Below are 230,686 nucleotides of genomic sequence, written 5' to 3'. Positions count from 1 at the left end.
GCACCATGTATTGCTGCTCTTCATCAATAACATTCGCTGCCCCGTACTGAAAATCACCCAGAAAACCCGCTACAGCGTCTGCTTTTTCTTTGCTGTCGCATTTGAAGGTGAAATCTACTTCTCTGAATTTACTAAAGTCATCACCATTGGAATCTAAGCGGCGAAGAACATCAGTATCCGCTTCTGTAGCTTCCATTAATTTAGAAATTACTGACATAGTTCGTAGGTTACCTAACGCCAAGTTTTGGTGCGCGCGTTAGCGCGTCCCAGCCAAAGGCGACAGCACCGCCTTTTTATGTGCTTCACTCTTGATTGAAAACATTTTTATCGTACCAAGCCTCAGAGTGAACTTCCGTTTCTGCTGTTAATAGAAATTTCTTTACTGCTTCAATTGGCAGCTGAATAAGTTGGCCCCCGGATGAAATCTCAACGTATTTCTCTTCGGTTTCCTCATCGGCATAGACTTTGAACAAAGGATAATCGACCCTCTTATCAATAGAGGCATTACCAGTTTCAATGTAAAGCTCCATGGTCATGCCAAAATCTGAAACAACTTGGGTCTTTACTTCATCATCTTTAATTCGTTTCATATTTTTGGTGCTTTTGACACATTACGCCATGCTCTGGGGCAAACCGGAGCTCAGCGTAGGTTTGTCCCTAGCAGCATTTTGTTATGCATTACTTCACCATACGAAAATCTGGATGTTTTAACCATTGTTCAAACAGCTCACGGCTAATTATTGACTCATGCTCATATTCAACAACCCCAGGATGTTCCAATATTTCTGGATCAGATGTGTATCTGCTAAGTACATGACAGAATGCAATACTACCATTTACAATCTCGGCAATACCAAGCGTCACCTCTCCGAGAGATTGATGGTCTCTATCTCCATTACACATCGCATATAGACCAATTATATCTTTAGGAAGCCAACCCAATAAATTGCTTACCCCGGCATATTCCTCGATCTCTTCGGGATAATCTGGGCCAAACTCATACCCAAACGAACCGCCATAAACCCAAAAATCGTTTCCTCGAATTTCACTAGAAACAGATTGAATGAAAGCCAAGATCTCTCTCTTGGCGTCATCGCCCAACTTTTCTTTTAATAGTATTCCTACAGTTGGTCCGGCCATAGTCCTTTTTTTATAACGCCCGCCGCACAGGCGAGCAACTTGTTGCGAGTCCAGCGCATACAGTGCGCGATTATGCCGGCGCTCGTTAAGCTCGGCGCTAGCCAAGAACACCGGAACTGTATGCCCAATAATAGATTGGCCCGCATACAATCCAGCCAACGAGAACAAACTTGAAAAAGCTATCCTTTTCTTGGACTCCAATACTTGCAAGCCCAGAGAGTTCCTGCTTGGGGAAAGGTCGAAATACCCTATAGACCTTCACTAGAACCCAGCCCACTAAAATTGGAATGACGGTAAGTAATATTATCGTAGTAATAGCTAATAATGCTTCAGGTGATGACTTTCTCATGCTTTTCTATTTCTTTGCTTAACGACTACAGCAGGGGCGGCTGGAGCGCAGAGTAGGCCGTCCCGCGAAGGGCCAAAGGCCCATAGCAACCTGCTGGTATTTGTTATACGTAGTTACGACCATACTACCCACCCGATTATGAAACCCAAAACTAGGCACGTAAAACCTACTTTTACTACCGTGTTCCTCTCTGCGTTACTTTCCATGATAGAGCCTTGTATATAGAGCTCTAGAGCTGCTTTAGATGCAGAAAGCTTTGGCCTTGAACTAAAACATACTAATAGAGCCGCTTGAACATTTGGAACCCAGCATGACGGGTGATCATCTAAACGATCGTAATCGAGAGCCTGCTGAACTTCCTTCGCCTCACCAGTGTCGTGCAGCTCGGGACTCTCAGCTATCTCTTTAGCTTTTCGATAATACTCGCTTACTTCCATAACTCGATATGCGTATAACGCCGCGATAATCGGCTGGCGCTGCAAAGCAGTGACAGTCCGGTGGAGCCCCATTGGGGCGGAACGAAATTCATCGCCTTGTTATACGATTGCAAGCGCTTCATTTTGAATAGTTAGCTCACACCCTTCTTCGGTGGGTAGAATATTAGCTTTGTCTGGCCAAAACATGACTTGTGCTCTAAAAGGCTTGCCGTAGTAGTTAACAGCCGTACCTAAATACTCTTTGTACGCGTTGCTACTAATAGGCTTGAACATAACTTTAAAATCACCACCAATAACATTACCTAGTTTTTTGTTTGGCTCCATTTTGACACCGGACTTAATGTCTTCGACAATATCAGCAAGAATCGCGTGAGCGGAATCTTTCTTGAGGCCAAATATCATAATCTCTGGATGCCCGAAGCTTTCCTCTAAACCTATGGTGTATGAAAAGTCTTGATACTCTCCATTTGGATCAAAGACAAACAGGAAGTGCCATCCATATTCTTTGATATTTCCCTGTATTTCTTCTTTGTTCATACTCTTCTCGTATAACAGTTTATTAATGAGCCAGTGGCTCACTATCCATTTGGCCACTATTTCTGGGAGGGAGCCTCCAAGCTCCGCAGAAAAGCCTTTATTTACAGCAGGTTATAAACTATTGCCTAAATAACAATCAGAGATAGTGAGCCATCGGCTCAAGTCGCCTGGTTCGACCTCCCACTCTTGAACACATTTTACCCATAATTAAATCAATAAGTTAGGGGGAACTTTCTGTAGATGTAAGCCATGGCTCTATAATTCGAGCTTTCGCACCGGCAATATGCCTACTTCAATACTGAAAACCACAGCCAGTATCACCCACTCGGTATCGCCATCGCCGCAATAGAACTATGCATAGCTAAGCGGTTGGCCACCTCAACAATACAACTCGCTACTAAATCAGCAGCGTGATCAGCAACGTTTACCGGCTGGCCTGCATCAGTCTGCAGAGTCTTGGTGGTTACATAAACGCTGGACATCAGATCGCCGGCACCATCGATCTTTACGTTGTTCTGGTCATCAATGACGGCAATGGTGCATTTAAGTACTGCAGCCGCTTGAGCATCGCTATTGGTGGGCTCAATGGCCTGAGTTACCGTTGCGCGTACAATAGTGCCGGCGCTGTGGCCATCATCTATGGTGTAAGCAAATTGCCAGGCCTCCAGGCTCGGCACTGTTACGGGGGAAAAACTGGGCATTATCTATTCCTTTGCTTAATCAGATTTATGCACGCCATTGTGAGTGATTATGCGGTGTAATGGATTTTCGCCGGCAGCGTAGCTCTTACCACCTACAGATATTTTGTACACGGTGTGCAGGCCGGCACATTCGGCCCGCCGACGGTTTCCCATATCAAAGGCTCATCTTCATGCATTACACCCAGCTCAACCCCCTGACAGTTTTGAGCCTCGTACACTTGGCCAGTACGATCAGTAACGGGAGTTTCGCGGCTGCAAATTACCTGGGCACCGCTTTCTGTGGTGAGCAATACGCAGGGTATTTCTGGCTCTGCATCTACCCCGCCAATAATGGGGCTTAAGTGGGTATCGCTGTCGCCAGTATCCCAGCAATCGATCAGGTCGCCGCTTTCACAGTTATCCGTTAGCAAACCCTCGCGCAGCCAACTGCCTGCGGCAACGCACCACGGATCTCTAGGGACCGTAGTGCCGCCGCCATTGCTCGGGGTTGTAATAGGTAACAGCGCCGTCCTGAGTACCCGGATCATCGCAGTACACGTAGTACCTAGTGTTGAAGAACAACCCAGTAATGCTGCCACTGTTGTAATTAACAATGCCGAAATCAAACTGCACCGAGTGCGCGGCAATCGTGATTTTTGCGGTACTGCCATCATCCGAGCCGGACAGCGCGGAACTGGTAGGCAGGCTGGCAATACCAGCTTGAATCATTGGCAGGTTGCGCTAGTCCTGCACTTCCACCACATCGATTTTTACATAATCGATTAAGGTATCGCTCGTTTTAGTCGGGGAATTACAATAATAAATTGGGCAATAAACCGTGCTTTGTCCTGCATCTTGGCCGGGTTGCCAATATGGTTTGCCCCTCTAGCGCCACCGTACTCAGCGTTACCACTAGCATTTCCTTTGACATAGGCCACTAGGGTCTGCCAACTCTGCCCCACTATGTTTAGGCCAGCGGCAAGGACATAGTGCTGGCTACTCATGGTATCTGCACCGGCACATTGCAGCGTTTACCAGTATTATCGTAACCAGCCAAACCCACATATGTGGTGCGATCCGCATCACCTGCGGCATACACATAAACCCGAGCCTCTATCCGGTAAAGCTTACTGGGATCAAAGGGTATTTTCTCTGCGTGATACATCGATACATGATTGATAAGGCGAGCCGCGCCACCACCAACTTTTAGGTAACCGCTGATATAGAAATTCTGGTATCCGCCGGAAAATTAGCTCTTGGGCTTCCGCCTTGGCCCTGTTTAACCGCGCCTATTCCCGCATCGGATCCAGATCGCCAACGGGTTAGGCTGGGCGCTCAAGCTACATTTTCTTAACTAGTGCCTCTTCCCGGTTATCCAGAACGCCGCGCAGAGTGTAGTAATTTTTGTTTCCCTAGAGGGAAGTGGACTCCACCTTCCACTTGTCAAAAGCAGTTGCGGTGATACCTAGCGAATCACACACCTGCCGCTTGTTTAGCCAGTAATCAGGAACGGGGGTGAGTTGGTCATTGCCGGCTTTTTTCCTGCGGCAGAGGCAGCCGTTTGAATCTGTTGTTTTTTTGGGTTTTTGTTTGGTTTCAGCCATGCCCTAGTACCTCAATGACCAACCACCAACCCCCGCCTAAAATGCCTCATAAATAGCGAAACCTCGCGCAGCTGCGGACCCGTACGGCTCAGGGCCCAGGAAGGACCCGCGCGGGTGTGCGGTGCGAGGTGTTCACTTGAGTTTGCGCAGCTAATTGTTGATTGATCGGGTGAGTTCGACGCGGACTCTGCCGCTGGCCTGGCATTCCACAACCTGCTGCAGGCGCTGGCTAATGAATGCACCGCGAGAGCTTGGCCCGGTGATGCCCTTCACTGGTGTACGGCCCTTGCCTTTGCGTGCGCAGACCAGTAGCTGGCTTTGTGGTGCGCTGCCGATCAATGTGTACTTATAGATCTTACTCTTGCCCCAGGCCTTGGCCTTCACGCCTGGCGCTTTGTGTGCGCCACGCTTATTGAGTGCATTGAAGTGGCCCGCCTTACGCTGGTTGGGGCGTACAAAGTTGATAAGGCTTCTTGCTCCCGCTTTCTTTGCATCAATAGCTAAGCGCAGTCGGTCACGCTTAGCCAGGTGTAACTGGTAGGCCTGCCTAATCTCTTTCTGTTTGATGTTGGTCTCGGTTGAGACCTCTTTGATAGCGGCCTGAGCGCACCGCCCTATTGATTGCTTGGCTTGCAGCCTTGGGTATCATGCGGCGTTCCATCTTGCCCAGCTTCTTCTCAAGCTTGGCTAAATCATCTTTGATTGTGATCACGTTGGAACGCGCAACACTTTATCCTTGTCTTTGCTGCCTTAGCTGCTACCAAACCAAAAAGACATAATGCGGGGAATCTCCCCCTTCATAACGCCCAGCAGACAAACGGCGATATCTCGATGTGTCCCATCCAGTGCTGACTCGCCCCCAAATAGAAAAAACAACAGGGCGAAATAACCACCGATAAATAAGACTGACAGCGCCACTTGGGGCAAAAGGCTAGTTTTTGAAGCCAGGCCGCGAGCGCTATCTCTGTCGCGCACCTCCAGCTCAAAAACGTCTATATCTAGTTGACGCATCTGCAGACGAAATTTATTGTCGAGCGCGCGCAACTCCGCCAGCTGCTCCGGGCTACTGCCCAGCACAAAATCGGCAATTTCTTGCTCGCCGGCCAGTCCATCTCCCAGAAGTTTCTCAGCCATAAATTTGACGGCAACCCTAGCAGCGGGGCCACCCAAAGCCATGCCAATGGTGGGGGCAATGGTTTTTACCAGAGCTTTCCATTTCATGCCGTTATTCCAAATAAGGGGCCACCCGGTGCCGGTGGTATGGGGGAGGGAGCACCGGGTGGCGAAAAAAGTTAGGGGGGGTATTGCCGTCTGATTTGTCGCGCTTCTCGCGCATATATCGGTTGTGCTGGTTGCGGGTAATCACCGCATAGATATTCCAAATCAGGCCCAGGCCGGCGATCAGAATGCCAACCACCTGTAACCAATCAACAGGGGTTTGCGTTAGACCAATTCCGGCACCGGTTACGCCTGCACTTCCGGCTACCTGCTCTTTCATTCCACGGCGATCTCCTTCTAACAGGCGAAAAAAAACCGGCCTGGGGTGGACCGGTTAAGAGGATGATATTCGCATTGCTCGTACAGCTCGTTCCCGGTAGAGGCAACAATCGCAACGTGCCCTATTTATACCTCCCAAACGCAAAAGCGCCTAAAACGTGTCACCCCAAAATAGTAATGGGTTAGACTTGGGAGCAAAGCTAACTTATATATTGCACTTAGCCGTTAACCCAACAGCCACCATATATTTGGTTGTAATTTTCAAGACAAAATCAGCCGTATTGACTTAGTCAGCCCTTTAAATCTTGAACGAGTCGTACCAGTACTGGTAGTTAACATACCCCACTTGCACACCATTTAATCTGACTTCTGCCTCAACCGCATTTACTTGTCCATTACCCACCCCACACGATGAGGCCCAATTTTTTAAGCTCATAGTGTGAGATCCACGACGCAAATCGTACGAAAATTGGTAATTTCTTAGGGAGTTAATTGTCAGAATAAATTTCCCATCTACATATAGATCTGCTGTGCAATATCCCCAACCCTTCGCCTTAAATATTGTTTCTACTGTCTCGGGCTCGGGCTCGGGCGAAGCAACTACCACTGGGATATTAATATCCTCATACGGTATTAAAAGAACTTCATCTGCTGAAGCTTTGGCGCTAAAGCATAAGGTTGCGGCTATTGCCACAAAAAGATACTTAGAGTACATAATACTTTCCATTGACTGACGAAAAGTCCAAGCGCGGACTTTTCGTACATATTTCAGTATTCATATTTATAGGGTATTGCATCCAGGTCTTTTCCATTTCATGTAAAAAGAAGCAGATCCAATTCCCCTAAGAGAATATCTATACTCTTAGTCTTTTAGCACGCTTAAATAATTAAGCGTATCAGAAATTGACTGATCTACGCAGGCGCCGTGAGTGCGAAAATTTACTGTCTTTCCTGTGGCGTGCGCATACATAATTGCGCTCAGATATTCCTTGGCCATTGGTCTATCCATGCTGAATGAAATGTAATCACCATTTGCACCATGACATGCAGGTGGATTTTTGACCCCGCCCTCTGGATAGACATAGACAAGTTTCGTGCTATCAACCAGCAAGAAAGAATCTACTTTGGCTATAGTATTGTCCGCAAATGTAACCTGAGAAAAAAGAGCGATTGCAGCAACGGCAAGATACTTAAACATTTAATAACCCTTAAAACTTTATAAAATATAAGAAGCGCGCAATTTATAATCCAACAAAACTATATCGTCAAACTATTTTGGGAAAAAAATCTAATATAAATAAATAATTTGAGACAAATTACCTTTAGCTGGATTGGATTTTAAGCGACTGTAATGCCCCTCATTTATGTACCATTTTCCTAAATTTATTATTCTGTTTCGTTGAAGCTATGACTCTCCTCATAAATGATCATGCCCGCGATGTAATTGATCGCCCCAAGCAATTCAGCCACGCTGCGCTCTAAATTTGGCAAACGACGACTTTCCTGAATCTTTTTGATCGCCTGAAAAGCCATACCTCCATCGGTATCCAATAGCCCGCTAATCGTTTGCATGGGTTGATCTTCGAAGCGCTGCCCATTCGCATGCCGCTCCACCCCCTTACCCCGCGCGGCCTGATCGTATGCCCGCTCTAAAACGCCATACAGGCGCTGATAATTTGGATCATTCAATTCATAAGCTGGACCACCTTCGGAATAGCCGCTCATTTTCCTGCCCTCTTCTTCTCGCTTGTCACTTTAATCTGCTGTTTGTTCTGCACCTTCACCCAACTACGACGGGTACTGTCGGAGGTATTAGGGACTACACGCAGGCACAGACCGGACTGGCCGCGCGGTATCTGTTCAATCTCTCCGCCGCCGGCCAGAAATGCGGCCACCTTGCTATCAATACTCGCCTGCGCCTTGCGCAAGGCCTCAGACTGGGGGCAGTTTGTTGCTGTCATATCGCACCCCCAGGCTAAAACGGAATATCGTCATCAAAGGAATTTTCACCCCCAGCCGGTACAGCTGGCTGATTGGGGGTTTGTTGAGGAGTGGGCAAACCTGCTGCGCCCTGGGGAAAGCTGCCCTGCTCTCCCCTGCCGTCTAGCATCTGCATTTCACTGGCGACGATCTCGGTGGTGTAGCGGTCCTGGCTGGTTTGCTTGTCCTGCCACTTGCGCGTGCGCAGCGAGCCTTCGATATAAACTTTTGAGCCCTTGCGCAAATACTCGCCGGCAATCTCTGCCAGGCGGTTAAAAAACACCACCCGGTGCCACTCGGTGCGCTCCTGGGGCTGGCCGGTTTGCTTATCCTTCCAGCTCTCACTGGTGGCCAGGCTGATATTGGTTACCGCCCCACCGCTGGGCATGTAATTGGTTTCCGGGTCGTTACCCAGATTGCCAATCAAAATAACTTTATTGATTCCCCTAGCCATTACTCGTCCACCTCTTCCCTTAACTCACCGTTAACCACGCGATAAGTGGTCAAGGTGTCGGTGGCTTTATCAAAGACCTGCAGCCAGTAGATAAACGGCTCACTGCTGGCAACTTCTTTTACCCTTGCCTGCGCTGCCTCTTTAGTGGGGTGGGACTCTATAAAATCTTTAGCCCCGCCCATCATTAGATTGTAAGTACCGCTAAATATGGCGAATCTGTTCATTGTTGCTCTCCCTGACTTAAAAAAATTGGTGTGTCCTACGCTGTAGCAGCGCGGCGATATTCGATCGACTGGCCTGGCGGACACGGTAGTCTCTGCGGTAGTCGGCCTTGCAGCGCTTGCAACGGCTGGCACGACCGCAGGGGCTTAGGCGAATAGGGAAAAGGTCCTGGGCTTTCCACTTGCTGCAGCCACCGCAAAAGAACTCCCCGTGCTCAGGGGTTTTACGGCTCACTGGCTCACCCCCATTCCGTCAATCATTCCGTCGATGTTTTACGTTGCGATAGCCGGCCCAAACAACAGGCCAGCGAGAAATAACCGCCCCTTGTGCAGGCGGGATTGATAGGTGCGCAGACTGATGCGCAGATAGCGAGCGCGTGCTCTTTGTCCGTCTAATCCTTCATGCAGCAGTAGCGCACGGGCCTCCACTTTCAGCACCTCGTACAGCTCCGGGCTTTCGCGTTTAATCGCTGCCATGGCCTGTTCTACCGGCGCCGCAATTTCGTCGCTAATACCCAGGCCGTTGCAGGGGTTGCCCCGGCTGGCGTTGGCTAATGCAGTGCGCTGTTTTTGTCTGAGCCGTGAACCACTGCGCGCGGCGTGAACCTCGATGGAACACAACACGCTGCTGCCACTCACCCCGCCCAGATCCAGGGCCGCCGAGCCACAGAGGTAAAGCTCGTCTTCCAGGGCTTCTATCAATTCAGGGCTGATACGCTCCCCCAACTTGCAGCCCCTCAATAGGTCCACAGCCAGGGACGTGGACGCCCCGGGCCTAAGTTGTTACCGCCGATATGAATAAACCGATCTTGTGTGAGGCCGCGCTGGTGTGGGCAAATGGCAGTAAACGGCTGCGGCTGGTTTTTTTGGAGGTGGAACCAGTTGTAAACATGCAGTGATCGCATTAACACGTGCGCAGCGGCACCATGAAGACGTTCTCGCGCTCTCGACGAAGCATATTCGTGAAGAGGAGGTATTAATTGTTCAAGCCAAGACGGAAAAGCAACAGATAAAGTTATGGTCACCCCGGCTAAAAGAGGCCGTTGAAATGGCCCTGTCTACCAATACTCAAACCAAGGTGCAGACTTCCCATATACTAAGAGGCCGTACCGGTCGCGGATATACACGCACTGGCTTCAATGCGGTACGGCAAAGGGAACAGCGCACAGCTCTGGAGAGTGGGGCAATCAAGGAGCGCTTTCGGTTTCATGACCTCAAAATTAAGGCAATCCCCGATTTTGAGGGTGACACTCAACGCTTCTCTGGGCATAAAACAAGGTCTATGGCTGAGCGCTACAATCGCACTCCAGACCACGTAGATACACTCGATAAAACCAGAATTGGCACCAAAGATTGGCACCGCAAGGCCCAAAACGAAAAAACCCGCACTAGGCGAGGTTTTTAGTCCTTGAAAAACAAGGAAGAATCTGGAGCGGCCGACGGGGATCGAATCCGCGAACTCAGGAGCCACAATCAAACCTAAATCTCTGCAACTATCATACATTTACAGACCTTTGTGTGTAAATATCAAGGTGGTTCAGCATCACAATAAACCCCATGATTACTCAGCTTGTCAGTTTTTGACACACTTGAAAGCTGTACACTTACACAGCAACTAGACTGCAATCACCGGTTCTTGATCTCAACGAAGGATATAGGCAAGCAATGTAAACGCCTGCCTATGCCACTTTCCTGTACACTCTCAACACCCAGACATAGTAATCCGCAACCAAACGTTTTGTTGAATCGGTCCTGCGCTTGTATCGCTCCCAAGCTAATTCTGGAGCAGTAACATGTTCTACCGCTATTCATAGTTTACAATTCCGCTAAGTGGCTACGCCGGCACAGAGGTTATTGAATGAAATACTGGTCGATGTATGACTCGCACAAGGCGGCATGGACAAACTTTTCCGAACTGACCGAGCCCCATATCGCTGAAATTATGCTGGGACACAAGCTGTCAGGTAAAATTAGATCCGCTGCTTATAAAAAAGGTATAAGGGATGTTGAATGAATAAAGTACACGTCACATTTTTAATTGGCCTTTTCACTTCAGGTGTGGCCGTTGCGGAAAGTTTTCATGAAGATGTTGGCATTGGGGTTACAAGCCCTCAAGCTACATTACACATTAAAGATTCAGGAACAACTAATCCAGCAATTCTTATTTCTGGTGCCAGCTCTGAAGAAGGTGATATAGCAGTTCTGAATAATGACACATTGCAAATTGGCAATTGGATAGATTCCACTGAAACTTATATTGAGTGGCTATCGATTGACACTTCAAATGTTAACCCCTCTGCCAATAATAACTATGCGGATGAAACCACAAAGACCAGAATGAAACTTATTGGCGACAACAGTCATTCAACCATATTTCATTATTCAGGCTATGACTCTGGCATATCTATAATAGAGAGAAAAAAGAACGAGGACAATTGTGAGTCGGATAAGGAGGAGGATAGGGAGAAATGTTATTACATCCCTTATCGAGAAGAACTTGCATTGAAAGCGCATTCTGACAGCGTTAGCGATGATAGTAATGGGGCCGGCGCTCACTTTTACGGAGATATGGATAGCCAGCATGCCGGTTGGATTGGTTTTTTTACAGGAGGCAAGACAAGGCTGAGTATAAATCAGCAAGGGCGAGTAGGTATAGGTTCTAAAAATCTCCTTGTGGATTATGAAAATCATTATAAAGGACGCTTTAATATCATTATTGATGATGAAAAAGAACAAGAAAAGGCAGAAGAAAATAAAGATGAGCCTGCACTTTATATCGAAAGAGATGATTCCACTAAAGGTTATATTGCATGGAAGCCTGAGAAAGATCTCACGATGGGAACATGGGAAGCTTCAGCCGAATCAGTAGATGCCGACCTAAGTATTGATGGTGATTTCAATGAAATCGTAAGAATTACGTCTACAGGAAATTTTTCGGTTCAAAATCCTATTAAAAATGATGATTCACCGGGGTATATACAATTAGATACTTCAGAAGGAACTCCTCCTGACTCTGATTGTAATAGCTCATCAGATGTAGGCCGCATGACAATGCACAAATATGATTCGTTGCTATATGTTTGCGCATCATCAGGCTGGAAAAGCTTGCCCCTCTAAGAAGTCAACAATTAAAGATTATTAGTTATACCTTTAAATCAGGTGAGCCATAAACCTCACCTGATTTAGGCGTTACTTGCTAAAAGTTAAACTTCCACAGTCGCTTCAAGTCACCACCCTAGGGAAATCCCCCACCGAGTGGTATAGGCAGGCGATGTAAAGGCCTGCCGCATCTTCCATTTCTTCTGAATGCCTTCAGCCCCCAGGAATAGAGTCCCCCGTCCAAACTTGCGGTTGATGCTATCAATGGCTTGCATAGTCTCCCTAGCCCTTGCCGATTGGCCTGGTGTGAATAGATCACCTTGCCCTAGCGCGTGCGGGATAATCTCGACAAGCCCCACTCCTGCATTCATAAAGCGGCACCCTGACCGGTACAGGCCAGCAACAGCCTTTCTCACCAGCCGCACGATTATTCGCGTATCGTCGGTAGGGTATAGTGTCCGCACAACTGTGCTGCGGCTGTAGTAGTTGGGCTCATGGGGCGAGGTATGCAGAAACACATGAATCGACTTTACGAGCGATTTCTGAGCCCGTAGCTTCTCCGCCGCCCTGCTTGCGTACAAGGTAGCAGCCTGCAGTATCGGCTGTAAGTCGGTGAGCTTTTCACCAAAGGAGCGGGTGCAATAGATCTGTTTCTTCGCCGGGGGGCTCTTCCTCCAAGCCAAGGCAGGGAACCCCGTTCAACTCCTCAATCGTTCGCTCAATGTTCACATTGATATGGCGGCGCAATATTTTCGGATTGGCCTGCGCCAGGTCATAGGCTGTCTGTATGCCAAAATCCGCCAAGCGCTTGGATAGTCGCCACCCTATGCCCCAGACGTCATTAACGGCGGTACGGCGCTGAATCCATTACCACTTTTCTGGTGTATCCAGAGCGCAAACCCCATCACACTTGGGGATTTTCATTGCTGCTCTGTTGGCTAACAAAGTACCACTTCGTGCAGATTCCATTTCCTCCCTTTATTGCCAGACTTTATGCTCAACTTCCACTGGAGTTTCGACGGCATATCCATAGGGTTGTAGAGAGCAGCTATGGAAGACTCGGCGATAACATTCGCGGCACGAGCCGGAGCTGCAAAGCGGCGGAGGTCCAGCAAATACGCAGTATTTGCGATCGTGCCCGCACTTATTATGTGTGATTACGATTAGCCTTAACTTTATACATGACAACATGAGTTAAGCTACGTACGAATACTACGATAGCAAAGACCAAGATTGAAATACCTAACGCAGCACTATCACCTACTATACCTGAATCATAAGCCGGATTACTTTCGCGCTCCGCCTGCAAGAAAAACATAAGCCACAATAAAAACCATACGGCAGCAGAATAGATCAGTAGTTTTTTACCCCAAGGCAATACTAACGGGGAAAATACTATCACCGATAGAAGGCCCAATACGAAAAGTGCCATAAAATCCTCTTACACATAACGTCGTGCCAACCGGCGAATTGTAGTTGCTTTTGATTTTTGCCATTTAAGTACAAATTAAAAGCAACGGAAATGGAGCAACCATAGTCACTTGTTAGATGACGCTTTCTGGAGAAGAACTTCATTGACTTTACACTCAGTTGCTGGCTGTATTTTGTTACAAGTTATTTGATATTTTTGCATAGGGCCACTATCAACAAGTGCGTATGACTCCCCTTTTGCTAAAAGAAACCATGTATCATCCTTTTTTGCACAAACAGACCATGGAAAGAAACTATGAGCCATAATCACAGAAGTGAAATTAAATTGCTGAAGCGGTGCTAGGTAAAATTCTCCTTGAGCATTTGTAGTTGTTTCGGCACTTTTACCCTCACAGTGATCCGAATCATTCCCTGATATGACATGAATTGGCAGATTATTTGCTGGTACTCCATTCTCCTTTACCTCTCCTGTCATTTCAGGGGTCAGATTACTGTAATGGGGCATTGGTACACATCCAGTCATGATTAATGCTAGAACTATGATTACACTCCGCACTTTAGTCACCTAACGCCCCGCGTAGGGGCAGACAAATAAGCACAGCGTTTTGGCTGTCCCAGCGATTAACGGGAGCGATTGCTGCGGCTTGTTATGTGTTTGGGTAGAATACAAGGCAACTACCATCGTGAAGAGCACTTTCGTAAAAACCCCTAAACCCTCTATGAAGATCAGAATTTAAAGCCTCGACTTTTAGGCTGTTACCTTTTAGATCGCTGACACCCACAAAGCCGAAGTTAGCAATTTCGAGTGTGGCGGCCTCGAAATAAACTGCATCTTCGGTTTGCCGAAGAAAAAGAAGACAGTCGTGACTATCTCCTTTCTCGGGAGGACTCCAGTTGTATTTCGATTCTCCTGAGTACGTACCGTTAAAACCGTAGAGATATACTTTCTTCATCGTTTACACATAACGCCGCAAGCAAAGGCGTACGAAGTGCGTCCAGCCCGCAGGGCGATTTTGCCTTGCCTTGTTAGAAGTTGTTACTTGCATTGAATTGGTTTTAGAACCTCTTCGCCATATAGTACTTCATATTGTCCAGGTTTATCTGTATCAACCACCTCTATGAGCGGTTCTGCCATATACAGACAAAATTGATGCTTGTTATCTATGAATACGGGCAATTTTTCTGGATTTTCAAATTTAGCGAAACCGCCACTCACCAATGGTTTTAGCTGAGCAGCATCAAACCCAACTGACAATTTGCTTTTAGTATTATTCTTTATTGCTAGATCAATACACGCAATAGCCTCTGTAAAAGGCAACATAAACAAAACTGGAGCTATTCTATGTATTTTCATAATTGACTTCTAACGCCAAGCTAAGCGGCGCGCGTTAGCGCGTCCTTGTTTGAGCGCCTTGTTATGCGTATATGGCACGAAGCTCATTCACCACGCCTTTATATTCTTTGCCCACCAAGCCAAGGCTTTGATGAAAACGAAAACCTGACTTTTTGATTTGAGCAGCGTCAAGTGCCTGGCCGGCATGATTCGCTGCCTGCTCGTTGTTACCGCTATCCGCGGAAATGATTGCCTTTGCAGCATGCCACCGAAAATGATCGACGGGAAACATTACCCGCCCCTGATGCTCATCTAGGGCTTCGTTGGCAGACTGATACAAGTCAGTAAGCTTATACTCCACGATGAGCATTGGGTAGAGAATATATGCTTCGGTTTTTAGATTTGGAAATACCGACTCTCGCTCTAAGGCCTTAATTAAAGAGTTGATTGCATTTTTGATTTGACCTTTAGCGATATATGCAGTCGCCATATCACAGTAAGCCTGAGCATGATCGAAGTCATCTTTTAGCTGGAAGTATTGTTCTAGTAGTGAAAGTGCAACATCAGGCTCTGTGCTGGCAATGGTACAAGCCTGGATCCGCAAATACTGTTCTTTTCGGCGAGCACGCTTAAGCTTCTCGAAGAACATGCTTTCAATTTCTTCACTCCACTCTTCGTTCCTATACCAATCTTCATTACTCACTCGGTACTTCCTTTACGCATAACGCCCTGCTAAAGGGCCGAAGTGAAGACGAACGTTTTTGTGTAGCGTAGCGTTAACCCAAAAACGAGCGCCGAAACGGAGGTTCAAGCCGCAACGCGGCTTAACTTTGAGCGGCTTGTTATGCATATATATGAATGAATTCCCTTACACACAAATAAAAGCTTACTAAAAACACAATAAGAACCACTAGGCTAAACCTAGCAACGTTAATTTCTACTGCTGAATTACCAATTTTGGTAGGTAAGAATATAGCTTTAGCGAAAGCAGAAAAAAATACGGATATCGAACCTGAGCTATGCGTGGTTCTTGTATTCGATTTATTTAAAGATATTTTCAGCAAATAACCAAGTCCACCGAGCCAGATAACTGAGGCTATAGAACTAACAACAAAATAGAAAATCAACATTCTTCCCCAAAAGATGCATAATGCCCGGCTAAAAGGCGCGCCGATAGGCGCGTCCAGCGGAACGAAGTGGAGCGGTTTTTGAGTCGCTTGTTATGAATTTCTACTACCATTGGCCTCTTCTGCCTGATCGGCAGGGCATTCTATTTCTGTAAGTACGAATGATGGAACCATGTTGCCAACAATCGGAATTACTACTGCACCTAGAGCCGCTTTATTAGGGCTACCCTTCAAACACGCTGTCTCGTTCGGTTTTAGCTCTATTTCTATCGAAGAAGACGGGCTAGCATCAGCCTTAGCTTGAATGGTATGAATACCTGAATTCATCTTGACTGAACCATACTGCCCACTCCTCAGCCTGAGGAAATATTTGTCTGATTCGCCAACATACATGCTTATTGCTCCATTCTGAAATGCAGATTCCCGAAATACTTTTAGCTCTGATATTTCGGAACCTTCAGTGACCAATTTCAAGCCAGTGGAAAGGCTAGTACAACCCGTTGCGAGAACAGAAATCCCTATCAAAAGTTTCTTCATAAAACACATCTATATTTTCCTCTGTATTCATAACGCCTCAGTATGCGGCGAGCGTAGCGAGTCCGGCGGAAGGCTGCAAGCCTGGAGCGCACATCACTGACTTGTTAGGCATTTTCTGCGATCATTTGGCAAAACACATCTGGATCCCAGGTCTTTTTATCGGAAACTTGGCCGTCACCTAGTTCTACTAACCGTAACACACCATCAGACCTTTGAATTACATCGACTGAGTAAAATGGTGCCGCATGAATTTTTGATATCTCTGAGACCAAATCAGGCACATTTCCATCAGCTGAATATGCCCTTCCATTTAGAACGAAATATCTTTGCTCGGTTTCTGGGAGATACTCCTCAACTCTTCTTAGTGATATACCTCCCTCGATCTCTCCTCTGTGCTCTTTAATAAGACTTACAATCTCTAGCACTTCAGATGGTGAATTAGCTATCGAACCACGCTCGTTATAGTTCGACTTTACAAAGTCCTTAACGAAGAAACGCCCCCAACCTAAATCATCGGCTAATTTCTCTAAATCCTTTTCTGAATCAGAAAAAATGGTTTCTGGTGTTAATTTTTTACAACTCTCATACCAGCAGGGTAAATGGTGTGAGCGAATAAAGCTTTGAGGCGGGGTGAGCATTTTTCCACCTTTACGCTCCACCATTGATGTGAGTTTTTCATAGACGGACGGTTTCATCATCCATCCACGATATAAAATAAGCTCTCCCTTATTTAATTGCGGTTTTGGGCGAAACTCATCAAATTCAACTGAGTCGTAATCAAATAGGGAGCAATCGACTCCCCTAGACTTGAGTGAAAGATACTCATCCCTAAAGGGGCCGTCAGCTTGCTTTTCGCCTAATGGATCAGCCGGAAATATTATTCTCATACTCATTTACTGCCTAACGCCCAAAGCAGTGGGCGCTTTAGCGGTCCGACTGCCTTTGCTTGTTAACCCTTTCATCCTTCAATGCACTTTCATAAGCTGAAACCCAGATCTGCTTTTCTAAATTCGCCATATAATGCTTTTGAAACTCATCTATCCCGCTAATCCAGGCGTGAATTCTTAGAGGTTCTTTGGCTGTAGCCTTAATAGTAAACCACATCGATACCGGTGAATACGTTATCTCTTCTATTTCGCTCCACTTATATTCTCTGAGCCCTCGCCATCCTGATGTTCCTGCAATGCCACCGGCTTTCAGGGTGATCTTTACCGTAAAAAATTCAATATAAAAATAAGCTGTAAAGATAAAAGCTGCCGAGAATAGCCAAATAACTGCTCGCGCATCTGACTCTGTCTTTATTGGAACGAAGATAAGAGTAAGAAATAAACCACCTATAGATATAATGGAAAGGGCGAGACCGGCACCTCTAATTGAATTCGCATACGTAAGAAAAACATCCCCATTCTCCATAGAGATTGGCTTGGCATTCTTTGAGGCTCCAAGCATCAGCACAAGTACAAAACCAGCAATTGCTGAAATCAACACATAATTCACTCAATACTCCTCTGGGTTAACGCTTTGCTAAGGGGCGTTTTTAGTTGTTTTGATTTGTGTTATTTAAGCACAAATTGAAGCAACTAAAAATACGTCCCACTTGCGCAACTTGTTACGCGTTCGGACATTTAACACCGCTACAAAACTCTTGCACACCGGATGAAAGACTACTTACGCCACATTGCTCTTGAAGCCGATTTTCCATTTCAATAATAAATGGATAAATTGTGTCTATTGCTTCCTGCGGTGGGTAACAGTTTAAACAACCGTACCCATGCCTGAATTCTACCTCACCATTGTACGATTCGACGAAATAAAAGTCGTTTTCAATGCCTTTGTAAGTGTACCAGTAGCGATGAATTACATTCGCCTTCTCAATGCCATGGAGAGTCAATGGTCTTCCTCCGCTCTCTGTGACGTACTCTATTTCTGTGAGGCCTTCAATGGACTTGGCTGAAGTGATGACGCACTCACTGGCAGGCACAGGTTCGAAGTAGGCGACCCTGGTGACACCTCGTATAGTGTCACATCCTATGGCAAAGACAGCCGAAATTAAGATCACTACAAGCTTCATTGCAATAGTTCGCATAACGCCCCGCACGGGAGCAGACAAATAAGCGCAGCGTTTTGGCTGTCCCAGCGACCAACGGGAGCGATTGCTGCGGCTTGTTAACTGCGATCATCCTCAGATGCAACCGCATTGAATATTTTGGCTAGCTCAGAACAGACGGACATAGGTACTCCCGTAGTTAGCAATGCTCCTTCTTGGAAACAGATATTGCCAGCTTTCTCACCACCCTCGCAGTAGAATGCCACCCCTACACCAGAAAATATTACTTCTTCATGAGTAAATGGATTGACTCCCTTTCTATCCGGGGCTTGCTCAAGAAGTTCATGTTTAGAAATAACCTCGCTCCACAGATCAAGATCGATTCCTTCAGTATCTTTGACAATCTTGCCGAAGTCCATCAACTCTCCTTAGCAGTTAACGCTGCCCACAAAGGCGGGCGCTTTTCAGCGCGTCCTTTTGCTGGGCCTGGTTATGTGCTTGACTTTCCATTGGAACTACCTATTTTCAGTTTATAGCATTGACGCTAAAGATCTTTGCATCGGTCTGGCGTTATCTATTTTGATTCCGGGTTTGATACTTTCTTTTTTTTCCAAATATTCCTGCCCAGAATAGGCCCTCGAAAGTTACCCCGAGAATGACAAAGAATATGCCTCCTACGGGAACACCGAAGACATAGCAAGCTACTGCTGTAAAGAAGCAAGCGACAATGAGTACTACCCTAAATATCACGTTCATTAAATATTTCTCTTTCTAATTTTTTAGGAGCACATAACGCTCGCAATAACCGGCCGGAGCTGCACAGCAGCGGAGGTCTGAGTTAATTGCCTTGTTCTGTGCTACTTGCACATGGGTACTTAGTGTAAAAAGCTTTTCGGACTAAATCAGCAACACCTGCGACACCACTTTCACGATACTTAGTAACAGTTTCAGGATTATTGTTGATGTATTCGACAACCACACTAACCATCTCTTTATTTGAAATATCTTGCTCAGGAAGACAAGTCAGAGGATTGTCAGAGTTACCATCAAAAAAATCTACTCCTTCCACGATGCCTGAGATAAAGCCGAAACAAAATCCTACACCAATCAAATCTGCCTCATTTGGAACCCTAGACTTCAATAAATAAATCGAGCTGTAAGCCTTACATCCGTTGACTAAAGTATCGAAGTTACCAGCAGCAATTGAGCTATGAGACATTAAAACAAGTACCAAAGCTAAAAATACATTCTTAAATCTCATATCAGAACTCTCAATTGCACAGAACGCCTGGCGCAACGGCGAAGCACATAGTGCTGAGTCCGACAGCCAAAAGCTGCGTATTGCCGCCACTTGTTATGAGTTTTTGCCATTTTCATAGTGATAATGCTCTTGAGAAGCTGATGTAAAGCTGGCAATGAATTTTGATGATGACTGATGTTCTTTTTTAGGCTCAAAATACTGGTTTTCAATTGCCCAGTCATATGCTGATTGATTAAGCGGATAAAGCGTAAGCATTCCTGTTAATTCATTTTCTGATATCCATTGCTCTGCCTTGGGGAGATCACTAAATACAGCCGAAGTGTACCTCGCAGACTCTCCATGAAATACGTATATCTTATCTTTCATCCGAATACTCATTTTTACACATAACGCCCGCAACAGGGGCGACCAATGCTATGCACATTTTGTGCGAAACTGGGAGCGCAGCGATCCGCACAAAATGTGCATAGCGTTAGGCGTCCCGCGGGGACCCGAAGGGCCGGAGCATCCTGCTTGCGTTTGTTATGCATTTAGCATGCCACTTCACGAATCTCTTCAATTGCAGGTAACCCAGAAAAAATGCCGACTAGCCCAGACACATAGGTAGTCTTACCAATACACCCTTCCATCTCTAAGTGAACGCTGCCATTTCTAATTGCTGTGTCGGAGAATAATAGTAAACTCAATATGTTAGCTGGAGGCTGTGTCTGTAAATTAATATGATCTTTTGACGGGATTAATACTAAAACATTGCCTCTAGGCGGTTTGTACATATAACCGACAACTTGAACATGCTTGCCATAGTAATTTTCAAACATACCGACAACCATAGGCACATCTCCTCGCATAAACCCGCCGAACGGCTTATTACTACAAGCGGTCAGCCCCAAGAGAACTAGTAGTAGTATTGATTTAGTATTTCTCATGAATTCATAACGCCACCGGCAGGGGCAGCTTACCTTGTGCGCGTTTTGCGCGAAAATGGGAGCGAAGCGACCTGTGCAAAAGGTGCACAAAGCAAGCTGTCCCGCGGAGGGCCGCAGGCCCGGAGCAAATTGCCCGGCCTTGTTATGCTAGCGAACCTCGAAAATATAAAGTTTCTTGGGCTTACCTTCCATAGGGACCCAAACCTCTTTGACTCCTTTAAAGTCCAAGACTAAATCTGCCTCTTCCAATATGCTTTGGCCTTGAATGAGCCCATCCCAGTAAACTCCACCACAGGTCCAGTAAAATGGTGCTTCTTTTTCAGGGATATTTACTACTAATTCGCCACTTTCCGGCCTGGTGATACTTAATTCGTGTTCTTTGAATGCAGCCGCGGAAATGAAATTCTTTCCTTCAATACTCATAATTTCAGGAAGTTCTATTTCCCTCACCTCTTGGGACGCACAACCGCCAATGGTAATCAAAATTATTGCGAGAAATATACGATTCATTTCATTCCTACTTGAGCATAACGCTTTGCTAAGGGGCAGCCGAAACGCAGTGTAGGCTGTCCCACGGAGGCCGCGCTTTTTAAGGCCGGAGTGAACTTGAGCAACTTGTTATGAGTTTTCGTCAAGGTGCCACCCTACGATATCACCAACATCATCGTAGACGTTGTAAATAACCTCGCAGTCGCAGAAACCGCCGTGCTCACCAAGCCAGGGAACAACCACCTTTGGGTCTATCTGTTTAGACTTTAGAAATGCAACTGTCTCTTTGAGAGTGTGATCGCATTCTGGAGCAGATTCACGGTTTAAAAAGGAAAGTAAATCCTTTAACTCGTCAATCTCCATAGGGATAGACACACAAATCTCATCTTGCTCATTCTGTCTGTACTGAGCCTTTAATCTCTTTTTCTGCTCTTTATCCATACTTAAGACTCATAACGCCTTTAGCTGCGGCCGTAGTGCAGGCGCGAAGCGCCGAAACGGAGGTCCAGCCCCGAAGGGGCGATGCTGCCTAAACTTGTTAAATACTGGTGGCACATAGCCAGCTACTCCACTCGTTTTTCTATGATTTCAGAAATGCACTCTGTGCCGCAAATTTTGCAACTACCGCTAATATACTTGCGGCCATTTTCAACGTACAACTCTGGGTTAACGATGCCGAGATCTGCTTCGTTGCACTTGTCGCACCAAGAGTCATTGAGGCAAATATCTCTCTCAATTTCTGGCAGCGTACTTAAATCGATAATTTCTCTCATTTTATCTCTGGCATTTAACAGTTTATTAATGAGCCAGTGGCTCACTATCCATTTGGCCACTATTTCTGGGAGGGAGCCTCCAAGCTCCGCAGAAAAGCCTTTATTTACAGCAGGTTATAAACTATTGCCTAAATAACAACCAGAGATAGTGAGCCATCGGCTCAAGTCGTCTGGTTCGACCTCCCGCTCTTGAACACATTTTACCCATAATTAAATCAATAAGTTAGGGGGACTTTCTGTAGATGTAAGCCATGGCTCTATAATTCGAGCTTTCGCACCGGCAATACGCCCACTTCAATACTGAAAACCACAGCCAGTATCACCCACTCGGTATCGACATCGCCGCAATCGAGTTATGCACAGCTAAGCGGTTGGCCACCTCAACAATACAACTCGCTACTAAATCAGCAGCGTGATCAGCAACGTTTACCGGCTGGCCTGCATCGGTCTGCAGAGTCTTGGTGGTTACATCAACACTGGACATTAGATCACCGGCACCATCAGTTTGTACTGTGTTTTGGTTGTCGATTACGGCAATCGTACATTTAAGTACTGCAGCAGCCTGATCATCGCTATTAGTGGGCTCTGTGGTCTGGGTTACCGTTGCACGCACAATAGTGCCGGCACTGTGGCCGTCGTCGATGGTGTAGGCGAACTGCCAAGCCTAGCACTGTAATCGGGGAAAAACTGGGCATTATCTATTCCTTTGCTTAATCAGATTTATGTACGCCGTTATGGGTGATGATGCGGTGCTGGGGATCGATACCGGCGGCATAGCTCTTGCCACCTACAGAGACCTTGTACACGGTACGCAGGCCAGCGCATTCGACCCGCTCGACCCGCTCGACATGCTCCCAGGTGAGCGGCTCCTATTCATGCAAAACCACCAGCTCAACGCCCTGGCAGTGCTGCGCCTCGTAGACCCGCCCTGCACGGTCGGTAACGGGGGTTTCACGGCTGCAAATTACCTGGGCACCGCTTGTTGTGGTGAGCAATACGCAGGGTATTTCTGGCTCTGCATCTACCCCGCCAATAATGGGGCTTAGATGGGTTTCCTCGTCGCCGGTATCCCAGCAATCGATCAGGTCTCCGCTTTCGCAGTTTTCCGCAAGTAAACCTTCGCGCAGCCAACTGCCTGCGGCAACACACCAAGGATCTCTAGGGACCGTAGTGCCACCACCATTGCTCGGGGTTTTAATGGTTCCTACATTTCGGCGCCAGGTGTTACCGGCCAGCTGGTAAATGTTGGTAGTTGCGTAATAGGTCACCGCACCGCCCTGAGTGCCTGGATCATCGCAGTACACGTAGTACCTAGTGTTGAAGGACAACCCAGTAATGCTGCCACTGTTGTAATTAACAATGCCGAAACCAAACTGCACCGAATGCGCGGCAATCGTGATTTTTGCGGTACTGCCATCATCTGAGCCGGACAGCGCGGAACTGGTAGGCAGGCTGGCAATACCAGATTGAATCATCGGCAGATTGCGCTGGTCCTCCACTTCCACCACATCGATTTTTATATAATCGATTAAGGTATCACCCGTTTTAGCCGGATAATTGCAATAAAAAATTGGGGTAATAAAACGGACATTCGCCTGCATCGTGGCTGGGTTGCCAATATGGTTCGCTCCTCTAGCGCCACTGTATTCAGCATTGCCACTAGCGTTGCCTTTAACATAGGCCACCTGCGTCTGCCAACTCTGCCCCACTATGTTTAAGTTGGACGCAAGGATGTAATGCTGACTGCTAAATGTCTCGGCACCGCTAGCATTACAAATGCTTGCCAGCACCATCATAACCAGCCAAACCTGCATACATGGTGCGATCCGCATCACCGGAAACCCCACCGGGTGCTTTCAGCGATGACAACATGCCGGCAATCTGCACCCCTTGAGTGATAGCGCCGGCGATCATTGGAATATTTTGTGGAAAACCGATCTCAGAAGCCTTGGCAATATTCTTTACTAGCGAAACCCCAGTAGAGAAAACAGCCATAGCCATTTCAGCTTTTGCCGCTTTTTGGTTGTAGGCAGCGGCTGCAGACAAGATCTGCCCGGCACCGGCAGTAAACATTTTCAGCTCGCTTTTGTTGGAAGCCTGCTCAAGCTTTTCGCGCTACTTTCGATGTTTGTTTTCTAAAAGGGTGAGTTTGCGTTCATATTCATCATGAGCGAATATTTTGCTGGCATAGGCCTGATCCAGTAGGGCCATTTCTTCATCCTGCTGAACCTGTAATTGTTCCATCTCGGTAAGCCAGGAAAGCTGCAGGGTTTCCAGACGGGCCACCATGCGCTGACGTTCTGCATCTGTAAGGCCATCGGCGCCAGCTTGGTTACCGCCGCCCTCACCCCTGCTCTTCAGCCAGGGCCATTTGATAGCGTGCTTTCTCGCGCTCAGCATATTCAGCCCTCAATGCCTCGGTAGATTCGAAACCTCGCTTTCTAAGTTCTTGTTCAGAAATTTGTAACGCGGCTATTTGTTGCAGCCGCTGCTCATGGTCGAGTTGAATCTTGCCACTCTGGTCGGCGAGAAATTGATCCAGCTGACTCAACTGCAGAGAGCCCGCATCTTGTTGACGCTTCAATTCAGCTGCAGCGCGGTCAATTTCTGCCTGCTCCCTGGCCGTCGCTGCTGCTTCTGCCGCTTTTTTCTGATCCTCCCGCCGCGCCATTGCCGCTTTTAGATCGGCATCTTTCATTTCTGCAGCTGCACACGGTATTTTTCTACCCAGTAACTCTGCTGTTCAATCTGGGCCGTTACGCCTTGAGCGGTCGCTTTCTCCAATAGCTTCTGATGCGCGACATACTTATCTTGCAGCTCGAAATATTTATCTGCGCTCTTCTCGGCTTCCGTTGGCATCAACACGGTGCGCCACCTGCTCACAGTGTCGGCGACAAAACCCACACTCTTGGAGGCCTCCTCGGTCCTGCCCATTGCCTCCAGAAACTCTTGCCAGTTCTGGCTTAGAGTATCGACCTGCCCGGCAAGCCCGCCCGCCTCACCGGAGCCAGCCCCACCTACCTGTTGTGCCAGCTTGGCCAGGATGAAGCGCTGCGTTTCGGCAACTTGGCCACTCGCCTGCATGGTCCTGATCTGTTCTTTTTCTGTCTCGGTAAACGAGACACCAGAACGCTTCAGTGCTGTCAGGCCGCTAGCTGGGTCTTCCAGCGCCTTACCAAGTTGTAACGCTGCACTTTTGGCATCGCCACCCATTACTGCTGCCAGGTCTTGCGATAGCACAATGGCTTGGTCAAACACGTCGGTTTGCACTGACTTAAAGGTAAGCAGCACACCCTGCGCATCGCGGATACCGGAAACGCTCGCCAGGGTATTACGAGCCACCGAGCGCGCCTGCTCATCCAACTCCTGGGCAGTGCGTCCACTGGCATTACCTGTGGCCCTTAACAGCGCCTCAATCTTGAGCTGTTGCCGCTCCATCGCTTCAGCAGCCCGGATGCTCTTGTAAAAAACAGCGGTAACACCAGCCACCCCGGCACCAAGCAGTACCCAGCTGGCCGCACCAGTGGTCAGCAGACCATTGAGCGCACCGACTCGACCGGAAACCCCACTTAAGGGGCCATCAATCGCGGCGACGCCCTGAGCAGCACCGCGCATCGAGCGACCAAACATATCACCAGCGGCACTGGTGGACTTTATCTCGCAGGTGAGCTGCTTATTGCGTGCGGCGGCCTGGGCCATCTCCCGCTTATATTGAGTGGAGCGCAGCTCCAGGTTTGCCACCATGGTGGCCATGGAAGTTTGTTTTGCCATTGCTCAGCTCATGGAGTTCCAGATTGCGATTTGTTGCTGCACGGTTTTTGGCTTGTGCGGCTGAGGTAGGAAGTTAGAGACTTTGCCACCCAGTGTGCCGGCGGCAATGTGGGCTAGCTGCCACTGCTGGACTTCGGTATTTAGGGGACGCTCAGAGTGATATTCATACCAGTGGTCGAACTCGGTAGAACTCATGGAGCGCAACATATTGAAATAGTCGGGACGGTTAAAATCCCGCGCGAGCTGCCGGGCAAAGAGGAAGCCCGGCACTAACCTTTTTTTTCGTTGTCCTCGCTCTCTGGTTCGCCGCTCTCTCTTTCAGTGGATGCTTCTACATAGAGACCAGATAACTTGGTCGCAGGTACATAAAGCACATCAATTAGCTTAGGGGTAACGCTGCGGATCAATCCCTGATGAATATCTTCCAGTGATTCCTGACAATCCGGCTTCATCCAAATCGCATAGGCAACCAGTAGCAATTTCTTGCTCACCTCTCCCAGCTGGAAAGCCCAAAGCTGACCGAAGTTTTCCAGTTCAGTTTCCGGCAGCTCTTCATTCTGTGGCAGTGGAATATCTTCGGTGGTCTTTTGCATGTATTCACAGCGGTGGTAAGCGCTCAGCTCAAACAGCTCTACTTTCTGCTGGCCAAATAAAACAGTTTCGGATTCTAAAATAGGCGCAGGAATAGAATTCATGATTGACCACCTGCCGTTACCGAAGGCTTGCCGGAAATTTTGAACTTCACGGTGCGGGTAATCTTGTCATCCTTGGGCACCGCCTTACCCCAGCCGGTAATGTGGGCGATTAATTCCACCGTTGTACCTTCGGGATACTCGATTTTGTAATGTTTATTGGTATCGGAGTCGTAATCAGCACGCAGGGCCTGCTGGCCACTATCACTCTCTTTCCAGATCAAGGTAATGGAGACCTCACCGGCATCACGTAAGCCAAAAGGGTCGTAATCCATATACCCGCTGGTACCATCAATCGGGGTCATCTCAACAGAACCGCGCGACTCCTCGCCGGGGTCGATATCCAACATGCCCGCCACTGGCGTATAGGAGTTGCCATCATCGCTGCGGGAAAATTTTGTTTTATAACCTTGTGCCATCGTTGTGCCTTCTGTGGGTTGCTCAATTAAAGGTCTGTGGGTTCGGTGGAATACTGGACGCTGTAGGTAAGCCGCACCTCGCCCAGCGGGTGATCTTGATCGAGCGCAAACTGGGTTTGGCTGAGTAGGAATAAGTCACAGGTGCTGCCCAAAGTGGAATCCTGCAATGTGCTCTCAATATCTACAGCTGCCTGATCCAGTGCGACATAAATGTCTCCGCTGCTCTTCACCACAGCGGCAATAGTGAGATCTAATTGCCGACTGGTGCCGCCGTCCATTTGGTGGTCGATCGGTTCATTCGCAAAGCCCACAATAATCGCCGGTAACTTTTCCGGGCAGATACTCTCTGTGGTACCGGCCGGGGGGAAGTTGTAGCAGGATAGAGTTTTTAGCTTACTTAGTACCGCATCGCGGATGGTGATGCGTTGGGTCATTGGGATGGCTCCAGGAATTTCGGGCATAAAAAAACCCGCTGGTGCGGGTTTGAAAAAACTACTGTGGTTTTAACTAGCTATCTTTTTGATATCGACGATTCAAATAGCTATGTAAAGAAAATTAAAATTTACTCTTTCACACAACCGTTAAGACTCGCATTCTCTACCTTTTCGCCTTTCTTACCATCAGTAATATCGTAGATGGAGACGAGGCAAAAATGACGAACTGGAAATATATCCGCTTCATAGTGTTTATTACTCTCTAGGCTCATAGCCTCAGTGCCTCTACAGATTGTTCTACCTGATTTATTCACATGAAGCACAATACTTTTGTTAGCTTGAACATATACATTTTCGCTATCCAAATAGCTTTCAGCCCTTACAGTTCTAAAGTTGACAGCACAACCTTTCTCGTTTAGCTCACTTAGCTTGTATAAAGTATTGTCATCTTTTGGCAATTTCAATTTAGTCAAATTACTATTTTGAGGTGGCTTATACGTTACAAGGACAGAATTACAACCCACAACGGAGAGTGAAATTATAATAAGGAAAAATTTTTTCATATCTACAGAAAGTTACCACTTTTAAAACTTGAACACACAACGCCCGCCGCAAAGGCGAGCAACTTGTTGCGAGTCGAGCACACATAAGGAAGCTTCTTTATAACATTTTAAGAGGAGCACATAAAACACAATTTATAGTCACGTGTTAAATGCCGACGAGCCACCGTGCCCCGACCTCAAAAGCCCCGAAAGTTACTATCCAATATGAAGATACAAACGAGACCAATACTACCGTCAATGCCACCTTAATCTGGCTATACTTCCAGCGCTCTCGGACGCCGAAGAAGATTAATATACCTAAGGTAACAAGCATCATTGGCTCGTAGAAATACCTAATCGGAGCGTTGAATGGATAAAGAAATAACCCATAGATTAACCGACCCAGGCCTGGCGGAAATATTGCTACTAAACTTAGCAGCATACAAAGCATGTGCTTTTTTGGGGATTTTCGATACACAAAGCCGGAAACCAAGAAAAATACGAATAGAGGTATTAGGAATAGATCAACCCAATACACATATTGAAAAATAATCCCTTTCTGAACAGCTAATTCTATAGTACTTAAATATAGCCTTGACGAAGTGATAATAAAAATGACTGCTACACCAAGGGAGGACCAACCCAAATACTTGTGAATCAGGGAACTTCCTCTATTTATCAAATATGACTGAATACATAGCAGTGAAATCCAAAGAAATGCAACCAGTCCATGAATATGGTGCAAAGACGATAACGTCTCGTAAGCCATAAAATAACTTGGAGCAAACCCAAGAACAATTACAGTAGATAGGCTACAAACCCAAGCAAAGAGAACTTTAGAATTCAAGTATTTGCCCTCATGATACTTATCGCACAAAGCAAGCGCGCATTTATACATCGCTTTGCCTTTGCTTGCTATGTGAGCTTTTTGAGAGGAAACTAAATATTAATACTGAACCCATATAATTGATTATGCTAGCCCATATGATACCAATTTCACCATCCACTTTATCAGAACAATTCTCGAAGCAGCCATCATATGAAAATGAGAACAATGCAGAACAGGCAGCAACTGTGATACCCAAATAAATACCGACGAAGAAGCGCGCCAGTTTAGATACTGCTGATAGCCCCTCCAATCTAATAGGAGCTAGAAATGCGGATAACAGCAGCGCTACCAAAGAAGGGTAATATAGATACGAAATTAAACTGTCTAGAAATTCCATGCTCATTTGGCCCTCACTCTCATATAACGCCTCAATAATGGGCCGGAGCACGCAGTGCGGAGATCCAGCCCCAACGGGGTGACATTGATTGATTTGTTAGGGTCTTTCTGGGAGTAGGTACATTTCACGAACAAGGACCTCCGTTGCTTGAGCTGTTGTATACGGCGAACTCTCGCACCTTACTACGCCCTCAATTCTTGGGGCACCAGCCATTGTTACAAATGGCAGAAAGAATGTTTCCGCATCCGTGACCATGTAATGATGCTCGCCATCCTGATAAATCATTTTCTCAAACTTGCCGCCACAGAGCCCCGCTGCTTTGGACTCCCAGTCTAGCTTTACCTTTTTAGAGTTTTCAAAGACTCTGCCAGCTGCGACTTCCCTAACATAGAACAACCCATCATCGATTCTGATGTGATGATTATTGTGGCCATCAAACTCATTTGTGCTCGCACACCCTGAAAGCAGAAGAATTATGACGATAGTACTTGCTCGAATCATTGTGAACCTTAACGCCGCCGGCAGGGGCAGCTTACCTTGTGCACGTGTTGCACGAAAATGGGAGCATAGCGACCCGCGCACCACGTGCACAAGGTAAGCTGCCCCGCGGAGGGCCGAAGGCCCGAAGCATCTTGCCCGGCATTGTTATACGTTGGGCCTGATACTCAGACTAAAAATCGTATCAACCTCTTCTCTAAACTCCGGAATTCCAAAGTAGACAACTACGACTATTAGGGATACCGAAATGAACGCGCCAAGCAAAGAAAACCAATAGTAGCGAAGGAATGGTTTTCCTTTCTCTGTTAAAAAATTACCTGAAAATAGAAACAATCCAGCTGCTCGGATGAACCAACTATTACTACATTCTTCATTCAGTAAACGAAACAAAATCACAAAGTTGGAGATGAGATACACCAGAAATGCGCTGCTTAAAATTGTCAATAGTACGTTTGTAATCATACTCTACGTATAACGCTCGCATTTGTGGCTGGTTTGGAGCGCAGCGGAAAACCAGTCCGACAACATGTACTTGTTAGGTGGTTCACTCAAGTGTAAGGTCATTTGATTTACCGAAAGCACCACATAGACAACATCCTTCCGGATACCAAAATACTTGCAAGAATGGAATATGCCCTTCAATCTTTTTTAGCTCGAAAGTAGAAACATACTCAGTACCTTTTTCTTTTAAATGAACTCTTTTTGAATATTCACCGAATCTGTGCTCAGAATTAGCCGGATAGTACTCTACAGTTGCTTCAGCTCCGTAATTTAAACCCTCAGCACTCATAGAAATAGTCGTCTGAAACGTATTCGATGCAACTTTTTCTACCTTGATGAGCTTATCAAACTCAGGCCCCATTTTAGGGGCAGTACAGGCGAACGCCAAACTAGAAGCAAATAGAAATACAAGACTGATAAGAACTTGATTCATAGTTATTCACCTAACGCACAAAGTAGGACGTCCCGCGGAGGCCCGAAGGGCCGTAGCAAACTACCTGTGATTGTTATGCAGTGGCAGCACTGAGCAGGAGATAGAACAGGGTATCTACCGCTACTACTACAAGCAAAACCAGTAAGCCATAAAGTGCCGACTGCTTCCATGAAAGCTCGAACTGAAGCCGCAACATGAGTGTTGGCACGATAAAGTACAGCGCTACCAGGGCGACCAGAAATTGCTGATTAATTCCAGCTATGCCCGTACCAATTGTTGCCAGAAAAATCAGCAATTCAGGAACAAGAACAAAGGCAATAGAGGTAAACCCATCTAAGCCACGATCTTTACCCCGCTCAAATAACTTCAATAGGCCGAAAACAATACCGCTGGCCAATAATGCTTGAATCATTTTTTTCCTCGATTACTGATTTTACTGCATAACAGTTAATTCAAAAGAAGCTTCTTTATATCACCCTGCTATATAATTCTTGGCCCCACCTTCCTGAAAAACGAAATAAAGCCTATTAAATCAATAGGTTAGCTTAAATTGGCACAAGTTTACAAAAATAGATATAAAGCAGCGTCTTTATATCTCTGTATTTTCGCTGCTTTATATCACTTTGGGAACCCTATATATTTCAATTAGTTACCCATTTTCACCCAGAAATAGAAGAAGCTGCTGCTGATCTTTGTCACCAAATGCACAAGTGTGTATTTTTCAACCGTCCATCTGCACCCTCCGCACGATGCCATCATCTTCCAGCAGCTACGCACCTTGTGTTCCACACTGTTAAAGCTGATTAAGGCATCCGGGCTGTGAGACCCAACCTCACTAATCAGCAGGCTGAACTCATCACGCGGCGTTCGCACCCGATCATCAGCAAAGTCATCAATACTCTTATCGGGTATCACGCGGCACTCTATAGGCTCAGCGCCGCTACCATCGTCATAGGTAGCGGGCTTACCCCATTTACGAAACGCCCGCTCTGCGGCTCTTTGGTCCAGGTCCATAAATCACCTAGGCCTTCACTGTGCCAGGTGCTTCGGTGAACTTCACCGCTAAGCTAGTAGTTCCATTTCTGGCTGGCTCTGCGACAGGGGGTAATTGAGTAGAGTTCACCGTAAATAGAATTTGTCGCACTTATCAAGCTCCTCCTCAAGATTCAGAAGCTGATATAGAAATGAGAAAGAATATGAAGAGTACCCGCATTTTAAATATCCTTGATGCCTAACACCGTGAAATACGGCGGACTAAGCGTGGCGTGCGCCGTCCGGTAGCGCGCTGTAGAGATGGAACGAGCATCATCAACTTGTTAATTTTTGTGCAGAGACAAAAATTGTTTCAGAATCATACCTACCAATTCTGGTGACTCCTGATGAGAAGCGTGCTCCGTAAATGGAATATTGGCAAAACTGGCATCAGGTATTTTTGCCTTCAGCGCAACAGCCTCATCTAATGAGAAAAGGAAATCATTGTCACCTCGAATAATTAAGGTCGGACACTTTATTCTTTCGACCAGGCCCCATGGATAACCGGCCCCTGTAGTATCAAGCCACACTTTTTTTACTGATTCTACAAGGCTCTTGAAATCCGGGTTGGGATTGGAGGCATTATAGGACTCCACATCTACAGGAAAGCTTTCACTCCAAAACTCAGCAGTCAGGCCACCCAGGGCCTCGATAGATGGGTCATTAGCCTCCAATCGCCATTGCGAACCAAGTGTGACTAAGCAAACAACATTTTTTGATTGTTGCGCCGCCAACCGGTAGCCCACAATTCCGCCATCACTAAAACCAAATATTGAATACCGTTTAACGCCTAAATGAGAAAGCACTTCTTGGATATCTCTTTCATATTGAGCATAACTCAACGAGGGCCCTGCTAATGGTGACCTTCCATGACCACGAAGATCGATACTAATCAAATGAAAGTCCGGAGCAATATATTCATGCAAAGGAGCTAGGTCTTTCCCCGAACCTAAGCCTCCATGCAACATTAGTAGCGGCTCACCATTTGGATTACCAGATAGTTCGTAAAAAATTGGTGATCCACAGATTTCTATGTAACCACTTTTTTCAATCATCAAAACTCTCCAACTATATATCAATCTTTGACCTGCTAAGCCCTCTTAGCAACTAATGGCCGATGAAATGCAAAATACTTTTGCCTGCCTCTCGACCGATTATTAAATAGAACTTCCTCCATAATCTGGGAGGCTTCAATTTCTCTTTCAATTATTTCACCAATACACTCCTCTCTTCATTCTTGGGTTTATAACATTCCCACACGAACATAAAATCAAATCTGTCACCGTACCTAAGCAATCTTGCAGGAATTCCTTTAAGGTGCCTATGAATTTCTACTGCTACCGTTTTGGCCCATTCTTGTTCTTTCACTTTCTCTCCTGTGACTTAACAGTGAGTTCAAGAGAAATTTCTTTATATCACCCTGTTTTATATCAGCTTGGGGCCCTATAAATATCAATAGATCACTGATTTTCACCGATAAGAAGAAGCGCCTTTTGATCTTTGTTATTAAAAGCACGACTGTATATTTTTTACTCCACGCCAGTCTCCCTTAATATCCCCAAAACCAAAGATCTCTGGGTTTCAACTATCCACCTGTACCCGCCATATAACTCCATCATCCGGCAACCGCTTGCGCACTGTATAATCCACACCACCAAGGGTAATTAGAGTTGTAGCCACCACTTCATTTACCAGTAGACCCAACTCGATGCGCTGCAAACAAGAGATTTTCCGCCGCCTCCATCACTACTGGAAGTTGACCTCCTCCATCAATGGTTGCAAAACCTACTTATTATTACCCTGGGTATTCATTATTGCTTCAAACAGCTTTACTCTTCTTTGCCACTGAAGACTATTCACACCAAGACTCTTAGCATACATATCTTTTGCCTTTAGATGGAACCCCATCGCTTCATCCATTTTGTTTTTGCGTGCAAGCATACGAGCAATTCCTGCTAAGTCAGCAGCTATAAACGAAAGTCGCGCATCTTCAATTTTTAATTTTCTCTCTAAGGAACTCCTATACAACAATTCCGAACACTCATAATTCTCCAACAATTCCTCAGTTCTTGCCAGGTTACTTTCTATTAAAACTATATCACCATCATCCGATTGCTCTTTCGTACTCAAAATTTCGTAGGCTTGAGTTAATAAAACTCTGGCTTCATCAGACTTATTATTTAGATTCTTTGCGGACGCCAAATTATCCATCTGTATAGCAAGCCAATCAGGACTAACTGACGAGCCCTCCCTCATTTCATTTAATACTTTTTGATGGTAGTTTTCAGCCAGCACGAATTCCCCATAATTTTGGTGCTTTGCAGCAACTTTAATTGTATTTAGATATGCTCTTTGGGAAGGAACCTGGGAACAACCAACCATTAATACTGATACAACCAGGAAAACCTGAAAAATTTCATGAGGAGCACCTAAATTTTATATTGATTTGTATTTCTAGATTTTCTCCTGAATTAATCAGAATAAAAAAGCTTTATTATTTGACCCATTAAGTTAAATAAAAAAATTGGTTGATGAGCAGTTTAAATTCTTTCCTTTATACACTTTATGTGACTATGTCGATTTATACAATTATTTAACCTACCACCTGCACCCGCCTCACAATCCCATCATCCTCCAATAAAGTACTCACCTGGTACTCTTTACCAGCGTGGTAAATCAGATCCCCCACGCTATGGGTCCCAACCTCACCGACCAGTAACGGGGTATCCGCACACGTCCCTCATCCTCGAACTCGTCAATCTCCTGCTCAAAAATCACCTTGCAATCAATAGGTTCAGCACCGCTACCGTCTGTATAGGTAGCGGGCTTACCCCATTTACGAAATGCGCGCTCTGTGGCTCTTTGGTCCAGGTCCATAAATCACCTAGACCTTCACGGTGCCCGGCACCCCGGTAAACTTGACTGCTAGGCTGGTAACGCCATCACCGGCAGCCTCTGCGGCAAAGGCGGTGGGGCCGGTGATATCGCCGGTTGCGGCTGTTGCGGCGCTGTTATTAAAGGCTGCTACGGATACATCCCAGGTGAGGGTTTCCCCCTGCCTGATCTCTGCGGCGGATACCTTGGGCACTATAAAAACGCCTTCAATAGCGATCACACCAGATGCGCCCACGGCGATATCATCCATCGCACACCCAGTACTGCGCCTACTGCTAGCACCTGGCCAGAGGTAATTACCGCGCTAGTGCTATTGGTGTAATCCAGCATGCGCCCGTCTTGTACAAAATTAGTAGCCATTCTCTTTCTCTCAATTGAGTAAATTACTGAAAGCAAAAAGGCCGCTATGTGCAGCCCTTTTCGGATTTTTTAAGGTTTGGTTCGGTTTGAGCTGGGTATTAGGTCTTGGGCGTTTTCACCATGCCTTTTGCGTCCCAAGCTTTGGCTGCGGCATCGAGGCGTACTTTGAACTCCACCCCGTCGGTACTCCAGTCGTTTTGCTGTTCCAGTACTGGCGCTTGCTGGCCGTCCAGGTAAAGCACTTCGATAGTGTCGTGCGCTACCGGGTCGGCATTGAGGTACCAGCCATTGTGCCCACTGAGGCGACCATCGGAGATCACGCTGGCAATATTGCGCACGCTATTGGGTACAGTGTTGGATTTCTCAGAAGCACCTACTTCAAATTCAGATTCCAGGGCAACCTTTGCAGCACCCTCATCGGCGATATCACACAACAGGAATTTGGGGCGAATATTCAGGAAGGCGGTGCCATCCTTTTGCTTGCCCATCAATACCCGTGCGGCATCGATGCTGGCGGTGTTGATACCAGACTTAGTGGCGAGGTTGCCATGGTCGGCATGGAACAGGGCTTTGCCATCGGCCATTTGTGGGTTGTTGAGCAGGATACTAAACACCAGGTCTCCAACGGTACGGACCGCAGCAAGGCCCATCTTTTGTGGGATACGGGTGAAGGCCCCCAGGTCGTCATTGATAATCGCTTGACGGTTAATGGAGAACATTTCCCCGTAGGTGGCCAGTGCGGCGGTTTCGGCGCGCTCGCCAATACTGACATATTTAAATTCTGCACCCGGTGCCACTTGGCGCAGTGAGGGGAAGGTGCCGAGGTCGGTGCGGGTATCGATCTTGAAGTCACTAAGGTTGCCGGTGGCGGTAAACTGCGGAAATACTTCTGCTGCTTCCGAATAACCTTTCAGCATGGATTTATTCGCAATATTGCCGAGGACCGTGGCGAAGTCCCCGGAGCTGTGGGTAAAGGCGGCGGCGACGATACCCATCTTATCCAAGCCCGCCAAATTCTGGCCGTGGGCCTGCATCAGAATGCGGGCAATCTCCATCATGGTGTAGCCGGTAAGCTCGTTGCCTTCGGTGCGCTTTTCACCGAGGGCGCGCATGGCAATGGCATTCTCGGCATCAGCCTTCATGCGCTTGATGCCTTCGCCTTCCTGCACCACCAGGCTGTAGCTTTGCACGGGGGTTGGGGTTTGACTGCCGAGCGCGGTGAGCAGCTGGTCTTTGGCTTTCTCAGCGTTGCAGTCCATATCATCCAGACAGATTTGCATCACTGTGCTATGAGCGTCGAAGCCTTTGAATACGGCTTTGATATCGTCTTTGCGTTGCTTTTCATCGGCTGCAAATTGCGCTCTGGCATCGGCGGCAATCTGGGCTTTCATTTCCGGGGTGACCTCGGTCGCAGCGGTTGCAGCTGGCTTTGTAGAGGTGGATATGGTCATGGCTTGCTCTTCCTGGGTTTGGATTTGAGTTTGGGTTTGAGTGCCTGCAACCGCAGACGGGAATCTAAATTCAGTGGACCCCTGCATAACCAATGTACTAATGGCTTGAGGGGTATTTTTGAATTGGTGTAAGTGGTCGCCGTTAAAGCTGGCAGCCATCTCGATCTCGGCGGTGGTATCGGTGGCGAAGCCTGCCTCTACTGCCTCTGCGCCGGTATACCAGGTCTCGTCATCCATCACTTGGCTGATTTCCTCATCGGACATGCCGGTGCGCGAGGAGTACAGACTTTTCATGGTGGTTTTGACTTTGGCCAACAGGCTCTTGGTTTTTTCCAGGGCACGCTCGCCACCACGAACACCCGCACTGGGGTTATGCACCATGTAATAGGCGTTCTCGGCAATATGGACGGTATCCCCGGCCAGAGCGATCACACTGCCCATACTGCTGCAATGCCTTCAATCCAGGTTTCCACCTCGGCTTTGTGATCTTTCAGCAGGTTGTATATGGCGGTACCGTCGAACACATCCCCACCGGGGCAGTTAATGTGCAGATTGATCTTGCTGACATCCCCGAGTGCTTTGAGATCTCGGGCAAAATCTTTTGTGGTCAACTCCCAGTAGCCGATGGAGTCGTACAGATAGATATCGGCTTCCGTGTTATTTGCGGCAGCGGTAATGCTGTACCAAGATTTTTTGGGCATCGCTGCCTCCTATTCAGGTTCAGATTGAGATTCAGGCTCAGGCTCAGCTTGTTGTGGGGGAACAGCGGTGCGTTTGGTTGGGGTGGTGATCTTGTTTTCTCGCAGCTTTCTTTGCCAGGCAGCGGTCTGCTTAATCACATCGTCAGGCTTCTTGCCGCGCCGACGAGTGGTCTGCTGTGGGCTGGCCAGAACATTTTCCAGTAGGGTTTCATCGGCGCTGGCTTCATGGGCTGGATTAATCCAGGGCATGACCGGGGTAATAAAATCGACGTGCATCAGGGTTGCGGGGTCCACATCAGCGGACACTTGAAAGGCGTCTGCTAAGATCCATTTGCACCCAGCGCCTGGTGACCGGCTCTACAATCTCCTCACAGAATTCCAGGCTGAGGGTTTCGTAGTTTGTCCATTGCCCTACCAATTCCTGGCGCTGAGAACTGTAGGTGCCGTTGTAGTTTTTGCTAATGCTGCTAAAGCTGGCCATGGTGCCGGCAGCAGTCATACGGTGCATGGTTTCTAAAATACACAGCATATGAATACAAGAACTCCTCAATCAAGCAAAACTCCTGACCAAACAGCTTTCATTACTCATGCAATCATGTAGTGACTGTAGGTTACCGGCTCTCGGTGGCCCTTTAAGAACTCCTGCCAGTCATCAGCTGACTGAGACTCTGCATCTAACCAGGTCAATATATGGTCTGTCCCTAAAAAGATTGGGCTTCGATCATGCCCGACAGCCTTAACTTCAGGTGCTGGGTCATCAGTAATCAAGGTACATGAAAAGTAACCAACCTCACTTCCCAAAGATTCCCAGTAGTCCCAAAGGATAGGTGCCCACATCAAGTCTTTCCCCTTTGGCGTAAACTGGACTTGAGCCTTACTACCCTTGTGTTCGACCCACTCAAAGAAGCTAGTGAACGGCAATATTCCATGTTGGTGACCTATCAGAGGCCGCCAAGTTTTTGCTTCAAGCAATTTATCTAGTCGAGCATTATAAAGGCTGTATTTTGTTGCCAGATCCCAAACTGAGTTAGACGGGCGTATCGAGTAACGTAGCGGACGCAACCAATTCTTACCCCCATCGCTCACAATGCCTGGAGCAAAGTACCGCGGGTATACACGCTGACCAGGCCCTGCTAGCCGGAATTGACTCACCCGGGGTTGCCCCTTTAGTCCCAGCACATGTTTAACTTCATCCTTACTGGAGGACTTTTCCCACTCTTGATCTAAACGCAGCTGCTCCCACGACAATCCATCATTCTGGAAATTAATTGGTAATTCCGAAAGCAATCTATTGCTGGGCACAGCAAAGGAGTAACACATGAGAGCCCTCTACGCTGCAAGATTAAAGCTGGGTTTGAAAATCTAGCAATAATGATAGCAGGCGTTTAAATCAGTTATTCTTCCAGGAGTGCCATAGTCTTGGCTGATTCTTCCTGTGAGAACTTCAGCCCATACTTCTCCACTATTGCCACTCCCCCCTCGCTACTAACAGCTTCAACATAAGAGCCGTCTATTTTTTGCTCCTACATCCTATCTATTGATCTCTCAATACTGCATTTCGAGCTTTTAAAGTATTGTTTTGCGCGCCAATAGATATGAAGGCACTCTAATACATCAACACCCAAATAGGCATTTAGACTTAAAAATTTGTCGTCTATAAAATCTACCAAGGAGTACGTAATGGAAAACAAAACTGATAACAGGCGCCGATTCATCAAGAGAGCTCTTGGGGCTGGGGCTGCAAGTGCATTAGCAACAACTGCCGTACATGCCGGGACAACCTCTACTCCAAATTCCTATCTCTCGGATGGAAGTGGTGCATCCTCAAGAGATCTTGGTGGAAAACTCAACGACTTTGTTTCAGTCAAGGATTTTGGTGCCAAGGGAGATCACTACACAGACGATACAGCTAGCATCGAAAATGCCTTAAATTACATTAGCAGTGTTGTTAATGCCTCCGAAGGTGGAACTCTATATTTCCCAAAGGGCGTATATACAATTAGCCGACCACTCGTGATTCCTAATAAGACTCATATCGTCGGGGAAGGCATATCTTCAGTTATTCGTGCACATGAGCAAAATTTTAGTGGGGACTGCATACTTAGATTAGGTTCGGTAAATGGAAATGCATTTGACACACAAATAAGTAACCTGCGCATTCATCAAAACAAGGCTTCTGTTGGAAAGTCTATCGTCTATTCAAATGCTATGAATCAGCAGTGCGGTTTATTTAATGTACTACTGGATGGTTTAGAGAATGTGGACGGTATAGTTTTTGATGGGGAAAATAGTGGGAGTGGAGGTCCGTCAATAGTAGAAGTACGCTCTGTAAACATACAAGCTATAAGTAATATAACCAATGGAATTCATTCTGCAGTAGGTGGAATGATATTAAAAGTGTCACATGTCACCATTGAAGCAGCTAATGAAAATTCTATTACTCGAGGAATATATATGGAGCGTGATATCTTATCTGGTGACACACTACATTTCGAAGGGTGTAGCAATGGAATAGTTATCGGGACTAAATCTTTAGGAGGAAAAGGCAGTGTCATAACTGGCAGCCGAACAACAGGTACTCTAGTAGCTATTACATCAACGTTTGAACGCGGCGGGATTGTTTTGGAGTGTTTAGAGCATTCAAGTTTAGTAGCAAATGGCCTCATAGCTTTACAAAATAATCAAAATGGAGATCAAATTGTTGATCAATTTGTAACCTCTTACACATACACGGCAACTTAGCCTAACTACAGGAAATTATCTTGGGCGCTCAGCGAACAAGAGTAATGAGTGACTGAAGGCCCCTCCCCTTCGGCAAAGCTATAGAGGGGCCAAAAAGGGTTAATCATTGATAAATACTTAATGGTATCCTTGATGTGCTTAGGGGGTCAGGATATACAGGAAACGGCGGGCGCCAGGGTGGCACCCTAAAGGATTGGTAGAAGCTGGGGGTACGGCTTATTCGTTCAAGAGTGCCAGAATCCGGGCTAATTCCTGCTCTGAGAACTTCAGCCCATACTTCTCAACTATCGCCGTGAAGCGCTGCACATAGATAGCCTGGACGGGCTCATAGGGTGGCAGCCACTCATCCTGGCCTTTGTCTCCCTTGCTTTGGTTTCGGCCATCATCGACCAACCATAGATTCTCAGGGTCTTCTGCAAATTGACGCTTCAGCTTAACGGTCCAACTGGCACCACCGTGCTCATGCGCCCAAGACAACGACACGATGTGCTCAACATCAAGGTCAGGAGCCATGCTGAAGAACTGAGCGGTGTAAGGATCCAGCCATAGGCCAGTATCGACCGTACAGCGCTTGTCATTGGTAAAAGTAACCGGAGCTAGAGAGAACTGAACTAGCAGCTCATGACGGGTGCTCTGGCAGTCGCCGTCAGAGTCAGACCAGCCTGGTAGTCACTCATGGTGGTCGTAGTCGCTACTACTGTTAGCCTCAACCTCGAGGCAGCCAGATAAAACGGCAGAAAAGACGATCGGTAGAATCAGGCGCATGACACCCCCTCTCTATTATTTTGAAGGATCGTACAAAAAGCCAACTATTGGGACAAATACAACCTGTCACAGCAATAACGCCTTACTCAGCCGCCACCGGAATGGAGCCGCTTTGTGCTAGCGTAGCGTACAGTACAAAGCGAGCGGAGTGTAGGTTGTCGGATGCAGTAACTTGTTAATCGTGTTGCTTGATAATGGCTATACAAGCCTCAAGTATACGCGGACGAAATTTAAATTCTATTTCGGCTAAAACTGGGTCTAGCTCAAGAAGAAGGTCCGGGTTCCACTCAAGACGCTCTACACCCACTGGAATATCTAGTGGCAAAGCTGAATGAAACTCCTTAAATATTGGATATCTTTCTTCCCATTCCGGCCCTAGCCAGTAAAGTTTGTTCGACACTGATTTAGAACCGATAGTAATTCCTACCTGCCCAGACACTACTGACTTCGCGGCAGATACCAACTTTTTCGTTCGTGCTATTTCTTGCTCAATGGTAATGCTCATATACGGTTAACGTCTTGCTCTACGGCTGGCGGCGCGAAGCGACGACAGTCCGGTGGAGGCCCGAAGGGCCGGAACGTACAGCAGCAACTTGTTAGGCTTTTTGATCATGCTCATATAGAAATTCATACTTCAGTTTCGAGACAAAAGAGAAGCCAGAAGATACTCTATACAAGCTTGTCATAATCAATTCTGCTTCTTCTATCGGAAGTTTCTCGTGATGTCGAGCTAGTGCTTCTTCAATCGATTTTAACGTCGAAAGTTGACACACTGCATCACGAAATATTACTTCATCTTCACCAAGTTGATTATGGTACTTTTCATGAAAAGTCCGTATTTCATAGGCTTGGTATCGACACTGGTTCAATATACAAAGTAGATTTAGCTCCACTAATTTTTCTACATACATACTTTTATACCTAATGCCGCCATAAACGGATGCCGAAGCAACGCGTAGGTAGTCCGGTGGAGGCCGTTTTTTGGCCGGAACGTATTTAATGGCTTTGTTATATGTTTTCAGTAAAAGTTTTCTACTCTTCAAGACAGTCATTGATATATTCTTCAATGTTTGAAGCTAGTTCCATATTTGAAATTTCTTTGTGATTAAAATCTTCTTCATGGTCTGTGATATATATAGAAGTATCTTGTTGGAGTAAATTGATAAAATAATAATTTCCGAAGCCGTCAAAGCCTATTGCAAAAAAATGATTTGGCCAATAATCTTGATAACAGAAACCATCTTCACGAAGCTTCCGATTAGTTTTTATAAGCCAGTCTAGGTCTTTTACAAGTTGTCCCTCAATACAGTCTGGATCATCAGATGATGGAAATGGATAATTTATAAGAGCATCGGTATAGAAAGATGGTAACTCAATGTCAAAGGCATTATTAATTGTATTAATTATATTTTTCATATGTTTGTGTATTACTCACGTTGGTCTTGCCCACAAAAAGTAGACACTCTAACTATGCGTAGTTTCGCTCATACTCTGCTGGACTTACATAGCCTAATGCAGAGTGCCTACGAACCCTATTGTAGAAAATCTCAATGTATTCAAACACCTCAGATTTTGCTTGCTCTTCGCTTTCGAATGTTCCGGCATAGACCAGCTCGACTTTTAACCTGCTAAAGAATGATTCCATTGCCGCATTATCCCAACAGTTAGCCTGGCGACTCATACTCGGCTTGCACTTGCTTTCGGACAAGAGATCCTGGTATTTCTGCGATCGATATTGCACACCCCTGTCAGAGTGAACTATTAGTCCAGGCTTTATTTGTCGTCGCTCTAGAGCCATTTTCAATGCTCGACGTGTCAATTCATCGGTCATCTGGGAGTCGAATGCCCAACCTACAATACGTCGAGAGTACAGATCCATAACTACCGCGAGGTACAACCACCGCTCCAGAACCCAGATATACGTAATGTCACTTGTCCAGCGGCAATTTGGTCGATCCACATCAAAGCAACGCTTAAGTAAGTTGGCGGAGACATTAATGCTCCCCTCTACGGGCTGACTATATCGAAAGCCTTTGCCGTTTCTCGCTTTAATATGCTCCTGATGCATAAGCTTAGCGACGTAGTTCCGTGAACATGGCTCACCTAACTCTCGAAGCTCGCAAGCGATTCTAGGCGCTCCATAACGACCTTTAAACGCAGTAAACGTCTCTCGGATTTTATCGATTGTTCGTATCTTTCCAATCGTGCGAGAAGGTGGCAACCGCCCTCGCCATCGATAATAACCCTATCTTGAGACTTCTAAACACCGACACATCAAGCTAACCGGGAATGACCCCACATGCTCTTGTATCAGTGCGTACTTTACTCTTGGTGGTTCGCAAAGTACGCAGCTGCCTTTTTTAGAAATTCAACCTCCTGACGTGCTTCATGCAGTTCCTTCTTGAGCTTGCGAACTTCAGTGCTTTCCTGCTTGGAATAGTTGACGCCGTCTAAACTATTGAACTGCTTATCAGACAGTCGATTAAATTGACGACGCCAGTTGTAGATCTGCTGTGCGCTGACGCCTAGCTCTCGAGCCACAGAAGCCGTTGTTGCTCCAGGCTTTTCTGCTCTCTTAACTGCTTCTCTACGGAACTCCTCCGTATACGCCTGAGTTCTTTTCTTACCCATGATACACCTCCGTGTTAGGCCTAAACCTAACTATACAGGGTGTCTACCAAACGTGGGCAAGTCTTGAATATAACGCCCGGCTTTGGGGCTGACCTGGAGCTGCAAAGCAGCGGAAAGGCAGTCCAAGCCCCGCAGGGGCGACAACAGCCGCTTGTTATGTGATGGCATCTACTCCACTCTTTTCTTTCGCTCACCAAAAGAGGTTGCACCATATATAACGCAGAAGAATACCGATGCAAGAGCATAGTACCTGGCAGACCCATTCCATAGGCTTCGATACAGCTCGACCTCATTTACTTTCTCACAAAGTTCGAGCGATTCAATTATGCAACTCTCTAGTACTGACATAACCCGTTCTGCATAACTTATTTGATAGCCAAGCATAGAAATACACCACACGGCTACTCCGATGCTAAATACGGAAAGTACCTTTCTGTTACGGCTTAGTTGCCTGAACATTTTGAGCTTACTCTTTTAGTCACATAACGCCCGCAACAGGGGCGACCAATGCTGTGCACATTTTGTGTGAAACTGGGAGCGCAGCGACCTGCACAAAATTTGCACTGCGTTGGGCGTCCCGCGGAGGCCCCAAGGGCCGGAGCAACCTGCTTGCGCTTGTTAGTGGCAATCACTGTAAGATGTATCCGTAAATCGCTAACCCTAACACTGCGAGCACCACGACTAAAAACTTTAGCTGGCCATTGTGTACTTCTGCGTTTGTAATTGGTTGAAGCTTTACCGTAAATAGTGTGAATAGAGAAAGTATAACGCTCGCGGAAAAACAGATAAGAAGCGGTAGTACACTTACCATAAACACTGAAATAAACGCAGATAGGCCAGTTATTGCCCACAAAGCCTTTTTTGCTTTTTGCCACTGTGTTGGCTCAACGCTGTGGTAACAGCAGCTTGAACATCGTGCAGGACCAAGTGAATGCGCCCCAATCTTTGAAAAAGCATTGACTCCAAAATTTTTGCAATGTGGGCACTGAAATCTCATTCTTGCTTACCACTAACGTCTTTAGCAACGGAAAATTGCGGAGCCGAAGGCGGCGTAATTTGTCCGATTGCCTAAACTTGTTAGGCGCCTCACCACTTTAACCCTTTTAGGTTAATAAGTTTTGCTGACTGACTCTCTTTATCTAGCAATACTTCATACCCCACATAAGAGAAGTAGTCCTGCAGAGTCTCTGCTGGCTCAACGTAGCCTAGTAAAAGTTCTACCACGTTATGCTCATTGTTAATTGCAGCCTCACTTAAAGCAGTATCTCCATCTGGAGTCTTCTGCCTAGGATTGGCACTTTCCTTGAGTAGAAATTCACACAGCTCATAATAACCGAGGCTTGCAGCTTCAGACAAAGGAGTGTTGCCAAATTCATTAGCCGTATTGATTTCAGATCCACGCGCTAACAACCATGCGACTTCATCTAGATGATCTTCAACTGCTAAATAATGAAGCACAGTCTCTCCAATCCCATTCTTAGCGTGTACTATCTCCGGGTCTTCCGAGATGAGTTTTTCGGCTAGAGACTTGTCCTGCATTACCGCGTTAATGAGTAAATCAAACTTTTCCTTGCTCATCGATATCCTAGTCGCTTAACGCCAAAATCAGGTGCGCCGTAGGCGTCACCTGGATTTTTTTGTTAGGTTTCAGTTGGTTTGTACCAATCAAAGAATTCAAGTTTAATACCTTTTTCTTGATACTCCAACCAAGCAAAAAACATTTCCTTATAATGTGAAAAGCCTATATTGAATCTTGTTTTGTATATTTTTAATTCAGGATTCTTAACTAGCATTTGTTCGCACTCAGAAATAGCTGACTTGCAGGTGTCTACTTCTAAGTGAAGGCCACACGGCAAGCTATGCATTGCAAAATCAAGCAAATCTAAATTCTCAATGAATAATAATTTTTTTGCTTCTTTACTTTCTGGATTAATCGTTAAAGCGGACTCTAAAAGTTCTTTTGGCTCACCTGAGCACAAAAGATATGCATCCTTATAGAGCTTTGCTTTAAACAACCATAGAAATATTTTTTCATCTGGATTATCCAGCTTACATTTCCATAATTCCAAAATTTGAGGCCAAATATTTGGATGCTCCACAGGAATATTTAAACCTACATCAAAATGAAGTTTACAAATCTCTAAAAGATAGTCATTTAAATCTTCTTTATTCAAAGATTTAATTTCTTCCAATTGTTTTGATAGCAAAGGTTTCCAAACATGCTTTATTCCTGTATCTCTAGCATCAAGATACTTATTCCATTCTTCTTTTATATTCTCGATATCTAGCATGATTGCTGAACCTGAAACCTAACAGTTTATTAAAGAGCCAATGGCTCACTATCCATTTGGCTACTATTTCTTGGGTGGAGCCTTCAAGCTCTGCAAAAAAGCCTTTATTTACAGCAGGTTATAAACCATTGCTTAAATAACAACCAGAGATAGTGAGCCATTGGCTCAAGTCGTCTGGTTCGACCTCCCGCTCTTGAACACATTTTACCCATAATTAAATCAATAAGTTAGGGGGGAATTTCTGTAGATGTCAGCCATGGCTCTATAATTCGGGCTTTCGCACCGGCGGCACGCCCTCTCCACTACTGAAAACTACAGCCAGTATCACCCGCTCGGTATCGCCATCGCCGCAATAGAGCTATGCACGGCCAGACGATTTGCCACCTCAACAATACAACTCGCTACTAAATCAGCAGCATGATCGGCAACGTTTACCGGCTGGCCTGCATCGGTCTGCAGAGTCTTGGTGGTTACATAAACGCTGGACATTAGATCGCCGGCACCATCAGTTTGTACTGTGTTTTGGTTGTCAATTACGGCAATCGTACATTTAAGTACTGCAGCAGCCTGATCATCGCTATTAGTGGGCTCTGTGGCCTGAGTTACCGTTGTGCGCACAATAGTGCTGGCACTGTGGCCGTCGTCGATGGTGTAGGCGAACTGCCAGGCCTCCAGGCCTGGCACTGTTACGGGGGAAAAACTGGGCATTATCTATTCCTTTGCTTAATCAGATTTATGTACGCCGTTGTGAGTGATTATGCGGTGTAATGGATTTTCGCCGGCAGCGTAGCTCTTGCCACCTACAGAGACCTTGTACACAGTACGCAGGCCGGCACATTCGACCCGCTCGACGGTTTCCCACGTCAAAGGCTCATCTTCATGCAGTACACTCAGCTCAACCCCCTGACAGTTTTGAGCCTCGTACACTTGGCCAGTACGATCAGTAACGGGAGTTTCACGGCTGCAAATTACCTGGGCACCGCTTTCTGTGGTGAGCAATACACAGGGTATTTCTGAATCTGTATCTACCCCGCCAATAATGGGGCTTAGATGGGTTTCCTCGTCGCCGGTATCCCAGCAGTCGATCAGGTCGCCGCTTTCGCAGTTGTCCGCTTTCGCAGTTGTCCGCTAGTAAACCTTCGCACAGCCAGCTGCCTGCGGCAACGCACCAGGGGTCTCGGGGTACCGTGGTGCCGCCGCTCGGGGTTTTAATGGTGCCAACACCTCGGCGCCAAGTGTTACCGGCCAGCTGGTAAATGTTGGTAGTTGCGTAATAGGTCACCGCACCGCCCTGAGTACCTGGATCATCGCAGTATACGTAATACCTAGTGTTGAAGGACAACCCAGTAATGCTGCCACTGTTGTAAAATTAACAATGCCAAAACCAAACTGCACCGAATGCGCGGCAATCGTGATTTTTGCGGTACTGCCATTATCTGAGCCGGACAGCGCGGAACTGGTAGGCAGGCTAGCAATACCAGCTTGAAGCATCGGTAAATTGCGCTGGTCCTGCACTTCCACCACATCGATTTTTACATAATCAATTAAGGTAACGCCCGTTTTAGTCGGATAATTACAATAAAAAATCGGGGTAATAAAACGTACTTTGTTCTGCAGCTTGGCCGGGTTGCCAATATGGTTTGCCCCTCTGGCGCCACTGTATTCAGCATTGCCACTAGCGTTGCCTTTGACATATGCCACCAGCGTCTGCCAGTACTGCCCCACTAGATTTAAACCAGCATCCAAAATGTAGTGCTGGCTGCTTACAGTTGCACTGATCCGGCACTTCGACTAAATCAATTTTGACGTAGTCAACTCTTACCCTGCCACCTTCGTTTTGGACTTAGCAAGCTCTGCAGTCTCGATAGCAGCCTGTACAGAGGGGTCAGCAGCACGGGCCGGAGCCGCAATGCGGTGGAGGTCCAGCACACGAAGTGTGTGATCGTGCCAGCGCTTGTTCTGTATTTGCTAGTTTACAAGCCCCGATACTTTAGACCGAAGTATATCGATTAATTCTTTATCCATATAATCGTAATTATCGGAGATATCTAACGAGATCACCTTTTTGTCTTTTATAGCTCGGCCAAATTTGCTACTCAGTTTCTTTTTATGGACCTTCTCCATAACAAATATATGGTCAGCCCATTCGATGTCTTCAAGACCAACATGAACCTCAGCATCGTTGCTGATTCCCGCCGAATATACCTCCCAGCCATCAACGCCACTAAAGATCGCTTCAGCTGTCGGACTCCTCAGTTTATTCTTGCTGCATAGGAACAATACTTTTTTCATCTACTCTCTCGATGCAGAACACCCGCCGCACAGGCGAGCAACTTGTTGCGAGTCCAGCGCACGAAGTGCGCGCTTGTGCAGGCTCTTGTTAGAGAGCTAACACACTACCGGCACTGACATGAAACGGCTCTCCAACAACTTCAACTGCTTCTGGAACAGGAAAGTTGTTACCACAACAGTCTATTTCTATATATTCAACCATTCCTGATTTTCCAGAGAAAATTAGGATCTCTAACGTTTTACCTGCTTCTTCAAGATTAAAGTTTGCTTCAAAAATTACACCGTACTTATCTGGAGCTGCAATCGCTTTGGTATTAGCAGATACCATAACTTTGAAGCTATTACAACCGCACTGACAAAACTCAGAAACCATGGCTTTGTCGAGGTGCTCCTTTAATACTTGTGCATCAGGGAACTGGCATCTCTCTAAAATGAAGTTAATCCAATCCCGTGCCCTGTGTTCGTTATTCATTCTGTTAACTACTTTGTATAAGAGAATTGGGAATTAGGAAAACCCAAGCTATAGGCCGCCACCCGTCACTCCATATAATAGAACCCTCAAAATGGTTGATAGGTCCATAAGTTAAAACAATAAATAATCCTAAATTGGTCCACACCCACAGCATTACCAATAATGCCGTCGAGACAAGAGACCAACCTATAAAAGGAAGAAAAAAAGACACAACTAATAACCACCTAAATGGATAAAGCTTAAGTGCAACCTTTGTATAAAAATCAGTAAATAGTCTCATAGTACGTACAACACCTAACGCTCACAGTTGCGGAAAGTTTGGAGCTGCGAAGCAGCGGAGAAATTTTTCGCTAACCTGTGCCAGTTAGGCTTGAACAACAATGCATACCCCTTTAGCAGTTCTAGAGCCATCGACTTTTTGAGTAGACATACTAGATTTTAACTCACACTGTAAAAAAGAATTATTAGCGCCATCATATTTGTCAGAATAACTCATTCTGGTGTATTTCCACCCTTCGTATTCCTTTCCCTGGTATATTATCATCAGTTCTTGCTCAATCACCGGCTGATGAACAAAAACAAATGGCCTAATCTTTTCCACTATGGAACTTCAAACTCTCCATCTTTACCTGTAACAACTTCTTTTGTCTCCCATTCGCCGTACCAGTGTGACTTAGCTTTAAAGATAATTTTGGCTCCCGACACGGGATCACCATTAAATATGATTTTACCTATCAGGTTCGAAGTAAGCTTATGGAAGCTAACGACTGAACATCCAGAAAGCAAAGTGCAAAAAGTAAAATTAGCTTCTTCATTATTTTTGATCGGGGCCTAACGCCCTGGGTATGCGGCCGGAGCTGCGAAGCAGAGGAGGTCCGGTGGAAGCCACGCAGTAGCTGGAACGAACATCACCCACTTATTATGTGATCTTACTTGCATACCACTCAAGAAATAAAACTCAAACCAATAATCGCGATGAATAGAAATATGATAGAAAAAACACTACGTAAAACAGTGTCTCTACCCTTAACTAATTCGGTATTTGAATAGGGGACGTACATTGTTTCCCCCAAGGCAATTGGTGAAAAAAGGAACATTCCAAAAATGTAGATAAGTGCACCGTAAATAATATCATCGTTAGTCGATGCCCTCTGCCCTACCAAGGTAATCAAAAGCAGTGTCAGCACTACGATCAGATACAGAAGCCGATCTCGATATTTCTTAATAAGTTGCACGATCTAGTTTCTCGCACTTTACATAACGCCCCGCACAGGGGCAGACAAATAAGCGCAGCACTTTGGCTGTCCCAGCGACCAGCGGGAGCGGTTGCTGCGGCTTGTTACACACGCCTTAGCTCTCTTAGTGAAAATCCCAAACCAAATATTGCTAGCGTATAAATAGCTAAAAGTGAAAGCCCTAACTTTAGATTGGTTTCTTCCACAGATTCTGTCCATTCACCTTCATATGACCTGCGAATTGTAACAATTTTACTGGCGCTAGAAACACTTATAAATTGTTTCTGATCATAGGTATTACTGTAATCACATTCTCCATTGATACAGGAGTAGCTGCCAGAACCAAATCCGATCTGAAGCAGTTTAGAGTTTGGAAGGTAATTTCTTGCTCTCTCTACGTGCTCTAAACTTGGATTCAAGTACCCACTCACAACAGAGTATATCGGCAAAAAAACAAGCACTAGGCATGGCATTAATACAAAAAATACTACAACTAACTTTCGATTGAGCACTAATTCTCCTTGCCGTGTAACGCTTTGCTCACCGGCACATACTGCGGAGAACGTTTTTGTGTGAAAATGGAGCGCAGCGACAGACACAAAAACGAACGTAGCAGTATGTGTCCGCGTACAGCAACTTGTTATATTCCTTTAACGTCAGAAACAAAGTTATGGTAGGTAGACCATTCAGGATCATTTTCCATTTCAATTTGTATCGGATATACGTCGTGTCCCACTAAAAGTTCGTTAAGTTTTTCCATCCATTCGTCGGAGTCTCTAACGTACCAAATCCATTCTTTGCGTCCATTGCCAGTAACAACCATCATTAAATGTGACACACCATTTACGTCTAAGGGTGCTATTGCATCTTCAAAGACGATTTGTTTTTTGTTCGTATTTCGATCAGGCATGCCATTATTTTCTTTCTTTTCAAATGGCCAATATATGTTTATCAAAGTAGGGAAATCTGTTTCCTTTTCCCCCTTAGGGACACTTTGCATACTCCTGTAAATAACAGGCTTCCCTTCTTGCTCACCGGTTGCAGTGAAATATATATTTTCAGCAACTGCACTAGACATAAATATCAACCATATTAAAAATGTGCTAAAGATTTTCAACTTCTGCGACCCTCTCTAGGGAATATAACGCTGCCAACAGCGGCCGAGCGTAGCGAGGTCCAGCCCCGGAGGGGCGATGCTGCTTGGCCTTGTATGATTGTTCTTGCCCGATTCTGATGTTGAAAATCCTTTTCGCTAACGGGTAAATTGAGACCCACCTTCGGCGGCCACCGAAGGCCTTGTTTATCACAGTTCGCTGCCTGGCCGGTTCGTAAAAGACCGATAACAAGTATGAACGTGATAAGCACTCACTAGGCATAACTCGAATGGTCATGTGGGCCTCGAGCCCGAATAGCAAGGCGGAGATAGCTTATCTTATGAAACCTCAAGAGATCAATGTCGGTATCGATACCAGTAGTAAACAACTCGATATTTATGTGAGACCTACTGGCCAATTCTTTAGTGTTACCAATGATAAAAATGGTATTAAGGATGCCATTAAACAACTACAACCTCTTAAACCTAAAAGAGTACTAATAGAGTCTACAGGAAGACTTGAATTAGAGTTTGTTTGTGCAGCAAACAAAGCGGGATTGCCTATTGTTGTTTGCAACCCTTCTCAGATCAGAAGCTTCGCCAAATCCGCAGGGCGCCTCGCCAAAACTGACAAACTAGATGCAATTGATATCGCACACTTTGGTGAGGCCATGAAGCCAAGGCTGCAGGTGCTGAAGCCAGAGAAACTAAGGGAGATCAGTGACTTACTAACTGTAAGAAGTCAGTGTTTAGAGATGAGCACGATGCAAAAGAACCGGCTTCAGCGGATGCCTAAATCAGTGCACAAACCTATTCAAACTATTCTAAATACCATTAAGAAAGAACTAGAAAGAATCGACAAACAGCTGGATAAGCTCGTTAACAGTGTTTCTGAGTGGCGGCAAAGACGCGACCTATTGTTGAGCGCTAAAGGAGTCGGGAATGTATTGGCTTATACACTGATGAGCGAACTTCCTGAGCTAGGAAAATTGAACCGTAAAGAAATCGCTGCACTCGTAGGAATCGCCCCAATGAACCGTGATAGCGGTAGCTTCCATGGCAAGCGACATATTCGAGGCGGAAGGCATCGCGTACGCACCGTTCTGTTTGTTTCCATCATGTCGGCTATTCAACATCATCCCAAATTAAAGCCAATGTATAAGCGATTAGTCGACGCTGGTAAACCTAAAAAAGTAGCCCTCATTGCCTGTATGAGAAAGCAACTTACCATCCTGAATACCATGGTGAAAAACAACACCTACTGGGATGAAAATATGGCTTAAAAGCTTGACGAGCAACCATAGTCACTTGTTAGGCTTTGCTCCATAACTCGATTGATTGCATCTCAGGACCCTCACCCCATTTTAAAACTATATTACCTTGGCTAGGGCTCTTCTTATCTATAAACATGATCACTTTATTATCGAAACTGCAGCTCTCTAAGTACAACCAAACAGATTTCGATCTAACTCTAATCACGCTGGGACTAACTAAGTTGAACTCTTCCGGAACCTCGCCTCCAGTTAGTAGAGGTTGAGCGCCTTGTGACATTAGTTTTGTAGCTTCATTGAAGAGAAACTCAAGCTGATGCTGTGATAAAGCCTTTGCTACAGAAACCCTTTTAGATTCTTCCGAGCACTCAACACCGCCGCATCCAGATAACACAAAGATAGAAAAAGCGAGAGACAATATCCTTAACATTTCATCGATCTACCAAGAAGCCTAACGTCTGGCGCACAGGCGAAGTACGCAGTACTGAGTCCAGGCCGAAGGCCGATTGTGCCGCCGCTGGTTATATTTCATTACGCGATTGGCTCTAAATCAGAGGGAAAAGAACGAAACTCCTCCCATTGAGATTCACTCATTTCACCTTTGAAATCACGGGAATTCCACGCTCGATTTAAGTGCGCATATATATGGGCTATATCTATAGAATAGCCCTCGATATCGACGCTCCCCTTAGATCCCATTTGTTTAATGAGATCACCTAGATGCTCATGCGCATCTTCTAGCTCACTCATTAATTGACTCCATTCAACTGGATTTTCCTTGCTATCTATCATGATTTTTCTGAAATATAACGCCCTGCACACGGGAGGCCGAAGTGAAGCGTAGGCCGTCCAGCCCGCGTAGTTTGCGGGCGATCGTGCTGCTGTTTGTTATATTTTTTCACACTTTACTCTTTCTAGTAACGCAAACACTTTATTTGCGATCTCTGCTAACTGGGTGTTTAGCTTATTTACCTTATCTTCATCTTCAGTTGCATATTTTGTGACCAGCAAATCGTCAATATCACAAGTTGGTGCATATTTAATCCAAAGATCTTCTAAAAAGCTAAAGTCATTTCTCTCTATTTTATTTACCGCCCCTAGGGCTTCAAGTTCCCATTCGGGGATACCACGAGACCGAAAGTAACTAGCGGCTTCAAGTAATGCGATCTTAAGTTCTTCTTTAACCATGATTCGAAACATAACGCCAAGCTTTGGGGCGGACCACACAGTGGGCCGCCCCAGCAGCTATAGGCTGCGACAACAGCGCCTTGTTATGCATTTACCACTCCCAATGCGGCAAAACCGTAGCCCATGAAGATAAGGCCGCCAGCGAAAAAACCTAGCCACCAAAATTCGCTTCTTCCGATACCCGATAAAAGCTTCTTTTTGTATATAAATATCTTTGCGCACCAGTAGGTAGCAGTACAAAGAGCGACAAAGGATACAAACCCTAACCAGCCACCCATAGTTCCTATGACTAATAATGAACTTCCAAGAGAGATTGCCATCCCTGCGAGCAAACCCTCGAGAAGATAGCCACTGTTCTTTTTACTGTCCTGTCTTCGAAACCAGCTCATGAGTCACCAGAAGATGCATAACGCCCGGCTAAAAGGCGCGTCCAGCGGAACGAAGTGGAGTGGTTTTTGAGTCGCTTGTTATGAATTTCTACTACCATTGGCCTCTTCTGCCTGATCGGTAGGGCATTCTATTTCTGTAAGTACGAATGATGGAACCATGTTGCCAATAATCGGAATTACTACTGCACCTAGAGCCGCTTTATTAGGGCTGCCCTTCAAACACGTTGTCTCGTTCGGTTTTAGCTCTATTTCTATCGAAGAAGACGGGCTAGCATCAGCCTTAGCTTGAATGGTATGAACACCTGAATTCATCTTGACTGAACCATGCTGCCCACTACTCAGCCTGAGGAAATATTTGTCTGATTCGCCAACATACATGCTTATTGCTCCATTCTGAAATGCAGATTCCCGAAATACTTTTAGCTCTGATATTTCGGAACCTTCAGTGACCAATTTCAAGTCAGTGGAAAGGTTAGTACAACCCGTTGCGAGAACAGAAATCCCTATCAAAAGTTTCTTCATAAAACACATCTATATTTTCTTCTGTAATCATAACGCCCAGCGTACAGGCGAGCAAAACGTAGTCTTGCGAGTCCAGCCCGCGCTTTTTGCGGGCGATTGTGCCGCTGCTTGTTATGAGTTTTTGACAGTAATACCAATATACTCTTTGAGGTCGTTGTTTAGGCCAAAGCAATTCGCAAACCATAAGCCGTTCAAGTCTTCACCGTACTCAGAAACAACCGCTTTAGTATTGCAGCCAGACTCAACCAATAGCTTTAAAACGCTGATTAAGTTTCTAGAGCACGCCTTTAGAAATGGCGTTTTATCCATATAGCCTCGAACCTCTAAGTTTGCGCCAGCATCAATCAAAGTTTGAATAATTGGTATTGCGACCTCTTCATCATCTTCAGCAGTATCAATAACCTCAAGTAAGGGAGTATCGCCACAGTCATTTCGGAAATCGGGGTTTGCCCCTTTCTTCAAATAATACTTTACGTACGCTAAGTTTCTATTCTTACATGCTGCTAGCAGCAAAGAATCACCATAACTATCTGGCCTATCTATATCGTCAAATGGGCCATAGTATTCCTCAAGGTCTTGAGGCGACAGCTCCATCAAGTCACTTTCGTAACAGAGATCGTCGTCCATGGATTACTCATAACGCCGCAATCAGCTGCGGCCAACTTTGTGCTCTTTTTGCGTAATAATGGGAGTGCAGCGACCGCGCAAAAAGTGCACAAAGTTGTGCCGTCGGCTGCATTGCCTGGTTAAGTGCCCCTAACGTACTCAACTACAAGGAAAATTTCACCAACCATTAAGCTAACCGCCGAAGCTAGCAGGAGCGGTGCGAACGGAACCCCAATGTATACACCAACTACTATTGCCGCAATACCAAGTGATGCCGAATAAACTGATAGTGCATTAATCTTTGGATACCGGATTGATGCAACAATAGCTGTAACCACGCAAAATAGACCAATGAGAGAAAGTAAAGATAAGAAAAACGATCCAAAGTCTCTGAACATTCCGTGGAAAAATATAGAGATTCCTAGAAAGCACATACCAGCCCAAAGAAGGAAGTCTCGGGCGGGTGCCTACGCAACGCTCAGTTATGGCAGCATTTTTTATTTCCAGAACACTCACTACTTACAAGCGCGATCGCACCTGAAGGAACTCCTTCAGATACAAGAGCACTGGATAAGTATCCAATTGGGCGCGCTGAAAAAATCGATTGTGGTAAAAATTACCACACTGGCGCCCAAAACTAAAAAACCCCGCACTAGGCGAGGTTTTAAGTCCTTGATAAACAAGGAAGAATCTGGGGTGGCCGACGGGGATCGAACCCGCGACCTCAGGAGCCACAATCCTGTGCTCTACCAACTGAGCTACGGCCACCATAGTAGTGATATACTTCAGCACCTTGTGGCAGTACTGAGTTCCGGATATCTCTTGCAGCCAATCTGGCTTCAGACTGAGTCCTTTTTGCCAAACCAGCACCATCTAGTGAAGATGGCACGCCCGGCAGGACTCGAACCTGCGACCATCCGCTTAGAAGGCGGATGCTCTATCCAGCTGAGCTACGGGCGCAAGGTGAACCCGGAAAATTGGTCGGGGCAGAGGGATTCGAACCCCCGACATCCTGCTCCCAAAGCAGGCGCGCTACCAGACTGCGCTATGCCCCGTTTTTCCAATCATTCGCACTTCTTTGATCTTGCTTACCGCCCTTGGGGTGGTTGTTTAGATCGCTGCATTTGCGAAGTGCGCGCATAGTACTGATACCCCAGGCCTGTGTCAACGCTTCTAAGCTATTATTTTTTAAGAAGTTTATCCTTTTGCCTCTCAAGGGCCTGAAGTGGCGAAATTATTTCCAACCTGTGCGAAAATGGCGCACTTCGCGAATCCGACCGGATAAAAAGTAAGCAGCTCGAAAGCCGCCTGCTTCCGCCCTTCTATATAAAGTAGGTGCTGGAGCAAACTCCGGTCTATTTAGCACTCGATTTTTTATTGTTAGAGATAGCATCTATGTCTGCATTGGTTCTGGACGGCAAGGCCCTGGCACAGAAAACTGAAGAGGAACTTTCGGCTCGGGTAGCCGCACTGAAGGAGAAGAGTGGTGGCCAAACGCCAATCCTGGCTACCATCCTGGTGGGTGATGACCCCGCTTCCGCCACTTACGTAAAGATGAAAGGCAATGCCTGCCGCCGTATCGGCATGGATTCCATGCAGGTGGAACTGCCCTCCTCCACCACTACTGAGCAGCTGCTCGCCAAAATCGAAGAACTGAATACCAACCCCAACGTCCACGGCATTCTGTTGCAGCACCCGGTTCCGGCACAGATCGACGAGCGCGCCTGCTTCGACGCTATCAGCCTGGATAAGGATGTTGATGGCGTAACTTGTCTGGGCTTTGGTCGTATGGCCATGGGCGAAGAAGCCTATGGCTGTGCAACTCCAAAAGGCATTATGCGCTTGCTGGAAGCCTACAATATTGAACTGGAAGGCAAGCATGCCGTGGTTGTAGGTCGCAGCCCCATCTTAGGCAAGCCAATGGCGGCCATGCTGCTAAACGCCAACGCTACCGTCACCATCTGTCATTCGCGCACCAAAGATCTGGCCGATCATATCCGCCGCGCAGATATCGTAGTGGGCGCCGTAGGCAAGCCGGAATTTATCAAGGCTGAGTGGATTAAGGACGGCGCAGTGGTTGTCGATGCCGGCTACCATCCAGGCGGTGTGGGCGATATAGAGCTTGGCCCGTTGATTGATCGCGCTGCCGCCTACACCCCGGTGCCCGGCGGTGTTGGCCCTATGACCATCAATACCCTTATCTACCAATCTGTCGATTCCGGTGAACGTAAGATTGGCTAGTTTTATACGATTGGATAAGGCGGTCAGCCAGGTGACCGACCTCTCCCGCTCCGACGTGAAGCGCGCCGCCAAAGCGGAGCGCATCAGTGTAAATGGCGAGATAGTCACCGACCCAGCCGCCAAGGTACAGGCCGGCGATGCACTGTACCTGGATGGCGAGCCCCTGCACGAGCCGGGGCCACGCTACATTATGTTAAACAAACCTCTGGGCTATGTGAGCGCAACCAAAGATGGCGAACACCCCACGGTACTGGACCTGATTGACGAGCCCAACAAATCCAAACTGCATATTGCCGGGCGCCTGGATATCGATACCACCGGGCTGGTCCTGCTCACCGACGATGGCCAGTGGTCCCATAAAGTAACCTCACCAAACCATCATTGTGATAAAACCTACTACGCCATGCTGGCAGAGAGGATTGAGGAGGATGCGGTGGCAAAGTTTGCCAAGGGCATCTGGCTCAACAACGAAAAGAAGAGAACCAAACCGGCCAAGCTTGAGATTCTCTATGCCAACGAGGTCCGCCTCACCATTGGCGAGGGCCGCTATCATCAGGTAAAACGTATGTTCGCCGCTTTGGGTAACCGGGTACTAGAGCTACACCGGGAGAGAATCGGCGATATCTCCCTCGATGAAGAACTCCAAGAAGGCGACTATCGCCTCCTAACCCCTGAAGAAATCGCCTCGGTACAATAAACAATATGTCTGCCCTTCTCCTACAGGAACTCCTCCAGGCACCCAGGGAAACCCTGTGGATCGCCGATGAAAACAGTAAATCCCTGCTGCAGCCGGGATTTCACTTTGATGGTGACCTGCTCAGTAATCGCTGGGATATTGCTGAACAGGCAGAGGGCAAAGTGGCCCGCAGCTTCTTTAACGACTTCCACTTTGGGGAACTGGACCGCAACTATCGCCGCATCGTTTATTCGGTCTCCAAAGAAAAGGCGGTAGTTCATCACATCATCAACCAGGCTCCACACTTTCTCGGCGAAGGCGGCGAGCTGGTATTGCTTGGGGGAAAACAGAGCGGCATCAAAAGCTATGCGGCTAAAGTAGCTGAGCGCCTTGGCACTGCTAAACAACTGCAAAAACACGGCAATGACTATTCCAGTACTAACCGAGTGGATCACCCAAGTGCAGAGGAGCTAGTTGGCGAACTGGATTACCCGCAACTACGCAGTCTGCCGGAGCTCAACGGCCTGTACAGCAAACCTGGCCTGTTCGGCTGGAACAAGATCGACAAAGGTAGCGCGCTGCTGGCCCAACAATTCACCACCGAACTGCCGAAACCTGGCGCCCGCGTCGTGGACCTGGGGTGCGGCTACGGCTATCTCAGTGCCCAGCTGGCCCCCTTAGGCGAATTCCACTTTACCGGCACCGATAACAATGCCGCTGCTCTACTGGCCTGCGAAAAGAATTTCCGCGAGCTGGGTATAAAGGGCGTGGTATTGCCTTCAGATGCCGGTTCTGAGTTGGAAGGCGGAATCGCAGATTTGGTGCTCTGTAATCCTCCCTTTCACCAAGGGTTCCAGGTTGAAGGCGACCTCACTGACCGTTTCCTACAGCACAGCGCGCGGATACTTAAAATTACCGGCTCAGCACTTTTTGTGGTGAATGAGTTTATTCCTTTGGCAAAGAAGGGACCGCACTACTTCTCTGATGTGCGGCTAATCACCAAAGAGAAAGGGTTCTGCGTGTACCGCCTCCGCCCTTAGAGCGCAGGCGATACGGATAACAGGAAAAGCAGTCGCCAGGGCAGGATTGCGATCCTAATAATCGCGTAAATTGAAGAGGTTCATCGAAAGCGTGTGTTCCTCGAGCTCCTCAAGCTGGCGCAAACGTTCGAAAGCTTCCCGTGCCGAGGGCGTTTCTGCACCCTGCGCCAAGTCACGATATTGATCCGCCAGGTAAATCTCGATATCCATAGCCAATTTGGCAATGTCGTCGAGGTTTTCAATATCGATACTTCGCAGTCGCTGCAGGAATTCTTTCTCGCGCCCTTCGGGAGCAAATTGCACCCAAGTATGCAGAGCACCTGGGGGAAGATCTGCATGGAAGTTCTCCAGCGAGTGCTTCATGGAGTCTTCCCGTCGTCGAAGCTGATCCAAAAGTAGCTCGACCCGTTTATTGGTGGCGAGCTGCTCATACTCTTCATATTGCAGCGCCAGCTTGGCATGAAAGTCCCTTCCTTCCTGGATCACTTCCTCAACAGTTTTGTACCGCATCGACCGGTCCCAAAAAAACTACGTCGCTGACTTAAGTATAGGCAGCCGGTGTCAAAGGGCGCCAATCAATATCAGTATTGAGGTGACAGCGTTTAGGTGACTGGTAAGTATTCCCATATTTGTCACCCTAGTGCCGGAATTGAGTCCTAAGGCGGGCAAAAATTAGTTGTCAACGCAGCCGGCTCATCTTGAAATTGAGGCGTCGGTTGGGGTTGGTTGGATTAATCTTATCTGGTGCGCGGCACTGCAGATCCGCCAAAGGCAAAGCTTTGCGACTGACTGCCAAAATATGATTCTCATACTGAGGCATATACGCCATCCAGGCACCTTTTAATCTCTGGCGCATAGACTGCTGGCGCCAAGCACTGCCCTGCAATTCGTGTTTGTCACCAAAGTTACTCACCAGCACGCCATCCCGGTGTAACAGGCGCATCAGGCTGGAGCACCATTGTCTATTTGCGAGCACCGCGCGCTGCGCCACTCCCTGAGTGTGGCCAAATAAGTCATCGATAACCAGATCAAATGGTTCATTGGAAGGATCATTTAGATGATCCGCCACATACTCAGTGGCGTCGGCACACACCAGATCGACATTACTCACACGGAAGAAACGCCGGGCAATCTCTAAATGCACAGGGTCCAGATCAACCCCAATAATACGCTTTGCCGAGGTATAAGCCTGCAGTAAGCGAATCAGGGCGCCACCTCCTACACCAAGCAGCAGCACCGAGTTCAAGCGCTTTTCATCAATGAAAAATGCCGGCAGCAGAAGCAGCTCCCAAAGGGAGCCCTTGAGAGGGTCTCGGGGATTCCACTGGGAGTGAAAAACCCCATTACTGTAAAGGCGCACACTGGCACCATGGTTACGCACCTGATAACAGGTACCCTCTACCTGCTTCTGCCACAGTAATGCCATCAGCTTGGCAAATCGGAGGATTTCAGCAGCACCTGTGCAAAGGACTGCAAACCTGTCAGGTCTTCTCGCGTAAAGCGGGCAACGGTGGGGCTATCAATATCCAACACACCGAGACAATGGCCATTATTATCGTAAAGCGGAATGACCACTTCAGAGGCAGAAACCGCATCGCAAGCGATATGCCCGGGAAACTGGTGCACATCTTCAACCAATTGGGATTCGCCAGTGGAAACTGCAGTACCGCAGACACCGGCACCTACCGGGATGCGAGTACATGCCGGTTTGCCCTGGAAGGGCCCCAAGCGCAGCTCTTCGCCATGCAGAAAGTAGAAGCCGGCCCAGTTGATATCTTCCAGCTCCATAAAAAGCAGTGCACTGGCATTGGCAGTATTGGCCAGCCAGTCTCTTTCAGCTGACAGCAGGCCTTCCAGCTGTCCACTCAGAGATGCATAAAATTTATCTAACGACATTGGCCGTATCGCCTCTCACAAACCGTGGCTACATATTGAGTCTGCTACAAACAGCAAACCCGCAAAATACCTAGCGCTATGCGCGCCAAGACGCAGGTATTTTGCGGGCTTTCAATCTGGAATCAATAGCTGAGAACAAATTACTGGTAAGGGTCCAGTACCTCCTGCCCCCCAGATTCCTCCTGATATTGGTCTGCATCTATGGTCGGGCGGGACCACTCGCTGCCCTGCTCTGCATTACCATTATTAGATTGGATGGCGGGTGGTGCTGTAGTGACATCGGAGGTAATCAAGCCGCTGGACTTTCTTTCATATCGTTTTTCCACCACAGGCTTAGGCGGCGTGGAAGGTGTGCTCTCTCGGCGGATACGACTGGCCATAGTTCTCAGATTCGGGCGGCGACGCTCGGCAAGCTTCACTGCCTCCAGCTCGCTGTTAAGTCGATTGACCTCCGCTTGCAAGTCGCCCATCTGCGCCTGTAGCTCAGTAATCTGGGTCAGGACGCCTTTTACTTTACGACTTTCCTTCTCGTACAAAACAGCGGCGCCGCCAAAGGCCAAAACGAAAATGACCAAAATGGAAAACTGACGCATAAAATCTCCAGAAACATCCCTTCTTATTTTAGAAGGGCATTTTTACAGCAAATTTTCTGTATCTTCCGAGATATTGCGCATAAAAAACAAGTTCAAAAGCCTGCCAAAGCCTTGATAGTCACCATTCCATAAAAACGAGCAATTAAAATTTATCGGATAGCGACATATTCACACCAATGTCCCGGCCAGCTCCCCAATCTCAACCGCCTCCTGATCCACATAGCGATTGCTGTCTGAAATTGCTGGCAACAGCGTGCTATCTGCGTATTGGCAACCAATCGCTTGCACCAGCTTTTGCCCCACCTTTTCTGCCTGCTCCGGAGCATGGGCTTTTCCCGTGCGCAGAAAATGCAGTAACAGATCGTAGCCCGGGCGCCAGCACTGCAAGTCAGGAAAGCTCTTTCTCAGCGCTGCGGCAATCCGCAATCCTTCGTAGTCCAGATCCCCCCAGAAAAATGTTGGAACCGTTCGGGACTCCCTATCGTGCCACCAGCTTAGGAATTGCTGCCGGATATTTTCACCAACCACATTAATAGTGCTGAAGCGCACCCTCGCCCCATTGCGAATCCGTTCTGCGCCGCCCTGGTAGCCCTCGCTATAAACCAGCGCAGCACGACTGGGTTGCAGCTCCGCCAGGCTAATAAAAGTGTCCTGGTTTTCGATAAAAATGACCTGCTCAAATTGCCTGGGCAGGTAGGCGTGAAGTAAAAGCTGGCGCTCCTGGATTTTACGGCTCAGGTCAGGATAGAGATTGCGCACCAGAGATTGACGGCTGGGTAATTCCAGGTATTTGGAATCCCCCTTAAAGCAGCGCGCGGCTAATTGTCGCCAGGAAATTTTATCGGCAAAGATCAGCTCTTTGCCGACGGAAACCCAGCAAGCAATAATTTCTTCGACGGACTCAAACCCCGGTTGGAGTTCCAACCCTTCGAAGGGAAAAGCAGAGGGATTCTCAAAGCGATCGACATAGGGCTCCAGCAGGCTGGTCCAGGTGGATTGGCGAACGGTGGGGGATGGGCGATTGAGCCACAGGCGCAGCTGTTCCTCGCTGGCATCCCGAAAAATCAATTGGGCCCCCTGCCACTCGGCAACACCCGGCCGCCTTTTCGGATTCGGTTTCACCGTAAAACACTGGTATTCCCGCGCAAAGTGCTGCAATTCATTCCACAGCTCCTGCTCGTCTTGGTCGGGGTCCCTGAGGGGCTCCAACACTTCCAGCCAACGCTTACTGCCAGCGCGCAAATCCAGCCTGAAACTAATGCGGGCTTCCTTGCCGCGTTCCAGCTGGCTGTCCCGCCGATCCAGAATAAAATTCAGGATGCCGATTAACAGCGGGTTTTCCTCTACCCAATAGGGCAATGCCTTTTCCATCGGTTGCCTCCCTGCCAATGGAGGGGTTTCCCCCGAAAATACCTATCCCTCTACTTCTACCAGGTCCATAAAATCCAGCGACGCCTGTTGGCGAATCGTGCGGCGGTGGTTGGCCCAGAGTTCGGCGATACGCTCCTGGTTGCACACCTTGCGATCGACATACACCCGGGTATTCAGCTGGCCGATGGGCTTGGCACTGGGGCACTTACTGAATACAAACTGATTCGAGATCAGGTCCATAAAAGGCCCCGATTTACTGCTGGGCATAATAAACAGCAGTTGTAAGCCCAGGGTTTCAGTCAGGTAACGGATCACTTCCTTGGAGCGGGACTCATCCATTTTGGAGAAGGCCTCATCCACCAGCACCATCTGCAAATGGCTGCCACTCTCACCAAAGCGGAAAGCCGAAGTGACCGCTGCAGAGCGGATAATATAAGCCGGCGTTTCCAGCTGGCCGCCGGAACCGGTGCCGTACTGGCTGAGCGCAATCGGCTCCTTGCCTTCCGGTTCCTTATAGATCTCATAGCTGCGGTAGTTGCGATAGTCGCTGATTCGATCCAGCTCGCGCCGCGCCACCTGCTCATCCTCACTCAGCAGCATACTCAACAGGCGATCCCGTACCTTGCGGTGCTTGGGCGCCAGATCCGTATCGAACAGGCTTTGCTCTTCGCCCAGATTCGGCAGTTCAATCACCGCTTTAAAGAAGCTCCAGTACTCCTTGAATTCCGCCACCCACTGGTAGTCGAAACGGAAGCTTTCCCGATCGGCGCCGAAACGGTGGTGCTCCAGTTCTTTATTGAGATCATCGAGAACGCGCTTACCATCATTGATGGATTGGTAAATAGCGTGGCACAAATGAGTCACAAAAGTGGTGTTAAAGGATTTTTTCAATCCCAGCAGTTGATCGTGGCGCTCCACCAGCAGGTTGTTCTTGAGGCGGTTGCGCAGGGTCTCTACCTGATCGCCGAGACCGCTGATTAACTTGAACAGGCCATCTTTATGGCCCCCACCAATGTCGGGCTCAAACACCAGCGTATCGACGCTGGCACAGGTGGCGTTGTACTCCATCACCGCGCGATCCAACTGGCGACTGTATTTCTCCAGCTGTCCCTGCCAACTTTCGATATCCGCTGAGAAGTCAAAGTTGTCGGCCGCACGTTCTACCTGCTCGTCGGCAGTAACCAACACTTGCTCGGCATCGAAGGTGGGGTCGATGGCGGTAATGCGCCTTACCATTTCCTCGCTGTCACTGGCAGCATCGTCCAGGGACTCCAGCTCGCCAGACAGGGCGTATAAGAGTTTTTCGTTGCTTCTTAGCTTGGTCTCCAGAGAGCCATGCTTGCGCTGGAGATCAGACAGCTGCTTCTGCTGGTCTTTGAGCTGGGCCTTGAGTTCATCGACCTGCTGCTCGAACTGCTCGAAGTCCTTCAGGTCCAGGTTTTCTAAAGCCCGCTCGGCGCTGCGCCATTCCCGCTGGGCCGCCAGGGCGGAATCCACAATGGACAACAGCTTGATATTCGCCAGTCCGCGCACCGCGTTGGTGACTCGGCGGTAGAGCTGGTGGCGCTCGTTGACGTGGGCGGCCTCTTCCAGCAACTGCTCCATAGCGCGCTGCTGCGCCGCCAGTGCGCGAGCGCGGGCGCCCTGACCGAAGACCAACTCGGCATCGTCCATATCGCAGCGCCACATGCTGTAGTTGCCACTGGCCATACCGTCGGCAGTCAGACCCCGGCGGGTGCCGCGCAGCTCGTGTTCATCCTCCACCTGCACCACGGCACCGTAAGAGGCGCGCAGATAGTGCTCGGCAGTTTTATGGGTGAACTCCATCAGTTCGATAATGGAGCCCGACGGTGTATCCAGGCGCTCCGCATCGCGGCGGGCTTTATCCCCCTGGATCACACGGGCGCGGTTGTTGCGCCCGGGCAGGCCGCGCACGATACGAATCGCGCGGGCCTCGTGTTCCGGCTCCACAATAATCGAGAAGCGCGCACCGCCCAGATAGCCTTCAATCGCCATCTGCCAGCGCTCATCCAGCACTTCCACATAATCACACAGGACGCGGGGCTCCGCCTCAGGGCACTGCTCGCGAATTGCGGCCAGGGCCGCTTCCACCGATTGGGGGTAGCGCACGCGGTTGGCCTGGAGATGCTGAATGCGGCTCTCCTGGGTGCGCAGCTGCTTTTGCAGCTGCTGTACTTTTTGCTCCCAGCGGGAGGCCTGCTGGGCAATCTGCTCTTTGGGGGAAACCTCATCACCGACGCCAGCTTTGCCACTGCTATCCAGCAGGTCGAAGAGGCGGTTCTGTAGGGCCTCACTGCTGGCAGCGCGCTCGCGCAGTGGCTCCAATGCAGCCAGGTCAATCCAGTCCTTGCCCAATAACTTGTGCAGATCCGGCAGGTCTTCCTCGCGGGCCACCTGCTTGACCGCCTGCACCAGTGCTTTATCAGAGAAAGCGGGAATTTCCAGCTCGGCGGAGGTGGAGTTGAGCAGGTTTAATAATTCTTCGGCGGCCTCACGGTTCTCGCGCCAGCGGGCCTCTTCGGCAGACATGGGGGTGTGCTGCTGGGACAGAAGGCTCAGGGCATTGTTAATACGCTGTTCCAGTTCGTCCTTATTGCGCAGCGCATCGATACCCAGGCGCTGGGCTTGAAGTTCTACCAGCTGGCCGTTGAGCTGCTCGACGCGTTCAGAGGCGACGCGCACTTCGCGCTCATTGTTGTCCAGATCACTGCGCAGTTTTTTCTGGTCGTTCTTGCCGCTCAGATAACTCTTTTGTACCCGCTGCTGGCGGTGGCGTGCGCATAAATATTCCTGTACCCGCAACTGCAACCACTGCTCCCGGTAGAGCTCTACCGACTGGGCGATGGCCTCCAGGGAACTGACCCGCTCCACAATCTGGCGGGCTTCCTGCTCCATGCTGTGAATGGTTTTCATCAGCTCGGAGACTGAGCGGATGGCATCACCCAGATCGCGTTTTTCCAACACTTCCTGGGCGACAAAATCGTTGATGCTTTTTACTGGCTTGTAGGCCATAAAATTGGCAAAGGTGCGCGCGGCGTGCATGGCCTCGCGATCGGAGACCGCATCGCGGCGTCCGCGCAGGGCACCGTAAAGGCGGCGCAGGTAGGCCTTTTTCTTGTCGTACTGCTCTACTTTTTCGAACTGCTTGCTCAGGACCTGGTTGAATTTATCCAGCGGCAACAGGTGTTTGCCATCGGTGTAATCCCGGACAAAATCTCCCATCACCAACTGTTCACCGGGGAATACGAAAAAGCGCAAATCACTTTGGCGAGCCTGGGCGGGTTTGCTGCTGCTATCCAGGTGCGCGCGAATCCCCATCACTGCGGTAAAAGGCTCAGCGTCGTCTTCACCGCTGGTGGGATGGAAAATACCGGCAATGTAACAGTCGGTGGGCTCTACCCGAGCGTAACTGCCGTCGTCACAACCCAGTACATAAGAAGCTAGTGTCCGCACCTGCTTGCCACCGCGCCCGCGCTGGGTGGTTTCATCCTGCCCCGGGTTAAAGGTAAACAGGGTGTCGTGGGCGGCGGTCATCAAAGTCTGGATAGCATCGGCCGCCGTGGTTTTACCGGAACCGTTGCCACCGGAAAACAGGTTGATCGGGCCGAAATCATATTCCAACTGCGGGATATTGCCCCAGTTAATCAGGATCAGTTTTTTTAGGAACATAGTCTTTTCAAAAAAACGGTCTTTTCAAAAGCAGGGTCTTTTGGCCGGCGGGAGGCCGGCACCCCTCTCCGAGGCTCCCGGGCGCGATTTACGCAAACCCGGGCGGTCGAATGTTTTCGATTTTTTATAGCCGCTAGTGCGGCCTCTATTTTCAACTAGGAGGCGGCTTCACTCTCAAACAGGCTGTTATCTTCGACTTCTGGAGTGATGCGTTCGAGCGCTTGCTCTTGTTCCGCCTCTTCAACCTCGCCAACCTCATAAACTTGAGCGGCCGCGCTCTCCACCGCGGGCGGGACTTCGCTGTCGATCAGCTGGTGCAATACCGACTCGCTGACAAAGTGGGCGATGGTCGGGCGTACGCGCAACCAGACTTCCGCACTGGTCTCCACTTCTTCGCTGCTGAACTGCACCAAACGCAGCTGGCGCAATTTCTTCAACAGATTTTTGCGCTCGGCGTGCTTATCCGGCAGGGACATTTTCAGCAGGTTGCGCATGCCCAGTTCCAGGGCTTCCATCGATAGCGCCGCGCAACCACTCTCATCCACCTGCCCTTCCCGCAGCGCTTTATCGTATTCCACGCGCAAGGCGAGAATCGCGGCCACTTCCTGCTGACTGAGGCGGGCGCGGAAGCCACCGTGGTGCGGCTCTTCCTGGTCCGGCAGGCCCGGCACTTCGGCGCCGGGCGGATACACGCGGATAAACTGGAAGCGGCTGTCGTGCTGCAAACGCAACCCCAGCGGGGCCAACCACTCGCGCACCAGCTGCTCGCAGCGCTGGAAGCGATCGTAAAGCGTGGTCTCAATTACGCTTTCATCCCGGCAGATAACGCCGTAATCCAACAGGCGCACCAGCAGCTCGGAAAATTCGCTGCGGTTCAGACGACACTGCGCCAGGGCCTCTTCCAAAGCCTGTTCAATCACTGTTTTTCAGCTCCAGGATATATTCGTCAAATTCTGTGAAATAATCATTGCTGGCGATTTCACCGGTAAATTTCACCTGCAGGTCGGCGGCGCCGCTCTGGTTCACCGCCGCCGCTTCGATCACATGGCTCATAGCGAGCAGATCACGCGCATCGCGCAATGGCAGGTTGCGGCTATTGATCTGGCGGCCGGTGCCGAGGGCATCACTCAGATAATCGCGCAGGTTACTGTTGTTGAAATTAAACGCCTGGTCGAGCAGTTGTTGCAGCTCGATCTCGCGACGGTTTTCTTCACCGATGGGGGTTTCATCTTCGACCCGGGTATTCACCGGCTGGCGGCGATTGCGCTGCCACAGCTGGGTTTGTTTGGGGTCAAACAGGCGCAGCTGGAAGCCACCTAACTGTTCGCCCAGCTGCTCGAGAATTTGTGTTTTTTGCTGGCTTTCACCGAGGCGCTGGCACAGGTCGGCAAATTCACCTTCGGCCTGGCTGTGCAGGTAGCTGAGCTGGCGGATAATAATATCCGCACGCTTGGTAAAGCCCTGTAGTGCGCGGCGCAAAGCGGGCAACTTCACCTCGCAGGCGCGGCGCATGCGGTCCTCGATGGTATCGAGCATCAGCCACAACAGGGATTGGCCCGGTTGCATCAACTCCGGCAGCAGCTGGCGCAGGCGCTTCTCCCACTCCGCTTTCTGCACATCCTCCTTGCGGCGAATGCAGTCAATCACCCGGTTGATGGAGTCGCGATGTTTTTCCACGCTGTCCGCAGACAGTCGGATAGCCAGGTCCGGCTGGAAGCGGCTCTCCATAAAGGAGAAAAACTCATCGGTGGCCTGTTGCACCAGCAATTGGGCCTCCACCTCCCGCACCATTTCTCGCTTGCGCTCTTCCAGCTCGGCGATCATATCGGTGAAATCCGCCACGATACGCTCGGAGTATTCCCAGGCATCGATCAAGTCGTGGATTTCACCTCGGCTGGCAAAGGCTTCCAGGGCATTTAAGGTGTTGCGGGTATTGCGGTGACGGGTGCGCACGCGGGTGCCGTTCACTTCAACCAGCGGCTGAGTAAAAAGGCGGCCCCGGCGGCTAAACGGATAGGTGGCGGTGAGCGTGGCACTATCTACCTGCTTCTCCAGCCAACCGAATTCCACCAGGCTGTTCAATACCCAGACGGCCTGGTCGCGCAGGTTGCGGAAGCGGCCCTCGGGGTCCTGCACTCCATCTTCACTATCGAGTTGGGGCGCGCGGGTCAGGGCCTCGGCAAAAATTTCCAAAATCTGTTCGCGCAGCAAAGACTCACCGTAGTCAGCCTTGGCGGTGTACAGACGCTCATACAAAAGACGCAAGCATTCAACCACCTGTTCGCGGTATTTACCGGTCAGCGGGCGGAAGAAGTGCTGGTAGGAATCGACGAAGAACAACGACTATAGGCCCGCTTATTCCTCTTCCGGCTTTTGGTTGAAGACACAGTACTTGGTGTAGTCGCCCGCATCATTCATGGTCCATTGTCCCTTAGGCACACTGTCCATTTTTTTACACCAGGCATCGGAGCCACGCTTGGGTTCACAAGCTGTCAGGGTTACCACTGCGACAATAGAGATGATCAAGACAAATACTTTTTTCATAGTTTGCTTCTACAAATGAAATTCGGATGATACCCCAACCCCAATTACCTATTTGAAATGAGGGCGGGAAAGAGCTTGAGTGTTCCTATTGATTAAGAGGCACCTTACTCTCGGCGCCACTTGGTACCTTCTCGACTATCCTCTAGTACTACACCCTTAGATTTTAACTCCTCCCGAATCTCATCGGCACGGGCAAAGTCTCGATTTTTCTTGCTCTGTACACGCTCTTCAATCAGCGCTTCAATTTCCTCAGCAGAAACAGACTCCTCTCCACCACGGGCCTGCTTGAACCAGGCTTCCGGGTCCTGCTGCAAAATACCGAGCATTTCACCGGCAGCCAGCAGTAAACTTTTTAAGCGCGCTTTGTCAGCATCTTCAGCCTTGTTCAGGTCACGGGCGATCTGATGCAGTTCACTGATGGCGATGGGCGTATTCAGATCATCTTCCAGCGCTTTGATAAAGGCGCTGCCACCCAAATCTGCAGCTCCAGCCTCAACGGCTTCGGTTTCACGCAGGGCACCGTAGAGGGTGTCCAAGGTTCGCCAAGCTTGATCGAGTAAGTCAGCACTGAAGTTCAGTTCAGAGCGATAATGAGCGGACAGCAACGCAAAACGCAGAACTTCACCGGGGTACAATTCAAGCAAATCTTTAACCATGCGGAAGTTGCCCAAAGACTTGGACATTTTCTCGCCGTCGATATTGACGTAGCCGTTGTGCATCCAGTAGCGCACAAAGTCGACACCATTGGCGCAGCAGCTTTGGGCGCGCTCGTTTTCATGGTGAGGGAAAGTCAGGTCGCGACCACCGCCATGGATATCGATGGTATCACCCAGATGCTTCTTGATCATGGCCGAGCACTCCAGGTGCCAACCCGGACGACCACGCCCCCAGGGGCTGTCCCAACCGGGCTCTTCATCTGAGGAAGGCTTCCACAGTACGAAGTCACCGGCGTATTTTTTGTAAGGTGCCACTTCCACACGCGCACCGGCGAGCATATCGTCAAGGGAGCGCTTGGAAAGCTGGCCGTATTCCTGCATGGACTCCACTGCGAACAGCACATGCCCCTCTGCAGCGTAGGCATGGCCTTTCTCCAGCAGGCTTTCGATCATCGCGATCATTTCCGGCAAGTGCTGGGTGGCGTAGGGTACAATATCCGGCTCCAGGTTATTGAGCGCGGCCATATCCTCGTAGTAAGCCTGGGCATAGCGCGCCGACAGCACGCCGATTTCCTCGCCATTATCCCGCGCGGTTTTCATGATTTTGTCGTCAATATCGGTGATATTGCGCGCGTAAATCACATCGCTGAAGTTTCTTTTCAGCACCCGGTACAGGGTGTCGAACACCACCACAGGGCGGGCATTGCCAATATGCACACGGTTGTACACGGTGGGGCCACACACATACATGCGCACCTGATCTTCCACCAATGGTACGAAGGGTTCTTTCTTCCCGGAAAACGTGTTGTAGACCTGTAGAGACATCTTTTCTCTCGAATTCTTTTTGCTGCCTGGGGCGGGCCGCTCACTGACCCACCCAACGAAACTGCCGTTTAGACAGTTACTGGTTTTGCTACTACTTGCTTTGTTCTTTCGCCCAGCTGTCGCGCAGGCCAATGGTACGGTTAAATACCGGTGCTTCCGCACTGCCATATTTGCTGTCGCGACAGAAATAGCCGTTGCGCTCGAACTGGTAGCCCTGCTCCGGCTCCGCCTTGGCCAGGCCGATCTCTGCCTTACAGCCTTTTAGGATTTGCAGGTTGTCCGGGTTTACGCAGTCGAGGAAATTCTTACCGCCGGCATCCGGCGATGCATCATTGAACAGGCGATCGTAGAGACGCACTTCGCAACCGACATTGTTATCGGCAGATACCCAGTGAATAACGCCCTTTGGCTTAACACCGTCGGCCGGGTCTTTACCCAAGGTATCGAGATCAACTGAGCAGATCACCTCAACAATTTCACCGGCATCATTCTTCACGACTTCTTCGGCAAAGATCACATAGGCGTTACGCAAACGTACCTTTTTGCCCAACACCAGGCGCTTGTACTTCTTGTTGGCCTCTTCGCGGAAGTCGTCTTTCTCGATATAGAGGGTGCGCCCAAACGGAAGCTCACGAGCCGGCAGGTCATCGCGTACCGGGTGGCCGGGTGCTGACAGCATCTCTTCCTGGCCTTCTGGGTAATTCTTCAGAGTGATCTTCAGTGGTTCCATCACACACATAGCGCGGGGGGCATTTTTGTCCAGGTCGTCGCGAATGCTGTATTCCAACATGCTCACATCTACGACGGAATCAGAGCGGGTTACGCCGATCATCTCGCAGAAATTACGGATTGAAGCTGGCGTAAAGCCGCGACGGCGCATACCGGAAAGTGTCGGCATACGGGGATCATCCCAGCCGTCTACATGCCCTTCGTCTACCAGCTGCTTGAGTTTGCGCTTGGATACCACCGTGTAGTTGAGGTGCAGGCGTGCAAATTCATACTGGCGCGGGCGTGAAGGCACCGGCAGATTCTCGATCATCCAGTCGTATAGCGGCTTGTGATCTTCAAACTCCAGGGTACAGATAGAGTGACTGATGCCCTCAATCGCATCACATTGGCCGTGGGCAAAATCGTAGCTGGGATAAATGCACCACTTGTCACCGGTCTGGTGGTGAGCCATTTTCTTTATACGATAAATGATCGGGTCGCGCAGATTAATATTGGGCGCTGCCATATCGATCTTGGCGCGCAGGCTGCACTGGCCCTCTTCCATTTCACCATTGCGCATCTTTTCAAACAGCGCCAAATTATCTTCCACAGAGCGATCACGGTAGGGACTATTTTTACCCGGCTCCTTGAGCGTGCCACGGTAGTGGCGAGCCTCTTCAGCAGACAAGTCACAGACATAGGCCTTGCCTTCTTTAATCAGGTGTAGGGCCCATTCATATAATTGGTCAAAATTATCCGAAGAGTATTTAGCTTTACCGTTCCATTCGAAGCCCAGCCAGGAAACATCGCGCTTGATTGCGTCGACAAACTCTTCCTCTTCCTTGGCAGGGTTAGTGTCGTCAAAGCGTAGATTACAGGTACCGCCAAACTCCTGTGCCAGACCAAAATTCAAACAAATAGATTTGGCGTGGCCAATGTGCAGATAACCGTTCGGCTCAGGTGGAAAGCGGGTTGCCACTTGAGTCACCCGACCCTCGGCCAGGTCTTCGCGGATAAGGTTCTGTAAAAAGTGAGCGGGCTTGCTCTCGGATGTCATAGGTTTCTCGTTACAGCTGTGCGAATGTAAACGGCCGATTATAGCCTAGTTGGGCCACAGAATATCGAATTTGAAAAGGCTGCTACCAATCAATTGGTTGGCGGCGTTCACTTTTTAGGCAATCGGCACCGATCTGCTATCGCAGCATTTTACAGCTACGGACTACAAGGTATCATGCCGCCCCAAATCAACCCTTATAGGACACTTTATGATCACCCTGCACACTACCCACGGAGATATCTCTATCGAACTGGATTTCGACAAGGCCCCAAAGACTGCTGCCAACTTCCTGCAGTACTGTCGTGATGACTTTTATACTGGGACCATTTTCCACCGGGTGATCGACAACTTCATGATCCAGGGCGGCGGTATGACCCCCGAAATGGAGCAGAAGGAAACCCGCGAGTCCATCGAGAACGAAGCCGACAACGGCCTGAAAAATGATACTGGCACCCTGGCCATGGCACGCACTATGGATCCACATTCCGCCAGCTCACAGTTCTTTATTAATGTTAAAGACAATGATTTCCTGAATTTCCGCAGCAAAGATGCACAGGGCTGGGGCTACTGCGTTTTCGGCAAGGTGACCGATGGTATGGACGTTGTAAACAAGATCAAGAGCGTGAAAACCGGCAGCAAAGGCTTCCATCAAGATGTACCCATGGAAACCATTGAGATCACTGGTGTCAGCATTTCTGACGACTACGCCGGCAAGTAATTTCTCGGGTCCATTCAGACTCTAAGGCGGGGACATTGTCTACTTATTTAATTTCTGATTTGCACCTCGACGAGGGACGCCCAGATATTACCAGGGCTTTCTTTGATTTCCTGCGCGGTCCAGCCGCCGGTGCCGAAGCACTGTATATTCTCGGCGACTTCTTCGAGGCCTGGATTGGCGATGACGACGATGCCCCGCTGATTGATGAGGTTGTCCGGGAACTCAGCCACTACACTGATACCGGTGTAGAATTGTACTTGATGCACGGCAACCGCGATTTCCTGCTAGGTACTGATTTCGCCCAGCGTGTTGGTGCAGTGCTTTTACAAGACCCTACCGCTCTCCCCCTTGCCGGCCACCAGGCTCTACTGATGCATGGCGATAGCCTGTGCACTTTAGACGAGGAATATATGGCGTTTCGCCGCCAGGCCCGCGACAGTAACTGGCAGCAGGCGCTGCTGGCCAAGCCTCTTGAAGAGCGTCGTGCTATTGCCGCACAGATCCGCGCCGCCTCCAAGGCGATGAACAGCCGCAAAGCGGAAGACATCATGGACGTAACTCCTGAGGAGGTGGAAAGGGTAATGCGCGAGCACAATGTGGACACCCTGATCCACGGCCATACTCACAGGCCCGGGCGCCACAGCCTTGACGTTGACGGAACTCCGGCAGAGCGCATCGTACTTGGGGACTGGGACCGCAATGGCTGGTGCTTGAAAGCGGGCAAGGACTCGCTGGAGTTGATCCACTGGCCTATAGGCTGATCAGCACTGCTTGAGGCTATGCTCTTCCCGCACGGCCTCAACCAGCTCCCGCAGGCTCTCCCACAAGCGCTTCTCTCCCCCGAAGCGAAATCCCTTGCATCTTAAATAGGCACAATCCAACACTGCCGGCTCCATCCCCTGTGCTGCTGATGGCAGTGGCCCACGCGCGCCCGAAATCGACTGGATAATTTCCGCCACTTCGCGATTGCTTATTATTCGGTCGCTGCAGTTTATCGCATGGCCGCGAGCATCTTTCGCCTCCAGTAATAATTCCACTGCCCTGGCTACGTCTGTGCCGTGCACCTCGGTGGCATTCCTTCCCTGGGAATAGCGCTTCTCTCTGATAATCGCACAAGCAATGTCATACCACTTACTGCGCACTAACGGATTTACCACACCGTAAACACCAGTCAGGCGCAAGGACACCGCGTGCCAATTTCTTTGCCCGGCCCAAGCAGATACCATAGCCTCTACAGCAGACTTATATGCCCCATAGAAAGTTTCCGGCTGGGTTGCACCATCCTCGCATAGGTCGCCACGTAACTGTCCTGTGGCATAGACTGCACGACTGGAAAGAAATATGAATTTTTTTACCCCGGCATCGTGAGCCATCTGCATCAATGCCAGAGTGCGATTTAAATTCGACTCCAGGAAGCCGGTAAGGTTGCCCCCCTCCCCACCACGATATCGCCCCGGCAAATGCTCGAAAGCCCCATGGACCACCGCATCGAGCCCTTCGACAAACCCGGAAAGTACCTGATCGCTCGACATAGTACCGCAGGTCCATTCAAGCCTGCTGTCACCGCCGAAAATCTCAGATTTCCATAAGGAGCGTGACAATCCTCTCACCTGGCACTCTCTCCGCAGGAAATGCCTGACAATAAATTGCCCCACATATCCACTGGCGCCGGTGATACCAATTCTCACGAGATTCCTCCATTAGGCTGAAGCTGTTGCGCACGACTCAATTGATCCAATTGACCGCTGATATCCCGTCCCTCATAAACCGCCCACCACAAATCAATCAGTGGTTTGAGCTGCTTAGCTTTAGGGTGTGCTTGTTGCCAAGGCTTCTCGTACTGGTAGTGAATCACATGGATACTGCTCCACTGCCATAGTTGTGGCAGATTCAGGTACAAATACTGCAGGGCATTGTAGATGTAAGGCAGTCCATGCCATCTGGAAAAGAAAGTCTCAAGAAAGGTTTGATCTGTGCGCCGCCAAAAAACACCGGGGCGATCCAGCTCTGCCAACATTCTCTGATAGGTTGCCTCACTCGGTACGGCAGTGAATGAACCTGAGTTCATTCGGTGGAAGCCATCCAACCCCTCATAGAGGTTGGGGGCCGCGCAAAACTCCGGGAATGTCATCAGGTGGTCGATATTACGCAACAACAAAATATCTGCATCGAGAAAAAAAACTTTTTCGTACTCAGTCAACCCCCACAGTGCCAGCTTGCAGAAATTATTCAAGGGATTATGAAATTCGGGCTTTTTCCCTTTATTAAAAGGAGCGCGCCTATGTAAGGCCTCACGTCCATGCCGAAGGGTAAATTCATCAGAAAGTGAAGGAGGGCGCACCTCCCGTACAATACAGCCCGCCTGCTCAAGAGGACGACTGTCACAACTGCCAGCAACCACCATGCATACCAGGGGATGAATACTGCCAACCCGATCCAGGGAGCGCTTCAAAGCAGTGGCGCCGATTACATAATCTGGACTGTTTACAAGGGTAACAAAGGCACATCGTGACATAGCAACAACTGTCAAAACTTGAGGCAGTACGACTATTACCAGTACAGCTTGGGCACAAGCCAATTAAAGTGGGGGCATCCTATCCCCATCTCCACAGATCACACGGGCATGCCAACGATCCACGAAGCTTTCCATTTGCTCTTGGGTGAAGCAATTAACATTGTAGATAAAACTGGAGCGCAACCGTCCGCCATAGGCAGCCATAGACAGGTATATGCCATAAGGTGTCAGGCGTGTCGGTAGAGGTATTGTACGTATTTTTAAGTCATCGCTGAGATATACCCAGTCTGAATTCTCACCGGTATAAACACCGGTAAAACCCTCCTGATGCTCTTCTGCCTGCAGGAAGGTAATCAGATAGGCACGGGAAGCATTCAAGCTATGACCCAAAGAACCATGGGGACCAATAGAGTCGGCGGCATATACTGTACGAACCGCACGCTTTATTTCCAGGGAAAGCCGACTCAGTTTTTCATTCCAGGATTCATCTCTACGCACTCTCAAGCATGCATAGCGACACATTGGACCGAACACCTCTCTGTGTTCTCTTTTGAGGCGCAGGGATAAGTTCGTATTCATCCAGAAATCAAAATGCAGGAATTCACAAAGTGTCTGCTGGTAAGCGGCACATAAATAAGTAAAAAGGCTGACATTTGCCGAATTCGCCTGCTCCTTAATTCGGACTAAGTCCTCCCCTTCAATCATGTCACACACATCATCACAACTAAGCGAGACAATCTCCTGATGAGATGCCCGCTCAACGGCTTCTTTTTCCTCGCTAAGCATATTTAGCCAGTAGTAGCGCGCCTTCTGCCCCCGTTCGGAATCCAGATAGGCCTCCTCAAAATTGATGTAGTCGGCAAAATCCGTATCTTCCACTCTGGGATTAAACCCTTTTCCAGCAGCAAGGCTTAAGTAATTTTTCAGAGACTCTGCCCAAAGAAGCGACAAGCTAATTCCATCCGTAATGATATGGTGGCTTTTGGTCAGGAAAATATATTCGTCTTCACCTGTACGGAACAGACTAAGCCCCAGTAACTGGTCTGCATTGAGATCCATCGGAGAGCTGCTGAATTGGCGTAAAAAACTGGTTATATGTGTTTCGCTCATATGGCGAATGTCTAAATAATCCAGTTCTATGTTTTTAAAGCTGCGAGTGGGGGATGAATCATATCGACAGCGAAAGATAGGGTAGGAATTAGCAACTCCTGGAATTGCCTTCTCGAACAGCTCAATATCGACGTCCCCTTTCACATACATCGCACGTGTAATCAGGTCCGCTAATGATTTGCGATGGTTCAAATCGTAGATGCGCTGCTCAGTTATCGAAAGCGGCACACTGAATGAGGAACTCCAGCCAGCCACGGTACTCTCCTGGCCTGTTCTTGTTTCGGAGCAACCAGCTGGCCCTTGGACCGCAATCCGGACGCCCAGTACATTGATGACCGCTCACAAACATCTACACCTGAGCGATACAAAGCGATGGATCTGTCGTATAAGGCACCGTTGTCAATTGTCACTATGCGAGATTTTCCAATTGACTGCATACTGATACTTCCAGCGAAAGTATGAGTTAAGGATATACAAATCCCGCAAACTTACCGCTTGTATACCCCCGCCAGAAAATCGCACTGGCGGAAAAACAACCCCCCAGACGCATCAGATCTACTTGATTTACAATGCTGGCCCATTGCATGATTCTTGTAGACCTCAAGGTAGGAGTTCGATCCAAGTGATCAACAACCTAAACAAACGTGTATTGATACTTGGCGGCTACGGCAATTTTGGCGAGCGTATTGCGCAAATGCTGAAATCCGAACCCAATATCCAACTGATTATTGCCGGGCGCAACAAGGGATTGGCAGACCGCTGTGCAGAGCAACTTGGCGGTCTTGCCGAGGGATTGCGCCTTGAGCGGGATTCCATCAACCTGGCTGCACAACTGAGGGCATTGCACTTGGATCTGCTGATCCACTGCGCCGGACCATTCCAAAAGGAAGTTGATTATCGGGTTGCCAAAGCCTGCATCGAATCCCACACACCTTATATCGACATCTCCGATGGGCGCCGTTTTGTATGTGACTTTCATCGGCTCTCGCCCGCTGCAGAAGCCGCAGGCATTGCCATGGTTTCCGGTGCCAGCAGCCTACCCGGGCTGAGTTCTGCGGCACTGATGGAAATCGGTCAGGAATTGCCGGTGATCCACTCTCTAGAGATTGCCATTGCACCGGCACATCGAATTGACCGGGGTCTGGCTACGGTATACGCGGGTTTCGAATCCCTGGGGCACAGTTTTCCGCAGCTTCAGGAAGGTCACTGGCGTGAATCCTTTGCCGGGAAGAACCTGCGCCCGATAACCCTGGCGCACCCGGTGGGAAAGCGTTGGCTGTGTGATTTCGATGTGCCCGACTTGGAGCTTTGCCCCAAGCATCTTCCCGGGCTGCGCAGTGCACGTTTTGCAACAGGGCTCCAGCCGCTTACTTTGCAGGTGGGCCTTTCCGCCTGCGCCAGGTTGGCTCGTATTCATCTGCCGGCCACCAGCGCACGCCTGGCTCAATTGGGTCACAAGCTGGCACCCCGTTGGCCCGGCGGCACGCCCCATGGTGGAATGATTGTTCGTGCAAAAGGTGAAAACCAACATGGAGAAACTGCTACGCGACAATGGCAGGTTCTCGGTCTAAATGGTGACGGCCCCTGGATTCCGGCTGCACCGGCAGCAGCATTGGCACGGAAATTCCTCGCAGGCAATGGGCCCTCGCCCGGCGCCCAGGCCTGCTGGCAACTTCTCACCCTTGATGAAATCCTGGTGGAACTGAATGATTATTCCATAGTCACTGCAATGGAAACACATTCCCGGGAACGAATGCCTGCAATTGCCCATTAAAAATATCCCCTCTGGAACTGAGGAACTGCCACTAGACATCGTACTAGGTACATTGACTCCAGAGGCAGCCCTTATAAATTTCTTGAGTACATTAACTACCCATGCAGCAAAAGATAGCGCCATCGCTCAAATAAACTCTCAATTTTCTCGCGGTTAAAGCAATTTACATTGTAAACGAAGTTGGCGCGCAGCATTTCCCCGTAACAGGCAAGAGAAAGATAAATTCCATAGGGCGTAATTCGTGCAGGCAAATTAATAGTACGAATTTTTATGTTTTCATTTAGGCGGACCCACTTAGAAACATCACCAGTATAGATTTCCTGAAAATCTTCTTGATCCCTTGCTACGTTGAAAAAATTGATTAAGTAACAAAAATGAGCCGAGAGGTTATTGCCCACACTACCATGAGGACCAATAGAGTCGGCAACATAAGCCGTCCGTATTGCATGATGGATTTCTCTGGATAGCCGAGCTAACTTCACCTCCCAGGTTTCCTCCCTCCGAACCAGTAGGTTGCCCAACCGAAACATTGGCCCGAGCACTCTCCTATGCTCACGCTTTATCCGCAGGGACAGACTTGTATTAAGCCAGAAATGGTTATCTAGCTTTTCAATCAGGACCTGTTGAAAACTAGAGCACAAATATGCGAAAAGACTAACTCCTGCAGCATCTGCCCGAGCACGAATTTGGGTAAGAAGATGAGCCTTTATATCGCTGCTCAGCACGTCGCAACAAAGAGAAACCATTTTTCCGCTGGACGCCTTCTCTATTGCATCGTTTTCATTTGCTAACTTGTCCCGCCAGCTATGTAGAGCTCTTTCACCGCGCCTGGAGAGAACATATCTATTTTCAAATCTGATATAGTCAGCAAAATTGACGGGGTCGGGTGATGGCTGGTAGCTTTTCCCCTCCTCGAGCTGCCGATACTCAGTCAGTATTTCTGACCAAAGTAATGACAAACTAATACCATCAGCAATAATATGGTGGCATTTTGCCAAAAAAATATATTCGTTCTCTCCTGTACGCAGCAGACTAAGGTTTAATAATTGGTCGGTATCCAATGTCATTGGGGCATTACTGTATTGCCGCAAGAAGCTCTCTCTTTGAGAAATATTCAATTCGCGGATATCAATAGAATCCACTTCAAAATTTTCAAAAAAACGCGTCACAGGCTCTTTGGTATACCTACAAAGAAAAACTGGGTGCCGATTCACGGTTCGCCGAATAGCGTCCTTAAACAACCCGGTATTGATGGGCCCCTCTATGCACATAGCTCGTGCAATCATATCTGCCAAAGCCCTACGGCGATGAAGGTTGTAAATGCTCCTCTCGGTAATCGACAGAGGCACATTTTGATAACTTTCCCAATCCGGCATCTTTTGCTCCATTAAAGGACTCCACCGCACCTCATTTTTGTCTATTTAATCAGAAATATACTGCCAAAATTGGCCACAGCCAGGCTTAGATGTACCCCCTGAAAAAGTACAAGTTGTCCGATCGCTATTCACTAAAAAATTACCGCCAGTGGAAGCTAGCTTTTTATGGATCACGCAGGACACCTATTGTGATAAATCCGCCAAATTGTTTTCACTCTTAAGCCCATCATTAACTTTATACTGGCAACCGCTCTCTTAACTGCCTGTTTAACGTTTGATAGCTCGGGATAGCGGCAAAATACCCCAAGATGATCTAGGTTCAGTATCAGAACTCCCTGTAAAGATACCGAGCCGCACCCCCTATGATCATCATTAGTACTTGGCGTGCTTATGCCAGTAGAAACGGAATTAAGCGCGCAATTATTCCGCTGACGGGCCTGGTGCTCACACCTATTTTTCTGGTGCTCACCTTTTCCAGAAGCGCTTGGTGGTTAATCCCGCTGGCAGCGAGCCTGTTCCTGGTATTTCTGGGTCTTTACGACATATTCCAACGCCAGTGGACCCTTACCCGCAATTTTCCAGTGGCCGCCCGTATTCGCTGGATGTTCATGAACCTCCGTCCCTACTTTCGCGCCTACATAGTGGAGGGCGATGAGGAAGGCAGGCCGTTTAGCTATGAGGCCAGGCGATTAGTAAACGCCCGCGCCGAGGGAACATCTGATATGCACCCCTTCGGCACAGAGCAAGATGTCTATTCCGGCGAGCAGATGTGGCTGACGCACTCTATTACACCAGCAAAAAAAGCGGATATGAGTGTCCGAGTAAAAGTGGGTACTGAGCAGTGCTCTAAGCCCTATTCCGCATCCCTACTCAACATTTCCGCCATGAGCTTCGGAGCCTTATCCGCCGCAGCGATTGAAGCTCTGAACAAAGGCGCTGCAATCGGTGGCTTCTATCACGACACAGGTGAAGGCGGCATAAGTCCTTACCACAGAAAACATGGCGGTGACCTGGTATGGGAGCTGGGTTCCGGCTATTTTGGCGCGCGCAAGGATGATGGCAGTTTCGACCCCGACCTGTTTCGCGAGGCTTGCAATGACCAGGTCAAGATGACCGAAATCAAATTAAGCCAGGGCGCCAAACCCGGCCATGGCGGAGTCCTACCCGGTGCAAAAGTCACCCAGGAAATCGCTACCACCCGCAAGGTAAAGCCAGGGGTCGACTGTGTTTCACCACGCGCACACTCAATGTTTTCCACCCCCATTGAAATGCTGGAATTTGCAGAGCAGATGCGCACCCTCTCTGGTGGCAAGCCAGTGGGCATCAAACTTTGTGTCGGACATATCTATGAAGTCATGGCCATTATGAAAGCCATGCATGAAACAGGAATATTGCTGGACTTTATCGTGGTGGATGGCTCCGAAGGCGGGACCGGAGCAGCCCCACTGGAACTCTCCAACCGAGTGGGCATGCCCCTAATTGAAGGGCTGATCGTAATGCGCAATGCTCTGGTGGGCGCCGGGCTACGCGACAAAATACGTTTGGCTGCCAGCGGCAAAGTCTATTCCGCCTCAGGGCTGGCTGAGTGCTTGGCAGTTGGCGCCGACTGGTGCAATGCAGCACGTCCTTTCATGTTTTCCATCGGTTGTATCCAGTCTCTACGCTGTAACACAGATACCTGCCCCACCGGTGTCACCACCCAGGATCCCAAGCGACAACGCGGACTGGTGGTAGATGTGCAGAGCAAGCGCGCAGCAGCCTTCCAAGCAAAAACCCTGGAAGCTCTCGGGGATATTGTTGCTGCCGCCGGGCTGACAGATCCTCGAGACCTGCAACCCTACCACCTATATCACAATATCAATGCGGTCGAGACCCTGCCCATTCACCACATCTGGCACTTTATCGAGGAAAACTCCCTGATTGATGCACCTGAGGAAACCCCTTACGGGCGCTGGTGGCTAGCCGCCCAAGCGAATTCTTTCCAACCTGCATTTAAGTTGGAGCACGGTCTGGACAGAGGCATCCGGCGTATTTCGGAATAAGCAACTCTATTACCACACCCTTTTTTGTGGAGATTAAAATGAAAACCGTTTCGGAGGTTGTCGTCGACACCCTGGTAAAAGCCGGGGCCAAGCGCTGCTATGGAATCGTCGGCGATACCATCAATCATTTCACTTCAGCCGTACGCACCTCAGATCTCGAATGGATACATGTACGCCACGAGGAGGTCGGTGCCTTCGCCGCCGGAGGTGAGTCTTACCTGAGTGGTGAACTAAGCATTTGTGCAGGCACCGCAGGCCCCGGCAGCCTGCACTTTATTAACGGTATTTTTGAAAGCCACAGAAATGGCGCGCCTGTACTGCTGGTCGCCTCCTGTATCGACCGTGCCGAACAGGGGCTTGGCTTCCCACAAGATGTGGACCAGAGAAAAATCTACGAGCAGTGTTCAGTTTTTTGTGAAGTACTGGCAGACCCAAACCAGGCCCGTCGTATTTTCAGCCAGGCAGCACAGGCCGCCCTCAATCACCGTGGCGTGGCAGTTGTGGTAGTCAGTGGCGATATGTTTAAAACCAAAGTGAAAGATTCGGTCCCCTGGTCTGTCCACCGTCCCCAATGGCTGACGCGCCCCACCGATCAAGAGCTGAATGCCCTGGCAGAGAAAATTAACCAAGCTGGTAATATTGTTATTTATGGTGGCATTGGATGCCGCAACGCCCATGATGCAGTGGTAAATCTCGGTCAACACCTGGCCGCTCCGATAGTACACACCACAAAATCCAAGGAATTCCTGGAACACGATAACCCTTGTAATGTGGGTATGAATGGCATCCTCGGTAATCCCGCAGGCTATCGCGCAATTCAAACCTGTGATTTATTACTTTGCCTCGGGAACGATTTTGCCTACACCCAGTTTTACCCAGAGAAAGCCACCATTATCCAAGTGGATATCGAGCCAGCTCATCTCGGCCGACGCACTCCGGTTGATATGGGGCTGGTTGGCGACGTAAATACAACCATTGAAGCTCTGTTGCCAAAATTAAAAGCGCGTAAGCAAAGTAAATTCCTTGATGACCTACGTGCGCGCTACCAAAAAGACCTTGAGCAAATGCAAGAGCGCGGTCATGAACCTGACCCCAAACTGATCCACCCCCAGTTTGTAGCGCAGACACTCGATAAGCTGGCTGACGAGGACACCGTATTTACCGCAGATGGTGGCTCTCCCATGGTATGGCTGCTGCGCCAGCTGCGCGCTAACGGAAAGCGGTCATTCCTAACCAGCCTATCCCACGGCACCATGGCCAATGCATACCCACAGGGACTGGGCATGGCTAAAGCCTATCCCGGGCGCCAGGTAATCGCCATGTGTGGTGACGGCGGTATGACCATGTTGATGGGAGACCTGCTAACCCTGGTCCAGGAAAAGATACCGCTCAAGCTTCTGGTATTTAATAACCACTCGCTGGGCTTTGTAGAAATGGAGCAGCGAATCGAAGGGATACTGGACAGTTTCACCGGTCTGAAAAATCCCGACTTCGGTCGTATGGCAGAAGTGATTGGCCTTACAGGAGAAAAAGTCGAAGAGGCGGGAGAACTTGAGGGCGCTATGAAGCGCTGGCTGGCAGTAGAGGGCCCTGCGCTGCTCGACGTAACCGTAAACCGGCTGGAATTGGTGATGCCGCCAGAAGTCACTGCCCAGCAGGTATCCTCAACTGCCCTGTTTGGGCTTAAGGCCATTCTCAATGGACGCGCCGATGAAGTGGTCGACTTGTTAAAAGATAACTTCCTGAAGTAGGCCGGCGTTATCACACAACTCTATCTGTGGGAGAAAATTATATTTTTCACCCTCCGCCGTTTTGGGTAGGCGCCTAAGGGACAGGAAGTGATGCACAAACTTGGAGAAAAGGTCCCCAACTCTCTGCTGGCACTTCTCGCCAGTGGAGAAATCGCCAGCAACAGCGCTCCTGGGCGCGCAGCGGCACGTCTTGAGGAGGAGCTGGCTCTTCGTCGCATTGACTTAATCACCACTGTCTCCAGTGACGATGCCAGCGCCATGCTGCGAGCCAATCCCGCAATCCAGTGTCTGCTATTGAACTGGGAACTTCCTGGTGACGGCGACTACCCCGCCCTGCACGTGTTGGAGCAGTTGCGTGCGCGCAATCTGCAATTGCCTGTCTTTTTACTCGCCGACCGCGAGACAGTTGGCAATATGCCGCGCCGCGCACTGGAACTGGCCAACGATTTCATCTGGATGCTGGAGGACACTCCCACCTTTATCAGCGGGCGTATCCAAGGGGCCATAGAGCGCTATCGCCAGGCGGTATTGCCGCCCATGTTTTCTGCCCTCACTCATTTTGCCCGCGTGCATGAATATTCCTGGCATACACCGGGGCATACCGGCGGCACCGCTTTTTTAAAATCCCCCGCCGGCCGTGCTTTTTACGATTTCTTCGGCGAAAATATGCTGCGCTCCGACCTGTCTATCTCGGTAACCGAGTTAGGATCACTGCTTGATCACACAGGGCCTATCGCTGCAGGGGAACACTACGCAGCGCAGGTTTTTGGTGCAGACCGCACCTACTATGTCACCAACGGTTCCTCCACTTCCAACCGGGTGATAGTGATGGCTTCCGTTACCCGCGGGCAATTGGCGCTGTGCGATCGCAATTGCCACAAATCGGTAGAACATGCGATCACCATGTCTGGCGCCGTACCGGCCTACCTGGTGCCACTGCGCAATCATTACGGCCTGATTGGTCCAATACCGCCTGAGCAACTGACCAAGGGAGCGGTAGACCAGGCCATCCAAGAGAACCCACTCTCCAAAATGGCGGATGGCCAGCGGGCAGTGCATGCGGTGATTACCAATTCCACTTATGACGGCCTCTGCTATAACGTGCGTAGGGTGGAAGAACTGCTGGGGGAATCGGTAGACCGCCTGCATTTTGATGAGGCCTGGTACGCATATGCGCGGTTCAATCCTATATACCGGAATCGATTCGCCATGTACGACAGCGACGACCCAGAGCCCAACCTGAAACCCACCAAATTCGCCACCCAGTCCACGCACAAATTACTCGCCGCGCTTTCCCAGGCTTCCATGATACATATTCGCGATGGGCGCAGTCCCATCGAGCACGGACGCTTTAACGAGGCATTTATGCTGCACGCCTCTACATCTCCGCTCTATTCCATCATGGCCTCCAACGACGTCAGTGCCGCCATGATGGATGGTCCTGGCGGCACCGCCTTAACTGGTGAATCCATTGCCGAAGCCGTGGCCTTTCGCCAGGTACTGGCGCGTCTAAAAAGGGAGTATGAGGACAAAGGCGAGTGGTTTTTTGATGGCTGGCAACCGGATCGGGTAACCGATCCCAGTAGCGGACACAATTATGCATTTCACGCAGCTCCCGCTGAATTGCTGTGTAAGGAAGCAGCTTGCTGGCTGCTAGATCCCGGTGAGTCCTGGCACGGGTTCGGCAACCTGGAAAAAAACTATTGCATGCTAGACCCCATCAAAGTCTCTATCACCACCCCCGGCATGCAGCGCAATGGAGAGCTGGATAAATGGGGCATACCAGCCAGTATCATTAGTAAATATCTTGATAATCTTGGAATAATCGTCGAGAAAACTACAGACTTCACCATTCTGTTTTTGTTTTCCATTGGCATCACCAAAGGCAAGTGGGGCACTTTAGTTAACGCCCTACTCGCATTTAAGCGGGATTACGACGCCAATCACCCCATCAGCCAATGCTTGCCAAATCTACTTAAAAAGCATCCAACCTATGGCGATATTGGCCTGCGCGACCTGGCCGACAAAATGTTCGCCGGCATGAAAAAGCTGCGTAGCACCGCAACAATGTCAGCAGGTTTTTCCGCCCTACCCGGTGCAGACTGCAGCCCCGTTCAGGCTTACGAGGCTTTGGTACGTGGGGATGTGGAGATGCTGCCACTGAACCAGCTGGCTGGGCGCACTGCGGCAACCGGTGTAACCCCCTACCCTCCCGGCATTCCGCTACTGATGCCGGGTGAGAACTTTGGCACTGCAGATAGCCCCGCTCTGAAATATTTGCAGGTACTGGAGTCCTTCGATCGCGAATTTCCCGGTTTTAGCCATGACAATCACGGCGTGGAAGTTCGCAATGGGCGCTATCATATCTATGCCCTGAGGCCGGAGGTGCAGCCATAGCCCAGCTCCCCAGCGAAGTAAGTAAGATCAGCCTGCTACCAGCCACCCTCATGGTGGCAGGCAATATGATGGGCTCCGGGGTTTTTATGCTACCTGCCAATTTGGCCGTAGTGGGCAGCATATCCCTGATAGGCTGGCTGGTAACTGTTGTCGGCGCTGTAGCCCTGGCATTGGTTTTTGCACGCCTCGCCGCCTTAGATCCAGCCGCTGGTGGCCCGTATGCATATGCACGCAAAGCCTTCGGTGACTATATCGGTTACCAGACCAACCTGGTTTACTGGTTGGCCAACGTAATTGGCAATGTCGCCCTGATTACTGCTGGGTTAGGTTACATCACGCACTTCTTTCCCCCACTCAAAGATCCTCTTACGTTCGCCCTGGCCCAAGTAGCACTAATCTGGCTACTTACCTATGCCAATATCCTGGGGCCACGCACTGTAGGACGCATCCAATCCCTGACCACTAGCCTGGTACTAATCCCTATCCTGGGCACGGCCATATTTGGCTGGTTCTGGTTCGATAGCCAGACTTTTAGTTCAAGCTGGAACGTATCCGGCAAAAGTGATATCAGCGCAGTAATGACTACCCTCACCTTTACCCTATGGGCCTTTATCGGTGTTGAAACAGCTTCTGTATCTGCTGCTGTTGTTAAAAATCCTACTCGAAATGTACCTATCGCAACCGTAGGTGGCGTCCTGATTGCATCAGTGGCTTATGTGCTGAGTTCATCGGTCATTATGGGAATGGTCCCCAATAAAGAACTGCTGGCTTCCTCAGCCCCATTTGCCGACGCTGCCCGTCTGGCACTCGGTAACACCGCCGCGAATATAGTTGCGATATGTGCAGCCATCGGCTGTATCGGTTCTCTTGGCGGTTGGATTCTACTTGTGGGGCAGTCAGCTAAAGCCGCATCCGACGATGGGCTGTTTGCCAGTATTTTTGCCAGAACCAACAATAAGGGGGTGCCCTCCGCGGGCCTTACTCTTGTCGCAATACTGATGTCACTACTGGTACTCGCTACTATCTCCCCCAGCGCCAGCCAGCAGTTTGGCAAGATCGCTTCGGTAGCGGTAATAATGACGCTATTGCCCTATATCTATTCTGCAGTGGCACTCAAGATACTCGCATACGGCAAAATGCCACATCATGAATACAGTATTTTCACCGTTATCTTGCTTATAGCTGCAGTTTATTGCCTGATCGCACTGGTTGGATCAAACGCACAACAAACACGCTGGTCTTTAATTTTTGTCATCACCACCGTCATTTTTTATGCACTGATATTAAATCGTCGCCGCAGCGTGGAAGAAAAGCATTTGCTGCCTGGCGGTCCCGAACCCGCCTGGGTACATTACTTCACTTTGACTGTCACCATCGGTGCACTATGTATTTTCTTCTGGATATCGGTCGGGCAATATAAAAATTTGGATCTGCGCCTGCGGGCACCACAACCCATCGAGCGACTGATTCATTCGGACCATAAAACAAGCGAAAGTACTTAGGTCAGTAAAAAACCCGTTGAATTATGTCTGCTGTCTTATCAGCTAACCCAGGTGAAATAGACTCCCTGTTACCGGCAATGTTAAGAACTTGCGGCCTCACAGAATTTATAAAATCGCGGACTTCAACAATGCAATTTCGCCATGGATTCACCAAAATACAGGGCTTACCCAATTTCTGGCAGTAATATAGAGTAAGGGCAGTTCCATCACTACTGGGCATTGTCGCAAGGATCAGAGTTGCATCAGAGTTTTTAACATTCTCCTCGGTGCGCTCCTCATAGTTTGCCGAATGACTTTCTACCAACCCATAAGATTTCAACATCTCTGGCCTGGCACCTTCCTCAGTCAAATAACCCAGTGGTGCGCAGCCTCCAGTAGGAATCCCTACACGTTTGGCGCCTATCAACCCACCAACATCTGCTCCGGTTTGCCCCCCACTGATAATTTTCTTTGGCCAAAACATAAATTGAACCTCCTCTCATATTCAGGAGCCAACAAACAACCAACGACATTTATAGCCATCTAATCGGTTAAAAGTAAGGCGCAGCTTCGTATGAAATCCACACCCCCCAAAAGGAGTAAGAAATCACTCTCGGAGGGCTAATTCATACGCGAAGTATTACTCTACCGTTACTCGCTGCCATCGCTACTCGACATAGCTACTCATTGGAGAGACCGTTATTGAGTTTTCAAATTCAATGGCTTCTAGTAAATTCACATTCTTCGTATTTACAAAAGCTATATATGTAGGAGTAGATGGACCAGACGTGTAACGATATAGAATAGTACCTTTCGGGAGAGATCCGACAGCTTCAGGTGTTTCTTACAGCCTCAGTGACTCTGTGAGCTTCATGGGATCATTTAGAAGCTCATGCCCTTCCATAACACGCCTAAAACAAAACCAATCGCAACAAACACCACTACAAACAGTAAACGAAATATCACTCTGCCTCCCTATAATCATAACCCTGCCACCAGGGTGCGACTTGATTTTCATACAACTTGCAGGAAACTAAATACGCGACGAATGCTAAAAGCATAGGAAAAAATAGTTCAATCACATGATTGTGCCTGGCATCAGGCGGGCGACGGTGACACCCCACCTAGCCCGATCATGTACGTCGCTCAAAATATACCCAGAGATAGAGAAAACCTACCATTTTACCAATGGGAAAATTAAGCAGGCAAAAAACAGATTTCTACCTGGCTATATTTGTATACAAGCAGTTTTTAAGGATAGATCGGGCCCCACTCAGGGTTATTAACAATCACAACCTTTATTGGCGGTTTCCGCATAGGTGAAATATAGCAGTATTAGATCGTCCTACAGGCTATAAAAAAGCCTGTGATATTGCTTATGTAAGAGACTTAATTTCACCGCCTAGAATCCATAATAGAAAAGGTGAACCGCTAAATAACCCCGCCAAGCAGATCTGAAAAACCACAAAGATATTGTGAAACTATTCAGAAGTTACTAATTTCAGATCTACCTCCCCGTTGAAATCTTTATCGGCACCCCCTACGTTAGGCGAGCATTACGCTAGGCAAACTCATGAACTACTATCTGATACTAAAAACTCTGCATATCCTCTGTGCGATTATCATCCTGGGTACTGGTACCGGCATTGCCTGGTATACCTTTCGCGGCTGGCTATCCGGAGACTCACAGGTCCTCCGCTGGGTAAGCCGGGAAACTGTAGCCGCCGACTGGATATTTACCGGTAGTGCTGTACTGGGACTATTGGGCAGCGCTATTGGTATGCTGACAATCAATCCAGTCTGGATGCAGCAAGCTTGGTTGCAAGTTGCTACGGGGCTCACTGCAGTTATGTTCCTGCTGTGGTTACCAGTGGTGTACTTGCAGTATCAGTTACGCGCTCATACAGACAGTGGGTCATGCAAGAGGAAAACCGGTAAAATTATGCGCATCTGGTGTTTGCTTGGGGCTACCGCATTTCCAATAACGGTAGCTATTGTCTACCTAATGGTGGCCAAGCCCGCATTGTAATCTACTGCGCCCAAATCATAATCAAGTGGCACCCAATCACCAGCCAGGTCACCCTGCTGCGGGTGCGAAAATACTGTTCGCGCCCGGGTAGATTTGGATTCAGCCGCGCCTCCATCCAGGCAACAAAAGCAAAGCCGATAGCCAGAACAGGAAGCCCCCAAGAAGTTTGGTATAGCAACATCCCTACCCACCCAAATAGAGCTACCAGGTTGCTGAGTAACACCAGGGCAATTCGGTGAGGATGGCCAGGGCGATTCAGTGCTCCTCCCCACCAAATACCGCAGAGGAAGCTGAGAATAACCACGCTATATGCGGAAAAAAACAGGCGCCCATCAATACCCAGCAGTGAAATTTCCAGCGACTGCAGCAATATGCCTATGACAAAGGGAGCAAGCCCCAAATATGCCAGGGCATCAAACAGGCGGGTATCCACTACAGGTTGTTGATAGCCATGACTATCCATGTTGTCTAAGCTTCCTGTTCAGTCCGGCAAGAAATCTCCAATTAGAACAACTAGTTTAGTGGCACGAGATCAAGCTTATGGAAGAAGAACACAAAGTCGACGTCAAACAGGCACTGCGGGTCTTCGATCGAGCCACCAAAGAAGGGCAAAAGGAGGCCGATGGCTGGCATTTCCAAGGGCTGACGATGAGCACCGACTTTGACGGTTATACGGTTTTTATCAATTCACCCAAGGTAAAACTAACCGTCTTTTTCCATAACAAATATTCGGTAGACTATGAAAACAGCAGAGATCTTGGGGAGTTTCTTAAATTAATCGCCAGCCTCGATAATAACTGAGAGTCAGTGCTCCGGCACTCCGCTGTGAAAGCGGAATTCACCATCGCTACTTTGGACCAAATCCCTCTCCACTTCCAACAGGGCCTGCACCCGGTGCTCGATATCTTCACCCGCGGCCTTCTTGGCAAGGTGCAGATAGTCACGGAAATGGCGGGCCTCGGACTTCAACAGAGACAGATAAAACTTCTGTAGCTCTTCATCCAGGAAAGGGGCAATCTTGGCAAAGCGCTCGCAGGAGCGCGCCTCAATAATCGCACCACAAATCAAAGTATCGACCAAACGATCCGGTTCAGTAGTGCGCACTTCCGCGCGTAGACTCGCCGCATAGCGGGAAGCGCTTACATGGGGATAGGCAATGCCACGCTTTTCCATGATGGCCAGCACCTGCTCGAAATGGCGCAACTCTTCGCGAGCCAAGCGCGACATTTTGTTCAGCAACTCAAAGTCATTCAGGTAGCGGAACATCAAGTTGAGCGCAGTGCCCGCCGCTTTCTTTTCACAGTTCGCGTGGTCAACCAACATCATTTCTGGCTCGGCCAGCGCCGCTTCAATCCAGGCATCCGGGGTTGAGCACAGCAGGAATTCATGGATAGGGGAAAGGTCGGGGACTTGGGCACTCATAAGATAGATATTTCAACTGGAGTAAATCACTTGGCGCGGGATTATAGCGGCCTGCTCAAAGAAACGCAGGCTTATCCGCTAAGTCACCTTTGACTCCCCCTACTATTGACCACAACCGACACCGACAGAAGGTACAAATTGGTACCCAGCTCAGGATATTCAGATTGATAACGGTTTATTAAGTGAATTAATATAGATTTTCAAAAACCCTCCAAAACAATGTCAATGAAAGATCACCGCGAAATGGCCCGCACAATCGCCCCTTTACTGGAGCAGCTCCACAGTAGCGCAGGGCAACTGCGCGAATCTCTGGAGCAACTGCAAAGTGCGGGCAAACCCTGGCAGCATTACTTATTGCAACCTCAGTTCGCACAGGAGACAGCCCTGGCTCTAGGGCAAAGTTTCGAACGGCCATTTTCACTGGCTGGTGCTCTCTATACCCAGCTGGACTATGCAGAGCCAGTGGATTCTGGCAGCGATGCCCGCGCAACCCTGCAGCTTCCCGGACTTCTCGCAGTACCCCAAAAGACATTGAGGCTGGCACAGCAGCTTAATACCCATAAAGAGAGCTTTAGTGCGGCTATTGCCGATTTCCGGGCGGTACTTGGGGAGCGACCAGTGGCAGAGAGAGATCGCACGGTGCGGGAGGTACTGGCAGATGCCGGTTTCCCCCGCGCCCACCTGCGCCAGTGCTATCGGCTGGTACTGCTTTGCGCCAGGCGGCCCGATGCCATCACCCTTTCCTGGATAAAGGCACGCAAATCGATTCGCAAGGTGAGTGTAAAGTGGTGTGAAAAGAAACTGGTACAGCTGGACCCGCTAGGGTCTGATCCCGGTATTCAATACCAGCGGCAGCTACTCGCTGGCCTGCACAAGAGCCAACAGGATGATTTGCGCCAGGTACAAGTGCAGAGCCGCCCCAACCTTCAGGTGGCAGAGATTTTTTATAGCCATGAACCTGGAGAAGAAGATGAATACCATCAGGTTGGTTATTCATCCATGCCGATCCTGGTGGAGGGAAATGAGGCCGGACAGCTGCCAGAGTTTACCCGGGTAGATCACCAGCCCAGCCTGAGTCGGCGCCGCCAAAGGCGCGATCTGGCGCTCTCTACCGAGGCATTCCTTCCCGCACTGCGGGTATTCTTGCGGGAGCAAAGGTAAAATCCTGGGAGGCCGCTTTTTCATTTTTAGAAACTATAACAACCCAATAGAAAACCCAGCTCTCAGTTTCGCTACAAGTTCTACTTGAACAGGCCGTGTATTTTCGAGAAGTACTGCCACCCCACCACGCAATATCAGCTCTTGATGACGCCGGGAGCAACAAAACGCTGGTAGTAGGCAACTGATAAAGCGTAAAAATCCTCATCAATACGCTGGCGCACCTCTACCAGGGGCACGCCACGTGCCTGGGGCGTTGGGCTCAGGCCGTATTCTCGTAAATCAATAATTTGGCTGGCGCCCGCACGCAACAATTCGAACACCCAGCAATAAGGGCTCTGGCTGTCATCAAATCGGATTTGTTGATGATACAGCTGCGCCACAAAGCGCTTTTCATCAACAATCTCTAACTGGCTGCGCACCGCATTCACCAAATAGCCCTCACGCCGCTCAGCAATAATACGGCGCTGCTCCTCGGTATAGGCATTCCAGTCGATCACTTCGTGGGCAAATCGCTTACAGCCTCGGCAAACATCGTCGCCTATTCCCGTTGAGCAAACCCCAATGCAGGGTGTGCGGACTTTTTTGTACATCGATTAACCAGTTGCAGCCATCCAGGCCCCCATGGCCTGGATCAATATTGCGCGTAGACTATTTTGTTTCGACCGGCAAGAAAAGTGTTAAGACGATTACTACCATACCTACTAAAATTCACTCCATTAATAGTCGTAATTCACTTAAATTATTGATTTTTCGATAAACTTAACAGCAGTAAGGCTTTCCTGTAGTATTCGCCACCCGCCTTCAGCGGCCTCGAAAAAAAAATCCCAGCAGCCTGTGATGCATAGACTGGGAATTACACCCGCTGATGGTGCCACCCCACACACCGAGAGGGACTTATCCGTGCTTGAAGCCTATCGTAAACACGTCGCAGAACGCGCCGAACAGGGCATTCCACCGAAGCCGCTCGACGCCGAGCAAGTAGCTGGCCTGGTTGAGTTGCTGAAAAATCCGCCAAAAGGCGAAGAACAAGAATTAGTTGAGCTGCTCACTCACCGCGTACCGCCAGGTGTTGACGAAGCAGCTTATGTTAAAGCCGGTTTCCTGTCCGCCATCATTAAGGGTGAAGCGGAAACCCCACTGATCGACCGCAAGCAGGCTGTAGAGCTGCTGGGCCAGATGCTGGGCGGCTATAACATCCACACCTTGGTTGAAATGCTCGACGACAAAGAGCTGGCTGAGCTGGCTGCAGAGCAGCTGAAAGGCACCCTGCTGATGTTCGACGCCTTCCACGACGTGGAAGAAAAAGCCAAAGCCGGCAACGAACACGCCAAAGCAGTACTGCAGTCCTGGGCCGATGCCGAGTGGTTCACCAAACGCAACAAAGTGCCTGAGAGCATCAAAGTTGCTGTATTCAAGGTAACCGGCGAAACCAACACCGACGATCTGTCCCCGGCACCCGATGCCTGGTCCCGTCCAGACATCCCCCTACACGCGCTGGCCATGTACAAAATGAAGCGCGATGGCCTGGAGCCGGAAGAAGCTGGCGTTACCGGCCCGCTGAAGCAAATTGAAGAAGTTAAAGCCAAGGGCCTGCCCGTTGCTTTCGTTGGCGACGTAGTGGGTACCGGCTCTTCCCGTAAGTCCGCCACCAACTCCGTACTCTGGTACTTCGGTGAAGAAATGCCGGGCGTACCCAACAAGAAGGGTGGCGGTATTTGTATCGGCGGTAAAGTTGCCCCGATCTTCTACAACACCATGGAAGATGCCGGCGCGCTGGTATTCGAAGCTCCCGTTGACGAACTGGGCATGGGCGACGTTATCGAGATCCGCCCTTACGACGGCAAGATCCTGGCGGAAGACGGCAAAGTACTGTCTGAATTCCAGCTGAAGTCCGATGTACTGCTGGACGAAGTTCAGGCTGGTGGCCGTATCAACCTGATTATCGGTCGCGGCCTGACCGGCAAAGCCCGTGAAGCCCTGGGCCTGGCGCCTTCCGAGCTGTTCCGCAAGCCTGAACAGCCCGCCGACACCGGCAAGGGTTACACTCTGGCACAGAAGATGGTTGGTAAAGCCTGTGGCGTTGAAGGTATCCGTCCGGGCACCTACTGCGAGCCGAAAATGACCACTGTGGGCTCCCAGGACACCACTGGCCCCATGACCCGTGACGAACTCAAAGACCTGGCCTGCCTCGGCTTCTCCGCCGACCTGGTGATGCAGTCCTTCTGTCACACTGCGGCCTACCCCAAGCCCGTCGATATCGACACCCAGCACACCCTGCCGGACTTCATCATGAACCGCGGTGGTGTTTCCCTGCGCCCGGCTGACGGCATCATCCACAGCTGGCTGAACCGCATGCTGCTGCCGGACACCGTAGGTACCGGCGGTGACTCCCACACCCGATTCCCCATGGGTATCTCCTTCCCGGCAGGTTCCGGTCTGGTAGCTTTCGCTGCCGCAACCGGTGTTATGCCACTGGATATGCCTGAGTCCGTACTCGTGCGCTTCAAGGGCGAAATGCAACCTGGCATTACCCTGCGTGACCTGGTACACGCCATTCCTCTGTACGCCATCAAGCAGGGCCTGCTGACCGTAGAGAAGAAAGGTAAGAAGAATATCTTCTCCGGCCGCATCCTCGAGATCGAAGGCTTGGAAAACCTGACGGTAGAGCAGGCTTTCGAACTGTCTGATGCCTCCGCCGAGCGCTCCGCAGCTGGCTGCACCATCAAGCTGTCTGAAGAGACCATGTCTGAGTACCTGCGCTCCAATATCACTCTGTTGCGCTGGATGATCGCTGAAGGTTACGGCTCCAAGCGCACCCTGGAGCGCCGTGCGCGCGCCATGGAAGAGTGGCTCGCCAACCCGAAACTGATGGAAGCGGACGCCGACGCGGAGTACCTGGAAGTCATCGAAATCGATCTGGCCGAAATCAAAGAGCCGATCGTTTGCGCCCCGAACGACCCAGACGACGCTCGCCTGCTGTCCGACGTTGCCGGTGATAAAGTAGATGAAGTCTTTATCGGCTCCTGTATGACCAACATCGGCCACTTCCGCGCTGCCGGTAAGCTGCTGCAGGAACACAAAGGTGGCATTTCCACCCGTATGTGGATCGCTCCGCCCACCAAAATGGACGAGCATCAGCTGATGGAAGAGGGTTACTACAACATCTATGGTGCATCCGGTGCCCGCACCGAAATGCCCGGGTGTTCCCTGTGCATGGGTAACCAGGCACGTGTGGCCCCTGGCAGCACAGTGCTGTCCACCTCCACCCGCAACTTCCCCAACCGCCTGGGCGACGGTGCTAACGTGTACCTGACCTCCGCCGAGCTGGCTTCTGTGGGCGCCATTCTGGGTAAACTGCCGACTCCGGCTGAGTATCAGGAATACGCGAAGAATCTGGATTCCATGTCCGGCGAAATCTACCGCTACCTGAACTTCGACCAGATTGAAGACTTCCAGAAGTCTGCCGAAGAAGGCAAGCGCATTGCCGCTACTGAGATCCAGGACGTTGCTGTTTAAGCAGTAGCTCTGCCTTATGGAAAAGCCCTGTCATTTTTGGCGGGGCTTTTTTGTTTGTGCCTACAGTACTAACAATCAGTAGCCAACAATGAGAGGGTGCTATTCAGGCAGCCACTGCTTATTCCCACTACGCCCTGCCACAGGCTATCTCTCTGCTTCCAATAACTGACAGGTCACCTCGGCTACAGAGGTCCACCTCAATATTCAGCAATACTCAAAAACAAGTAACAGCTATATATTGAATGAAACATCTACCTTTCAGTGAGAAAATCAAGAAAAGGGCGGGCCTGTGAGATGGTGAATTCTCCTTTCGCCATTATCTTAAATGACTATTCCCTGAAAATTTTTATAAGTTGATTCTTATAGAAAACCAATGGGATAAGAAAACCGATAAAAGCAACAATTCCATCTACAAAAAAGGCCCTATAAATACCGGTTTCAAGGTCATGAGCAACGGCAAGAATAGTGGCATTGATACCAAGAGCAATTGCACCACCAAGAAACCTAAACATATAAATTACAGCACCCGCAAGACTGGATTCTGCTGGATCGACAACGGTAACAGCAGCAGTTACTACCGCAGGGCTATAGATTCCCAAACTTGTGCCGATCAAAAGTAACGCGGGCACAAACTGAAAGTAACTCATCTCCCCTTTGAGCGTTGACAGCCAAAAAAGGCCGATACTCATGCCTAAAGCTCCAACGCATATCAACAGCCTTGCCCCCAACTTTTCATGCAGGAATCCAGAAATAAAAGCAAAAACTCCCGAAGTTACCATCATTGGCAATAGCGCAACCCCCGCCTGAAGAGCACTGTAATGATGCACACTAATAAAAAGTAACGGAATATAAACAAGCGTTGCAAAGAAAGCTGCCGCCACTAGCATTACGCTAAATCCGGCGGATAAAAAGCTGGCGTTTTCAATTAAACCCAACGGCACAAGAGCATTAGTTTTTGCCCTTTTCTCTGTATAAACAAAAGCCAAAAATAACAATATGAAAGCCGACAGCAAAAGTAAAACCAGAAAGTTTTTAATACTGTATTGCGCCAGTACATCCATTGCCAGCAGAAAGCAAAACAGTGAAATGGAAAGTGCCAGCATACTTAAGTAGTCGATATGATTATTAACCTTGCCAAACGTATCCACTGGGTACTTATTCCACCCAAGAAGAAAGACTAGCAATGCGATAGGTACATTAATAAATAGAATCCAGCGCCAACTTAAGTACTCCGTGAAAAAACCACCCAACACAGGGCCACAAGCAGTAGCCAGGCCAAGTGCAGCCAGGATAACCCCCCCGGCAAAACTCGCCCGCTCCTGCGGCAAAAGATTGTACGCCATCCCAAGGACTGCGGACCATATCAGGGCTCCTGCAAGTCCCATCAGGGCACGACAGAGAAACAACACCCAAAGCTTCTCCGCCAAGCCACCTGCCAGAGAAGAAATAGCAAAAATGAAAACTCCCACAAAAAAAATACGTCGGCGGCCATAAATATCTGCAAAACGGCCACTCGCCACTATTATTACGCCATAAATCAAAGAGTAGGCATTAACTACCCAATGGATTGTCGCAATATCACTAGAAAAGCTATGAGCAATAGCCGGGAGTGCTGGAGAGAACGCAGTGAAATCACCCGCCACAAGGACAACGGCCAGAAAAAGTACCGACAGCCCCCAATAGTGCTGCCGTGACAACGGACTATTATAACGCCCCATCACTTTGCTCTAGAAACCATTCAATATATCTTAAACATTTTACACCACCCTTTCCTCCCAGTTAAAAATAATTGCTTTAACTTTTATGTACAGATACCAATAACACGATATCTCGCCAATGGAAATTAAACAAACACATAAACTATGCAAACAACTCCCCGCAGACAAGATATAAAATCAACTTAGCGCTATAAATGAAAGCCACTACCGTTTTAAAATTTCACATAAAAGAACGACAAGACCCCACAGCGCATTACTGGAGATAAAAGAGGATTTCACAAGAACAACACACCAACAGATTGAAATCAGGAAAACCTAGCGGCCTAATATAAAACCAAATAAATGCATTAACTATTCATAAATTTCGACGTGACACATCGAAGTTAAAATCGCTATGACTGTAATGCTACTCGCCGCTCACACTTAAAATGTCGGAATAACGGTTGCAGAAAACATGACTCACTCCCCTTGCATGCACGCTCGACAGTATCACTGCGTTCATTGTCCAGGGGGGTAATTGAGGTAACCACTGGTTCTGTCGATCTCCCTTTATACGTCATCCACAGCAACCTGGCAGTTTTCACATGAGTACCGATCACTTCCACAATTAAGGCCAAAAGCAATTTGGCCGGGACCTGAGAGCCCACGTCAGCTTCTATCCAGCAATAGAAATCACGAGGCTCCCCAGGCACTCGAAGAAACAGCAAGAGCAGATTTCAAAGCATCGAACTTCTCTGCTTTGCTATAAAAATAATATTTGCCCCTCTTTAGTTTTCTTTAAGGCGAACATGGTATAATCCTTGAGACCAAATCTCACCCCATGACTGTGAGCAGGAAGAGAACTTTTCTTCGTCAAACCATAAAGTCACACTCTTACCGGTTGCATGAGCCGTGGTTAGAAGAGAAAAAGCAACCTTACACGATTCTTGCTTGAATCCACCCTCTATATCTTCTGTGACTCTGCAAAGTGCGACACTATGAAAATTTGTGCCATTTCCGCTATCTTTTATACCAGCATTAACATTTCCGTTTGCAGCAACTTCTACTGAAGTTACTTTACCAGTACATTCAGTGCCAGAGTAAGCATTTCCAGTAGCAAAAATAAATCCCAGCATGGCAAGCTTTCCAGGATTCACAATATATTTCTTTAAATTACTATTCATATCTACTTCGAGCTATAGTCAAATTCGTCGTTAAAGGGATTGAAAGATTTGCCCTATCTACTTGATACTGTCGCCAAATAACAAATCAGTTTTTGGGTGCGACCCATAAAATAAAATATCAAGTTTGACACTTTAGGTCTATAAGAGATGGTCGATTGGTTATTAGGACCAATACACTAAAAAGAGAGCTATTGCAAATTATCGAGAAAAGTAAACCAACCACTTTCTTGAAAGTATTTCGTGTGCGCTATTTAGATGATGATCTCTAAATCGTAGTGCACAATGGTCCCTACCGGAGATTAATTTTCAAATCAGTAACACTGACGGTGCTTATAGTGCGCAGTAAAGCTTATCAGACACTACTATGTAGTAGCTTGACAGGATTTTTGAGGATAACAACTAACCGCAAATTATGTAGTGTAGTAAAAATTAAATTAGGGTATAGAGGGAATTGCTTTGCGTACTTGCTAGTTGACCCTCATATGACTTTTACGATTTAAATATCAATGAGTTCTCACCAATCAACACAATTATAGGCGAACCTATTTTATTTAAAGTAAGAGTTGGGAAATATGTATTGACATCCAGTCGATAGCAAATTGCTCTCCAAACTCCTCTAACGAAGAAACTAACAGACCCTGCTACTTTTTAGGAGTATCTAATAAGTGGGTGGAGCTATTAAAAATCAAGTGAAATTAAATAAGTGGGCCCGCAAATGCGGGCTTTTCTAGCATCTTACTAGCGAACTAACCTCGTTGAGAATCTGGCACTCTGTCAATACGCCCATTCTTTACAACTTCCCAATAATATTCACAAACACCCCCTGGCTATCGTAATCAAGTTGGGTAAGATCATCGGAGAAGTCGGTAAAATTGTAGCCTACACCCAGTTTCAGGTGATCCCCGATATGGCGATATAGGCCAATCAGAGCACCACTCTTGCTATCTTGGGCGTCTGGAAGGTCAAGCAGGCGGCCCTCGATCAACAGATCCCAGCGCTTTACGAAGTGCCAGTCTGCTCGTAGAACATAGAGGCTGGCACGGCTGTCGAAGAACTCAGGGTCTTTTCTATCGAGACTTAATTGCCCAAGGCGATAGGCATATTTGGCTCCCAGAGTCCAGCGGCGGGTAAGATCATAGTTGGTATCCACAGAGAAAATATGACTCTTCTGTATAAATTCAGCTGAGGTATTTTCCACCGTAACCTGGTCTTGAGTCGGTACATTATAAAAATAAGTGTATTTCAATAACGTATTCAGACGGTCGTGATTTACCGGGCGATAAGCATAGCCCATCACGGCTTCGGTAAATTTGCCATCATAAAACTCTCCCTGGGAACTTTTGCTGTCGGAATAGTTTAACTTACCTACCAAACGCCAATCCGGGTTGAGCTGATAACTCAGGGTATTTTTTAGCAGCCAGGTGTCCCGCTCAGATTCCGTTACGGTTTCTTCATCTAATGCCGTTTCCATAATATCGGTACGGTACTCAAGCGCAGTTGCCAGGCGAATAGTGTCCAGGCTATAGCCCATATTAAAGCCCAGGGCATTGCGCTCGGTTTTGGCACCAGTACGCGGATCTTCCAATGTGCCCGCCTCTACCGTGGTGCCGTAGGTCCAGCGGTCGTTAGGTGCCAGATCCATTCCCAAGGCGTGGGTTAGGCCGGTGGAAACATCGCCGTGGCTGTAACGCTCCTCACCGTACATACTCAAAGTATCGGAGTAGCGGCTGCGGAAACCGGTACTCATATTCCCCTTGCGCGCACGCACGCCAGTATCACTGCGCTCATTATCCAGGGTGTAATTGAGATAAACACTGGTTCTGTCGCTAACCAGGAGATCTGTGCCCAAACGTGCTGCCATACCGGTATCGCCGCTGGACAGTTCACTATCCATTGTGAGTCGATCGCTCACTCTATAGGCGCCTCCCAGGCCAACACGGTTATTTTCCTCTCGAGTACCGGTGACCTCCATAGTGTTCTGTACAAAACCATAAGCACTCCAGCTTTCACCGGAATCGTAACTGGCCTCCACTGCCATATCGGTGCGGTCACCCTGGGTTTGGGTGGCTGCAACAACTTCAGAGAAATCTTCACGGCTGTCCGTCCTCACTCCGGAACTGAGCCGCCAGTGATCGTTAAGGCGATAGCCGAGCATCAGGTCTGTAGCACTGGTATGCAGCCCAAACTCCTCTTCCTTGCTATCCGCTTTGAGGCCCACATCAAAGCTCTCCCCAAGGGGTAGATTAATACCGGCTCCATACTGGGTGGTATCACCCTGTACAAATTGACCGGGACCCGAGAAACCTGCTTCCCGCTCCTGATGATAGAAATTCCCGGAACCGCGTAGGCTTTCAAAAAAATCCCCGATCTGCAGGCTACCCTCAACCTTGGTTGCGCCTGCTGTAGCTTCCGGGTCCAGGTTTTGCCCATCATCAAAAGTAAAACCGCCATCCAGAGAGCTAAAGCTATCCAGGTTACCGCCTTCGCTATCTGCGACTTCAACCTTTAACCAACTACCGGCACTTTTCCGCAGGGTGAGATCAAAGCCCTGGAGGGCCGTTTCATTATCATCCTCGTCCTGCTGAGTACCACTGATACCCAGCTTTACGTAATCCCCAAACCAATAGTGGGCGCGGCCACCAAATGCCAGAGTGTCCATCTCCTCAAAGCCGGGGGTATATTCGTAGCGGGCTACCAGGTATTGGGGGTTCCCGTTATAGGAACCATCCTGAATCAATAAATTATCATTGGCCAAGGCGGAAAGGGGCTTATTGAGTAAGATACGCCCCTGGATATAGTCGATATCGTAATCGATCACCGGAGAGAGATTTTTTACTCCTAAAACCAGGCCGGAATCCTTATCCCGTACTTCTATACGCAGACGCTCAGAGCCACTGAGAATATCCTGGTGACGAAGGGAATATAGTGAGCCGCCGGTACCACGATATTCATCGCGACCGGCAATAGTGCCGGGTTCCGCTCCAAAGGCATCTACCTGGAATCGCTTTTCCCCGAAGCTGGTCATGGCATCACTTTCAAAGTGGCCATTGGCCCCGTAAAGTGCCCGGTCTATTTGCGCCAGTTCGTTGTCAGAATAGGTCGCCTTGAAATTACCCCACAGGCCGTAGTCATCGTATTTGGATAACTTCACATAAAACTTGCCGGAAGTGGGCGCATCTTCAACTACCGTAGAATCATCACCGAAGGTGGGATAGTAAAGATCACTATCGAGTCGACGAAAAAGTGCATCCGGTGACTTTTCCATAAAATTGGAAAACAAATCATCGACAGGCCCCTCTTCCGTATCCGCACTGGCAGCCAAGCGCCAACCCTCTCCAAAACCGCCGCTGGTATAAAACGCCAGACGACCATCGTAGCTTACAGAGTTGTCGTAGTGGGTTTCATCGCCCGTCACCAGGGCCGCGGGGCCATTGGTTTTATCGTAACCGACAGTTAGGTCGGCTATCCCTACGGTAAACCAGTCATTTTTAGCAAATTCCAGATCACGCAGGAACAGTTCACCATTACCCTCTTCATCCAGGATTGCCACTTCTACAGTGTGCATACCAGGGTCAAAAACCTGTTCAGCAACGAATTGACCTTGATCATTTACCGGTACCGGATTGCCCGCCAGCCATACAGTATGGCCCGGCGGCACCTGAGCGCCGTTGACAAGCACACTATTGCCGTCCAGGGGAATATTTCTCCGTGCGAGGCGGTTCTCGCCATAGCCCACCAGTAGCTCCTGGGCTATATCCACCTCTTCATCAGACTCTTCGATACTATCTACCAACCACAAAGTTTGCTCAGCGGTTTCATCGAAGCGGCCTTTTTTGTCATATACCCGCAGCACATAGTGGAGCTTTTTCAGTGGTGCCTGGAATTCAGTAAATTCTGCCTGCCAGTTCCCTTTTCCATACTGGTCTAACGGAACAATCGCAATGGGAGTATCGCGCAGGGATTGCTCCTCTTCAAACAGCCGCACTTCGGCCCGATCAACAAAAGATGGGTAATTGGTGTAACTGCGAAAAACTACACGATTCTCGCTAAGGTCAGTATCTGGATTATCCGCATAGCGAATGGTATTGGGCCACGCGGTGACATTTAGCCGTGGTTGCATTTTTTTGTTATCGAAACGGAATTGGATATTGGCACTATCCAGAGCCACGTCCGTACAGCGCTGCAGGTCAGCGGAGTTTTTATAAGGGTCGTATTCCGGGCTGCCATCCACGGTAATACGCATCAAATTCAATGAGTAAGGATTATTGGCGATAGCCTCACGGTTAATGCGCTCGATTTCTAAGCGATCACTTTCTGCCAGTATTGCCAGTTCATCGTAGAGCACCTGCACTTCAACACGCGCTCCTTCCTCCTGGATAAAGCCGTTGGTCACCACATCGTCTGACTGCACATAACCACGCCCTTCAAACTCCACCTGTGCATCTTCGAGGCCAAGCAGTTCTTTTACCTGTTCCATTGCGCGTTGGGCACGGGCGCCAGATAAGCCAATATCATCCCCATAGACCATGGCCTCACGGCGATCCATACGCTTGTTTTCGCTATAGCCAATAAAACTTAAGCGCACATTGGCCTTGCTGGAAATTTCTGACATGGCACTGCGCATTTGCATCAGTTGCGACTGGGTAATGATGGGGTCGCCATTGTCAAAACGAATCGGTGCTACCGCACCGCGAAGGGATTCATAGGCAATAGTAATAGTTTCTGCGGCTGCAGCTTCCGGGCAGGCCTGCACACCATCCGCTGTAACTTCCAACGGGTCGTCATACCAAAATTCCACTTCCACCCGCCGGTTAAGGGCACGACCTTTAGGTGTGTCATTTGCGGCAATGGGCTGGCTGGCTCCTTTGCCACTGCTAGTAATCATCGCATCTGGCAAGGCCAGTGCATCGCGCACGGCGAGGGCAACACGGCGAGCTTCACCGTGGGATTTTTCCAGGTAAGCTACCTGTTGATCTTCGGAACTTTGATTCACATCCAGCGGCAGTGCATCGGTGTGCCCAACAAAGTGCATTACCAGATTATTTTTATCTGCGAGATTTGACCGCACTTCGCCTAAACGCCGAATAAATGCTTCAGGCAAGTCTGTTTGTCCCGGCTCAAGGCGCAGGGGAATAACCAGGTTTTTCAAGCGTGCACGTTGCTCACTACCCGCAGTGTAATTAAGTCTACACACTGTTTCCTGGCGGCACACTTTTACTCGATTCAATGCCAAAGCTTCTGCTCGGGCATGTGCAGCCATGGCTTCCTCGTCTAGTGCGTCATAAGTCACCTGTACCTGAATACGACGATTTAATTCCCGCCCCGCGGTGGTGATATTATCGGCAATCGGCTCTACATCACCGCGACCTTCCACCACTATCATTTCTTCCGGTAATTCCAGCGCTTGCTGGAAGAAATCTGCAACAAATTGAGCACGAGCCAGGGTAAAATCTTCCTTACTCTCGAAATCTGCCACCAGTTCTTTTTGCATGGGATCAGAATCAGTGTGGCCGATAAAGTACAATTTGAAGTTCGGCGTCTCTCCCAGTTCGTTTAATTTTGCCCGCAATAACTCCACAGTTTCTGCCGGAACCTCGTCATCCACTGTGTAAAACGATATTGGTTCAATAAAGTCTTCTACAATAATCGGGTCAAGCGGTGGAATAAAAGTGGTGGCATCCTGCAGCCATTGATTAGTAGGTGCACGCAGCAACATACCTTCGGTATTACTACCGATAGACGTTTCCTCAAACTCAACTTCGGGCCCTTCCACTTCCGAAGCCAAGCCGGGAATTTTCTGCCATACCTGCCACCAGCTTGCTTCCTGGTACTGAGTGTCCTGCGCTGCAGCTTTCTCTTGACCTTGCACGGGAAGAGTTAAAGCCAGGGCAATCGCTGTGGCAAGACAGTGTTCGCGACGACGGAAAGCCCTGGTCATTGTTTCCATTGAGCTGCCAGAGCTGCGTAACCGACCCATATTGCTGCGCTTGACCGAGGACATTACTCCAATCCTCCCTTACTGGGCGGCGCTCCACGCCGCCAGAACACTTCAGTCTCAATATTCAAGTCGTAGTCGCCATTACTACGCGCCCACTCATCGGCAATCTCTGCCTTGATCGTTTGCAAACGCTCTTCCACCAGATCCGGATCTTCATTTTCCGCAAGGTAGGACAGGCGCAATACTGATGGAGCTTCACTGAGTTTTTCCAACAACAGCTCAATACGAGACTGCCACTGGGGACGCAACTCGGTAGAGCCCGGCTCAAATACCGCCTCGGCCATATCCAGGCGTACTACCCGATGCAAGCTGGCACCGAAGTTAAACTTCACCATCTTGCCTCGAGTTGCACGCATCACCCGCGGGTTTTCAGTAGTGAGACGATATCCGCTAGGCAAGCTGCGGTCGTCGAGCTTGAGCACAAAATTGGAACCGCGATCAGCATTTGGTACTACTGCACAGGTGATATGGAATCGCCCGTGAGCATCAGCTGTGGCATTTAAGCCGGTTGCAGTAACTACCCTTGCTCCAGGAAGGCCACCCTCACCGGCATCCTGGTGGCCGTTCATATTTTTATCATCGAAGACTTTGCCGATGACATCAGTGCAATCGAAAGTGGGGTCCGGCACCACGCGCACCGTGGCTGAGGCTTCACCGGACGCAACCTGGCCGGATAGCTGGTTAAACATACGCGCGCGGTTGACATACTTACCCTCGCCTACACCGGAGCCGACTACCAGCAATAGTTTCAGTTCACGTGTTTGCTCGGCTTCCACACGCAGATCGGACCAGATCAGCTGTAGCCCATTCATCACCGGCTCCACTGGTTCGCCATCCATACGCGCCGAACCAGCCACGTATTTAAAGCCTGCGGGGAAGAAGTCCACCAGCTGCAAATCCGAAAGCGGTATAGGCAAGGTATTGCCAAAGGTAATGGTGTAAGGCACCAGCTGGCTTCGGGTTACATTCAACATCGCCGCAGTTTTGGTAATGGAAAGTGCACCTTCCAGGTGCGGGTCCATGGCGATATGGTTATTGAACAGCTGGCTGTCTCCTGGAACCTGATCATCGTCCAGTGTCAGGCGCAGGTAATAGTCGGTAGCTGTATCGCGTGCTTCTATATCCAACGGTGGGAGCGCTGGAGATAGCTGTACTTCACAATGCTGAGCCGTGCCAGGAATCATATCGGCATTGCTGCCGAGGCACGCACCCACATCGAAGCCCGCAGTTTCCTCATTGGTCTGTGCAGGAATTACCAGGGATTCACCACCGACATAATCCTCATCGGCAATCTCCACTTTAATCAGGTAATCCGCATTGGCCGGGCAAGCGGCGTCATCGAAATTAATATCGAATTTGTAATAACCACCTGCACGGGTTACTTGCCCCTGCTGCTTTTTATCATCGAAGCAACGATCCGGCAGCTCCTGACCAGAGCTGGCGCGCAGCATAGTCAACGTAGCTCCGGTGATAGGAGCACGCAGAATAGAGTTATAAATCACTCCATTAGGCGTGAGCGGCAGGTTCAGGTCTTGCGGATTGGCTCCCGACTCCACAAAGATCTCGCTGATACGCTGAGGACCATTGATAAAATCAGAAACCGGATTACCCAGGGATGCTGTTTTTTCGCCGGCATCTGGAGCGGTGTAACGCATCTCATAACTGAGTCCACCATAGCTATTAGGTACTAGCCCCTGAAATTGGAAGTAGCCATTTTCATCGGTCTGAATGGTTTCCAACAATGCGTCATTGAAGTAGAGATCTACGGCCCAGTTCAACAATAACCGTTCATCCATATCGACTTGGTTATTGAAGTTCACATCGTGCCACAAGTAGCCTGCCAGATTGGCGATTCCCGGTGTGCCACCAACATCAAGAGCAACGCTGGCCTGGTTGGTTGAAGGTGGATCATTCCAATGCACTTCCGCGGTGTTCAACACCGTATAACCAATTTCCAGGTTATCGGAGAGCTTGGCCTGGAAACGCAATACAGCACTTTCACCCGGTAACAAATCTCCATAAATAGCGGAGTAATCTGCAGTAATTACGGTACCGGCTATGCTGACTCCATCTACCTGACCATTAAGCATGGCGGAGTCTGTAACATAGGTAAGGACACCATCGCCAGCAACCATAAGATCATCAGTAATACTCACCATGGTCGCCGGTACACCACTGATATTTTCGATGGTCACCAGGTATTCAAGCACCACACCAGCTTCTGCTGCGCCGCCACCGACAACAGCAACTTCTTTTACAATCGACAACAGCTGCGCATCGCCCACAACCACAAGTGTCGGCTGTGCACCATTGGCCGGATTGCCATCCGCGTCAGTGAGTACCAGTGGCAACTCCTCTGCGGTAACGCTGCCCTGATTGCTGATCACAGTACCCCTGGCAGCATCCACATTCACCATCACATCAAAAGTTACGGTGGCAGTTTGTGCAGAAGTAATCACACCCTCATTGGCACCCGGCAAGGGTGGCGTTAGGTCATCCGAAGCTACCGGCAATTCAGTATTTAAAAGCGACATACCACCGGCGTTATCAGCGACAGCCATACCATTTAAGGTGGTGCTGCCGGCAACATAAGTGGTATTTGCGGGCACTTGGTCAGTGAGTGCCACCTGCAGTGCATCAACGCCCCCCATATTGGATATTGCAATGGTGTAACGCAGTACATCACCGGGATCGACAATCCCCATAGAGATATTGTCCACGGCAATTGCCACCGTTTTATGAGCGATTAAAAGGGGAACATCGCCAACAATATCTATAGTCGGGTCGTTGGGAGCATCTGTAGCAGGGTCATCCGATGGCGCTTCATCGAAGGGTCCACTGCCTGCACCTTCGCCATTAACAAAGCCTTGGTTGGAAATTATGGTACCGTCATTGACATCATTAATGGTGACATCAAAGGTGATTACAGAAGCCGCGGCGCCAGTTGCAGTTGCACCAATAAAGCCATCGGCCTGGCCAGGTGTATGAATACTCATACCAGCTTCAAGAGGCGAAGCACCACTCACATCTGAAAGCGCTGAACCGTTCAAGGTCGTAGAGCCAGCTACATAGGTGGTATTCGCCGGGATCTGGTCGCGCAACATCGCATTAACGATATTTTCGTTACCGGCATTTTCCACGCGAATGGTATAGCGCAGGGTATCCGCCACCATCAGTAAATCCGGGTCACCGGTGATATCTGCTGAGGTTTTGTGAATCACCAGCAGTGGCTCGGACTCAATTAATATCTGGGTAGGATCTTCATCATCCGCAACGTCAGGGTCGTCAGTACCGTTGATATTGGGATCATCACTGTTTTTCAGCAGCTGACCAGGCAATTGCACCTGAGCCTGGTTCAACACCGGCGTACCGCTGTCGATCACAGCTGCCAAAGTGACCTCGTATACCAGCTGAACAGAATCACCAGTATTTCCTGTGGCCGCCAAATCCAGGTTTTTCACCTGTAAAAAGCCGCTGCCGTGTGTGCCAGCAGACGCATCAGAGTTACTGCTATCGCTACCCACCGGCGCTGTCACCAGTTGTAGTGAACCCGACTGGAACAATGGCAGGCTGTTCAGGCGACCCAGATCATCAGTAATTTCAATACCACTAACATCTGCACCACTCAGGTTGGTAAGCGTGAGTGTATAGCGCAGTACATCTGCCGGAGTGGCCAAAGTTGCCGGATTTTCTGCACGGGTAACATTCTCAACGGTTTTGTAGAAAGTTACCTTGGGCACAGAGGCGCTTACGATATAGGCATCTTCGTGATCGAGTACGCCTGGCGTGCCATCAGTGGGCGCCGGGCGTGTGTACTGGCGAGCTTCCGGTAAGCCACTATCCCAACTGTGCCAGAGTTCCACACCGGCAATATTGGTCAGTGTATCGCCATCGATGGTATCCACGTCCAGGGTGGCATCATAACTCAACAACAGGTGGTGGTCCGCAGCCAGCATAGCCGCCGCACCCATGGAGGTGATCGTCAGAGTGCAGCTGGCTTCATCAAAAACCGTATTAAAGTCAGTTCCTGCTACCAGAGTGGCAACCGCAGTGCCTGCACCATCAATAATTTGCGCAGCAAAATTATTCGGAGGAGTTTCACACATACCACCGGGATCTTTATCCGGCAGAATATCGGTCACTGTAATATCCCATGCGGGGCCAGTGCCAACATTGTGAAGGTCGAGGGTGAAGGTACCTGGCAATCCAGACTGCACACTGGCAGGGCCGGTTTTAGTCAGGGTGATGGCCGTTGGCTCCACTACCTGCATATCAAGGGTCGTGTTTCCGGCACCGGCACCCTGCCCCGCGGCCGCATTATCATTGTCGTAGTTATAGCTGTAGCTGGCGCTATTATTAAATGCCAACCCATCCACATTGGGTGGATTGCTGTCGCGCAGGCGCAGAGTCACATCAATAACCACCTGTTCACCCGCCGGTACATCAATGCCGCTAGTGGCATCGGCAATGACCAGCGCAGTGCCTGATCCACTATTTTCTGGAGTGAATACGTTGCTGCCCGATACTTTTGCCGCGCCGACAAATTCCAGGTCGGCTGCAGAAGTACTCAGGTCCATCAGCACACTGACATCGTGCAGGGCTGTGGGCTGCACGGTTTCCGGAATAGTGATGCGGTAATTAAACGGTTCGCCAATCGAAGATGTCGGCTGGGTATTTTCAATAAGCAACGGCGCTGCATTGGGCGTATTGAACTGCACACTGACTGGTGCTGTAGGACCGTAGTCCTCACGCATATCTGTGGTAACCGCGGTCGCACCCAGGGATGGCAAATTATCGTCATCCAATGAGTAATACAGCTCGACATAAGCGGCATTTTGCAGATTGAGACCTGCCCCCAGATTGGCATCTGCCTGAACGCGATACACCATCTCCAAAGCCTGGCCAGGATTAATGGCATAACCTGTGCCCGCAGAGAAATCCCAAACTGCCGCACCAGTGGCGTTGTCAAAAGTCGGGGCAACAATAGTTGCTGCAGCCCCATTCACAGTAAGGGACTGCACATTGACACCGCCTTGGCGCAGGCCAATGGGGATCATGTCGCGGAAGACCGGATCGTAGGCCGGCGCTGATCCGTTATTGGTAATCGTTATGGTGTAATCGACAATATCACCGGCAGACAAGGTAGTGCCGCCAGCAGGGGTAGCGCTGATTGCCGCAATGAGATCCGGCTGTAACAGGTCCAGGGTATCACTATCATTTCGCAGCTCGGCACCGGCGGCGGCATCGAAAGTGAATTCCACATTATTGGTTAGCGCTGTATTACTGGCCGGCCAGGGGTGTACGTCCTTATTCAGAACCCTTGCCTGATAGCGAAGTATAAATTCATCGTTAGTGAGATTGTTATCACCACTGTTGATCAGCTGTGCAATATTCCAGCTCAGTGTTGTCGGGCCGGTAGCGGGATCACCGGTCTGCACAGGTTCGGCAATATCGTTATGAGCAAAGGGTGCCGCCGATGCGAAGGGTGCAGTAGTAACGCCATTAATTGATTGGGTACCTACAAACACCATCCCCTGTGGCAGGGTATCGACAATTAAGGTATTGGGAGCGGTGCCCTCTGGCAGGGACAAACGCAGCTCGTATTCCACCAAGTCACCGACACGCAGCTGTGCATCTGCACTACCGTAACTGTCGTTAACGCGGGTCTTACTGATTGTGCTGTCATTGGCAGCGGTTAGCTGAGCGGCAATATTTTCCAGCACATAATCATTCAAACCACCAATACCATCGGCACCGTTTCGCTCGTAGGGGCTACTGTTATCCTCATCCAAACTGGTCCACTCAATACGGGCAGAGGCAGACAGCGAGGCTTCAGCCAGCACTTCATCCAGCACCAGCACATCAAATACCAGTAGGCTGTTAGTGCCAGCAGCGATATCCAGGTCGCTGTTTGCGCGATTCCACTCCAGTAACTGCGCAGCATTAATACCATCCCCACTCACAGTAGGATCAGCCTGGGCGACACCGGCAAAGATCACACTGCCCGGAACAAATGCCAGGCCAAGGGACAACTGCTCCCTGACCAACAAATCGTAAGCAGCGGTGTTTTCCGGATTACCTGCGGCGGTGAGATCCAATGTGAAACGCAGGATATCGCCAGCATCCGGGTCGTTACCAGGGTTAGTCTGGTTAGCCACAGAATTTGTCGCAGACAAATCCGGCTCCACGATAGTTAAGGTCGGTGCAGTACCCGTGCCACCGGCTTGAATCACACCACCGCTTGTAGCGGCATAGGAATAGCTGGCTTCATTATTGAAATTATGACCCGCCTGTGCCGTTGCATTGTTTGCAACCCGGGCACGCAACTCGAAAATAGCGACAGCACCAGCCGGAATAATATCCAGGGTCAGGGCAATATTGTTGTTAGTGGTGTTATCGGTAAATGCACGGCCATTAATTTCCTGCAGCTGGATCAGCTCCAGGCTCGGGTCCAGTACATCGGTAATTTCCACATCATAGATGGCCGATGTGGTTGCACTACCTGGAACCTGTATACGGTAAACCACTTCCTCGCCCACCGCTGCCGTAGCAGCACTCTGCAGAGTTTTTTGCGGCGCAGTGACTGTGGTGGCGACAGTTCCCATCGGATAGGGTGTACCCAGTGGAACAGGAGCATATTGCTCTCCGCTTTTTGCCGGCAGTGACCAGAATTCATTGACCGTGAAGGTATTTACCCAGTTTTCGCCACCGCCAATATCAGTATAAAAGCCAATTTCGTAATTGATATCCAGGCAGGCTCCCGCTTCGACAGGCACCAGGAAAGTGAACTGCATATCGTCGCCACGATTACCTGGCGCTGTGTAGGTGTACTCGGTGCCCTGTGTGAGGAGTGTGCCATCCAAAGTGACCTGCAGATTGGCGATGGAGGCCTCATCCATCTGAGTAGCCAGGTCATCAGTCAGGGACAGATCGTAGGCTGGCGCCAAACCGGAGTTACAGGCGTGCAGAGTAAACTGCATCACATCGTTGGCCGGGTCCACATTCATATGGGAGCTTGGCCAGGTAGCGTCCGTTTTTGTCAGGCTGTCGATCACCGGCTGCAATATCGTAATGTCGGCACTATCTTGCAAGGTACTGACAGCGCCGGTGTAATTAAGCACGGCTGTATTGGTCAGGGTCGCAGTCGGCGCTGCAATACCCGAACCCGCCACTACTTTGGCGGTGTACTCGATAACAAATTTATTGGTATTGCCGAAGTTGCTGAGGATATCTCCCAGGTTCCAGGTGACCGTACCTGTGTCCCCTGCTGCGGGCACAGCAATGGCTGAATAAACAAAATCATTCAGGTTGTCGTCGTAGGGCGCAGCAGTATCACCATTCACACTGACAATGGAATTAAATTCCAATCCGCTCGGCAGTGCATCATTAATAGTCACTGCCGGTGTCGTACCCGCTTGCAGGTTCAGGGCCAGTTGATAGGTAACCGTATCGCCAACCCTCAGCGTGCCTACTACAGAAGCGGTATCAGAATCTGCAACAACCGTTTTCACAATACCGGTGTTGTCCACAGTATCGATACTGGCTTCAGCCGGACCCTCACAGTAATCGTCTGGTGCGGATACTGCCGGGCAGCCGTCACCATCACGCTCGTAAGCCAGCTGGTTAATGCTGCTGTCGTCGAGGGACGTCCAGTCAAGCATTACGCTGTTGCTAATCGGCGAACCAAATACTCCTGTTACCTGGGTTCGATAGGTAATAACTAAAGTTTCACCAAGCTGCAGGTCCAGAGTGTTATCGCCATTATCACGCCCCCAAACCAGAGGGCCAGTGGGTGCTGCCGCAGGTGTTGCAACAAAACCAGTAACTACACCACCATTAATTAATGCAGTTGGGGTAAAGCTGCTATCAAACTGCAACTCCGATGGCAGTGTATCCACTAAATTCAAATCAAATGCCGCAGCAGTAGATGCGGGATCATGGGCAACGGTAATCACATACTCCAGTACATCGCCACCCACCGGTAAATTGCCGGGGTTAGTCGCATTGCTGACCGCTTTATTGATAGTAAGTAAGGGTTCTACCACCGTAACTGCGGCGGTATTGTCATTTAAGTTTTCTGTCGCCCCACTCTCACCGTTACTATATGTCAACCCCGCACTGTTCTGACGCGTGTCACCATTATTGGTCGCAAGGTCATTCTCCACGCGAGCGAAATAAGTAATTCTTACTAAGGGGTCCAGAGTACTGCCGGCAGTATCATTTTCACTGGCAGTATCGACTGTACCAATATTCCATACAGCGTTACCGGAAGTATTATCAGTAGGGAAACTGTTGAATACCCCCTCAGACGGGGCCGCACCATTAATGGTTTCAAGACCTACAAAATCATAGGTAATATCGAAATCTGCATTGTGGCTCAGTACATAGCCTTCCGGGCTGCCGAGCTGGTCGGTAATCACCACATCCCGGCTGATGCCCTCCGGCAGGCGGATTTCCAATTGGAATTTTTTATGCGCACCTATAGTAGGAACTACAGTGGGCTCAAGATCGGTTTTAACCAACTGTAACGCTGGCACCTCTGTCTGGGCACTAGCTGTAGTTTCGTAATCGTTAATCGGATCGCCGGTATTGGGTAATACACCAATACGCATACCATCGTCTGCACCATCGGTGCCGATAGAATTACTGCTGTTTAAAGCAATATCATTGCCCGGCAGGGACTGCCAGCGGGATTGGATGGTGTTATCCAGGATTTCATGGGGCTCTACGCCCTGCTCTACCCGGACATCAAATGTAAAGGTTTTAGTCTCGCCTACAGCAATGGTGTAATCCGCATTGCTGCGATTCCAGCTGAAGATGGGCGCATTGGCTCCGATAGTAGTGACATCGACAACCTGAGGCGGATCAGTACCACCGATATTGCCCAGGTAAACCAGCTTGGTGCCTGTGAGATCGTCGAGCACATGCAGATTGTAAGCTGCCGCAGTACCAGTATTTTCTGCCGTTACAGTAACGGTAAGAATGTCATCTGCATCGCTGTTAGCAACTGAAAATGACTTATTTAATTGTATTTTCGGTTCCTGTACAGTAATTGCGTGAGAATCAAAGGGTACAACTACGGTAGTCCCTGCTTCATCAACATAACTCACCTGTGCAGTGGTATAGCTACCGCCATTCCCAAGCACATCGCCGTCATCAGTATTGCTGCTGTTCTCAATACGTGCAATAAATTCCACCGGGAAATCAAAAAGGCTGCCCGTGACAGTGGTAAGCTCCTGATCACCAAAATCCCACTGTACATAGTCGGCTGTGCCAGTGCTCGTACAGGTAGCATTAAATGTACCACCGGGAATAAAGCCGGCGGCATCGTAAGGTGACGTATTCAGGTTAACCGCTTGCCCTTCGATACAGCGCATACCAGCCGGCAACTCATCACGAATTACAAAGTTACGCAATTTGGCCGCGGGAATTTTCGCTGTCAGTTTATAGCGGACTTCCTCTCCGACAACGGCTGTATCGCTGTTGGTGCCACTGGCAGTGCCATTAGAGAACTCCAAGGCTTGTTTAGGCTCCGCCTTAACTTCAATAATTTGCATACGCGCTTCGGCGTCTGCAGATTTATAGTGGCGTGCACGCCCTGCTGCAGGAGTTCCATCACCGATACCATCATTATCCGCATCGCTGTCGATTTGTGGCGCACTCTGGTTACCAAAGTCTCCTTCCAAACTATCATAACGAGCATAGAAGGTATTTGTAAATGTCTGCAGCGGTGCTACGGAACGATGTGGTTTCACTCGATAATAAAGAGTGACAGAGTCACCCGGGTTAATACGCTCAAGGGCCGTAGAATGTTCATAAGAGAAGGTAATTACTGCCGGTGTCCCGCCATCACTGCAGTGGAGGGCTTCAGAGTAGTCATTTGCTCCAGTAGTTATACCCACCAAGCCGTCATCGCCTGCGATGGTCTCTGAGGAACCATCTCCATCGTTGTCCAAACCATCACTATCCAAGGGCTGCACGCACATTTGCCCGGAAACATCTAGTGTGTCAGTTACAACCAAATCATAAGCAGGGGCTCGATTTACGCCGCCATCGGACGTACGATTAGTTAAAGTCAGGCGGAAAACATAAGTTTGGTCACGATGACCCTCGTTAGTAAAATCAACGAAATTTGCACAGCTGGTGCCTATACCATGCAAATTTTCGTTACAGACTTTTTTATCGATTTCAATGTGGGGCTCAGAAACAGTAACAGATTCGGACCACTCGGAAATATCGGGAAAGCCGGGTACTGTTGTAGGCACACCATCAATATTGGTCAGCACCCCACTAGTATTATAATTATCTACCACGATGGTTTCGGTATCAAATACTGCGGTAAATTGCGCACGAGCATAGTCGGTACTGGGGTTTGCATGCTGATTGGGGTCAGCGCTTTCAGTATCTATAGGATCATTTAATAGACGCGTGGTCATATCCGATAGGAACCAACGATCCCGTTCGGTAATTTTTGAAGTTACCTCCCATAGAAAATCTGTCTCGCTAAGGGGAATATTCAGGCCTCCACCTTCTACAATATCACCAGAGGAAATTACAACACAGTTAGCCTGAGAAACCGGATGCGGCAGAGTTACATCTACACAGTTTAGCGGCGCATCTGCTATATAACCCTGGCCATCCGGTAAGTCATCACGCACATCAATATCGCGCACTTCAATCAGAGTAAATCCGGGTGTGTCAAAGCCAAACCAGCCACCGGCCTGGATTTCAAAGCGGCACTCTTCACCAATAAGAACACTGCTATTGGGGAATGCTGCCTCAGAAGTCAATTCATTACACTGATCAGAGCGTTCCTTGATCAGATTAAAACCCATTACACGAGCGCGCATGCCATCGAGGGTGTAGTTATTAGCCAGTTGTTTACCTGGTGTTGTTTCAGTCAGAGTGGCCGGTTCAGGAAAGTTCAGGGGTGTATCATCCGATAATGTGATCTCCCCCACCACATCGGCACGGAAAGTGAGATCGTCATCGGTTGCCGCGTGGTTTTTTTCCACTTGAAAAACGATACGCTCAGTTGTTCCGGGCTCAATAACACCTCCCAAGTTGGTGGTATTACATCGATAAACAATTGCTGAAGAAGGAAGGTAATCTGGCTGATTCCATACAGGATGCCCAGGTACAGTACCTGGATTTGGACTACCAATCGCAGTACAGGCACGATCGCTGGACAATACTCTCATTGCCTCACCGAAAGTCACATACACACTAAAATTATCCGCATCATGACCACCGTTGTTGGTCACATCCACCGTTAACTCGGAGGTGCCATTGTCCCGTACGATATACAAAGGGTGTACTGTACTAATATCAAGATCTTCTGGATCTGGTGTCACCGATTGATTTTCAACCTGGGTAGGCGGATTGGTGCCAGGACAGAAATCTTCATAATCAATAGTTAGAACATTATCAGATAAACGGATATTGCTGTTCGGATCTTTGCCATTTGATGCCGACTCCTCTTCAACATCAAGATCGGCAATCTTGTCATAGAAATTTGGTTCGGTGGTGACAATACGAAAGCGAATCTGAATTTCATCGCCATAACGCATCATATTTTGCTGATCTGAATAGTTGGGATGTACAGTGCTACTCAATAGGCGAAATTCTGGTTTGTTGTTTTTTAGAGGGTCTGTATCCCACTGATTCCAGTTGCTCCCCACGCGCCATTCGAGAGTATCTGCTTTACCCGGATAAGTGGCACTATAACTTGCACTATGATTATCTTCACCGCGACGTTCGCGGACAATTTGCGGTGTATATGTGGTATCTACCACATACTCATCAGGCAGATCACTAACGAACTGGATATCCTTAACTGATCCACCTGTCCGGTTATTGACAGTAACAGTCACAAAACCAGCCGAACCCAATGGCTGGTTCAGGTTTGTACCGGTTATCGCCTGGGTAATATTGAGGTCGGTAGTTACCAGGGCCCGCATTTCTTCGGAGTCAGGTCTTGGGGCATTTGCCGTGGCCGGATCAGAGATCCCCCCTACTCCGGTATCATCATCAATTTCACAACCCCACTGCAAGTCAGAGACAGTATTTGTACCATTGCTGCAAGAAGTATTGACTTTACCCACCAGGTAAATGTTTAAGGTTGAATTTGCAGGAATATCCGTACGTCCGGGGCCATTGGAGAAAGCTCCACTCAACTCAAAATTATTAATGCTGTTATTCGCAGATACACATCCAGAACCTACCGGGTTTACTCCATTATTATTTGCAACTGAAAGTGCTGCACTTTCACTGGGGCAGGCATAATTGATATCCATATTGGGGTTGGTCATCAAATCATCGAATCGCACATCCTGCATATCGGCATCTCCACCATTAGAGATAGCGATACGCCAGATCACATCATCATTGATATTGCCGTAAACATCGTTGGTATAGTTGGTCTGCGCCGCATCAATATTCCTTCCACGTTTATCCATGGATGGAAGGGGTTCGCGTATGTCCAGCTCAATACTGTCTGTATCTGTTGTAGTGGGATAACTACAATATTCAAAAGTCGCTGTAGCATTCAGGGTACGATTGTTGTTTACCAGATCCTCTTCTCGGTCGACCTTACTGCGTACACCAAAAGTAATTGTCATCGTGGTGTTTTCATTGCGCGCGGCAAGTGCGGAGAGATCATTCTGATCCCAGCGAATAACCGTCCCGCTTATGGTAGGCTCACTCAATACAGAGCCTGAACTTACTCGAGTAGAACCCGGAATATACTCTAACTCAGAACTACCCAGATTTTCCGTCACAATAATATTTTCAATATGCTGGGTTCCCATAAAACCACTGGAGATTCCAGGCACATCAATCTCTATCGTTACCTGCCCATCTCCACAGAGTTCACACCAGCTATCACTGAAGCGGTGATCCAGAATATTAAAGTTAACTGGGTTATCGGGAAAAGAGGGACAATTATGGTCAGCCAGGGCCTGCGGCGCGAACATGATTGCCCAGATACATAGCAGTACCAAGCCAGCAAGCAAATTATTCCAGGATTTCCGTCCAGTTACTTCTGACATCATCGTCACTTATAGCCGCCACTTTTCTATTTCAAAACCCTTGACAATGTCCAAGAACACTGCCGCCGAACAGACACAGTCCGGTGCGCGAACTTTAAATACAGGGCGAAAAAGTGGCCGTGAAGCAGGTCATAAATAACAGTCAGGTAAGGGAACTTTTTTGGGGATTGCCAAGTGGTTCTCAGGCTGGGGGATAGAAAAGACTGATCAAGTGGAGGGGAAGGAACCCAACTCCTCGGCGCCTTCTAAAATAGCAGCCTCCTTCTCACTTAAACGAGAAGGAGGCGGAGGCAATACCACCTAGTTGTTCGGGAAGAAGTCGATTGGGAAAAGAATGGTGATCGTTGGAACACCGGCCTTCTCGCCAAAATTAAATCGCTTCACCCGCGCTACAATCTTGGCGTTGAGTGCAGGCGAATCCATATCGCTGGACTCCACTTCCGCAAGGGATACCGAGCCATCAGGCTCAATGGTAATCCTCAAGACCATCTTACCCTGCAAGGCGGGATTGTTACGCAGTTCACGGTTGTAAATGCGATACAGCGAAGCCTTATAGCGGTCGAAGACAATCTGGATTTCCTCGTCGGTACGAGACGGACCCACACCATCACTGAGCGGTCGGTCCTCGCCGGCGAAATCACCTTCGGTGCCAATGGAGCTCTCCACTCGCGAGAAGGCTACACCACCCAGGGATGATCCAGTACCACCCACATTGCGACTAAGCTCTGAAGTATTAATACCACCACTACCCGCAGTTGCCGCTGCAGTAATCAGCGAACGCTGACTACGGTTTTCCTTCTTACCTGCAGTGCTGAGCTGTGTTTGTTGGCCCAAACGATTGTCCAGGTCATCCTGAATAAGATCCTGGAAATTATCCTTAAAGGCGAGAACACCCGCACGCTCAGCTTTCTTACGCGCTTGTTTTTTCTCCACTTTGGATGGTTTCGGATCCTGCTTGGCCACTTTCTGCTCAGGCTTGGTTTCAGGTTTTTTCTCCTCTTTCTTGGGCTTGGCTTTTTCTGGCTCAGGTGGTGGCTTGGGTTTGGTCTTCTTCTCGATTACCAATTTGGCCAGGCGCTCGGGTATCTCCACTATCTGTGTTTCGGGTTCAGGCAAGGTATATAGAGGAACCAGATAACCCAACAGTGCCGCAATAAACAGTGATGCAAATACACAAATACGGAAGCGCTTTTCATCCTCACCCTTGGTATGCCAAGGCATTTCCATCGGGCGAAAAGTGGGCTGCTCATATTCACGGGTGATCTCGAATTCAAACTTGGATTCCTCTTCCTCACGGCGCAGCTCATCAGCGCGCTCATCAAGGGCAAAGATCTCCTCATTGCAGTATTCGATATTATCCAGGATATCCCTACGCTTCTGATGAAGCTGATCCAGGCTTTCGTTATAAGTACGAGTTGACGCCCCAATCCGTGCGATAACCTGCTGGGAAGCATCGGCCCGATAATTCTCAGCCCAAAACAATTCACCTGCGCCGATGTCTTCGAGTTTTCCAAGGCGCTCAGAAATTTCATCGAGCAACTGGTACTTGGAACCATCGACTTGCAATTCAGCCAGCTTCTCTTCGATCTGCCGCTGCTCATCCTCGAGCAGATGCATACGCTGGCGAACCGTATCAAGCGCCTCGCTGACCGCCTGCTGTTGTTGAAGAAAATTACTCACAAACTTCCATTAACCCTGAGATGCTTTCTGAATTACCGCCAGTGATACCTTGGTGTAGCCCGCTTCGGTGCAGCTGGACATCACCTTTTTCAGCAAACTGAACGGAATGCCCCTGTCCGCAAGAATATTCACTTCGGGTGGTTCCGGTCCCTGCTCACCTTCCATTTCAGCCTCGCCCTCATTTTCTGCGGCAGAGGCCTGGGCTATACCGATTGCCTTACCCAGCTCTGCGGTCATGGCCTGCTTAATAACATCAATCACAACCTCTTCACTTTCGAGCACCTCACTGGTTGCGATAACAGATTTGGATTCCACCAGGATCTCCTCTGCAGTCACCATCAGGGTTACGGTTTCCCTGGGTTTGGTCTCAACCACCGAATCCGGCAATGTAATCACCTTGGGGGGCTCCAGCGCTTCGTTACTGGAAGTATTGGTCAACAGGAAAAATACCAGGATAGTGAACACATCCATCAGGGACGTCAGATTCATACCTGAGGTTTTTTTGCGCTTATGGCTGCGAGCCATACGCTTCATACGTCGGCTTTCATGTCTCACGGCGCATCTCCTATGGAAATATCAGGAAACAAAATCACCTTCTCCACTGCTGACGGATCATTGGGATCACTGCCTTCAACCCGGACTTCAGCACCGCGCACGGTATCCATGACACCCACCAGGTGCTCATAGGCAATATCCGCCTCCATCAATAAAATGGAGTCTGTTTTTTCCGGGTAGCTGGCTTTCACCTGCAATAAAAACTCAGTGAGTTTTTTCAGGTCGTACACTTCAGCTGTCGGTAATACTGCGAGGTCCGTATTCTGCCCATCGGCTTCCACTACAGTCACATCCGGCTGGACAGTCTCGCTTTCTTCAGTGGCATTCAAATTAGGGAAACGCGCAATTACTTTCTCACCATCGCTGATTTCCAGAGCCTGCTTTCGCACCACTACTTCCACGGTCACTGTGGGGTCATCCGGTGCACCACCGCCAGCCCCGCTCGGCATATTCAGTTCCAGGATTGTTACCCGTGAAAACACCGCCGACACCAGTAGGAAAGGTACCAGTACCACCATCAGGTTAAGGAAGGCGGTAATGTCCAGCTCCGGGGCTTCTTTGTCTCTCCCGTGACGCCGCCTTCTCATTATGCAGTTTCCGTTTGCAATTCTTCGGTTTCGACTTCATTCGCAGATTGCTCGCCAGGCTGTTTTTCTGGCTTGGGTGCATCCATTTCGAAGCGACGACGGGTTGAGCTGTCAATCAGGTTGGAAGCTTTTACAGAGACCATTTCCAGGCTATCGATAATTTGACCGGTCAGGGAGTTGAGCAGTGCGTGCACTATCAACAGGGGAATACCGGTCATCAGGCCAAAGGCGGTGGTGTTCATCGCTACGGAAATACTGGCAGAAAGTAAATCAGCTTTTTCCGCCGGGTTGGCATTGGCTACCGCAGTAAAGGCTTCGATCAAACCCATGATGGTACCGAGCAGCCCCAGCAGCGTGGCGATATTGGAAAAGAGCGCAACATAAGGTGTGCGTTTTTCCAGCTGAGGTGTTATCTCCATCATGCTCTCTTCCATCGCGATCTCGATATCTTCGCGACGACGCACCGCACCCTGGCGTGCCAGACCCATGGACAGCAGTTTACTCACACTGGAGTTATCCTGCTTAACCAAGTTGCGCGCGCGATCAAAATCCCCGGAGGCGAGAACGGGTTGTAATTTATCCCACATGGCACGGTTTGTATGGCGCTCATAATGCAGGCGAATAAATCGTTCAATCGCTACGGCGCCGCCCAAAGCGGCAACGACAAGAATGGGGTACATAAAAGTACCGCCCGTCTGGAAAAACTCGATGACGCTGTTAAAAAAGTCCATTACAAACCCTCTTGAGAAATACTGCAGTAATTTGTTGCTGCTCCAGTCTTACCCGGAGAAAGGACGGCGTTAATCGCCGGACAGGCTGAGCTGGTAGAACTCCAACTCACGCATGAAAACTTCCTTGTCAAGCGGCTTAAGTTTGTCATCCATCAGACTGGAGACAAGATCGCTTTCGACACCGACTTCGGAACTTTTCCAGGGGACAATATAGAGAGACTTGGGAGCTTCCTTGTTACCGATAATGGAAATACCCGATAGCTCTTTGATCTTGGAGTCCACTTTCTTTTCCTTGGACTCATTTTCTTCTTCACTCCCGGACTGCGCAAAGGCAGCGGGGAGAGTTGTGAAACAGACAACCAATAGCAAAATCCATTTAAACTTCAATATCACTTGCCCGCTCTCCGCTTAAGATCCGCCAGCCAGATGGAAACATCCTGGTCCTCTGGCTCCAGTTGTACATATTGCTGGAATTGTGCCAGAGCACACTGGAGATCTTGCAGATAGAGATCACACAATATGCCGAGATTTTTTATCAAAGGCAGGTATTCGGGGTTTTCTGCCAATGCATTCACATAAATTTTCCGCGCATCCGCAAAACGCCCCTGCTTGCGATAGAGCACTGCCAATTCATTGGTTGCGACCGGGTGTTTCGTATCCAGCTCGAGAGCCTTCAGAAAAGCTGTCTCCGCGTCTTTCTCACTTCCTACCTGATAGTGAGCAATTCCCAGGTTGATATAAGGGGCCGGAAGGCGCTGCTCCCGCTCCACCACCGACTGCAAAAGCTCAATAGCAGGCTCGTACCTCTTTTCGGCCAAGTATTCCAGTGAGCGCTCAAAGTCCCTATTAACACTGCCCGAAACCTTCACCGAGGAATAGTCAGAGATTTTTCCCGTCTTGGTTTGGGTGCCCGCACAGGCTGTGAAAAGCAGTGCAAGCCCCAGTAGAAAAAATACTCTCAATTTTGTATGCATAACCTTCAGCCCCGCACCTTAATGCTACTAGCTTGAACCTTTTATTTATTACCGCGTCGGCAGTTGCCCTTACTGACCGGAGACCGCTTCACCAGGGCCCAGCTGCTCAGGTGCTGGCGGCAGCGGTACAATACTTTGCAGATACTGCCCTGCTTCCTCGGCCCTTGCATACCGGGCCGGCATCAATCCAGCAAGCTTATCGATACTCCTGTCTATCCAGGGGTTATAGATACCTACCCCCAAAAGCTCGACATTTTTCTGGTGGACCGAGATCGCCTTTTCCTCAAATGGGTAAATCTGATCCTCCAGAGCCAGCTCGTATTCCTCCAGTTCCAACGCATTTAAATCAGTAGGCCGCTCGGAATCTTTGAGAGACTGACTGAAATGCAAATAGATTTCTGCAAGATAATAAGTCGCCGCGGCAGTGACATCTGCAACCTGGTAATCAATCAAATCTGTGAAAGTGCTGATAGCTGCTTTCATCCGCTTGCGCTTCAAGTTCAAATTCTTTTCAATGGGCTTCACCAGGGCTATCTGGGTAAAGGCAGCGTAACTCGGCTCGGCAAGTTGCAGTGCTGCATTACCTGCAAGGTAGCGGGTGCGATCAGTACGCTGTGAGCCACCGCGCAATTCAATACGGACCATCTCACGAAGCTCTTTCATATAGAGCTTTTCATTCCCACCTGCTTTATAGATATCGGCGATTCTCTGCCGTGTTTCGAGAGCAGGCTCCATGGGGTTGGGGAAAAGGCCCACATAGCGGCGCAACACTTCCAGAGCTTTTTTGCTATCTTTTGCTGCACTGTACAAATCCGCTGCCTGGGTCAGGGCTTCGCGGCGGATTTCCTCATCCTCAGACTCGCGCTCAATACGCTCAAATTCCGCCGCAGCCAGCAGTAATTCACCACTCTCCTGGTACACCACTGCTAATTTCTTGGTTACGTCTTTTGCCAGTTCATGCTCAGGGAAGTTAGTGCGAAAATTGTTGAGCACTGTCGCAGCCTGGGTCCAGTCTTTCAGGATAATCAGGGAAGCGGCGGCATCATACTCTGCCGTAGCCAGCAGGGTTGCCCCGGGAGCAGCGGTACGAATACGCAGGAAGTGTCCAGCAGCTGCCGCATGATCTTCCTGCGTACGGGCCATATCGCCCTGCTGGTAAATCGATGCTGCCAAGTTATCGATCAATCCAGCGCGATCTTTAGCATCCGCAGCGGTAAGAGTCAGGGTTTCCCCATAGGCTACTTCCGCATCCTCAAACGCCTGAACATCAAACGAGGCATGTGCTACAAGCATCCAGCTGGACCGGCGAATCTCCTGTTCCGCCGCCGGGAATTTCTCCAGCAATGATCGGCCGTTTTCGATAGTGGGGGTATAGTCCTTGAGGCCATACAAGTCCTCTACTGCACCTAACATCACCTGCGGTGCCTTCCCATGCGCAGGGAAAGTATCAGCAAAAGTCAGAGATGAACGGATAATCTCGCGTAATAAAGGAGCACGCTGGTCTGCCGAAGCTTCTTTCAGGTTATTTGCCAGGTGTTCGCGGTAAGCGTAGACGGCCGCATATCCCGCCTCACTGGAATCCTTGTGGGCCGGATATTCATAAGCTGTGCGCTCATACTCCAAAGCGGAGCTATGGAAATCCCTATTCTCCAGCATCAAGCCGGCCAGCTGGTAATTAATCTCCGGTGCACGCTCAGTTTCACGGAAGGATTCCAGGTAGCTGCGATACCAGTGAATTGCTTCACGATAGTGCTCGGACTTTTTATCCTTCAGCTTCTTGTTCTGGTAAGCCGCATGATAGTGGCTGGCGAGGTCAATCAGGTTTGCCTGCAGGAACTCGACCACCTCTCCGTATTCATTGATATCGAATACTGTCCAGTATTCAGCTTTGAGGGCATAGGTGTTGGCAAAGGATTTCTTGGCTTCAAGTACCAGCTTGGGAAAGCCACCCTTCGCGTAGATTTCAATTACGCGAATAGAGAAATCTGCAGAAACCTTGTGCAGGGGATTACGCTCAACAAAAGCAGTGTAGGATTTTGCCGAGTCCTGATAGCGACGCTTATCCAGGTAGTATTCGCCCAGATGGCTGTACACCAGGTACTCGTACTGGCGCGCCCCCTTGCGGGAGAAATAGTCGACAATCGAATCGGGACCTTCCAGGTAAGAGAAGCTCAAGCTCACCACACGGAAGGTATCATCGATATGCTTTCGCTCTACCTCGTTGGTCTGCTGGTCGAAGTCATAACCTTGGGAAACTTTGTAATCGAGCATGGCGATATAATCATCCAACGCCATCTCGTACATGTCCTGCTTGAACAGGGACCAACCGCGCTTGTACAGGGCCAGCTCATAAAAGCTGGAAACCACTCCGATATTGATCACCTTACCGTAGGCTTCCTCAGCATCCAGGTATTTCTTACGGGTAAAGTAATACTCTCCCAGGCGGAACCAGGATTCATCAATGTGACGGGAGTCTGGATATTTGGCAACCAACTGTCGCAAAACATCCACTGCATTTTCAATCTGTCCCGCCTCTTCATAGGCTCGGGACAGCTGATACATCACCTGGTCGTTGCGGTCGTACAGCGGGTATTTTTTAAGTAAGTCGAGATATAGGTTAATTGCTTCCCGGGCATTGGCAGACATCAGCGCATCGGGATCATCCGCAGGCAGTGGCAATGCAGAATTGTCTGAGGCAATCTCAACATTGCCACTGGCACGCGCCTCAAATTCATCATCAGACTCTATCGCACCTGAGTTTTCCCCTGCCACCTGTTGGGCCCGAGTAACCGGTGCGGCGACTTCGGCGGGTGCATCAAGGGTATTCTCCGCGGAAATTTCCGCTGCTTCTATAGCAACTACCGCTCCACTCGTACTAACCGCGCCGGCACCACTGGCGATTCCATCAATAGCAGCATCCTCAGCCCGGTGCGCCTGTTTAATTTTCAGGTCGGCAATTCGACGCATCGCCTCCGGGGTGAGATTCGATTCAGGCGTTTCCTGTAGGTAACGTTGGTAACTGGCGAGGGCTTTCTCCAGGCTTCCGTCGATATACTCCTCTTTAATTTCAATATCGACATTTTGCAGGCTGCCAATAGTCTTGCCGCTATTCACGGCACAGGCATTGAGCATCAGTGCAGCAGTGGAAGCCAGTACACATCGACGCGCAATAGTCATACTCAGCAGACTGGAATTAAAGCAAGGCATCAGGCTTCCCCTCCATCACTCACTTCGACTTCCGCATCCAGTTCGGGAGGATTTTCCTCTGGCAGGGATTCGCGGTGCTGCTCAATTTTGAGCTGGTCCTCACGCTGCTCCTGCAATTCATTGGCACGGTCATAGCTGTCGGCCAAGGCAAATCTCGCTTTGATTTGATAGCTTTCCAGCTGGGTACGACGGCGCTCCAACTCCTGGATTGCCAAAGCCTCCAACATACTACCCTGACGTGCCATCAACATTTCCAGGCGCTGTTGGCTGCTGCGGATCTGCGCACGCAAGCGGGTAATCTCTTTGTTGTAGCCGGTGTAACTATGTGTGGCCGCCTGGCGGCTACGCACATAGGACTGGTAAACCACCTGTAGCTTTTCAATTTCTATATTGAGTTCCTGCAGGTGTTTATAAGCTTCTGTAAGCCGCTGGTCATATTCAGTGGAAAGGCGAAGATCTAAAACACCCTGCAGGCGCTCTACCCGGCTACTCGTCGCCTCAGTGAAGCCCTGCGGACGCTCTGTGATCTGTTGATGCAACTTCATCAACTCCAGGCGTGCCTCCTGCTCATTTGCGGTGGCAAGATATTCCGGGCGGCGAGAAACCAGCATCTGTTCAATACGGCTGGCAAATATATCCCGCTGCTCAATACGTAGTTTGATACGGGCATCCAGCTTGCGAAATTGCTCGTCGAGCTGCGGCAGCAGGGGTTCGTAATAAGCCCTGCGGATACTGATAATATCTTCGTAGGCGCTAAGGCTTTTGAGCCACTCTTCATTGCGCTCAAAGAGATCGTTTAGGTCGCGGTAGTTACGCAGGAATTCCTGATAGTCATTGGATGCCATCAAGTCGAGGAGATAATGAGTCTCAGGGGCATCAGGCAGGTTGCGCAGTGCCACCACCCAGTTCTGTACCTGGGTTGCCTCTTTGCGGCGCAATGCCTCAAGGAACTTGCCTTCTCGGATACTGTTGATCGAAGCGGTCAACGTATCAATCTCATTGCCGAATGAGTCCAACGCACGACCATAATTAATTGCGGCTGTACTGTGTACATCCAGCTTGCCATAGGCATAGGGTACGGCGAGCATGGCTTCATGTACGGATTCATTGGTGCCTTTGCGGTTTTGCAGCATTTTCCAGGGCACCAATGCTCTCCCATAGCGACCGGCACGTGCCTCGACCCAACCAGCGCCCAGCAACGCGCGATTGGAAAACGGTCCTTCGAGATTGACGCGATCAAAATATGGGCGAGCCAGTTCTAATTCACCGGCCTCCATTAAATGCGAACCTAGCAATAAATTGGTTTTATCATACAGCGCCTGCGCGGCGGGCTTGCTGCTGCTCTTCTTACCCAAGGCAGTCAGTTCCAGTACACCACGGGTTTCTTCGCCAGACTTTAACTGGGCGATTCCGAGGTTGAACTCAATAAACCCGGCAAGGGATTCTTCCCCCTTCAGGTCTTTTAGTAATTCCACCGCTTCATCAAAGCGCCCTAACTGCATAAATACCCGTGCACGTAAGAACTGTTCTTCCGCACGCACACGCTCGGGTACACGCCCTTCTATCATTTCCAGAGCATGCAAGGCATTCACTGGTTGCTGCTTGTGGTAATGAATTTTGGCAAGGCGATAGGCAGCCTCATTGCGTACCGCCTGAGAAACATTACCTTTAAGCACGGCTTCAATTGCGCGCCCAGCCTCCCGATGCATGCGATAGGAAAGCTCCAGGTCGCCCACGGAAAATTCTGCCTGCCCCAGATGCGCACTGAATGGGTCCAGCTCCGGCTGATCCAATCGATAAAACTGGGCCAGCTCTGTATCCAGAGCCACAATCGCATCAAAAAAGTTTTCCTGGTGAGCATGAAACATGGCAGCACCAAAAAACAGGTCGCGCAGTTCCTCACGCTCTTCGGCATTAACCACACCTACGAGGATAGGCAAAGTACACAGGGAGGCCGCCAAAGCTCGCAGTATTGCTTTAGCCGGGACCGGCAGTAGCGACAGCAGAGATGTACACATGGTTACCAGTCCTTGAAGTTAATCTCAGACTCGGCTCCTAAGATGCTGATCTCAACAAATTTCGGCCCCACAGCCTTATCTACCTGGTAAGAAGCTTCGGCCCGATACTCGCGGCCGGAGGGTGTTTTACCGATGAAGCGGACTTGCAAAGGATGCGCGCCAGTCTGGACGTTACCGGTATATAATTTTTGCACGCCACCTTTTTGTAGGGATTCGATTTCGCGATAGGTATATAAATGGTGCGCAACAATTTCGCCGTTTAGCCTGACCTCTACAGATTCCAGCTCAAAGGGATGCTCATCGGCAACAGAGACAAAAAAGGCCACTTGTGAGTTAGAGGGAAACAGTAGTTTCTCTTCCAGCTGCGAGAGAGTCGCAGTCAGGTCGATCACATCCTTTTTTACATCCTGGATTTGCTCATCCAGACCACGAATATCATCGCGACTGACATTTTGCGCAGAAACCACGCTTGCCAATAGCAGCAGGATTGTTACCTGTAGAATTCTGAACATGTGATCTACCTCTGACCCTACCTTTAACAATGAAACCAGCGATGCGGAAGACCCTTGCGGGCCACATTGAAATGCCTGTACACAGGGACCCTTCAGCCAGCGGCATTGTATTGAATACAGGAATCGGCAGATGTGAGGAAAGTCAAATCTAGCGAAACAGACAGGTGGGAATTTTTCCGATTTTAGAGGGGCACAGGGCAGGAAAGTGTGAAGAAAATCACGTATTTTATCTATGCGATGGCCAAGCTCTGATTACTATAAAACAGCTTGCATTACCTTAAGATTGTACCACTTATTGATAAACCCACAATAATAAAACTTTTGTACTGTACGAGTTTATCCGACCCCTTAACTTGACCGCCCCTGTTTTTGGGGCGGTATTGATGTCAAATCAAATTATCTATTTTAAGAGCTTTACTACCCACTTAAGCATTAGCTGACTCCCCCATGGATACAATAACCTTGCCTTTCGCACGACCGGTTTCCAGGTATGAAAGCGCCTCAAGGCTCTGTTCAAAGGGGTAAATCTTATCAATAACAGGGCTGATAATATTGTCCCGACAAAGGGAGCCCAATTCCTCAAGCTGCGATCCGTTTGCCTCCATAATCACCATCCGGTAGAGCGCTGTCTTTTCCTTTGCAGCCTTCATTACAGAACGTGCTTTAAGCCTGAGCAGCTTGCGCAGGAGCCAGCCGATACCAAATTCCTTCGCCGTCTGGGGGTCCAATACACCGGAGATTGAGACAACCCTTCCGCCCCGCTTCAGAACTTTAAAAGCATCGAGCGTGTATTGCCCACCCAGGGTGTCATAGACCACATCAATATCAGAGAGGAGATCCAGGTAATTTTCCTTCTTATAATCAATTACCTGATCCGCGCCCAGTTCGCGTACCCACTCAACATTGGCGCTACTTGTTGTGGTAATGACATAGGCCCCATAGGCCTTGGCGAGTTGAACTGCCACAGAACCGATACCACCGGAACCGGCATGAATCAGTACTCTCTCGCCCTTTTTCAGGCCGGCAACCTGGATCAGGGCCTGGTAGGAAGTCAGGCTCACCAAGGGGATGCTGGCAGCCTCCTCATGCGTCAGATTTTTTGGCTTTCTCGCCAGGTGTGAGGCATCCACGCTCAGGAAATGCGACAGTGTTCCCACATGATCCTCCCCAACGCGGGCGAAAACCTCATCGCCGGGCTGGTACGCTGTAACGCCACCGCCTACAGAAACCACTACGCCGCTGAGATCGCGACCAATCCCTACCGGAAGATCCAGCTTTTTGACGGCCTTCATGTCGCCACGCATCACCATCAGGTCAATCGGATTGATACTCGCTGCATGGATTCGTATCAATACTTCACCTGTTCCTGGTATCGGCACACTCGCCTCACCAAAAGCCAGGCTCGTATTGATATCACCATAGCGAGTTATTTTAAGTGCTTTCATAAATATCTCTGGTCATCCGTTCATTTGATGTCAGCGATAGTGCCCCCCGCCCACCTTGGGAAACAGATGACAATAGGTGGAAGTCTTTTGTCTTTTTGACAACAATAAGGAGAAATACTGGGCGGTATGATCACTTGGGGAGGTAATTATGGACAAAATCAGGGCGTTACGTTACTTCAAGCGAGTAGCAGAACTATGTAGTTTCACTGCCGTGGCCGAGGAGTTTGACGTACCAGCTTCCTCCATCTCGCGCAGAGTCCGCGATCTGGAGCATTCCCTGGGTATTGAATTGCTACAACGGAGCACTCGCCAGGTTGAGGTGACTGAACTGGGGAAACTCTACTACTCCATGATCGGCGAAGCCATTCGCCAACTGGAACAAGCTGATGAACTGGTCAGCCAGACTTTTGAGGCTCCTAGTGGACTTGTTCGAATCAGCTGCCTCCCCTCCTATGGTGAGCAACACCTGACTCCCCTGCTGGAGCAGTTTGCCCAACGCTATCCGGATATTGTCTTTGACCTGCACTATAGCGACGATCTCACCCAGCTGGGTAAGGACCCGGTTGATATCGCTATACGCGGAGGCTACGCTCCTGACGAACATGTTATCGCCAAGCGCTTGTCAAAAAACGAATTCTCACTAACCGCTTCACCTGAATATCTCAGCTCCCTGAAGCAAGAATTTCCCCTAAACAAGCAAGCCATAGAGTCCGCAAACGCATTGCAGTACCGGGGCCCCAAAGGGCCTATTGACTGGCACTATTTCAACGGCAATTACTGGGAGCCAATCGAGCTTACCACTCACCTGATCAGTAATAATGGCAAAGCCCTACTGGCTGCCGCTTTAAATCATCGCGGTATGTTCTGTGTGCCCTCATGGAGTATTTGTGAACACATAGACTCTGGCGAGCTGGTAGAAGTGCCTACCGAGGGCAAGGTATCGGTTAGTCCCGGAGGGGACATTGGCATTTTTCTACTCTATGAACGCAGCAAATATCAGATCCCCAAAATTAAACTTTGCGTGGACTTTATATATTCAAATTTGGGCAAGCTGTAAAAATATCGAGAAATTTACTCAACACGACTTTCCGGGGTGCCCCTGGCAATAAAAAATACCCCAACTATCAAGCTAGCAAAAACCAAAAATGCATTTAACAAAAAGGCCCGACCAATACCAGTGATCATATCTGGAGCAAATGCCACCACCACGGCATTCAGGCCCAGCCCCAAAGCGCCACCCGCAACCTTTAACATAAACAGGATTGCACTGGCAAGGCTCTCCCGTCCAGGCTCGACTATTGTTACAACCAGGGTTGTTGCAGCAGGGTTAAACAACCCCAGGCCAAGCCCCAACAATACTAAACCTGGAACAACATCTATGTAACGTGATTCACCCGATACAGCAGAAAGCGATGCCATACCTGCCCCCATCAGGAAAATCCCCACACAAATTATAAGTTTCGGCCCCAAACTTAAATAGACTCTCCCCGATAAAAACGAGATAAAGACGAAGGAAATCATTAGTGGCAGTAGCGCCAAGCCCGAATCAAGAGCCGAGAATCCGAGCACTTTAGAGGAATACTGGGGCAAATAAAGAATCACTGAAAAGAAAACAACCGATGTAACAAAACTGATGGCACCCACCACTGTAAATTTTGCGTTAGTGATTACATCACCGGGAATCAATGCATCCCTGCCTTTCTTTACTTCCAAAAACAAAAAGACCACAAGAGAAACAAAAAAAACGAAGAAAAAATACAATGTATATAAGCGATTGAACCCGATCTCCGCGGCAACATACATACCAAACAAAAGACTAAACACTGACACCATTAGCATAATTACACCGGCATAATCGACCCTGACCGATGATTTAGTTGGCGTATCCTGTGGAACAAACTTCCAGCAAAGAAATACAGATAACAGGGTTAGGGGTATATTGATCAGGAAAATCCACCGCCACCCCCATAGATCAGACAGTGTTCCTCCCAGAATTGGCCCTATTGCATTTGCCAAACCACATACCGTCATCACCAACCCACCTACCTGGCCAGCCCTGCTGGGTGGCACCAATGTATAGGCAATTCCCAGAATTGATGGCCACATCAGTGCAGCCCCAGCCCCTATAACAATTCTAGAAATCAGCAAGGTTGGCGTATTAAAGGATAAGCCCCCGATCAACGAAAATAACAGAAAAATAGTACTACCAATAAAAAATAGCCTACGGCGCCCATAGATATCAGCAAGACGTCCACCCGTAACGATCAATACCCCAAACATCAGCCCATAGCCATTGATAATCCATTGGGAGGTAGTGATATCAATATTAAATTCCTGTTCAATCGCGGGAATTGCGGGAGAAAAAGCCGTGAAATCAACAGTGACAAGGAATAAAGCGAGGTTGACTGCAATAAAACCCAATTTCTGAGACTTCGAGAGCGTCATCTGGAAATATGACATAAACAGCAGCCTTACCAAAAACCTCAAGTCAACTCAGCGATGAAGCCCCTTCAACCGAAAAACCAATACAACCTCCACCAAGTCACAAAAAATATTTATCTTTCAATACTACCTCTCTCACTTTCAGTCACAGTGGGTGCACTCATAAACAGGAAAGCAATAACAAACCCTACAAATGCAAAGCAGGCATTTACTTCAAAAGCCCTACTAATACCTGTAGTAATATCGGGTGCAAATCCTACAATAGCGGCATTAACACCGAGTCCCACCGCACCGCCAGTGATTTTCAACATATAGATAATCGCACTGGCCAGGCTCGCGCGACTGGGGTCTACTACAGCGATTACCATTGTGGTTGTAGATGGATTAAATAACCCCAGTCCAGCCCCAAGGATAATCAATCCAAAGATATACTCACGGCCATCACTTAACCTGGAGATATAAAACATCCCCAGACTCATGGCCAGGATCCCAACACAAACCAGAATCTTCCCCCCGGTCTTTTGATAGAGTTTACCGGCTATAAATGAAAAAACCGCAAAGGCAATCATCAAGGGAACAAGCGTTAAACCCGATTGCATAGTGGTAAATCCACGCACATTTGTCAGGTACTGGGGCAGATATAAAATAACTGAAAAGAAAGTAATAGAAGTAAAAAGAGTAACGGCTCCGGCCGCAGAGAACCTCTTATTTTTAATAACATCCTCAGGAATAAGAGCTACCTCTCGTTGGTGAGACTCTATATAAATAAAAACTGCACTAAATACCAGAAATCCCACCAATAGCCCGATTACCAACGGGTGCATAAAACCAACCCCCGATGCATAATTCAGGGCCAGGAGAAAACTCAGCAGAGAAGCAGTCAGAGTGATAACACCCAGATAGTCAATACGTTCATCGGGATCAAAGGGAACATCTCGGGGAACAAATTTCCAGCACATAAGTGCAGCGGCAAACGCTACTGGCAGGTTTATAAAAAAAATCCATCGCCAGCTGAACATATCCGCCAATAACCCGCCCATTACAGGTCCAAGGGTATTCGCCAAGCCACAAACAGCCATAATCAGACCGCCGGTCTCTCCGGCGCGCTCTTCAGGCATCAGGCTATATGCCATTCCTAAAATGGAGGGCCACATCAACGCTGCCCCCACCCCCATGAATGCCCTGGCGGCGAGAAGCATCGGCACATTCAGGGCGAGACCGCCCATCAAGGAGAACGCCAGGAAAATTCCTGCTCCAGTAATAAATGCCCGTCGCCGCCCAAAGATATCCGCAATTCTCCCTCCGGTAACCACCAGTACACCAAAGACAAGACCATAGCCATTGATAACCCACTGGGAGGTGGTGATATCCATACCCATCTCCCGCTCGATCGCCGGGATCGCAGGAGAGAATGCAGTGATATCAATAGCAATGATAAATAGGGCCACGAATATGGCCAGCAAGCCTAGACGGGGGGAATTGGGGTCCTGCTCCTGGATGTGTGACATGGACGTTAACAACTCCAAGGGTTTCAGCCTGGAATTACAATCCGACCAGATTCCAAGTTAAGTTCCCGGAAAGTCCCAAGTTATACCCCACACCCTTGGATGTACGCTATAGCCTCAGCCGTGACGGCAATTTATAAATTTCCACCCCAACCGAGACAGACAATAGGTAGCAATTAGTTTAGTTGAGAGCACTCGGCTAAAATATAGATATTGGTGATTCTTCCCATCCAAGCCAGGTTTTCTCTACGCTACCAAACAACTCTTTATGCTATTTAAACAACGTAAGCAGAGATGCTGAAGTCACCAACCGGCCCATAGCAGAGATATTCTCATGCGCAAATACATTCTTCTTATTTTGTTAATCTTCGCCCCTAATCAATTTGCGGAAGCAGACACTGTGAACAATCTAAGCAGCTTCCAGTGGCAGAAACGCGTATTACTCCTCAACAACCCTGCCAATGAGACAGAGACTATGCAGTCTCTACTGAAGTTGGGCCCTCAGTTTGCAGAAAGGGACTTACTGTGGTTTGTCTTTTCCAAGGGCAATATCGAGACGAATTATCCAGGGAAAATCACCAGCGATTTCAACACCAATATCAAGGATCAGTATTTCAAGGGCGATGGCGAGCAGGTAGTCTTGATAGGAAAGGACGGTGGCGTGAAATATCGTGCTGTCAAGTATGCCCCCATGGAAATTTTGCGGCGTATCGACAGCATGCCGATGCGCCAGCAAGAGACAAAAGATGGCTCCTCTCCTTAACCCCCAAGGTATCACTGGCGCCCACACGCAAAAACACTGAAGGCGGCCCTTTAGCTATAAGCCCACACAAAGCTTATACGCTATCCCTTGCCCTCTTGCCGGCCATTTTGAATAACACCGGGCGCACTTTGGCTACCAACCAACCCAGTGCCTTGCCACCAGCTGTAGTCTCTGTTGCCTGGGCGTATTTATTCAGTGCCAGCTCACTTTGGGCTTGTTGACTTAACAGGTCGACCTCTTTATCCAGCTCTATTCCTGTGGCGTTGGCAATACGATTCATGCGCTGGAAACTGCCGATTAGTGCCGCCACATCCACTAAAGCGGAACTACCGTGTTCCTGCTCCAGTCTCTCCCTGGTGGGGGGGATCAGATGTACATCCTCGCCCATGACCGCATCCACAAAAGCGAGAAGTTGCGCATAATCCTCTGCTCCATGGGGGTGATGTCTTCCACCGCCATTGCCTCCTGCAGAATCTTCAGAAATAAGCAGGTTGGCAATATCTTCCTGTTTTCCCTGCACTTCACTACTCACTTGGAGCAACATCGCGTGTGAGGCCGCACAGTAAAAGCACTCGTTGTTCATCGACACTCTAGTGGCCACCAACTCTATCTCAGTACGAGAAAGAGCGCGATCGTGATTCTCTCCCACTTGCATGACCTGAAAGGGCATAAAGTAATAGCGGTTTTCCATATAGCGCTGGCAACGCACAGCATCCGGCACCAAGCTCAGGGCCCTGAGTACATTAGTAGGTCTGGGGATATCCTCGTACAGATCCTGCTCGGCACCCGTGCACTGGCCCTGTCCAATCATAGGCACCCAGGCAGCACCCTCTTCCAACCCTGCGGGTATGTATTGGGAGGGCACTGTGTCCTCCCCGGCCAACGCCTTGGGGAGCTCTTCTAAATCCAACCCCAACGCACGATGGAAGGTATCCACATTCATGGCAAAGACAACAACCGCCACAAGCTCCACATACTGGCCCATGGAGATTTCCGAAGGTACCAGCTTTTTCAACCACTCCTCACTCAGGCGGGAGGGGTCAGTCACTATTCGATGAACAGTATCTACAACCGCTGTGGGAAGATCCGAGCGGCTGTCGTGCAGCCCCTCCACCTGATAAGGGGAGAGCGCCTTTCTTCGCTCCCGACAATATTCGCAGTCGTAGGCCGCACGCACTTCCCTGGCAATAGCTATATGATCTTCTAAAGACCACCAGTTGCCCGTTTCTCCAATAAACTGCCAAGCCTTTAGATTTGCCTTGCGTAAATCATCGCGAATAGGATAACGCACGTTCGAATAATTAAATGGCATTGCTTATACAAATCCCTATGACTAATAACCAAAATATTAGGCCGCCAATCGAAGGAGTATTACTCAAGGCATTACGTTTTCCAGTATTCAATTCACGACTACTCTTCAGACTAATTCCCCCCAGCATGAAGTACAGTTCAATTTGTCATTAATACCGGTGATTTAAGGATTCTCTACAACGCCAGGCCCACAAAAAGCTTGAAGGCAACACCCCTGGCAGGCCATCATCCACACGCATTCCAAACAAAGAAGTCGGAAGCTATGGCTAAAAAAGCAATTGTTATAGGTGCAACTGGGCTGATTGGTAGCCACTTGGTTGAGCAGCTGGCACAGGAAAAATCGATAGGCGAAATAGTCGCTCTGACCCGCCGCCCCTTGTCCTTTTCCCATCCAAAAGTTCGCAATGAGCAGGTTGATTTTGAACACTTAGAAGAATACGCAGACCTGTTTCATGGTGACCTGCTGTTCTCCTGCCTGGGCACCACCAAGAAGCAAGCGGGCGGCCTGGAGCAACAATTCAAAGTGGACGTGGAATATCAATTTCGCGCTGCACAGCTGGCAGCAGATAATGGGGTTGCCCACTACCTGCTGGTATCCTCCAGCGGTGCCAATACGAAAAGCAACAGTGCCTATTTGCGCATGAAAGGGGAACTGGAACAAAAGATCCTGTCACTGCCCTTTGCCCGCATCAGTATTTTCCGCCCTTCTCTGCTCATCGGTAAACGGGCCGACCTCCGCCCTGCAGAGAAAATAGGCGCCATTATCTTACCCTGGGTCTGCCGACTACCCGGACTACATCGTTATCGTCCTATTACGGGCTCCCAGGTAGCCGAGAAAATGGTAGCCGTATGCGAAAAAGCGGGAACTGGCGTAGAAACCTTCACCTTGGATGAGCTGTTCTACACCTGACTTTTATTTCTGCATCCGGGGCATCAAGACTGGCGATCAGCGCCACAGGGGCACAGACTATCAATAGGTAACCGCTTTCCGGTAAGCACTATGTTGTTGTCTGTGCGCCTTCTCACCCCTTTGCTTTTTATCTGTTGGGCCCTATTTCCCAGCTCCTCCATGGCAGACTGTCGCCTAGATCGACAGCAACAAAAGCGCTGCGGCCCCGGCCAGTGTGCGCGAGATAGCGATGGAAATGTCTATTGCGCTATTCACTCCGGAGGTGGAGCCCTCTCTGATATCAATGGCAATATTGTCTGTGGTGTAGGGTTTTGCACCAAAGACTACCTCGGCAAAGTCTGGTGTTCAAAACAAAGGGGTGGCCTGGTTGGGCGCGATAGCAAACAGAAAGTTGAGTGCCAGGGAAGCTGCGCACGGGGCACGGCGAAACTCTGTGTGCCAGGGCGCTGAGGGCTAGCCCATCATGTCACAAGAGATTACCGGTCTTAGCCAGTTACTGGATCAGATAAAATCCAGTTGCCAGCACACCGAGCGCATCTCCCTACAGCTGGTACTGGAATCCATCGGGCGCAGGTCATTCGCGCCCTTCCTGCTATTAGTGGGGTTAATCCTCTTCTCTCCCCTAAGCGGAGTACCCGGCTTATCTACCGTAATGGCCACTCTCTTATTGCTCGTCGCTATACAACTGCTGCTGGGCCGTAGGCACGTTTGGTTGCCACAGTGGTTACTGAGTCGGTCCATCTCGCGGAAAAAAATGAATGACGCCTTACAATGGCTGAGGCGGCCAGCAGCATTTGCCGACCGCTGGATGCGGCCGCGCCTGGATTTTATGGTGCGGCGCAGTGGCACCTATGCGATAGGCACTATCTGCTCACTGATTGCATTAACCATACCACTGCTGGAACTGGTGCCCTTCTCCGCAACCACAGCAGGTTTTGCCCTCACCATTTTCGGCCTGGCGCTCGTTACCCACGATGGCCTGCTCGCACTGATTGCCTGCATAATTACCGTGCTACTCACCTGGCTTCTCGCCCATACCCTACTTTGACAAATATTGAGCCATCTGCACCGTCGTCTTATGCACCGGTATTATAATTGTAGGCTTGTCGCTTTTAACGGATTTATTAAACTCAACTCTAAAAACTTAGCCCAGCATAAGCTTTTTCAAAAACGCATGAATGAGTTTTCAATTTTAAACATCAAGTTTAGCGGTGATTAACGTAAAATAGCTTACACACCATCAAACCAGACCAGTAACACACTATTACCAACACGACCTTACCCAAACATGTCAGAAAGTACATTTCATCAATTCTAAAAAATTATCCCCCGCTTAATGACACAAACAAAAACAAACCCGATATGAATTAGCCTTTAAAAAACAAGCTTATAAATAGATTGACCTGATACAAACAAAATTGTATTTACTATTGACCCCTACTGTTAGCAATCCTAAACTTGAGCGCCTAACATGCAGTTTCATTGGACAACCCACATGACAGATTTTATCGAAGTATATGATGATGCCCTTCCCTTAGATTTCTGTCAGCAGGTGATCAAACTTTTTGAGAGCAGCCCAAGCAGGCAAGTACAGGGAGTAACCGGAGGAGGCGTCGACCCGTCTAAAAAACTAAGCAAAGATATCTATTTAAATCAACACCCTGAATTTAAAGATATCTTAGCGCAAACCATTGACTATACCTCAGAAAATATAACCGAGTACTTTAAAAAGTATTACTTTCTGCTTATAGGTACCTTTGGACTTACTGTCATCCACCCCAAAACGGGGGAGCCGGTTAAACTCACCCAGGATAATTATGAAGAAGTCGGCGCTCCGCAAGCACACATTTTGATGCAGCAGTTGTTCCGCTTAGGGCATATTAACGCCCAGAAATACAATAAGGGGGAAGGTGGCTACCCCTATTGGCACAGTGAAGTTTTTCCACAAATGCCGCACAATGAGGCCTTGCATCGCGTCCTCTTGTTTATGTTTTATCTAAATGATGTTGATGAAGGTGGGCATACTGAATTTCACTACCAAAATAAAACAGTAAAGCCCAAAGCTGGCCGAATGGTGATTGCTCCAGCAGGCTTTACCCATACTCATAGGGGTAACGTACCCAAATCAGGAGATAAGTATATATTAACTTCTTGGGTCCTATTCAATCGGGCAGAGCAAATATATGGTGCGGCAAAGTAATTCAGATAATGGCCAGTTTTTACTGGCTACTTTTCTTTTTTTTAAGTGAACGTCTTAGGGCTTGCCGGCCACCCCAACCTGTGCGGCACCTCCTCCAATATCAACAGAATACGCCTCCTCACTCAGTAAACACCTCGCTAGATGTACAAAGACAGTTCATGTTCCGCTGAAGAAGCGAGACAGATCCTTCCCGAACCTGCTTCCACACTACTAAAGTGTATTGACCGACAATAAATGATCAGTAGCTGATCTCGCTCAAGCTGTTTCTGCCAGCAATCATTAACCTACCAGCAAATCATAGATTAGCCTTTAAGTGAATAAGCCCTTTGGGGCATCGAAAATACCTGAAGAACCACAAATCGTGTAAGAAATGTGGAGCAAAAAAGGAGTAAATAAGGAACTTTTGCTTAATTCGCCAACTTAGGTAGTTACCAAAAAATTGGCATGCTAAGTTCAAGATTCGAAGCTACATTACACCATCAATTATCAAATTAATTTTATTATCTAGTGAAATGAAGAAATCGTCGACTATCGACCTGCATTTGAATAATCTATAAACACTATCATCTTAGCGAACAACCGGATATCGCGCATAGTTAAAATCTAACGAAAAGGAAATAGAGATATGCCAAGTTATGACGATTTCTTAAGCGAATTGGACAACGATATTGAGACGGCCTTCAAAAAGTATAAACTGGATTTCAATACTCAGGAATTTGATATTAAGAATGGAGTGTATCAAACCGGAATCGACTTTGTATTCAGGGACCCAAATATAATCCTGATGAAAAAGGATGACAAATCCGAAAAAAAAGCGACATATATGACCTGGGCTCGTAAATCAGCCGTATCAGTAACTTTAGATAGTAAGAGCCCTCCCTACTTTATGACATCGCACCTTAGCGGCTGCCGAATGACCCTTAAATTTCACGATGACGCAAGACATAGCGTTACAGTCATGCATGTTGCCGGTGATACTAGTTCAGGGACAACCTGGAATGGTTCTAAACAAAGGGATAAACTGGAAGAAGAGGTAGATATTCCTGCTCCAGTAAAGCTCGAAAGAAGGCTTTCGGTTACGGGCTTTAAAATGAATGGAGTATCAGGACCCAAAAAGATGAAAAAAGTACTCGCGAAAGGAGGTACTACCTTCTACGACAGCCTTGCCCGCTGTTTTGGTGTGCGCGGCGAAGATAACAAATGGAGATTCTACGTCCAAAATTTAAATAATGATGAACAGGTCATAGGCTTTTTTGAGATTGTATAACAATATATTTATGCGGTGGCCCAAATTAACATTTTCCCTATTGTTAACTGGCTACCGCATAATCAAAATCGAATCATCAGGCCTAAAATCGATCAACAAGCCACCTGTATTTAAATAATTTTTTTGTTTTCTCCAGGGCAGACGGAAGGTGCTGCCCCAGACAAATAGTTTCCCAAATCTCTATTTGTCCAGTGGAAATTCCAGGCCTAACATACGAGGATATTTTGAAAGTACCATGAGTGCGAGCAAGTCATAAACTGCGTGCCAAATAATCACCCCCAATAAGCTGCCTGTCTGCTGATAAGCAACCCCCAAAACCAATCCAACAACAAATGTCAGCAGGAAATATGTAAATGATGCCCAATGCAGAAAGGCAAAAATTAGTGAAGCACCCAGCAACCCGATTAAAGGGGAACTGAGCTGTGATAGCCATACCTGTAGAAATCCCCGAAAAAAAATCTCCTCACAAATACCTGCAACGATAGACAACAGAATAATCTGCGTAGTAGATATTCCTGAGAATAATTGAGTCAGCTGCGCACAGTGGCCGCGCAGCGTACAACCGAAAGATGTAGGAGAGCGGGTAAGAATTACAACAGCGGTAAAACTAAATAGTGCCCCACAGACTCCCCAAACTACTGACAAAAATGGAGAGTCGCCAGGTATAGGAAGTTCAATACCGGAGAAGCCAATCGCAACAAGGGCAAATAGCAAACCCCCTGCCTCAATCCACATCATGACAGAAAAAATTTGTCTGCTGCTCAATTTATCCGCTGTCTTCTTAAACACTGAATTTTTGTCTTCCGACACAGGACATGCTCCATCAACCCCCTTGCTCGCCAGCCCGCTCTTCACCAACAACAGTTTTAAGGCTTACCTGGCCACTGGGCGCCACCATTAACTCTGCCACCCCCCCTTCTCGTAGATCCTTCTCAAGCTGCAGCGCCTTTTTCTTGGGAGCAAAGTAAGCCTCTATGCCGAACTTAACACGATAGCTATCGTCATTACCCCAAGGCCTTGTGTTGGATATACGCCCCCTCAGGAATATACCCTCATCGGGCTTATCAAAACTCGCCGAAGAGAATTCATAAAGTCCTGATGGAGACTTCTTCAGGGAGACATAAACCACCTCTCCCTGGCGCACCTGCCTGCCAGCAGACAGTGCCGATTTCTTAATCTCGGAAAAGCCATAGTTCAAGCGGGCGTAATTACCTCGGAACATGGAGCGGGGGTCCACCGGGATAGTCTTAACCCGAATTGGCTCGCCAGACCAAAGCGGTACCTGAGCCTTCACGTATAGGCCAGCAAGAATCAAAAACTGTACAGCAATCGCTGCAACTAAGGCGAAGAAAACCCCTCTCTTCATCGTGCTTCCTCCCTGCCCTGATGGAACTTCCAATACTTGGCCGCCCCCAACAAAAGGCCGGCGAACAGGATGAAAATCAGAGCTGCCCCCAGGTAATCTCCAATAAGGTCAATATAACGTAACAAGGCGGTGAGCAGTATCGCCACCACTCCAAGGAAGAAATAATGTGAAATACCATCGTGAACCCCGCGATATATCAGCCAAATACCACTGCCAATCAAGGCAAAGTTGGCAGCCACCTGCAGGTAAATTGCCAGATCTATATTATCAATGGTAGTTACCAAAGCCAGGACTCCAGCAAACAAAACAAGGAGGGCACTACTGGATAACAACCTTCGCGTAGGCATCGCCAATACCACGGTTACTGCAGCCATGGCTGCAACCACCAGCCACATGGACCACAAATGATCCCAATTCGCTTCAATCAAGGACTCCCAGGGAGATTCAAAGCTGAAAACCAATAAGGTGATCAACGCAAAACGCAAGCACCAAATGGAGATTACCGCCGAATAATCCCGAGCTACGGAGGATTGCTTCAAGGCCAGCCAATGACTGAATACATACAGCATTACAAACAAGGCAATTGCCACCGGTAAGCTCTCAGCCTGCAGAGCCAGCTTAAAGCCCTGCTCTTGTATGCGCCAGATCTCCGCCAGTGAGTATTCAATCCAAAGGCCAATGCTTCCCAGTATCACCAGCAGCAATAAAACACTCGCCCGTCCACGTAGCAGAACAAAAAGGGAAACAAGAATGAATAACGGAAATAGTGCTGGGTAATATCCCATCACTACCTGCAGGTAGAACCAAATTAGCGCAAGGATATTGGCTTGTAGCGCTATCCAGGGGCTCCTTGTAATCAGGGCAAATGGGATACAGCCAAGCGCCCACCACAAGAGCCCATCGGGCATATGCTCACCTAAGTGATAAATCTGGGCGATAAGAATTATCGAGGCACCAAAAAAGAAGTTCCCCAATAGGAAAAGCCCCTCGCCTGCACGGGGGTTGCGCTTGAAATATACATGCAATGCAGCACACTGGGTCGCAACAGTGAGGGCGATCAAACCTCCCATTCTCAATGCGCGGGGAATCTCATCCCAGTTGGCGCCTATCAAAGTGATTAATGCCAGGGCAATAAACAAGTAGCCAAGGCCCACCAATACGTTATACCCAAGGGAACGCTGGCGCGCCTTGTGGTAGTCCACCTCGTAGCGAGCACAGATCAACTCGGCCTGCGCCTCACTGATCAGTCCATCATCTACCCACTCCCCAGTCTCTTGTGCCAGGTCGTGCTTTAACAATCGAATCAGTCGCATACCACTATCCTGCGGAAAAGTATCCATCCCGGTGCGATCTACTACTCGCACCCTGAGTCAGCGCTGAGTATCCCTAAAGTCGCCCTTACCCTCAATGAACAACCGCAGATAGTCAAAGGCTATCTGCGGCATTTAAATTGTTAATTTCTATTAAAGTTGACCAACCCATAGTATTTAAACCATCAAAGAACACAGACAAACAACGGAATTTCAAAAGGAGCTATCCATGTCCCGTTACATTGAATCCCAACTCAAGCCGTTCAACGCCAAGGCCTATCAAAACGGTGAGTTTCACGACGTCAGCGATTCCGATGTCAAAGGCAAGTGGGCTGTATTCTTTTTCTATCCTGCCGACTTCACCTTTGTCTGCCCCACTGAGCTAGGCGACCTGGCCGACAACTATGAAGAGTTCAAGAAACTGGGTGTTGAGATTTACTCCGTATCCACCGATACCCACTTCACCCATAAAGCGTGGCACGACTCTTCCGATACCATCGGAAAAATCCAATACCCGATGATCGGCGATCCCACCGGCACCATTACCCGTAACTTCGGCGTGATGATCGAAGAGGAAGGTATCGCTGACCGAGGCACCTTTGTGATCGACCCAGAAGGGCGTGTCCAGATCGTTGAGATCACCGCAGGCGGTATTGGGCGTGACGCCAGCGAGCTGCTGCGCAAGATTAAAGCTGCTCAGTACATCGCAGCACACCCAGGCGAAGTATGTCCAGCTAAATGGAAGGAAGGTGAAGAAACCCTGGCACCATCTCTCGACCTAGTAGGAAAGATCTAAGATTTCCCAAACCCTCACAGGATTGGAACTGGCGTTGCCCACCATTTGGTGGGCATTGCCATTTTTTAACTATTGCGGTGGGCAGGGAACGTGTGCAAGAGTCATTGGTACAAAGTAAATTAATCACTCTGGTTTCAAATATCTTTAGGCCGCATCACTGCCTCAATAGAAAAACCAGAGGATGAATTATTAATAAATATCTGTGAGGCCTGACAGACTGCGAAGAACTGAGAAACATGCAATAAGTTGACCCTGAACCACCAATAGCCTACACAGCCAGGCAGCGCAACATTCTTAGAGCTTTTACATTTATAGGTCCATTTGGCAGTATGGAAAAGATAAAAAATAAGTTAATGTGCGTCTCTCCCCACCTTCCATAGCCTGGACATAATGAGGGAACCTTGAGCTCAAAGCGACAACCATTGAGTTTTCTTTTGTCTTTAACTCAACCTCAGCATCCCTTAGATAATTCGTATAGGTGTAGCTCCCTCCCGTATATCCACTGGAGAAATGCAGCACTATCGAGGCATAATAATTTGGATTAGTATCTGTATCCAGATGCTCAGAAATAAAACCTCCTTTTTCTAAAATAGTAAATTGACACCTTGGCATAATAAACTGATCACTTCCTATAATTTCCTTATAGAAGGCTCTCATTTTTTCTGACAGTAAGATAGAAAGTATTTCTGGTGCAATTTTTGTATTCATTAATTTGGGTTTATAGTCTTTAAACTGATCATAAACCACCCTGCTAACAAATATTTCATGAGTATCACCAGCATTACTGAGTGTTACTTTTTCATAGTTAACGTCGCTGGAAATACGCCTTAATATTTGCCACTCTGATTCTGTAAAAGGAATTTCTTTTTTGGGGAAAACCATGGGCTGATGTAAGAGTTCATGCTTAAAACTCAACAGCTGATCATTATATAAGCAGCTTTCTCGACGAAACCCAAAGTTGTCCGACAAAAAATAAACTAAGGTCTCCCGATAGCCCTTTGATATCCGAGTCACTTCATGAAGAAGATTACCATCAGTAATTAACATAGCTCCGGGCTCTATATTTATTCTTTTATCTTCATCAGCAAAATGAAGAATGGTTTCTCCCCCCTGCTGTTGATAGGAATCTATATGCACCACTATTGCAAACTGGTAGTCCAAATGGCTATCTGGCTTGTCTGGATCACCTTGCATATCAGAGTGCAAGCCAACAAAATTCCCCACCTTGAGCCTGTTTACCTGGCATCTTCGAATACACACATTGCCAAACCCGGTTATTCCCTTATAAAACTGTTGCATCTGCTCATTATTTATAATGAGATCAACTTGCTGCATATAGTTTGAGCAGTCCTCAGGGAGGTCAATATCATTCCTTAGCCTACCAACTAGAAGATTATGCTTATCTCCAGCATCTCCATCTAAAACCTCCTCATAATCCAGGTTGCTAGCAATGGAATCTATTTCTTTTAACTTATCCTGGGTGAGAGGATGTGAATCTAACCTTAGATACAAATACTTATCCTTCTTGAGCTTCTCCCTCAAATCTCCAAAATCAACCGATAGATTCATCTCATCCTCACTAACCCGCCTCAAAACCTCTTCATGCAAATAAATGCAGAGCGTATTAGTTCAGCCTAGGTTGCCCTTGCTTACATGCCCAATCCGATAAGGCGCCCGCTTAACATTACTCTTACTCTCTCGGCCAACTACTTGACTAACTTTGCACTGTACTACTTGACCTCACCAATCCCTGCCGCCTACAGGCTTTAATTGCCTGAAAGCCACCTGCTCCCTCCCACCTCGACCTATCAGCCCCCAGCTATCAGAAGATGCAGATAAATTAAAAATTTTTATCACATACATTTATATTAATAATTTTTATCAATGAATACGATTCAATAGTATAGATCCCGTTCCCCAAACAACGACTGACAAGACAGTGATGAGTAAGGAGTTATCCATGTCACGTTACATCGAATCCCAACTAAAGCCCTTTGACGCCAAGGCTTACCAGAACGGCGACTTCTTCGATATCAGCGACGCCGATGTAAAGGGCAAGTGGGCGGTGTTCTTCTTCTATCCCGCAGACTTCACCTTTGTGTGCCCCACCGAACTGGGCGATCTGGCGGATAACTACGAAGAGTTCAAGAAACTGGGAGTGGAGATCTACTCCGTATCCACCGATACCCATTTCACTCACAAGGCCTGGCACGACGCTTCCGACACTATCGGCAAGATTCAATACCCCATGATTGGCGACCCGACAGGCACCATCACTCGTAACTTTGGAGTGATGATCGAAGAGGAAGGTATCGCTGACCGCGGCACCTTTGTGATCGACCCCGAAGGCCGTATCCAGATTGTCGAGATAACTGCCGGAGGAATTGGCCGCGACGCCAGCGAGCTATTGCGCAAGATCAAAGCAGCACAGTACATCGCCGCTCATCCCGGGGAGGTCTGCCCAGCTAAGTGGAAGGAAGGTGAAGAGACCTTAGCGCCCTCCCTCGATCTGGTAGGAAAAATTTAAACCAAATACCTCTGACCCGGCCCACCAACCGGTGGGCCACAACCAATCTGAACTAGTTAGAGAAAGGACACACCGATGTTGGACGCAAACCTGAAAAAACAACTGGACACTTACCTGCAGAATATCGTCAAGCCGATCGAGATTCGTGTGTCCACTGATAACAGCGAAAAATCAAAAGAACTGGAAACCCTGGTAGATGAAATCTCAGGGCTCTCTAGCAAGATTACCGCACAACAGGGCCAGGCCAGGCGCACACCAAGCATGGCTATCGCCCCTGCTGGAGAGGAACCCCGTGTAAGCTTTGCCGGCATTCCCCTGGGCCACGAATTTACATCATTGGTTTTGGCGCTACTACAAGCTGGTGGCCACCCCTCCAAGTTAGATCCCGAGCTGTTGGAGCAAGTGCGTAACTTGGAAGGTGAATTTCACTTTGAAACTTACATTTCCCTCTCATGCCAGAACTGCCCGGATGTTGTTCAGGCACTGAACCTGATGGCCACCCTTAATCCGAACATCACCCACGAGATGATCGATGGTGGGCTGTTCCAGAAGGAAGTCGAGCAACGCAATATCATGGCCGTACCTGCGGTCTACCTAAACGGCGAACATTTCGGCCAGGGTAGAATGTCCCTTGAAGAAATTGTCGGCAAACTGGATACCGGCTCCGCAGAACGTAAAGCTGGAGAATTGAATGAAAAAGCCCCCTACGACCTTCTAGTAGTTGGCGGCGGGCCGGCGGGCGCAGCGGCAGCCATCTACGCCGCACGTAAAGGCATTCGTACCGGACTGGTAGCCGAACGCTTTGGCGGCCAGGTGATGGACACTGTTGGTATTGAGAACTTTATCTCTGTACCTTACACCGAGGGCCCCAAGCTCGCAGCCAGCCTGGAGCAGCATGTTAAAGAATATGGTGTAGATATTGTTACCGACCAGCGCGCAGCAAATTTACAGCGCAACGAGCTGGTAGACATTGAACTACAAAGTGGCGCCACCCTATCCAGCCGCTCAGTAATACTGGCCACGGGTGCACGCTGGAGAGAGCTGGGCGTTCCTGGAGAAGCAGAATACCGCACCAAGGGCGTAGCCTACTGCCCCCACTGCGATGGCCCATTCTTTAAAGGCAAGCGCGTAGCGGTTATTGGCGGCGGCAACTCCGGTATCGAAGCAGCCATCGATCTTGCCGGAATCGTTGAACACGTCACCGTACTAGAATTTGCCGATAAACTGCGTGCAGATGAAGTATTGGTACGCAAAGCACAGCTGATGGACAACATCGATATTATTGTCAATGCACAAACCACGGAAGTATTGGGCGATGGCAACAGGGTCAACGGCCTTGCCTACACTGACCGAGAGTCAGGCGAGAGCAAAAAGCTCGATCTGGCCGGCGTCTTTGTGCAGATTGGCCTGGTACCGAACACGGAATTCCTTAAGGAAACCGATATAGAGATGAACCCTATGGGTGAGATTGTGATCGACGAGCGCGGAGCAACCTCTATCCCCGGCGTTTACGCCGCTGGTGATGCCACTACCGTACCCTACAAGCAGATTGTAATATCAATGGGTGCAGGGGCTACAGCCGCTCTGGGCGCTTTTGATTACTTAATTCGATCTTCAGTTGAGTAATGATAGTAATTAATAGGGGCCAGCAAAAAGCTGGTCCCTAATCAGTAAAAAAAGCATTATGCATTGGCCAACAATTGACTGAATAACTTACAAGCCCTTCAAGCAATCAGGGCTTGAGGTATCAGCTGTATTATTTTCCCAGGTATTCAGCTGATTGGTGCAGAAAGCATTTTCTGTGACATCAATTAAGTCGAACATGCCACTGCCCAGCGCCGTATTATCCTTGATCGTATTTCCTACTGCATTTGTCTCAATAGCAATCCCCAACTCAACACTATCTATAACATAATTATTATTGATTAAATTCCCGGTTACGACATTATCCACATCAATACCATCCTCTCCATTCTCCCTGATAACATTTCCTGACATTGTGTTGAAGCCAGTCTCTATATCAATACCATCATCTAAATTAAAACTGATAAAGTTATTGGTTACCGTGGTATTTTCTGCATTAATCAATAACCCGTTGATACCACTGTTAACTATTTCATTTAGCGTCACCAGTGTATTTTGACCACGAACAGCTATACCATCTATGCCATTGTCATCTATAAAATTACTGCTAATCGTTGTGTACTCTCCCCCTTCAGTGATTGCCACTCCTGTACTTGAAGATCCTGGCCCTGAACCGATTATTTCACTTCCAGAGATGAAATTAAAATCACTTATTACCTCAACTCCATCCGATGTTGAGTTACTAATCTTTGTATTCAAAATAGAATGCGAACCAACCCCTTCTAAAATGATTCCTGTAGGGCAAGCGTCAACTGCACCGCCAGCTACAAATGAAGAAAGACCTTCTACCAATACCCCAGCGATTCCAGCACCTAGAGAATTATCGCAAGTTATCTTGCCCTTACCGAGCATCCTTAAATACCCAGAAGGCCCAACGATAGTAAGCGCATATGGGCTATCAACTGTTAGAGGGCAATGCAACTCCTCTGTCAGAAATGTCGGTATAAGTATTCTATCACCGCATTCAACCGCAAACGCTTGGTGTGGCACAAGAAACCCACACGCCATAAGAGAAGAAAATATAGGACCCGCTGCCAGATTTAAACTCTTCAGATTCATAGTTAATTCCCTGTATATATAAGGCATTCAGCGCCAAAGAAAATCCGTCTGTAACCCCATAGGGGGGTTCTAGCAGCGTAGATTGAAAACACCTGGAAGATTATTGCCTACATATATTTTTTATTCTGAATTCGAGTGTTTTTATTCTGCTTCTACATGTATGACCTGTATGCTTGACATGCCCTGAAACCCGTCCAATAAAAAAGCGTCAAATCAGGATAAATACAAGAAGATCACCCTAAATTTATAACGTCACAAAAAACATCATCACGCAGCAAATACGAATTGAAGACTTCACTTTATAAGGAGTATCTTATGACAGCCAAAACTTCACCGCTTATAAAATAGGTATGATCTCAATGGTGATGGAATAACATATAAAATCGAATCTGGACCATACGGAATGATAGTAAAACATAAAGCACATCGTTTAAACAATTAACTCCGTTCAATTAGACTTCTTAATCTAGACCAACAACCCTTAGAGAATTTCACCAAACTGGTCAATCAAAACATCAGATCACAGTTAAAGCGAGAACGGGCCCCTATAAAACCTATCTCTATTTACTTCAGCCAGAAACGCCAGCAAACTCATTTCAAGCGAATAAATCTATATTTTTGTTTTCCATTACCCCAGTAAGTGAGGCTCATACCCGAATATAGATATTTCGGCACATATATCTAAATTAACCATAGACGGCAGAACTTTTCCCTCCCTCCTTACCCTCTCCAATTGATTGATGACGGATAACGGTGTCGCGATATGCCTAAAAGTGAAGTTGATCCTCACTATCATCTCTAGAAAACGGACAGAAAAACTGAAAATTAATCTATCAAAGGGAACCCTCACCCTAGCTGAGGGTCAGTTCAATTAGTGTAAGTGAACGAGTTCATAAATTTATCCAAGAATTTTTTTCTACAAATCTATGAAACAGTAAAAAAGATTCCAAGGCAAAGAAAAGCCAACTTGCTTCACAGTTTATGCTAAGAAATTATTTTTAAAATGCCAAACAGGCCGAATTAACCCCTTTTAACGGAGCCGCTCAAACAGCAAGATTTTCTTGCTAACAGTTCAACCATAACCGTGAATAATTTTATTCATCTAAGAAAAACGGGCCTAAGAAAGATATAGAAACCTGGAGTAATTTCATGCTACTAAGAACTAAATGTGCCATTGCAACAATGCTACTAATGCCTTTCAGTATGCAGGTTCAAGCTCATGGCTGGTCTGAATACCCAAAGGCCAGGCAAAAAATTTGCTATGACCAGGGAAACATCTGGTCTGGAACACCACCTAACCCCGCTTGCGCACTGGCAAAAACTATTTCTGGATCTTATCCTTTCCAGCAGCACAATGAATTTTCTATCAACATCCCTGACTACAATAATTTTACAGCCGTAAAAAATGCCATTCCTGATGGGACTCTATGTTATGCCAATGACCCCCAGAAAAAGGGCATGGGTGCAGCAACTGAAGCCTGGACCCGGGTTGAAGTCAGTGCGGGAACCTTCGAGTACGTATTTCACGCAACAGCACCACACAACCCATCTTTCTGGCAATTTTTCCTAACAAAACCAAACGCTGATCTTTCGCAACCCCTTGCTTGGGATGACCTGGAGCTTATCCAGGAGGTGGGAAATGTGCCTGTTGTGAATAGTCAATATCGCATGAATGTTACTATTCCAGAAGATAGAGTGGGTAATGCAATTTTATTTGTACGCTGGCAGCGAGAAGATGCAGCGGGTGAAGGCTTCTACAACTGTAGTGATATCACCATTGTAAATGGTGATGTTGAGCCGCCTACCGAACCTGATCCCGGTACTACGGAACCATACCTCATCCAGGGTAACACCTTTATTCCAGAAGACATTAATATCGATTCGGTAGATGTAGGTGACACCGTCAATTACAAGGTATTCAATAAAAATGGTGAGGAACATTCATCATTTTCACTGGCAATTACCGAAGACAATAAAAATGATTGGGATAGACTGCTCGCCTCTCAGGTTACCGGCTGGTATCAATCAAATCACAATGGAAATGTCTTTATCGGCCGCTGGCATGAGGAGATGAACCACTACATGTATTTCCAGGGTGATTTACATGGAAACTATTTCAACTCCAAAGATTCTCGCGCTTCCGGAGAGTTCACTATCACGAGTAATGGAAGCGAGTTAATAGCCGCTATCACGCCCAAGGTTTTAAAACCTCTCGACATAGCAAAGGTGGAGCACGGAGATTTACTGGTACTCTCACCGGGGGAAAGCACAGGAGATATCACTGATACCGCGTGGTCACAAGTAAGTGGAAGCCCTGTTGAAACAGCGACCGGACCTAGTGGTGCACTGGTAATTGATACGTCAAGCTTAACCAATGAACATCATGAGTTGAGCTTCAAATTAACGGTAAGCAGTAACTCTACTACGGATGACGAGGTCTACTCCTTTGTAGTTGAACCATCATCTCCTACTGATCCTACTGATCCTACTGATCCTACTGATCCTACTGATCCCAATATTCAAGCTTGGGATAGCAACCAAATCTACACCGCAGGTGATCAGGTAAGCCACAATGGCCAAACATGGACTGCTGGATGGTGGACCAGGGGTGAAGAACCTGGCACAACCGGGCAATGGGGAGTGTGGCGCTAAGCCACCCAACAAGTAACTTTTACTTTATTAACCTAGGGGGCTTGTGACAATTGACACAAGCCCCCTTAACCCTTTCTAAGTTGCAACTTAGTGACGGTATTGGAAATTTCTAGGCGCTCCTACTCCTAAAAATCTCTAGAAAAGTAGCCAAAATACAGCCAGATCAGTTTTTTCTAGATGCCCTGCCCTAGCTGATTGAAGATCAAACACCTGAGATTAACTCATTAACAATATCCATATACTCATCGATATACTTAGAGATACTTTCCTTACTTATCAAAGGTTCACAATAACCAAAAATAAAAACCGAGTTTCGGTAGGTCGTATAATTGACTACCATTAGCGGATTTATGCCATTAGTTAATGTAATCATTGGCTTCTGTATTTCAAAATATCGTATTTCATCTGCTAAAAAGCGCATATTCCCCACGTTTGAAACAATTATGCCTGCCGGGAAAGAGCTTTGTTGCGCTGTAACTTCAGCAGCCATACGGGTTATGTCTTCCATGTTGTAATCAGAACTTAGGTTTTTTGTCATCGGTCTCTGCTTGAGTAGCACAGCGTCAATCTGCTCATTCAAACTTCCGGCAACATCGATAATATCAGCTGAGACAACATTGGGAGGAAGAGCCAAACTGGTAGTTTCTGAAAATGAGCCGATATGATCGAAAGGTATATTAGGACTGCACAATCCTCGTGCATCCATAGCCAGAATAACTTCTGTTAATTTTTTGTAACCAGGTATAGCTCTTGCAGCAATTGATGCTATGGCGCAGTAAACCGCAGTAAGTTTTACCTTGTTTTTTTTAGCCAGCTGGGCCAACAAATCAATCTTTTCCGGCGGCATGAGATATGAGATGGCACAGGCCTTGCGTTCAGAGGGAGCGGCTTCTTTCTCTACTGCCCAGCTAAAATCTCCTTTGCTTTTATGTTCAAGCTCTTCCTCTCCAAAATATCCAGAAGCTTCCAATTGGCTCGCTATGCTTTCCTGTAGGGGCAGAGATTCAACTTGTTCAAGGTTTGTGTTAGAGCGAAGAAATCTATCTAAATCTGAGAACAGTGTCATTATTGACCTGCCATCGAGTACTGCATGAATATTGATCATAGAGACCCACTCGACCAGTCCCTCTTTATTAAGGTACAACCTCAAACTGTATACATATTTTTCACTATCCAGACAGTTCAGCGCATGGGTCTTAAACGCTTCTTCAAGGTTTAAGTCGCTCTTTAGGTGGCATACCTCCAGAGGGATGTCTTTAAAGTCAACATCACAAATCCAGCGCAGTCGCTCCCCCCTTTTCACACGAGCACGTAGAAGTGGATGGCGTTTATGAAGGTAAGCCAATCCCTCACGTAGAGGGCCTACCTTTAAGGGTTCGCAAACCCTTATAAAAGACACAAACTGCAAACCGCCGTGAGACAGCCTGGTCATCTCGACAAATAGTGCTTCTTGGGGGCCAAGCTCCCTCGAGAATGGCTCTAAGCTCATAAAAAACACGCCAAGTATTAAGAATACTGATATACCGTTGCTCTAGACAGTCACCCGCTTAATCATCTACTCACTGTTATTCAGAATAATTCCATATAAAGGCCGAAACCAGTTCCAGATCGTCAAGATCTCCTCAGACAGAGTGCAATTTAGATGGCGCAATTTACGCTAGCACTCATACTTAGTATCGAATTACTTGTTCAATTGTTGGGAGGATTTTATGCCTAAACTCTTATTTCCAGTGGCTTTGGCGATATTTCTTGGCCTCACTGGTGCCACCAGTGTAATTGCACAATCCGATAATCTTCAAGAAAATAAGAAAATTGCGCTAAAAGCTATTGACTTTTGGAAAAGTGACTCAAAAATTGATCCGTCAACAATATTCGCACCTAACTATGTGAATAATCTTGACTCTGCAGTTAGCCCAGATCTTGGAAAGCAAAAGCGTAATCTAAAGGAATTTGAAGCTGAAGTTACAAAGTTTCGTGCCGCATTTAAGGACTTGAAAGTACTCAATAGTATGCAGGTAGCTGAGGGAAATATGGTAGCCACTCATGTTACGGTTAGCGCCAAGCATGTTGGGTCTTTTATGGGAGAAACACCAACAAATAAAACTATCACCTGGGACTGCGTGGAGTTTGTCAAGATAGAAAACGGAAAAATTGTTGAAACCTGGGTCACTTGGGATAAATATGACTTTTTGAAACAAATTGGTATCTTAAAATGATGTCCATTCAGTCTATCAATATTATGTGATCACTCATCGAGCCCTGGTAATCCTACGCCAGGGCCTTCCATTTATAAAAACTACTTTAAAAATTATTCTATAAAAATATTACTGTTACAGAAATGACGAACCACTAACTCGCGCACACTACCAAGGCTTCCTCTAGTAGCTTTCAACTAACCTCAGATCAATCTCTCTCACTGATCTATCACACTAATTAACTATCATTGAATCTATTCGTGACCCCGCCCACAAATATAATCAAACTTAAACCACCACCAATAATTACACCTGCAATTAATTGACATTAAAAATCTTAATTTTACAGTGTGAGGCAAATAATCTAGAAGGAGCCTCATAAACAGAACAATTAATCGAGATGTCACATACAGGATTTATAAAGATCAGGCCTCTTAACTTTTCACGGAATGGAGAGTATCAATGTTTAAAAAACTTCTAGCACTCGCACTTTGTTCAGTTTTTTCTGGTCCAATTCTGGCAAAAACATTGCTCATTGATGGGCAGCAAATTGAAATTGGAGAAATCGCTGTTAACGGTACCGGCTGTCCCGTAGGATCTGTAACAGCCACGGCGACAGATAACAACGAAAATATCGCTATTCTATTTAGTAAGTACAGCGCAGTTACAAACTCTGTAACCCCAATTGCCAGCTCTGACTGTAACTTGGCAGTGCCTTTAAGCGTGGAACCTGGATTTTCAGTAGGAATACTGGATATTGATTGGCGAGGCACGGTATTTTCTGCCGATGGATCACATATCAACTTCCACCGAGAGTACTTTTTCTCTGGCAGCCAAGGTCCAAGCCATGACAATAACTGGAATAGCTCTGGGTTTGAGAACTTTGTCCTCAATGATCGCCCACCATTTGCCTACTATTCCGGGTGCGATGGGGAGGCCCTTATTGCGAGAGCAGATACCGTTGCAACAGTAATCGGCGCTGACAGTTTATTTTCTTTACGCTCTGCCGATGTTGGAGCACAGTTGCTTTTGAATATACAAATTGTTCCTTGCGATGAGTAATTAAGGGCAACTGTTGTCACTCCCCACCCTTTGTAAGGTGGGGAGTACAAAAAATTTTAATAATAAAAACGGCCTCTTTAACCAGATTGGCAATATTAATATCAGCAATTAATTAAAGATTAATCATTCAGACATACGGAGTGACTCAGCTCAGCAAAGCCAGAAAGATAGGTAATCGCTATATACTTTTTCCCTTCAATAGAGGCTCAGCCATCCCGGCTAGGCAGACCTGAATTTATGTAAGCGGCCTCACCCTAAATTTCGGTCACTTTTAATCATTGAATAACAGGCTACCTGCCCGGCTCTAATCATACTCCGCCCGCTCCAATCCCCAAGACACCAAAACTACCACCATTGCCCACTTGATTTGCAAATACGAATCATTACCATATGAGAAAAGTTCACTTCTGGGAAATCAACCCATGTTTCGCAAAAGCTTGATTGCCATCACCCTCTCCTCCGCAATCCCTGCCTCCTTTGCCAATGACGCGCCTTCCGGACAAAACGCTGTAATGGAGGAGACCCTAGTGATAGGTGTCCGCCAACGACTGTATGAACGCGGCGCCCTTTTGGACGCCATACAGAAGACCGAAGTCGTAGACGAGAGCCTGATCAAGTCCCAACAAGCGGTAAACCTGACGGATGCCATTGAGAAATCCCCCGGTGTACGGGTTTCCAATGAGTGTTCTATGTGCGGGGTTAAGCGGGTAATGCTGAATGGTATGCGCGGGGAGCACTCCACCATCCTCACCGACGGCGTTCCCTTACACACGATGATGGCTGGCTACTACGCGGTAGATGCACTGGCCACCACCGGCATCTCACGTATCGAAGTGGCCCGCGGTGCTGGCGCATCACTGCTGGCACCCGAAGCAATCGGCGGAACCATCAATGTGATTTCCAAGGAGATAGAAGAAACTGGCGTCAACATAAATGCCTCCATGGAGGACAACGACAGTTATTTTCTTGGTTTGATGGCAGGCTATCTAAGCGATGATGAACGTACCCGTACATCGCTGGTCATCCAGGATGACAAACATCACCAGATGGACAACGATGATAACGGCGTCAGCGAAGCACCGTTACAGGAAAATACCAGTTACGTGGTGCGTCTCTCGCAAGACCTGGGCGAAAGGGACAACCTGATCCTTCGCACGGCCTACACCGACTCCAATATTTTTGGTGGCCCCCAGGGAGACAGCATTGGCTCAGTCTTGCACGGTTACGATGGTGTGGAGTCTGACCACTTATTTGTCGACGACGATGTGCGACAGCAATATATCGGTAAACCTTGGGAAACCACCGAATGGATAGCCACCACCCGCAGTGAAATTTCCGGCAGCTGGCTACACGAATTTAACGAGTCCTATAACACTTTGCTGACAGTTGCCTGGTCTGAGCATAAACAGGACTCCTTTTACGAGGGGTTCGACTACAGCGCTACCGACACGCTCAATTACTTCGACCTGCGCAACAACCTGATCCTGAACGACCAGCATATGCTGACGTTTGGTGTCGACCTTCGCGATGAATCCATGCGCTCCGACTCTGCTGCAGGGGCGGAAAGCGACAACTACATCGAAGATAGTTTCGACTACCAAACTACCGGCCTTTACCTGCAGGATACCTGGACAGTCTCACCAGATCTTGAGTTGGCACTAGCCATACGCCTGGATAATGCCAAAGCCGATTTCGTCGCCGAGCAAAAACCCGGTACTGAGATCGATGAAACTGTGGTGGCCCCGCGTATAGACCTGCGCTACCTGCACGACGATCAATGGACCTCTCGCGTAGCGCTGGGGCGAGGCTACCGAGCCCCCCTATCCTTTTTCGAAACGGATCACGGCATCCTGGATGCCGGAGATGGCTTTGCCATCGACATTGAAAGTCTGGAGAAGTCTCTATCTGCAACTTATGCGCTGAGCTTCGAAGGAGAGCGCCTTAACAGTACCCTGTCATTGGCATTTACCGAAGTAGACAACCTCGCGGCATTAAGTGAAACCGAGGACGGGGTACCGCTGCTTACCCAAATGCAGGAAAGTGCCTCTGTAGGCGCTGCCGACATTACTCTCAATTATGCGCTGAACGACAATCTATCTATTGGCGGCACTCTGGAGACCTACGATTACGACGATGTTTTCCGGGAATCCTTTGCCATTGCCCCAGTGGAGCAACGTGCGCTATTCAATCTGGATTACAAAGCCGATTACTGGATGCTATACGCTAGCGCCACCTGGATCGGATCTCGTGACCTGGCTGAATTTGGCTACGAAGGCTTTAACCAGCTGGGCGATTCCACACTTAAGAGCACAAACGCAGACGCCTATTGGACACTGGATATGAAATTGACCTTTGATGTGAGTGAAAACCTCAGTCTGTACCTGGGCGGCAACAATCTCACGGATTACACGCAGGTCGAGGAAGGGGAAACCCCTCTGTTCTGGGATGCCAGTGGTGCCTATGACGTAGCCTATATCTATGGTCCCCTGCGCGGCCGTGAATTCTACCTGGGCTTCGACTGGAACCTGTAATGCGAGCCTGGCTCTTACTCTTCACACTTCTGTTCGCGCCAACTGGCGCGACTGAAGTTCCCACTTCCCTATTCGATTTTGAATTGCGCAGCCTTGCCGGGCCTGAGCGTATCAACTTGCAGCACTTCAAAGACAAGCCAAGCCTGATGGTACTGGTAGAACCCGACTGCCCCTGGTGCTTTCGTCAGGTTCGAGCACTCAACCGGCTTACACACAAGTGTTCGCAACAGTTTCAGCCACTTGCCCTGGGTATCAACGGATCGCGCAAAGCACTATTGGCTGAGTATCGAAAATTGCGCCCGGAATTTCCCATGTTCCAGGCGAATCGAAAACTCCAGCAAGTGCTGGGTGAAACTCCCGGCACCCCCTTCAGTTTTCTAATAGCACCCAATGGCAAGCCACTGCGCTGGCTCAGGGGTTATATTCCTGATGAGCAACTGCAGCCAATCCTGGAACAAAGCTTTGGTTTTACCTGTGGTAATACTTCTCAAAAAACGTCATAAATTGAATGATTTAATTTTGTCCTTGGTAAAGCACAGGGGTAGATAGAAAAACAATCGAGCTTTTTCCATTAACTGCCCAACTAGATGCGCGGCGCTGATTTTCGAGAGAAGAAATATTTCCAGTGAAAATGATGCTTACGCTAATACTCCACCGTGAATACTCTAATATCCAGGTTAACTAGTAGCCGCCAGTAAGCCAAACCATGACAACATCTCTACGCCAGCTTTCTGAGATGGTCCGTAAAAGAAAGATCACAGCGACATCCTTAATTGAAGAAGCCTGCGATAATGCGGTTGCCCACTCAGAGCTGGATGCTTTTATCTGCCTGGATAGGCAAGGCGCATTACAGAAAGCACAGCGCATTGATAACGAGCTGAAAGAAGGCAGCAATTACAGACCTCTTGCTGGTACTCCCATCGTCGTCAAAGACAATATGAATGTGAGAGGTATGCAAACGACTGCCGGCACGCCTGGTATGAACTTCCAGGCCAAGGCTTCTGCCCCAATAATTGAGAATCTAGAGAAGGCCGGAGCTATCGTCATTGGAAAAACCAATTTGCACGAACTCGCCTTCGGCGTAACCTCTAATAACGCCGCCTATGGCGCCGTCAGGAATCCTTGGGACAAATGCTGCTTTCCAGGTGGTTCATCCGGGGGAACAGCAGCAGCCATTGCCGCCGGGATCGTATCTACAGGCCTGGGCACGGATACCGCCGGTTCAATCAGGCTGCCAGCAGCCCTCACAGGAATTGTGGGCTTTCGGCCATCCACTGGCTGCCTGAGCACCGAGGGAATAGTGCCCTCTGTGCCAGCGTTTGATACCCCAGGCCCCATGGCTGCCAACGTAGAGGATACCGCCTATCTGTTTGAAATATTAACCGGGTCTGCCCCATCCCAGGCAAAGCCACTCAATCAGCTGCGCCTGGGGCTTGCCCACCCGCTATTTGATAATCTCTCACCAGGTGTATACCAAGCTTTTAAAGCTGCGTTACATTCCCTTAGCTCCGCGGGAGCCACCTTAATAGAAATCGATTTATCCTCGTTAGTGAGCGCAGTCCTTGATGTTGGGTTTCCTATCGGATTTCATCAAATGAAAACCGCTATGACCCAATTCCTGGCGAACTACCAGCCTAATACCCAACTGGCTGAGTTGGTTGCAATGATCAAAAGTAAAGATGTAAAGGCTGTCTATCAGGAGTCAGTAACGGGCCCCAAGGCACCATCAAATGCCGACTATCAGACCGCTTTAAAGAGAATGCCTGGAGTACGCGACAGCTACCTGAAAATCATCCAGCAGCACCAACTAGACGTGATTGTATTCCCAACAGCACCGATCGAGGCTCAACCCATTAGCACGTCATCTAACCAACTGGAACTAAACGGTAAAATGCTTCCGACTCTGGATACACTCATACACAACAATGCCACAGCAGCAGTCACCGGTGCTCCCGGAATAAGCATTCCTATTGGGCGAGGCAATAATGGCTTACCGGTAGGTCTGGAACTGGATGGAGTGCCCGGCGCAGACTTAACACTTCTCGCCATAGCGAAGGAAATTGAGCTTCAGATACCACCACTGGTATCGAATGGCCTGAAGTGAAATTTCAGGCCCCACCTAGCCTATTAATACTTAGTCTTTATAAATCTCTTTATAAATCTCTACAGGCAATTGGTACATACCTGCTGTCGAATAGGGGCCACATTAGAGATGTCTCAATTATTGATAGCTCACTTTAATTACTGACAGCTCGCTTTAACTCCTCTCTTTTCTTTAAAACCATCACCTTAGCAAAAGACCGCACACTGACAGTCTCAGCCAAGTAGAAAGGACTCTGAACAAACAACTTATTCCACTCACTGACCGTTCGTTCACGCCCTCGTGTTCCCATCAGCATCTGCATATCCATTGCCGCTAAATTGAGATCTGTCCCTTTCTCTGGCAGTACAGCATCAACAATAGCTAAAGTCGCATTGTGTTCACCCATCGCCCGGTGAATATTCTTCAAAAGCTCTTTAGCCCTGGTATCATTCAGCAAGTGAAAAATAGCCACACACAAATAGATGTCCTTATCACTTACTGCATTTGGAAGTGGGTCATTTAGGATATCAGCAGGATAAAAGTCTAATTGTTTCCTGACAACATCATTCAGGTGAGTATGCCAATACTCTCGCGCAGTCGATTCTACATTGCTCCTATCAACAATAACTGCCGTTAAGTGTTTGTACGAAGAAAGGATACTCGCACTTTTACTACCCTTTGCGCCGCCCAAATCAATAATTCGACCAAAATTCGCCCAGTTAAAGTCTTGCAAATATTGTAAACCGGTAAGGTGATCAACAGTATCCATTGCATCGGAAAATAGATCACTAACCTTCGGGTGATCATTCATATAATCAAACATCTCCCGCTCATACACACCTTCAAAAGGTACACTGCCCTCCTTGATATGCCCCTCAAAATTGGTAAACCATGGCCTACTGAATTCAGGTGAATTATGCATCAGGATCATACTCTTTACGCTGTTGTCAGCGTTGGTACGAAGCGCCCTTGAATTTCTATTATGGGAGAAATATTTCGATTCCCCTTCTTTAAAAACCCCCATTGCACAGAGCATTCTCATCAATCGATAGAGGTATTGTTTGTCAGCATCGCAAGCATCCGCCAACTTCTCTATTGAAATGGCTTTATCTTCAATATGATCAGCAACATTGAGGCAGGCAGCAGCGTATAAACAACGAGATTGCCAAAATAAAGATCCTATTTGCATCAAACGAAAGGGAGGCGGGATCAGGCGGTTTGGAATATTACATAAACTGTAAACCGCATTGGAAACCCTCTGAAAGATCCAGTTAGAAACCCTATTCTTTTGCATAGACCTGGGCATAAGAACTCCTCAGAAACAAATATCCGATAAAAATAGCCATTAAAAGAAACATCTCTGTGATTACAAACAGAGACTTAAAAGGTTACATATTTTGTAAACCAGCCTTTAGGATTCGGCCATTAAAATCGGCAAGCTGCTTTAAAAACTCAGGCCCCATTTCCTGGCCCATTTGCTCCTCGAGAACTGGCTTGGCCAGCATGGGTAACATGGCAAGGCTGACAAACGCTATCCTGAGCAAATCATATTCAGTGCCAGTGTCCGAAGGTTCAGCGCCCTGAATTTCCGCCAATCTCCTGGCACCCCGCTGGCGCCCCCGCTCTAAGAGTTGGCGAATAACATTCTTTCCTGGCCCTTCATTAAGTGCCATAACCTTCAAGATTAGGGCTGGAAACCTGGGATTCTTCTGCATTGTGGCATAGTAGAGATCGAAGAAGTCACCGAAATCCCAGTCGCCATCGAGGCTCAGCTGCTCAACCGCATTAATCAGGGGGAGCAAGGTTTGACGAATCATATCTTCGTATAAGCCATCCTTACTGCCAAAGTAATACCGGATCATTGATACCGCCACGCCCGCCTTAGACGCAATCTGGCGAGTGGTTACCCGGTGGTACTCATCGTTTAAAAAGCACTCCCGTGCCGCCTCTATCAACCGATTGGCAACATCCGACTCCCGCATATTCCTTACCGTCCCCGATTCACAATCCAATGGAGGCTAACAGGGTATAGCGCCACCTTCCAGAATGACTATTGTTCAATATAAGGGGTTTGTACGAACACTGAGAGCTTTACTACATAAGAGGACTTTACAGAAAATCAGGAACAATCTGATTCCCCATATACGCCTTCCAATTGAATAACCAGTCTGTCACTAGCGTGCCCATTCATACAGACAAACCCTAAGTCATCCAGATGCTCGTAATTGATAAATCATCGGGAGCTGGTTATCACAGGAATCTATAAAGAACTCGAATTTAATCCGAAATTCTTAAGAGGAAAATCAGATTTATCCAACTGAAAAGAACAAAATATAGGCACGAAAATAGTCTTATTGGATTTTATTAAGTTTGTTTTAGTGTCAAAGCTGCGTAGAATTGGTAGATATTTATCGGTATTTAGGGCCACAACTCAACAGGCTTCTATTGCTAAATAGCTCAGAAGTAAAAGGCCCAAGATCTTTTCAAATAACCCATTTCCCTATAGGAGAACGGTAGCGTGACATAAGAGAAAGTAAAAGGCGCTGACCCAAGGTGCTACCAACACCAGGGGCCAGCTAACCAAATTGATACAGAGACTATCAAAGTGGCTACATGCATAGTACGCTAGAAACCCGCTCGTCTTCAATGAAGTGGAGTACATTCAGCAGCTTGGAGCGATTCCCCAAGCTCTGGGAGCGTATTGCCTGCCTTTTCTTTTTCTACGCCTACCGTTCCCGTGCCCCACCTCAAATTTCCTGCAAACACCGCCCTTCAAGCCTTTCCGTTACGGAATGCCTAATCATAGTATGTGTATCAGTAGGAAAAGAATATGTTGATCTTAAAGCGCCGGACTGGCGAAAACCTCAGAATTGGAACAAATGTCTCTATCACAGTATTAGAGGTTAAGGGGAATCAAGTAAAGATAGGAATACATGCCCCCAAATCCCTACCCGTGCATCGTGAAGAAATTTATAGACGCATTAAACAAGGAAAGGGAATAAGTAATAGCGGTCAGTGAAACCCTACGCCCCCAGCAAGGAAGCCCCAACCTGCTGGGTATCCCCACATTAACCTAAATAGTTAGATTACTACTAGTACTAGCAGAGAATGAAATAACTTAAAAATCAATAGAATTTAGGCAGTAAGGGGAGTTACTGCCATACCGTAGAGTACATTATATCGACAAAGGGACAGCCGTGAATTGGTCAGGTACAGAAATCACTCTTCATCGAAAGAAACTACTCTAGTCTGCTAAAAAGATATTACAGAATAATTAGGACACACCCTAGAAACCCATCAAAATGATAATTCACTTCATATTTTTTTCTATGAATTCGATAATTGAGCTAAAAACAGCTACGTGATGCTCACTATCAGCAGGGCCATGAGCCATATCTGGATAAACTTTCCACTCATAGTCTTTATTAAATTTACTCAACATCATATGCATACGATGCATATGCTCTATATCGACAACCTCATCCTTCTCGCCATGAATAATAAACACTGGGCGACTAAGTTCTTGAGCCAAGTATACTGGAGAGATATCCTTCAAGAGATCGTAATTTTTGACAGTGTCACCAACATTCTCTTGTAACCACTTAGTTTGAGCCTCTGATGTGTAAGGGGAGTTAAGATATAAGTTAACATCTGTAACACCAGCTATACTAACTGCACAGCGAAATAATTGTTGATGTTTAATAGCCATCATCAATGCTGCATAACCACCATAACTCACTCCTGCTGCACAAATTTGTGAAGACGCAATATCCTTACGAGCGCCAACCACCTTTGTAGCCTGATAAATATCCTCAAGCATCAAGTTACCCCACTGCTGAATACCGGCCTCTTCCAGTTCAGCTGAATAGCCACTCGATCCTCGATAATTCACTCTAAGAACAGCATATTTATTCGCCACAAAGAACTGCGTGTAATAATCAAAATACTGATGATCAAAAATACCCAATGGGCCACCATGTGGCATCACTATAAGAGGGTATGGCCCGTTTCCCTTCGGCATATTCAAAACATAAGGAATATCTATTCCCTCTACTTGAATCCAGTCATGAAATTGACGACTCTCAAGCCGACCATCTAAATGAGGAAACTTAGAAGCAACAAGCTGATCAGATTTCTGCCCTTGTTTTCGGATGAAATAGCGTCCAGGCTGATCGTGGGTCTCACTAAAGTAAAGCTTTACAGTATTATCGATACTTGCTCCCACCGTTGTTTCCAGCAAACTGGTCATGCCATCGTTTACTTGTATGCTTTCATCTATATATTGATACTCAAGCTTTCCATCCCTGACAACTTTTACACCAATTAATGCACCCGTTGATTCATCTATAATCAGATCAACAATATCATAGCTATCTGATCGGTAAACTACACTTTCTTCCCCAGTGGAAAAATTACACTGGTAAACAGTGCGATCTTTCTCAGCAGTTGTATCCAGACAAAAGTAAGCACCATCCTCAGGGCTAATAGACACCGGAATAAGAACACCATACTTTTCACCTGCAGATGGCTTCTCCTCTAACTCTTCTTTCGTCCAACTCTTTATTGGAGTTGAAGAAATACCATCGGCAATCCTACTTAGGTGAAGCTTCCCTTCATCGAAATACAGAGCAGATTCTGGCTGACCTGACAGGTCAAAGAACCATCGTGCGGCAAAGCCCTTAACCGAGGCTACTTCATTCTGAGCTGTAAATTGACCGCCATCTTTTCGTACAAGCTTACTCGCTTTCTGGTTAAGCAAGTTCAGTTTTGATACGTCTATCTTGTATACCTTGGAGTAAATCCCACTCTTGGCGTATAGAAAATACCCAGGCTCATCCGGTAAGGCATGAACTAACCATCCTGATGTTTTCACCTCAAATACTTTTGGCGGTAAACTTTTAGAACCTAAAACATCGAGCACCAATAAACGATAAGCAGGCTTGGTATCGAGTAAATTTTTAACACCTTTTTTTAACTCCATAAATTGCGCAACAATATATCTAGGACCGATCCAGCGAATGAATCGGATTGACGCATCCCTAGGTGTTAAGGCTTTCAGATCAATCAATGTTCTCTTAGATCCATCCACACTATTCCAAATAACCAACTTCTGGCTTTCATCACCCTGAGCTACAGAGGCTACAAACTTCCCATCAGGACTAATCTGAGCCGTCATAGTTTCAACGGGCTTAAAGTAAGTTTCAGCAGGCATCGCAACTGCCGACCCAACATTTACTATGAAACTCAACAAAGCTAATTGAATTAGCTGACAAACAATCTTCACTGCTCTACCTCCAGCGGACCCTGCCAACTATTAAAGAACACATCTTGTACTCCCGTGCCAGACACTAGAGGATATAACTCAGTTAACGATCCAAGTGATGCTTGGATTTCATTAAAATCTGTTGCTATACGATTTTTTAAATAAACTTCAATCGAATCTGATTTTCTCTGCTTACCTATGAACAAGCTGCCAATGTAATTGGTCTTTTCTGCTTCCACATGAAAACGCCAAGTACGTCGACTAGACGTATCTAGCTTGTATGGAAGATTAAAATAAGGTGCATTAATTTGAGTAATTTGGTAAAGGCCTGAGGGGATAGCCATTAAGTAATAGCCTGAGGGCTTACCCTTTAGGCTGATATGGTAACGGTTATTTTTTCGCAGCCTGGTTTTTTTTCCACTTTCTAAGTAGGTGCTTCCGTTCGAATACAATTTAAAAAATTCAATCGAAGGCGCCGTTCCACCCACATCAAGCTTCACCAGTACATATCCCTGCCTACTTCCCAAATCAGGTGGATTTTCATAAGATACCAGTGATAGAGTTCGTGCAATTACTGACTCCGATAAAAAAAGCGCAGTAAAAATGGCACTCTTTAAAAAGAGGGCCATTCGGCCTGAGTTACACTCTATCAGCCTTTTATTCTCCAGATTTTGCGTCAAGATACCGCTTCCATAAGTTCAGGTTTGCAAATGAATGATACGGCTGAGAATATTATCTTAGAGCTAGTTGCAATACAATTAGCAGGCATCGACCAAAATTATGGAGAGTAATATGCCCGGGATAAAACCCTTCAGATGTATAAAGTTTTACCCACTTATACTTTTGACCTGTATAATAATTATACAGGGCTGTGCGGGGCAGGTTAATATACTGCCTGCTCTGGAAGAGAGCGCTCCTATTAATGATCAAGAGGGTATCGTAGTCGCTCGGATCATCAATGCCTCAGGTAACCCCCTACCCTTTAATCAGCTTACAATCAACCCTGAAAACCTGAATGAGTCAAAGTCAATAAAGCCGGAGCGCCTCCTAGCCGCAAAGCCAAAATTAAATGGCACGACCGTATTTGCCTCCTATGTCAAACCTGGAAACTACTCTCTGAGTAGCATTCGAGCGTTTTACGCCAATGGTAATGGATGGTATAGCCGCTTCGTCAGTGCAAATGAAAAACTGGGAACCTTCTCCGTAAACCAGGGAGAGGTAACAGACCTCGGCACACTAATCTATTATCCGAAACCTCAAGGTGATAGGTATCTTGACCTCTTGATTCGAGCCCCAGAATCAGAGAAAGGTGAAGTGCTTACGAAATACTTCCCATTCCTTAAGTACAACCCCGAGGTACTTAATGGATGGCATGTTGATGAAAATGATGAGGAACGTGAATCAACGTATATATCTATTGCACAGAATCCTGTGACATACAATGAGCAGTATGTTTCGCCGGCCAATTCTATCTATTTTCTAGGCAAGATTGGTGTATTTATCAAGCGGACCTCTGAAGGAGAGTGGGAGCTTGATGCTGTTGACACTAATCATGAATTAACCGCCATTGCTCAAAATAAAAATGGTGACCTGGTGGTAGGGGGTAGTGAAGGAGCTCTTTTCTGGCGTCCAGCTTTTGGGGACTGGCTAGATATATCACTAGAGCACAACTCTCATGTAGAGCATTTAAGAATGCTTGATACAGGAGAAATCGAGATTTTGGTTGCTCGTGACTTTGAGCTAGATATTCTAAGAGGCGCCGTATCTGGTTCAGATGTACAATGGAGACTAATTAACCGCTATTCCACTAATTCGAGTAAAAGATGGGATCATAGATTAGAAGCTGAAATAAAAAACAAACAGGCTCACTCAAAAAAAATAGATCGCCACATATACAACACAACACTATTTGAACTCAATGGGCAGAACTATATAAATATCCGTAACCACTCAATCTACGAAAATACCGTATTTGCGACAATCAATAGCGAAATTTTCATTTATAACCCCGACAATTGGATGATCGAAAGATCTGTTAATGACTTTGAATTTTCAGCAATTATTGATGCTGGTGCTGTTCAGCTAGGTATTGAAAAAGCTGGCTTTTGGTCATTGAGTGGAAAGCCAACCTATCATAAAATCGACCAAAATGGCGCTCAGAATAAAATAACAACCTATATCCGAAGCTGCCCGGATAATAAATCTCCAAAAAACTCATGTCGTAAAAAGAGCTTTACATTCCGATCCGTTCCCTGGTTCTCCAATAAAAATGATGCTATTGCTATTGTAAGCTTTGCGTTAAATAGCTTTTCTGATGGAACTCGTGATACTGAAGTCAAAATCCTAACCACCACCGATGGTGGGGAGAGCTGGGTGGCAACCGAAAATGAACCGCCGACAGACTATTGTACCTCTATAGTCCCTCAGATTGCCGACCGCCTGTTGGTATCCTGTGATGGTGCCAATGGGGACTTCTATGAGTCAACTGACTTTGGAGCCAATTGGCATCAGGTAAGACAACAGGATAATTTCTAGCAAAATATGGGTGAGCATTGGTATTTTATATGCTCACCCATATTAAGTTAAAAATAGCCTATATCGTGCATCACCCCTAAATACTATTGAATTAGTAATTTTTTATTTACACACTTCAATGGCTAGCCTGATTTGCACAAGGTTTCACTTTACCAGATGCCAAACTCCGCCCAAACTCCCACAGCAAATGATATGCTTAGCTCTAGAAAAGGAATACCGGCTGCAGGCCAATGCACTTCTATCCATAGTAATTCTGAATACCCATTGAAATCAGATTGCTTACTATTCCGCCCCTCTATCTCAGGAAATCTAATAGCGTACAGCGCCTCTTTAATAGTATTTTCCGTTCAGTACTAATGGCTGTATGAATAATTGGGCTTTTACTATCTGCGATAAAAATCCAAGGCACATTTAAGAGCATGTGAAATCTAAATATATAAAATATAAGGTACCTTTATATCTGTACAAGCACATAAGATTGCTACTACACCTTGAACAGATTAGTACTTTTTAAGCTGGAATAAATTACCCATTTCGTATGCTGAATAAATTTCCTGCATTGCTTCTTCGGTCACTTGATTGATCTTTTCGATCGTAGGGTTCAATCCAGTACCGTCCACAGTTGTTCGAAATGGCCGACTTGAAGGCTCCGTCTTCAGTAAGTTCAGAACCGCATCTGCAACTAATTGCGGACTGGGGGCATCCTCTGATTCATGGCCCTTCTCAGTACCGGCCCACATTTGCTCAGGGGCATCTGCATATTCACCATAACTCGCAGCCACTTCTTTATCACTTGCTCTTAACAGGTTTGAGCCAAAACCGGTTCCAAATCCGCCTGGTTGAACAATCAAAGATTGAATACCAAATTGCGCCAGCTCTACGCGATAATTCTCTGCCATTCCTTCTACCGCATGTTTGGTGGCATTATAAGAACCAAGAAAAGGTAATACGAACTTGCCTAAAATGCTTGATATTTGAATGAGAGTTCCACTGCGGCGTTGTTTCATCTGCGGCAACACTGCACGTATTAAACGCTGAACGCCAAAAACATTGATATCAAAAACCTTTTTAAAGTCCTCGATGGTAAAGCTCTCCTGCCACCCGAGCGTACCGACTCCCGCGTTATTAATTAATATATCAATTGGACCGACTTCTTTAGTTGCTTGAGCAATACCATTGGCGACGCTCTCATCATCGGTTACATCAATATCGACGACAACGATACCTTTAGCAATAAGCTCATTGGCTACAGAAGCATTGCGGCCACTTGGATCTCGCATGGTGCCGATTACTTTATAGCCATTATTTGCAAGTGTATTGGCAATGAGATAACCGAAACCACTATTTGAACCAGTAATAAGCGCTGTTTGAGTCATGATTGTCTCCTTAAATTTTTCATCACATCAGCTGCCGCAAAGATTAAAACTTGTACGCGCATCAATGGAATTAATTTTATGTATATAGTACTGAACAAAAACAATAGCTAAAAAACCAGTACGCAAAAGGCTTTATAAGCCACCCCTATTGATCAGATATTCAATCAGGGAGTTTTTAAAAAAATAAGAAAAAAGGACTTCAGCACAAAGAGCCGGATTGGTTATCTATCAGCTCTTTTGTCTAGTTTTTAGTAAGCAAATAGACAGACATATCGTGCCGAATAAGAGAAACATACGAAATTTTTGAAAAACCAGTCTAAGGAATGAAAACCTTAAAAGCAGTTATCTAGTACCATACAGGTATAGGACTTAAACAATTACAAAATTGAATTAAATCCTACCTGCATTCCATTTAGATAATTCTGATTATATTTCCTACTAGGAAAATAGTATTCTCACTGTTTACCCATCTCCGCCTCAAATGCCTCGCGGTAATCGGGATGCCAACGAGAGAGTGGTGGGCGATTGTTAATGATATCCCCCATAGCCCATCTCATACGTTTAACATCAGTTTCACGATCTACGTCATTATCTGGGCAAAGAATGTAAAAATCACCACGCTCGACGCTCTCCAACATAAAACTAACCACTTGATCTGCAGTCCATGCGCCATCAGGTTTACTAGAGCTACCAGTCATACCCGTGTAAGTGAAACCGGGAATTAATAAGTGGGATGAGACCTGACTTCCAGGTGTATTTCGAATAGAGTGCTGTAACGCCTCCGCAGTGGCTTTTACCGCAGCTTTACTGACGTTGTAAGCCGGATTTCCTGGTGGAGTGGTAATTCCCTGCTTAGATCCGGTTGTAACGATAACCGATGGGCTGCTTTGACTTATCATTTCGGGAGCAAATGCATGAATACAATGAATGACCCCCCAAAGGTTGGTATTGATGATCTTATTCCAACCATCTAAGTTCTCCCAGCTTCCATTTTTAACAGCAGTGCCTGCATTGTTAAAAAGAAAATCAATACGGCCGTATTCTTTTTTAACTTTATCTTTGAGTGCCAGTACCGAGCTAAAATCACTTACATCGGTTTCTACTATTAAAGTGTCACTTGGTAAAACGCGCTTGGCTTCTTCCAATTTTTCTTTGTTAACATCAGCTAAACAAATCTTCATCCCTATTTTTGATAGGGCCTTTGCGGCTGCAAAACCTATTCCACTGGCACCACCAGTAATAACTGCGACATTATTCGGCTGAAAGATAGTAGATGTGCTCATAGGGATTCCTGGATTATCGTCAACGGTACTCAAAGGTATAAAATAGAGTTTGTAAAATACGGCATTTATACCGCCCCTTCAGGCATAGGCTATTTACCGAAATCATTCTTTATAGCCTTGAGATTCTTATTGAAGCTTTGCCTGAAGAAGCCTGTTACTAAAATAGACTACTATTTCATCAATTTTAGAAGTTCTTGAGCAACAGCAATGGAGGATTTGTTGTTCTGGCCTGTTACCAGTTCACGATCAACAACTACATGCGGCTGCCAATCTTCTTTGCTACGGGAATAATTACCGCCCGCATTGGTGAGTGCATTTTGAGGCCAGTAGAACAGCTCATCACCACCCAGGTAGTATTGAGTAGCCACAGCTTCTTCTGAGTTACTAAAAGAGGTCATTTTGTAGCCGTCATACACCCACCCTTTGGCAGCTTTAGCTTTCTTACCGGCTTTCATTTGGGCTTCAAATTCAGAGCTGTTAGGCAATGCGGACAGCAGCGCAACTGGGCCGTGACACACTAAACCGGTAGGCTTGGACTCGGCGTTAAAATGTCGTAAGAAGCTACCCAGTTGATCATTGGATACCAAGTCACCTAAAGGTGCATGACCTCCCGGCACAAACAGCGCATCAAAATTCTCTATCCCGATTTGCTCTATACGCGCAAAGCTGACTACTGGACTGTGATCTTTGTCAGTCAGCATAAGCTGGTTGAATAAAGCTCTATGGGCATTGTAGTTTTCTTGACTGGTATCCAAGAAATGGTCAGGCGCATCCGAAACCGGATCCAGTGTCGGCGCCAGCCCCATCGGGGTGGCAAATGTTATTGTGTGACCAGCTTCCATCATCAATTTGACCGGTTCCATAAGCTCATTCAAATAGAAGCCCGTTTTGTAGTCACTGCCACCCTTCAGCTTCATTTTCGATACGTCTGACATCACAACCAGAACGTTGTCTGCCATCGCCAGTGGGCTCACCAGCAATGCTGCCATCGCAAGCAGTTTCTTCAAGCTCATGATCACTTCCTCGAAATTGGGGTTGAAACAATTGAAGTGGCGGCAGAATAGGACCTTAGGGTTTATTACTGAAATTAATTAATTTAATATAGCTATGAACATAACTAATAGCCGAGACCGGTTAGAATGAGCAATATTTCGGACATTGAGCTAAGCCAACTTAGGCTCCTGCAGATTATTTTTGAGACCCGAAATCTAACCCGAGCAGGCGAGCGTGCAGGGCTAACGCAATCTGCGGTAAGCCATACGCTGAAGAAACTCCGCCATAGCTTTAATGACTCACTGGTCATAAGGCAGGGTAATCAACTGGTGCTGACTCCAAGAGCTGAGTCCCTACAAACACCGCTAAATCGCTGGTTAAATGACTTTGAGCGGAATATTTTAAATCAAGAAGAATTCAACCCTGCAAGTACCCAGCACACTTTTTATATCGCAACGAGCGACCTAGTGGAGCAGAGTATCGCTCCCCCTCTAATAGCATCACTTCAAAAAGACGCCCCGAGAATCCAGATTATTTTTATAAAGTTAGATAAGCACAGGATCGCCAACCAGATTGAGAGCGGTGAAGCGGATCTCTCTATCAGTGTTATGGAATCAAATCATCCAAGCCTAGTGGTAAAAACTTTGTATAAAGATGATTTCGTCTCCGCGGTACGAAATGAGCATCCATTTTTGAGAGACAAAAAAAATATTCATAATTTTTGTCGATATCCGCATATTATGGCAGGCACAGGGAGAGATATTCGCGGAACGGTTGACAAGGCACTAGAAGAAATTGGCTTGTCCAGAAATGTTCAATTTAAAGTAGCAAATTTTTCCAGTGCGCCCTACATTGTAGAATGTAGTGATGGAATCCTCACCGCGCCAAGAAAATTTATCCAGTCTATTGCCGGAAAATTCAATATTGTGCATTTTACTCCACCGGTCAGCCTTCCCCAATACTCTATGAAAGCCTATTGGAGCTTAAAAAATAAGGATGATCCGGCAAATAAATGGCTAAGGGAAAAGATTGCGAAAGTTGCTCGTATTGAGTACTAGTTTTAAATGAGTTTGGTTTGAACTACTTTATTAAATACATCAGGTATCGAAATTTATCACGTATGGCTACAATCAGTGAAACCTCTAAAATATTTATTTATAAATTAATATCGTCATCAAGAGCCCGCCGAGAACCTTTTGGCGGCCCCCACCTTACGCACACATCATCTTTCTCCAGGGTACCTTTCAGAACATCACACCTGATTTTAGGGGTCCTTATTTGCTGTCTACACTTCTCTAATGACATATCCGGATAGGAACCTCGACAGTATTCAGCAAGTAACTCACTTGCTTTTTCCGGTCTAGTAAAATAGGTGATACTGATTATTAGTAACACTACTACCACCACAATTTTCATTAATTTGACCTTGTGCATAGATTCGGAGCACCCACAAAACTCGTAGCTATAAGCGCCATAAATATTGACACAGCATAGACTGCAAAATCAAATGCTGCACAAATATACACATTTATATAATTAATGCCTTTGCCTCGTAGCGCTCAGATCTCTTTGAGCACGATACCCTATTATCATTGCACCTCTCGCTATGCAAAATGGGAATTCCTGTGTGATACAGATATGGAATTTAGCATTGACGATGAGTATCGTCGCGAGTAAATTGAGTCCAGGATACATAATCCGACTTCAATTACCCAAAACCACAAGGTTCGAACCCCAAGTATACCTTTCAGTTTTTCACTGCCGATTAGCCCTAAATTGATAATAAATATCTACCGATACTGTACTGGTACCAATAATCTTATTAGTACCTATCTCCAATTTTTAGGTGTCCTGAATTCACCGCCAACAAATTACGCTAAAAATATACACCACTTATCCCTCTATTAATTCAACTCACCTTAAAACTAACGACCAGATTCAAATTATACAAATAGAAACTCAACACCATTAATCATCTAAAAACTACTATCACCAATAAGACGGCAAATTACATCAAATTACAATAACCACAAAACGTACACTCCGCAAAAAATAGCATTAAACCTATTGACGCATTGATATTTACAAATATAACATCAGTGGCGCTACCAATACTGAAATAAAAATTAATTTCCTTACGTTGAGTTGTGCATATAACTTCACACCCAACTCAATAAGCTCACACAGGCTTTCCTGTTGTAGAGACAAAAGGATATCAAGGTATTTGGTACAATTTATCTTGAAGGACACTCACACAAAACCTTGGCTAGGAGCCACTTAAAAATGAAAAAATTCCTATTATTGGGTCTTGCAGCTTTAGCTGCGAATGTTCAAGCTGATGCTGTAGTTGGTCCAGTAGCTAGAATCTATGTTCATGACAACATCGTCAACTTCCGATTAAAAGATGATGCCTGTAAATTAGAGAGTACCGTAGGAAATACCTATTGGCGTTTCAGCTTGGACTCTCAACCGGAAACGGCGAAAGCTTGGTATGCCATGCTATTAAATGCGGCCACTACTGGAAAGAGCGTTAAGCTTGGGGTTCCATCATGTGACCCGGAAAACCATCAGTATATTAGATATGTGTACCAGGACTATTAGGGAGCACCTTAATTTTGGTACCACCAACTGCCAGAACAGCTTTAGTAAGTAACCAAGATGCTTCTGGAACTTTAGGGTTTGGTGAGGAATGCTTCACCAAACTCTTGCTGAATATTGAAATCAGCAGAACCATTGTGAAGCATCAATCACTAAATTAGATTGGTGCAAACCACAAAATTCTATCCAAAAGTTGCCTTTCATATTGGCGCATTTACAGAAAAGGGGAAGGTATCCTTGATTATAGGATATGCATTGCCAATAGTTACCTGGAATCTTCCGGCACAATGCCCGGGTTAAATTGTAAATATATCTACTCAGTGGAACCAATGTTGGGCGGCGACTAGCTTCGCATTTGCGAATACATAAACGATAGGGAAGCAATAATGAATATAAATGCAATACTAGGGATAGTCTCTTTCGGTGCGCTGGTCACCGCGGGATCATTCTCATTTGCCGAAGACAGCCATTCATCAATGATGAATGAAATCCCCCCTCCTCCAGATGCAGTTATCACTGAATCTATTTGTGGACCCACTACTGACTGGCAAGATGTTGAGAGCTATAACGGAACGCTTGGGCCAACCATAGACTTCGTTAACACGCATCAAGGTGCTGTCGGACATATTCGATGGAACAATAACCTTAATGCGCTATATAACAACCCAGGAAATGTCAATGACGTTAGGTGGTGTACGGGTACATTACTAACCAACAATTTGTTTTTAACCGCCGGGCACTGTTTCGACCAGCAAACCAATGACGGGCGCGGATGGGATGCTCCTATTGACAATACCACAGGGCGGACAATTACATCCGCACAACATGCTACAAATATGCATGTTGAATTTAATTATCAATATGATGCAAATGGCACATTGAGATCCATAGTATCGTTTGACATTGTTGACTTGGTAGAATACAGACACGGTGGTTTAGACTATGCAGTAGTCCAGCTAGCAGGCAACCCTAACTCTCAATTTCCATCTGCCTCGTTATCTGCCGACATTCCAAATCTGAATGACCAATTAACAATTATCCAACATCCCGCAGGAATTCCAAAGGTAGTTGACGCCGGCCAATATGACGGCGTAGAGTCGAGTGGCGGCTTGGTCGGCTATATGCGCTACGCAAACTTGGACACAACAGGAGGGAGCTCCGGCTCCGGCGTGTTAGATGATTCCGGTCACCTGATTGGTGTACATACCAATGCAGGTTGTACGTCAACGGGCGGTGCCAATCACGGCGTTTTAAATTCCGATATTGAATTGGTCTCTACAGAGGTAGCTATTCGTATTGATAACGATAATGATGGCTTGTCCAATTGGCATGAGCGTCAAATCGGTACGAATGTAAACCTGACTGATACAGACGGTGATGGAATTGATGATAAATGGGAATATGACAATGGCCTTAATCCATTATCTGTAAATGACGCATGGTATGATCCAGATAATGATGGATATACCAACCTTCAGGAGTATGAAGAGGGTACTGATCCAAATGATCCATCATCCAATCCGCAAACCAAATTTGCAGCTATTTTAATACCAATAGTCAGTCTTCTATTAAATTAAAAAAAGAGCCTGCCAATGCCAGTAATTAGCCCACTGGCATTGGTGAGCAAAAGCTGTCTAGCAAAAAATCCAAAACTTGCTGTCAGTTATGAAGTGTAATACCCAAACCTTGTAAGACACTTGAATCATAAATCATTGAAGCATTTGACAAATAAATTTGTGGGCATCAAGCACACATCGTCTATTCATAAACAGGCAGATTTTACCTGACATACATATATTCCTTTTGCCAATCGCAATCGAAGTTACTCTAACATGAACTAAGATACCGACCTTTTCCACTGTGAGACCTCGTCAAAAAATTAGTCGCACTTATTGATAAAAATTAGACACTGGCATTGATCCATAGGCACTCTTACTCTCCTATTCAGTCTTCGACAAAACTTCTAGTGATTCCATTTAAAACTTCTCCAACTGGTCAAGAAGAGGGCCTATACCAGATTTCCTTTCAATATAGTGACCCAGTAGAAGATATATTAAGTACTGCACAGAAAAGTAAATAAAGGGAACTAGAATGGTCCCCCAATTTTGCCTTTTCAACATTGTGAAGTGGTCCACAAGTTCCCACATTGCATTCGATTTAAATAATGTATCTTTGAGCAGACTATGGATAAGCTATTTAGCAAGAAAATTTTGGCACTGACACTTACTGTCGTATTGGCTTCATGCGGTGGCGGTGGGGGCTCCTCTTCGGATTCCGATCCATCCCCATCCACAGGGGGAGATGGTAGTGGCCAGGGCTCCGGAGGTAGCACAGGTGGCAGTGGTACGGGCGGCAGCGGATCAGGTAGCACTACACCACTTCCAGACAATGAACCCGGCACAGTGACTGTTGGCGATATTGAAACTGCAGACTTGGGATTTGCCCGAATTACTTCTCGGGATATCACCCTACCAAATGGCCAATCCAATGCTCAAGAGGTTCACGGGCTCCCACACTATATTGCCAGGACAGACAGCACCCAGGACGACACCCTAAAGTCGGTCCCCATGCGAACTTACACGGCTGCCTGCGCAACTGACACTGATAAGCCTCGGATATTTGTTTCCAAGACCCTAAGCGAGGGTAGTGGAGATGATGAAGTCACTTATGGCACTGTTTATGAGCTGCAATATAACCCAGAGACTTCAAGCTTCGATCAAACCGGTAACACAACGATACTAAAACAATGCTACGAGTCGCATGGAATTGCGGCCAGCTCAGATTGCTCCCGGGTTGCGGTCTTGTGCAACACTGAATACCAGGCAAACAAGCGTTATGAGGTTCAGAGTGACTTGGTAGAGCAATACGGCAGCGATTGGATGAAAATGGAGGACAATATCAGCCCTATTGATGCCCGTATTGAAAGGGACATCGGCCTGATGATATCAACCAATCATAGTCAGTACATCGGCTACTTTACTGATCATCCAACCCTAACATTTGAGGACTTCCTCCCCGGGCTTAAAGCCAATTTCCCTGAGACCGATTTTGGTGATTCTCCATCCTTTAAGACAATTAAAGGAAATGAGATGCAAGAGGAGATGGCTTATATCGTCGATCAGCTCTCTGAAGCCGACTATAACGCGATGGTCGAGTACATTCGTGAGAGAGGCTATAAATATAACGACCAGATCTGGCTAATGGAGTGGGACAATCAACCGCTCAGTGAAAAGCCCGCAGCCTATGTTGTAAACAAGATGCACGGTGGTGGCCATGCCGGAGCCCAGGAGCTTATCTATGTGGATAATGATAGCCAAGGCCGTACCAGCTATGCGTTCTCCGTGACAGCGCGAGTTTTTGACAGCAGCTATGGTGGCTCCCACTATTCTGCAGGAATGACCGTCATTGATCGGGATAACTGGTCCCTAAACATGAGTGGCAGCAATAATAGGGGTTGGTATTGGCTTTGTGGCTATGGCCATGTATTAAATATCCGGGCTTTCTATAACCCAGACAATGAAAAATATGGAGCAATTTGTACCAGCGATGGCGGCAAATATAATCAGTCTCGCGGGTTAAACACTATTGCTATCAAAATGGAGGATACTTCCTCAACCAGTAGATTTGAAGGAAATTACAATTACCTGGTCCCGTCCGACAATGCATTCTTCTCCAATGGAGGTGGGCACACGGTAGTTCCGGTTGATGAAGATACAAATCTATCGCTTATCGTCTCCCCCAAGTATATCGATGACGAGGAAATGAATAGCTTCCTTCAAAGCAAATACGGCATTGATACAAGTAGTGGAGGCCCCTTTGATGAGCAATGTTCAGATAGTACAAATTGCTTCTTCTCATATATGTCAAGCAGCGCCAACCCAACCATCTCCAGACAGGGCCTACGCGGAGGCGATGCCTTGGACGCCTCTTCTTTAACCCGTATTGGCATCGCCAAAGTCGATGGTAACGGCAGTATCGAGGGGCAAGGCTTCAAATGGCTGGTAGAGGAGCCCGACTGTCAAATCAGTGACCCTCAACTTATCAATTTGAAAAATGGTCGCTACCTGTTTGGCTACGCACAATTTCAGTGTATCTCCGACAACCTGTCATATAACCGAAGTTCAGCTAAGAATGGCGCAATGCGTATGCTGGTCCCTAAAGCCTATTATGTTATGGAGATTGACGCAGACCTGAATGTGTTAGAAGGGCCAGTAAAACTGACTAAATATGGTTGGGGTGGCCTAGATGAACCCATTTTCCTTGGTAACGGTAAAGTAGCCTGGTCATACATCAAGAACCCTACCTATGACAACTACGGTGGCGGCAAGCAAAATGTTTGGCAAGCGATGATTTACCACTCAAACAGCATTAATTAATTCAGCCATAGAGAAATCACTAATAACTTAAAAATGGAGAGCCTCGCTCTCCATTTTTAATAAAAACATTTAAGTGGATTACGAATAGTTAAGGTTAATATTCTACAACAGAAGAAAATGCTTGGTACTGACTCAAGAATACATCTCCAGATAACTTCTGCAGAAAACTACTCCTCTCCAGGCAATCCATCACTGGCCCCTTAACTTCCGACAGATGCAGTTGAATGTCTCTATCCAGTAGATTGCCATTGATAGACTCCAATACCTCCAAGGCACTCCAATCTATTTCATTCACCGCACTACACATCAATATCACATGCTTCACTTGAGGATTACTGGCGAGGCCTGCATAGATACGCTCTTCTAAAACGCCAATATTAGAGAAGATCAACCGCCCATCTACACGGAAGCTAAGAATCTCAGGAACAGTTTTTACCTGATGCCTATGAATATTGCGGAAGTGTTCCGTACCCTCCACCAGTCCAACTTCCGCAATATGCGGCTTGGAGGCTCGATAAATAAATAGCAGCAGCGAAGCACCTACCCCGCAGGCAACGCCGGGCTCTACTCCAAACAGCAGCGTAACGGCGATGGTCAGGGTTACTGCTAGAAAGTCCGCCTTAGCAAAATGCCAGGTTTTACGCAGGATAGAAAAATCCACCAGCGAGAGAACTGCAACAATAATCGTAGCAGCCAGAGTGGTTTTGGGGAGATAGTAAAGAAACGGAGTTAAGAAGAGTGCGGCCAGGGCAATACCCACCGCGGTAAAGATGCTGGCGAATTGCGTTTGCGCACCGGCTGCGTCATTCACCACAGAGCGGGAGAAGCCTCCACTCACAGGAAATCCGCCAGAGAGACCAGCCCCCACATTGGCCATACCCAGGGCAACCAATTCCTGATTGGTATCAATTCTCTGCCTGCGCTTAGCCGCTAGGGTTTTGGCAACAGATACAGACTCTACATAGCCAATAATGGCGATCATTAATGCCGGCACCAGTAAAGTCTCAAGTAACGGCAACGATATTTTGGGCACGGTCAGCGATGGTAAACCTGCAGGAATAAGGCCCACCAAGGCTACTTGCCGCACTTCAAAGTCCATCCAAAATGACAAACCAATCGTTGCCAACACCCCCAATACTGGAGCAGCTTTAGATAGGAGTTCGGCAGTGCCCGATGATAAACCAAAGGTTTTCAGCAGTGTTGCCCCATAAGCTCGAGCCCAATATAGAAACAGCACGACTCCCAAGCCGGTTATTAAAGCCAGGTTATTAACTGCACTTAAATTTTCCCATAGGGAGACAAGCAATTCGGGCGCAGTATCACCACTGGCAGATATACCCAGCAGATGCCGCAACTGGCTAAGTGCTATCAATAAGGCAGAGGCAGTGATAAAACCAGATATCACTGGGTGGGAGAGAAAGTTAGCGAGCATGCCAAGACGCAAAGCACCCAGTACTGCGAGGATAGCCCCAGATAAAAGCGCAAGAGCGGCAGCGGCACTCAGGTAGTCCACAGCACCTGACGCTGTAACTTCTCCTAATGCGGCAGCACTCATCAGGGAAACCACAGCAACCGGCCCCACCGACAGAGTATTGCTAGTGCCAAAAACACCGTAGACGATAAGGGGCACCATACTGGCATAAAGCCCTACTTCAGCTGGCAGACCGGCGAGTAGAGCGTAAGCAAGAGACTGTGGAATCAACAGTACTGTAACAATTGCTGCAGCCAAAAGATCCCGAATGAGGGTGTCCCGATCATAAAAAGTAAGGGTGTTGAGAATAGGAAACCATCTGGAAAACTGCTGCTTGGCCATCATTTACTGCTCACATTTTTCTCTATCCACGGCCCCCTTATACGCAGGACTCAAGAAAGATTAGAGACGGCACCAGGTTGTACCGCCATAGAGAATAGTTAATCACCAGCAGCCAGAATTGACTGCTGAAAAATATATGAGATTAAGGTTCGATTGTGACCAGTACTGCACTAATATCAAAACCCGCCCCTTGAGCCTGGGAGTGCAGTTGCTTTTTATCTGCACCCATCAGGATTTTGGCCCCCGCCCAAACCTGGCTGGAGCGGTTTCCGGTTCGGCAAAATGCATGCACTTTACTTCCCTCTTGCAGCACATTGCGAAAGGCCTCGCAGTGCTCTCGCATCATACGCCCACGGGTAAAGGGAATTGCCACAAACTTAATTCCAGCTTCTTCCGCTGCAAGCTTCATATCGGCATAGCTGGGATGCGCTTCACTCTCCCCTTCCGGGCAGTTACAAACCACAACCTGTATACCATTCTGCGCCAAGGGTGCCAAAGCGTCACAGGTAATATGTTCGGAAACGCTGACCTGGTCATCCAGTTTTTTAATGTTCATGTTCGCCTCAAAATTGATTTAATCCAATCCTCTGGGGACACTTTAACAAATAGCTAAAGCTGATTTAGCGGAACCTTTAAATAGACAGTACCATTGGATTCTGCCGGAGGCATTTGTCCCGCGCGGATATTTACCTGCACAGAGGGGATAATCAGCTTCGGCATATTCAGGCTGGCATCGCGCTTTTTGCGAATTTCTACAAACTCTTCTTCGCTGACACCATCGCGCAAGTGGATATTTTCCCGGCGCTGAATCCCTACGCTGGTTTCAAACTGGTAATCCCGCTTGCCTTTAGGTGGATAGTCATGGCACATAAACATGCGGGTTTCTTCTGGCAGGGACAATATCTTGCGTGCAGACTGATATAACTGTGTGGCATCACCGCCGGGAAAATCGCAGCGGGCGCTGCCCACATCCGGCATAAACAGGGTATCTCCCACAAACAGGGCGTCCCCGATTAACCAAACCATATCTGCCGGGGTATGCCCAGGGCTGTACATCACTCGCGCTTCCAGCGCTCCCACCTTAAAGGTGTCATCATCTTTAAAGAGATGATCAAACTGGCTGCCGTCTGCGAGGAACTCCCGTTCCAGGTTAAAGACATCGCGAAAGATTTTCTGCACCTGGCAAATCTGGTCACCGATAGCGATACGCCCACCCAGCTGCTCCCGCAGAAAGGGGGCCGCTGAAAGGTGATCCGCATGGGCGTGGGTTTCCAATATCCATTCCAGGGTCAGCTGCTTGTCGCGAATAAACGACACTATCTCTTCTGCCCCCTGGCTACCGGTTCGCCCGGAGGCAACATCAAAGTTGAGCACAGCATCCACCACTGCGGCGGAGCCCCCCTCCTTGTCGTATACCACATAGCTCCAGGTTTCTGTGTCCCGATCAAGGAACGGCTTTACCTGAGCGACTTGCTTCTCTTGGTGCATTTCATGCCCTCCAGCACTCACTATGCTATCAATATACATTCTGATAATATATAAAACAATATATTGTTATTTTGTAAATTGTTCACAGGCTCAGCGCTATGCCAGACCCCAATAATCTCGACTTCGACAAGATGCGCGAATCCGCCGGCCAGGCTGCGGCCATGCTGCGTTCGCTGGCCAATCAGGACCGCCTGATCCTGCTCTGCCAGCTGAGCCAGGAAGAACTAAATGTAGGCGAACTTGAAGAAAGGCTGGGAATTCGCCAACCCAGCCTGTCCCAACAGCTGGGTATTTTGCGCCGCGAAGGGCTGGTGGCCACCCGCCGCGAGGGCAAACACGTGTATTACCGGGTAGCTGACCAGCGAGTTCTCACCCTACTGCAAACCCTATACCAACTTTATTGCGCGGAGTAGACCCATGACTATCGATTGGACGGCCTTTACCCCCACTACCGCTTTCGCTGGCGGTGCACTCATTGGGCTCGCAAGCGCCCTTTTACTGCTTTTCAATGGTCGCATTGCCGGTATTTCTGGAATTATTGGCGGCCTATTGGAAAGGGGGACAGGTATTGGTTGGCGTTTGGCATTTATTGCCGGGATGCTTATCGCCCCCCTCTCCTGGCAACTTTTTTCTGCCCTACCCCCAATAAAAATTGATGCGGGTTACCCAACCCTGATTATCGCCGGACTGTTAGTGGGGTTTGGCACCCGCTATGGCTCCGGCTGCACCAGCGGCCATGGTGTTTGCGGGCTGTCCCGCCTGTCTCTTCGCTCACTGGTTGCCACGCTGGTGTTTATGGGTGCGGGCTTTGCCACCGTATATGTTTTGCGCCACTTACTGGCAGCCTGATGGAGGGAATGACAGTGAAATCCAGAATAATCGCACTAATGGCCGGATTGATTTTTGGACTGGGCCTAATACTCTCAGGCATGGCAAACCCGGAGAAAGTACTGGGATTCTTAGACCTGGCCGGTGCCTGGGACCCATCCCTGGCGCTGGTGATGATCGGTGCAATTACCGTTGGGCTGCCAGCCTTTCAGCTAGTAAAGGGACGCAGCCGTTCTCTCCTTAAAGAGCCCCTGCAGCTACCTACCAGTGCCGATATTGATCGCCCCCTGGTAATCGGCGGCCTGCTGTTTGGCGTGGGCTGGGGGTTGGCAGGCTTTTGCCCTGGTCCAGCGATTGTGGCCACAGGTGCCGGCCAGGAAAAGGCCCTGGTTTTTACGCTGGCAATGCTCACCGGCATGGGTATTTTCCAGTTCGGCGCCCGTAAAACTGTCGCAGCCCAGAGCTAACCCCGCGCTTTAACCACTAGCGCGGCACAAGCCAACTATCTTGTTGAAGCAGGCCAATCTTCAGCAGACAAGGGAATGCGAGCTCACCACCTTATCCCACCCTGGTTAAAGCGCTACCAGCCCAAGTGGCTGGTAGGCGATGCCGTGGGCGCGCTCCTGGCCAGCATGATGCTGATACCCCAGGCACTGGCCTATGCAGCACTTGCCGGCCTGCCGCCTTACCTGGGCCTTTATGCTGGGCTACTCCCACTGGTTGGCTACGCAATATTTGGCTCAAGCTCTGTACTGTCCGTCGGTCCGGTAGCCGTTCTGGCTCTGATGACTGCCTCAGCCCTCACCCCCATCGCCACCCCAGGTAGCGAGGAATATATAAACGGCGCCATCCTCCTGGCCCTGCTGAGCGGGATCATTTTGCTAATAATGGGATTACTGGGCCTTGGCAGCCTGTCCAATTTATTGAGCCTGCCGGTGGTGGATGGCTTTGTCTCCGGCGCAGCAATATTGATTATGGTGGGGCAGATTGCACCGCTGCTGGGTATTCAGGGTGAGGGGCACACCGCTCTGGAGATTCTGGTAAGCACTCTCAGTAATTCCCCTATGACAGATCCGGAAGCCGCCTTGCTGGGAATTGTGGCCCTGGCCAGCCTGATTGCAGCGCGCCTGGGATTGCCATTTCTGTTGCGCAAAATGGGGGCCAGCCCACCGCGGGCAAAACTGCTCTCGCGACTGGCACCTATGCTGATCGTCCTGATATCGGTCCTGCTCACCACCATCTTTCATTGGGAAAAAGAGCTGCCGGTGGTTGGCGTGATTCCCGCGGGCTTACCGGCCCTAAAGGTGCCCTCTTTTAATCTGGGCATGGTTTACGAGCTACTGTTGCCGGCATTGATTATTGCCCTGCTCGGTTTTGTCGAGAGCCTCTCAGTAGCCCACAGCATCGCCCTGCGCCGGGGAGAAAAACTCAACCCCAACGCCGAGTTGCGCGGCCTGGGCACTTCGAATCTTTTCAGCGCTTTTTCCGGGGGCTTTGCAGTAACCGGCAGTTTTGCACGTACTGCCGTTAATGATGAAGCCGGCGCGAAAACCCCGCTCAGCGGGATTATTGCAGCGATAGTGATCGCACTGGTATTGCTGTATGCCACCAAGGTTTTTACCGAACTGCCGATCTGCGTACTGGCCGCCACAATAATAGTGGCGGCGGCAAACCTGATAGATGTCCGCGCAATGGCCCACCACTGGCGCTACGACCGCACCGACGGCCTTGCCATGGGCGGTACTTTCTTGGGGGTACTCTTGTTTGGGGTGGAGGCCGGGATTGGCCTGGGTGTAGGACTCTCTTTCGCTACCCTGATCTGGCGCACAAGCCGGCCTCATATTGCCGTGGTGGGGCGGGTTCCCGGCACTGAGCAGTTTCGCAATGTGCTACGCCACACAGTGAAAACCCTGCCGGATATCCTCTTCTTGCGCATCGATGAGAACCTGTTCTTCAGCAATATCAGTGCAGTCGAAGAGCGTCTGTTGGTGGAGGTCAAGCGCCACCCCAACCTGCACGACCTGGTGCTGATTCTCTCTTCGGTCAACCGTATTGACAGCACTGCCATCGAGCGTCTGCAACAAATCAATCGCGACCTGCAGGAGCGTAATATCTGCCTGCACCTGGCAGAAGTGAAAGGGCCAGTACTGGACCGACTGGGGCGCTCCAAGCTATTGCAGGAGTTGAGCGGCAGGGTGTTCCTGTCCTCTTATATTGCTGAATTGGCCCTGCGCCACCATAAGATCGATGACGACAATCAAGCTGCCAGGCCCAACCCTCCCGCTGATCCTGCCTGAACCGAAATCCCCCATAAACTTGTAAGCGCCGGCCCTACACTGGCAAAATATCCAGTATTTGGGCGAAGCACACGATGGGCGGCAATACTCTCACCACTGAGCAACAGGCAATTGCAGATCACGCCGGTGGTCATGCCAAAATTATTGCCGTTGCCGGCTCTGGCAAAACCACTGCCCTGCTGCACTATGTGAAAAACCGTCTGGATGCCGGTATTTCTCCTGAGCGACTGCTGGTATTGATGTATAACCGTAGTGCGCGGGAAGATTTCGATCGCCGTATGCGGCACCTTGCGGATGGACCTATTCCCTCGGTACACACTTTCCATAGTATGGGCTACCGCTTATACCAACGCATGATCGCCAATGATCATATTGCTGCGGCCAATCTCACCCCTCTCCCCCAATCCACTGTTCAACTGCAGATCTGGAAGGCGATTGAGGAATGTGCCCCCACCCACGAGCTGGAGGAAATCCGTGCGCGTAAGCAATCGGAGATCGAAGCTGCAGAATTTTTTATTGACTACACCAAGACCATTCTATCCGGGGACCTCAGCGCATTTCAGGAGCTGAAACTCGGCGATGAGTACATGTATTTCCTGCAGGTGTTTCGTACCTTCGAGACCTGGCGCCGTAGCCAAAATGCTGTTACTTACGCCGACCTGATTTACGATCCCGCCATGCTGCTCAGCCTCGATGAGCAGATGGCCGAACAATACGGTAGCTATTACGAAGATATCCTGGTGGATGAGTACCAGGATATCAACGAAATACAGCACTTTTTATTGCGCGTACTCTACGGAAAATCCGGCAACGTAATTGCCATTGGCGACCCGGACCAGACTATTTATGAATGGCGCGGCTCCAAGCCAGATTTCCTGCTCACATTTTTTGATGGCGATTTTCCGCCCTCAAATATTTATCACCTGAGCCGCACCTTCCGTTACGGCCACCAGCTATCCCTGGCGGCCAATCACTTTATCGAAAATAATCGCGACCGCGCCGATATATTCTGTGTTTCCGCCGATGAAGACCGGCATACAGAAATCGAACTGGTAAGAACCGATAAAGAAGGCCGCTGGCTGGTAGAGCATTTGCGCCGCTGCCAAAAGCATGGGCAGCCACTCAATGATATCGCCGTGCTAGTTCGCCTCTGGTCTATTGCGGCCCCCATTGAACTGGCATTGTTGGCCAACAATATTCCGTACAAATCTGCCAGCCGCAATACGGTGCTATCACGCCGCGAATTAAGGCCACTTTTTTGGAGTTTGAATATTGCCTCAGGCCGATTTGCCGAGCTGCCCGTCAAACGGCGTCAACAGGGGCTTTACGAGTGGCTAACTGCGCCCCATGTGCGTATTCCTCGCAAAGTACTGGAGCCCATTTGCTCCTCCCTCGCCGCCCTGGATAAGGGCTGGGGCAAGCAGCTGGTTCACCTGCTGCCGGAAGACCTGAGCAAGCCACAAACCAAACGCCTGCGCCAGCGCGCAGATCTGCTAACCCAAATTGAAAACTGGCGTGGCCATGCCGGTGAGCTGCTGCGAAGGCATATCGGCGAACTGGAACTCCTCAGCGGAATTGCTGACGACGCCTTCACCCGCCAGCAGGGAGAAGAGCGGCAGCAAACCATCCTCGCCTTCTGCCAATATTTGGACACACTCAAACAGCCGCCCATAGAAGCCCTTGCCCACCTTCAGGAGCTGCAGCGACAACACCGCGAAGGAGAGCAAACTGAGGCAGATGCCATCCAGATAACAACCATGCATCAGGCCAAGGGACTGGAGTGGGATCAGGTAATTATTCCCACTCTCACCCAGCACAATATGCCCTACCAGCCCCAACGGGATTTCAGCACCCCCGCCTCCCTGGAGAGTGAGCGCCGCCTGATGTATGTCGCCATAACCCGGGCAAAGTCAAAACTATTTCTGCTGGCACCGACAGAGGCAGCCAATAAAAAAGACCCCGAAGCCTCCCAGCCTTCACTGTTTATCAGTGAAATGCAACTTCCCCTGAGCAAGTTGATGGCGGATTCACTGCGTCAACGCCCTGAACAGATAGATACTGATATCCCTGTCTCCCGCCAGGCCCTCCACTACCTGGAAGCCTGTGATTACAACCCCAATATCAGCGCCCCACGTGCGCCCATACGCAAACCGGAACCCGGCGAGGGCCTACGCCACCGCAAACTCGGCCATGGGCGGGTGCTGAAATGGGAAGACCAGCGAATTGAAATACTGTTTAGTGACGGCAAACCGCGGCGCTTTGACTGGGAGACTTTGGCTCAGTATTTAATGTAGTAAATGCGATAAAGAAAAATCTTTATATCTGGGGCTGGGATATAGTTTTGCATCGATACTTAATGGTTTAGCGGTGAAATGCCTATCACTGGTGAAAACCCATCAGTATCTTATTCAGATAACGAAAATGGATTTTTTTTGCATCGGTGCCAGTTACGCATTTACTGAGCGTTAACTACTTCCGGACCAATTAACAGATAGATTTCTATGCAACCACCCATTAAAAGCCTTCTTTGTCATCACCTCTCCCAGTTACTTTTAATTACTAATAAAATTCCACAATCATTGTTCGGCAAGCAGCTTTCCCCGGATATGTTTTCCATGGGAGACAATGCAAAAATTGCAGCCAATTTTGCTTTGCGCGGATACTGCCCATTGGTTGACCGGAAAGTTGTTTCATTCGATAAGAAAGGGGTTATAAAAGAGGATATTCAAGATACTATCGAGAGAACACTGGAGTACCTGGATACCTTACCCAAAGTAACGCAACTTGATACCAGCAGGATAATCACTGACAAAGCCGGTTTTATTGAGGTGCAGCTGCCCCAAATTGAGTTTATCTACCAATACATACTGCCAAACCTCCTATTCCATATCAGCCTGGTCTATGGGACCGCACGCGCCCATGGTGTTGCACTCAGTAAAGGGGACTTTGATGGTTACCATAGCTATCCAGCTGGCTTCAGCTTTGTCTGAACTGAGGACACGCCTCCCGGCCTAGCACAACACCCCACCACTGAATCCACCCTCTATGCAGAAATACCGGTATTGACATGATCCGACCGACCCTTCTGAGCCAGACTCATTTCCTTGAAGTTGTGGCCGCTATCTCCCGCCAGCCTCCAACATCCCTCGGATACCGGGCTTATAGAAGGTAAGGCAATGATTTATAACGACTTTTCTGTAAAAAAGTAGTTGACTTCGGCGAACACCCTCTATACTATCCGCACCCGTAACGCGCTCGTAGCTCAGCTGGATAGAGTACCTGGCTACGAACCAGGCGGTCGGAGGTTCGAATCCTCCCGAGCGCGCCATACAAATCAAAGGCTTACGTCTCACGGCGTAAGCCTTTTTTTGTTGTGGTGCAAATTAAATAGGATAATCACTCAAAAACTGTACATTTAGACAGCCCCTTCCGACTTACAACCGAAGCCTTAACGGCCCCCACAAGTCAAGCTATGCCCCCAAAAATAAGGGACAACAACCTCAGTTAAATCAAGTCACCACTCTCGGCAAATCCCCCCACCGAGTGGTATAGGCAGGCGATGTAAAAGCCTGTCGCATCTTCCACTTCTTCTGGATGCCCTCGGCCCCTAAAAATAAAGTCCCACGACCATACTTTTTATTGATCCGATCCATCGCCTGCATGGTCACCCCTGCTTTGATCGATTGCCCTGGAGTGAATAAATCACCCTGCCCTAGCGCACGCGGGATAATCTCGGCAAGCCCCACTCCTGCTTTCATAAAGCGGCAGCCGGGGCGGTATAAATCGGCAATGGCTTCTCTCACCAGCCGCACGATTATTCGCGTATCATCGGTGGGGTATGGAGTCTGCACAACGGTGCTGCGACTGTAGTGGTTGGGCTCATGGGGCGAGATATGCAGAAATACATGAATCGACTTTACGAGCGATTTTTGCGCTCGCAGTTTCTCCGCTGCCCTGCTCGCATATAAGCTGGCAGCCTGCAGTATCGGCTGTAAGTCTGTGAGTTTTTCACCAAAGGAGCGGGTGCAATAGATCTGTTTCTTAGCTGGGGGCTCTTCCTCCAAGCCAAGGCAGGGAACCCCATTCAACTCCTCTATCGTTCGCTCAATGTTCACATTGATATGACGGCGCAATATTTTCGGGTTGGCCTGCGCCAGGTCATGGGCTGTCTGTATGCCAAAATCGGCCAGGCGCCTGGTGAGGCGCCGGCCTATGCCCCAGACATCATTGACGGCGGTACGGCGCTGCATCCACTGCCACTTCCCTGGCGTATCAAGTGCGCAGACGCCTTCACATTTAGGGATCTTCTTTGCTGCACGGTTAGCTAGCTTGGCCAGGGTTTTACTGGGCGCAATACCCACACCCACAGGCATACGGATATCCCGCCAGAGTGTGCAGCGGATCTTGCGGCCATAATCCAGCCACTCCTCATGCAGCCCGTGAAGGTCCATAAACATTTCATCAATGCTGTATACCTCCACATTGGGGCTAAACTCTCGTAGGGTTGTCATTACCCGGTGGGAGATATCGCCATACAACGGATAATTACTAGAGAAGATCGCCACCCTATGCACGCGCAACAAGTGCTCAATCTTAAAGAATGGCTCAAGGTCGCCGATGCCTAATAGCTTCGCTTCTTTTTGGCGTCTTCGTTCATAGCTTTGTTAGCATCCCCGAATTCACTTAGCTGGCGACCTATTTCCTCGAGGTACACTTTCCCATACTTCCCACTTTCCAGCTCCTCGATCAAGAAACTCGGCAATCCAGTACAATACTCTTTACTACGGCTCGCAATACCCAAGCCAACGGCAGCAACCGTATCAACATCCCCGCTGAAAGCAACGCTATTTACAAGAACGTCTTTAAGAGATTCGGAGGTTCTCAAAACCGTTAGTAGCGCATGGACCGTTTCCTCAGCACAGCACGCCACTGGAGCAGACCAATTTTCTCGCCAATTATATTTGGTATGTTGTGACACAAACTCCGTCAAATTTTCCTTTGCTCCCAAGTTATAAACGGCGTAGTGTGATGCCAAAGCGACCGCCTGCGAAGATTTACGGCCAATTTCTGTATCGTGAGTGAGTGACGCTTGCAGCTCAGCCATTTCTAACAGTTTAGTAATATTGTCGACATACCCCAACGGTGCTGATCTCATAGCCGCACCATTTCTAGTGCTTTGTGGTTTCATTTTTCTAAGAAATTCTTCACCACTACTAATTGAGTGCAAAAATGAGTAAAAACCTTTTGAATATCCTAAGCGCTCATCACGCTTGAAGCATTCAACGAACTTATTAGCCAAATTCTCTTTTGTCCAAGCTTCGTCGCTAATAATCAATTCTGCTATCGCGAGCGACATTTGAGTATCATCTGTATAGCAACCAGGAGCAATCCCTAGTTCATGCTCACAGTACTGAGATAAGTTATTGTATGCTTCAACTTTTTCTCTAGGGGAAAATTCAAACCCTGCTCCATAAGCATCGCCTATTCCGATTTCTAACAACATTTAAATCTCTCCCCATTAACCCAGTATCGACTATTGATTGCTAACGCCGCTATATACGGCAAATTTTTTGGTGATTGATTTGTGCTAGCGTAAGCGTCCAGCACAAATTCGATCGCAGGAAAGTTTGTCCAGCCCAACAACGTTGGGCGTGTAGATAGCTTTGTTACAAGGCACTACAGTGATCTACGCAAGTTTGAAATAAATTGAGATATGGCTGCAGCTAGAAATGCCCAGAAGCATAAGAATAGCTTGCCGCTCCCTCCGTCTAAATAAGTTGAGAATACCACGTACGGGGAATGATTAGTTTTTACAGCGATGAAGAGCATGATTGATCCAAAAACCAATGTACTAACAAGGTAAATCCAAAAAGCCATTACCGGCTCACTACTATCTTTATAGTTCTGAATTAGCCACATAATGGTTCCTGCAAATAGAGCCACCCAAATCAATTGTATATTCCTTGCTAGGGCTTGTAACGCTCAAAGCAGCCGCGCATTTATGCGTCGGCTGCCTTTGCTTGTTAACCCCAATTGTCTGCTAGTATCCACGCAGCTTTGAACTCGCAGGTACTTGCATTAAAAGTGAATTCACAGCCTTCGTCAGTAAGGTCGTTAAGAACCCCTTTTACAATCGGGCCAGACTGCCCGGTAAAGCTAATACCATCAGCCGATACTCGCTCACCGGACCAATGTAGATTAGACCCTTTGAACAAGGTGAGACAAAGGCCGTCTGTAGCTACCAAGAATCCAGTTTCTTCGTTGTAGATAATATTATCAATACCATCCCATTCTGTGGCTGAAACAATCTCTCTAGAATTGGGATCGACAAAGTAGCCTTGCCCACCTGCAACAACAAGAAACAATTTCTCTCCTGGAACCCGAAGAACGGTATTAAAGGAACTCCAGCCTGATTGACTGAAAACCCCAACCCATTCTAGATACTCTTCATCGAAGAATTTAACCCACACAGTATTTCCAGACTTTGAGAAATTATGCTCTTCAAAATCTCCTGATAATGGTGGTCGATCTAGTATCTCTGCTTCCATGAAAATAGCTCAATGCGTGGATAGGGTTAACGCCCATATTTGCGGCTGGTTGGAGCGCAGCAGAAAACCAGTCCGACAACATGCAATTGTTAAGGCTTTTTCTGCCATAACGGAGATAACTTAGCTCCCCAGTGGTCTACGGCAACAAGCTGTTCATTTTCATCAAAATAGAACACTATCTGATTTTGAAGCCGGATCTGTGTCTCGTAATTTTTATCCATAGACTTTGAATCTTCAAAATTGATGTCAGGTAGATCACTTTCTAATATAGCGGCTACTGATTCCTTGGTGCTGTTTTGGCTAATAAACTTCCCTAGGATGCGGACATCGGCACTCAATTTAGGTACCGCCTCTATCGTATAACTTTTATCAACAAACCAATTAATCAAGTACAAATTCAAAACAACGGATAGCACCAAGGCTGTAGCAAGAGTTCTCATTTCGTATTTCTTCCCGTCTGCATATGCCTTAACGCCCGCATCATTTGCCGCAGCGCAGCGGAGGTCAAATGCATGCGTTTGTTATGCACTTTGCGCAATATGTGTTTCAAATTCAGACCACGATGAGGCAAGTTTAACAGCGGCTCCCGGCTCCATACCAATTAGCGGCAATATAAATATTTGGCCAGACTCATCGAAAACAAAAACCTCACCACCACCATCACATGCAAAGGCAATGAATCCTGGAGCTGCTTGAACTATGCCTATGTCCTTATTCATTTTCTCAATTGTATCTAGTGGCTCCAACTCAAAATACTCACCAAGTTCATAATCCGTCTCACCCCACAGCTGATCAGATGACTTTAAAAACTCTATGTATTCTTGAGGTAACGTAACATTCATTTTATTTGGATGCCTGATCTAACCTTTTGCATAACGCTTTGCGAAGGGGTGAAATGCGCAGCATTTTGTCCCACTTACGCAACTTGTTATGTGTTTACTCATACTTTTGCCAGTGCGCTTCGATTTTCTTATACTGCTCAGGAAGATTTTCTTTTGCCTCAGCAATAGAACCGTAATCTGAATCTTGTTCTTTTTCCCAGCTGGAATCGCAGCTGAATCGGTAAATAACATCAGATTCATCGTACTGGCAAATTGCTAGCCCAAATATTTCGGACGCAATTTCCCCAGACTCGTAACGAAGCTCGCCAAATGGCTTGTCACCTGACCAAGCCCATTCCAGAACCTGAGCACCATCGATTTCTTTTGGCGGTTTACTCATACTTCACGCGACACATAACGCCCCGTCTGTGTTTTATACACATCATTTAAGTCCATTTAAAGCCTCCGCTGCCTCCATATAATGGAGAAGTTTAGTGTACCCCTGCCAAACGGTTTTAACTCCAGGCTCACCATCGCCGCTCCGCCCCAGAAAGCCTCCAAGTCCTGCCAACATACGAGTTATATCTCTCATACTTGGAGCTTCATTTGGTGGGGAGGTTTTAGCTTGCATTATCCATATCATACGCCACTCTTTTTCAGAGTAGACTTTCGTACACGATGTATCAGGAAGCGTTCGTGCTCGTGTTGTCATGGAGTGTAGACGCCACCCAATAATCATATAGATTGCAATACAGTTCAGCATTCGCTGCTCGGTTCTAAAGCGATTACTTTCTATCTGGCATCCGCCTTTCACCACTCTAAAATAGGTTTCAATTTCCCATCGACTTCGATACCACTCAATGATAATCCTCGCTTGCTTAAAGTCCTCAACTGCAAGATCGGTCAGCAGCATCCATTCAATACCTTTTTTGCCTTCTGGTGGGCTTAATTCCTTAGCAAAAACTGCGTAGATAGAAAGAGGTCGTTTTGATTTTCCTTTCCCCTGTAATCTTACTTCTGCAATGGATACACTGACCTTAGCTTCCCTTTCTGGCTCCCCATTCCTTTTGGGGATACCTACTGAGTATTTTCCGATGGACTTCTGTTTGGTCAAATAGTCCCAAAGTAAAGTCGTATCTTCTCCTTCGATCTCTAAACTACGATTAGCCTTGGCTCGAACAATATAGCTTGCACGCCGCTGTTCATTTTGATCTTCAGCTAATTGAAACCACTCATGAATATCCCCCTCTCTATCCGCGATACTCACAATCGTGGTTTCAGGGCAGCGCTCTTGTATCTCACAAGCTGACTCATAATGGTCTAACCAGCGTCGACTCTCTTTATCTTGTATCGACTTGGTATAGCGAGAATTAGCACTAGATTCTTTATCTCGCTGCCACATGCTACCCTCAATAATTCCCAGGTTATCTCTGGATGGTGTTATAGCGATAGACGTATGTAGGAGCTGCTGATTAGTCTCTTTGCGTCGGAGTGTTCCCATTTCTTTGCTTTCTAAATCGGTAGCAAAATTTAGGAAAGTGGTATCCTGAGGGATAAGAACAACTGGCTGAACCTTGATTCTTTCAAGAGTGGCTGATTTATGTCCACTCATAATGGAGTCAAAGCTGACTTTATCATTTTCGATAAATCGATAGGCTGCAAAGGTTTCTGTCCAAGACTTGTTTGCACAGGGAATACTACTCTTTGGGTCGGTACTTAAATTACTGAGAATATTGGATAAGCGCTTATTCAATCGTGTATCACCCATAACCTGATTTTTCACTTCGTCCCTGACCCAGTCCTGCATAATTATCCAGCCAAATCTGTAGCTCCTATACCGTACAAACTGTAACTCATTGATTTTTATAATAAAACTGAAAAAACTTGTGTATAAAACTTAGCGCCCCGTACAGGGGCAGACAAATAAGCGTAGCGTTTTGGCTGTCCCAGCGACCAACGGGAGCGATTGCTGCGGCTTGTTACATACTGACACTGACTGCAATTTTGGGATCACAGATTCCTTCCCCATAATAAGCAACAATTTCAACCCTTTCCCAGTTTCCAGAGATATCAAACTCTCCTTCAGCCTTCCCTCCTTGAACAGTGAATTTCATCGGGATCGAAGCACCAGGATTTTTATTGCCTGCATCAAGGAAAATAACCACTTCCTTTATTTTAAAGCCCTTGTATTGGCTTACGGCATAGAACTTATGGCCAAGGCCTCCATATAACTCCTATGAATGTAGAGTTTCTTTACTTCCATGAATGGGATCTGGACACCTTACAGAACCAAGCGCTATCTGCGTAAAAGCTAGAAAAATAATAAATAGCAATAACTTCATAGACATGTAACGCTCAAAGCAGCGGCGCGCGTCAGCGCGTCCAGCCCGCAGGGCGATGCTGCCTTTGCTTGTTATGAGCTTGGTGCAATTGGGAAACCCTCTGGCTGTGCTTCAAATTCAGATTGTGGCCTTTTATCTTTTTCTCTAGTAGCAAAGACTTGGCCACTTTTATTGATTTGCAAATATACAGTGCCGTCGAAGTATTCACCATCTTCGCCCCCATACGTAATCAAATTTCGGCCGTATTTCCATTCTCCGATTTCGGAACTGACAACCAAACTGCTTGAGGTAAATACAATAACTTTTACTTCGCCAGGGGAAATATGAGTGATACTTCCCCCGCTATTTAAAGATATTGATACACCAGTATTGTTATAGATATCTATCTCTGCGATTCGAGGGCAACCACTCAACACTATTGCGAGTAGTGTCATTAGCGCTGAAAGTTTTATTCGTCTTGCCATGCTAGTGCTCATAACGCCGCCAACACGGGCCGAAATGTAGCAGCGAAGCTGCGGAATGTAGGTCCAACCAGCTCTGCTGGCAGATCGTGCTTGGCTTTGTTATGTTTTTTCATACTAATGTAGCAAAAATACACCTGATAATGAGAACAGCATAAACATAGCAAGCCAAAATAGAAAAGGCTCACCGTCTTTGGTTACTACATCAGAGCTCCAGTTAATGGTGAGGAAATTCTCTCGGCCGAGCTTGATGCATTTAATACAGTAGAACGGAAGATATATGCCCGCCAAGCGAAATATAAACTCTGCCCCATCATCTGTGCCACTCTCTCCACCAATATAGAAACCTACAGGAATCATAAGTAAGCAGAAGCAAGCGACTATATTATGTAATTTCTCGATATTCATTCTTGTGAAACATAACAGTTTATTAATGAGCCAGTGGCTCACTATCTATTTGGCCACTATTTCTAGGAGGGAGCCTCCAAGCTCCGCAAAAAAGCTTTTATTTACAGCAGGTTACAAACTATTGTCTAAATAGTAACCAGAGATAGTGAGCCATTAGCTCAAGTCGTCTGGTTCGACCTCCCACTCTTGAACACATTTTACCCACAATTAAATCAATAAGTTAGGGGGGAATTTCTGTAGATGTAAGCCATGGCTCTATAATTCGGGCTTTCGCACCGGCAATACGCCCACTTCAATACTGAACACCACAGCCAGTATCACCCACTCGGTATCGCCATAGCCGCAAAAGAACTATGCACAGCCAGGCGGTCGAAGGTTCGAATCCTCCCGAGCGCGCCATACACGAAAGCCCGCACCGAAAGGTTCGGGCTTTTTTGTTATCTGCCCTTAAGAGCCCTCGCCGACGCCCTCTCCCAAGCTGCACAAAACGTAAACTTTTGTCCTAGTGATTTGGCACTTACCTCCCATGGCAACCTTGCCCCATATCAACAACACTTTCCCTGCACCGATTGACCTCATCAGGATGTCGCGATAAGGATGGCTGCAACGGGATTACCCGTAAGATAATTGACAGAGTAATCGTGGATTACGGCCATTTGCAGTCTATTCGTGCCGGCGCCCAACCTGCTTGGTGAGAAGTCCCGAAACACCCAGCCTCAGTTCTGAAATTATCCTCACACAGAGTCCTTCACCTGCCCAAATTACTAGCCAAACACGCGCCCTGCTGATACCTGTCAAATTACTGTTGCCACTTACACCCAAAGGATCGCCTTATGAATCCACAGCTTTTAGTCACAGCATTTGCACTTGTTATTGCCAGTGTCCATGTGTTAGCAGACAACAATACGTCTATTGTTGAACAGATCGGTACAGGCAACATGGCCATGGCTGATCAAGCTGACCTCAGTACTCACAGCAGCACCATTTCACAAATACAAAATGGTAGTAATAATTTCTCAGACGCAACTCAATTTGGAACCACTTTAAATAGCACTATCAGTCACACACAAATAGGCAGCGGAAATAGCTCTCTCAATTTGGAACAGGAGAATGCCGTATCCTCCAATATGACTATTTTGCAGAGTGGCGATGGAAACATACTGTCAAATTTTCAGATTAATACCACCGGAACTACGGTGTCACAAACACTCTTCGGGGCCAATAATGGCACAAGCGCCACCCAAATTAATTCATCTAATGATACAGCCATTTCTTTGCAGCAGGGTGACTCCAACAATACAGCGCTCACCCAAATAGACAGTACTAATAACTTTATGAGTATGACCCAGGACGGCAGCAACAATAACGGGGTATCGATACAGATTCAAAGCTCCTTTGGTACCGTACTGATTTTACAAATCGGGGATCAAAATGAGAGTGGAATATCTCACAGTCTAAGCACTTCTGACTTTGCCAGCTCCACGCAATTTGGCACAGGGAATATGATAAGCCTTGGCCAAGGTGGAGGCAGCAACAATTTTGCTACTGTTGACCAGATTGGCGAGCAGAATTCAGTACAGGCTAATCAATTCAGTAGCTCCTTAAGTCAATTAAATATTAACCAGCAAGGTATGCTAAATACGCAAAATATTTTTCAGGCAGGTTCGCTAATTCGCTCATGGACCACCCAGAGTGGTATGGAAAATTCTGTTGTATCTAATCAGGGTGGTATGAGCCATACTTTAACCTCCCTGCAAAGCGGAAGCCTGAACAGCCTTACAGCCAACCAAAATGGTGTCTCACAACTTGCTAACGTGACCCAGCTGGGAGCAAACAATAGCGGTACGATCAATCAGTAATCACCAAACAACCTGGCAAGTCTCGCATGAGCTTCAGGAAGCCCTACAGGGGGGCTTCCTGCCTACCCTTCTTAGATAAGCTCCTTACAGTTTCCAAAGAAGACCGCATAAACAGGCCTCCAGGTCACTAAATGTCAAAATATGCATCTAGAATGAAGAAAATGCTTGACTCTATCTTTGCCTATCTATATTGTGCGCCTCCTCGACGCGCTCGTAGCTCAGCTGGATAGAGTACCTGGCTACGAACCAGGCGGTCGGAGGTTCGAATCCTCCCGAGCGCGCCATATTGAAAAGGCTTACGCTACTTGCGTAGGCCTTTTTTATTTCTTGCTTGTTAAATGTCCAGCGCTTCCGCTCCCGAGCGACGAAGTAATATCCACCATTAATATTCTTGGCTTAACACCAATCTAAACTACTGCTTTTAAAAGCCCCATCTACATTTCTGATATAACCTCACCATTAACTCTTCCAAAAAAGTCTAACCTACCAAAGCACGTATCAGGCGATCCTCTTTTATAGTGACATCCGGAAAATCATAACCATCTGAAAGGGAACTCAACATGAAGATCAACATACTTAACCTGCCGAGAGAAATTCTAACTTTTTCATTAATTCTCTTAGCATCATTTAGCTCATCACAAGTATTTGCAGTAGAGTGCGGCGCCACCATTATAAAACCAAGAGTTCTCACACAGGACCTCAACTGCGAGCTAACTGCAGAGAACCCTGTAGCCTTAACTGTAATTGGGCCCTTCGGCAGCCTTACATTAGAAGATGCTGAAATTTCCTGTTCGATTCAGATTCCATTTGAGATGCAGTCTTTTGGCATAGTTCTGAAGGGGGCAAGTGCTAGTGTATCAGGAGGAAAGATCTCCGGCTGCGAGAATGGGATTTCTGCTGAAGACCACGGAACTCACTCTATTTCCAACATTGAAATTATTGATTTTGACCGGGATGGTATTCGCTTAGCCAGCGGAACCAATACTGTGACAAATGTAATGCTTACAGGGCTTGCAGGCTCCACCAATGCAGATGGCATTATGATAGCGGGAAGTAACAATAATATTAATAACTGCATGATTAGCGGTAGTGGAGATGAGGGTATAGAAGTAGGTGGAAACTACAATAGTGTTACCTTCTGCCATATCTCTGGATTTAATGAAGAGGGTATTGAAATAATTGGGGACTATTCCAATATCGCCCAAAATGTTATCGAACACAACCTTGAAAATGGCATCAGGGTAAATGGCGATTTCGCCACAGTCGGGCAAAATGTTGTTAGGTCTAATGCCGAAATCGGAATTGAGATTGATAACACTGTGGGTAGCAGGATTACCCAGAATACCGTAATCGAAAATGGCTCTAATCTCTCAGAGGGGTTTGGTGGAATTGTGGTTACTGATGAGGCAGCAGCCGGAAATCAAATCATTGGGAATATTGTTTTTGACAATGAGCCATATGACTTGTCTGACCTCTTTGACCCAGACTGCACCGGAACCAACATTTGGGAAGGAAATCGGTTTGGAAGCGCCAATCCAGGCTGCTTGAATTAACGGCGTCACCGCTTGATTCTTACCGGGAAAAGGGATTCAATTCCTTTTTCCCGGTACAACCCTCATATTAAGTTAACGATTCATACTTCTGGGTATAAGAATTTGCCTGTTCCTGCAGAATATCAGCGCTCCCGAGATAAATTTTATGAATATCTTATCGATGCACGAAATCAAGCCAACTTATGGAGCACTCATGTTACTTTCACAATGACCCAGGGTGTCTTTCAGGTGTTCCGTCGCCGCCTTTCCCTGGAGGATGCCATCAGGTTCTCCCAAGCACTCCCCCCATGCCTGCGAGCCCTTTTTGTTGAACAATGGGATGTCACAGAAAAGCAAAAGCCATTTGAAGATTTACAAACTATGACACAGGAAGTCAGGAACCTTCGCCCGGATCATAACTTTTCTACCGACAACGCAATCAAGGACGTTGCCTGGGCATTGAGAAAACATGTTGATGAAACAGTCTTTGATCGAGTACTGGATACTTTGCCCCCAGAGGCAAAAGCATTTTGGTCGATCGACAATAGATAAAATACCTTCCGCTAATATAACTATTCCAAATAACCCAAACTTCATACACCTTACCAAAGGTCAATATACTGCTACTCACGCAAATAGGTCACTAATGGCTATGCTTTAAATATTTAAATCACTTGCCCTTTTGGAAAGGAGTTCCAGATGAAAGGTTATGGCTTCAACTTAGGAAACGCCATAAAAAGTGTCGCGGTACTCATTGCTGGATCGCTATTTTCCCTCCACGTATTCGCGGTTAGCTGTGGCGACACTATAACTTCGCCAACTACATTAACAGGTAATCTAAATTGCGAACTCAGCCAGGCAACTCCAGTTGCACTTACCGTGCAGGGCCCTGCCGGCATTCTTAATATGAATGGGTTCGCAATTAACTGCTCCACACTAGATCCCGTCGCCACAGAGTTTACAGCTGTCGAATTACAAGGTACCGCTGCAAGAGTCAGCAATGGCACACTTAATAATTGCCTCAATGGCGTCGTAGCCATGGGCGATGGCTTCCATCAGATCAGCAATATGACGATGACAGATGTTATTAGGAATGGAGTCCTATTATTTAGCGACGGTAATATTTTGCTTGACACTTCCATCACCGGAGTCGCCGGTTCCACTGTTTCAGATGGTGTAGAGGTGTTGGGAAATGACAATATAGTCTCCGGGTGCACCATCTTAGGCGATGGTGACGAAGGCGTTGAAATACTTGGCCTGCGCAATACGCTGACATTTAGTTATGTGGCGGGGTTTAGTGAAGACGGTTTAGAGCTGGACGGAGATCATATCATTGTTGCGCAAAATACCTTTGAAAATAATGGTCAAACCGGAGTAATCATCAATGGTAACTTTGCCACAGTTACCCAAAATACTGTGACCGGTAATGGCCAGATTGGTATTAATATCAGCGGCGGGAATGGTGGTAAAATTAGCACGAACTTCGTAACAAACAACGGCTCTAATGCCTCCCCCAACTATGGTGGTATCGTCCTGACTGACCCAAATAGCTCCAACTACCAGATTCTTGGCAACATTTTATCTGGCAATCAGCAATTTGACCTGATTGATCTGTTTGATCCAAACTGCACCGGAAGTAATCGTTGGCTGGGAAATCAGTTTGAATCCGCCAACCCCATGTGTCTACGCTAAAGACTGAATCCTCTTCGTTTGTTATAGTGGGGAAAGTCCGCTTTCCCCTTTTCTTTGCTCTCTCTAACCTCTTACAAACTACCGCTCCCCGGCTATTTAGCGCCATTCTTACCAATACCCACATTATCACTATCCACTTTTAGAGCGTAAAGAATAACCTCCGCACTCCACATAAAATACTTAACTGCTACCGCACAGCTGGCTTATATTTATCATCTATCATTGTTTAGCGTCACTACTCGAGAATACTATTTAAGCACTGGTAGGAACCCGATGAAATGACTCTGAATTGCAACCTCCACGGCTGGAGCTTTTATCCTTAGCTGCAATGAAAAAATCATGGCCAAAAAAGTACTCATCAGTCTATTAATTTTAGTCGCCCTCTATATCACGATTGCATATATCTACAATACCCGATTCACTCAGACGGCTATATTTGAAAGAACCTCCGTGACTGAAGAGTTCATAAAAAGCACGGCAGATATCGAAAAAAAAGACACTATCAATATTCTCATTATTGAAGGTGGCGGAGTTCGCGGCCTCATTCCACTTTATATAATCCAGTACTTGGAGTCCCGCCTTGGTAAACCTGTTAGTGAGCTATTCGATGTTTTTAGCGGGGTTTCTACCGGAGCGGCAATTGCCACCGGGGTTAATGTTCCATTTAAATCTCTCCTTGAATACCGTGGCGGAGACCTGTCAGCCACTGAATACATGATAAAGGTCTATCGGGAGGATACCGATTATGTATTTTCCTCTCCGTGGTATCATAAGATACTCACTGCAGGAGGACTTTTTTCCCCTTCTTTTCTCGGGGACCGTTTACACGAGACCTTGGCGAAGCACTACTCAAAACACCTTCCATTTACTGATTTAAAAAACTACGTCATTATTCCCGCCCTGGATGTACACAGTGGAAAAATCCACCTTTTTAAAAACCGAGGAACTTCTGTCACCGACCTACCAACCAATACCACTTACCAATTGGTTACAGCTTCTGTCAGTGCAGAGACGGCCTTCCCACCAGTAATTTTCAGGGCTCCGGATGGGGAGACAAAACACCGTTTTTTCGCCGATGCGGGTATGGCTATCAACAACCCAACCAGCCTGATTTTGTTGGATATCATTAACGAATTCCCCGGGAAAAATTACTATTTACTGATCCTGGGTGCTGGCAATCCACCTCTTGCGGGGGCGAAAATCAGTTATGACCAAATAAAAAACTGGGGGCGTTTACGCTGGCTGAGAGATGCCTTCTCTAATATTCAATTGTCCATGGATCACCAGCAGGTTTTTACACTGGAAATTGCCAAGTCTCTCTCATCCAAGGGGCGCATCGAATATGATTTTCTGGATATAGATATTGCAGAACCTTTTGTAGGCATCTTTGACGCCGGCTCCAAAGGGCACCTGAGAGCCTATGCCGACCAGCTAATTGAAGAAAATCGCCCGGCTTTAGAGAGAATTATTAAGCATTTGGAACAGCAAAATTAGTGCACCGGTCTCGTAATACCTTTCTGCTATCGTTCTTCCAGATGCTAAAGGCAGGGTTAAACTAAAGATTGAGTTAGCGGCACGAGCTTAGCGTTAATTCTACCTGCTGCCGTCTTCTACTCGCTGTCAACCTTAATCATGAAGGCGTTAATATTTTGTACTAATGGAATTGGAAGCTTTCCCTCGGGCCTTTTCCAACAATAGGGTTAGTGCAAACTTTATCACCGCATTAACTTGCCCAGCATGATTTCTGCCAAACAATTGGCAAACCATAAGGTCCTCAGACCCGCCTTCTGTTTTCACTGAAACGCCCCACTAAATACCACCCCCACAGCAATCAAGAACTGCAATATGAATGGAACACCCGATATACATACCGCAAATACAGACCTTAATGCTGCTGCCTGCCCTTTAAATATTAACTACCGGCAGAGCTTCGAAACGCGTTGTGTAGGCCGGTGAGCGATAGGCCTGCCGCATCTTCCACTGCTTTTGCATACCCTCAGCACCTAAAAACAAAGTGCCACTGCCAAAGCGCTGATTAACCCGGTCCAGTGTCTGCATCATCATACCAGCACGGGCCGGCTGCCCGATGGCGAATAGATCACCCTGCCCCAAAGTCTTGGGTACCAACTCAACCAGCCCCACCCCAGCTTTCATAAAACGGTGTCCCGGACGATAGAGTTCCCTTATGGCCCCCTTCGCCAAACTGGCAATTAAGCGGGTGTCATCCGTAGGGTAAGGACATCGCACCACGGTGCTGCGGCTGTAGTAGTTGGGCTCATGCGGGGATGTATGCAGAAACAGGTGAATCGCTGTTACCAGGTATTCCTGCGCACGCAATTTCTCTGCCGCCCGACTCGCATAGAGTGTAATAGCCTGTAACAGGGGCGGCAGCTCGGTGAGCTTTTCCCCAAATGAGCGGGTGCAATAAATCTGCTTCTTGGGCGCGGGCTGCTCTTCCAGGCTGAAACAGGGAGAGCCATTCAACTCCTCGATAGTTCGCTCAATATTAATATTGGTACGCCTGCGTAAAATTTTGGGGTTGGCCTGCCCCAGGTCATAGGCAGTTACAATGCCAAATTCCCCTAACCGTTTGGCCAAGCGCCGACCAACTCCCCACACCTTGTCAACTGGTATGCGTCTCTGCAGCCATTGCCAACGTTGCGGGCCATCCAAGACACAGACCCCATCGCATTTGGGAATCTTCTTCGCCGCTCTGTTCGCCAACTTGGCCAGGGTTTTGCTGGGGGCAATTCCAACTCCCACCGGCATACGTACATCCCGCCACAGGGTTCGACGTATTCCCTGCCCGTACTCGACCCAGTCCTCCCGCAGGCCCTGCAGATTGAGGAACATCTCATCAATACTGTACACCTCCACCTCTGGGCTAAAGTCCCGCAGGGTTGTCATGACTCTGTGAGAGATATCACCATAGAGAGGGTAGTTACTGGAAAAAATGGCAACATCATGATGCCGCAGCAAATGTTCAATCTTGAAGAAAGGTTCCAAATCACCGATACCCAGCAATTTGGCCTCTTTGGAACGCGCTACCACAAAGCCATCGTTATTTGATAACACCACCACTGGCCTACCCCGCAGGTCCGGCCGAAAAATCTGTTCACAGCTGGCGTAGCAACTGTTGCAATCCACCAATGCCAGCATTCAGCAAGATCGATGGTAGCGAATGGATGCCTTTACCACCCCTTCCACAACGAGCTCCTGCCCCTCCCTGATAGGTATCGGAGGGTAGCGATCATTGGCGGAGAGCAGGCGCCCCCGGTAGCGGTCCAGGACCTTGCAGGCGAGCTGTCCATCCAGGGCAACTACCACAACATCCCCCTGAGCCGGCTCCAGTGAGCGGTCTACTATCAGGAGATCCCGGTCAAAGATGCCCAGGCCCTGCATTGAGTCCCCATTGGCACGCGCCATAAAAGTGGCAGCGGGCCGGGTAATAAGGTGTTGGTCGAGGCTTAGTGAATCCTCCCTGTGGTCATCCGCGGGAGAGGGGAAGCCTGCTGCAACACCATGGCTGTATAAAGGGGTCAGTTTCATTAGGGAACACCAATACTGTATATAAATACAGTTTAGAGGCTGAAAAGTGACACCGGCAAGAGAATTAAGTGACCACAGGGCCGGGAAGTGCTCACTAACATCCAATGGTGGCCAAGGAGAGGTAGAGTCTGACACCAAAGGCCAGCCCACCAGTTACCCTCAAGCCGCTTGGCAGCGTGACACTCTGGGACTATGATCCGGCCCCATAGGCAAAACCCAGATAACAGGGCCTGTTATTACTCGATCAATAGCCCACTGGAACCCCTCGATAAGCCTGCCCCAGCACAAAGAGAGAGACACAAATATGAATTTATTGGTCGCTGCACTGATTGTGGCTTCTTATTTTATCTGCATGAGATTGAGCTCTTCCGCCATCAAAAAGTTAGGCGGCGCCAAGGCAGTGAAACCCTACCGCCTGAAATACATCTCCAAAACTGTGGGCATTGCGCTACTGGGATTTCACTTGGCACTGCTGATCAGTGCTTTGGGATTTGAATATACCCAGGTTTCCATCTTCCTCTCTTCGGTATTTGCTGTAATTGGCGTGGCGCTCTTTGCCCAGTGGTCAATTCTGAGCAATATCACCGCCAGCCTGATTATTTTCTTCGGTTTTCCTTATCGTGTGGGTGACAAAATCCAGGTAATGGATAAGGACGACGACATTTCCGGGATTATTGAGGAAATCACGCTCTTCCATGTATTAATCAGGAGAGGGGAAGAGTTGATCACCTATCCGAACACATTAATGCTCCAGAAAGGCGTAATAAAAAATCCCGAAAAGAGTAAGGCTGAGGATAACAAAGAGCCAGCGAAGTCACGCCCGGCAGAAGTACAGTAATACCCAGGTCCCCGCTTTTTACCATACCCAGCTCATTAACAGAGGGCCGAGACGTAGCTCCCCCGGCTCTCCCATATCCCAGTAATTTGCACACGAGTCCCCATTATCGGCAACAGTGGTTCGTATCAAGTTGATTCAATAGTCTCAATAGTTAAAAATGCGCATGAATCTGTAAAATTGGCTTTAAGGGACTACATGACCGATACCCTCAAAGATATACTCCACTTTATCCAAGAAATGGGCCTGAAAAATGGTCTGTTTGTCGTATTTTTCATCTTTGCACATTATTTACTTTTCTGGATGTACAGCGGGCGACTGAAAGATCGTCAAGTTGAAATTGATCGACTAGCGGCAGATAATAGGGAGTATCGGGACAGGTTCCTGAAGCTGATGGATAATGCCTTCTCCTATTCCCCGCCCACCAGAAAAGTGGCACCGAGAAAGCCAATTAATGAAAAGGAGTTTGAGTAGTGCTCTACATATTGTTAGCCCTTGCTCTTTTCTTCATTTCAATCCAGATATATCGGCTTTGGGAAATGAGAAAACACGACCAGCACCTGTTCGAGTTTTGTCAGTTGCGGAGAGATACCATCACGTATCTCTCTAACTCCTATGAGAGTCTCTCCAGAACAGATTATATCGCCCTCAGAAAAATCAACGATGCCCTGAGTACTATCATTGCGGAGTACAAGGAGCATAGAACCGTTGTATTCAATTTCCGTTTATTTGTGGAGTACCTGGATGAGCTGAAGGCTTTCGAAAAAAAGGCTGAAAAGATCTCTACCAGCAACAAAGAAATACAGAACCTGCTAAACAGAATACATTGTTCTATCTTCAAGGCATTCCTGGCATTCACGCCCTATCTCAAATCAGAGCTCGCCCTCTCACTGGTTATGAAGTTGAGCTCACTCGGGGTTAAAGCCGGAGTAAATTCCCTCAAGGGTTATCTCAGTAGCCTCAAAGAGGCAAAAATGATGGTCAACACCTTTAAGCGATCATCCACCCCCTGCTAACTGGCATCCGCTAGTACTCAAATGGGGGCTAAGCCCCCACCACTTTCCCATTTACCCCCATTCAAGTTAGACAAACCAACCCTCAACTCTACTCAGCAAGATTGATCAAGCCTTAGTAACCCTGTCGTTATAGTATTCCATTACCAAAGGGGAGGAAGGCAAGTATGTCCAGTTATCGGGAACAATTTCTGCAAGTACTAGCTTATATCGAAGCCAACCTTGATACTGAGCTGGATATCGACCAGCTATGCGGGCTCACCCAGTTATCCAGGTATCACTTTCATCGCCAATGCTCAGCATATTTTGGCATGCCCTTAATGGCCGTTGTCAGGCTGTTAAGGCTTAAGCGTAGCGCTTACCAGCTGGCTTATCGCACAGACAGAAGGATTCTGGATATAGCTTTGGAAAATGGCTATGACAGCCATGAAGCTTTCTCTCGGGCATTCAAAAAGCACTTTGGTCAGAGCCCATCAAAGTTCCGGCTGTCGCCAAACTGGGACCATTGGCTTTCCCACTACCAGCCTATTCTGACATTGAGAACACAGATAATGAGAAGCCAGGACAAAATCCAAGTGACCATCATAGACTTTCCCGAAACTTTGGTAGCGGCCTTGGAGCACAAGGGGCCACCAAATCTACTTAGCACAACCATTAGAAAATTTATTGAGTGGAGGAAATCACAGGGGCTAACACCGGCTACAAGCAGGACATTCAATCTTCTCTATAATGATCCGGCAACAACCGAACCGGGTGAGTACCAGTATGATGTCTGTTGTTCAGTACCATATTCAGTGAAGAATGATAACCATGGCATCAAGAGCAAGACTATTCCCGCTGGTAAGTGTGCGGTTATCAGGCATACCGGCAGTGATGACACAATAGGTATCACCGTAAGCTATCTATATTCAGACTGGCTGGAAGTGTCTGGTTTCACACTGCGAAACTTCCCGATTTTTCTGGAGAGGGTGAAATTCTTTCCAGAGGTGAAAGAGAGTGAAATGATTACGGATATCTTCTTGCCAATAGAATAAGCGCATCCTCAATCACTAGGCGCAAACTGACTTCGGCCTACACCTTTTTCCCATAGTAAGGGAAACTCAGCCAGCGAAATGCAAAACTCTTTGAGGCTCGCTCACCCCGGAGAGTGACCAGGGTAAAATTACCAATCTTTCCTCAAACAGCCTCTATCAACTGGCAACAGCTGCAGCTAGTGCTGAAACTGTATTCCGTTCAATAGTGTTTTAAACAGCAGGCAGGGATACTCTTCAACGATACTAAGCCGACATAGAGATAAGTGAATAGCCAGTCTCCTAACAGAACAATCACGTTATGTAATATATTTACCAGGATACTCATAGAAACAGGCATACAAAATACGTGCTAATCACAAAATAATCTTAGAGTTTTTTGTCCCCTGGTCAGATAAACATTATCTTTAGCGTGTTAGTCCACCCAGAGTGGACATAGCAGGGGCTAACACAGTTATGAAGAGAGTGCTTCCGATTCTACTTACAGGGTTCGCTATTACACTGATACCCCAAGTCACCCGGGGCGAAACTCTTTACGAACGTGAGATCGTCAGTCGCTGTCAGCATACCTGTAGAGATATCTACCGCAAGTGCATTCGTGATAATGAAAGACCACAAAATATCTGTGTTGAAAATCAAAGCCACTGCGATGTTATCTGCCGTGAAGGCAACAGGGTAGATTTCTATTATGATAAGTTTGATTCAAAATATCGATCTGGATACGACAATTACGATTACTAACTTCCACAAGGTAAAATTCCCCCTAGATAATTAGCACTCAATTATCGTTTTACAAACCTCTATTTATTAAACCTCAATAAAGCTCTGCGCAAACAACAGACTTCTAATTTCACGCTGATTCATCCTGCAATATCAGACTACGTAAAACAAGATAGGCTCGATGTAATAAGACGTATTAGAAACGGCTTGCAAGCATGATACCCTAAGTGGGTTGTTACTAGGAAATTTTTTCCAGGAACCCTATTAAATATGCGCCGTACCAATTAGAAACAAACAAATGGATAAAATTCTATGAATAAAAATGCTTCCTCAGCATCAATATCAAATAGTGATACTCTTGATGGTACTAAAACCAACAAGGCCGGGGCTACTCTAGTTCTATTTCTATTACTTTCTATAGCACTCGCCTTTACCGCAGCCTTTCTCGGCCAATTCTTGCGCACAGGAAACATTGCCGCTGGCATAGGGGGAGGCTTAGCGCCAATTATCATGGGGCTTATAGTTGTTGTTTTTTTTCAAATTGGGAAGCCCTTCAGAAACTCACGATCTCGCTGCAAGATACTCCTGTGGAGCCAGATTGTGCTTATATTAGGCAGTATTTCAAACTTGCTATCCTATTTTTTCCGTGGGTATTGATCACTCAATGACTAAACTTAAAACTGTCAAAAATAGATAATTAAGTATTTAGTGTCAGGGTGCTCATATAGGCCCACCTTAAGTAGGCACTTCAGTTCACCGGCGCTAACTGCAGTAAAATCACATTTTTTATGTAACAATATTTTATACAACCTTACAATCAAAGGCTGCTAAAGAATAGCATAATCCGGTGTGTGCCCTCTTCTGTAAACCAGCACAGTTCTTAAGAACGTCATAAATATATCACCATTCTGCTTGATACCTCTAGTCTCAACGGTAACTATACCTTGAGCGGGCCGCGACTTCGATTCACGCTTAGAGATAATTTCACTTTCAGCATAAATAGTATCCCCTTCAAAGACTGGTTTTAACAACTTTACTTTATCCCATTCCAAATTGGCCACAACCTTTTTACTAATCGTATTAACAGTCATGCCAGTTATGATTGCCAAGGTTAAAGTACTATCTACCAGTGGCAATTTCCACTCTGTACGCTCAGCATAGTGCGCATCAAAGTGCAACTGAGCAGTATTCATAGTAAGTAGTGTCATCCAGACATTGTCAGTTCGTGTCAAGGTTCTACCAGGGCGATGCTCTATCACCAGTCCAACTTCGAAGTCTTCAAAATAGAAACCAAAATCCTCTCGAAATCGGTTTTCTTCAATTTCTTTATATGGTTTAAAATTCACGATATTCTCCTGTAATTCTTCCCCTTAAAAAATCTCCAAGGTTCCTACTTCACGCACACCTCATAAAAAATGGCGTAAAATCACACACACCAAAAATAATCTAACAACTTAGATTAATCATCTGGCACACAACCAATCTATTCACACACCACGCACTGCACGATTTCACCCTAAACAGATACTTTAATCCCGCTCAGGAGAATAGCTAAGGCTATAAACTCTTGTTGCTTTAAATTAATCAAGGAAAGCACCTTTTCAATCTATTGGCAGAAAAATCATTACAAAGTGCCCCCGGCTATTTCTTGAAACCATCCTACACCCACACTCATAAGCCACTGAAAAATACAACCGTAAAATAACGACAATACGTAACTTACCAGACAAACTGAGCCAGAAACTAACTAATTGTGCACCAAAGTTCCACCATGTAAGAAGATGTGATAACCAGAAGTAGAACAGCAACAACGTGGACATATAGAATTGACTCGCTTACTAAAAAGTAAGCAGTATCTTTTGTTGAATCTGCCTGGTCAGCATCATCGATCAGTACTTTTAAATATATAAATGGGTAATCAATATGGAAGTTGAACTTAGCACTAAAGACGGGACTTTAGACCCCCAAAATCCAAACCCTGCTCCAGTAGAAGCCAAGTACACACCTGACAACCCTCCCACTGGATGGAGCTACATTAATTACAAAAATCAACCGGGCGGAGGATTCCAATGCCCTAACTGCAATAGAGTTGAAGACGGTGCAGATGTAGATGGGCATAGCTGCAACTGAGTGGAAGTTATTTAGGGCAAAATACTATTTTTGCCCTAAATATACATTAATATTTCACATGCCAGCTATAGAACTAAAGCGATTATATTTGAGACCACTTATTAATATAAGACCTCAGACAGTGAGGCTAAAACGAATAATTCAATAGCCCTTTAGCTCCAATACATTCAGATAAAATATAAGCCAAAAACCACCTCGAGAGATAGAAACACGAGAAGCAATAAGAAAGAGGATAAAATATAAATCTTCCCCACCACAAAAAAAACAAATAATTTCCCAGTGAAACAGCCACAAGCCCTCCCCAATTAAATATCTTTACGACTGTCTGGTAATCGATATATAAAATGTAAAAAATATTTATATATTCACAGTCACCAAAAGGTATTTTTAATGCAAAACTAATACGCCACTTAGTACTCTTCTTAATAAAGAGGATACAGGTTGAATTTGGCATGAGAACCAGATACTTACTACTTACTATTACTTTGTTAGCTTTTGCTTTCATTGGGACTGTTTATTTCTACAACAATCAACTTGCTGAAAGCATCAAGTTTAATGCGACTCCTGTTTCTGATGAACCAATAGTCAGCAACAAGGGGCTTGAAGACAAAGATACTATCAAAATCCTTATCATCGATGGTGGTGGTATTCGCGGTCTTATCCCTCTTTATGTCCTTCAATATATTGAGGACAAATTAGGTAAGCCTACCAGTGAAATTTTTGATGTGTTTAGTGGGGTATCAACCGGTGCCATCATCGCAACCGGGTTAAATATGCCTCATCAGAAAGACTACATGTTCAAGGATGAAGAAGCAGAGCTTCATTCGAAAAGTGAAAAAATTATTGATATCTATAAAAGCGAAAGCGAATATTTGTTCTCTTCGCCATGGTATCACAAAATCTTAACAGTAAATGGCTTTTTATCTCCTAGATTTCTGGGAGATCGACTACATGAAGTCATGCAAAAGCACTATAGTAGCGAACTGAATTTTAGTGAACTAAATAATTACGTCATTATTCCATCACTCGATATCCATACCGGTAAGCTACATCTATTTAAGAACCGCGGCGAAGATAGTAGCGAACTGCCGACAGACACTCTTTACCAACTGGTAACAGCTGCCGCCGCCGCAGAGACCCTTTTTCCGCCCGTAGACTTTATGAGCCACAATGATGATGTTAAACATCGTTATTATTCAGATGCAGGAATATCAGCAAACAACCCTGCAAGCATTATTCTGCGTGAAATCATCAAAGAGTTCCCTGGAAAAAAATACTATGTACTTGTTTTAGGCGCAGGTACTTCTCCACTAGAAACTATGGAGAAAAATTACCGAGAACTCAAAAATTGGGGAAGATTGAATTGGATGCAGGATGCCATATCCAATGTACAGAGATCAATGGATGACCAACAAATATACACACTTGACATAGCAAAATCACTTGCTCCTGAAGGCCAAATAGAATTCAACTATTTGAATGTTGAAATTATTGACCCCTTTGTAGATCCATTCGATTACAAATCAATTGACAAGTTGAAAATATTATCAGAAAGACTTATTAACGATAATAAAGAAGAAATTTGCCACGTTCTCAAGCATCTTGGTGGGGAGACATAACAATACCTAGCTCCCTACTTCAAGATCTATTTCCCGGCGCAAGGGCTTGCCAGCAGACTTTGATTACCGTTCAGTTATCCCGTCAAGCAAACTTTAACCTATAAAACTCTGCGACCAACACCAAAGGCTCCCGCACTAGGGGTTGGACATTAACTATCCAGCAAATAGTCATTCTTCAAAGGTGTAATCTGCTGATATTGATCAAGGCTCTCACGTAATTTATCGTTATATTGGTACAGACTGAATGGTCATATATTGAATAAATTTCCAATAAGGAGTCTATGCTATGGCAGTTCGATTGGGAGATGGCTATGCGGCTTATCGTTTCAGGCCGGAGTGTACTTGGGTAACCGGCACCAATGCAGGAGAATTAAGATCTGACGGTTATGGCTCCTGTGTAGGACTGGTACTTTATAGTGGCGCTCCCAGAAAGATTGGGGTAGTCGCTCACTTCTCTGGTTCAATGCAAGCTCCACAGGTAAGGGATGATACCTTTGAGATAATGGCAGCGGTGTGCCCTATTGCACCGGGAAGAAAGTGGAGAGGATGGGTGTTTGGCGGCGTATCTCTAAATGGCAACTCTTCGCACCAAACAATGAGTGGGAACGGATCCAGCCTAAGACATACTCAAGCCCTGATTGATGTGGTACGTGGAGTACTGGATTTTAATCGAATGTTTGATGTTAATTTTAATATCTCTAACCTGGAAAAATTTAATTTTAATAGTCAGGGAGTCTTTACCGAAATGTCCCTACGCCAAGGTGATACCTATGTTGGACACCAAGGTGTGAAGCTGGATCTCGCGACCGGAAGAGTTACCTGGGATGATCGTAATCACGGGTCAGGTAAGTCAAAAAGTAAAGAGATGGTGAATTCTATGTTTTGATCATTAAGGTTAGACCTGACTGGTAGTACCACTTACCTGCCAGGTCTAACTCACTCGGCTTAGAGGATCATATTTAGCCTTAAGGATGTTGTATTTCAGATCCGGCCTAACTCTACTCTTATCCCCCCTCTCCCCTACCGTAACCCTTACAGAGCTCGACATAAGAGCGAGATGATATTACTAAATAAAAAATTCCTGATACCATCAGTACCAGCCAAATACTTGATACAAAATATAGAGTCCATAAATAGGCTAAGAATGGTAACGTGATAAGCGCTAACTTTCGTACACCCGTACCCGTAATATGTAATGATGCATAAATAGATATCAAAATAGTTAGAGAAGCGCAAACCAGAAGCAGCGATGAAGACTTCATGGTCAACATTATCAGGCTCAGTAGAACAAAAACTATAAGTCCAAACCACCGCATTTCAGGTTCTAGTGCTCCCATGCTGATAGGCGCAGCCATATAGCCAACGACATGATACCCAGTAACAACCACCATAAGTGCTGCCCAGCTATCCGCATTAGCTAGAACAACAGCTGCTAATACCCAGTTGACTAGCATGGACCGTCTGGAAATATTATGTATTGGATCTAAAACCGCGAGCCAACGAGGCATTTGCCCAACTGTAGCCATCGCGAATAAAATTCTTGATGATGCACCAAGATAAGTATACCCAGAGGCAGAGGGGCTAGTTACGCTGTCAGCGAGTAACACTAACGCTAGAAAATGCAGACCAAGAAGGGTAGCAAGATCTAGAAGTGGAGAGGTAAAGTTCAATCCCCGCCAACCACCAATCTCAACCAGCAGGTCACGCGGAATCGCCTCCATAAAAGCAAATTGTAACGCAAGATAAACCAGGGTGATAATCACTACTGACAATGTTATAGCCAGTGGAATATTACGTCTTGGCTTCCTAATTTCACTGGCAAATGCAACACTAATTTGAAACCCATTGTATGAATAAATAAGTCCAGCGCCAATGATGGCAGAAAATGCACTACGAAAATCAAACTGCTGATTGTAAGAAAGGGAGAAATTTGAGCTGGTTTGATTACTGGTAAAAACCACAATGAGAAGCACAGTAAGCGCAAATAATGGAGTAAAAATCTTCAGTACAGTGACTACATTATTAATTTTAGTAAGCCAACGAATACCGTAAAAGTTAATTAACAGATAAACAGCTAAAATACTGAGTGCAAGTACCTTCCCCCATATAGTAAGAGTATGATTTTGTATTAGTATCGCAGAACCGATAGCAGATGATAGATACTGTGTTGTAGCCTGTGCTTCTGTAGCCACAACCATCAAGATACCAAACCAGTTCGCAAAAGCAAAAGGCATACCAAAGATGCTATTGTGCGAAAGGGCACTAGCTTGGGCCAAGGCTCCACGCACTGGGTAAGTCGCCACAATACGAGCAAGGCAAAGCCCTACCATCAAGACCAACAGAGCAGCAAGTATCCATGCCGCAAAAGCCCAATTACCGGCATATTTCGCCGTTAATTGAGCACTAAACAACCACCCTGATCCTATCATACAGGTGGCACTGAGTAATGTTGCGCTAAAAAGCGAAACTTTTTTCTTGCCACGCTTGGTATGATGCATATCGCTGATTTGTGTAAAATAATGGAATAAGAACAGTTTACAGTTTCACTATGCAATGACAAATGCACAGACTAACCTTTTCAGTACCAGCAAAAATAAGCAGGTCTTTATCCGTCATCAAAAGCATTTTAAGGGCGTATATATCATCTAAATTCACTCAAGGTTAAACCTTATCCCTACCTTTCAGCTAACACGTTCCATACACAATTAGTTAAACGGTAGAGCTTCAGAGGGAATAGCTTCTCGCCCCTATTGCCATCACAGCTTAATCAAAATTAGTCCTCAAAGTAAGCAACATCTATAGCGCGTCCCCATATATAAAAACTTTTTAAGATCTATGAGTCTGAAATATTATATTTTTTCTTCACACACTCCCGAAAGGTTCCAAAGTTAAAGGGGCCAGGAACAAAGACAGGCTTGCATAAAACAGAATTTCCCTTAACCCAGTAAGGTGTTCCTGCAACAATTTTGGTATCAATAGTGGCTTGAAAAATTGGTGCACCAACTACACCAACCGCTTCAGGGGAGGGGTTTTTCGGAAGTGAATTAAAGAACACATCAGCCTCTCCATCCCTGATTGCTTCATAACATTCCTTTATATCAAGCTGTCGTTTAGTGACAACCACATTCTCTGGAAAATACTGATTTGCTGTTTGAGTTGAAAGGTTTCCAGTACAAATTCTTATACTTGGATTAGACTGCAAATCGTCAATGGAACTAACTACATAGGGAGAGCCAACAGGTATATGAATAAACTGGCCAGAACTAATAATGGTGCATGTTGACCGACGCCCCTTCAGCCTGCGCAGATTTTCAGACTCACCACCTTTTGCATTAAACTGACCTATAATATCAACGATGATACCTGGGTTATTAACGAATTCGAACATCTCGTAGACTTCACTAAACGGGCTAAGGTTTGTACCAAAGATCCCATCCTGTAAGGCAGAAGTTGTATTGAAAGGAAATGGAATTTCAATGGAATTTACCTCTATCTGCTCCACACTGTAATGCTTGGCAATTTCTCTGAGTATTTCTGCAAAAATATCGTCAAGTATGCTCGAGCCATACATACCATTATCAAACCAATCAGAAGTACTAGCTCCAGAACTAATAAACCAGGGCATCCCAGCTACATGCCCACGGCGTATTTGACCTGAAGACAATATCTTGGCAAATCGTCCCCTGGGCTTGGCGGGAAAGGGAGTGATCTCTGGGTTTGGAAGGCAGTCAGCTTGATTTACAATGTAATCTGTTGCATCAATTACTCCTGGAATCGGCTCAGCAAAGTCTTGGATTATTTTTCGATATTTACCGCTATTAATAACTCTTACCCAAGCAGCGTCAAATGCGTCAACTAACTGATCATCGCCATCTACTTTTCTACTAGAGCCGGCTTGAACCTGGCTAACAAATAAAAGAGATGCTAATAAAAATATTTTCAGGAAAATATGGTTATTCATAGTGCGGCCTATTGGTGATAGATAATCGATTTCTGCAATTGCTGCACATTATTTAGCTCACCATCCCAAAAAGTGCTAACCAAGAGTGCAAAATACTCAGGTAAGTACACCTTTTACATTCTCTGTGACTATACGTTCACGGTATTCAGAATGCCCCACAATTACCAGCTCACTTTTTTGGTTTATTTAATAAGAAGCCACCCATCTGAAGTATCAGTCACCACGCTAGAAGAGTAAAAAGAATTACCTCTGAAATTTCATATACAAAACACCGTATCTAGTGGTGCTCAATGAGATTTTTAATATTTATAACTAATAAAAGATAAGCTTGTAGATGAAACATACATACATCTAAAAGTCACAAAGTAATATTACTTCTCCAATCGAACACCATTACAATGAGTTTGAACCAATCAGGTAGCACAATGAAAACTTGGCGGCCAGCAATTATATTTTTCCTACTAATCTTTGTTTTCGGCATCACCGCCTATATTTACAATCATCATTTTACTGAAAAGATAAAATTCAACAGCCCCCCCCGTTACAGAAGAAATAATTATCAGTGAGGATCGCCTAAAGAAAAAGGAAACTATCAATATCCTAATCCTGGATGGAGGAGGAGTTGGTGGTGAAGAAATCACCAACCTGCCTTCGAACAGTCCCTACCAATTAGTAATCGCAGCTTCTAGTGCTGAAATGTTTTTCCCCAGTTGACTTTATGATCATAAATAGAGATTTTAGCCACCGATACTTTGCCGATGCAGGAGTATCGGCCAATGATCCCACCGCATGATATTACTGGATATCATCGAAGAATTTCCGGATAAAAATTATTATGTGCTGATTTTAGGCGCAGGCTCTGCTCCTCTCAGCAGAGTAAACACTAGTTATGAAGAGGTAAAAAATTGGGGGCAGTTACGCTGGTTTCATGATATTATCACGGATGTGCAAAGATCGATGAATAACCAGCAACTATACACACTAAAGATTGCCAAACTATTATCTGCCCTGGAAAGGTTGAGTACGATTATTTGAACGTTAAGGTTATTAACCCAACAGTTGGTATCTTTGATTATGAGTCTATGGATTCTCTAAAAATCCATGCCGAGAGATTACCTGAAGCAAACAAAACTCAAATAGACCAAGCTGTCAAACAGCTTAAGCAAAGATCTGAGTAGCTAAACCTTTCCACTCCATCTCTTATCCTCTAAGAGGAGCAACAAGATTCACTGCCTTTTTGAATCGGAGGGCATGGAACTGACCCATAGGAGCAAAATACACAGCAGTCACCTTGCTTGGGGCTTAATAATTTCCCACACTGCCCGCACTCATAGAACCATTGACAAGCATTAACTGGCATACTTTCTACCTGTTTATACCCACACTCAGGGCAGGTAATCGTAGAAGTTAGAATTTGTTCTCTCATTACCAGTTCTTAGCCTCTCACATGTCTACAGTCGAAATAACAGTTGTCTTGAACTCTTGATAATCACAAAGCTATTTCAGATAACTGCTACCAAGAACCAGTAACTCTATAAAACTATCTGTCAGGAATCACTATCTACCCTTATGAAATTGCGGCAACCTTTAAGGCCTCTGCATTTCGTCGAATAAAATCATTCCATGTAGCAGGCAACCTACCAACAGCTGCCTTGAATGCGGCCTCATCAAAAGTCCGATCTGCATTAGGTATTGCGCCAGCTGCATTTAAACGGAACTGATCCCTAATACAGGCCATATAGACAGGATCAGCGCCAGCAGCTACAGCCTCCTCATAAAAGATCTGGGGGTCAAGTGGGCTTAACGCTATTGACTGCCCTACCAAGTCACTCATCATCTCGGCAACCTCAGCCATACTCGCAGCATCATAACCGAGACGCCAGACTTGACCGCTAAATCTATCAGGGCTTTTAAGGGCTGCAGCCGCGATTGCCGCTACGTCACGAGCATCAACCCAACTCCAGCGAGCATCACCGATTAGGTTGGTTAAACTGCCATTTTGCAGCCACCCAAAACTAATCAGGTTTTGCATAAAGCCCTCGGGACGTAGATGGGTATACCTAAACCCTTGCTGCTCAATATAAGCTTCTATCATCTGGTGCCACCCCCAATGGGAAACCTCGGCGGTATCAGCACCAGAAGCGCCGATATGGACAATATGATCAACTTTTGAGCGCCTTGCAGCATCAATAACACGTTTCGAGTGCTTCAACATATCTACGGTGTAACCGGTCATCAAGAGAATTCCGTCGACACCAACTACTGACTTCTCGACTGTAGTCATATCATCAAGATCAAGCTGAATTGGCTCCGCGCCAATATCAAGCATCGACTGCGCCTGATCATCCCGCCGGATAGCAGCAACTGTTTGGATATCCGGGTACTTGACTAAAGAATAAACGACTTCCGCACCTACTTTCCCAGTAGCACCAATAACGAGGAGGCGCCTCTTCTTTTGATTACTCATTAAAGTACTTTCCCCTACTTTTGTTACTTTTCATTAGACTACCCACTTTTGTCATCTGATATCGCTAGGCTAAATCATGAAATAAGAAAACCTGAGTAGACTAATTAAAGCGTATTGTAATATGGGGAGATATCTATCTGCGCCAGAGAAGTGGGGTAACATCCTGTCCTGCAAATCACTTGACCTATGGACTTATCTTTCAGCTAATATAATCTAGTAGCTATTACCAACCTACATAAAATTGATAATCTGGCGCCTTTAACACTCGCTCCAATAAGCTTCTATCCTTCCTAAATACGCTTCCTATCTTAAACGGCCTTCTCAAAGTTTAGCGAATGAATCTAAGATTTCCCCAGATTAGTAGAACTTAATTGTTAGCCGTCAATCTAATATAATAATTTTGTACATGCACTAATTCTCTTACTCAATCTACAAAAATGCTTCTTAAATTAAGATAGAGGGGGCCGATGAAAATACTGATTTTATTATCAGCACTCTGTATCTACTTCATAAGTAACACAGCCTCTAGCGAAATACTGAACAATAAAATAAAAGATTCTAACTTTAACTCACTGAAATCTGTTACTGAGCGCGCAATCGCCAACTCTGCTTTTTTCAGCGAAGATATACTTCAATTAATAAATAGATCCAATTTTGATTTTAAGGAGTCAAGTGAATCTGCACAAGTCCACCTATACATTGATAACACTTCGGCATCTATTATCACTAAGAAATCTCAAAGTAATTCAGATTTTTTGGATATTACGATCAGAGCAGCTGACGCTAATTATCACATTAAGCTTAACAACCAAAAACCCGAGTACATTATTTCCGGGCATGGATCAAAAATTGATATTGAAGGGAAATTATTGCTTTGTATTATTGTCGGAAAAATGGAATTAAAAGGATGGAAGAAATCTGAAAATTTATACAAATCTGCATCATATAAGATTGCGAACTGGTTCTCTGAAATGCCTACTGGCATGGTAATTTATACTATTGATTCGATAAAAAAAGACAATAAAAAGTAAGAAATGCTGGTATGTCAATAGCAAGGTTGCCTGGCCCTTACCTCAAGACTATTTATATTCACTGAGTTTAGTAGGATTTCTTCCCGAAAATTCTACAATCTTGGCCAAAATATTTGCGAGCACTGGTCTTTTAGGGCCCACTCAAAAGAACTTAGAGCATATGTGCCGCTACCTTACTATCAATTCATTAAAGCAATGAGCCACTTAACAGTCGATTAACTTTGCGATACCAACCAAGTTTGGGGCTCTTTATTTTTGAGCGTTTTTTGACGACAATCAATAAACCCTTTAACGACTCAGAGAATAATAATGAAGGATTTTTTGATTGTTGGCGGTGGCCATAACGGCCTTGTCTGCGCCTGCTATTTAGCCAAAGCGGGAAAAAAAGTAACAATTCTTGAGCGCCGGACTATTGTTGGCGGAGCTGCAGTTACTGAAGAGTTCCACCCAGGATTCAGAAACTCGGTAGCGAGCTACACCGTGAGCCTGCTCAACCCGAAAATCATCGAAGACCTTCACTTGCGTGAGCATGGCCTGGACATCAAGTTACGGCCACAGTCAAACTTTTTCCCACTTACAGATAGTGAGAGTCTCTCCTTCCATAATAATCTGGCAGATACACAGACAGAGGTCGCCCGCTTCTCAGAAAGGGATGCAGCCACTCTACCCGACTTTTATGCCATGCTGGAAACCGTAGCGGATATTTTACGTGAAGAATTGCTACGCTCTCCCCCCAACGTGGGTGGCGGGTTTGTAGATTTGATTCGCGCTGGTAGCTTTGGCATGAGAGCGAAAAAGCTCAGTATGGCAGCTCGCCGGGATGCACTCGACCTGTTTACCAAGAGCGCTACCAGCGTGCTGGATGCCTGGTTTGAAAATGACCATGTCAAAGCAGCATTTGCCTTCGATTCTATTGTCGGTAACTATGCCGCTCCCAGTACTCCCGGCTCCGCTTACGTGTTACTGCACCATGTGTTTGGCGAGGTTAATGGTGAGAAAGGCGCTTGGGGTCATGCCATGGGCGGCATGGGTGCTATCACACAAGCCATGCGTAAAGAGGCTGAGCGCCTGGGGGTCACTATTCGCACAGACGCCGAAGTTAAAGAAGTCCTGGTTGATGGTGGTCGCGCTAGCGGGGTGCAGCTAAGCAATGGAGAGACCGTAACCGCCGGCAAAGTAATTGCCAATGTTGGCCCTAAACTACTCTACTCCCAGATGATTGACGAACAACACCTAGAGCCGGAGTTTCGTCGCCGTGTGCGCGGCTTCAAGGTAGGGTCCGGAACCTTCCGTATGAATGTGGCGCTGTCTGAACTACCAGATTTCACTTGCAAGCCCGGAACTCACTTACAACCACACCATCAATCTGGAATAGTCATTGGCCCTACAATGAACTACTTGGAACAGGCCTATGTGGATGCGACACAACATGGCTGGTCGAAGCAGCCCATTGTAGAGATATTGATCCCCTCTACCATCGACCCCTCCTTAGCCCCTGAGGGCCAACATGTCGCCAGCCTATTTTGCCAGCAATTTGCTCCAGAACTGTCGGACGGCAATAGCTGGGACGACTACCGTGAGCAAGCGGCACAAACCATTGTCGATACCGTCACTAACTATGCTCCCAATTTCCGTGACTCCATCATCGCCCGGCAAATTCACTCACCTCTGGATTTAGAGCGCAAGTTTGGCTTGATGGGAGGCGATATCTTCCATGGTGCCTTGGGGCTGGACCAGCTTTGGAGCAACCGCCCCTTTATGGGCTTTGCAGATTACCGTACGCCGATTCAAGGTTTATATCTCTGTGGCTCCGGTACGCACCCGGGAGGTGGGGTTACTGGAGTACCTGGGCATAATGCTGCACTGGAGATTCTGAAAGATAGATAAGACTCGCTCGAACTGACCCTATGACCCCAGTACGGCCACTATTCACAATAGTGTTCAGGTCAAGATTAACCACTCAAGATACCAGCTGGTATATACGTTATTTGAATGAGTCCCTGCACTTGCTGACAAGTGCAGGGACCATAATGGGAGAGGCCTCTAGCTTTGCTGGATGGGAGGGAGCTGGCAGCCTGCATGGCCTATAAAGATCTTGACCTTACCTGGACCAACATCATCAAGACGCTGTAAGAGTCCAAATCCATCTTAATTCAGCAACGGATTCACACAACAATTTGCAGTCAGCCACCATACCTTGTGCCGATGCTTGGTGGTGATGCCCAAGGGCTTACCTTGTTACTCTAGGTGTCACACCAGCTGATATTATGCTAGAGCTACGACAAATATAATAAGAATAAGAAAAGTAAGTTCTTACCCCTTACCTCTATCCATATGACCAGTCAATGAAAAGATCAGCGCCACAATAATGGACTGGGTACAGCCAACCTTTTAAGCCTTAGGCTACTCCAGACTGGTACTTTGAATTTTGATGAATGCTCTTTCAAAATACACATTTATAGCCCAAGGCTTAAAATAAATCGCATTGACCGCAAAGGCTGAAACTCCAACCACCCCAATCAATAGAGCTCCACCAAACCATTTGGCTGTTATTTTTATCATTATCGACCCCTCCTACTTTAGACCGCCATTGTCACCATGCTAATAAGTGAAGTACAACCATTTGAACCAAGCAAAGCGTCGAACAAACTAAATTAGGCGATAAAATGCACATTGCAGACGCATCAAGTCAGGGGCGCCACTCCTTAAGGAAAATCAAAATTCCTAATTTTTGTGTAAATTACCATTGCACTAAGTTGCTATCTATTTACGGGGGCAAGAAAGGAAAAACATAAGTTGGTATGAGAGATATGGGCATATACTCACTATTAAAATAAGAATATGACTAGTAAGGATTCAATGGAAGGTACCCAACGATCCCTTAAATTCTAAATAAATGATCATTAACAAAGGTAGAAATTACTTAATTGCAGATCCGGCCATAAGTTACTTGGAGCAGGCCTATATGGATACGATGCAACATGGTTGCTCAAAGTAGCCCATTGTAGAATCGTTAACCCCCTCCATCATTGCCCCCTCTCATGGCAGAACGCCAATATGTCGCCAGCCTATTCAGCTAGTAATTCCTTCCAGAACTGCCTGGCGGCAAGAGTTGGAACAACTTCAATGAAGATATCACACTCCTAAATCGTGACTTTGAAAGTCTCTCCAAACAGATAACAGATTCGACAGATCTAAATATAGCAGAGTAAGCGCAAAATATATGATCTACAAGATTGTCAATATATTCTTAGCTCTACCCAACCACCCACCGAAACAAACAATCAACTAAACAAGCAAAATCTACCCACTAAACTTCTCAAATTTCCAGCACACCTATCCTGGATTTTCCACTTACCCCTTTATGACACTCAAAAAAATTTAGGTGTCATGTTGCTATTTTCACTAAAGGAAATATGCCATCCAGCACACTGTTGCATAAAACTCTCACCTAAATTGCAGAGTCCCAATCTTTGGGCGTCCAGAATCATTGCACTCCAGTACCTGCTTTATCCCTCTAAGATAATAAAAAAATATATATAAATATAACGATTAAGGTGTGATTTCTGCTCATAGGACAAGCTAAACAGATGACATCAGATTTCAGACAAGCCGATTAATTTAGCATTTCTAAATTATCAAGTGTGACTTTCATAGATTTTATATGGAATTATTGATGATAATTTTTTTCATATTTGTAAAAGTACAACAAGTAATGGTTTCTTAAAAGTCTGACTGAAAGAATATCTTTAATCATTTGTTTAGCATTTCAACAAATATCAGCAGCAGGCTTTTTTAATTCTTCATATAAAGAATGTTAATTATTTCTTGAAATACTTAGAGCGTTCTTTGGTATGAAAACTGGCGCTGGTTAGCTTCTAATTTACAATCATCGAGTTGTAAATATGCACGAAAGTACTATATTATGCGCCCGCACAAGAATTAAGTGTGAAAATAAAAAATGGTCGTACCGCTACTAAACATCTATTAATTTAGAGGGATTAGATATGAATAGAACTCATATTTTTCTTTCACTAGCAGTACTCTCAGGGGCATCATATGCAGATCCCCTTTACAATTTTGTTGAGATAGACCAAGCCGCAAGTTTCATCAGCGGGCATAATGTTGCCAAGCAGCCGGTAGTAGACGAGACTGCTGTAAAGAAAGAATATACGTTAATAGAGCGCACTTCTTCTTTAAGCGCCATTGCGGTTACTCCAGACGGTAAGCAATATGTAGCAGACGTAGATGAGAAATCGCTTTCATTGCTGGAGCAAGCTATAGCGATTTTTGAGTCTCAAGGCTTGGATGCAAGTGTTTTTTCCTCTAAAGGGCAATTACCCACTATGGTCGAAGGTCAGGAACGACTGCTACCCACAGTTGTAATAGGCACTGACGACAGAGTTCAAATCACTAATACTGTGCAAAATCCCCACTGGTATAATGGCCGCATTGATGTGGGATGTACCGGTACATTGATTACAGCAAAACATGTCTTAACGGCAGGCCACTGTGTTTCTGATGGTTCCGGCAACTGGTTCAGTTCTCTTGATTTCACGGTGGCCCAATCTGGTAGTTATAAACCCTGGGGCAGTGAAACCTGGACCAATGCTGTAACTACCACCGCATGGCATAATAATGGAGACACTAACTATGACTATGCGATTATTGTATTAGCGGAACCGCCTCACAATGGATATTCAGGATGGGGGGTCTATTCGAGCGGAACCCATAGTGTTACTGGATACCCAGGAGATAAGCCATTTGCTACTATGTGGACTGACTCAGGTAGTACATCCTCAAGTACCTATAGAGTGTGTTATACATTAGATACAGCTGGTGGCCAAAGTGGCAGTGGGATTAAAGATACTAATAACACCGTTCGCGGAATCCACACCACTGGATCGCCCTCACAGAACTGCGGAACTCGCTTAACCAGCACAGTGTATACTACCTTGCAGGATTGGATTGCGACTTACCCATAAAGTGAAAATACCACACTCAAGTTCGGAAAAAGGCGCCCTTGGGCGCCTTTGTTAATAATATGAGAACACTTATTCCTTTGATCTTTTTTCTAGGTGCATGCGGGATAATGGCCGATGATGAGCCCGAATGGCATCGTGTGATGGTGAGAGGCAGTCTAAAGACACCTGATCCCGTTTTACGCGAAGTACAGCGCCTGGAACAACTAGGACAAGTAAAAGATGTCGTTATTCTTGAGTCCTACCCACTACAGATATGGTTTAGTTCCGACTTGGAGACAGCTGAAAAGCTGAAATCTCTGTCAGAAAAATACAGCTCGGTATGCTGAGCGTATGCGATTGCTAGATCTATTTCTCTGCCAGTACATCAAGTAATAATAAACCTCTATCAGCCGAACCAATCATACCGATGCTCCACTTATATGCTCAATCTATGATCAATCAGAGGGAGGCATCTCAGGCCTGATCTAATACCTACTTCTTAGATATTAATAATTCCAGTAAAGAAAAAATACGTGAACTTAAAGTAATTTATTTAACCTATAGGTGTTCGGGATCAGCTTTTAAAAATTGGGTTTACTGAATTTATCGCAATTAACTTATAAAGCCCACAGTAGGTGGAGCAAAACACCCGCACAGGCCCGCGGGACCGAAGCAACTTGCCAGTGATAGTTATGTTCATTTGCTTGAACCTTCAAGTCTGAGTAAATCTTTTTCTACCGATTTTACCGATCGCTAATTCTTTTTCTGGAACCGCTTATTATGTGTTTACTCATCATACTCAATAAAATCCCATGGGATTTCTTTTTTGAATATTTCAATACATTCTTGCATTAGCTCAAGAGTTACTGACTCTTTGAATACTGTGACAGTACGGGTTTTCTCCGTATCATCTCGAAATATCTCTATGACAAGTTCGTCGTCTCTATAAATCTCGACACCAATGCCATCTCTTGAATTTACATCGCTAGCTACTACAATTCTATCTTTTGGTTGAGACATCAATACTCCATTGTCAATAGTGCCCGGCTCACCAAGCAAATTTTTGATGGCGATTTTTGTGTGGGTTTTGCACAAAAGGTAACAGTGGCCGGAAGTCAAATTACAGGCACCTGTTATGTTTTAACTTTACAATTTCCATGAATCTTTTTAGCTCAACCTCTGCGGGGCCTTGCTCTTTAATACCCTGCATAATTAAGCAGGTTTCATCATCAAGCCAGCTACAGCATTTAGCTTGATCACTGCTTAAATTTACCGAATGATAACTCATTAAAATAAGCTTGCTTGGAACCTCATGAAAATCGAGTTTATTACACTCATATAATTCCGCAATTCTGGACGCAACACTATCAAAAGCTTCACTTTCGCATTTAAAATCAAGCTGGGATAAAACCTTATATTGCTTATCCTCATCGTTGGCTAACAAAAGATCCATTATCATTTCATCGGGCTCGTCACATCGAAGATTTTTTTCCTCAGCCCACTGAAAAATCCCTCCTGAAAAATATAACGCCCGACTAAGCAGCGAGCTTCGCAGCAGTAAGTCCGGCAGGCGCTGCCTGCATATTTGAGCCGCTTGTTATGTGAATCACTAGCCTGGGAACTGGAAATCATTGGACACTTTCTTAATTACATATTTGTTTCCAGAACTATAGCTCTCATACTCTAACATCTCGTTATCCAGTTTAATGATTCGATAAGCATCATAATTAAACGGATCAGCGGGGTTAGACGGAAAAAGATGATTGTCTTCAACCCAACCACGAAATATTGCAAAATAAACTGGGCCTGACACACCCCACTGGCCGGCTTCGGTTTGCTCCTTGATTTTTCCGTCTTTGTCATAAATACGAAAAGTAATCTTGTAGGTTCCTTGCGGAAATCTCTCAACTATCTCTTGTCTCTTACCACCATCCTTAGTCGGTTGACTCCCGTACCATTTTCCAACCATGAGGTTCCAAGTTTCTTCTTGCGAAAATGTAAGTGACGGCTTTGCTGATGTTATCGCCACAGAAGATGTATTTGTAGTGGCACATCCTGTAACGATGAGCCCAGCAAAGACTATGAAGATGCTGACTATTTTCATGATTTTCCTTTCACATAACGCTCTAATTTGCGGCGGTTGCCGCATCGCGGTAACCGTCCGGCAACATTAGCTTGTTAGGTGCTGCTACCTTTAGCGGGTGCACCTGATTATTGATTAAGAAACCTTCTAGTTCACTTAGCTCAGCAGGTAACTTGGCGCCCTCATGGGAACCACAGCTGATGAATCGGAACCCAGCAGCGAATAGAATTTGTACCTTACGCCACTGCCTCTTATCAACTGCCTTTGGTGCCTTAAAGCTACGTCCCATCTCATGCATACATTCGCCACAACCTGGGCAAGGGTGACATCGAGTCACCTTTTTACCAGAGTACTCAACAGGTCTTTTATAACTTTTTCGGCAATTGAAGCATACATGAGCAACCAAGTATTCGGGACCACGATGGTATGGAACCGGCTCAGGCGAATTAATAACACGAGTTCCCGTAGCCTTACGTAATTTCATTCTTCGGTGCTTTTCTGGATTTACGCTCATAATTCCTCTGGGCACCTAACGCCGAGCTAATTTTCGTCGATAGGCGTCAAATTGAGCCCCTTGTTAGCTTATTACCTAAAATACAATGAAAAAGCTCATTTAGCTGGGCCATTTCAATGCTTCTATCAGCTTTTGGGAGTTTTATACCTTCCAAACGAGTGAGTTGCTCCTCAATGTACTGATTCAATACGGGAATAGCCGGAGACAGCATTTTTTCCTCGCTCACCCTTTTGCGTTCTAAAAGAGCATGAATTGTATCAAGCAACTCATTGTTTGTTACTAACGATAATACTTTTTCAAACTCTATTGGAGCGGCTGTACCATATTCTTCAAGCCACTGTATAGAGAATAATGGACGCAAGACATAGAAATACTTTTTAAGCGGCACCATTTCCTCACGTAAATACCCTCGATAATTGGTTTTTGCCATACTTCTGTAGTGATATATACCCTTTTCAGTAGAATATATTTCAGGCAGCAGCTCTAATGACTTATCACGAAAACAACCATCATCAATGTAAGATATTGAAGATTGGATCCACTCGACAAATGCAGGATTTGATTTCCAGAATAGTTTCAAAGCCTTCCTTACATCCCACCCGTTTAAATCGATATCATCAACTATTGGGTATTCAATCACATCCCACTTATCTTCCAAATCTACCGATAGATACCATTCAGGTTTATTTACATAGATAAAACGGACATCATAATCGCTATTAGGTGAAGCAAACCCCCATGCTCTACTTCCTGATTCGATTGCCATAAGAATCGTTACATCAAATTTTTCTTCAGTCTTCTCTAGGCGACTTAATATATCTTCTCTAATACTGATGTCTATCATAATTTCATCTTGAAGCTAACAGTTAATTCAAAAGAAGCTTCTTTGTATCACCCTGTTTTATATTTATATACCCTAGCTCCTTCGAGAAGGAAAAAAACTAAGAAATTCAATCAATTATCTATACCTGGTACAAATGCACCAAAATAGATATAAAGTAGCGTCTTTATATCTCATTATTTTCGCTGCTTTGTATCTATTTGAGAATCCTAAAAGTATCAATAAGTTACTGAGTTTCACCTAAAAATAGGAGCAGCTGCTGCTAATCTTTGTTATAGAATGCACAACTGTATATTTTTCACTCAATATCAGTCTATCTAAATAGCCAAAAACCGAAGATTTGAGGTTTATGGCTAACCATCCACTTGAGCCCTCTAAACTGCTCCATTACCCACCTGGCGCTTGCACACGGTGTGCTCAATATCACCTGCCTAGCCTCCACATAAGCTTTATGCCTAAACCTCACTATCTTGTAAACACAAGTCGATACACTGCACCTTTACTCGCCTCTCTTCCTCGAACTCATTAATCTCCTGATTTTTTACCGTCCGGCGCCAACAGGTCCTTCACTACTACCATCTTTATAAGTGGCAGTAACGAATCCAGAGATTCTGGCTACACAGGTTCGAAAGACGAGGTGCGGACTTGCACTTTGTAGGGTAGCCAAGCCGTTTGAGACACTATCTAAGGCCGAATAAGCTACGGGGGTAGAAAAAGCAATGCGCAGATCCGATCAAAAATAGGACTTCCATTGGTGGTGACTGTAGTAGTCGCTAGCTCGGCAAACAAAACCTAGGAAGTAATGATGAGAATATTCCTTACTTCATCTGTCTCGCAGACACAACACTCAGAGCTTTTTTAGCTTTCTCAATATTATCTACACTTGGTTTCAGCAAAAATGGTGCAGTACACGGAGCTTGCAAGACTCCTTCAAGTTTTGATAACTTGAATGGATATTGGGTTTCAATAATACCCTGACCATCCACCTTTGCAGATGCCACCAAATAGCGATCCTCATCCAATTGACCGGGCAATCCAAAGGTAGAATTAGTCCAGAAAAGATCCACGATAGAGCTATCGTGCTTTCCAAATAACTCCTCTTCTACTGAAAAAGTTATTAGAGCATGCCTTGGCATTCCGGTGTATCTATTCTTGTCCACAACGATATAATTTTCTACCTTACCAACAAAAATATGGTTAGCAGAAATTATATTCTCAAAAATAAAATTTTCAATTTTAATACAAGCGCTGACTGCAGAGCTTTTCAAAAATAACAACAATAAAATTATTCTAACTCGAAACACAATATTGACCATAAAATCATAAAGCTCAACACCTAGGCTAGGTACCTCATAGATCTAATATATCACCACTTACCTACTCATGGTAAGTAGCTTGTAGAGTTGGAATGAAATTGATTTTCTTATTGGTCAAAAATTTCCGAACTAGCTAGATTTTCATCGATTGTGTGAAGGTCCCCCCTACCATAAGTACCATTTTCTAAGTTGACGTAAAGAAACAAGGAGAGAGACTTCTCGTATTCATCACTCAAGTTAGCAATACCTAGGCCTACAGCAGCTTGGCACGACGCCTACTTCAATTCATATATAGCGGTTATTCGTTGGCCTACTTTGATAAATTCAGGAACTGCCATTACTAAATCCATACCGTAGGAATCAGCTTCCATGGCTAAAGCATATGCTTGAGGGCTGTACTCCAATGAAAAAGTTGCATATGCCTGCCCAAAATTCTCTTCGGTAGTAATTCCATAGACACTCTTGACCGTTCTAGACTGGGCCTTAGCAAGGGCATCGGCTTTTTTCCTAGTTTTGAAGCTCAGATCAACAATCATTTTTTCTTTGTACTCATCTTCACGAGTAGTTTTAAAGAATGCATCTATATTTTGAACACCGTCTAACCGGATTAGCTGATTCATTATGCTAGGGTACTTCGTAAGATCAGTAATACGCAAATTGAATCCTTGCTGAAGCTCATAACCCAAGATATCTAAGTTGTATGTTCCATCTTTTCTTGCTCGCTTAGTGGTCTTGTCGATTTGTGTTGACTCGATATTTGAAATGGGAATTTCGTTACTTTTTAAGATTTCTAACATTTGAGTAGAAAACTTGGTTAGTTGATCCATCGCCTTATCTGACGATTTATCATATACTGAAAGACTGAAGCGCACTTTTACCAAGTCAGGTTTAACTTCTTGCTCCAATTTTTCAGTGACAATCACAAACGGAAATTCGGGTACTGGATTGGCAAAAACTGAAAAAGAAATAATTAAAGATAGTGCCAATAAAACATATTTCATGCGCGATTCCTTTTAAGTTTTAATGCCCGTATTTGTGTCTTGTTTGTAGCGTAGTGGAAAACTAATCCGATAACATGCGCATGTTAAGAGGTGCTGCCACGCTCAGCTTCGTCTAATTTCTTTAAGGCAAACTCACCCCTTTCTGATACAGACTGTGAGTTATCTGAAGCAAAGCGCTCAGCGAATACTCGTGCTTTCATACCTAAATTGCCTAACTCCCGTATCAATATCTCTGCTGAAAGGCGCCTAACGATGGATGAGCGATCTTCAGATGATCGTTTTAATAAGTCTAGTAGCGGAATTTCAATTTCTAGCATTCGCTCACCTACGATAGGTTTTAGCTTGCCTTCACAGTACCTTATATCAGTCCACACCCATTTTCGGCCTTCGATCCATGCTACTCGCCCTTCAAATAAGCTGCGGTATGCCTTAGCTCGAACCGTAGGCTGAATTGCAGACTGAGCTATTTCTTCAATTTTCTCATCAAGTATCGGTGTGCGGCCAAGTTGAGAAAAGAGTGAAAGCATAGGTCCAGAAGCCGATGAAATTAACTTAGACCGAAGAGACTTTGCTATTTCCTCTTCGCAGATAATTTTCAGAAGAACCTCTTTATCTATTTCTTCTATCCTGCCCCACGAGTTCCAATTAGAAAGCGTGACACATAGTGCATCAACTACAAATTTTGGATCAGTCGATCTAGCTACCCCAAGAAGCGTTTCCCTTGCGGCTTTACGGACTTGAGGCACCCAATCATTGAGTCTACGAACCGCCAGAGAGAAAAAGAAAGTATTCGGCGCAGCCCCAGAAAGGGCTCGCAGTGCTTTTTCACGTTTGTAACCATCCCAGCTAATAAGATCGAGCCAAGTTACTAACTCCTTGGGTTTTGACCATACCCCACACTTCGGGGGAACAGACTCCCTTATAGCCGAGGAAAATTCTGAACGAATAGAACGTTCCCAGTGATCAAAACTCGAAAGAGGCAGCTGAGACGTCACTTCAATTAGTTCAGACATATCAGCCATGAATTTACTATCCGAGTTTATCGAGCTAGCAAACGTTCTCACTGCTGAATTAATTTTATCTTCCATAATCTGTGATTATTGCACCTACTATTCTTGCCTCTTAACACCGCAATCAGTAGCAACTTGCTTTGTATGCTTTTTGCACAAAAATAGGAGCACAGCGACCGTACAAGAAGTGCACCAAGTAAGACGTCGGCTGTATTGCTTCGGTAACTGGGGCTCAGCCAATACTTTTGAGACTGGCGCCGCACCAAAAGCAATTTGGGCGCGACTTACGTATTTTATGGCCACAATCAAGGCAGTTCTTCCCAGATATGGGGTCAAATTTTCCATCTAGTTTCCCATCACGTAAGTCAATTTCAGCCATTTTTTCTTTAAGCTGACTCTCAGAGAACCCTGTAGAACGCTCAAGCTCCTCAAATAGTGCATGGCATAGCAAAGATAAACGATCTACTTTTTCTTCCAGCTCGCGGACTGATGAAAGCGCCGCTTTAGCATCATGCTTTGCATCACTACTCAGTTTTTGATTATCCGAGATCTGACTCTGCTGAAAAGCATCCCAAAACCATGACATGGTTAATTATTTCCTCTGACTGTTAACGCTTTAAGCAACGGACCAAAAACACAGTTTTGTGTCCGCTGCCTTAATTTGTTAAGTGATTGTTAGCTACTTTGTTTGGATATAAGCTTATAAGATGGCTTATCTGTTTCTATGGCATATCCAAAAAGAATATTTGAAGAAATAACAGGGGTTACCTTAATAATGCCAATTTTATTGGCTACTAATTCACGCTTTATCAATTCATAGCTGGTATTAATTTCCTGCATATTTGGACTCATCGAACTTGTTCCAAACATAACTATAACCGTACCATCACTTGTTCCAGCCACCTTCATTTTCATGCCAGATATAGAGATCTTTTTAGTAGGTCCTGATAAGCCAGAACAATCTTGCGACAGTTTATGAGGGCTACTACAAGTCATACCAACTGCCGAAATGGAATCATTATTCAGTGAGTCTGGGACCAAAACAGGCGGGCTTGAAACACAGGCAGTTAGTAATACCGCAGAAAATAGTAGCAGTGTATTTTTAATCATCTTCCTTCCTTATTGTTTAAAGTAAATAGTGCAGAAATAGCTTCATCAACTACTTGTGAAGGTTTTTTCCTGACTAAGGACGTTCTATGTGAATATGCTGAGGCTAGCAGCAGGCTGGACTCTTTCTCATAAAAACGGATATCCACATTTAGTAAATACCACGTCACATCCCACTGCCATTGCCCCCCATAAACAATTTTCACATCATAGTCTTTAGAAGTATCTGACGATTCAGCAAAAACCTTCAACCCTTTCTTCTTTAGTTGAAGTGAAATAATTTCATCTAGCCCCCTCTCATCAGTCGTATTCTTCTCAACCTTGTAAACTAAATTACGATCAATAGATTCTCCTGGGACAATATAGCCACCCATAGTACTTGAACAACCCGCTATGGATAAGAATAAAGCGGCAACAATAAATATTTTGTACTTCACTAAAACGCCTGAATCTGATGGATATGTATTTTCACTTAACGCCGCCATATAAAAGGCGAGCAACTTGTTGCGAGTCCAGCACGCGAAGTGTGCGATTTTTAATGGCCTTGTTAGAGCTCATTTCCCTTGTTCCTTTTGTTTGAGAAAACTGACTTTAGTGCAGCCAGACCAAACAATATCAATGCTGGAGCAATTCCAAAAGTTAAAACACCTCCAGAGTATTCAGGTAGCTTCTCGACGAAAGTATTGTATAGAACCCATACAGCTATCGAAATTCCTATTAAGAAAGATGTTAAACCAAATATTGCTTGAGGGAAAAAT

The 230,686-nt window shown here is 47.2% G+C and carries 227 protein-coding genes, 5 tRNA genes and 2 pseudogenes (1 of these 234 cut by a window edge); 69 read left to right on the top strand and 165 right to left on the bottom strand.

Annotation, left to right across the window (positions count from 1 at the left end; translation table 11 throughout):
• From ACJJIP_RS07875 to ACJJIP_RS07780, 20 genes are all read right to left on the bottom strand, one after another.
• On the bottom strand, positions 1-217 hold the 5' portion of the coding sequence (locus ACJJIP_RS07875) for a ribonuclease E inhibitor RraB (RefSeq protein WP_353376429.1). The gene continues 227 nt to the left of window position 1, outside the view; only the first 217 of its 444 coding nucleotides appear in the window; the start codon lies at positions 215-217; the stop codon falls past the left edge of the window.
• An 85-nt stretch (positions 218-302) separates the two neighbouring features.
• Positions 303-590 carry a hypothetical protein gene (locus ACJJIP_RS07870; protein ID WP_026304867.1) on the bottom strand — a complete coding sequence of 96 codons (288 nt, stop codon included), beginning with the start codon at positions 588-590 and terminating at the stop codon, positions 303-305.
• An 88-nt stretch (positions 591-678) separates the two neighbouring features.
• Positions 679-1,350, bottom strand: coding sequence for a DUF6368 family protein (locus ACJJIP_RS07865; RefSeq protein WP_444946598.1), 672 nt, complete (start codon positions 1,348-1,350; stop codon positions 679-681).
• A gap of 675 nt (positions 1,351-2,025) precedes the next feature.
• Positions 2,026-2,463 (bottom strand): DUF4262 domain-containing protein, encoded by a 438-nt coding sequence (locus ACJJIP_RS07860; protein ID WP_444919623.1) that lies wholly within the window; start codon positions 2,461-2,463, stop codon positions 2,026-2,028.
• Positions 2,464-2,780: 317 nt separating this feature from the next.
• Positions 2,781-3,164, bottom strand: coding sequence for a hypothetical protein (locus tag ACJJIP_RS07855; protein ID WP_444946597.1), 384 nt, complete (start codon positions 3,162-3,164; stop codon positions 2,781-2,783).
• Positions 3,165-3,256: 92 nt separating this feature from the next.
• A complete protein-coding gene (locus tag ACJJIP_RS07850) occupies positions 3,257-3,691 on the bottom strand; it encodes a hypothetical protein (protein WP_444946596.1) in 435 nt (144 codons plus the stop codon).
• Positions 3,618-3,872, bottom strand: coding sequence for a hypothetical protein (locus tag ACJJIP_RS07845; RefSeq protein WP_444946595.1), 255 nt, complete (start codon positions 3,870-3,872; stop codon positions 3,618-3,620). The genes ACJJIP_RS07850 and ACJJIP_RS07845 overlap by 74 nt, the downstream gene beginning before the upstream one ends.
• Positions 3,873-3,925: 53 nt before the next feature.
• Positions 3,926-4,147: a hypothetical protein gene (locus ACJJIP_RS07840; RefSeq protein WP_444946594.1), complete on the bottom strand. Its 222-nt coding sequence runs from the start codon at positions 4,145-4,147 to the stop codon at positions 3,926-3,928.
• Complete coding sequence (locus ACJJIP_RS07835; protein ID WP_444946593.1) at positions 4,144-4,308, bottom strand: hypothetical protein; 165 nt, start codon at positions 4,306-4,308, stop codon at positions 4,144-4,146. Before ACJJIP_RS07835 ends, ACJJIP_RS07840 begins: the two co-directional genes overlap by 4 nt.
• Before the next feature lie 247 nt (positions 4,309-4,555).
• Positions 4,556-4,747, bottom strand: coding sequence for a hypothetical protein (locus ACJJIP_RS07830; protein ID WP_444946592.1), 192 nt, complete (start codon positions 4,745-4,747; stop codon positions 4,556-4,558).
• A gap of 150 nt (positions 4,748-4,897) precedes the next feature.
• A complete protein-coding gene (locus ACJJIP_RS07825; protein ID WP_444946914.1) occupies positions 4,898-5,299 on the bottom strand; it encodes a hypothetical protein in 402 nt (133 codons plus the stop codon).
• Positions 5,300-5,497: 198 nt separating this feature from the next.
• Positions 5,498-5,968: a hypothetical protein gene (locus ACJJIP_RS07820; protein WP_444946591.1), complete on the bottom strand. Its 471-nt coding sequence runs from the start codon at positions 5,966-5,968 to the stop codon at positions 5,498-5,500.
• Positions 5,969-5,972: 4 nt separating this feature from the next.
• The gene (locus ACJJIP_RS07815) at positions 5,973-6,245 is read right to left on the bottom strand and encodes a hypothetical protein (RefSeq protein WP_444946590.1); all 273 of its coding nucleotides are present in this window, start codon (positions 6,243-6,245) and stop codon (positions 5,973-5,975) included.
• Between the two features lie 861 nt (positions 6,246-7,106).
• Complete coding sequence (locus ACJJIP_RS07810) at positions 7,107-7,442, bottom strand: hypothetical protein (RefSeq protein WP_444946589.1); 336 nt, start codon at positions 7,440-7,442, stop codon at positions 7,107-7,109.
• A gap of 188 nt (positions 7,443-7,630) precedes the next feature.
• On the bottom strand, positions 7,631-7,969 hold the full coding sequence (locus ACJJIP_RS07805) for a hypothetical protein (RefSeq protein ID WP_444946588.1): 339 nt from the start codon (positions 7,967-7,969) through the stop codon (positions 7,631-7,633).
• Positions 7,966-8,205 (bottom strand): hypothetical protein, encoded by a 240-nt coding sequence (locus ACJJIP_RS07800; RefSeq protein WP_444946587.1) that lies wholly within the window; start codon positions 8,203-8,205, stop codon positions 7,966-7,968. Before ACJJIP_RS07800 ends, ACJJIP_RS07805 begins: the two co-directional genes overlap by 4 nt.
• A 14-nt stretch (positions 8,206-8,219) precedes the next feature.
• The gene (gene ssb / locus ACJJIP_RS07795) at positions 8,220-8,678 is read right to left on the bottom strand and encodes a single-stranded DNA-binding protein (RefSeq protein WP_444946586.1); all 459 of its coding nucleotides are present in this window, start codon (positions 8,676-8,678) and stop codon (positions 8,220-8,222) included.
• Entirely contained in the window at positions 8,678-8,902 is a 225-nt protein-coding gene (locus tag ACJJIP_RS07790) for a hypothetical protein (RefSeq protein WP_444946585.1), read from the bottom strand. The genes ssb and ACJJIP_RS07790 overlap by 1 nt, the downstream gene beginning before the upstream one ends.
• A gap of 16 nt (positions 8,903-8,918) precedes the next feature.
• Entirely contained in the window at positions 8,919-9,134 is a 216-nt protein-coding gene (locus tag ACJJIP_RS07785) for a hypothetical protein (RefSeq protein WP_444946584.1), read from the bottom strand.
• A 38-nt stretch (positions 9,135-9,172) separates the two neighbouring features.
• Complete coding sequence (locus ACJJIP_RS07780) at positions 9,173-9,625, bottom strand: hypothetical protein (protein ID WP_444946583.1); 453 nt, start codon at positions 9,623-9,625, stop codon at positions 9,173-9,175.
• A gap of 169 nt (positions 9,626-9,794) precedes the next feature.
• On the opposite strand from ACJJIP_RS07780, the gene ACJJIP_RS07775 reads away from it, so the two are divergent.
• Positions 9,795-10,304: a site-specific integrase gene (locus tag ACJJIP_RS07775; protein WP_444946582.1), complete on the top strand. Its 510-nt coding sequence runs from the start codon at positions 9,795-9,797 to the stop codon at positions 10,302-10,304.
• Between the two features lie 605 nt (positions 10,305-10,909).
• Positions 10,910-12,016 (top strand): hypothetical protein, encoded by a 1,107-nt coding sequence (locus ACJJIP_RS07770; RefSeq protein ID WP_353376452.1) that lies wholly within the window; start codon positions 10,910-10,912, stop codon positions 12,014-12,016.
• Positions 12,017-12,126: 110 nt separating this feature from the next.
• Here the strand turns inward: ACJJIP_RS07770 and ACJJIP_RS07765 are convergent, their stop codons facing one another.
• From ACJJIP_RS07765 to ACJJIP_RS07725, 9 genes are all read right to left on the bottom strand, one after another.
• Positions 12,127-12,681: a DUF4113 domain-containing protein gene (locus ACJJIP_RS07765; protein ID WP_353376453.1), complete on the bottom strand. Its 555-nt coding sequence runs from the start codon at positions 12,679-12,681 to the stop codon at positions 12,127-12,129.
• A gap of 464 nt (positions 12,682-13,145) precedes the next feature.
• Entirely contained in the window at positions 13,146-13,430 is a 285-nt protein-coding gene (locus ACJJIP_RS07760) for a hypothetical protein (RefSeq protein ID WP_353376454.1), read from the bottom strand.
• A gap of 105 nt (positions 13,431-13,535) precedes the next feature.
• Positions 13,536-13,934, bottom strand: a complete 399-nt coding sequence (locus ACJJIP_RS07755; protein ID WP_353376455.1) for a hypothetical protein — start codon at positions 13,932-13,934, stop codon at positions 13,536-13,538.
• Between the two features lie 142 nt (positions 13,935-14,076).
• Positions 14,077-14,382: a hypothetical protein gene (locus tag ACJJIP_RS07750; RefSeq protein ID WP_353376457.1), complete on the bottom strand. Its 306-nt coding sequence runs from the start codon at positions 14,380-14,382 to the stop codon at positions 14,077-14,079.
• 83 nt (positions 14,383-14,465) lie between these two features.
• A complete protein-coding gene (locus ACJJIP_RS07745; protein ID WP_353376458.1) occupies positions 14,466-14,783 on the bottom strand; it encodes a hypothetical protein in 318 nt (105 codons plus the stop codon).
• Positions 14,784-14,844: 61 nt separating this feature from the next.
• Positions 14,845-15,465 (bottom strand): hypothetical protein, encoded by a 621-nt coding sequence (locus tag ACJJIP_RS07740; RefSeq protein WP_353376459.1) that lies wholly within the window; start codon positions 15,463-15,465, stop codon positions 14,845-14,847.
• Between the two features lie 517 nt (positions 15,466-15,982).
• A complete protein-coding gene (locus ACJJIP_RS07735; protein ID WP_444946581.1) occupies positions 15,983-16,426 on the bottom strand; it encodes a hypothetical protein in 444 nt (147 codons plus the stop codon).
• A 104-nt stretch (positions 16,427-16,530) separates the two neighbouring features.
• Positions 16,531-17,319 carry an ATP-grasp domain-containing protein gene (locus ACJJIP_RS07730; RefSeq protein WP_353376461.1) on the bottom strand — a complete coding sequence of 263 codons (789 nt, stop codon included), beginning with the start codon at positions 17,317-17,319 and terminating at the stop codon, positions 16,531-16,533.
• Positions 17,320-17,350: 31 nt separating this feature from the next.
• Positions 17,351-17,923, bottom strand: coding sequence for a hypothetical protein (locus tag ACJJIP_RS07725; RefSeq protein WP_353376462.1), 573 nt, complete (start codon positions 17,921-17,923; stop codon positions 17,351-17,353).
• Positions 17,924-18,197: 274 nt separating this feature from the next.
• On the opposite strand from ACJJIP_RS07725, the gene ACJJIP_RS07720 reads away from it, so the two are divergent.
• Positions 18,198-18,380 carry a hypothetical protein gene (locus ACJJIP_RS07720; protein ID WP_169337089.1) on the top strand — a complete coding sequence of 61 codons (183 nt, stop codon included), beginning with the start codon at positions 18,198-18,200 and terminating at the stop codon, positions 18,378-18,380.
• Positions 18,381-18,592: 212 nt separating this feature from the next.
• Here the strand turns inward: ACJJIP_RS07720 and ACJJIP_RS07715 are convergent, their stop codons facing one another.
• The 18 genes from ACJJIP_RS07715 to ACJJIP_RS07630 all read right to left on the bottom strand — a co-directional run bounded on the left by ACJJIP_RS07715 (position 18,593) and on the right by ACJJIP_RS07630 (position 27,801).
• Positions 18,593-18,892: a hypothetical protein gene (locus ACJJIP_RS07715; RefSeq protein ID WP_020411273.1), complete on the bottom strand. Its 300-nt coding sequence runs from the start codon at positions 18,890-18,892 to the stop codon at positions 18,593-18,595.
• Positions 18,893-19,311: 419 nt separating this feature from the next.
• Positions 19,312-19,734 (bottom strand): Rap1a/Tai family immunity protein, encoded by a 423-nt coding sequence (locus tag ACJJIP_RS07710; RefSeq protein ID WP_353376463.1) that lies wholly within the window; start codon positions 19,732-19,734, stop codon positions 19,312-19,314.
• 93 nt (positions 19,735-19,827) lie between these two features.
• Complete coding sequence (locus ACJJIP_RS07705) at positions 19,828-20,100, bottom strand: DUF7710 domain-containing protein (RefSeq protein WP_020411276.1); 273 nt, start codon at positions 20,098-20,100, stop codon at positions 19,828-19,830.
• A gap of 164 nt (positions 20,101-20,264) precedes the next feature.
• Positions 20,265-20,564: a hypothetical protein gene (locus tag ACJJIP_RS07700; RefSeq protein WP_353376464.1), complete on the bottom strand. Its 300-nt coding sequence runs from the start codon at positions 20,562-20,564 to the stop codon at positions 20,265-20,267.
• Between the two features lie 243 nt (positions 20,565-20,807).
• Positions 20,808-21,170: a hypothetical protein gene (locus ACJJIP_RS07695; RefSeq protein WP_353376465.1), complete on the bottom strand. Its 363-nt coding sequence runs from the start codon at positions 21,168-21,170 to the stop codon at positions 20,808-20,810.
• Positions 21,171-21,278: 108 nt separating this feature from the next.
• Positions 21,279-21,590 carry a DUF2695 domain-containing protein gene (locus ACJJIP_RS07690; RefSeq protein ID WP_444946580.1) on the bottom strand — a complete coding sequence of 104 codons (312 nt, stop codon included), beginning with the start codon at positions 21,588-21,590 and terminating at the stop codon, positions 21,279-21,281.
• A gap of 122 nt (positions 21,591-21,712) precedes the next feature.
• Entirely contained in the window at positions 21,713-21,922 is a 210-nt protein-coding gene (locus tag ACJJIP_RS07685) for a hypothetical protein (protein WP_353376467.1), read from the bottom strand.
• A 319-nt stretch (positions 21,923-22,241) separates the two neighbouring features.
• Complete coding sequence (locus ACJJIP_RS07680; RefSeq protein ID WP_444946579.1) at positions 22,242-22,535, bottom strand: hypothetical protein; 294 nt, start codon at positions 22,533-22,535, stop codon at positions 22,242-22,244.
• 256 nt (positions 22,536-22,791) lie between these two features.
• Positions 22,792-23,757 carry a hypothetical protein gene (locus ACJJIP_RS07675; RefSeq protein ID WP_444946578.1) on the bottom strand — a complete coding sequence of 322 codons (966 nt, stop codon included), beginning with the start codon at positions 23,755-23,757 and terminating at the stop codon, positions 22,792-22,794.
• Positions 23,693-23,995, bottom strand: coding sequence for a hypothetical protein (locus ACJJIP_RS07670; protein WP_444946577.1), 303 nt, complete (start codon positions 23,993-23,995; stop codon positions 23,693-23,695). The genes ACJJIP_RS07675 and ACJJIP_RS07670 overlap by 65 nt, the downstream gene beginning before the upstream one ends.
• Before the next feature lie 42 nt (positions 23,996-24,037).
• Complete coding sequence (locus ACJJIP_RS07665) at positions 24,038-24,322, bottom strand: hypothetical protein (RefSeq protein ID WP_444946576.1); 285 nt, start codon at positions 24,320-24,322, stop codon at positions 24,038-24,040.
• Positions 24,267-24,620, bottom strand: coding sequence for a hypothetical protein (locus ACJJIP_RS07660; RefSeq protein WP_444946575.1), 354 nt, complete (start codon positions 24,618-24,620; stop codon positions 24,267-24,269). Before ACJJIP_RS07660 ends, ACJJIP_RS07665 begins: the two co-directional genes overlap by 56 nt.
• Positions 24,617-25,693, bottom strand: a complete 1,077-nt coding sequence (locus ACJJIP_RS07655) for a phage tail length tape measure family protein (protein WP_444946574.1) — start codon at positions 25,691-25,693, stop codon at positions 24,617-24,619. The genes ACJJIP_RS07660 and ACJJIP_RS07655 overlap by 4 nt, the downstream gene beginning before the upstream one ends.
• A 3-nt stretch (positions 25,694-25,696) precedes the next feature.
• The gene (locus ACJJIP_RS07650) at positions 25,697-25,963 is read right to left on the bottom strand and encodes a hypothetical protein (RefSeq protein WP_444946573.1); all 267 of its coding nucleotides are present in this window, start codon (positions 25,961-25,963) and stop codon (positions 25,697-25,699) included.
• A complete protein-coding gene (locus ACJJIP_RS07645) occupies positions 25,963-26,388 on the bottom strand; it encodes a phage minor tail protein domain-containing protein (protein ID WP_353376473.1) in 426 nt (141 codons plus the stop codon). Before ACJJIP_RS07645 ends, ACJJIP_RS07650 begins: the two co-directional genes overlap by 1 nt.
• A complete protein-coding gene (locus ACJJIP_RS07640) occupies positions 26,385-26,804 on the bottom strand; it encodes a phage tail tube protein (RefSeq protein WP_353376474.1) in 420 nt (139 codons plus the stop codon). Before ACJJIP_RS07640 ends, ACJJIP_RS07645 begins: the two co-directional genes overlap by 4 nt.
• A 26-nt stretch (positions 26,805-26,830) precedes the next feature.
• Positions 26,831-27,238, bottom strand: coding sequence for a phage tail terminator protein (gene gpU, locus ACJJIP_RS07635; RefSeq protein WP_353376475.1), 408 nt, complete (start codon positions 27,236-27,238; stop codon positions 26,831-26,833).
• 128 nt (positions 27,239-27,366) lie between these two features.
• Positions 27,367-27,801 (bottom strand): hypothetical protein, encoded by a 435-nt coding sequence (locus tag ACJJIP_RS07630; RefSeq protein WP_444946572.1) that lies wholly within the window; start codon positions 27,799-27,801, stop codon positions 27,367-27,369.
• Positions 27,802-28,149: 348 nt separating this feature from the next.
• Between ACJJIP_RS07630 and ACJJIP_RS07625 the strand changes: the two genes are divergently transcribed.
• Positions 28,150-28,332 carry a hypothetical protein gene (locus ACJJIP_RS07625; protein ID WP_353376477.1) on the top strand — a complete coding sequence of 61 codons (183 nt, stop codon included), beginning with the start codon at positions 28,150-28,152 and terminating at the stop codon, positions 28,330-28,332.
• A gap of 770 nt (positions 28,333-29,102) precedes the next feature.
• Here ACJJIP_RS07625 and ACJJIP_RS07620 read toward each other — a convergent pair.
• From ACJJIP_RS07620 to ACJJIP_RS07555, 14 genes and pseudogenes are all read right to left on the bottom strand, one after another.
• Entirely contained in the window at positions 29,103-29,507 is a 405-nt protein-coding gene (locus ACJJIP_RS07620) for a hypothetical protein (protein ID WP_020411294.1), read from the bottom strand.
• Positions 29,508-30,048: 541 nt separating this feature from the next.
• On the bottom strand, positions 30,049-30,438 hold the full coding sequence (locus ACJJIP_RS07615; RefSeq protein WP_353376478.1) for a hypothetical protein: 390 nt from the start codon (positions 30,436-30,438) through the stop codon (positions 30,049-30,051).
• A gap of 73 nt (positions 30,439-30,511) precedes the next feature.
• Complete coding sequence (locus ACJJIP_RS07610) at positions 30,512-30,850, bottom strand: hypothetical protein (RefSeq protein WP_020411296.1); 339 nt, start codon at positions 30,848-30,850, stop codon at positions 30,512-30,514.
• A gap of 233 nt (positions 30,851-31,083) precedes the next feature.
• The gene (locus ACJJIP_RS07605; protein ID WP_444946571.1) at positions 31,084-31,452 is read right to left on the bottom strand and encodes a hypothetical protein; all 369 of its coding nucleotides are present in this window, start codon (positions 31,450-31,452) and stop codon (positions 31,084-31,086) included.
• Positions 31,453-31,754: 302 nt separating this feature from the next.
• Complete coding sequence (locus ACJJIP_RS07600) at positions 31,755-32,525, bottom strand: alpha/beta fold hydrolase (RefSeq protein WP_020411299.1); 771 nt, start codon at positions 32,523-32,525, stop codon at positions 31,755-31,757.
• Positions 32,526-33,051: 526 nt separating this feature from the next.
• Positions 33,052-33,189 carry a hypothetical protein gene (locus ACJJIP_RS07595; protein WP_020411301.1) on the bottom strand — a complete coding sequence of 46 codons (138 nt, stop codon included), beginning with the start codon at positions 33,187-33,189 and terminating at the stop codon, positions 33,052-33,054.
• Positions 33,190-33,255: 66 nt separating this feature from the next.
• Positions 33,256-33,765 carry a hypothetical protein gene (locus tag ACJJIP_RS07590; protein WP_444946570.1) on the bottom strand — a complete coding sequence of 170 codons (510 nt, stop codon included), beginning with the start codon at positions 33,763-33,765 and terminating at the stop codon, positions 33,256-33,258.
• 381 nt (positions 33,766-34,146) lie between these two features.
• Complete coding sequence (locus ACJJIP_RS07585; RefSeq protein ID WP_353376482.1) at positions 34,147-34,347, bottom strand: hypothetical protein; 201 nt, start codon at positions 34,345-34,347, stop codon at positions 34,147-34,149.
• Between the two features lie 7 nt (positions 34,348-34,354).
• Positions 34,355-34,615: a capsid cement protein gene (locus ACJJIP_RS07580; protein WP_444946569.1), complete on the bottom strand. Its 261-nt coding sequence runs from the start codon at positions 34,613-34,615 to the stop codon at positions 34,355-34,357.
• Positions 34,582-34,725, bottom strand: coding sequence for a DUF2190 family protein (locus ACJJIP_RS07575; protein ID WP_444946568.1), 144 nt, complete (start codon positions 34,723-34,725; stop codon positions 34,582-34,584). The genes ACJJIP_RS07580 and ACJJIP_RS07575 overlap by 34 nt, the downstream gene beginning before the upstream one ends.
• Positions 34,726-34,823: 98 nt before the next feature.
• Positions 34,824-36,877 (bottom strand): annotated as a pseudogene (locus ACJJIP_RS07570) (ClpP-like prohead protease/major capsid protein fusion protein).
• A 9-nt stretch (positions 36,878-36,886) separates the two neighbouring features.
• On the bottom strand, positions 36,887-37,183 hold the full coding sequence (locus ACJJIP_RS07565; RefSeq protein WP_353376486.1) for a hypothetical protein: 297 nt from the start codon (positions 37,181-37,183) through the stop codon (positions 36,887-36,889).
• Complete coding sequence (locus tag ACJJIP_RS07560) at positions 37,173-37,406, bottom strand: hypothetical protein (protein ID WP_444946567.1); 234 nt, start codon at positions 37,404-37,406, stop codon at positions 37,173-37,175. The genes ACJJIP_RS07565 and ACJJIP_RS07560 overlap by 11 nt, the downstream gene beginning before the upstream one ends.
• Before the next feature lie 56 nt (positions 37,407-37,462).
• Positions 37,463-38,197, bottom strand: coding sequence for an SOS response-associated peptidase family protein (locus tag ACJJIP_RS07555; protein WP_444946566.1), 735 nt, complete (start codon positions 38,195-38,197; stop codon positions 37,463-37,465).
• 360 nt (positions 38,198-38,557) lie between these two features.
• Between ACJJIP_RS07555 and ACJJIP_RS07550 the strand changes: the two genes are divergently transcribed.
• Positions 38,558-39,619 (top strand): glycosyl hydrolase family 28-related protein, encoded by a 1,062-nt coding sequence (locus tag ACJJIP_RS07550; RefSeq protein WP_444946565.1) that lies wholly within the window; start codon positions 38,558-38,560, stop codon positions 39,617-39,619.
• A 216-nt stretch (positions 39,620-39,835) separates the two neighbouring features.
• Here the strand turns inward: ACJJIP_RS07550 and ACJJIP_RS07545 are convergent, their stop codons facing one another.
• The 16 genes and pseudogenes from ACJJIP_RS07545 to ACJJIP_RS07470 all read right to left on the bottom strand — a co-directional run bounded on the left by ACJJIP_RS07545 (position 39,836) and on the right by ACJJIP_RS07470 (position 50,383).
• Positions 39,836-40,132: a GmrSD restriction endonuclease domain-containing protein gene (locus ACJJIP_RS07545; RefSeq protein ID WP_444946564.1), complete on the bottom strand. Its 297-nt coding sequence runs from the start codon at positions 40,130-40,132 to the stop codon at positions 39,836-39,838.
• A gap of 427 nt (positions 40,133-40,559) precedes the next feature.
• A complete protein-coding gene (locus ACJJIP_RS07540; protein ID WP_444946563.1) occupies positions 40,560-40,889 on the bottom strand; it encodes a hypothetical protein in 330 nt (109 codons plus the stop codon).
• A gap of 91 nt (positions 40,890-40,980) precedes the next feature.
• Complete coding sequence (locus ACJJIP_RS07535; RefSeq protein WP_444946562.1) at positions 40,981-41,436, bottom strand: hypothetical protein; 456 nt, start codon at positions 41,434-41,436, stop codon at positions 40,981-40,983.
• A complete protein-coding gene (locus ACJJIP_RS07530; RefSeq protein ID WP_444946561.1) occupies positions 41,417-41,800 on the bottom strand; it encodes an SMI1/KNR4 family protein in 384 nt (127 codons plus the stop codon). Before ACJJIP_RS07530 ends, ACJJIP_RS07535 begins: the two co-directional genes overlap by 20 nt.
• A gap of 52 nt (positions 41,801-41,852) precedes the next feature.
• Positions 41,853-42,617: pseudogene (locus ACJJIP_RS07525) on the bottom strand (IS3 family transposase); the annotation flags it as partial.
• An 89-nt stretch (positions 42,618-42,706) separates the two neighbouring features.
• Entirely contained in the window at positions 42,707-43,015 is a 309-nt protein-coding gene (locus ACJJIP_RS07520) for a transposase (RefSeq protein WP_444946474.1), read from the bottom strand.
• A 1,086-nt stretch (positions 43,016-44,101) separates the two neighbouring features.
• Positions 44,102-44,593, bottom strand: coding sequence for an ankyrin repeat domain-containing protein (locus tag ACJJIP_RS07515; protein ID WP_444901253.1), 492 nt, complete (start codon positions 44,591-44,593; stop codon positions 44,102-44,104).
• 62 nt (positions 44,594-44,655) lie between these two features.
• Entirely contained in the window at positions 44,656-45,306 is a 651-nt protein-coding gene (locus ACJJIP_RS07510) for a hypothetical protein (RefSeq protein WP_444946560.1), read from the bottom strand.
• Between the two features lie 324 nt (positions 45,307-45,630).
• Complete coding sequence (locus ACJJIP_RS07505) at positions 45,631-46,014, bottom strand: hypothetical protein (RefSeq protein WP_444946559.1); 384 nt, start codon at positions 46,012-46,014, stop codon at positions 45,631-45,633.
• Between the two features lie 15 nt (positions 46,015-46,029).
• Complete coding sequence (locus ACJJIP_RS07500; protein WP_444946558.1) at positions 46,030-46,305, bottom strand: hypothetical protein; 276 nt, start codon at positions 46,303-46,305, stop codon at positions 46,030-46,032.
• Between the two features lie 279 nt (positions 46,306-46,584).
• Positions 46,585-47,052: a hypothetical protein gene (locus ACJJIP_RS07495; RefSeq protein ID WP_444946557.1), complete on the bottom strand. Its 468-nt coding sequence runs from the start codon at positions 47,050-47,052 to the stop codon at positions 46,585-46,587.
• 222 nt (positions 47,053-47,274) lie between these two features.
• Positions 47,275-47,598 (bottom strand): low molecular weight protein tyrosine phosphatase family protein, encoded by a 324-nt coding sequence (locus tag ACJJIP_RS07490; RefSeq protein WP_020411203.1) that lies wholly within the window; start codon positions 47,596-47,598, stop codon positions 47,275-47,277.
• 88 nt (positions 47,599-47,686) lie between these two features.
• The gene (locus ACJJIP_RS07485) at positions 47,687-48,070 is read right to left on the bottom strand and encodes a hypothetical protein (protein ID WP_444946556.1); all 384 of its coding nucleotides are present in this window, start codon (positions 48,068-48,070) and stop codon (positions 47,687-47,689) included.
• Positions 48,071-48,434: 364 nt separating this feature from the next.
• Positions 48,435-48,671 carry a DUF6795 domain-containing protein gene (locus ACJJIP_RS07480; protein ID WP_444946555.1) on the bottom strand — a complete coding sequence of 79 codons (237 nt, stop codon included), beginning with the start codon at positions 48,669-48,671 and terminating at the stop codon, positions 48,435-48,437.
• A gap of 738 nt (positions 48,672-49,409) precedes the next feature.
• Positions 49,410-49,817: a hypothetical protein gene (locus tag ACJJIP_RS07475; protein ID WP_444946554.1), complete on the bottom strand. Its 408-nt coding sequence runs from the start codon at positions 49,815-49,817 to the stop codon at positions 49,410-49,412.
• A 128-nt stretch (positions 49,818-49,945) separates the two neighbouring features.
• Complete coding sequence (locus ACJJIP_RS07470) at positions 49,946-50,383, bottom strand: DUF695 domain-containing protein (RefSeq protein ID WP_157533277.1); 438 nt, start codon at positions 50,381-50,383, stop codon at positions 49,946-49,948.
• 356 nt (positions 50,384-50,739) lie between these two features.
• On the opposite strand from ACJJIP_RS07470, the gene ACJJIP_RS07465 reads away from it, so the two are divergent.
• The gene (locus ACJJIP_RS07465; RefSeq protein WP_444946553.1) at positions 50,740-51,681 is read left to right on the top strand and encodes an IS110 family RNA-guided transposase; all 942 of its coding nucleotides are present in this window, start codon (positions 50,740-50,742) and stop codon (positions 51,679-51,681) included.
• A 519-nt stretch (positions 51,682-52,200) separates the two neighbouring features.
• On the opposite strand, the gene ACJJIP_RS07460 is transcribed toward ACJJIP_RS07465, so the two are convergent.
• The 8 genes from ACJJIP_RS07460 to ACJJIP_RS07425 all read right to left on the bottom strand — a co-directional run bounded on the left by ACJJIP_RS07460 (position 52,201) and on the right by ACJJIP_RS07425 (position 55,429).
• On the bottom strand, positions 52,201-52,461 hold the full coding sequence (locus ACJJIP_RS07460) for a hypothetical protein (RefSeq protein ID WP_444946552.1): 261 nt from the start codon (positions 52,459-52,461) through the stop codon (positions 52,201-52,203).
• A gap of 96 nt (positions 52,462-52,557) precedes the next feature.
• Complete coding sequence (locus ACJJIP_RS07455; RefSeq protein ID WP_444946551.1) at positions 52,558-52,857, bottom strand: hypothetical protein; 300 nt, start codon at positions 52,855-52,857, stop codon at positions 52,558-52,560.
• 83 nt (positions 52,858-52,940) lie between these two features.
• Entirely contained in the window at positions 52,941-53,246 is a 306-nt protein-coding gene (locus ACJJIP_RS07450) for a hypothetical protein (RefSeq protein WP_444946550.1), read from the bottom strand.
• A 78-nt stretch (positions 53,247-53,324) separates the two neighbouring features.
• Positions 53,325-53,768 (bottom strand): hypothetical protein, encoded by a 444-nt coding sequence (locus ACJJIP_RS07445; protein WP_444946549.1) that lies wholly within the window; start codon positions 53,766-53,768, stop codon positions 53,325-53,327.
• 111 nt (positions 53,769-53,879) lie between these two features.
• The gene (locus ACJJIP_RS07440) at positions 53,880-54,395 is read right to left on the bottom strand and encodes an ankyrin repeat domain-containing protein (RefSeq protein WP_444946548.1); all 516 of its coding nucleotides are present in this window, start codon (positions 54,393-54,395) and stop codon (positions 53,880-53,882) included.
• A 671-nt stretch (positions 54,396-55,066) separates the two neighbouring features.
• Positions 55,067-55,142: transfer RNA gene (locus tag ACJJIP_RS07435), tRNA-His, on the bottom strand.
• Between the two features lie 115 nt (positions 55,143-55,257).
• A tRNA-Arg gene (locus tag ACJJIP_RS07430) sits at positions 55,258-55,334 on the bottom strand.
• A gap of 18 nt (positions 55,335-55,352) precedes the next feature.
• Positions 55,353-55,429 (bottom strand) — tRNA-Pro (locus ACJJIP_RS07425).
• A 340-nt stretch (positions 55,430-55,769) separates the two neighbouring features.
• Here ACJJIP_RS07425 and folD point away from each other — a divergent pair.
• The 3 genes from folD to ACJJIP_RS07410 are packed head-to-tail and all read left to right on the top strand — an operon-like array spanning position 55,770 to position 58,331.
• The gene (folD, locus tag ACJJIP_RS07420; protein ID WP_020413159.1) at positions 55,770-56,615 is read left to right on the top strand and encodes a bifunctional methylenetetrahydrofolate dehydrogenase/methenyltetrahydrofolate cyclohydrolase FolD; all 846 of its coding nucleotides are present in this window, start codon (positions 55,770-55,772) and stop codon (positions 56,613-56,615) included.
• Positions 56,608-57,312 carry a 16S rRNA pseudouridine(516) synthase RsuA gene (gene rsuA, locus ACJJIP_RS07415; protein ID WP_282953149.1) on the top strand — a complete coding sequence of 235 codons (705 nt, stop codon included), beginning with the start codon at positions 56,608-56,610 and terminating at the stop codon, positions 57,310-57,312. The genes folD and rsuA overlap by 8 nt, the downstream gene beginning before the upstream one ends.
• A gap of 5 nt (positions 57,313-57,317) precedes the next feature.
• Positions 57,318-58,331, top strand: coding sequence for a class I SAM-dependent methyltransferase (locus ACJJIP_RS07410; RefSeq protein ID WP_020413161.1), 1,014 nt, complete (start codon positions 57,318-57,320; stop codon positions 58,329-58,331).
• A gap of 54 nt (positions 58,332-58,385) precedes the next feature.
• Here the strand turns inward: ACJJIP_RS07410 and ACJJIP_RS07405 are convergent, their stop codons facing one another.
• The 11 genes from ACJJIP_RS07405 to ACJJIP_RS07355 all read right to left on the bottom strand — a co-directional run bounded on the left by ACJJIP_RS07405 (position 58,386) and on the right by ACJJIP_RS07355 (position 71,671).
• Positions 58,386-58,841 (bottom strand): hypothetical protein, encoded by a 456-nt coding sequence (locus ACJJIP_RS07405; protein ID WP_020413162.1) that lies wholly within the window; start codon positions 58,839-58,841, stop codon positions 58,386-58,388.
• A gap of 169 nt (positions 58,842-59,010) precedes the next feature.
• On the bottom strand, positions 59,011-59,757 hold the full coding sequence (locus ACJJIP_RS07400; protein WP_444946547.1) for a spermine/spermidine synthase domain-containing protein: 747 nt from the start codon (positions 59,755-59,757) through the stop codon (positions 59,011-59,013).
• Complete coding sequence (msrC, locus tag ACJJIP_RS07395) at positions 59,757-60,227, bottom strand: free L-methionine (R)-S-oxide reductase MsrC (RefSeq protein WP_020413164.1); 471 nt, start codon at positions 60,225-60,227, stop codon at positions 59,757-59,759. Before msrC ends, ACJJIP_RS07400 begins: the two co-directional genes overlap by 1 nt.
• A gap of 140 nt (positions 60,228-60,367) precedes the next feature.
• Positions 60,368-60,820: a hypothetical protein gene (locus ACJJIP_RS07390; protein WP_282953147.1), complete on the bottom strand. Its 453-nt coding sequence runs from the start codon at positions 60,818-60,820 to the stop codon at positions 60,368-60,370.
• A 168-nt stretch (positions 60,821-60,988) separates the two neighbouring features.
• Positions 60,989-62,191, bottom strand: a complete 1,203-nt coding sequence (locus tag ACJJIP_RS07385; RefSeq protein WP_444946546.1) for a Wadjet anti-phage system protein JetD domain-containing protein — start codon at positions 62,189-62,191, stop codon at positions 60,989-60,991.
• A gap of 42 nt (positions 62,192-62,233) precedes the next feature.
• A complete protein-coding gene (locus ACJJIP_RS07380) occupies positions 62,234-65,881 on the bottom strand; it encodes an ATP-binding protein (RefSeq protein WP_444946545.1) in 3,648 nt (1,215 codons plus the stop codon).
• A gap of 155 nt (positions 65,882-66,036) precedes the next feature.
• Positions 66,037-66,801 carry a DUF4194 domain-containing protein gene (locus tag ACJJIP_RS07375; protein ID WP_444946544.1) on the bottom strand — a complete coding sequence of 255 codons (765 nt, stop codon included), beginning with the start codon at positions 66,799-66,801 and terminating at the stop codon, positions 66,037-66,039.
• A complete protein-coding gene (locus ACJJIP_RS07370) occupies positions 66,794-68,221 on the bottom strand; it encodes a Wadjet anti-phage system protein JetA family protein (protein WP_020413169.1) in 1,428 nt (475 codons plus the stop codon). The genes ACJJIP_RS07375 and ACJJIP_RS07370 overlap by 8 nt, the downstream gene beginning before the upstream one ends.
• A gap of 15 nt (positions 68,222-68,236) precedes the next feature.
• Positions 68,237-68,425, bottom strand: a complete 189-nt coding sequence (locus ACJJIP_RS07365) for a DUF3012 domain-containing protein (RefSeq protein WP_020413170.1) — start codon at positions 68,423-68,425, stop codon at positions 68,237-68,239.
• Positions 68,426-68,529: 104 nt separating this feature from the next.
• Complete coding sequence (cysS, locus tag ACJJIP_RS07360; protein ID WP_026305071.1) at positions 68,530-69,906, bottom strand: cysteine--tRNA ligase; 1,377 nt, start codon at positions 69,904-69,906, stop codon at positions 68,530-68,532.
• A 91-nt stretch (positions 69,907-69,997) separates the two neighbouring features.
• The gene (locus ACJJIP_RS07355; protein ID WP_444946543.1) at positions 69,998-71,671 is read right to left on the bottom strand and encodes a glutamine--tRNA ligase/YqeY domain fusion protein; all 1,674 of its coding nucleotides are present in this window, start codon (positions 71,669-71,671) and stop codon (positions 69,998-70,000) included.
• Positions 71,672-71,879: 208 nt separating this feature from the next.
• On the opposite strand from ACJJIP_RS07355, the gene ACJJIP_RS07350 reads away from it, so the two are divergent.
• Positions 71,880-72,389, top strand: coding sequence for a peptidylprolyl isomerase (locus tag ACJJIP_RS07350; RefSeq protein ID WP_282953141.1), 510 nt, complete (start codon positions 71,880-71,882; stop codon positions 72,387-72,389).
• 35 nt (positions 72,390-72,424) lie between these two features.
• Positions 72,425-73,150, top strand: coding sequence for a UDP-2,3-diacylglucosamine diphosphatase (locus ACJJIP_RS07345; protein WP_444946542.1), 726 nt, complete (start codon positions 72,425-72,427; stop codon positions 73,148-73,150).
• On the opposite strand, the gene ACJJIP_RS07340 is transcribed toward ACJJIP_RS07345, so the two are convergent.
• The 3 genes from ACJJIP_RS07340 to ACJJIP_RS07330 form a co-directional block, all read right to left on the bottom strand.
• On the bottom strand, positions 73,151-74,077 hold the full coding sequence (locus ACJJIP_RS07340) for an NAD-dependent epimerase/dehydratase family protein (RefSeq protein ID WP_444946541.1): 927 nt from the start codon (positions 74,075-74,077) through the stop codon (positions 73,151-73,153).
• Positions 74,074-74,904, bottom strand: coding sequence for a glycosyltransferase (locus tag ACJJIP_RS07335; RefSeq protein WP_040628812.1), 831 nt, complete (start codon positions 74,902-74,904; stop codon positions 74,074-74,076). Before ACJJIP_RS07335 ends, ACJJIP_RS07340 begins: the two co-directional genes overlap by 4 nt.
• A gap of 63 nt (positions 74,905-74,967) precedes the next feature.
• The gene (locus ACJJIP_RS07330; protein ID WP_444946540.1) at positions 74,968-76,269 is read right to left on the bottom strand and encodes a condensation domain-containing protein; all 1,302 of its coding nucleotides are present in this window, start codon (positions 76,267-76,269) and stop codon (positions 74,968-74,970) included.
• Between the two features lie 367 nt (positions 76,270-76,636).
• Between ACJJIP_RS07330 and ACJJIP_RS07325 the strand changes: the two genes are divergently transcribed.
• Positions 76,637-77,788, top strand: coding sequence for a saccharopine dehydrogenase family protein (locus ACJJIP_RS07325; RefSeq protein WP_444946539.1), 1,152 nt, complete (start codon positions 76,637-76,639; stop codon positions 77,786-77,788).
• Positions 77,789-77,883: 95 nt separating this feature from the next.
• Here the strand turns inward: ACJJIP_RS07325 and ACJJIP_RS07320 are convergent, their stop codons facing one another.
• On the bottom strand, positions 77,884-79,176 hold the full coding sequence (locus ACJJIP_RS07320) for a condensation domain-containing protein (RefSeq protein WP_444946538.1): 1,293 nt from the start codon (positions 79,174-79,176) through the stop codon (positions 77,884-77,886).
• Positions 79,177-79,526: 350 nt separating this feature from the next.
• Between ACJJIP_RS07320 and ACJJIP_RS07315 the strand changes: the two genes are divergently transcribed.
• The 4 genes from ACJJIP_RS07315 to adiC all read left to right on the top strand — a co-directional run bounded on the left by ACJJIP_RS07315 (position 79,527) and on the right by adiC (position 86,856).
• Complete coding sequence (locus ACJJIP_RS07315; RefSeq protein ID WP_020413180.1) at positions 79,527-81,206, top strand: FMN-binding glutamate synthase family protein; 1,680 nt, start codon at positions 79,527-79,529, stop codon at positions 81,204-81,206.
• A 38-nt stretch (positions 81,207-81,244) separates the two neighbouring features.
• Entirely contained in the window at positions 81,245-82,957 is a 1,713-nt protein-coding gene (locus ACJJIP_RS07310; protein WP_020413181.1) for a ubiquinone-dependent pyruvate dehydrogenase, read from the top strand.
• Positions 82,958-83,047: 90 nt separating this feature from the next.
• A complete protein-coding gene (locus ACJJIP_RS07305; RefSeq protein ID WP_020413182.1) occupies positions 83,048-85,354 on the top strand; it encodes an Orn/Lys/Arg family decarboxylase in 2,307 nt (768 codons plus the stop codon).
• Complete coding sequence (gene adiC / locus ACJJIP_RS07300; protein ID WP_282953571.1) at positions 85,351-86,856, top strand: arginine/agmatine antiporter; 1,506 nt, start codon at positions 85,351-85,353, stop codon at positions 86,854-86,856. Before ACJJIP_RS07305 ends, adiC begins: the two co-directional genes overlap by 4 nt.
• Before the next feature lies 1 nt (position 86,857).
• On the opposite strand, the gene ACJJIP_RS07295 is transcribed toward adiC, so the two are convergent.
• A complete protein-coding gene (locus ACJJIP_RS07295; RefSeq protein ID WP_444946537.1) occupies positions 86,858-87,319 on the bottom strand; it encodes a YpsA SLOG family protein in 462 nt (153 codons plus the stop codon).
• Positions 87,320-88,408: 1,089 nt separating this feature from the next.
• On the opposite strand from ACJJIP_RS07295, the gene ACJJIP_RS07290 reads away from it, so the two are divergent.
• Positions 88,409-88,864 carry a DUF2269 domain-containing protein gene (locus ACJJIP_RS07290; protein ID WP_020413185.1) on the top strand — a complete coding sequence of 152 codons (456 nt, stop codon included), beginning with the start codon at positions 88,409-88,411 and terminating at the stop codon, positions 88,862-88,864.
• Position 88,865: 1 nt separating this feature from the next.
• Here the strand turns inward: ACJJIP_RS07290 and ACJJIP_RS07285 are convergent, their stop codons facing one another.
• Positions 88,866-89,327 carry a DUF3429 domain-containing protein gene (locus ACJJIP_RS07285; RefSeq protein ID WP_020413186.1) on the bottom strand — a complete coding sequence of 154 codons (462 nt, stop codon included), beginning with the start codon at positions 89,325-89,327 and terminating at the stop codon, positions 88,866-88,868.
• Between the two features lie 77 nt (positions 89,328-89,404).
• Here ACJJIP_RS07285 and ACJJIP_RS07280 point away from each other — a divergent pair, with 77 nt between their 5' ends.
• Positions 89,405-89,665, top strand: coding sequence for a DUF3081 family protein (locus ACJJIP_RS07280; RefSeq protein ID WP_020413187.1), 261 nt, complete (start codon positions 89,405-89,407; stop codon positions 89,663-89,665).
• Between the two features lie 3 nt (positions 89,666-89,668).
• On the opposite strand, the gene ACJJIP_RS07275 is transcribed toward ACJJIP_RS07280, so the two are convergent.
• Positions 89,669-90,286: a MiaE family protein gene (locus tag ACJJIP_RS07275; RefSeq protein WP_353376732.1), complete on the bottom strand. Its 618-nt coding sequence runs from the start codon at positions 90,284-90,286 to the stop codon at positions 89,669-89,671.
• Between the two features lie 225 nt (positions 90,287-90,511).
• On the opposite strand from ACJJIP_RS07275, the gene ACJJIP_RS07270 reads away from it, so the two are divergent.
• Entirely contained in the window at positions 90,512-91,447 is a 936-nt protein-coding gene (locus ACJJIP_RS07270) for a hypothetical protein (RefSeq protein ID WP_444946536.1), read from the top strand.
• A gap of 134 nt (positions 91,448-91,581) precedes the next feature.
• Here the strand turns inward: ACJJIP_RS07270 and ACJJIP_RS07265 are convergent, their stop codons facing one another.
• Entirely contained in the window at positions 91,582-92,037 is a 456-nt protein-coding gene (locus tag ACJJIP_RS07265) for a DUF1289 domain-containing protein (protein ID WP_444946535.1), read from the bottom strand.
• Between the two features lie 310 nt (positions 92,038-92,347).
• Here ACJJIP_RS07265 and acnB point away from each other — a divergent pair, with 310 nt between their 5' ends.
• Entirely contained in the window at positions 92,348-94,963 is a 2,616-nt protein-coding gene (gene acnB, locus ACJJIP_RS07260) for a bifunctional aconitate hydratase 2/2-methylisocitrate dehydratase (RefSeq protein WP_026305073.1), read from the top strand.
• Positions 94,964-95,292: 329 nt separating this feature from the next.
• Here the strand turns inward: acnB and ACJJIP_RS07255 are convergent, their stop codons facing one another.
• From ACJJIP_RS07255 to ACJJIP_RS07190, 14 genes are all read right to left on the bottom strand, one after another.
• Positions 95,293-96,681 carry an MFS transporter gene (locus ACJJIP_RS07255; protein ID WP_444946534.1) on the bottom strand — a complete coding sequence of 463 codons (1,389 nt, stop codon included), beginning with the start codon at positions 96,679-96,681 and terminating at the stop codon, positions 95,293-95,295.
• A 767-nt stretch (positions 96,682-97,448) separates the two neighbouring features.
• Positions 97,449-97,844: a hypothetical protein gene (locus tag ACJJIP_RS07250; protein ID WP_444946533.1), complete on the bottom strand. Its 396-nt coding sequence runs from the start codon at positions 97,842-97,844 to the stop codon at positions 97,449-97,451.
• Positions 97,845-98,634: 790 nt separating this feature from the next.
• A complete protein-coding gene (locus ACJJIP_RS07245) occupies positions 98,635-103,845 on the bottom strand; it encodes an OmpA family protein (protein WP_444946532.1) in 5,211 nt (1,736 codons plus the stop codon).
• Entirely contained in the window at positions 103,845-116,894 is a 13,050-nt protein-coding gene (locus ACJJIP_RS07240; RefSeq protein WP_444946913.1) for an isopeptide-forming domain-containing fimbrial protein, read from the bottom strand. The genes ACJJIP_RS07245 and ACJJIP_RS07240 overlap by 1 nt, the downstream gene beginning before the upstream one ends.
• Positions 116,895-117,191: 297 nt before the next feature.
• A complete protein-coding gene (locus ACJJIP_RS07235; protein ID WP_444946531.1) occupies positions 117,192-118,571 on the bottom strand; it encodes an AgmX/PglI C-terminal domain-containing protein in 1,380 nt (459 codons plus the stop codon).
• Between the two features lie 9 nt (positions 118,572-118,580).
• The gene (locus tag ACJJIP_RS07230; protein WP_282953116.1) at positions 118,581-119,126 is read right to left on the bottom strand and encodes an ExbD/TolR family protein; all 546 of its coding nucleotides are present in this window, start codon (positions 119,124-119,126) and stop codon (positions 118,581-118,583) included.
• Entirely contained in the window at positions 119,123-119,713 is a 591-nt protein-coding gene (locus tag ACJJIP_RS07225) for an ExbD/TolR family protein (protein WP_444946530.1), read from the bottom strand. The genes ACJJIP_RS07230 and ACJJIP_RS07225 overlap by 4 nt, the downstream gene beginning before the upstream one ends.
• Positions 119,713-120,444 (bottom strand): MotA/TolQ/ExbB proton channel family protein, encoded by a 732-nt coding sequence (locus tag ACJJIP_RS07220; protein ID WP_020413199.1) that lies wholly within the window; start codon positions 120,442-120,444, stop codon positions 119,713-119,715. Before ACJJIP_RS07220 ends, ACJJIP_RS07225 begins: the two co-directional genes overlap by 1 nt.
• A gap of 69 nt (positions 120,445-120,513) precedes the next feature.
• Positions 120,514-120,837 (bottom strand): hypothetical protein, encoded by a 324-nt coding sequence (locus tag ACJJIP_RS07215; RefSeq protein ID WP_020413200.1) that lies wholly within the window; start codon positions 120,835-120,837, stop codon positions 120,514-120,516.
• Positions 120,834-121,418, bottom strand: coding sequence for a tetratricopeptide repeat protein (locus ACJJIP_RS07210; protein WP_444946529.1), 585 nt, complete (start codon positions 121,416-121,418; stop codon positions 120,834-120,836). Before ACJJIP_RS07210 ends, ACJJIP_RS07215 begins: the two co-directional genes overlap by 4 nt.
• Positions 121,419-121,487: 69 nt before the next feature.
• Positions 121,488-124,625, bottom strand: coding sequence for a tetratricopeptide repeat protein (locus ACJJIP_RS07205; RefSeq protein ID WP_444946528.1), 3,138 nt, complete (start codon positions 124,623-124,625; stop codon positions 121,488-121,490).
• Positions 124,625-126,643: a tetratricopeptide repeat protein gene (locus tag ACJJIP_RS07200; RefSeq protein WP_282953111.1), complete on the bottom strand. Its 2,019-nt coding sequence runs from the start codon at positions 126,641-126,643 to the stop codon at positions 124,625-124,627. Before ACJJIP_RS07200 ends, ACJJIP_RS07205 begins: the two co-directional genes overlap by 1 nt.
• A gap of 2 nt (positions 126,644-126,645) precedes the next feature.
• On the bottom strand, positions 126,646-127,155 hold the full coding sequence (locus ACJJIP_RS07195; protein ID WP_020413204.1) for a hypothetical protein: 510 nt from the start codon (positions 127,153-127,155) through the stop codon (positions 126,646-126,648).
• Between the two features lie 425 nt (positions 127,156-127,580).
• On the bottom strand, positions 127,581-128,600 hold the full coding sequence (locus tag ACJJIP_RS07190) for an NADP-dependent oxidoreductase (RefSeq protein ID WP_444946527.1): 1,020 nt from the start codon (positions 128,598-128,600) through the stop codon (positions 127,581-127,583).
• Between the two features lie 148 nt (positions 128,601-128,748).
• Here ACJJIP_RS07190 and ACJJIP_RS07185 point away from each other — a divergent pair, with 148 nt between their 5' ends.
• Positions 128,749-129,657 carry a LysR family transcriptional regulator gene (locus ACJJIP_RS07185; protein ID WP_282953109.1) on the top strand — a complete coding sequence of 303 codons (909 nt, stop codon included), beginning with the start codon at positions 128,749-128,751 and terminating at the stop codon, positions 129,655-129,657.
• Between the two features lie 14 nt (positions 129,658-129,671).
• Here the strand turns inward: ACJJIP_RS07185 and ACJJIP_RS07180 are convergent, their stop codons facing one another.
• Together ACJJIP_RS07180 and ACJJIP_RS07175 are read right to left on the bottom strand one after the other, a co-directional pair.
• Positions 129,672-131,060 (bottom strand): MFS transporter, encoded by a 1,389-nt coding sequence (locus tag ACJJIP_RS07180; protein ID WP_444946526.1) that lies wholly within the window; start codon positions 131,058-131,060, stop codon positions 129,672-129,674.
• A gap of 95 nt (positions 131,061-131,155) precedes the next feature.
• Positions 131,156-132,601, bottom strand: coding sequence for an MFS transporter (locus tag ACJJIP_RS07175; RefSeq protein ID WP_444946912.1), 1,446 nt, complete (start codon positions 132,599-132,601; stop codon positions 131,156-131,158).
• 280 nt (positions 132,602-132,881) lie between these two features.
• On the opposite strand from ACJJIP_RS07175, the gene ACJJIP_RS07170 reads away from it, so the two are divergent.
• The gene (locus ACJJIP_RS07170; protein ID WP_444946525.1) at positions 132,882-133,310 is read left to right on the top strand and encodes a DUF4174 domain-containing protein; all 429 of its coding nucleotides are present in this window, start codon (positions 132,882-132,884) and stop codon (positions 133,308-133,310) included.
• A gap of 73 nt (positions 133,311-133,383) precedes the next feature.
• On the opposite strand, the gene ACJJIP_RS07165 is transcribed toward ACJJIP_RS07170, so the two are convergent.
• Positions 133,384-134,622, bottom strand: coding sequence for an alkylhydroperoxidase-related (seleno)protein (locus ACJJIP_RS07165; RefSeq protein ID WP_444946524.1), 1,239 nt, complete (start codon positions 134,620-134,622; stop codon positions 133,384-133,386).
• A 261-nt stretch (positions 134,623-134,883) separates the two neighbouring features.
• Between ACJJIP_RS07165 and ACJJIP_RS07160 the strand changes: the two genes are divergently transcribed.
• From ACJJIP_RS07160 to ACJJIP_RS07140, 5 genes are all read left to right on the top strand, one after another.
• On the top strand, positions 134,884-135,531 hold the full coding sequence (locus ACJJIP_RS07160; RefSeq protein ID WP_020413211.1) for an NAD(P)H-binding protein: 648 nt from the start codon (positions 134,884-134,886) through the stop codon (positions 135,529-135,531).
• Between the two features lie 90 nt (positions 135,532-135,621).
• Positions 135,622-135,981 (top strand): hypothetical protein, encoded by a 360-nt coding sequence (locus ACJJIP_RS07155; RefSeq protein ID WP_282953102.1) that lies wholly within the window; start codon positions 135,622-135,624, stop codon positions 135,979-135,981.
• A gap of 13 nt (positions 135,982-135,994) precedes the next feature.
• Positions 135,995-136,579, top strand: a complete 585-nt coding sequence (locus ACJJIP_RS07150; RefSeq protein ID WP_020413213.1) for an exopolysaccharide biosynthesis protein — start codon at positions 135,995-135,997, stop codon at positions 136,577-136,579.
• Positions 136,580-137,026: 447 nt separating this feature from the next.
• Complete coding sequence (locus ACJJIP_RS07145) at positions 137,027-137,731, top strand: 2OG-Fe(II) oxygenase (RefSeq protein ID WP_020413214.1); 705 nt, start codon at positions 137,027-137,029, stop codon at positions 137,729-137,731.
• A gap of 625 nt (positions 137,732-138,356) precedes the next feature.
• The gene (locus tag ACJJIP_RS07140; protein ID WP_020413215.1) at positions 138,357-138,998 is read left to right on the top strand and encodes a hypothetical protein; all 642 of its coding nucleotides are present in this window, start codon (positions 138,357-138,359) and stop codon (positions 138,996-138,998) included.
• A 180-nt stretch (positions 138,999-139,178) separates the two neighbouring features.
• Here the strand turns inward: ACJJIP_RS07140 and ACJJIP_RS07135 are convergent, their stop codons facing one another.
• The 3 genes from ACJJIP_RS07135 to ACJJIP_RS07125 are packed head-to-tail and all read right to left on the bottom strand — an operon-like array spanning position 139,179 to position 141,677.
• Positions 139,179-139,808, bottom strand: coding sequence for a CPBP family intramembrane glutamic endopeptidase (locus ACJJIP_RS07135; protein WP_444946523.1), 630 nt, complete (start codon positions 139,806-139,808; stop codon positions 139,179-139,181).
• A gap of 13 nt (positions 139,809-139,821) precedes the next feature.
• On the bottom strand, positions 139,822-140,364 hold the full coding sequence (locus ACJJIP_RS07130) for a GDYXXLXY domain-containing protein (protein ID WP_444946522.1): 543 nt from the start codon (positions 140,362-140,364) through the stop codon (positions 139,822-139,824).
• Entirely contained in the window at positions 140,361-141,677 is a 1,317-nt protein-coding gene (locus ACJJIP_RS07125; RefSeq protein ID WP_157533479.1) for a DUF2157 domain-containing protein, read from the bottom strand. Before ACJJIP_RS07125 ends, ACJJIP_RS07130 begins: the two co-directional genes overlap by 4 nt.
• A gap of 226 nt (positions 141,678-141,903) precedes the next feature.
• Between ACJJIP_RS07125 and ahpC (ACJJIP_RS07120) the strand changes: the two genes are divergently transcribed.
• Positions 141,904-142,470 (top strand): alkyl hydroperoxide reductase subunit C, encoded by a 567-nt coding sequence (gene ahpC / locus ACJJIP_RS07120; RefSeq protein WP_020413219.1) that lies wholly within the window; start codon positions 141,904-141,906, stop codon positions 142,468-142,470.
• Between the two features lie 309 nt (positions 142,471-142,779).
• Here ahpC (ACJJIP_RS07120) and ACJJIP_RS07115 read toward each other — a convergent pair whose 3' ends face one another.
• The gene (locus ACJJIP_RS07115; protein ID WP_444946521.1) at positions 142,780-144,039 is read right to left on the bottom strand and encodes a 2OG-Fe(II) oxygenase; all 1,260 of its coding nucleotides are present in this window, start codon (positions 144,037-144,039) and stop codon (positions 142,780-142,782) included.
• 391 nt (positions 144,040-144,430) lie between these two features.
• Between ACJJIP_RS07115 and ahpC (ACJJIP_RS07110) the strand changes: the two genes are divergently transcribed.
• Both ahpC (ACJJIP_RS07110) and ahpF read left to right on the top strand, forming a co-directional pair.
• Positions 144,431-144,997 (top strand): alkyl hydroperoxide reductase subunit C, encoded by a 567-nt coding sequence (gene ahpC, locus ACJJIP_RS07110; protein ID WP_020413221.1) that lies wholly within the window; start codon positions 144,431-144,433, stop codon positions 144,995-144,997.
• Positions 144,998-145,072: 75 nt separating this feature from the next.
• On the top strand, positions 145,073-146,623 hold the full coding sequence (gene ahpF, locus ACJJIP_RS07105; protein WP_353376709.1) for an alkyl hydroperoxide reductase subunit F: 1,551 nt from the start codon (positions 145,073-145,075) through the stop codon (positions 146,621-146,623).
• Between the two features lie 87 nt (positions 146,624-146,710).
• Here ahpF and ACJJIP_RS07100 read toward each other — a convergent pair whose 3' ends face one another.
• Positions 146,711-147,700 (bottom strand): right-handed parallel beta-helix repeat-containing protein, encoded by a 990-nt coding sequence (locus tag ACJJIP_RS07100; RefSeq protein ID WP_444946520.1) that lies wholly within the window; start codon positions 147,698-147,700, stop codon positions 146,711-146,713.
• 1,149 nt (positions 147,701-148,849) lie between these two features.
• Here ACJJIP_RS07100 and ACJJIP_RS07095 point away from each other — a divergent pair.
• Entirely contained in the window at positions 148,850-150,352 is a 1,503-nt protein-coding gene (locus ACJJIP_RS07095; RefSeq protein WP_282953088.1) for a lytic polysaccharide monooxygenase, read from the top strand.
• Between the two features lie 202 nt (positions 150,353-150,554).
• Here the strand turns inward: ACJJIP_RS07095 and ACJJIP_RS07090 are convergent, their stop codons facing one another.
• Positions 150,555-151,841 (bottom strand): hypothetical protein, encoded by a 1,287-nt coding sequence (locus ACJJIP_RS07090; RefSeq protein WP_444946519.1) that lies wholly within the window; start codon positions 151,839-151,841, stop codon positions 150,555-150,557.
• 220 nt (positions 151,842-152,061) lie between these two features.
• On the opposite strand from ACJJIP_RS07090, the gene ACJJIP_RS07085 reads away from it, so the two are divergent.
• From ACJJIP_RS07085 to ACJJIP_RS07065, 5 genes are all read left to right on the top strand, one after another.
• Positions 152,062-152,568 (top strand): ester cyclase, encoded by a 507-nt coding sequence (locus ACJJIP_RS07085; protein WP_282953085.1) that lies wholly within the window; start codon positions 152,062-152,064, stop codon positions 152,566-152,568.
• Between the two features lie 441 nt (positions 152,569-153,009).
• Entirely contained in the window at positions 153,010-153,609 is a 600-nt protein-coding gene (locus ACJJIP_RS07080) for a DUF4360 domain-containing protein (RefSeq protein WP_020413227.1), read from the top strand.
• A gap of 422 nt (positions 153,610-154,031) precedes the next feature.
• Positions 154,032-156,140 carry a TonB-dependent receptor plug domain-containing protein gene (locus ACJJIP_RS07075; RefSeq protein WP_444946518.1) on the top strand — a complete coding sequence of 703 codons (2,109 nt, stop codon included), beginning with the start codon at positions 154,032-154,034 and terminating at the stop codon, positions 156,138-156,140.
• Positions 156,140-156,643, top strand: coding sequence for a TlpA family protein disulfide reductase (locus ACJJIP_RS07070; protein ID WP_444946517.1), 504 nt, complete (start codon positions 156,140-156,142; stop codon positions 156,641-156,643). Before ACJJIP_RS07075 ends, ACJJIP_RS07070 begins: the two co-directional genes overlap by 1 nt.
• A gap of 203 nt (positions 156,644-156,846) precedes the next feature.
• Entirely contained in the window at positions 156,847-158,244 is a 1,398-nt protein-coding gene (locus ACJJIP_RS07065; protein WP_444946516.1) for an amidase family protein, read from the top strand.
• Between the two features lie 133 nt (positions 158,245-158,377).
• Here the strand turns inward: ACJJIP_RS07065 and ACJJIP_RS07060 are convergent, their stop codons facing one another.
• Together ACJJIP_RS07060 and ACJJIP_RS07055 are read right to left on the bottom strand one after the other, a co-directional pair.
• Positions 158,378-159,529: a methyltransferase gene (locus tag ACJJIP_RS07060; RefSeq protein ID WP_444946515.1), complete on the bottom strand. Its 1,152-nt coding sequence runs from the start codon at positions 159,527-159,529 to the stop codon at positions 158,378-158,380.
• A gap of 82 nt (positions 159,530-159,611) precedes the next feature.
• Positions 159,612-160,205 (bottom strand): TetR/AcrR family transcriptional regulator, encoded by a 594-nt coding sequence (locus ACJJIP_RS07055; protein WP_444946514.1) that lies wholly within the window; start codon positions 160,203-160,205, stop codon positions 159,612-159,614.
• A gap of 848 nt (positions 160,206-161,053) precedes the next feature.
• On the opposite strand from ACJJIP_RS07055, the gene csrA reads away from it, so the two are divergent.
• Positions 161,054-161,242, top strand: coding sequence for a carbon storage regulator CsrA (gene csrA, locus ACJJIP_RS07050; RefSeq protein ID WP_444901282.1), 189 nt, complete (start codon positions 161,054-161,056; stop codon positions 161,240-161,242).
• Positions 161,243-161,533: 291 nt separating this feature from the next.
• Here csrA and ACJJIP_RS07045 read toward each other — a convergent pair whose 3' ends face one another.
• The gene (locus ACJJIP_RS07045) at positions 161,534-163,507 is read right to left on the bottom strand and encodes an alpha/beta hydrolase family protein (protein WP_020413234.1); all 1,974 of its coding nucleotides are present in this window, start codon (positions 163,505-163,507) and stop codon (positions 161,534-161,536) included.
• Positions 163,504-164,166, bottom strand: coding sequence for a hypothetical protein (locus ACJJIP_RS07040; RefSeq protein ID WP_444946513.1), 663 nt, complete (start codon positions 164,164-164,166; stop codon positions 163,504-163,506). Before ACJJIP_RS07040 ends, ACJJIP_RS07045 begins: the two co-directional genes overlap by 4 nt.
• A 112-nt stretch (positions 164,167-164,278) precedes the next feature.
• Between ACJJIP_RS07040 and ACJJIP_RS07035 the strand changes: the two genes are divergently transcribed.
• Positions 164,279-166,021 (top strand): WD40/YVTN/BNR-like repeat-containing protein, encoded by a 1,743-nt coding sequence (locus tag ACJJIP_RS07035; protein WP_444946512.1) that lies wholly within the window; start codon positions 164,279-164,281, stop codon positions 166,019-166,021.
• A 500-nt stretch (positions 166,022-166,521) separates the two neighbouring features.
• On the opposite strand, the gene ACJJIP_RS07030 is transcribed toward ACJJIP_RS07035, so the two are convergent.
• The 3 genes from ACJJIP_RS07030 to ACJJIP_RS07020 form a co-directional block, all read right to left on the bottom strand.
• Positions 166,522-167,397 carry an SDR family oxidoreductase gene (locus tag ACJJIP_RS07030; protein ID WP_444946511.1) on the bottom strand — a complete coding sequence of 292 codons (876 nt, stop codon included), beginning with the start codon at positions 167,395-167,397 and terminating at the stop codon, positions 166,522-166,524.
• A gap of 455 nt (positions 167,398-167,852) precedes the next feature.
• Positions 167,853-168,680, bottom strand: a complete 828-nt coding sequence (locus ACJJIP_RS07025) for an SDR family oxidoreductase (RefSeq protein ID WP_282953075.1) — start codon at positions 168,678-168,680, stop codon at positions 167,853-167,855.
• Positions 168,681-168,850: 170 nt separating this feature from the next.
• Positions 168,851-169,693, bottom strand: coding sequence for a type 1 glutamine amidotransferase domain-containing protein (locus ACJJIP_RS07020; RefSeq protein ID WP_282953074.1), 843 nt, complete (start codon positions 169,691-169,693; stop codon positions 168,851-168,853).
• Between the two features lie 126 nt (positions 169,694-169,819).
• On the opposite strand from ACJJIP_RS07020, the gene ACJJIP_RS07015 reads away from it, so the two are divergent.
• The 4 genes from ACJJIP_RS07015 (at position 169,820) to ACJJIP_RS07000 (ending at position 176,647) form a co-directional block, all read left to right on the top strand.
• On the top strand, positions 169,820-170,731 hold the full coding sequence (locus ACJJIP_RS07015; protein ID WP_444946510.1) for a LysR family transcriptional regulator: 912 nt from the start codon (positions 169,820-169,822) through the stop codon (positions 170,729-170,731).
• Between the two features lie 1,225 nt (positions 170,732-171,956).
• Entirely contained in the window at positions 171,957-172,274 is a 318-nt protein-coding gene (locus ACJJIP_RS07010) for a hypothetical protein (protein WP_020413241.1), read from the top strand.
• 383 nt (positions 172,275-172,657) lie between these two features.
• On the top strand, positions 172,658-173,848 hold the full coding sequence (locus ACJJIP_RS07005; protein WP_020413242.1) for a trypsin-like peptidase domain-containing protein: 1,191 nt from the start codon (positions 172,658-172,660) through the stop codon (positions 173,846-173,848).
• Positions 173,849-174,454: 606 nt separating this feature from the next.
• Positions 174,455-176,647 carry a hypothetical protein gene (locus tag ACJJIP_RS07000; protein ID WP_444946509.1) on the top strand — a complete coding sequence of 731 codons (2,193 nt, stop codon included), beginning with the start codon at positions 174,455-174,457 and terminating at the stop codon, positions 176,645-176,647.
• 94 nt (positions 176,648-176,741) lie between these two features.
• On the opposite strand, the gene ACJJIP_RS06995 is transcribed toward ACJJIP_RS07000, so the two are convergent.
• From ACJJIP_RS06995 to ACJJIP_RS06985, 3 genes are all read right to left on the bottom strand, one after another.
• The gene (locus ACJJIP_RS06995) at positions 176,742-178,463 is read right to left on the bottom strand and encodes a SulP family inorganic anion transporter (protein WP_020413244.1); all 1,722 of its coding nucleotides are present in this window, start codon (positions 178,461-178,463) and stop codon (positions 176,742-176,744) included.
• A 139-nt stretch (positions 178,464-178,602) separates the two neighbouring features.
• Entirely contained in the window at positions 178,603-179,016 is a 414-nt protein-coding gene (locus ACJJIP_RS06990) for a protein tyrosine phosphatase family protein (protein ID WP_020413245.1), read from the bottom strand.
• A gap of 53 nt (positions 179,017-179,069) precedes the next feature.
• Entirely contained in the window at positions 179,070-179,948 is an 879-nt protein-coding gene (locus ACJJIP_RS06985; RefSeq protein WP_444946508.1) for an MBL fold metallo-hydrolase, read from the bottom strand.
• 98 nt (positions 179,949-180,046) lie between these two features.
• On the opposite strand from ACJJIP_RS06985, the gene ACJJIP_RS06980 reads away from it, so the two are divergent.
• From ACJJIP_RS06980 to ACJJIP_RS06950, 7 genes are all read left to right on the top strand, one after another.
• Positions 180,047-180,361 carry an ArsR/SmtB family transcription factor gene (locus ACJJIP_RS06980; RefSeq protein ID WP_282953067.1) on the top strand — a complete coding sequence of 105 codons (315 nt, stop codon included), beginning with the start codon at positions 180,047-180,049 and terminating at the stop codon, positions 180,359-180,361.
• A 4-nt stretch (positions 180,362-180,365) separates the two neighbouring features.
• On the top strand, positions 180,366-180,797 hold the full coding sequence (locus ACJJIP_RS06975) for a YeeE/YedE family protein (RefSeq protein ID WP_444946507.1): 432 nt from the start codon (positions 180,366-180,368) through the stop codon (positions 180,795-180,797).
• An 8-nt stretch (positions 180,798-180,805) separates the two neighbouring features.
• Positions 180,806-181,243 (top strand): DUF6691 family protein, encoded by a 438-nt coding sequence (locus ACJJIP_RS06970; RefSeq protein WP_444946506.1) that lies wholly within the window; start codon positions 180,806-180,808, stop codon positions 181,241-181,243.
• A 75-nt stretch (positions 181,244-181,318) separates the two neighbouring features.
• The gene (locus ACJJIP_RS06965; protein ID WP_353376686.1) at positions 181,319-183,073 is read left to right on the top strand and encodes a SulP family inorganic anion transporter; all 1,755 of its coding nucleotides are present in this window, start codon (positions 181,319-181,321) and stop codon (positions 183,071-183,073) included.
• A 74-nt stretch (positions 183,074-183,147) separates the two neighbouring features.
• Positions 183,148-185,367, top strand: coding sequence for an ATP-dependent helicase (locus ACJJIP_RS06960; protein WP_353376685.1), 2,220 nt, complete (start codon positions 183,148-183,150; stop codon positions 185,365-185,367).
• Between the two features lie 207 nt (positions 185,368-185,574).
• Positions 185,575-186,063: a DUF1993 family protein gene (locus ACJJIP_RS06955; protein WP_444946505.1), complete on the top strand. Its 489-nt coding sequence runs from the start codon at positions 185,575-185,577 to the stop codon at positions 186,061-186,063.
• Between the two features lie 261 nt (positions 186,064-186,324).
• A tRNA-Arg gene (locus ACJJIP_RS06950) sits at positions 186,325-186,401 on the top strand.
• 181 nt (positions 186,402-186,582) lie between these two features.
• On the opposite strand, the gene ACJJIP_RS06945 is transcribed toward ACJJIP_RS06950, so the two are convergent.
• The 9 genes from ACJJIP_RS06945 to ACJJIP_RS06905 all read right to left on the bottom strand — a co-directional run bounded on the left by ACJJIP_RS06945 (position 186,583) and on the right by ACJJIP_RS06905 (position 193,248).
• The gene (locus ACJJIP_RS06945) at positions 186,583-187,656 is read right to left on the bottom strand and encodes a DUF4113 domain-containing protein (RefSeq protein ID WP_353376683.1); all 1,074 of its coding nucleotides are present in this window, start codon (positions 187,654-187,656) and stop codon (positions 186,583-186,585) included.
• Positions 187,657-187,694: 38 nt separating this feature from the next.
• Positions 187,695-188,576 (bottom strand): ADP-ribosylglycohydrolase family protein, encoded by an 882-nt coding sequence (locus ACJJIP_RS06940; protein WP_353376682.1) that lies wholly within the window; start codon positions 188,574-188,576, stop codon positions 187,695-187,697.
• 520 nt (positions 188,577-189,096) lie between these two features.
• Positions 189,097-189,621 carry a hypothetical protein gene (locus ACJJIP_RS06935; protein ID WP_353376681.1) on the bottom strand — a complete coding sequence of 175 codons (525 nt, stop codon included), beginning with the start codon at positions 189,619-189,621 and terminating at the stop codon, positions 189,097-189,099.
• Positions 189,622-189,710: 89 nt separating this feature from the next.
• A complete protein-coding gene (locus tag ACJJIP_RS06930; RefSeq protein ID WP_444919110.1) occupies positions 189,711-190,061 on the bottom strand; it encodes a hypothetical protein in 351 nt (116 codons plus the stop codon).
• An 81-nt stretch (positions 190,062-190,142) separates the two neighbouring features.
• Positions 190,143-190,463, bottom strand: a complete 321-nt coding sequence (locus ACJJIP_RS06925) for an SMI1/KNR4 family protein (RefSeq protein WP_353376679.1) — start codon at positions 190,461-190,463, stop codon at positions 190,143-190,145.
• 94 nt (positions 190,464-190,557) lie between these two features.
• Positions 190,558-190,842 (bottom strand): hypothetical protein, encoded by a 285-nt coding sequence (locus tag ACJJIP_RS06920; protein ID WP_353376678.1) that lies wholly within the window; start codon positions 190,840-190,842, stop codon positions 190,558-190,560.
• 42 nt (positions 190,843-190,884) lie between these two features.
• Positions 190,885-192,249 (bottom strand): IS4 family transposase, encoded by a 1,365-nt coding sequence (locus ACJJIP_RS06915; protein WP_444945463.1) that lies wholly within the window; start codon positions 192,247-192,249, stop codon positions 190,885-190,887.
• Between the two features lie 172 nt (positions 192,250-192,421).
• On the bottom strand, positions 192,422-192,607 hold the full coding sequence (locus ACJJIP_RS06910) for a hypothetical protein (protein WP_444946504.1): 186 nt from the start codon (positions 192,605-192,607) through the stop codon (positions 192,422-192,424).
• A 248-nt stretch (positions 192,608-192,855) separates the two neighbouring features.
• On the bottom strand, positions 192,856-193,248 hold the full coding sequence (locus ACJJIP_RS06905; RefSeq protein WP_444946503.1) for a hypothetical protein: 393 nt from the start codon (positions 193,246-193,248) through the stop codon (positions 192,856-192,858).
• Positions 193,249-194,486: 1,238 nt separating this feature from the next.
• On the opposite strand from ACJJIP_RS06905, the gene ACJJIP_RS06900 reads away from it, so the two are divergent.
• The 6 genes from ACJJIP_RS06900 to ACJJIP_RS06875 all read left to right on the top strand — a co-directional run bounded on the left by ACJJIP_RS06900 (position 194,487) and on the right by ACJJIP_RS06875 (position 200,230).
• Positions 194,487-195,512, top strand: a complete 1,026-nt coding sequence (locus ACJJIP_RS06900) for a serine-rich family protein (protein ID WP_444946502.1) — start codon at positions 194,487-194,489, stop codon at positions 195,510-195,512.
• A 207-nt stretch (positions 195,513-195,719) separates the two neighbouring features.
• Positions 195,720-195,796, top strand: a tRNA-Arg gene (locus ACJJIP_RS06895).
• Positions 195,797-196,072: 276 nt separating this feature from the next.
• A complete protein-coding gene (locus tag ACJJIP_RS06890) occupies positions 196,073-197,065 on the top strand; it encodes a right-handed parallel beta-helix repeat-containing protein (protein ID WP_353376673.1) in 993 nt (330 codons plus the stop codon).
• 102 nt (positions 197,066-197,167) lie between these two features.
• Positions 197,168-197,596, top strand: a complete 429-nt coding sequence (locus ACJJIP_RS06885; RefSeq protein WP_353376672.1) for a DUF2267 domain-containing protein — start codon at positions 197,168-197,170, stop codon at positions 197,594-197,596.
• A gap of 147 nt (positions 197,597-197,743) precedes the next feature.
• A complete protein-coding gene (locus ACJJIP_RS06880) occupies positions 197,744-198,736 on the top strand; it encodes a right-handed parallel beta-helix repeat-containing protein (RefSeq protein WP_282953055.1) in 993 nt (330 codons plus the stop codon).
• A 339-nt stretch (positions 198,737-199,075) separates the two neighbouring features.
• Positions 199,076-200,230 carry a patatin-like phospholipase family protein gene (locus ACJJIP_RS06875; protein WP_020413271.1) on the top strand — a complete coding sequence of 385 codons (1,155 nt, stop codon included), beginning with the start codon at positions 199,076-199,078 and terminating at the stop codon, positions 200,228-200,230.
• A 411-nt stretch (positions 200,231-200,641) separates the two neighbouring features.
• Here the strand turns inward: ACJJIP_RS06875 and ACJJIP_RS06870 are convergent, their stop codons facing one another.
• Together ACJJIP_RS06870 and ACJJIP_RS06865 are read right to left on the bottom strand one after the other, a co-directional pair.
• Entirely contained in the window at positions 200,642-201,895 is a 1,254-nt protein-coding gene (locus ACJJIP_RS06870; RefSeq protein ID WP_444946501.1) for a Y-family DNA polymerase, read from the bottom strand.
• Complete coding sequence (locus ACJJIP_RS06865) at positions 201,896-202,285, bottom strand: LexA family protein (protein ID WP_353376669.1); 390 nt, start codon at positions 202,283-202,285, stop codon at positions 201,896-201,898.
• 304 nt (positions 202,286-202,589) lie between these two features.
• On the opposite strand from ACJJIP_RS06865, the gene ACJJIP_RS06860 reads away from it, so the two are divergent.
• From ACJJIP_RS06860 to ACJJIP_RS06835, 6 genes are all read left to right on the top strand, one after another.
• On the top strand, positions 202,590-203,123 hold the full coding sequence (locus ACJJIP_RS06860; RefSeq protein ID WP_020413274.1) for a mechanosensitive ion channel domain-containing protein: 534 nt from the start codon (positions 202,590-202,592) through the stop codon (positions 203,121-203,123).
• A 195-nt stretch (positions 203,124-203,318) separates the two neighbouring features.
• Positions 203,319-203,594, top strand: a complete 276-nt coding sequence (locus ACJJIP_RS06855) for a hypothetical protein (RefSeq protein ID WP_020413275.1) — start codon at positions 203,319-203,321, stop codon at positions 203,592-203,594.
• Positions 203,594-204,136, top strand: a complete 543-nt coding sequence (locus ACJJIP_RS06850; RefSeq protein ID WP_020413276.1) for a hypothetical protein — start codon at positions 203,594-203,596, stop codon at positions 204,134-204,136. Before ACJJIP_RS06855 ends, ACJJIP_RS06850 begins: the two co-directional genes overlap by 1 nt.
• A 164-nt stretch (positions 204,137-204,300) precedes the next feature.
• Positions 204,301-205,167: an AraC family transcriptional regulator gene (locus ACJJIP_RS06845; RefSeq protein ID WP_282953050.1), complete on the top strand. Its 867-nt coding sequence runs from the start codon at positions 204,301-204,303 to the stop codon at positions 205,165-205,167.
• A 453-nt stretch (positions 205,168-205,620) separates the two neighbouring features.
• Positions 205,621-205,905 carry a hypothetical protein gene (locus ACJJIP_RS06840; RefSeq protein WP_444946500.1) on the top strand — a complete coding sequence of 95 codons (285 nt, stop codon included), beginning with the start codon at positions 205,621-205,623 and terminating at the stop codon, positions 205,903-205,905.
• A gap of 291 nt (positions 205,906-206,196) precedes the next feature.
• Positions 206,197-206,541 carry a hypothetical protein gene (locus ACJJIP_RS06835; protein WP_444946499.1) on the top strand — a complete coding sequence of 115 codons (345 nt, stop codon included), beginning with the start codon at positions 206,197-206,199 and terminating at the stop codon, positions 206,539-206,541.
• A gap of 170 nt (positions 206,542-206,711) precedes the next feature.
• On the opposite strand, the gene ACJJIP_RS06830 is transcribed toward ACJJIP_RS06835, so the two are convergent.
• The gene (locus ACJJIP_RS06830; protein WP_020413279.1) at positions 206,712-207,230 is read right to left on the bottom strand and encodes a MaoC/PaaZ C-terminal domain-containing protein; all 519 of its coding nucleotides are present in this window, start codon (positions 207,228-207,230) and stop codon (positions 206,712-206,714) included.
• A gap of 577 nt (positions 207,231-207,807) precedes the next feature.
• Between ACJJIP_RS06830 and ACJJIP_RS06825 the strand changes: the two genes are divergently transcribed.
• The 3 genes from ACJJIP_RS06825 to ACJJIP_RS06815 all read left to right on the top strand — a co-directional run bounded on the left by ACJJIP_RS06825 (position 207,808) and on the right by ACJJIP_RS06815 (position 210,519).
• On the top strand, positions 207,808-208,014 hold the full coding sequence (locus ACJJIP_RS06825) for a hypothetical protein (RefSeq protein ID WP_282953049.1): 207 nt from the start codon (positions 207,808-207,810) through the stop codon (positions 208,012-208,014).
• 452 nt (positions 208,015-208,466) lie between these two features.
• Positions 208,467-209,633: a patatin-like phospholipase family protein gene (locus ACJJIP_RS06820; RefSeq protein WP_444946498.1), complete on the top strand. Its 1,167-nt coding sequence runs from the start codon at positions 208,467-208,469 to the stop codon at positions 209,631-209,633.
• A 286-nt stretch (positions 209,634-209,919) separates the two neighbouring features.
• The gene (locus ACJJIP_RS06815) at positions 209,920-210,519 is read left to right on the top strand and encodes a hypothetical protein (RefSeq protein ID WP_353376667.1); all 600 of its coding nucleotides are present in this window, start codon (positions 209,920-209,922) and stop codon (positions 210,517-210,519) included.
• A 118-nt stretch (positions 210,520-210,637) separates the two neighbouring features.
• Here ACJJIP_RS06815 and ACJJIP_RS06810 read toward each other — a convergent pair whose 3' ends face one another.
• Both ACJJIP_RS06810 and ACJJIP_RS06805 read right to left on the bottom strand, forming a co-directional pair.
• Positions 210,638-212,131: an APC family permease gene (locus ACJJIP_RS06810; protein WP_444946497.1), complete on the bottom strand. Its 1,494-nt coding sequence runs from the start codon at positions 212,129-212,131 to the stop codon at positions 210,638-210,640.
• Between the two features lie 335 nt (positions 212,132-212,466).
• Positions 212,467-213,594: a hypothetical protein gene (locus ACJJIP_RS06805; RefSeq protein WP_444946496.1), complete on the bottom strand. Its 1,128-nt coding sequence runs from the start codon at positions 213,592-213,594 to the stop codon at positions 212,467-212,469.
• 789 nt (positions 213,595-214,383) lie between these two features.
• On the opposite strand from ACJJIP_RS06805, the gene ACJJIP_RS06800 reads away from it, so the two are divergent.
• The gene (locus ACJJIP_RS06800; RefSeq protein ID WP_444946495.1) at positions 214,384-214,629 is read left to right on the top strand and encodes a hypothetical protein; all 246 of its coding nucleotides are present in this window, start codon (positions 214,384-214,386) and stop codon (positions 214,627-214,629) included.
• A gap of 172 nt (positions 214,630-214,801) precedes the next feature.
• Here the strand turns inward: ACJJIP_RS06800 and ACJJIP_RS06795 are convergent, their stop codons facing one another.
• Both ACJJIP_RS06795 and ACJJIP_RS06790 read right to left on the bottom strand, forming a co-directional pair.
• Positions 214,802-215,020: a GDCCVxC domain-containing (seleno)protein gene (locus ACJJIP_RS06795; RefSeq protein WP_444946494.1), complete on the bottom strand. Its 219-nt coding sequence runs from the start codon at positions 215,018-215,020 to the stop codon at positions 214,802-214,804.
• Between the two features lie 141 nt (positions 215,021-215,161).
• Positions 215,162-216,061, bottom strand: coding sequence for an NmrA family NAD(P)-binding protein (locus ACJJIP_RS06790; RefSeq protein WP_020413285.1), 900 nt, complete (start codon positions 216,059-216,061; stop codon positions 215,162-215,164).
• Positions 216,062-216,528: 467 nt separating this feature from the next.
• Here ACJJIP_RS06790 and ACJJIP_RS06785 point away from each other — a divergent pair, with 467 nt between their 5' ends.
• Both ACJJIP_RS06785 and ACJJIP_RS06780 read left to right on the top strand, forming a co-directional pair.
• Positions 216,529-217,092 (top strand): hypothetical protein, encoded by a 564-nt coding sequence (locus ACJJIP_RS06785; protein ID WP_444946493.1) that lies wholly within the window; start codon positions 216,529-216,531, stop codon positions 217,090-217,092.
• A gap of 309 nt (positions 217,093-217,401) precedes the next feature.
• Complete coding sequence (locus tag ACJJIP_RS06780) at positions 217,402-218,979, top strand: phytoene desaturase family protein (protein ID WP_444946492.1); 1,578 nt, start codon at positions 217,402-217,404, stop codon at positions 218,977-218,979.
• A gap of 516 nt (positions 218,980-219,495) precedes the next feature.
• Here the strand turns inward: ACJJIP_RS06780 and ACJJIP_RS06775 are convergent.
• Positions 219,496-219,654 (bottom strand): hypothetical protein, encoded by a 159-nt coding sequence (locus tag ACJJIP_RS06775; protein WP_444946491.1) that lies wholly within the window; start codon positions 219,652-219,654, stop codon positions 219,496-219,498.
• 1,445 nt (positions 219,655-221,099) lie between these two features.
• Between ACJJIP_RS06775 and ACJJIP_RS06770 the strand changes: the two genes are divergently transcribed.
• Together ACJJIP_RS06770 and ACJJIP_RS06765 are read left to right on the top strand one after the other, a co-directional pair.
• Complete coding sequence (locus ACJJIP_RS06770) at positions 221,100-222,077, top strand: trypsin-like serine peptidase (RefSeq protein ID WP_444946490.1); 978 nt, start codon at positions 221,100-221,102, stop codon at positions 222,075-222,077.
• A gap of 107 nt (positions 222,078-222,184) precedes the next feature.
• Positions 222,185-222,403, top strand: coding sequence for a hypothetical protein (locus ACJJIP_RS06765; protein WP_444946489.1), 219 nt, complete (start codon positions 222,185-222,187; stop codon positions 222,401-222,403).
• Positions 222,404-222,842: 439 nt separating this feature from the next.
• On the opposite strand, the gene ACJJIP_RS06760 is transcribed toward ACJJIP_RS06765, so the two are convergent.
• From ACJJIP_RS06760 to ACJJIP_RS06710, 11 genes are all read right to left on the bottom strand, one after another.
• Positions 222,843-223,076 carry a hypothetical protein gene (locus ACJJIP_RS06760; protein WP_444946488.1) on the bottom strand — a complete coding sequence of 78 codons (234 nt, stop codon included), beginning with the start codon at positions 223,074-223,076 and terminating at the stop codon, positions 222,843-222,845.
• 100 nt (positions 223,077-223,176) lie between these two features.
• Positions 223,177-223,509 carry a hypothetical protein gene (locus tag ACJJIP_RS06755; RefSeq protein ID WP_444946487.1) on the bottom strand — a complete coding sequence of 111 codons (333 nt, stop codon included), beginning with the start codon at positions 223,507-223,509 and terminating at the stop codon, positions 223,177-223,179.
• A gap of 156 nt (positions 223,510-223,665) precedes the next feature.
• Positions 223,666-224,160, bottom strand: coding sequence for a hypothetical protein (locus ACJJIP_RS06750; protein WP_444946486.1), 495 nt, complete (start codon positions 224,158-224,160; stop codon positions 223,666-223,668).
• A gap of 22 nt (positions 224,161-224,182) precedes the next feature.
• On the bottom strand, positions 224,183-224,437 hold the full coding sequence (locus ACJJIP_RS06745; RefSeq protein ID WP_444946485.1) for a hypothetical protein: 255 nt from the start codon (positions 224,435-224,437) through the stop codon (positions 224,183-224,185).
• Between the two features lie 262 nt (positions 224,438-224,699).
• Positions 224,700-225,497 carry a nucleotidyltransferase domain-containing protein gene (locus ACJJIP_RS06740; protein ID WP_444946484.1) on the bottom strand — a complete coding sequence of 266 codons (798 nt, stop codon included), beginning with the start codon at positions 225,495-225,497 and terminating at the stop codon, positions 224,700-224,702.
• An 815-nt stretch (positions 225,498-226,312) separates the two neighbouring features.
• On the bottom strand, positions 226,313-226,810 hold the full coding sequence (locus ACJJIP_RS06735; RefSeq protein ID WP_444946483.1) for a hypothetical protein: 498 nt from the start codon (positions 226,808-226,810) through the stop codon (positions 226,313-226,315).
• Positions 226,811-227,085: 275 nt separating this feature from the next.
• Positions 227,086-227,811 carry an SIMPL domain-containing protein gene (locus ACJJIP_RS06730; RefSeq protein ID WP_444946482.1) on the bottom strand — a complete coding sequence of 242 codons (726 nt, stop codon included), beginning with the start codon at positions 227,809-227,811 and terminating at the stop codon, positions 227,086-227,088.
• Positions 227,812-227,894: 83 nt separating this feature from the next.
• Positions 227,895-228,899 carry a hypothetical protein gene (locus tag ACJJIP_RS06725; RefSeq protein WP_444946481.1) on the bottom strand — a complete coding sequence of 335 codons (1,005 nt, stop codon included), beginning with the start codon at positions 228,897-228,899 and terminating at the stop codon, positions 227,895-227,897.
• A gap of 154 nt (positions 228,900-229,053) precedes the next feature.
• The gene (locus ACJJIP_RS06720) at positions 229,054-229,407 is read right to left on the bottom strand and encodes a hypothetical protein (RefSeq protein ID WP_353376646.1); all 354 of its coding nucleotides are present in this window, start codon (positions 229,405-229,407) and stop codon (positions 229,054-229,056) included.
• Positions 229,408-229,496: 89 nt separating this feature from the next.
• Positions 229,497-229,931: a hypothetical protein gene (locus ACJJIP_RS06715; RefSeq protein ID WP_282953028.1), complete on the bottom strand. Its 435-nt coding sequence runs from the start codon at positions 229,929-229,931 to the stop codon at positions 229,497-229,499.
• Complete coding sequence (locus tag ACJJIP_RS06710; RefSeq protein WP_282953027.1) at positions 229,928-230,365, bottom strand: hypothetical protein; 438 nt, start codon at positions 230,363-230,365, stop codon at positions 229,928-229,930. The genes ACJJIP_RS06715 and ACJJIP_RS06710 overlap by 4 nt, the downstream gene beginning before the upstream one ends.
• Positions 230,366-230,686: the final 321 nt, after the last annotated feature.

Source organism: Microbulbifer variabilis (assembly GCF_052467165.1).
This window is presented reverse-complemented; position numbering and strand designations above follow the sequence as displayed.

Bases quoted from the DNA above. Each gene is read 5' to 3' on its own strand.
- ACJJIP_RS06955 (WP_444946505.1), top strand. From the start codon at position 185,575: ATGCAACCACCCATTAAAAGCCTTCTTTGTCATCACCTCTCCCAGTTA.
- ACJJIP_RS07065 (WP_444946516.1), top strand. From the start codon at position 156,847: ATGACAACATCTCTACGCCAGCTTTCTGAGATGGTCCGTAAAAGAAAG.
- ACJJIP_RS07735 (WP_444946581.1), bottom strand. From the start codon at position 16,426: ATGAAGAAACTTTTGATAGGGATTTCTGTTCTCGCAACGGGTTGTACT.
- ACJJIP_RS07070 (WP_444946517.1), top strand. From the start codon at position 156,140: ATGCGAGCCTGGCTCTTACTCTTCACACTTCTGTTCGCGCCAACTGGC.
- ACJJIP_RS07470 (WP_157533277.1), bottom strand. From the start codon at position 50,383: ATGTCTAGTGCAGTTGCTGAAAATATATATTTCACTGCAACCGGTGAG.
- ACJJIP_RS07400 (WP_444946547.1), bottom strand. From the start codon at position 59,757: ATGGCATTACTGTGGCAGAAGCAGGTAGAGGGTACCTGTTATCAGGTG.
- ACJJIP_RS07225 (WP_444946530.1), bottom strand. From the start codon at position 119,713: ATGAGAAGGCGGCGTCACGGGAGAGACAAAGAAGCCCCGGAGCTGGAC.
- ACJJIP_RS07490 (WP_020411203.1), bottom strand. From the start codon at position 47,598: ATGAAAAAAGTATTGTTCCTATGCAGCAAGAATAAACTGAGGAGTCCG.
- gpU (WP_353376475.1), bottom strand. From the start codon at position 27,238: ATGACCCAACGCATCACCATCCGCGATGCGGTACTAAGTAAGCTAAAA.
- ACJJIP_RS06990 (WP_020413245.1), bottom strand. From the start codon at position 179,016: ATGAACATTAAAAAACTGGATGACCAGGTCAGCGTTTCCGAACATATT.
- ACJJIP_RS07385 (WP_444946546.1), bottom strand. From the start codon at position 62,191: ATGGAAAAGGCATTGCCCTATTGGGTAGAGGAAAACCCGCTGTTAATC.
- ACJJIP_RS07445 (WP_444946549.1), bottom strand. From the start codon at position 53,768: ATGAAGAAACTTTTGATAGGGATTTCTGTTCTCGCAACGGGTTGTACT.
- ACJJIP_RS07350 (WP_282953141.1), top strand. From the start codon at position 71,880: ATGATCACCCTGCACACTACCCACGGAGATATCTCTATCGAACTGGAT.
- ACJJIP_RS07710 (WP_353376463.1), bottom strand. From the start codon at position 19,734: ATGAGATTTAAGAATGTATTTTTAGCTTTGGTACTTGTTTTAATGTCT.
- ACJJIP_RS07575 (WP_444946568.1), bottom strand. From the start codon at position 34,725: ATGGCTACTAATTTTGTACAAGACGGGCGCATGCTGGATTACACCAAT.
- ACJJIP_RS07100 (WP_444946520.1), bottom strand. From the start codon at position 147,700: ATGAATCTGAAGAGTTTAAATCTGGCAGCGGGTCCTATATTTTCTTCT.
- ACJJIP_RS07410 (WP_020413161.1), top strand. From the start codon at position 57,318: ATGTCTGCCCTTCTCCTACAGGAACTCCTCCAGGCACCCAGGGAAACC.
- ACJJIP_RS06970 (WP_444946506.1), top strand. From the start codon at position 180,806: ATGACAGTGAAATCCAGAATAATCGCACTAATGGCCGGATTGATTTTT.
- ACJJIP_RS06815 (WP_353376667.1), top strand. From the start codon at position 209,920: ATGGCAGTTCGATTGGGAGATGGCTATGCGGCTTATCGTTTCAGGCCG.
- ACJJIP_RS07075 (WP_444946518.1), top strand. From the start codon at position 154,032: ATGTTTCGCAAAAGCTTGATTGCCATCACCCTCTCCTCCGCAATCCCT.
- ACJJIP_RS07310 (WP_020413181.1), top strand. From the start codon at position 81,245: ATGAAAACCGTTTCGGAGGTTGTCGTCGACACCCTGGTAAAAGCCGGG.
- ACJJIP_RS07000 (WP_444946509.1), top strand. From the start codon at position 174,455: ATGGATAAGCTATTTAGCAAGAAAATTTTGGCACTGACACTTACTGTC.
- ACJJIP_RS06820 (WP_444946498.1), top strand. From the start codon at position 208,467: ATGAGAACCAGATACTTACTACTTACTATTACTTTGTTAGCTTTTGCT.
- ACJJIP_RS07205 (WP_444946528.1), bottom strand. From the start codon at position 124,625: ATGCCTTGCTTTAATTCCAGTCTGCTGAGTATGACTATTGCGCGTCGA.
- ACJJIP_RS06940 (WP_353376682.1), bottom strand. From the start codon at position 188,576: ATGTTGTTAGAAATCGGAATAGGCGATGCTTATGGAGCAGGGTTTGAA.
- ACJJIP_RS07440 (WP_444946548.1), bottom strand. From the start codon at position 54,395: ATGGACGACGATCTCTGTTACGAAAGTGACTTGATGGAGCTGTCGCCT.
- ACJJIP_RS07055 (WP_444946514.1), bottom strand. From the start codon at position 160,205: ATGCGGGAGTCGGATGTTGCCAATCGGTTGATAGAGGCGGCACGGGAG.
- ACJJIP_RS07125 (WP_157533479.1), bottom strand. From the start codon at position 141,677: ATGCGACTGATTCGATTGTTAAAGCACGACCTGGCACAAGAGACTGGG.
- ACJJIP_RS06760 (WP_444946488.1), bottom strand. From the start codon at position 223,076: ATGTCTCAACCAAAAGATAGAATTGTAGTAGCTAGCGATGTAAATTCA.
- ACJJIP_RS06915 (WP_444945463.1), bottom strand. From the start codon at position 192,249: ATGCAGGACTGGGTCAGGGACGAAGTGAAAAATCAGGTTATGGGTGAT.
- ACJJIP_RS06935 (WP_353376681.1), bottom strand. From the start codon at position 189,621: ATGGAAGCAGAGATACTAGATCGACCACCATTATCAGGAGATTTTGAA.
- ACJJIP_RS07750 (WP_353376457.1), bottom strand. From the start codon at position 14,382: ATGAAGAAAGTATATCTCTACGGTTTTAACGGTACGTACTCAGGAGAA.
- cysS (WP_026305071.1), bottom strand. From the start codon at position 69,906: ATGTCTCTACAGGTCTACAACACGTTTTCCGGGAAGAAAGAACCCTTC.
- ACJJIP_RS07530 (WP_444946561.1), bottom strand. From the start codon at position 41,800: ATGAAAAATATAATTAATACAATTAATAATGCCTTTGACATTGAGTTA.
- ACJJIP_RS07705 (WP_020411276.1), bottom strand. From the start codon at position 20,100: ATGAAAGATAAGATATACGTATTTCATGGAGAGTCTGCGAGGTACACT.
- ACJJIP_RS06825 (WP_282953049.1), top strand. From the start codon at position 207,808: ATGGAAGTTGAACTTAGCACTAAAGACGGGACTTTAGACCCCCAAAAT.
- ACJJIP_RS07115 (WP_444946521.1), bottom strand. From the start codon at position 144,039: ATGAATCTATCGGTTGATTTTGGAGATTTGAGGGAGAAGCTCAAGAAG.
- ACJJIP_RS07405 (WP_020413162.1), bottom strand. From the start codon at position 58,841: ATGCGGTACAAAACTGTTGAGGAAGTGATCCAGGAAGGAAGGGACTTT.
- ACJJIP_RS07585 (WP_353376482.1), bottom strand. From the start codon at position 34,347: ATGGACCTGGACCAAAGAGCCACAGAGCGCGCATTTCGTAAATGGGGT.
- ACJJIP_RS06805 (WP_444946496.1), bottom strand. From the start codon at position 213,594: ATGAATAACCATATTTTCCTGAAAATATTTTTATTAGCATCTCTTTTA.
- ACJJIP_RS07035 (WP_444946512.1), top strand. From the start codon at position 164,279: ATGCCCGGGATAAAACCCTTCAGATGTATAAAGTTTTACCCACTTATA.
- ACJJIP_RS07730 (WP_353376461.1), bottom strand. From the start codon at position 17,319: ATGAGTATGAGAATAATATTTCCGGCTGATCCATTAGGCGAAAAGCAA.
- ACJJIP_RS07700 (WP_353376464.1), bottom strand. From the start codon at position 20,564: ATGGTTGTCGGTATGTTTGAAAATTACTATGGCAAGCATGTTCAAGTT.
- ACJJIP_RS07640 (WP_353376474.1), bottom strand. From the start codon at position 26,804: ATGGCACAAGGTTATAAAACAAAATTTTCCCGCAGCGATGATGGCAAC.
- ACJJIP_RS06860 (WP_020413274.1), top strand. From the start codon at position 202,590: ATGAATTTATTGGTCGCTGCACTGATTGTGGCTTCTTATTTTATCTGC.
- ACJJIP_RS07685 (WP_353376467.1), bottom strand. From the start codon at position 21,922: ATGAGAGAAATTATCGATTTAAGTACGCTGCCAGAAATTGAGAGAGAT.
- ACJJIP_RS06905 (WP_444946503.1), bottom strand. From the start codon at position 193,248: ATGGCAAGACGAATAAAACTTTCAGCGCTAATGACACTACTCGCAATA.
- ACJJIP_RS06960 (WP_353376685.1), top strand. From the start codon at position 183,148: ATGGGCGGCAATACTCTCACCACTGAGCAACAGGCAATTGCAGATCAC.
- ahpC (WP_020413219.1), top strand. From the start codon at position 141,904: ATGTCCCGTTACATTGAATCCCAACTCAAGCCGTTCAACGCCAAGGCC.
- ACJJIP_RS07465 (WP_444946553.1), top strand. From the start codon at position 50,740: ATGAAACCTCAAGAGATCAATGTCGGTATCGATACCAGTAGTAAACAA.
- ACJJIP_RS07250 (WP_444946533.1), bottom strand. From the start codon at position 97,844: ATGAATAGTAATTTAAAGAAATATATTGTGAATCCTGGAAAGCTTGCC.
- ACJJIP_RS07255 (WP_444946534.1), bottom strand. From the start codon at position 96,681: ATGGGGCGTTATAATAGTCCGTTGTCACGGCAGCACTATTGGGGGCTG.
- ACJJIP_RS07580 (WP_444946569.1), bottom strand. From the start codon at position 34,615: ATGGATGATATCGCCGTGGGCGCATCTGGTGTGATCGCTATTGAAGGC.
- ACJJIP_RS07195 (WP_020413204.1), bottom strand. From the start codon at position 127,155: ATGTTCAGAATTCTACAGGTAACAATCCTGCTGCTATTGGCAAGCGTG.
- ACJJIP_RS07690 (WP_444946580.1), bottom strand. From the start codon at position 21,590: ATGGATAAAGAGCAGAAAAAGAGATTAAAGGCTCAGTACAGACAGAAT.
- ACJJIP_RS06765 (WP_444946489.1), top strand. From the start codon at position 222,185: ATGGCCGATGATGAGCCCGAATGGCATCGTGTGATGGTGAGAGGCAGT.
- ACJJIP_RS07555 (WP_444946566.1), bottom strand. From the start codon at position 38,197: ATGTGTTACTCCTTTGCTGTGCCCAGCAATAGATTGCTTTCGGAATTA.
- ACJJIP_RS06985 (WP_444946508.1), bottom strand. From the start codon at position 179,948: ATGCACCAAGAGAAGCAAGTCGCTCAGGTAAAGCCGTTCCTTGATCGG.
- ACJJIP_RS07755 (WP_353376455.1), bottom strand. From the start codon at position 13,934: ATGCCCCATTACAGTAATCTGACCCCTGAAATGACAGGAGAGGTAAAG.
- ACJJIP_RS07145 (WP_020413214.1), top strand. From the start codon at position 137,027: ATGACAGATTTTATCGAAGTATATGATGATGCCCTTCCCTTAGATTTC.
- ACJJIP_RS07085 (WP_282953085.1), top strand. From the start codon at position 152,062: ATGCCTAAACTCTTATTTCCAGTGGCTTTGGCGATATTTCTTGGCCTC.
- ACJJIP_RS07720 (WP_169337089.1), top strand. From the start codon at position 18,198: ATGCCTGAATTCTACCTCACCATTGTACGATTCGACGAAATAAAAGTC.
- ACJJIP_RS07620 (WP_020411294.1), bottom strand. From the start codon at position 29,507: ATGATTCGAGCAAGTACTATCGTCATAATTCTTCTGCTTTCAGGGTGT.
- ACJJIP_RS07265 (WP_444946535.1), bottom strand. From the start codon at position 92,037: ATGTACAAAAAAGTCCGCACACCCTGCATTGGGGTTTGCTCAACGGGA.
- ACJJIP_RS07150 (WP_020413213.1), top strand. From the start codon at position 135,995: ATGTCACAAGAGATTACCGGTCTTAGCCAGTTACTGGATCAGATAAAA.
- ACJJIP_RS06770 (WP_444946490.1), top strand. From the start codon at position 221,100: ATGAATAGAACTCATATTTTTCTTTCACTAGCAGTACTCTCAGGGGCA.
- ACJJIP_RS06840 (WP_444946500.1), top strand. From the start codon at position 205,621: ATGAAGAGAGTGCTTCCGATTCTACTTACAGGGTTCGCTATTACACTG.
- ACJJIP_RS07315 (WP_020413180.1), top strand. From the start codon at position 79,527: ATGATCATCATTAGTACTTGGCGTGCTTATGCCAGTAGAAACGGAATT.
- ACJJIP_RS06975 (WP_444946507.1), top strand. From the start codon at position 180,366: ATGACTATCGATTGGACGGCCTTTACCCCCACTACCGCTTTCGCTGGC.
- ACJJIP_RS06750 (WP_444946486.1), bottom strand. From the start codon at position 224,160: ATGAAAATAGTCAGCATCTTCATAGTCTTTGCTGGGCTCATCGTTACA.
- ACJJIP_RS06980 (WP_282953067.1), top strand. From the start codon at position 180,047: ATGCCAGACCCCAATAATCTCGACTTCGACAAGATGCGCGAATCCGCC.
- ACJJIP_RS07020 (WP_282953074.1), bottom strand. From the start codon at position 169,693: ATGAGCTTGAAGAAACTGCTTGCGATGGCAGCATTGCTGGTGAGCCCA.
- msrC (WP_020413164.1), bottom strand. From the start codon at position 60,227: ATGTCGTTAGATAAATTTTATGCATCTCTGAGTGGACAGCTGGAAGGC.
- ACJJIP_RS06725 (WP_444946481.1), bottom strand. From the start codon at position 228,899: ATGGAAGATAAAATTAATTCAGCAGTGAGAACGTTTGCTAGCTCGATA.
- ACJJIP_RS06875 (WP_020413271.1), top strand. From the start codon at position 199,076: ATGGCCAAAAAAGTACTCATCAGTCTATTAATTTTAGTCGCCCTCTAT.
- ACJJIP_RS07030 (WP_444946511.1), bottom strand. From the start codon at position 167,397: ATGACTCAAACAGCGCTTATTACTGGTTCAAATAGTGGTTTCGGTTAT.
- ACJJIP_RS07615 (WP_353376478.1), bottom strand. From the start codon at position 30,438: ATGAATCAAGTTCTTATCAGTCTTGTATTTCTATTTGCTTCTAGTTTG.
- ACJJIP_RS07130 (WP_444946522.1), bottom strand. From the start codon at position 140,364: ATGAAGAGAGGGGTTTTCTTCGCCTTAGTTGCAGCGATTGCTGTACAG.
- ACJJIP_RS07515 (WP_444901253.1), bottom strand. From the start codon at position 44,593: ATGAGCAAGGAAAAGTTTGATTTACTCATTAACGCGGTAATGCAGGAC.
- ACJJIP_RS07295 (WP_444946537.1), bottom strand. From the start codon at position 87,319: ATGTTTTGGCCAAAGAAAATTATCAGTGGGGGGCAAACCGGAGCAGAT.
- ACJJIP_RS07660 (WP_444946575.1), bottom strand. From the start codon at position 24,620: ATGAAAGATGCCGATCTAAAAGCGGCAATGGCGCGGCGGGAGGATCAG.
- ACJJIP_RS07180 (WP_444946526.1), bottom strand. From the start codon at position 131,060: ATGTCATATTTCCAGATGACGCTCTCGAAGTCTCAGAAATTGGGTTTT.
- ACJJIP_RS07695 (WP_353376465.1), bottom strand. From the start codon at position 21,170: ATGAATCGTATATTTCTCGCAATAATTTTGATTACCATTGGCGGTTGT.
- ACJJIP_RS07630 (WP_444946572.1), bottom strand. From the start codon at position 27,801: ATGAAAAAATTTTTCCTTATTATAATTTCACTCTCCGTTGTGGGTTGT.
- ACJJIP_RS06930 (WP_444919110.1), bottom strand. From the start codon at position 190,061: ATGAGAACTCTTGCTACAGCCTTGGTGCTATCCGTTGTTTTGAATTTG.
- ACJJIP_RS07810 (WP_444946589.1), bottom strand. From the start codon at position 7,442: ATGTTTAAGTATCTTGCCGTTGCTGCAATCGCTCTTTTTTCTCAGGTT.
- ACJJIP_RS06785 (WP_444946493.1), top strand. From the start codon at position 216,529: ATGAAAATACTGATTTTATTATCAGCACTCTGTATCTACTTCATAAGT.
- ACJJIP_RS07210 (WP_444946529.1), bottom strand. From the start codon at position 121,418: ATGCATACAAAATTGAGAGTATTTTTTCTACTGGGGCTTGCACTGCTT.
- ACJJIP_RS07745 (WP_353376458.1), bottom strand. From the start codon at position 14,783: ATGAAAATACATAGAATAGCTCCAGTTTTGTTTATGTTGCCTTTTACA.
- ACJJIP_RS07305 (WP_020413182.1), top strand. From the start codon at position 83,048: ATGCACAAACTTGGAGAAAAGGTCCCCAACTCTCTGCTGGCACTTCTC.
- ACJJIP_RS07015 (WP_444946510.1), top strand. From the start codon at position 169,820: ATGAGCAATATTTCGGACATTGAGCTAAGCCAACTTAGGCTCCTGCAG.
- ACJJIP_RS06880 (WP_282953055.1), top strand. From the start codon at position 197,744: ATGAAAGGTTATGGCTTCAACTTAGGAAACGCCATAAAAAGTGTCGCG.
- ACJJIP_RS07505 (WP_444946559.1), bottom strand. From the start codon at position 46,014: ATGCCCAGTTTTTCCCCCGTAACAGTGCCAGGCCTGGAGGCCTGGCAG.
- ACJJIP_RS07805 (WP_444946588.1), bottom strand. From the start codon at position 7,969: ATGAGCGGCTATTCCGAAGGTGGTCCAGCTTATGAATTGAATGATCCA.
- ACJJIP_RS06735 (WP_444946483.1), bottom strand. From the start codon at position 226,810: ATGGTCAATATTGTGTTTCGAGTTAGAATAATTTTATTGTTGTTATTT.
- ACJJIP_RS06745 (WP_444946485.1), bottom strand. From the start codon at position 224,437: ATGCATGAGATGGGACGTAGCTTTAAGGCACCAAAGGCAGTTGATAAG.
- ACJJIP_RS07535 (WP_444946562.1), bottom strand. From the start codon at position 41,436: ATGACTGTCTTGAAGAGTAGAAAACTTTTACTGAAAACATATAACAAA.
- ahpF (WP_353376709.1), top strand. From the start codon at position 145,073: ATGTTGGACGCAAACCTGAAAAAACAACTGGACACTTACCTGCAGAAT.
- ACJJIP_RS06965 (WP_353376686.1), top strand. From the start codon at position 181,319: ATGCGAGCTCACCACCTTATCCCACCCTGGTTAAAGCGCTACCAGCCC.
- ACJJIP_RS07080 (WP_020413227.1), top strand. From the start codon at position 153,010: ATGTTTAAAAAACTTCTAGCACTCGCACTTTGTTCAGTTTTTTCTGGT.
- ACJJIP_RS07840 (WP_444946594.1), bottom strand. From the start codon at position 4,147: ATGAGTAGCCAGCACTATGTCCTTGCCGCTGGCCTAAACATAGTGGGG.
- ACJJIP_RS07025 (WP_282953075.1), bottom strand. From the start codon at position 168,680: ATGAGCACATCTACTATCTTTCAGCCGAATAATGTCGCAGTTATTACT.
- ACJJIP_RS07450 (WP_444946550.1), bottom strand. From the start codon at position 53,246: ATGAGCTGGTTTCGAAGACAGGACAGTAAAAAGAACAGTGGCTATCTT.
- ACJJIP_RS06755 (WP_444946487.1), bottom strand. From the start codon at position 223,509: ATGGATCTTTTGTTAGCCAACGATGAGGATAAGCAATATAAGGTTTTA.
- ACJJIP_RS07005 (WP_020413242.1), top strand. From the start codon at position 172,658: ATGAATATAAATGCAATACTAGGGATAGTCTCTTTCGGTGCGCTGGTC.
- ACJJIP_RS06900 (WP_444946502.1), top strand. From the start codon at position 194,487: ATGAATCCACAGCTTTTAGTCACAGCATTTGCACTTGTTATTGCCAGT.
- ACJJIP_RS07645 (WP_353376473.1), bottom strand. From the start codon at position 26,388: ATGAATTCTATTCCTGCGCCTATTTTAGAATCCGAAACTGTTTTATTT.
- ACJJIP_RS07380 (WP_444946545.1), bottom strand. From the start codon at position 65,881: ATGTTCCTAAAAAAACTGATCCTGATTAACTGGGGCAATATCCCGCAG.
- ACJJIP_RS07270 (WP_444946536.1), top strand. From the start codon at position 90,512: ATGAAAGATCACCGCGAAATGGCCCGCACAATCGCCCCTTTACTGGAG.
- ACJJIP_RS07095 (WP_282953088.1), top strand. From the start codon at position 148,850: ATGCTACTAAGAACTAAATGTGCCATTGCAACAATGCTACTAATGCCT.
- ACJJIP_RS07185 (WP_282953109.1), top strand. From the start codon at position 128,749: ATGGACAAAATCAGGGCGTTACGTTACTTCAAGCGAGTAGCAGAACTA.
- ACJJIP_RS06780 (WP_444946492.1), top strand. From the start codon at position 217,402: ATGAAGGATTTTTTGATTGTTGGCGGTGGCCATAACGGCCTTGTCTGC.
- ACJJIP_RS07390 (WP_282953147.1), bottom strand. From the start codon at position 60,820: ATGCGTCAGTTTTCCATTTTGGTCATTTTCGTTTTGGCCTTTGGCGGC.
- folD (WP_020413159.1), top strand. From the start codon at position 55,770: ATGTCTGCATTGGTTCTGGACGGCAAGGCCCTGGCACAGAAAACTGAA.
- ACJJIP_RS07870 (WP_026304867.1), bottom strand. From the start codon at position 590: ATGAAACGAATTAAAGATGATGAAGTAAAGACCCAAGTTGTTTCAGAT.
- ACJJIP_RS07605 (WP_444946571.1), bottom strand. From the start codon at position 31,452: ATGGACCTGGACCAAAGAGCCGCAGAGCGGGCGTTTCGTAAATGGGGT.
- ACJJIP_RS07655 (WP_444946574.1), bottom strand. From the start codon at position 25,693: ATGGCAAAACAAACTTCCATGGCCACCATGGTGGCAAACCTGGAGCTG.
- ACJJIP_RS06995 (WP_020413244.1), bottom strand. From the start codon at position 178,463: ATGATGGCCAAGCAGCAGTTTTCCAGATGGTTTCCTATTCTCAACACC.
- ACJJIP_RS07165 (WP_444946524.1), bottom strand. From the start codon at position 134,622: ATGCCATTTAATTATTCGAACGTGCGTTATCCTATTCGCGATGATTTA.
- ACJJIP_RS07455 (WP_444946551.1), bottom strand. From the start codon at position 52,857: ATGGTTAAAGAAGAACTTAAGATCGCATTACTTGAAGCCGCTAGTTAC.
- ACJJIP_RS06795 (WP_444946494.1), bottom strand. From the start codon at position 215,020: ATGAGAGAACAAATTCTAACTTCTACGATTACCTGCCCTGAGTGTGGG.
- ACJJIP_RS07485 (WP_444946556.1), bottom strand. From the start codon at position 48,070: ATGAATAACGAACACAGGGCACGGGATTGGATTAACTTCATTTTAGAG.
- ACJJIP_RS07010 (WP_020413241.1), top strand. From the start codon at position 171,957: ATGAAAAAATTCCTATTATTGGGTCTTGCAGCTTTAGCTGCGAATGTT.
- ACJJIP_RS07610 (WP_020411296.1), bottom strand. From the start codon at position 30,850: ATGATTCAAGCATTATTGGCCAGCGGTATTGTTTTCGGCCTATTGAAG.
- ACJJIP_RS06810 (WP_444946497.1), bottom strand. From the start codon at position 212,131: ATGCATCATACCAAGCGTGGCAAGAAAAAAGTTTCGCTTTTTAGCGCA.
- ACJJIP_RS07510 (WP_444946560.1), bottom strand. From the start codon at position 45,306: ATGCTAGATATCGAGAATATAAAAGAAGAATGGAATAAGTATCTTGAT.
- ACJJIP_RS07200 (WP_282953111.1), bottom strand. From the start codon at position 126,643: ATGTGTACATCTCTGCTGTCGCTACTGCCGGTCCCGGCTAAAGCAATA.
- ACJJIP_RS07845 (WP_444946595.1), bottom strand. From the start codon at position 3,872: ATGATTCAAGCTGGTATTGCCAGCCTGCCTACCAGTTCCGCGCTGTCC.
- ACJJIP_RS07355 (WP_444946543.1), bottom strand. From the start codon at position 71,671: ATGACATCCGAGAGCAAGCCCGCTCACTTTTTACAGAACCTTATCCGC.
- ACJJIP_RS06730 (WP_444946482.1), bottom strand. From the start codon at position 227,811: ATGAAATATGTTTTATTGGCACTATCTTTAATTATTTCTTTTTCAGTT.
- ACJJIP_RS07770 (WP_353376452.1), top strand. From the start codon at position 10,910: ATGAATAAAGTACACGTCACATTTTTAATTGGCCTTTTCACTTCAGGT.
- ACJJIP_RS07520 (WP_444946474.1), bottom strand. From the start codon at position 43,015: ATGGGTAAGAAAAGAACTCAGGCGTATACGGAGGAGTTCCGTAGAGAA.
- ACJJIP_RS07830 (WP_444946592.1), bottom strand. From the start codon at position 4,747: ATGGCTGAAACCAAACAAAAACCCAAAAAAACAACAGATTCAAACGGC.
- ACJJIP_RS07815 (WP_444946590.1), bottom strand. From the start codon at position 6,245: ATGAAAGAGCAGGTAGCCGGAAGTGCAGGCGTAACCGGTGCCGGAATT.
- ACJJIP_RS07245 (WP_444946532.1), bottom strand. From the start codon at position 103,845: ATGTCCTCGGTCAAGCGCAGCAATATGGGTCGGTTACGCAGCTCTGGC.
- ACJJIP_RS06835 (WP_444946499.1), top strand. From the start codon at position 206,197: ATGAATAAAAATGCTTCCTCAGCATCAATATCAAATAGTGATACTCTT.
- ACJJIP_RS07190 (WP_444946527.1), bottom strand. From the start codon at position 128,600: ATGAAAGCACTTAAAATAACTCGCTATGGTGATATCAATACGAGCCTG.
- ACJJIP_RS07275 (WP_353376732.1), bottom strand. From the start codon at position 90,286: ATGAGTGCCCAAGTCCCCGACCTTTCCCCTATCCATGAATTCCTGCTG.
- ACJJIP_RS07760 (WP_353376454.1), bottom strand. From the start codon at position 13,430: ATGGCACTTTTCGTATTGGGCCTTCTATCGGTGATAGTATTTTCCCCG.
- ACJJIP_RS06720 (WP_353376646.1), bottom strand. From the start codon at position 229,407: ATGTCATGGTTTTGGGATGCTTTTCAGCAGAGTCAGATCTCGGATAAT.
- ACJJIP_RS07835 (WP_444946593.1), bottom strand. From the start codon at position 4,308: ATGTATCACGCAGAGAAAATACCCTTTGATCCCAGTAAGCTTTACCGG.
- ahpC (WP_020413221.1), top strand. From the start codon at position 144,431: ATGTCACGTTACATCGAATCCCAACTAAAGCCCTTTGACGCCAAGGCT.
- ACJJIP_RS07545 (WP_444946564.1), bottom strand. From the start codon at position 40,132: ATGGCTCCTGACCTTGATGTTGAGCACATCGTGTCGTTGTCTTGGGCG.
- ACJJIP_RS07090 (WP_444946519.1), bottom strand. From the start codon at position 151,841: ATGAGCTTAGAGCCATTCTCGAGGGAGCTTGGCCCCCAAGAAGCACTA.
- ACJJIP_RS07155 (WP_282953102.1), top strand. From the start codon at position 135,622: ATGTTGTTGTCTGTGCGCCTTCTCACCCCTTTGCTTTTTATCTGTTGG.
- ACJJIP_RS06775 (WP_444946491.1), bottom strand. From the start codon at position 219,654: ATGATAAAAATAACAGCCAAATGGTTTGGTGGAGCTCTATTGATTGGG.
- csrA (WP_444901282.1), top strand. From the start codon at position 161,054: ATGTTGATCTTAAAGCGCCGGACTGGCGAAAACCTCAGAATTGGAACA.
- ACJJIP_RS07170 (WP_444946525.1), top strand. From the start codon at position 132,882: ATGCGCAAATACATTCTTCTTATTTTGTTAATCTTCGCCCCTAATCAA.
- ACJJIP_RS07855 (WP_444946597.1), bottom strand. From the start codon at position 3,164: ATGCCCAGTTTTTCCCCCGTAACAGTGCCGAGCCTGGAGGCCTGGCAA.
- ACJJIP_RS06740 (WP_444946484.1), bottom strand. From the start codon at position 225,497: ATGATAGACATCAGTATTAGAGAAGATATATTAAGTCGCCTAGAGAAG.
- ACJJIP_RS07550 (WP_444946565.1), top strand. From the start codon at position 38,558: ATGGAAAACAAAACTGATAACAGGCGCCGATTCATCAAGAGAGCTCTT.
- ACJJIP_RS07365 (WP_020413170.1), bottom strand. From the start codon at position 68,425: ATGAAAAAAGTATTTGTCTTGATCATCTCTATTGTCGCAGTGGTAACC.
- ACJJIP_RS07290 (WP_020413185.1), top strand. From the start codon at position 88,409: ATGAACTACTATCTGATACTAAAAACTCTGCATATCCTCTGTGCGATT.
- ACJJIP_RS07240 (WP_444946913.1), bottom strand. From the start codon at position 116,894: ATGATGTCAGAAGTAACTGGACGGAAATCCTGGAATAATTTGCTTGCT.
- ACJJIP_RS07280 (WP_020413187.1), top strand. From the start codon at position 89,405: ATGGAAGAAGAACACAAAGTCGACGTCAAACAGGCACTGCGGGTCTTC.
- ssb (WP_444946586.1), bottom strand. From the start codon at position 8,678: ATGGCTAGGGGAATCAATAAAGTTATTTTGATTGGCAATCTGGGTAAC.
- ACJJIP_RS07160 (WP_020413211.1), top strand. From the start codon at position 134,884: ATGGCTAAAAAAGCAATTGTTATAGGTGCAACTGGGCTGATTGGTAGC.
- ACJJIP_RS06845 (WP_282953050.1), top strand. From the start codon at position 204,301: ATGTCCAGTTATCGGGAACAATTTCTGCAAGTACTAGCTTATATCGAA.
- ACJJIP_RS07060 (WP_444946515.1), bottom strand. From the start codon at position 159,529: ATGCCCAGGTCTATGCAAAAGAATAGGGTTTCTAACTGGATCTTTCAG.
- ACJJIP_RS07320 (WP_444946538.1), bottom strand. From the start codon at position 79,176: ATGGAGCAAAAGATGCCGGATTGGGAAAGTTATCAAAATGTGCCTCTG.
- ACJJIP_RS06920 (WP_353376678.1), bottom strand. From the start codon at position 190,842: ATGAGTAAACCGCCAAAAGAAATCGATGGTGCTCAGGTTCTGGAATGG.
- ACJJIP_RS06790 (WP_020413285.1), bottom strand. From the start codon at position 216,061: ATGAGTAATCAAAAGAAGAGGCGCCTCCTCGTTATTGGTGCTACTGGG.
- ACJJIP_RS07670 (WP_444946577.1), bottom strand. From the start codon at position 23,995: ATGTTTACTGCCGGTGCCGGGCAGATCTTGTCTGCAGCCGCTGCCTAC.
- ACJJIP_RS07460 (WP_444946552.1), bottom strand. From the start codon at position 52,461: ATGATAGATAGCAAGGAAAATCCAGTTGAATGGAGTCAATTAATGAGT.
- ACJJIP_RS07625 (WP_353376477.1), top strand. From the start codon at position 28,150: ATGGATAAAGAAATAACCCATAGATTAACCGACCCAGGCCTGGCGGAA.
- ACJJIP_RS07285 (WP_020413186.1), bottom strand. From the start codon at position 89,327: ATGGATAGTCATGGCTATCAACAACCTGTAGTGGATACCCGCCTGTTT.
- ACJJIP_RS07790 (WP_444946585.1), bottom strand. From the start codon at position 8,902: ATGAACAGATTCGCCATATTTAGCGGTACTTACAATCTAATGATGGGC.
- ACJJIP_RS07715 (WP_020411273.1), bottom strand. From the start codon at position 18,892: ATGGACTTCGGCAAGATTGTCAAAGATACTGAAGGAATCGATCTTGAT.
- ACJJIP_RS07540 (WP_444946563.1), bottom strand. From the start codon at position 40,889: ATGAGCATTACCATTGAGCAAGAAATAGCACGAACGAAAAAGTTGGTA.
- ACJJIP_RS06715 (WP_282953028.1), bottom strand. From the start codon at position 229,931: ATGATTAAAAATACACTGCTACTATTTTCTGCGGTATTACTAACTGCC.
- ACJJIP_RS07600 (WP_020411299.1), bottom strand. From the start codon at position 32,525: ATGATTGAAAAAAGTGGTTACATAGAAATCTGTGGATCACCAATTTTT.
- ACJJIP_RS07335 (WP_040628812.1), bottom strand. From the start codon at position 74,904: ATGTCACGATGTGCCTTTGTTACCCTTGTAAACAGTCCAGATTATGTA.
- ACJJIP_RS06890 (WP_353376673.1), top strand. From the start codon at position 196,073: ATGAAGATCAACATACTTAACCTGCCGAGAGAAATTCTAACTTTTTCA.
- ACJJIP_RS06855 (WP_020413275.1), top strand. From the start codon at position 203,319: ATGACCGATACCCTCAAAGATATACTCCACTTTATCCAAGAAATGGGC.
- ACJJIP_RS07220 (WP_020413199.1), bottom strand. From the start codon at position 120,444: ATGGACTTTTTTAACAGCGTCATCGAGTTTTTCCAGACGGGCGGTACT.
- ACJJIP_RS07820 (WP_444946591.1), bottom strand. From the start codon at position 5,968: ATGAAATGGAAAGCTCTGGTAAAAACCATTGCCCCCACCATTGGCATG.
- ACJJIP_RS06865 (WP_353376669.1), bottom strand. From the start codon at position 202,285: ATGAAACTGACCCCTTTATACAGCCATGGTGTTGCAGCAGGCTTCCCC.
- ACJJIP_RS06870 (WP_444946501.1), bottom strand. From the start codon at position 201,895: ATGCTGGCATTGGTGGATTGCAACAGTTGCTACGCCAGCTGTGAACAG.
- ACJJIP_RS07860 (WP_444919623.1), bottom strand. From the start codon at position 2,463: ATGAACAAAGAAGAAATACAGGGAAATATCAAAGAATATGGATGGCAC.
- ACJJIP_RS07560 (WP_444946567.1), bottom strand. From the start codon at position 37,406: ATGCTGTGTATTTTAGAAACCATGCACCGTATGACTGCTGCCGGCACC.
- ACJJIP_RS07665 (WP_444946576.1), bottom strand. From the start codon at position 24,322: ATGCTGAGCGCGAGAAAGCACGCTATCAAATGGCCCTGGCTGAAGAGC.
- ACJJIP_RS06800 (WP_444946495.1), top strand. From the start codon at position 214,384: ATGATATTACTGGATATCATCGAAGAATTTCCGGATAAAAATTATTAT.
- ACJJIP_RS07140 (WP_020413215.1), top strand. From the start codon at position 138,357: ATGCCAAGTTATGACGATTTCTTAAGCGAATTGGACAACGATATTGAG.
- ACJJIP_RS06925 (WP_353376679.1), bottom strand. From the start codon at position 190,463: ATGAATGTTACGTTACCTCAAGAATACATAGAGTTTTTAAAGTCATCT.
- ACJJIP_RS07800 (WP_444946587.1), bottom strand. From the start codon at position 8,205: ATGACAGCAACAAACTGCCCCCAGTCTGAGGCCTTGCGCAAGGCGCAG.
- ACJJIP_RS07850 (WP_444946596.1), bottom strand. From the start codon at position 3,691: ATGATCCGGGTACTCAGGACGGCGCTGTTACCTATTACAACCCCGAGC.